At 70.1% G+C, this 230,064-nt stretch carries 196 protein-coding genes, 3 pseudogenes and 1 riboswitch (2 of these 200 only partly in view); of the genes and pseudogenes, 117 read left to right on the top strand and 82 right to left on the bottom strand.

The genetic code is table 11. From position 1 onward, the window contains the following. Positions 1-16, bottom strand: the 5' portion of a protein-coding gene (locus HPO96_RS37575; protein WP_202885774.1) for a thioesterase II family protein. It extends 746 nt beyond the left edge of the window; only the first 16 of its 762 coding nucleotides appear in the window; its start codon is at positions 14-16; its stop codon lies off the left edge, out of view. Positions 17-203: 187 nt separating this feature from the next. On the opposite strand from HPO96_RS37575, the gene HPO96_RS09495 reads away from it, so the two are divergent. After that, positions 204-1,400 (top strand): cytochrome P450, encoded by a 1,197-nt coding sequence (locus tag HPO96_RS09495; protein ID WP_171672979.1) that lies wholly within the window; start codon positions 204-206, stop codon positions 1,398-1,400. 15 nt (positions 1,401-1,415) lie between these two features. On the opposite strand, the gene HPO96_RS09490 is transcribed toward HPO96_RS09495, so the two are convergent. Continuing rightward, positions 1,416-3,140 (bottom strand): non-ribosomal peptide synthetase, encoded by a 1,725-nt coding sequence (locus HPO96_RS09490; RefSeq protein ID WP_171672978.1) that lies wholly within the window; start codon positions 3,138-3,140, stop codon positions 1,416-1,418. Between the two features lie 215 nt (positions 3,141-3,355). On the opposite strand from HPO96_RS09490, the gene HPO96_RS09485 reads away from it, so the two are divergent. From HPO96_RS09485 to HPO96_RS09475, 3 genes are read left to right on the top strand one after another with little or no spacing between them, the layout of a single operon-like run. Further along, entirely contained in the window at positions 3,356-4,963 is a 1,608-nt protein-coding gene (locus HPO96_RS09485; RefSeq protein WP_202885773.1) for a (2,3-dihydroxybenzoyl)adenylate synthase, read from the top strand. 31 nt (positions 4,964-4,994) lie between these two features. After that, positions 4,995-6,065, top strand: a complete 1,071-nt coding sequence (locus tag HPO96_RS09480; RefSeq protein ID WP_171672977.1) for an ornithine cyclodeaminase family protein — start codon at positions 4,995-4,997, stop codon at positions 6,063-6,065. A gap of 51 nt (positions 6,066-6,116) precedes the next feature. Then, positions 6,117-6,548 carry a VOC family protein gene (locus HPO96_RS09475; protein ID WP_171672976.1) on the top strand — a complete coding sequence of 144 codons (432 nt, stop codon included), beginning with the start codon at positions 6,117-6,119 and terminating at the stop codon, positions 6,546-6,548. Positions 6,549-6,552: 4 nt separating this feature from the next. Here the strand turns inward: HPO96_RS09475 and HPO96_RS09470 are convergent, their stop codons facing one another. After that, complete coding sequence (locus tag HPO96_RS09470) at positions 6,553-9,270, bottom strand: BTAD domain-containing putative transcriptional regulator (RefSeq protein ID WP_171672975.1); 2,718 nt, start codon at positions 9,268-9,270, stop codon at positions 6,553-6,555. Positions 9,271-9,411: 141 nt separating this feature from the next. Between HPO96_RS09470 and HPO96_RS09465 the strand changes: the two genes are divergently transcribed. Further along, on the top strand, positions 9,412-9,864 hold the full coding sequence (locus HPO96_RS09465) for a hypothetical protein (RefSeq protein WP_171672974.1): 453 nt from the start codon (positions 9,412-9,414) through the stop codon (positions 9,862-9,864). A gap of 51 nt (positions 9,865-9,915) precedes the next feature. Here the strand turns inward: HPO96_RS09465 and HPO96_RS09460 are convergent, their stop codons facing one another. Continuing rightward, complete coding sequence (locus HPO96_RS09460; protein WP_171672973.1) at positions 9,916-11,778, bottom strand: peroxidase family protein; 1,863 nt, start codon at positions 11,776-11,778, stop codon at positions 9,916-9,918. Between the two features lie 136 nt (positions 11,779-11,914). Here HPO96_RS09460 and HPO96_RS09455 point away from each other — a divergent pair, with 136 nt between their 5' ends. Further along, positions 11,915-13,078 carry an amidohydrolase family protein gene (locus tag HPO96_RS09455; protein ID WP_171672972.1) on the top strand — a complete coding sequence of 388 codons (1,164 nt, stop codon included), beginning with the start codon at positions 11,915-11,917 and terminating at the stop codon, positions 13,076-13,078. Between the two features lie 87 nt (positions 13,079-13,165). On the opposite strand, the gene HPO96_RS09450 is transcribed toward HPO96_RS09455, so the two are convergent. Further along, positions 13,166-14,188: a LacI family DNA-binding transcriptional regulator gene (locus tag HPO96_RS09450; protein WP_171672971.1), complete on the bottom strand. Its 1,023-nt coding sequence runs from the start codon at positions 14,186-14,188 to the stop codon at positions 13,166-13,168. A gap of 151 nt (positions 14,189-14,339) precedes the next feature. Here HPO96_RS09450 and HPO96_RS09445 point away from each other — a divergent pair, with 151 nt between their 5' ends. From HPO96_RS09445 to HPO96_RS09435, 4 genes and pseudogenes are all read left to right on the top strand, one after another. Then, on the top strand, positions 14,340-16,166 hold the full coding sequence (locus HPO96_RS09445) for a lectin (RefSeq protein ID WP_171672970.1): 1,827 nt from the start codon (positions 14,340-14,342) through the stop codon (positions 16,164-16,166). 128 nt (positions 16,167-16,294) lie between these two features. Further along, positions 16,295-17,128, top strand: coding sequence for an alpha/beta fold hydrolase (locus tag HPO96_RS09440; protein WP_171672969.1), 834 nt, complete (start codon positions 16,295-16,297; stop codon positions 17,126-17,128). Between the two features lie 235 nt (positions 17,129-17,363). Next, a pseudogene (locus tag HPO96_RS39875) lies at positions 17,364-17,429 on the top strand (hypothetical protein); the annotation flags it as partial. Positions 17,430-17,433: 4 nt separating this feature from the next. Beyond that, positions 17,434-17,742, top strand: a complete 309-nt coding sequence (locus tag HPO96_RS09435; RefSeq protein ID WP_202885772.1) for an isocitrate lyase/phosphoenolpyruvate mutase family protein — start codon at positions 17,434-17,436, stop codon at positions 17,740-17,742. Here the strand turns inward: HPO96_RS09435 and HPO96_RS09430 are convergent. The 9 genes from HPO96_RS09430 to hrpB all read right to left on the bottom strand — a co-directional run bounded on the left by HPO96_RS09430 (position 17,739) and on the right by hrpB (position 30,643). Continuing rightward, complete coding sequence (locus tag HPO96_RS09430; RefSeq protein ID WP_171672968.1) at positions 17,739-17,996, bottom strand: hypothetical protein; 258 nt, start codon at positions 17,994-17,996, stop codon at positions 17,739-17,741. The two genes, HPO96_RS09435 and HPO96_RS09430, sit on opposite strands and share 4 nt — an antisense overlap. Before the next feature lie 102 nt (positions 17,997-18,098). Continuing rightward, on the bottom strand, positions 18,099-19,391 hold the full coding sequence (locus HPO96_RS09425; protein ID WP_171672967.1) for a hypothetical protein: 1,293 nt from the start codon (positions 19,389-19,391) through the stop codon (positions 18,099-18,101). Positions 19,392-19,543: 152 nt separating this feature from the next. Continuing rightward, the gene (locus tag HPO96_RS09420; protein ID WP_171672966.1) at positions 19,544-20,230 is read right to left on the bottom strand and encodes a hypothetical protein; all 687 of its coding nucleotides are present in this window, start codon (positions 20,228-20,230) and stop codon (positions 19,544-19,546) included. Between the two features lie 30 nt (positions 20,231-20,260). Continuing rightward, complete coding sequence (locus HPO96_RS09415) at positions 20,261-20,818, bottom strand: NADPH-dependent FMN reductase (protein ID WP_171672965.1); 558 nt, start codon at positions 20,816-20,818, stop codon at positions 20,261-20,263. Next, complete coding sequence (locus HPO96_RS09410) at positions 20,815-21,642, bottom strand: arylamine N-acetyltransferase family protein (RefSeq protein WP_171672964.1); 828 nt, start codon at positions 21,640-21,642, stop codon at positions 20,815-20,817. The genes HPO96_RS09415 and HPO96_RS09410 overlap by 4 nt, the downstream gene beginning before the upstream one ends. Before the next feature lie 22 nt (positions 21,643-21,664). Beyond that, positions 21,665-22,714, bottom strand: a complete 1,050-nt coding sequence (locus tag HPO96_RS09405; RefSeq protein ID WP_171672963.1) for a LacI family DNA-binding transcriptional regulator — start codon at positions 22,712-22,714, stop codon at positions 21,665-21,667. A 73-nt stretch (positions 22,715-22,787) separates the two neighbouring features. Then, on the bottom strand, positions 22,788-25,046 hold the full coding sequence (locus tag HPO96_RS09400; protein ID WP_171672962.1) for a hypothetical protein: 2,259 nt from the start codon (positions 25,044-25,046) through the stop codon (positions 22,788-22,790). A gap of 4 nt (positions 25,047-25,050) precedes the next feature. Then, entirely contained in the window at positions 25,051-28,110 is a 3,060-nt protein-coding gene (locus HPO96_RS09395) for a hypothetical protein (protein ID WP_171672961.1), read from the bottom strand. A gap of 55 nt (positions 28,111-28,165) precedes the next feature. Then, positions 28,166-30,643 (bottom strand): ATP-dependent helicase HrpB, encoded by a 2,478-nt coding sequence (gene hrpB, locus HPO96_RS09390; protein WP_337796566.1) that lies wholly within the window; start codon positions 30,641-30,643, stop codon positions 28,166-28,168. Between the two features lie 117 nt (positions 30,644-30,760). On the opposite strand from hrpB, the gene HPO96_RS09385 reads away from it, so the two are divergent. After that, positions 30,761-31,255 (top strand): SigE family RNA polymerase sigma factor, encoded by a 495-nt coding sequence (locus HPO96_RS09385; RefSeq protein WP_171672960.1) that lies wholly within the window; start codon positions 30,761-30,763, stop codon positions 31,253-31,255. Beyond that, entirely contained in the window at positions 31,252-32,136 is an 885-nt protein-coding gene (locus HPO96_RS09380) for a hypothetical protein (RefSeq protein WP_171672959.1), read from the top strand. Before HPO96_RS09385 ends, HPO96_RS09380 begins: the two co-directional genes overlap by 4 nt. Positions 32,137-32,141: 5 nt before the next feature. Here the strand turns inward: HPO96_RS09380 and HPO96_RS09375 are convergent, their stop codons facing one another. Beyond that, a complete protein-coding gene (locus HPO96_RS09375; RefSeq protein WP_171672958.1) occupies positions 32,142-33,710 on the bottom strand; it encodes a cellulose binding domain-containing protein in 1,569 nt (522 codons plus the stop codon). 224 nt (positions 33,711-33,934) lie between these two features. Between HPO96_RS09375 and HPO96_RS38995 the strand changes: the two genes are divergently transcribed. After that, positions 33,935-37,834, top strand: a complete 3,900-nt coding sequence (locus tag HPO96_RS38995) for a discoidin domain-containing protein (protein WP_171672957.1) — start codon at positions 33,935-33,937, stop codon at positions 37,832-37,834. On the opposite strand, the gene HPO96_RS09365 is transcribed toward HPO96_RS38995, so the two are convergent. Both HPO96_RS09365 and HPO96_RS09360 read right to left on the bottom strand, forming a co-directional pair. Continuing rightward, positions 37,824-39,389: a glycoside hydrolase family 32 protein gene (locus HPO96_RS09365; RefSeq protein WP_171672956.1), complete on the bottom strand. Its 1,566-nt coding sequence runs from the start codon at positions 39,387-39,389 to the stop codon at positions 37,824-37,826. The two genes, HPO96_RS38995 and HPO96_RS09365, sit on opposite strands and share 11 nt — an antisense overlap. Beyond that, positions 39,389-40,174: a class I SAM-dependent methyltransferase gene (locus HPO96_RS09360; RefSeq protein WP_202885771.1), complete on the bottom strand. Its 786-nt coding sequence runs from the start codon at positions 40,172-40,174 to the stop codon at positions 39,389-39,391. The genes HPO96_RS09365 and HPO96_RS09360 overlap by 1 nt, the downstream gene beginning before the upstream one ends. 139 nt (positions 40,175-40,313) lie before the next feature. Between HPO96_RS09360 and HPO96_RS09355 the strand changes: the two genes are divergently transcribed. Both HPO96_RS09355 and HPO96_RS09350 read left to right on the top strand, forming a co-directional pair. After that, a complete protein-coding gene (locus tag HPO96_RS09355; RefSeq protein WP_202885770.1) occupies positions 40,314-40,928 on the top strand; it encodes an SRPBCC domain-containing protein in 615 nt (204 codons plus the stop codon). After that, positions 40,925-41,416 carry an SRPBCC family protein gene (locus HPO96_RS09350; RefSeq protein ID WP_171672954.1) on the top strand — a complete coding sequence of 164 codons (492 nt, stop codon included), beginning with the start codon at positions 40,925-40,927 and terminating at the stop codon, positions 41,414-41,416. The genes HPO96_RS09355 and HPO96_RS09350 overlap by 4 nt, the downstream gene beginning before the upstream one ends. Before the next feature lie 48 nt (positions 41,417-41,464). Here HPO96_RS09350 and HPO96_RS09345 read toward each other — a convergent pair whose 3' ends face one another. After that, positions 41,465-42,037 (bottom strand): helix-turn-helix transcriptional regulator, encoded by a 573-nt coding sequence (locus HPO96_RS09345; RefSeq protein WP_171672953.1) that lies wholly within the window; start codon positions 42,035-42,037, stop codon positions 41,465-41,467. A 74-nt stretch (positions 42,038-42,111) separates the two neighbouring features. Between HPO96_RS09345 and HPO96_RS09340 the strand changes: the two genes are divergently transcribed. The 7 genes from HPO96_RS09340 (at position 42,112) to HPO96_RS09310 (ending at position 52,056) form a co-directional block, all read left to right on the top strand. Further along, on the top strand, positions 42,112-43,677 hold the full coding sequence (locus HPO96_RS09340) for an MFS transporter (protein WP_171672952.1): 1,566 nt from the start codon (positions 42,112-42,114) through the stop codon (positions 43,675-43,677). Between the two features lie 651 nt (positions 43,678-44,328). Next, positions 44,329-45,126 carry a GntR family transcriptional regulator gene (locus tag HPO96_RS09335; protein ID WP_171672951.1) on the top strand — a complete coding sequence of 266 codons (798 nt, stop codon included), beginning with the start codon at positions 44,329-44,331 and terminating at the stop codon, positions 45,124-45,126. Further along, positions 45,123-45,596, top strand: a complete 474-nt coding sequence (locus tag HPO96_RS09330; protein WP_171672950.1) for an HIT family protein — start codon at positions 45,123-45,125, stop codon at positions 45,594-45,596. Before HPO96_RS09335 ends, HPO96_RS09330 begins: the two co-directional genes overlap by 4 nt. Positions 45,597-45,781: 185 nt before the next feature. Beyond that, the gene (gene tgmA, locus HPO96_RS09325) at positions 45,782-46,099 is read left to right on the top strand and encodes a putative ATP-grasp-modified RiPP (protein ID WP_171672949.1); all 318 of its coding nucleotides are present in this window, start codon (positions 45,782-45,784) and stop codon (positions 46,097-46,099) included. Further along, positions 46,099-47,064 carry an ATP-grasp ribosomal peptide maturase gene (gene tgmB, locus HPO96_RS09320; protein WP_171672948.1) on the top strand — a complete coding sequence of 322 codons (966 nt, stop codon included), beginning with the start codon at positions 46,099-46,101 and terminating at the stop codon, positions 47,062-47,064. Before tgmA ends, tgmB begins: the two co-directional genes overlap by 1 nt. Next, positions 47,061-48,272, top strand: coding sequence for an ATP-grasp peptide maturase system methyltransferase (tgmC, locus tag HPO96_RS09315; RefSeq protein ID WP_171672947.1), 1,212 nt, complete (start codon positions 47,061-47,063; stop codon positions 48,270-48,272). Before tgmB ends, tgmC begins: the two co-directional genes overlap by 4 nt. Before the next feature lie 649 nt (positions 48,273-48,921). Beyond that, a complete protein-coding gene (locus HPO96_RS09310; protein ID WP_171672946.1) occupies positions 48,922-52,056 on the top strand; it encodes an Hsp70 family protein in 3,135 nt (1,044 codons plus the stop codon). A 22-nt stretch (positions 52,057-52,078) separates the two neighbouring features. Here HPO96_RS09310 and HPO96_RS09305 read toward each other — a convergent pair whose 3' ends face one another. After that, on the bottom strand, positions 52,079-52,996 hold the full coding sequence (locus HPO96_RS09305) for a sulfite exporter TauE/SafE family protein (RefSeq protein WP_171672945.1): 918 nt from the start codon (positions 52,994-52,996) through the stop codon (positions 52,079-52,081). A gap of 125 nt (positions 52,997-53,121) precedes the next feature. Continuing rightward, complete coding sequence (locus HPO96_RS09300; RefSeq protein ID WP_171672944.1) at positions 53,122-53,775, bottom strand: GntR family transcriptional regulator; 654 nt, start codon at positions 53,773-53,775, stop codon at positions 53,122-53,124. Positions 53,776-53,882: 107 nt separating this feature from the next. On the opposite strand from HPO96_RS09300, the gene HPO96_RS09295 reads away from it, so the two are divergent. The 9 genes and pseudogenes from HPO96_RS09295 to HPO96_RS39870 all read left to right on the top strand — a co-directional run. Continuing rightward, positions 53,883-54,581 carry an alpha/beta fold hydrolase gene (locus HPO96_RS09295; RefSeq protein ID WP_171672943.1) on the top strand — a complete coding sequence of 233 codons (699 nt, stop codon included), beginning with the start codon at positions 53,883-53,885 and terminating at the stop codon, positions 54,579-54,581. Between the two features lie 53 nt (positions 54,582-54,634). After that, a complete protein-coding gene (locus HPO96_RS09290; protein WP_171672942.1) occupies positions 54,635-55,288 on the top strand; it encodes a trimeric intracellular cation channel family protein in 654 nt (217 codons plus the stop codon). A gap of 208 nt (positions 55,289-55,496) precedes the next feature. Beyond that, positions 55,497-56,543, top strand: a complete 1,047-nt coding sequence (locus HPO96_RS09285; protein ID WP_171672941.1) for an ABC transporter permease — start codon at positions 55,497-55,499, stop codon at positions 56,541-56,543. 3 nt (positions 56,544-56,546) lie between these two features. After that, a complete protein-coding gene (locus HPO96_RS09280; protein ID WP_171672940.1) occupies positions 56,547-57,551 on the top strand; it encodes an ABC transporter permease in 1,005 nt (334 codons plus the stop codon). Between the two features lie 17 nt (positions 57,552-57,568). Continuing rightward, on the top strand, positions 57,569-58,612 hold the full coding sequence (locus HPO96_RS09275; protein WP_337796565.1) for an ABC transporter ATP-binding protein: 1,044 nt from the start codon (positions 57,569-57,571) through the stop codon (positions 58,610-58,612). A 16-nt stretch (positions 58,613-58,628) separates the two neighbouring features. Beyond that, on the top strand, positions 58,629-59,669 hold the full coding sequence (locus HPO96_RS09270; RefSeq protein WP_171672938.1) for a dipeptide ABC transporter ATP-binding protein: 1,041 nt from the start codon (positions 58,629-58,631) through the stop codon (positions 59,667-59,669). A 69-nt stretch (positions 59,670-59,738) separates the two neighbouring features. Next, positions 59,739-61,442 (top strand): ABC transporter substrate-binding protein, encoded by a 1,704-nt coding sequence (locus HPO96_RS09265; RefSeq protein WP_171672937.1) that lies wholly within the window; start codon positions 59,739-59,741, stop codon positions 61,440-61,442. Positions 61,443-61,529: 87 nt separating this feature from the next. Next, on the top strand, positions 61,530-62,159 hold the full coding sequence (locus HPO96_RS09260; RefSeq protein WP_171672936.1) for a TetR/AcrR family transcriptional regulator: 630 nt from the start codon (positions 61,530-61,532) through the stop codon (positions 62,157-62,159). Between the two features lie 81 nt (positions 62,160-62,240). Beyond that, a pseudogene (locus HPO96_RS39870) lies at positions 62,241-62,939 on the top strand (serine hydrolase domain-containing protein); the annotation flags it as partial. Between the two features lie 48 nt (positions 62,940-62,987). Here the strand turns inward: HPO96_RS39870 and HPO96_RS09250 are convergent. Next, on the bottom strand, positions 62,988-65,690 hold the full coding sequence (locus HPO96_RS09250) for a Calx-beta domain-containing protein (protein WP_171672935.1): 2,703 nt from the start codon (positions 65,688-65,690) through the stop codon (positions 62,988-62,990). Positions 65,691-65,785: 95 nt separating this feature from the next. Continuing rightward, positions 65,786-66,643, bottom strand: coding sequence for a helix-turn-helix transcriptional regulator (locus HPO96_RS09245; protein WP_171672934.1), 858 nt, complete (start codon positions 66,641-66,643; stop codon positions 65,786-65,788). A gap of 116 nt (positions 66,644-66,759) precedes the next feature. Here HPO96_RS09245 and HPO96_RS39575 point away from each other — a divergent pair. Both HPO96_RS39575 and HPO96_RS39570 read left to right on the top strand, forming a co-directional pair. Beyond that, a pseudogene (locus HPO96_RS39575) lies at positions 66,760-67,032 on the top strand (SAM-dependent methyltransferase); the annotation flags it as partial. Between the two features lie 112 nt (positions 67,033-67,144). Continuing rightward, positions 67,145-67,381 (top strand): hypothetical protein, encoded by a 237-nt coding sequence (locus tag HPO96_RS39570; RefSeq protein ID WP_337796625.1) that lies wholly within the window; start codon positions 67,145-67,147, stop codon positions 67,379-67,381. Here HPO96_RS39570 and HPO96_RS09235 read toward each other — a convergent pair. Further along, a complete protein-coding gene (locus tag HPO96_RS09235; RefSeq protein WP_171672933.1) occupies positions 67,378-68,646 on the bottom strand; it encodes a serine/threonine-protein kinase in 1,269 nt (422 codons plus the stop codon). The genes HPO96_RS39570 and HPO96_RS09235 overlap by 4 nt on opposite strands. Before the next feature lie 118 nt (positions 68,647-68,764). Next, positions 68,765-72,253, bottom strand: coding sequence for an indolepyruvate ferredoxin oxidoreductase family protein (locus HPO96_RS09230; protein ID WP_171672932.1), 3,489 nt, complete (start codon positions 72,251-72,253; stop codon positions 68,765-68,767). A 159-nt stretch (positions 72,254-72,412) separates the two neighbouring features. Here HPO96_RS09230 and HPO96_RS39565 point away from each other — a divergent pair, with 159 nt between their 5' ends. Continuing rightward, the gene (locus HPO96_RS39565; protein WP_171672931.1) at positions 72,413-72,862 is read left to right on the top strand and encodes an AsnC family transcriptional regulator; all 450 of its coding nucleotides are present in this window, start codon (positions 72,413-72,415) and stop codon (positions 72,860-72,862) included. A 3-nt stretch (positions 72,863-72,865) separates the two neighbouring features. Here HPO96_RS39565 and HPO96_RS09220 read toward each other — a convergent pair whose 3' ends face one another. Beyond that, a complete protein-coding gene (locus tag HPO96_RS09220; RefSeq protein WP_171672930.1) occupies positions 72,866-73,318 on the bottom strand; it encodes a MarR family winged helix-turn-helix transcriptional regulator in 453 nt (150 codons plus the stop codon). A 61-nt stretch (positions 73,319-73,379) separates the two neighbouring features. Between HPO96_RS09220 and HPO96_RS09215 the strand changes: the two genes are divergently transcribed. The 4 genes from HPO96_RS09215 to HPO96_RS09200 are packed head-to-tail and all read left to right on the top strand — an operon-like array spanning position 73,380 to position 76,205. Further along, positions 73,380-73,685: a hypothetical protein gene (locus HPO96_RS09215; protein ID WP_171672929.1), complete on the top strand. Its 306-nt coding sequence runs from the start codon at positions 73,380-73,382 to the stop codon at positions 73,683-73,685. Positions 73,686-73,729: 44 nt separating this feature from the next. Next, the gene (locus tag HPO96_RS09210) at positions 73,730-74,440 is read left to right on the top strand and encodes an acyl-ACP--UDP-N-acetylglucosamine O-acyltransferase (protein WP_171672928.1); all 711 of its coding nucleotides are present in this window, start codon (positions 73,730-73,732) and stop codon (positions 74,438-74,440) included. After that, positions 74,437-75,411: a UDP-3-O-(3-hydroxymyristoyl)glucosamine N-acyltransferase gene (gene lpxD / locus HPO96_RS09205; protein WP_171672927.1), complete on the top strand. Its 975-nt coding sequence runs from the start codon at positions 74,437-74,439 to the stop codon at positions 75,409-75,411. Before HPO96_RS09210 ends, lpxD begins: the two co-directional genes overlap by 4 nt. Next, a complete protein-coding gene (locus HPO96_RS09200) occupies positions 75,408-76,205 on the top strand; it encodes a UDP-3-O-acyl-N-acetylglucosamine deacetylase (RefSeq protein ID WP_171672926.1) in 798 nt (265 codons plus the stop codon). The genes lpxD and HPO96_RS09200 overlap by 4 nt, the downstream gene beginning before the upstream one ends. On the opposite strand, the gene HPO96_RS09195 is transcribed toward HPO96_RS09200, so the two are convergent. Then, complete coding sequence (locus HPO96_RS09195; RefSeq protein WP_171672924.1) at positions 76,150-77,829, bottom strand: DUF885 domain-containing protein; 1,680 nt, start codon at positions 77,827-77,829, stop codon at positions 76,150-76,152. The two genes, HPO96_RS09200 and HPO96_RS09195, sit on opposite strands and share 56 nt — an antisense overlap. Positions 77,830-78,070: 241 nt before the next feature. On the opposite strand from HPO96_RS09195, the gene HPO96_RS09190 reads away from it, so the two are divergent. Both HPO96_RS09190 and HPO96_RS09185 read left to right on the top strand, forming a co-directional pair. Continuing rightward, a complete protein-coding gene (locus HPO96_RS09190; RefSeq protein WP_337796564.1) occupies positions 78,071-78,565 on the top strand; it encodes a CBS domain-containing protein in 495 nt (164 codons plus the stop codon). After that, positions 78,562-79,848 carry an SLC13 family permease gene (locus HPO96_RS09185; protein WP_171672923.1) on the top strand — a complete coding sequence of 429 codons (1,287 nt, stop codon included), beginning with the start codon at positions 78,562-78,564 and terminating at the stop codon, positions 79,846-79,848. Before HPO96_RS09190 ends, HPO96_RS09185 begins: the two co-directional genes overlap by 4 nt. On the opposite strand, the gene HPO96_RS09180 is transcribed toward HPO96_RS09185, so the two are convergent. Then, the gene (locus tag HPO96_RS09180; protein ID WP_171672921.1) at positions 79,836-80,381 is read right to left on the bottom strand and encodes an SPFH domain-containing protein; all 546 of its coding nucleotides are present in this window, start codon (positions 80,379-80,381) and stop codon (positions 79,836-79,838) included. The genes HPO96_RS09185 and HPO96_RS09180 overlap by 13 nt on opposite strands. A 107-nt stretch (positions 80,382-80,488) precedes the next feature. Here HPO96_RS09180 and HPO96_RS09175 point away from each other — a divergent pair, with 107 nt between their 5' ends. The 6 genes from HPO96_RS09175 (at position 80,489) to HPO96_RS09150 (ending at position 87,162) form a co-directional block, all read left to right on the top strand. Further along, complete coding sequence (locus HPO96_RS09175; RefSeq protein WP_202885769.1) at positions 80,489-81,469, top strand: sensor histidine kinase; 981 nt, start codon at positions 80,489-80,491, stop codon at positions 81,467-81,469. Then, positions 81,466-82,110: a response regulator gene (locus HPO96_RS09170; protein WP_171672919.1), complete on the top strand. Its 645-nt coding sequence runs from the start codon at positions 81,466-81,468 to the stop codon at positions 82,108-82,110. The genes HPO96_RS09175 and HPO96_RS09170 overlap by 4 nt, the downstream gene beginning before the upstream one ends. Before the next feature lie 30 nt (positions 82,111-82,140). Continuing rightward, positions 82,141-84,210 carry a phosphate acetyltransferase gene (pta, locus tag HPO96_RS09165; protein WP_171672918.1) on the top strand — a complete coding sequence of 690 codons (2,070 nt, stop codon included), beginning with the start codon at positions 82,141-82,143 and terminating at the stop codon, positions 84,208-84,210. Continuing rightward, a complete protein-coding gene (locus HPO96_RS09160; protein ID WP_171672916.1) occupies positions 84,203-85,393 on the top strand; it encodes an acetate/propionate family kinase in 1,191 nt (396 codons plus the stop codon). The genes pta and HPO96_RS09160 overlap by 8 nt, the downstream gene beginning before the upstream one ends. A gap of 124 nt (positions 85,394-85,517) precedes the next feature. Continuing rightward, positions 85,518-86,489: a hypothetical protein gene (locus HPO96_RS09155; RefSeq protein WP_171672915.1), complete on the top strand. Its 972-nt coding sequence runs from the start codon at positions 85,518-85,520 to the stop codon at positions 86,487-86,489. A 1-nt stretch (position 86,490) separates the two neighbouring features. Next, positions 86,491-87,162: a class F sortase gene (locus HPO96_RS09150; RefSeq protein WP_337796563.1), complete on the top strand. Its 672-nt coding sequence runs from the start codon at positions 86,491-86,493 to the stop codon at positions 87,160-87,162. Here HPO96_RS09150 and HPO96_RS09145 read toward each other — a convergent pair. Further along, complete coding sequence (locus tag HPO96_RS09145; protein ID WP_202885768.1) at positions 87,140-87,883, bottom strand: TIM barrel protein; 744 nt, start codon at positions 87,881-87,883, stop codon at positions 87,140-87,142. The two genes, HPO96_RS09150 and HPO96_RS09145, sit on opposite strands and share 23 nt — an antisense overlap. 9 nt (positions 87,884-87,892) lie before the next feature. After that, on the bottom strand, positions 87,893-89,323 hold the full coding sequence (gene qcrB, locus HPO96_RS09140; protein WP_171672913.1) for a cytochrome bc1 complex cytochrome b subunit: 1,431 nt from the start codon (positions 89,321-89,323) through the stop codon (positions 87,893-87,895). 138 nt (positions 89,324-89,461) lie between these two features. On the opposite strand from qcrB, the gene HPO96_RS09135 reads away from it, so the two are divergent. The 5 genes from HPO96_RS09135 (at position 89,462) to HPO96_RS09115 (ending at position 93,498) form a co-directional block, all read left to right on the top strand. Continuing rightward, the gene (locus HPO96_RS09135) at positions 89,462-90,322 is read left to right on the top strand and encodes a patatin-like phospholipase family protein (protein ID WP_202885767.1); all 861 of its coding nucleotides are present in this window, start codon (positions 89,462-89,464) and stop codon (positions 90,320-90,322) included. Next, a complete protein-coding gene (locus HPO96_RS09130; RefSeq protein WP_171672910.1) occupies positions 90,319-91,494 on the top strand; it encodes a macrolide family glycosyltransferase in 1,176 nt (391 codons plus the stop codon). Before HPO96_RS09135 ends, HPO96_RS09130 begins: the two co-directional genes overlap by 4 nt. Then, positions 91,494-91,970, top strand: coding sequence for a hypothetical protein (locus HPO96_RS09125; protein WP_202885766.1), 477 nt, complete (start codon positions 91,494-91,496; stop codon positions 91,968-91,970). The genes HPO96_RS09130 and HPO96_RS09125 overlap by 1 nt, the downstream gene beginning before the upstream one ends. Beyond that, positions 91,967-92,911 carry a hypothetical protein gene (locus tag HPO96_RS09120; protein ID WP_171672908.1) on the top strand — a complete coding sequence of 315 codons (945 nt, stop codon included), beginning with the start codon at positions 91,967-91,969 and terminating at the stop codon, positions 92,909-92,911. The genes HPO96_RS09125 and HPO96_RS09120 overlap by 4 nt, the downstream gene beginning before the upstream one ends. Positions 92,912-93,000: 89 nt before the next feature. After that, positions 93,001-93,498, top strand: a complete 498-nt coding sequence (locus HPO96_RS09115) for a sigma-70 family RNA polymerase sigma factor (RefSeq protein WP_171672907.1) — start codon at positions 93,001-93,003, stop codon at positions 93,496-93,498. Between the two features lie 23 nt (positions 93,499-93,521). On the opposite strand, the gene HPO96_RS09110 is transcribed toward HPO96_RS09115, so the two are convergent. Further along, positions 93,522-94,229 carry an alpha/beta fold hydrolase gene (locus tag HPO96_RS09110; protein ID WP_171672905.1) on the bottom strand — a complete coding sequence of 236 codons (708 nt, stop codon included), beginning with the start codon at positions 94,227-94,229 and terminating at the stop codon, positions 93,522-93,524. 61 nt (positions 94,230-94,290) lie between these two features. Further along, on the bottom strand, positions 94,291-97,017 hold the full coding sequence (locus HPO96_RS09105; RefSeq protein WP_171672903.1) for an ATP-binding protein: 2,727 nt from the start codon (positions 97,015-97,017) through the stop codon (positions 94,291-94,293). 201 nt (positions 97,018-97,218) lie between these two features. Between HPO96_RS09105 and HPO96_RS09100 the strand changes: the two genes are divergently transcribed. The 3 genes from HPO96_RS09100 to HPO96_RS09090 are packed head-to-tail and all read left to right on the top strand — an operon-like array spanning position 97,219 to position 100,091. Beyond that, the gene (locus HPO96_RS09100) at positions 97,219-98,505 is read left to right on the top strand and encodes a globin domain-containing protein (protein WP_171672901.1); all 1,287 of its coding nucleotides are present in this window, start codon (positions 97,219-97,221) and stop codon (positions 98,503-98,505) included. Then, complete coding sequence (locus HPO96_RS09095; protein ID WP_171672900.1) at positions 98,453-98,929, top strand: DivIVA domain-containing protein; 477 nt, start codon at positions 98,453-98,455, stop codon at positions 98,927-98,929. Before HPO96_RS09100 ends, HPO96_RS09095 begins: the two co-directional genes overlap by 53 nt. A gap of 49 nt (positions 98,930-98,978) precedes the next feature. Beyond that, positions 98,979-100,091, top strand: a complete 1,113-nt coding sequence (locus HPO96_RS09090; RefSeq protein ID WP_337796562.1) for a nitric oxide synthase oxygenase — start codon at positions 98,979-98,981, stop codon at positions 100,089-100,091. Here HPO96_RS09090 and HPO96_RS09085 read toward each other — a convergent pair. Both HPO96_RS09085 and HPO96_RS09080 read right to left on the bottom strand, forming a co-directional pair. Beyond that, positions 100,088-101,329 carry a putative glycoside hydrolase gene (locus tag HPO96_RS09085; protein WP_171672897.1) on the bottom strand — a complete coding sequence of 414 codons (1,242 nt, stop codon included), beginning with the start codon at positions 101,327-101,329 and terminating at the stop codon, positions 100,088-100,090. The genes HPO96_RS09090 and HPO96_RS09085 overlap by 4 nt on opposite strands. Positions 101,330-101,422: 93 nt before the next feature. Then, complete coding sequence (locus HPO96_RS09080) at positions 101,423-102,289, bottom strand: NAD(P)-dependent oxidoreductase (protein WP_171672895.1); 867 nt, start codon at positions 102,287-102,289, stop codon at positions 101,423-101,425. A gap of 88 nt (positions 102,290-102,377) precedes the next feature. On the opposite strand from HPO96_RS09080, the gene HPO96_RS09075 reads away from it, so the two are divergent. Further along, entirely contained in the window at positions 102,378-102,737 is a 360-nt protein-coding gene (locus tag HPO96_RS09075; protein WP_171672893.1) for a winged helix-turn-helix transcriptional regulator, read from the top strand. Here HPO96_RS09075 and HPO96_RS09070 read toward each other — a convergent pair. Continuing rightward, positions 102,723-103,586, bottom strand: a complete 864-nt coding sequence (locus HPO96_RS09070) for an alpha/beta fold hydrolase (protein ID WP_171672892.1) — start codon at positions 103,584-103,586, stop codon at positions 102,723-102,725. The two genes, HPO96_RS09075 and HPO96_RS09070, sit on opposite strands and share 15 nt — an antisense overlap. 84 nt (positions 103,587-103,670) lie before the next feature. On the opposite strand from HPO96_RS09070, the gene HPO96_RS09065 reads away from it, so the two are divergent. Together HPO96_RS09065 and HPO96_RS09060 are read left to right on the top strand one after the other, a co-directional pair. Continuing rightward, complete coding sequence (locus HPO96_RS09065; protein ID WP_171672890.1) at positions 103,671-104,174, top strand: CGNR zinc finger domain-containing protein; 504 nt, start codon at positions 103,671-103,673, stop codon at positions 104,172-104,174. Between the two features lie 2 nt (positions 104,175-104,176). Then, positions 104,177-105,052: an aminoglycoside phosphotransferase family protein gene (locus tag HPO96_RS09060; RefSeq protein WP_171672888.1), complete on the top strand. Its 876-nt coding sequence runs from the start codon at positions 104,177-104,179 to the stop codon at positions 105,050-105,052. 4 nt (positions 105,053-105,056) lie between these two features. On the opposite strand, the gene HPO96_RS09055 is transcribed toward HPO96_RS09060, so the two are convergent. Continuing rightward, on the bottom strand, positions 105,057-105,668 hold the full coding sequence (locus HPO96_RS09055; protein WP_171672887.1) for a TetR/AcrR family transcriptional regulator: 612 nt from the start codon (positions 105,666-105,668) through the stop codon (positions 105,057-105,059). Between the two features lie 38 nt (positions 105,669-105,706). Next, a complete protein-coding gene (locus HPO96_RS09050) occupies positions 105,707-106,714 on the bottom strand; it encodes an extracellular catalytic domain type 1 short-chain-length polyhydroxyalkanoate depolymerase (RefSeq protein WP_171672885.1) in 1,008 nt (335 codons plus the stop codon). 156 nt (positions 106,715-106,870) lie between these two features. Here HPO96_RS09050 and HPO96_RS09045 point away from each other — a divergent pair, with 156 nt between their 5' ends. The 3 genes from HPO96_RS09045 (at position 106,871) to HPO96_RS09035 (ending at position 113,249) form a co-directional block, all read left to right on the top strand. Further along, positions 106,871-108,004 carry a chymotrypsin family serine protease gene (locus HPO96_RS09045; protein WP_171672884.1) on the top strand — a complete coding sequence of 378 codons (1,134 nt, stop codon included), beginning with the start codon at positions 106,871-106,873 and terminating at the stop codon, positions 108,002-108,004. Positions 108,005-108,275: 271 nt separating this feature from the next. Next, on the top strand, positions 108,276-111,626 hold the full coding sequence (locus tag HPO96_RS38990) for a S8 family serine peptidase (RefSeq protein WP_171672882.1): 3,351 nt from the start codon (positions 108,276-108,278) through the stop codon (positions 111,624-111,626). A 57-nt stretch (positions 111,627-111,683) separates the two neighbouring features. Continuing rightward, positions 111,684-113,249: a DUF4139 domain-containing protein gene (locus HPO96_RS09035; RefSeq protein ID WP_171672881.1), complete on the top strand. Its 1,566-nt coding sequence runs from the start codon at positions 111,684-111,686 to the stop codon at positions 113,247-113,249. On the opposite strand, the gene HPO96_RS09030 is transcribed toward HPO96_RS09035, so the two are convergent. Beyond that, positions 113,250-114,683 carry an alpha-amylase gene (locus HPO96_RS09030; protein ID WP_171672879.1) on the bottom strand — a complete coding sequence of 478 codons (1,434 nt, stop codon included), beginning with the start codon at positions 114,681-114,683 and terminating at the stop codon, positions 113,250-113,252. 65 nt (positions 114,684-114,748) lie between these two features. Between HPO96_RS09030 and HPO96_RS09025 the strand changes: the two genes are divergently transcribed. Both HPO96_RS09025 and HPO96_RS09020 read left to right on the top strand, forming a co-directional pair. After that, positions 114,749-115,510: an isocitrate lyase/PEP mutase family protein gene (locus tag HPO96_RS09025; protein WP_171672878.1), complete on the top strand. Its 762-nt coding sequence runs from the start codon at positions 114,749-114,751 to the stop codon at positions 115,508-115,510. 80 nt (positions 115,511-115,590) lie between these two features. Then, complete coding sequence (locus tag HPO96_RS09020; RefSeq protein ID WP_171672876.1) at positions 115,591-116,721, top strand: hypothetical protein; 1,131 nt, start codon at positions 115,591-115,593, stop codon at positions 116,719-116,721. Positions 116,722-116,726: 5 nt separating this feature from the next. Here the strand turns inward: HPO96_RS09020 and HPO96_RS09015 are convergent, their stop codons facing one another. Next, entirely contained in the window at positions 116,727-118,070 is a 1,344-nt protein-coding gene (locus tag HPO96_RS09015) for a serine/threonine-protein kinase (protein WP_171672874.1), read from the bottom strand. A gap of 22 nt (positions 118,071-118,092) precedes the next feature. Here HPO96_RS09015 and HPO96_RS09010 point away from each other — a divergent pair, with 22 nt between their 5' ends. The 4 genes from HPO96_RS09010 to HPO96_RS08995 all read left to right on the top strand — a co-directional run bounded on the left by HPO96_RS09010 (position 118,093) and on the right by HPO96_RS08995 (position 123,670). Continuing rightward, entirely contained in the window at positions 118,093-118,659 is a 567-nt protein-coding gene (locus tag HPO96_RS09010) for an RNA polymerase sigma factor (protein ID WP_171672873.1), read from the top strand. Between the two features lie 17 nt (positions 118,660-118,676). After that, positions 118,677-121,772, top strand: coding sequence for a BTAD domain-containing putative transcriptional regulator (locus HPO96_RS09005; protein ID WP_171672871.1), 3,096 nt, complete (start codon positions 118,677-118,679; stop codon positions 121,770-121,772). A 10-nt stretch (positions 121,773-121,782) separates the two neighbouring features. Further along, positions 121,783-122,382, top strand: coding sequence for a hypothetical protein (locus HPO96_RS09000; RefSeq protein ID WP_171672869.1), 600 nt, complete (start codon positions 121,783-121,785; stop codon positions 122,380-122,382). A gap of 73 nt (positions 122,383-122,455) precedes the next feature. After that, positions 122,456-123,670, top strand: a complete 1,215-nt coding sequence (locus tag HPO96_RS08995; RefSeq protein WP_171672868.1) for an MFS transporter — start codon at positions 122,456-122,458, stop codon at positions 123,668-123,670. On the opposite strand, the gene HPO96_RS08990 is transcribed toward HPO96_RS08995, so the two are convergent. The 3 genes from HPO96_RS08990 to HPO96_RS08980 form a co-directional block, all read right to left on the bottom strand. Continuing rightward, positions 123,667-124,638 carry an iron-siderophore ABC transporter substrate-binding protein gene (locus HPO96_RS08990; RefSeq protein ID WP_171672866.1) on the bottom strand — a complete coding sequence of 324 codons (972 nt, stop codon included), beginning with the start codon at positions 124,636-124,638 and terminating at the stop codon, positions 123,667-123,669. The two genes, HPO96_RS08995 and HPO96_RS08990, sit on opposite strands and share 4 nt — an antisense overlap. A 226-nt stretch (positions 124,639-124,864) precedes the next feature. Then, complete coding sequence (locus HPO96_RS39560; protein WP_202885765.1) at positions 124,865-125,398, bottom strand: EF-hand domain-containing protein; 534 nt, start codon at positions 125,396-125,398, stop codon at positions 124,865-124,867. A 105-nt stretch (positions 125,399-125,503) separates the two neighbouring features. Next, entirely contained in the window at positions 125,504-127,330 is a 1,827-nt protein-coding gene (locus tag HPO96_RS08980; RefSeq protein WP_171672864.1) for an AMP-dependent synthetase/ligase, read from the bottom strand. Positions 127,331-127,399: 69 nt separating this feature from the next. On the opposite strand from HPO96_RS08980, the gene HPO96_RS08975 reads away from it, so the two are divergent. Further along, positions 127,400-128,035, top strand: coding sequence for a TetR/AcrR family transcriptional regulator (locus HPO96_RS08975; protein ID WP_171672862.1), 636 nt, complete (start codon positions 127,400-127,402; stop codon positions 128,033-128,035). Here the strand turns inward: HPO96_RS08975 and HPO96_RS08970 are convergent. Continuing rightward, the gene (locus HPO96_RS08970; protein ID WP_171672861.1) at positions 128,032-129,033 is read right to left on the bottom strand and encodes a TerC family protein; all 1,002 of its coding nucleotides are present in this window, start codon (positions 129,031-129,033) and stop codon (positions 128,032-128,034) included. The genes HPO96_RS08975 and HPO96_RS08970 overlap by 4 nt on opposite strands. Before the next feature lie 82 nt (positions 129,034-129,115). On the opposite strand from HPO96_RS08970, the gene HPO96_RS08965 reads away from it, so the two are divergent. Beyond that, a complete protein-coding gene (locus HPO96_RS08965; RefSeq protein WP_171672859.1) occupies positions 129,116-129,994 on the top strand; it encodes a DUF5829 family protein in 879 nt (292 codons plus the stop codon). Between the two features lie 145 nt (positions 129,995-130,139). Then, positions 130,140-131,207, top strand: a complete 1,068-nt coding sequence (locus HPO96_RS08960; protein WP_171672858.1) for a hypothetical protein — start codon at positions 130,140-130,142, stop codon at positions 131,205-131,207. Between the two features lie 39 nt (positions 131,208-131,246). Here HPO96_RS08960 and HPO96_RS08955 read toward each other — a convergent pair whose 3' ends face one another. Together HPO96_RS08955 and HPO96_RS08950 are read right to left on the bottom strand one after the other, a co-directional pair. Next, the gene (locus HPO96_RS08955; protein ID WP_171672856.1) at positions 131,247-132,914 is read right to left on the bottom strand and encodes a hypothetical protein; all 1,668 of its coding nucleotides are present in this window, start codon (positions 132,912-132,914) and stop codon (positions 131,247-131,249) included. A gap of 3 nt (positions 132,915-132,917) precedes the next feature. Further along, positions 132,918-133,136: a hypothetical protein gene (locus tag HPO96_RS08950; protein ID WP_171672854.1), complete on the bottom strand. Its 219-nt coding sequence runs from the start codon at positions 133,134-133,136 to the stop codon at positions 132,918-132,920. Positions 133,137-133,233: 97 nt separating this feature from the next. On the opposite strand from HPO96_RS08950, the gene HPO96_RS08945 reads away from it, so the two are divergent. Genes HPO96_RS08945 through HPO96_RS08930 form a run of 4 tightly spaced genes read left to right on the top strand, consistent with a single transcriptional unit; the run spans position 133,234 to position 136,296 of the window. Then, a complete protein-coding gene (locus HPO96_RS08945; protein ID WP_171672853.1) occupies positions 133,234-134,196 on the top strand; it encodes a D-isomer specific 2-hydroxyacid dehydrogenase family protein in 963 nt (320 codons plus the stop codon). Next, positions 134,193-135,221, top strand: coding sequence for a D-alanine--(R)-lactate ligase (gene vanA / locus HPO96_RS08940; protein ID WP_171672851.1), 1,029 nt, complete (start codon positions 134,193-134,195; stop codon positions 135,219-135,221). The genes HPO96_RS08945 and vanA overlap by 4 nt, the downstream gene beginning before the upstream one ends. Continuing rightward, a complete protein-coding gene (gene vanX / locus HPO96_RS08935; RefSeq protein WP_171672849.1) occupies positions 135,218-135,826 on the top strand; it encodes a D-Ala-D-Ala dipeptidase VanX in 609 nt (202 codons plus the stop codon). The genes vanA and vanX overlap by 4 nt, the downstream gene beginning before the upstream one ends. A gap of 11 nt (positions 135,827-135,837) precedes the next feature. Further along, positions 135,838-136,296 (top strand): GNAT family N-acetyltransferase, encoded by a 459-nt coding sequence (locus HPO96_RS08930; RefSeq protein ID WP_337796560.1) that lies wholly within the window; start codon positions 135,838-135,840, stop codon positions 136,294-136,296. Here the strand turns inward: HPO96_RS08930 and HPO96_RS08925 are convergent. From HPO96_RS08925 to HPO96_RS08915, 3 genes are all read right to left on the bottom strand, one after another. Continuing rightward, positions 136,268-137,341, bottom strand: coding sequence for a sensor histidine kinase (locus tag HPO96_RS08925; protein ID WP_171672846.1), 1,074 nt, complete (start codon positions 137,339-137,341; stop codon positions 136,268-136,270). The genes HPO96_RS08930 and HPO96_RS08925 overlap by 29 nt on opposite strands. Beyond that, positions 137,334-138,008: a response regulator transcription factor gene (locus HPO96_RS08920; RefSeq protein ID WP_171672844.1), complete on the bottom strand. Its 675-nt coding sequence runs from the start codon at positions 138,006-138,008 to the stop codon at positions 137,334-137,336. The genes HPO96_RS08925 and HPO96_RS08920 overlap by 8 nt, the downstream gene beginning before the upstream one ends. 92 nt (positions 138,009-138,100) lie before the next feature. Then, a complete protein-coding gene (locus HPO96_RS08915; protein ID WP_171672843.1) occupies positions 138,101-140,266 on the bottom strand; it encodes a discoidin domain-containing protein in 2,166 nt (721 codons plus the stop codon). Positions 140,267-140,522: 256 nt separating this feature from the next. On the opposite strand from HPO96_RS08915, the gene HPO96_RS08910 reads away from it, so the two are divergent. From HPO96_RS08910 to HPO96_RS08895, 4 genes are all read left to right on the top strand, one after another. Then, positions 140,523-141,758, top strand: a complete 1,236-nt coding sequence (locus HPO96_RS08910; RefSeq protein ID WP_337796559.1) for an epoxide hydrolase family protein — start codon at positions 140,523-140,525, stop codon at positions 141,756-141,758. A gap of 301 nt (positions 141,759-142,059) precedes the next feature. Then, positions 142,060-142,239 (top strand): hypothetical protein, encoded by a 180-nt coding sequence (locus HPO96_RS08905; RefSeq protein ID WP_171672841.1) that lies wholly within the window; start codon positions 142,060-142,062, stop codon positions 142,237-142,239. A 173-nt stretch (positions 142,240-142,412) separates the two neighbouring features. Beyond that, complete coding sequence (locus tag HPO96_RS08900; protein WP_171672840.1) at positions 142,413-142,955, top strand: hypothetical protein; 543 nt, start codon at positions 142,413-142,415, stop codon at positions 142,953-142,955. Positions 142,956-142,973: 18 nt separating this feature from the next. Further along, positions 142,974-143,576: a hypothetical protein gene (locus HPO96_RS08895; RefSeq protein WP_171672838.1), complete on the top strand. Its 603-nt coding sequence runs from the start codon at positions 142,974-142,976 to the stop codon at positions 143,574-143,576. Here the strand turns inward: HPO96_RS08895 and HPO96_RS08890 are convergent. Beyond that, positions 143,521-144,684 carry an acyltransferase family protein gene (locus HPO96_RS08890; protein ID WP_272954574.1) on the bottom strand — a complete coding sequence of 388 codons (1,164 nt, stop codon included), beginning with the start codon at positions 144,682-144,684 and terminating at the stop codon, positions 143,521-143,523. The genes HPO96_RS08895 and HPO96_RS08890 overlap by 56 nt on opposite strands. A 120-nt stretch (positions 144,685-144,804) precedes the next feature. Next, complete coding sequence (locus HPO96_RS08885) at positions 144,805-145,977, bottom strand: M23 family metallopeptidase (RefSeq protein ID WP_171672820.1); 1,173 nt, start codon at positions 145,975-145,977, stop codon at positions 144,805-144,807. Positions 145,978-146,102: 125 nt separating this feature from the next. On the opposite strand from HPO96_RS08885, the gene HPO96_RS08880 reads away from it, so the two are divergent. After that, positions 146,103-148,322 (top strand): ATP-binding protein, encoded by a 2,220-nt coding sequence (locus HPO96_RS08880; RefSeq protein ID WP_171672819.1) that lies wholly within the window; start codon positions 146,103-146,105, stop codon positions 148,320-148,322. Here the strand turns inward: HPO96_RS08880 and HPO96_RS08875 are convergent. Then, positions 148,314-149,525, bottom strand: coding sequence for a WD40 repeat domain-containing protein (locus tag HPO96_RS08875; RefSeq protein WP_171672817.1), 1,212 nt, complete (start codon positions 149,523-149,525; stop codon positions 148,314-148,316). The two genes, HPO96_RS08880 and HPO96_RS08875, sit on opposite strands and share 9 nt — an antisense overlap. Before the next feature lie 73 nt (positions 149,526-149,598). On the opposite strand from HPO96_RS08875, the gene HPO96_RS08870 reads away from it, so the two are divergent. Further along, complete coding sequence (locus tag HPO96_RS08870) at positions 149,599-150,297, top strand: DUF3137 domain-containing protein (RefSeq protein ID WP_337796558.1); 699 nt, start codon at positions 149,599-149,601, stop codon at positions 150,295-150,297. Here HPO96_RS08870 and HPO96_RS08865 read toward each other — a convergent pair. Next, on the bottom strand, positions 150,281-150,703 hold the full coding sequence (locus HPO96_RS08865) for a MarR family winged helix-turn-helix transcriptional regulator (protein WP_171672815.1): 423 nt from the start codon (positions 150,701-150,703) through the stop codon (positions 150,281-150,283). The genes HPO96_RS08870 and HPO96_RS08865 overlap by 17 nt on opposite strands. Positions 150,704-150,760: 57 nt before the next feature. Here HPO96_RS08865 and HPO96_RS08860 point away from each other — a divergent pair, with 57 nt between their 5' ends. From HPO96_RS08860 to HPO96_RS08845, 5 genes are all read left to right on the top strand, one after another. Further along, positions 150,761-151,309, top strand: a complete 549-nt coding sequence (locus HPO96_RS08860) for a DUF6790 family protein (RefSeq protein WP_171672814.1) — start codon at positions 150,761-150,763, stop codon at positions 151,307-151,309. A gap of 67 nt (positions 151,310-151,376) precedes the next feature. Continuing rightward, positions 151,377-152,870: an alpha/beta hydrolase gene (locus HPO96_RS08855; protein WP_171672812.1), complete on the top strand. Its 1,494-nt coding sequence runs from the start codon at positions 151,377-151,379 to the stop codon at positions 152,868-152,870. Beyond that, positions 152,867-153,994, top strand: a complete 1,128-nt coding sequence (locus HPO96_RS08850) for a histidine kinase (RefSeq protein ID WP_171672810.1) — start codon at positions 152,867-152,869, stop codon at positions 153,992-153,994. The genes HPO96_RS08855 and HPO96_RS08850 overlap by 4 nt, the downstream gene beginning before the upstream one ends. Further along, positions 153,991-154,122, top strand: a complete 132-nt coding sequence (locus HPO96_RS38985) for a hypothetical protein (protein ID WP_272954573.1) — start codon at positions 153,991-153,993, stop codon at positions 154,120-154,122. The genes HPO96_RS08850 and HPO96_RS38985 overlap by 4 nt, the downstream gene beginning before the upstream one ends. Further along, positions 154,119-154,772 carry a response regulator gene (locus tag HPO96_RS08845; RefSeq protein WP_171672809.1) on the top strand — a complete coding sequence of 218 codons (654 nt, stop codon included), beginning with the start codon at positions 154,119-154,121 and terminating at the stop codon, positions 154,770-154,772. The genes HPO96_RS38985 and HPO96_RS08845 overlap by 4 nt, the downstream gene beginning before the upstream one ends. Here the strand turns inward: HPO96_RS08845 and HPO96_RS08840 are convergent. Beyond that, the gene (locus HPO96_RS08840; protein WP_171672807.1) at positions 154,769-157,522 is read right to left on the bottom strand and encodes an AfsR/SARP family transcriptional regulator; all 2,754 of its coding nucleotides are present in this window, start codon (positions 157,520-157,522) and stop codon (positions 154,769-154,771) included. The two genes, HPO96_RS08845 and HPO96_RS08840, sit on opposite strands and share 4 nt — an antisense overlap. A 142-nt stretch (positions 157,523-157,664) precedes the next feature. Here HPO96_RS08840 and HPO96_RS39555 point away from each other — a divergent pair, with 142 nt between their 5' ends. Genes HPO96_RS39555 through HPO96_RS38050 form a run of 4 tightly spaced genes read left to right on the top strand, consistent with a single transcriptional unit; the run spans position 157,665 to position 162,202 of the window. Next, positions 157,665-159,644 carry a PEP/pyruvate-binding domain-containing protein gene (locus HPO96_RS39555; RefSeq protein ID WP_171672805.1) on the top strand — a complete coding sequence of 660 codons (1,980 nt, stop codon included), beginning with the start codon at positions 157,665-157,667 and terminating at the stop codon, positions 159,642-159,644. Further along, the gene (locus HPO96_RS08830) at positions 159,641-160,855 is read left to right on the top strand and encodes an MFS transporter (RefSeq protein ID WP_171672803.1); all 1,215 of its coding nucleotides are present in this window, start codon (positions 159,641-159,643) and stop codon (positions 160,853-160,855) included. The genes HPO96_RS39555 and HPO96_RS08830 overlap by 4 nt, the downstream gene beginning before the upstream one ends. Further along, on the top strand, positions 160,852-161,952 hold the full coding sequence (locus HPO96_RS39985) for an ATP-grasp domain-containing protein (protein WP_238354946.1): 1,101 nt from the start codon (positions 160,852-160,854) through the stop codon (positions 161,950-161,952). The genes HPO96_RS08830 and HPO96_RS39985 overlap by 4 nt, the downstream gene beginning before the upstream one ends. Further along, the gene (locus HPO96_RS38050; protein WP_238354945.1) at positions 161,888-162,202 is read left to right on the top strand and encodes a hypothetical protein; all 315 of its coding nucleotides are present in this window, start codon (positions 161,888-161,890) and stop codon (positions 162,200-162,202) included. Before HPO96_RS39985 ends, HPO96_RS38050 begins: the two co-directional genes overlap by 65 nt. On the opposite strand, the gene HPO96_RS08820 is transcribed toward HPO96_RS38050, so the two are convergent. Then, complete coding sequence (locus HPO96_RS08820) at positions 162,191-162,748, bottom strand: HAD family hydrolase (RefSeq protein WP_171672802.1); 558 nt, start codon at positions 162,746-162,748, stop codon at positions 162,191-162,193. The two genes, HPO96_RS38050 and HPO96_RS08820, sit on opposite strands and share 12 nt — an antisense overlap. Before the next feature lie 160 nt (positions 162,749-162,908). On the opposite strand from HPO96_RS08820, the gene HPO96_RS08815 reads away from it, so the two are divergent. Further along, complete coding sequence (locus HPO96_RS08815) at positions 162,909-163,382, top strand: DinB family protein (protein ID WP_171672800.1); 474 nt, start codon at positions 162,909-162,911, stop codon at positions 163,380-163,382. Between the two features lie 166 nt (positions 163,383-163,548). Here HPO96_RS08815 and HPO96_RS08810 read toward each other — a convergent pair whose 3' ends face one another. The 9 genes from HPO96_RS08810 to HPO96_RS08770 form a co-directional block, all read right to left on the bottom strand. Then, positions 163,549-164,373, bottom strand: a complete 825-nt coding sequence (locus HPO96_RS08810) for a nitroreductase family protein (protein WP_202885764.1) — start codon at positions 164,371-164,373, stop codon at positions 163,549-163,551. Positions 164,374-164,447: 74 nt separating this feature from the next. Beyond that, complete coding sequence (locus tag HPO96_RS08805; RefSeq protein WP_171672798.1) at positions 164,448-164,672, bottom strand: hypothetical protein; 225 nt, start codon at positions 164,670-164,672, stop codon at positions 164,448-164,450. A gap of 35 nt (positions 164,673-164,707) precedes the next feature. After that, positions 164,708-165,469 carry a ChbG/HpnK family deacetylase gene (locus HPO96_RS08800; protein ID WP_171672797.1) on the bottom strand — a complete coding sequence of 254 codons (762 nt, stop codon included), beginning with the start codon at positions 165,467-165,469 and terminating at the stop codon, positions 164,708-164,710. Positions 165,470-165,473: 4 nt separating this feature from the next. Beyond that, the gene (locus HPO96_RS08795; protein WP_171672795.1) at positions 165,474-166,295 is read right to left on the bottom strand and encodes an aldo/keto reductase; all 822 of its coding nucleotides are present in this window, start codon (positions 166,293-166,295) and stop codon (positions 165,474-165,476) included. Between the two features lie 37 nt (positions 166,296-166,332). Next, positions 166,333-167,106 carry an enoyl-CoA hydratase gene (locus tag HPO96_RS08790; protein ID WP_171672793.1) on the bottom strand — a complete coding sequence of 258 codons (774 nt, stop codon included), beginning with the start codon at positions 167,104-167,106 and terminating at the stop codon, positions 166,333-166,335. After that, a complete protein-coding gene (mmsB, locus tag HPO96_RS08785; RefSeq protein WP_171672791.1) occupies positions 167,099-167,983 on the bottom strand; it encodes a 3-hydroxyisobutyrate dehydrogenase in 885 nt (294 codons plus the stop codon). The genes HPO96_RS08790 and mmsB overlap by 8 nt, the downstream gene beginning before the upstream one ends. After that, positions 167,980-169,011 (bottom strand): 3-hydroxyisobutyryl-CoA hydrolase, encoded by a 1,032-nt coding sequence (locus tag HPO96_RS08780; RefSeq protein ID WP_171672790.1) that lies wholly within the window; start codon positions 169,009-169,011, stop codon positions 167,980-167,982. The genes mmsB and HPO96_RS08780 overlap by 4 nt, the downstream gene beginning before the upstream one ends. Then, positions 169,008-170,147 (bottom strand): acyl-CoA dehydrogenase family protein, encoded by a 1,140-nt coding sequence (locus tag HPO96_RS08775; protein ID WP_171672788.1) that lies wholly within the window; start codon positions 170,145-170,147, stop codon positions 169,008-169,010. The genes HPO96_RS08780 and HPO96_RS08775 overlap by 4 nt, the downstream gene beginning before the upstream one ends. A 7-nt stretch (positions 170,148-170,154) precedes the next feature. Beyond that, positions 170,155-171,654, bottom strand: coding sequence for a CoA-acylating methylmalonate-semialdehyde dehydrogenase (locus HPO96_RS08770; RefSeq protein WP_171672786.1), 1,500 nt, complete (start codon positions 171,652-171,654; stop codon positions 170,155-170,157). Positions 171,655-171,803: 149 nt separating this feature from the next. Beyond that, positions 171,804-172,013, top strand: a riboswitch (cobalamin riboswitch). Positions 172,014-172,067: 54 nt separating this feature from the next. On the opposite strand from HPO96_RS08770, the gene metE reads away from it, so the two are divergent. Both metE and HPO96_RS08760 read left to right on the top strand, forming a co-directional pair. Then, the gene (gene metE, locus HPO96_RS08765; protein ID WP_171672785.1) at positions 172,068-174,263 is read left to right on the top strand and encodes a 5-methyltetrahydropteroyltriglutamate--homocysteine S-methyltransferase; all 2,196 of its coding nucleotides are present in this window, start codon (positions 172,068-172,070) and stop codon (positions 174,261-174,263) included. 27 nt (positions 174,264-174,290) lie between these two features. After that, positions 174,291-175,316: a prenyltransferase/squalene oxidase repeat-containing protein gene (locus HPO96_RS08760; protein WP_171672783.1), complete on the top strand. Its 1,026-nt coding sequence runs from the start codon at positions 174,291-174,293 to the stop codon at positions 175,314-175,316. Here the strand turns inward: HPO96_RS08760 and aceB are convergent. Both aceB and aceA read right to left on the bottom strand, forming a co-directional pair. Further along, positions 175,303-176,910 (bottom strand): malate synthase A, encoded by a 1,608-nt coding sequence (gene aceB / locus HPO96_RS08755; RefSeq protein ID WP_171672781.1) that lies wholly within the window; start codon positions 176,908-176,910, stop codon positions 175,303-175,305. The two genes, HPO96_RS08760 and aceB, sit on opposite strands and share 14 nt — an antisense overlap. Further along, complete coding sequence (aceA, locus tag HPO96_RS08750) at positions 176,910-178,175, bottom strand: isocitrate lyase (protein ID WP_171672780.1); 1,266 nt, start codon at positions 178,173-178,175, stop codon at positions 176,910-176,912. Before aceA ends, aceB begins: the two co-directional genes overlap by 1 nt. Positions 178,176-178,326: 151 nt before the next feature. Here aceA and HPO96_RS08745 point away from each other — a divergent pair, with 151 nt between their 5' ends. The 5 genes from HPO96_RS08745 to HPO96_RS08725 all read left to right on the top strand — a co-directional run bounded on the left by HPO96_RS08745 (position 178,327) and on the right by HPO96_RS08725 (position 183,767). Continuing rightward, the gene (locus tag HPO96_RS08745; RefSeq protein WP_171672778.1) at positions 178,327-179,742 is read left to right on the top strand and encodes a short-chain fatty acyl-CoA regulator family protein; all 1,416 of its coding nucleotides are present in this window, start codon (positions 178,327-178,329) and stop codon (positions 179,740-179,742) included. Between the two features lie 111 nt (positions 179,743-179,853). Next, positions 179,854-181,344: an MmgE/PrpD family protein gene (locus HPO96_RS39550; RefSeq protein ID WP_171672776.1), complete on the top strand. Its 1,491-nt coding sequence runs from the start codon at positions 179,854-179,856 to the stop codon at positions 181,342-181,344. Then, positions 181,344-182,219 carry a methylisocitrate lyase gene (prpB, locus tag HPO96_RS08735; RefSeq protein WP_171672775.1) on the top strand — a complete coding sequence of 292 codons (876 nt, stop codon included), beginning with the start codon at positions 181,344-181,346 and terminating at the stop codon, positions 182,217-182,219. The genes HPO96_RS39550 and prpB overlap by 1 nt, the downstream gene beginning before the upstream one ends. Then, positions 182,216-183,346 (top strand): bifunctional 2-methylcitrate synthase/citrate synthase, encoded by a 1,131-nt coding sequence (locus tag HPO96_RS08730; RefSeq protein WP_171672773.1) that lies wholly within the window; start codon positions 182,216-182,218, stop codon positions 183,344-183,346. The genes prpB and HPO96_RS08730 overlap by 4 nt, the downstream gene beginning before the upstream one ends. Further along, on the top strand, positions 183,336-183,767 hold the full coding sequence (locus HPO96_RS08725) for an enoyl-CoA hydratase-related protein (protein ID WP_171672771.1): 432 nt from the start codon (positions 183,336-183,338) through the stop codon (positions 183,765-183,767). The genes HPO96_RS08730 and HPO96_RS08725 overlap by 11 nt, the downstream gene beginning before the upstream one ends. On the opposite strand, the gene HPO96_RS08720 is transcribed toward HPO96_RS08725, so the two are convergent. Further along, complete coding sequence (locus HPO96_RS08720) at positions 183,731-184,465, bottom strand: alpha/beta fold hydrolase (RefSeq protein WP_171672770.1); 735 nt, start codon at positions 184,463-184,465, stop codon at positions 183,731-183,733. The genes HPO96_RS08725 and HPO96_RS08720 overlap by 37 nt on opposite strands. Positions 184,466-184,576: 111 nt before the next feature. Here HPO96_RS08720 and HPO96_RS08715 point away from each other — a divergent pair, with 111 nt between their 5' ends. Further along, positions 184,577-185,185 carry a hypothetical protein gene (locus HPO96_RS08715; RefSeq protein ID WP_171672768.1) on the top strand — a complete coding sequence of 203 codons (609 nt, stop codon included), beginning with the start codon at positions 184,577-184,579 and terminating at the stop codon, positions 185,183-185,185. Here HPO96_RS08715 and rocD read toward each other — a convergent pair whose 3' ends face one another. Beyond that, complete coding sequence (gene rocD, locus HPO96_RS08710) at positions 185,186-186,388, bottom strand: ornithine--oxo-acid transaminase (RefSeq protein ID WP_171672767.1); 1,203 nt, start codon at positions 186,386-186,388, stop codon at positions 185,186-185,188. It lies immediately after the preceding gene. Between the two features lie 159 nt (positions 186,389-186,547). On the opposite strand from rocD, the gene HPO96_RS08705 reads away from it, so the two are divergent. From HPO96_RS08705 to HPO96_RS08695, 3 genes are read left to right on the top strand one after another with little or no spacing between them, the layout of a single operon-like run. Next, positions 186,548-187,267 carry a lysophospholipid acyltransferase family protein gene (locus HPO96_RS08705; RefSeq protein ID WP_171672765.1) on the top strand — a complete coding sequence of 240 codons (720 nt, stop codon included), beginning with the start codon at positions 186,548-186,550 and terminating at the stop codon, positions 187,265-187,267. After that, entirely contained in the window at positions 187,257-188,201 is a 945-nt protein-coding gene (locus HPO96_RS08700) for a TIGR03621 family F420-dependent LLM class oxidoreductase (protein ID WP_171672763.1), read from the top strand. The genes HPO96_RS08705 and HPO96_RS08700 overlap by 11 nt, the downstream gene beginning before the upstream one ends. Before the next feature lie 25 nt (positions 188,202-188,226). Next, positions 188,227-189,888: an FAD-binding oxidoreductase gene (locus HPO96_RS08695; RefSeq protein ID WP_171672762.1), complete on the top strand. Its 1,662-nt coding sequence runs from the start codon at positions 188,227-188,229 to the stop codon at positions 189,886-189,888. Here the strand turns inward: HPO96_RS08695 and HPO96_RS08690 are convergent. After that, positions 189,881-190,720 carry an SDR family NAD(P)-dependent oxidoreductase gene (locus tag HPO96_RS08690; RefSeq protein WP_171672760.1) on the bottom strand — a complete coding sequence of 280 codons (840 nt, stop codon included), beginning with the start codon at positions 190,718-190,720 and terminating at the stop codon, positions 189,881-189,883. The two genes, HPO96_RS08695 and HPO96_RS08690, sit on opposite strands and share 8 nt — an antisense overlap. A 53-nt stretch (positions 190,721-190,773) precedes the next feature. Between HPO96_RS08690 and HPO96_RS08685 the strand changes: the two genes are divergently transcribed. The 4 genes from HPO96_RS08685 to HPO96_RS08670 are packed head-to-tail and all read left to right on the top strand — an operon-like array spanning position 190,774 to position 195,687. Next, positions 190,774-191,361, top strand: a complete 588-nt coding sequence (locus HPO96_RS08685; protein WP_171672758.1) for a TetR/AcrR family transcriptional regulator C-terminal ligand-binding domain-containing protein — start codon at positions 190,774-190,776, stop codon at positions 191,359-191,361. Between the two features lie 60 nt (positions 191,362-191,421). After that, complete coding sequence (locus HPO96_RS08680; RefSeq protein WP_171672757.1) at positions 191,422-192,597, top strand: patatin-like phospholipase family protein; 1,176 nt, start codon at positions 191,422-191,424, stop codon at positions 192,595-192,597. Then, complete coding sequence (locus HPO96_RS08675) at positions 192,584-194,395, top strand: gluzincin family metallopeptidase (RefSeq protein ID WP_171672755.1); 1,812 nt, start codon at positions 192,584-192,586, stop codon at positions 194,393-194,395. Before HPO96_RS08680 ends, HPO96_RS08675 begins: the two co-directional genes overlap by 14 nt. Beyond that, positions 194,392-195,687 (top strand): MBL fold metallo-hydrolase, encoded by a 1,296-nt coding sequence (locus HPO96_RS08670; protein ID WP_171672754.1) that lies wholly within the window; start codon positions 194,392-194,394, stop codon positions 195,685-195,687. Before HPO96_RS08675 ends, HPO96_RS08670 begins: the two co-directional genes overlap by 4 nt. Before the next feature lie 8 nt (positions 195,688-195,695). Here HPO96_RS08670 and HPO96_RS08665 read toward each other — a convergent pair whose 3' ends face one another. Further along, positions 195,696-196,964, bottom strand: a complete 1,269-nt coding sequence (locus tag HPO96_RS08665) for an FAD-dependent oxidoreductase (RefSeq protein ID WP_171672752.1) — start codon at positions 196,962-196,964, stop codon at positions 195,696-195,698. Positions 196,965-197,125: 161 nt separating this feature from the next. Here HPO96_RS08665 and HPO96_RS08660 point away from each other — a divergent pair, with 161 nt between their 5' ends. Continuing rightward, positions 197,126-198,148: a LacI family DNA-binding transcriptional regulator gene (locus HPO96_RS08660; RefSeq protein ID WP_171672751.1), complete on the top strand. Its 1,023-nt coding sequence runs from the start codon at positions 197,126-197,128 to the stop codon at positions 198,146-198,148. Between the two features lies 1 nt (position 198,149). On the opposite strand, the gene HPO96_RS08655 is transcribed toward HPO96_RS08660, so the two are convergent. Both HPO96_RS08655 and HPO96_RS08650 read right to left on the bottom strand, forming a co-directional pair. Continuing rightward, entirely contained in the window at positions 198,150-200,477 is a 2,328-nt protein-coding gene (locus HPO96_RS08655) for a GH92 family glycosyl hydrolase (RefSeq protein WP_171672749.1), read from the bottom strand. Between the two features lie 146 nt (positions 200,478-200,623). Then, complete coding sequence (locus tag HPO96_RS08650; protein WP_171672747.1) at positions 200,624-202,849, bottom strand: RICIN domain-containing protein; 2,226 nt, start codon at positions 202,847-202,849, stop codon at positions 200,624-200,626. 112 nt (positions 202,850-202,961) lie between these two features. On the opposite strand from HPO96_RS08650, the gene HPO96_RS08645 reads away from it, so the two are divergent. From HPO96_RS08645 to HPO96_RS08635, 3 genes are all read left to right on the top strand, one after another. After that, a complete protein-coding gene (locus HPO96_RS08645) occupies positions 202,962-203,393 on the top strand; it encodes an RpiB/LacA/LacB family sugar-phosphate isomerase (protein WP_171672745.1) in 432 nt (143 codons plus the stop codon). 101 nt (positions 203,394-203,494) lie between these two features. Next, entirely contained in the window at positions 203,495-204,406 is a 912-nt protein-coding gene (locus HPO96_RS08640) for a diacylglycerol/lipid kinase family protein (RefSeq protein ID WP_171672743.1), read from the top strand. Next, a complete protein-coding gene (locus tag HPO96_RS08635; protein ID WP_171672742.1) occupies positions 204,403-204,966 on the top strand; it encodes a DinB family protein in 564 nt (187 codons plus the stop codon). Before HPO96_RS08640 ends, HPO96_RS08635 begins: the two co-directional genes overlap by 4 nt. Here HPO96_RS08635 and HPO96_RS08630 read toward each other — a convergent pair. The 4 genes from HPO96_RS08630 to HPO96_RS08615 are packed head-to-tail and all read right to left on the bottom strand — an operon-like array spanning position 204,960 to position 207,223. Further along, entirely contained in the window at positions 204,960-205,301 is a 342-nt protein-coding gene (locus HPO96_RS08630; protein WP_171672740.1) for a hypothetical protein, read from the bottom strand. The two genes, HPO96_RS08635 and HPO96_RS08630, sit on opposite strands and share 7 nt — an antisense overlap. Further along, complete coding sequence (locus HPO96_RS08625) at positions 205,288-205,581, bottom strand: hypothetical protein (RefSeq protein WP_171672738.1); 294 nt, start codon at positions 205,579-205,581, stop codon at positions 205,288-205,290. Before HPO96_RS08625 ends, HPO96_RS08630 begins: the two co-directional genes overlap by 14 nt. Before the next feature lie 2 nt (positions 205,582-205,583). After that, complete coding sequence (locus tag HPO96_RS08620) at positions 205,584-206,813, bottom strand: divalent metal cation transporter (RefSeq protein WP_171672737.1); 1,230 nt, start codon at positions 206,811-206,813, stop codon at positions 205,584-205,586. After that, positions 206,810-207,223, bottom strand: coding sequence for a hypothetical protein (locus HPO96_RS08615; protein WP_171672735.1), 414 nt, complete (start codon positions 207,221-207,223; stop codon positions 206,810-206,812). The genes HPO96_RS08620 and HPO96_RS08615 overlap by 4 nt, the downstream gene beginning before the upstream one ends. Positions 207,224-207,371: 148 nt before the next feature. Between HPO96_RS08615 and HPO96_RS08610 the strand changes: the two genes are divergently transcribed. Continuing rightward, on the top strand, positions 207,372-208,295 hold the full coding sequence (locus HPO96_RS08610; RefSeq protein WP_171672733.1) for a hypothetical protein: 924 nt from the start codon (positions 207,372-207,374) through the stop codon (positions 208,293-208,295). 61 nt (positions 208,296-208,356) lie between these two features. Here HPO96_RS08610 and HPO96_RS08605 read toward each other — a convergent pair whose 3' ends face one another. The 3 genes from HPO96_RS08605 to HPO96_RS08595 are packed head-to-tail and all read right to left on the bottom strand — an operon-like array spanning position 208,357 to position 213,277. Then, positions 208,357-211,167, bottom strand: a complete 2,811-nt coding sequence (locus HPO96_RS08605) for a helix-turn-helix transcriptional regulator (protein WP_171672732.1) — start codon at positions 211,165-211,167, stop codon at positions 208,357-208,359. Further along, on the bottom strand, positions 211,164-211,820 hold the full coding sequence (locus tag HPO96_RS08600; RefSeq protein ID WP_171672730.1) for an MBL fold metallo-hydrolase: 657 nt from the start codon (positions 211,818-211,820) through the stop codon (positions 211,164-211,166). Before HPO96_RS08600 ends, HPO96_RS08605 begins: the two co-directional genes overlap by 4 nt. A 41-nt stretch (positions 211,821-211,861) precedes the next feature. Beyond that, entirely contained in the window at positions 211,862-213,277 is a 1,416-nt protein-coding gene (locus HPO96_RS08595) for an agmatine deiminase family protein (protein WP_171672728.1), read from the bottom strand. A 68-nt stretch (positions 213,278-213,345) separates the two neighbouring features. On the opposite strand from HPO96_RS08595, the gene HPO96_RS08590 reads away from it, so the two are divergent. After that, positions 213,346-213,960 carry a TetR family transcriptional regulator C-terminal domain-containing protein gene (locus HPO96_RS08590; protein ID WP_171672727.1) on the top strand — a complete coding sequence of 205 codons (615 nt, stop codon included), beginning with the start codon at positions 213,346-213,348 and terminating at the stop codon, positions 213,958-213,960. Here HPO96_RS08590 and HPO96_RS08585 read toward each other — a convergent pair. Genes HPO96_RS08585 through ureA form a run of 3 tightly spaced genes read right to left on the bottom strand, consistent with a single transcriptional unit; the run spans position 213,957 to position 217,616 of the window. Further along, positions 213,957-215,201, bottom strand: coding sequence for an ATP-binding protein (locus tag HPO96_RS08585; RefSeq protein WP_171672725.1), 1,245 nt, complete (start codon positions 215,199-215,201; stop codon positions 213,957-213,959). The two genes, HPO96_RS08590 and HPO96_RS08585, sit on opposite strands and share 4 nt — an antisense overlap. A gap of 13 nt (positions 215,202-215,214) precedes the next feature. Then, positions 215,215-216,882: an urease subunit alpha gene (locus tag HPO96_RS08580; RefSeq protein ID WP_171672723.1), complete on the bottom strand. Its 1,668-nt coding sequence runs from the start codon at positions 216,880-216,882 to the stop codon at positions 215,215-215,217. After that, entirely contained in the window at positions 216,879-217,616 is a 738-nt protein-coding gene (gene ureA / locus HPO96_RS08575; protein ID WP_171672716.1) for an urease subunit gamma, read from the bottom strand. The genes HPO96_RS08580 and ureA overlap by 4 nt, the downstream gene beginning before the upstream one ends. A 58-nt stretch (positions 217,617-217,674) precedes the next feature. Between ureA and HPO96_RS08570 the strand changes: the two genes are divergently transcribed. From HPO96_RS08570 to HPO96_RS08545, 6 genes are all read left to right on the top strand, one after another. Further along, positions 217,675-218,817, top strand: coding sequence for an agmatine deiminase family protein (locus HPO96_RS08570; RefSeq protein ID WP_238354944.1), 1,143 nt, complete (start codon positions 217,675-217,677; stop codon positions 218,815-218,817). Next, the gene (locus HPO96_RS08565; RefSeq protein WP_171672714.1) at positions 218,814-219,905 is read left to right on the top strand and encodes an ABC transporter ATP-binding protein; all 1,092 of its coding nucleotides are present in this window, start codon (positions 218,814-218,816) and stop codon (positions 219,903-219,905) included. Before HPO96_RS08570 ends, HPO96_RS08565 begins: the two co-directional genes overlap by 4 nt. Beyond that, positions 219,902-220,996 (top strand): polyamine ABC transporter substrate-binding protein, encoded by a 1,095-nt coding sequence (locus HPO96_RS08560; protein ID WP_171672712.1) that lies wholly within the window; start codon positions 219,902-219,904, stop codon positions 220,994-220,996. The genes HPO96_RS08565 and HPO96_RS08560 overlap by 4 nt, the downstream gene beginning before the upstream one ends. Continuing rightward, positions 220,993-222,672 (top strand): ABC transporter permease subunit, encoded by a 1,680-nt coding sequence (locus tag HPO96_RS08555; RefSeq protein WP_171672710.1) that lies wholly within the window; start codon positions 220,993-220,995, stop codon positions 222,670-222,672. Before HPO96_RS08560 ends, HPO96_RS08555 begins: the two co-directional genes overlap by 4 nt. 20 nt (positions 222,673-222,692) lie before the next feature. Beyond that, complete coding sequence (locus HPO96_RS08550; protein ID WP_171672708.1) at positions 222,693-223,268, top strand: TetR/AcrR family transcriptional regulator; 576 nt, start codon at positions 222,693-222,695, stop codon at positions 223,266-223,268. A 172-nt stretch (positions 223,269-223,440) separates the two neighbouring features. Beyond that, positions 223,441-224,937: an agmatine deiminase family protein gene (locus HPO96_RS08545; RefSeq protein ID WP_171672707.1), complete on the top strand. Its 1,497-nt coding sequence runs from the start codon at positions 223,441-223,443 to the stop codon at positions 224,935-224,937. Positions 224,938-224,996: 59 nt separating this feature from the next. Here the strand turns inward: HPO96_RS08545 and HPO96_RS08540 are convergent, their stop codons facing one another. Next, positions 224,997-226,181 (bottom strand): alpha/beta fold hydrolase, encoded by a 1,185-nt coding sequence (locus tag HPO96_RS08540; protein WP_171672705.1) that lies wholly within the window; start codon positions 226,179-226,181, stop codon positions 224,997-224,999. Positions 226,182-226,291: 110 nt separating this feature from the next. Here HPO96_RS08540 and HPO96_RS08535 point away from each other — a divergent pair, with 110 nt between their 5' ends. Beyond that, complete coding sequence (locus HPO96_RS08535) at positions 226,292-229,186, top strand: helix-turn-helix transcriptional regulator (protein ID WP_171672704.1); 2,895 nt, start codon at positions 226,292-226,294, stop codon at positions 229,184-229,186. A 9-nt stretch (positions 229,187-229,195) separates the two neighbouring features. Here HPO96_RS08535 and HPO96_RS08530 read toward each other — a convergent pair whose 3' ends face one another. Further along, positions 229,196-230,064, bottom strand: partial view of an RHS repeat-associated core domain-containing protein gene (locus HPO96_RS08530; protein WP_171672702.1) — the 3' portion only. The gene runs 4,759 nt beyond the window's last position; only the last 869 of its 5,628 coding nucleotides appear in the window; its start codon lies off the right edge, out of view — the gene reads right to left on this strand; its stop codon occupies positions 229,196-229,198.

The raw sequence follows: 230,064 nt of genomic DNA, 5'->3' as shown, positions 1-230,064 counted from the left end.
CTGCGGTACGGATCATGACCTCCACCTCGCACTCGAGCAGTACCTCGGATGTCGAGCGTCGCACCCGACCGGCGGCCCGCGACCAGAATCTTTCGGCTCGCGGACAGGGAGTGAAAGAAGTACGCAAGACACCTCCGCGGCGCCGCATCGCCAAGCCAGGCTGGCGGTTGCCCGCGTCCGCAGCCGGCCGAAGGAGCCGTTTGATGAGTGCCGCCGAGTTCCTCGAGCTCACCGACCCCGCGACGTTCGTCCGGCACGACCCCAGGGACTACTGGGACCGGATCCGGCCCGCGCACCCGATCCACTGGCACGACTCCCCCGGCGACCTGCCCGGGTTCTGGGTGGTCACCGGCTTCGCCGACGTGCAGGCGGCGTACGGCAACGCCAAGCAGCTCAGCTCCGCGCGCGGGACAGTGCTCGACGTACTGCTGCATGGCAACGACTCCGCGAGCGGCAAGATGCTGGCGGTCACCGACCGGCCGCGGCACCAGAAGTTGCGCACGCTGATGCTGCGGGCGTTCTCGCCGCGGGTCCTCGGCCCCGTCGTCGAACGGGTCCAGGAGCAGGCGGCCACGTTGGTCGCCGGGGTCGTCGAGCTCGGGTCGTTCGATTTCGCGACCGAGGTCGCCGAGCACATCCCGATGACGACGATCTGCGACCTGCTCTCGATCCCGGACGGCGACCGGGCCGATCTGCTGGCCTGGAACAAACTCGCGCTGTCCGCGGACAGCGAAGAGGCCGACGAGCTGGACTCGCTGATCGCCCGCAACGACATCGTCGCCTACTTCATGGACCTCGCGAAGTACCGGCGGGACAACCCCGGCGACGACGTGATCACGATGATCGCCACCGCGGAGATCGACGGCGTGCCGCTCACCGACGAGGAGATCGCGCTGAACTGCTACAGCCTGATCCTCGGCGGCGACGAGTCGTCGCGGATGTCGGCGATCGGGGCGGTCAAGGCGCTGTCCGAGAACCCTGCCCAGTGGGCCGCGCTGCGCTCCGGGGAGGTTTCGCTCGACAGCGCCGTCGAGGAGGTACTGCGCTGGGTCACCCCGGCGATGCACTTCGCGCGGACCGCCCTGGTCGACCTGGAGATCGCCGGTCAGCAGGTGCGGGCCGGCGACATCGTGACGTTGTGGAACACCTCCGCGAACGACGACCCGGCGGTCTTCGACGACCCGCGCCGCTTCGACCTCAGCCGGGACCACAACAAGCACCTGACCTTCGGGCACGGCCCCCACTTCTGTGTCGGCGCCTTCCTCGGCCGGGCCGAGCTGCGCGCGCTGCTGGCCGCGCTCGTGACGTCGGTCCGGGAGATCGAGCTGGACGGCGTGCCGCCGCGGATCTACTCGAACTTCCTGTTCGGCTACAGCAGCCTGCCCACCGTGTTCCGGTGAGCAGGCCGCCGCGGCTCAGGCGGCCTTCTCGACCGCCCGCGCCAGCTCGGACAGGCTGGTCGACTCGAACAGCGACCGGATCGGGACCTTGACGCCGAGATCCTGCCGGATCCGCCCGGCCAGCTTGGTCGCGAGGACCGAGTGGCCGCCGATCTCGAAGAAGTTCTGATCCGGAGTGACGACCGGTACGCCGAGCAGCTCGGCGACCATCGCGCAGAGCGCGTCGTCGTACGACATCCCCTCGTGCCAGCCGGTGTGGCCGGCCGTCGCAGTGGCGGCCGGGGTGCGCAGGGCGGCGCGGTCGATCTTGCCGTTCGACGTCGTCGGGAAGTGCTCCAGGACCGTGACCATCGAGGGCACCATGTGCTCGGGCAACGAGCGGCCGACGTACTGGCGCAACTCCTGCGGCGCCACCTCCTGACCGGCGGCCGGCGTGACGAAGGCGACGACGCGCGCGTCGGCCAGGTCGCCCTCGACGGTCGCGACCGCGAGCCCGACGCCGGGGTGCGCGGTCAGCGCGGCCTCGACCTCGCCGAGCTCGACCCGGAAACCGCGCACCTTCACCTGGGCGTCGGCACGGCCCGCGAACAGCAGCTCCCCATCACTGCGTCGCGAGCCCCGATCGCCCGAGCGGTACATCCGGCTGCCGGGCTCGCCCTGCGGGTCGGGGACGAAGCGCACGGCGGTCAGGCCGGGACGGTTGAGGTAACCCCTGGCGATCCCCGGGCCGGACAGATAGAGCTCACCCTCACCCCCGGTGACGTCGAGCCGGTCGTCCAGCACCTGGACGCGCTCGCCGGTCCACTCGATGCCGATCGTGATCTCGTCGTCGTCCGGCGCGACCGGGCCGCTGAAGGTGGAGCCGACGGTGACCTCGGTCGGGCCGTAGCCGTTGAACAAGCGGCGTCCGGGCGCCCACTTTCGCACGAGCGTCGGCGTACAGGCGTCGCCGGTGGACATCACCGTGCCGTTCACCAGGACGCCTTCGGAATCGGTAACGCTCAACGCGACCGGCGGGAGGGTCGCGTGGGTGATCTCGTGGCGGCGCAGCGTCTCGTGCAGCGGGTCACCGGGCAGGACGTCGTCCGCCGAGGCCATGACGAGGGTCGCGCCGGACAGCAGGGCGAGCGTGATGTCCCAGAACGCGGCGTCGAAGCTGATCGACGCCCACTGCAGCACGCGATCGCCGGGGCCGGGGCCGATCCGCTCGGCGTGCGTGGCGATCATGTCGGCTACCCCGGCGTGCGGCACGGCGACACCCTTCGGCGTACCGGTCGAGCCGGAGGTGTAGATCACGTACATCAGATGCGCCGCGTCGAGTGGGGCCAGCCGGTCTGCGTCGGTCAGGTCCTCGGTTGCTTCGCGCGCTCGCTCCGCCTGCAGCTCTGGCTGATCGACGACGTACTCGGGGGTGCCATCGGCCCGCAGGCCGACCTCGCTGGACCGGACGAACAGCACCGGTTCGGCGTCCGCGATCATGTAGGCCAGCCGATCGGCCGGGTACGTCGGATCCAGCGGCAGGTAGGCGCCGCCGGCCTTCAGGACGGCGAGGAGAACCGTGATCAGCTCGTCCGATCGCGGCACCGCCACCGCGACCAGCGTGTCGGGGCCGATGCCCAGGGCAACGAATCGCCGGGCCAGCTGGTTCGCCCGCGCGTTGAGCTCGGCGTAGCCGGTCGCGCGATCGCCGAAGACCAGGGCGGTCGCGTCGGGAAAGCGGGTAACTGTCGACTCGAACATCTCCGGAACCGTGGACAAGGCTCAACTCCTGGGGCAGCGCGGATCGGACACCTCACCTGCACGGATCGTAGGAACCGCGGCCGCGGGCGACCACCGCGCTGAAAGAAACCGGACAGGGCCGCAAGGGCGTTCGGCCAGGAGACACGCCCTAGTCCTGTCGCGTCTCTGTCAGGGCGGTTGGCGGACCCGCGACCGATGCCCGACCGTGAAGACCGTTGACCTCTGCCGACCCGGGAGTCGAGATGCTCGAAGGCTGCGTTCCCTGGCCCGACGACGTCGCCGAGCAGTACCGCCGCCAGGGCTACTGGCAGGGACGGTCGCTCGGCGACCTCCTGGTGGACGCTTGTGCGACGTACGCCGGCAAGACCGCCGTCGTCTGTGGTGATGAACGGCTGACGTACGCCGAGGTGGCCGCGCGCGCCGACCAGGCCGCTCGGCACTTCGCCCAGCTCGGGATCCGGCCGCTGGACCGGGTCGTCGTCCAGCTGCCGAACGTCCCCGAGTTCGCCGCGGTCGTCTTCGCGCTGTTCCGGCTCGGCGCCATCCCGGTGATGGCGCTGCCCGGGCATCGCAAACACGAGCTGGTCCATCTCTGCGGGCACTCCGGCGCGCGGGCACTCGTCGTCCTGAGTGAGTTCCGGGGGTTCGACTACCGGGAGCTCGGCCGCGAAGTGCAGCAGCACGTTGCCGGTCTCGAGCAGCTGGTGATCGCGGACGAGCTCGACGCGGCGGCGCCGGCGATCGAGTACCCGGTGGTCGATCCGTCCGAGCCGGCGTTGTTCCTGCTGTCCGGCGGGACGACGGGGCTGCCGAAGCTGATCCCCAGGACGCATGACGACTACGCGTACAACCTGCGCGCCAGCGCGGAGGCGCTACGGGTCGACGGCGATTCGACGTACCTCGCGGTCAATCCGGTGGCGCACAACTCGGCGCTCGGCTGCCCTGGACTGTTCGGCACGATGCTTGCCGGGGGCAAGGTTGTGCTCACGTCGACGCCGCGGCCGGCCGAGCAGCTCGCGCTGATCGCCGCCGAAGGCGTCACGTTCACGACGCTCGTGCCCGCGACAGTTCGGCTCTGGATCGACCACGCGCAGCGGACGCCGGTGGATCTGGCCGGCGTCCACCTGCAGATCGGCAGCTCGAAGCTGACGCCGGGGCAGGCCGAGGAGGCGCGCAAGTTCCTGAACTGCGACCTGAGCCAGTGGTTCGGGATCGGCGAGGGGCTGCTCACCTACACCCGGCTCGACGACCCGGACGAGGTGACCCTGAACACCGAGGGCCGGGCGATGGCGGCCGACGACGAGATCCGCGTCGCCGACGAGCACGGCCAGGAGGTCGGCGACGGCGTCGACGGCGAGCTGCTGACCCGCGGGCCGTACACGATCCGGGGCTACTACCGCGCCGAGCAGCAGAACGCCGCGGCCTTCACCCCGGACGGCTTCTTCCGGACCGGCGATCTGGTCCGGCGCGGCCCGGACGGCAACATCGTGGTCGTCGGCCGGCTCAAGGACGTCATCAACCGGGCCGGCGACAAGGTCCCGGCCGAGGACGTCGAGGAGCAGCTGGTCGCGCATCCCGGTGTCCGGGACGCGGCCGTGATCGGCGTCGAGGACGCCGTGCTGGGCGAGCGGACGTACGCGTTCGTCGTCCTGCGCGACGACAGCACCAGCCTGCCGGCGCTGAAGGCGTTCCTGCGCGAGCGCGGCCTGGCCACCTACAAGATCCCGGACAAACTCGTGCCGGTCGCCGAGCTGCCCCGCACCCCGGTGGGCAAAGCGGACAAGGTCGCCCTGCGCGCCCTCGTCGCCGACCGCGCCTCCTGACCTTCGACACCAACCAGAGGAAGTGATCTTGATGGACACCTGGCTGCTCTGCCAGGACGACATGGTGCGGCTGCTCAACGTCGTCGGCCGGGACGCGCTGCTCCGGCGTCTGATCGAGACGCTCGAGGCGGGTTTCACCGATCTCGGTCACGGCCGGCTCACCGAGTCCCCGATGCGCACCGGATTCACCCGGAGCGGCGCGATCCCCGGCGTCATCGAGACGATGCCGCATCGCGAGCCCGGGCTCGGCGTCACGGTGAAGACCGTCTCCTACAGCCCGCGCAACGTCGACGACCACCATCTGCCGACAATCCTCGGGACGGTGACGCGGATCGACGACAACACCGGCCGCCTGATCGCGCTCACCGACGGCGTCCTGCTCACCGCGCTCCGCACCGGCGCCGCGAGCGCCGTCGCGACCCGCCGCCTCGCGCACCCCGACGCACGGGTGGTCGGCCTGATCGGGACCGGCGCGCAGGCGGTCACCCAGCTGCACGGGCTCAGCCAGGTGCTGGACATCGAGCGGGTGCTGGTCTTCGACACCGAACCCTTGCACGCCAAGAGCTTCCTGGCCCGGGCCGCGTTCCTCGGCCTGGAGATCGAGCAGGCGGCGCCCGAGCAGATCCTGGCCGAGTCCGACGTGATCTGTACGGCGACGTCCGTACCGGTCGGCGCCGGACCGGTCTTCCCGGACGGCGCCCACAAACCGCACCTGCACATCAACTCGATCGGCGCCGACGAGATCGGCAAGACCGAACTGCCGGCCAGCCTGCTGCGCCGGGCGCTCGTCTGCGTCGACCACCGCGAACAGGCCCGGAACGAAGGCGAGTGCCAGCAGCTGGCCGAGGACGAGATCGGGCCGTCGCTCGCCTACCTGTGCGCACACCCCGAAGAATGGGCGCACCACCGCGAGAGCCTCACCGTCTTCGACTCCACCGGCGTCGCCTTCGAGGACCACCTCGCCCTCGACGTCCTGATGTCGGCCGCCGAAGAGCTCGGCCTCGGCACCAAGATCGCGATCGAGTGCCACCCGGACGACGTCCTGGATCCGTACTCGCTGCCCGGCCACGTCCCCACCCCGACCGCCCAGCTGAGTTTCTGACCCCCGGTGGCCGGCCCGCGGGCCGGCCACCCACCCGTCCGGAGGACCCCGGTGTACAACCCCGCTGCCGGCTTCCCCGGCGTCGTCGTCGAGCTCGGCTACTCCGACGTCGCCGTCGCCATCGCCTGGCTGACCCGCGTCTTCGGCTTCCGCGAGCTCCTCCGCCAAACCTCCGAAGGCCGGATCCAGCACGCCGACCTGGACACCGGCGCCGGCGTCGTCATGCTCGCCCCCGCCGGCGACCGCCTCGCCGTCCCCCTCCCCCGCACCCCGGCCGCCGCCCAGCTGATCGTCTGGGTCGACAACGTCGACGACCACCACGCCCACGCCCTGGCCCACGGCGCCCAGCCCCTGCACGCCCCGCTCACCAAACCCTGGGGCCTGCGCCAATACCTGGTCCACGACCACGAACACCACCTCTGGGAATTCACCCAGCACATCCGCGACGTCCCACCGCAAACCTGGGGCGCCACCACCACCTGACCGCTCAGTCGACGAGGGTTCGGCGGAGGGTGCCGGCGCGGGGGTGGTCGAGTTCTTCGTAGATCTCGAGGGCTGCTGACCAGGCTTTGCGGGCTGCGTCGTGGTCGCCCGCGTCGGCGTGGACTTCGCCGATCGACTGGAGGGTCATGGCGACGTAGAGCTGATCGCCGATGCGGCGGTAGACGTGCTCGGCTTGCCGGTAGGCGGCGACTGCGGCGGGGTGGTCGTGTTGGCGGGTGCTGAGGTAGCCGAGGACTTGGTGGCTGGCGGCAACCGATTTGAGGTCGCCGAGGTCGGTGGCGAGGGCGAGGGCCTTCGCGGCGGTCGCCGAGGCGGCGGTCAAGTCGCCGAGCTGGGCTCGGTACCAGCCGATGGAGCCGAGGCAGCGGAGCTGGCCGATGCGGTGGTTGTGGGCGGCGAAGATGCGGACGGCGTTGTCCAGGTAGCTGATCGCGGGGCGGTACGCGCCGCGCTGGTCGAGGATCAGGGCCGCGATCTCGAGCGCGCAGGCAAGCCCGACGCGGTCGCCGATCGAGCGGTAGCGGTCGATCGAACGGCGGGCGTAGCCGCGCGCCTCGGCGAGCCGGCCGGTGCGGGTGTGGAAGTAGGCGAGCCCGCGATGGGTCATCGCGAGGGCGGCGGCGTCACCGGCTTGTCCGGCGGCGTCCAGGCCGATCTGTTCGACGGCGATCGCGTCCTGGAAGCGGCCTCTGCGGCCGAGGAAGCGGGCCGTCAGATCCGCGAGCCGCCAGGTGCCGGTGTGGTTCCCGTTGGCCGACGTCAGCTCGATCACCGCGCGGAGGACCGGGAGCTCGTCGGTGAACCAGGTGAGCGCGGCCTCCACGTCGGTGAGGTCTTCGGGGCGCACGCCGTCGTACGGCTGCCCGAGATCGAACTCGTCGCGAGCCGGGTTCAATACTCCGGTAGCCCGGTACGCCGTGTGGAGGTAGTGGTCCACCAGCCGGCGCACCGCCGCGGCGCGGTCCGCCGCGGTTTCCTCGGCGCCGGCTGTCTCCGCGGCGAACAGGCGGAGCAGGTCGTGGCACGCGTAGCGGCCGGGGGCGTGCTCGACGAGGAGACTGGCCCGGCATAGCCTGCGGAGCGCCTGTTCGGTGCTCCCACGCGCGGCCCCCGCCAGGCTCGCGGCGGCCGGTGCGGAGATGTCCGGGCCGGGGTGCAGGCCAAGCCGCCGGAACAGTCGCCGCGCCTCCGGATCCAGAACGTCGCGGGACCACGCCAGGACGGCTCGGACGGACGTCATCGGATCCGCGGTCTCGAACCGGTCCAGCGGCGATCCGCCGTCGCTGAGCTGCCGGGCAAGTTCACCGAGGGGCAGCTTCGGTAGCAGCGCCGCGTGCGCCGCGAGGACGGACAAGGCGAGCGGAAGACCGGAACACAGCCGCGCCAGGTCGGCGATTGCCGCCGGCTCCGCGGGGAGCTGCCGAGCACCCATCCGTTCGCTGAGCAGGCTCTCGGCGTCGGCTGCGCTGAGCAGCTCCAGCGGCACCGGGCAGGCGCCGAACTCGGCGATCACTCCGGGCAGCTGATTGCGGCTGGTGACCACGACGGCGGACCCTGGCGCTGCTGGGACCAAGGGGCGGACCTGATCGGCGTCCCGAACGTTGTCGAGCACGACCAGGAGCCGTCGCTCGGCTGTCAGGCTGCGGAACAGCGCGACCCGCTCGTCGAACCCGGCCGGCACCTCTTCCGGCCGGACGCCGACCCCCTCCAGACAGGTCCGGAGCGCCTCGGCAGGCGCGGTCGGAGCACCGGCTGGGTCGAATCCGCGCAGGTTGAGGAAGAGCTGGCCGCCTGGGAACCGATCCTTGACGCGGTGCGCCCAGTGCGATGCGAGCGTGGTCTTGCCGACGCCGGCTGTGCCGACGACGATCGCGAACGCCCTGGCGCTGAGCGCCTCGTCCAGCGCCCGCAGCTCGGCGGACCGGCCGATCAGGACCTGCGCAACAGCTGGAATCTGCCGCGGTACGACCGGATCGGGCGGAGTTCTGGCAGCGGACGGTCGGTCGCGCCGAAGAATGCTCAGGTGCAGCTGCCGCAGCTCGTCGTTGGGCTCCTCGCCGAGTTCGCGAATCAGCCGCGCCCGGAGTCCGGCGTACACCTGCAGCGCCTCGGCCCGCCGGCCGGCCTGGACAAGCGCCCGGATCACGAAGGCCGACAAGGGTTCGGACAGCGGATAGTCGCCGGCAACCCGGCCGAGCTCGTCGGCCAGCCCAGCCAAGTCGTCGGTCCGTTCTGCCAGCCGCAGCCAGGCCGAGAGCCGGTCGTCCAGCAGGCCGCCGCGATACGAGACCGCCCAGTTGCTGTCCAGACCTGCCAGCGGCTGACCACGCCACAGTGACAGGGCCGATCGGAGCGCAGTGGGATCGGCGTCGCCGAACGTGCTGATCTGCCGGCGGAACCGCAGGGCGTCGACGTCCGTTTCCGGTACGTCGAGCCGGTAGGCGCCGCTGCGCCGGGTGATCCCCATCCCTGCCGAGCCAAGCGCGCTCCGGAGCAGGCTCAGGTACTGATACAGCGCGTCCACCGGCCGTTTCGGCAGTTGCTCACCCCAGACCCGATCGGCGAGCACGTCGATCGGCACCAGCTGCCCTGCATCGGCCGCGAGCGCGGCGAGCACGAGCCGCTGCTTGGCCGCGCCGACGTTCATCTCGGCGTCGCAGACCCACACCTCGACCGGTCCCAGAAGACGAATCTCCGCCACTTCAGCCACCCCCGTGAGCCACCAGCTGCCCCAACCGTACTCGGCGCAACGGTCCACCTGAGAAACACCAAAGGTTCTTCGAAGGTCGGCGAGCAAGGCTGAGGTCACATCAGCTTGTCCACCAGGGGAGAAGGAGTGAACGTGAAAGTACAGCTGGGGAACGGGAAGCGCCGGTGGCGTGGCGGGGTCCTCGCCATCGCTTGCGGGATGGGATTGGTGGTTGCGACGGCGGGGACGGCGGCCGCGGCCGAGCAAAGCTGGTTGTGGGAGCTGTCGGGCGGCAACAACATCGGGGTCGGTAGCTACACGGACGCCAACGACGTGATGCACGTCAACGACCAGGAGGCCGACAACCGGTCGCTGGTGCTGGACGTCTGGAAGGTCGGGGCGTTCGACGGCGTCCACTATCGGTGCTGGGACAGCACGGGGGCCTCCAGTCCGGGGGTTCGGTGCGAGGACGCCTTCAGAGGATCCGGCTGGGGCGTCAATGCGCAGCTTCGCGGCCGGCTCTGCCGGGGCGAGGCCGGCGGCCCGGGTGGCGGCACCCTCACCTCCTGCCAGCCGGAGCGGCAGTGGAAGACGTTCTACCGCTGAGCTGAAGCAGGGGTGCCAACCGAGCCAGGTCGCTCGGTTGGCACCCCCGGCTCAGGGCTGTTTGAAGACGTTGGCGGGGAGGGATCGGCGCGGGGTGTCGGTGTTGAGGGCGATGAGGTCGGCCAGGGTGTGGCGGTGGTCGATGCCGTAGCGGTGGCGGATCGTGGTGAGGAGCGGGTCGTTGCGGTAGTGGAAGCGGTCGCCGTCGCGGAGGGCGGTGAACTGGCGGGTCCAGATGGCGAGCTGGAGTTCGCCGAGTTCGGTGCCGGGGACGAGAGGTTCGGACGTCATGGCGACGATCGGGTCGACGGCGGCGACGGTTCCGTAGATCGCTTTCAGGCGCGCCGCGACCGGCGTCCGGCGATCGCCCGAGGTCGCCGAGTCCTTCACCCGCGGGCTGTCGAGCGGGATCGGGCGGCCGCGGACGTCGCGCAGGGCGAGGAAGTCGAGGCTGTCCGGGTCGTTGACCTCGTCGCCCGGAGTCAGCTCGGGGTCGGCCGGGAACGATTCGGTCCGCTCACCGGTGATCGACTTGAAGTCCGGCCGCGGCGCCAGGCCGTAGGCGCGGCGCAGGTCGTTGTAGGCGGCGATGCCGTGATCGCGGCCGCGCTGGATGTCGATCGAGGTGATGTCGAAGATCCCGTTCTCGCACGGCGCCGGCGGCCGGCAGACCGGGATCGGCAGGCTGCGCAGCACATCGGCGATCTGCTCGTCGTTGCGGAACTGCGGCCGGGCCGCCATCCCGCGCAGGAACGCGCCGGTGCCGAGCCGTTCGAACAGCGGTGTGTTGAAGGCGACCTGCTCCTGCGGTACGACGATCCGGACCAGGCGGCCCTGCTTCGTGACCGTCATGCCCTGAGCGCGGAACTGCGCCAGTTCGGCGTCGGTGAACTTGCCGGCCGGTACGTCGGCGGCGAAATCGCCGCGGACCATGCTGTGCGCGCGATACCCGACCGTCGCGAACTCGTTCGCGATACTCGCGTCGGCATCCGGCCGATAACCGCGGTACGCCGGCAGCCGGACGCCGAGCGCGGGGAGGAACTCGTTGAACGTGATGTACTGCTGGCTCGCGATCACCACCCGGCGCGCGAGCTGGAACTTCTCCTCCTCGGGCAGCCCCGCCGGGAGCAGCGAGACGATCCGGTTGTGCTCGGCCGCGAACAGGGTCTGGACGGCGAGCAGCCCCAGGTTCTCGTTACCGCGGAAGTCACCGGCGACGGCCAGATCGGTGACGTCGACGGCGATCGTCCGGTCCATGAACGGCGCCGACTCCGCGTCGCCGCGGGCGGTGGTCCGGGGCAGGAAGCCGTTCGGCATCAGCAGCCGGGCGCTGTTGTTGGACAGGTCGCCGTCCAGCGGGCCTTCGCGCATCCACTCCAGCCGCTCGGGCTCGTCGCCGTACACCGCGTACGCGTTCAGGTAGGAGCCGCGGTCGTTGAGTTGCTGCCGCGGCGTCGTCTGCCCGGTGCCCGCCGCGGGGATGCTGCGGAACACGGGCACCCCTGGGAACGCGCTGGTGAAGCGCTCCATCGGGTCGTTGATCGGGTACCGCACCGTGACGTTCTCGTCGCCGTCCATCCGCAGCGCGAAGGTGTGGTCGAGGAACTGTCCCCAGGCCGGCGCCCATTGGGTGACGCCGCGCGGCGAGAACAACGGCTGCCCGGAGTCGTTGAAGATCCGGTTCGTGATCTCGCGTGGCGACGGTCCCGGCACCATCGCGCCGACGCCATCGGCGTACCGCGCCGGTGCGATGCGTGGGTACGGCGTACCGGCCCTGCCCTGATCCGGGCGCAGCAGGTTGTTGCCGCCGCCGTCCAGACTCGCGAACTCGTACGGCGACGCCCCGGCCGGAGCCGAGCTCAGACCCACCAGGCTCGCGCCCGCGAGCGCCACCGCGATGACACGCTTTCGCATGAAACCCCCACGCTTCCTGTCGATTCGATGTGAGGTCGCGAATCTAGGCCCGGCTCGCCCTGCGTCCGTCGTACTACAGCGCCTAGGTCTGCTGGTCCTACCTTCCGCCGGGCCGAAGTCGGCAGACTCCTCGACCATGGCTGCCACTGCGATCCGCGCTGCGCGGATGTTCGACGGTACGAACCTGCACGGGCCGAGCACCGTCGTCATCGACGACGGACGCATCATCGGCGTCGACACCTCTCCGGCGCCGGTCGTCGCCGTGGTCGACCTCGGCGACGCGTGTCTCTTGCCGGGACTCGTCGACGCGCATCAGCACCTCGCCTTCGATGCCACCGCGGACGCGGTCCGGATCGCCGCCGAGGCCACCGACGCGAAGCTCCTCTCGGTCATGCGTTCGGCGGCGCAGCGCGCGCTGCACGCTGGTGTCACCACTGTCCGGGATCTCGGCGACCGCGGGTTCCTGACGCTGACCTTGCGGGAGCTGCTCGCGAAGACGCCCGGGCGCGGCCCGGAGATCCTCGCGGCCGGCCCGCCGATCACCACCCCGGGTGGCCACTGCCACTTCCTCGGCGGCGCGGCGACCGGCCGGGAGGAACTGCGTGCCGCGGTTCAGGAACGCCACCGGCGTGGGTGCGACGTCGTGAAGGTCATGTCCAGCGGCGGGCACGTCACGCCCGACTCGGTCCCGCCGTACCGCACCCAGTTCTCCCGCGCCGACCTCCGGGTGGTCGTCGACGAAGCGCATCGGCTCGGCCTGCCGGTCGCCGTCCACGCGCACGCCGTCGACTCGATCCGGGACGCGCTCGCGGTCGGCGCCGACAGCATCGAGCACGCGACCTTCATGACCGCGACCGGCATCGGGGCCGATCCCACCCTGCTCGACGCGCTCGCCGCCGCTCCGCCGGCAATCTCGGTGACCGTCGGCGCCCCGGCAACCGGCGGTGAGATCCCGCCGGCGGCGCTCGAACGGATGCACGCGATCGCCGCCGCGCTCACCGGCCTGCGCAACCGCGGCGCGACGATGATCCTCAGCAGCGATGCCGGGATCGAGAACACCCCGCACGACCTGCTTCCGCGCGCCGTCGAACTCGCCGTCGCCGCCGGCTGGACGCCCTTACAGGCACTGACCGCCGTCACCTCAGGCCCGGCCGCTGTCTGCCGGGTCGGCGACCGCAAAGGCCGGATCGCAGCAGGCGCCGACGCCGACCTACTCGCCATAGCCGGCGACCCCACACACGACCCCGCCGCCCTCCAATCAGTAGTCGCCGTCTACCGCGCCGGCATCCGCGTCCGCTGAGCCACACCCCCCACACGCACCGCAACCAGCACGACGGCGCGTCGGCGTCCGGGGCTGGTGAGTGGCTGCTCCGCGTAGGGGTGGCGGTTAGCGGGGTGGGGCGGTGGAGGCTCGGATGACGAGTTGGGTGGCGAGTTCTAGGTGGAGGGCTTCGGGGCGGTGGCCGTCCAGGAAGCGCATGAGTTGGGTGACGGCAATGCGGCCCATTTCCTGGAGGGGCTGGCGGACGGTTGTCAGCGGCGGGTCGAGGGCGGCGCTGAGGTCGATGTCGTCGAAGCCGGTGATGGAGAGGTCGGCGGGGATGGCGAGGCCGCGGGCGCGGGCGGCGTGGTAGGTGCCGACGGCAACTTTGTCGTTGAAGCAGACGATCGCGGTGGGCAGGGTGGCGGCGTCGAGCAGCTCGGCGGCGGCTTCGCGGCCGTCGTCGATGGTGGGGTGGGTGTAGCGGATCCGCTCGGGTGGGAGGAGGGAGCCGGCGGCGGCGAGGGCGGCGCGGTGGCCGACCATGCGGGCGTCGGTGGCGAGCCACTCCTCAGGGCCGGCGATGACGGCGATGTCGCGATGGCCCAAGGCGGTGAGGTGGGCGACCACCGCATGCGCGGCGGAGGCGTGGGCAGCTGACACGGCCGCGAGATCGGGCGGGAGGATCTCCCGCGGGTCGACGACGACGAACGGGAAGCCGGAGCGGGACAGGGCTTTCAGCTCCCGGGCGCGCTCCGGGGGCAGGATGAGGATGGCGCCGTCGACATCGGGCTGGTTCGACAGGCCCGTGAGTACGTCGCTCTCCTGCGCCGACTCACCGGCGTCCAGGATCAGGCGGCGGCCGTGCAGAGCGAGGGTCTCCGCGATGGAGGAGACGATCAGGCCGAAGTAGTCGGTGAGCAGGTACGGGCAGCGGACGTACACCGCGCCGGCGGCCGCGCCGGGGGTGTTGCGCCGGGCGACGGCCTGGAGCACCAGGTCCCTGGTGCGGGGTGCGACGTTGACGCTGTCGTTCAGGACGCGGGACACCGTGGCGATCGACACTCCGGTCTCCGCCGCGATGTCGCGCAACGTCGCGCGGGGCTGTTCGACGGTTGCCTGTCCCCGGCGCCCCCGCGGCTCGCTCATCGCCGCAGTGTAGCCGACCCGTTGACGTGCACGGGTCCATGTTGTTTCATTCCGGAAACAAAGTTTGCAGGATGGTTCAGGTCCTGCAGGCGCGCATGACGCCCAGATCACCCACCGCCCCGGGTGATCTCCCGCCCCAACTAGGAGGGTCATGTTTTCATCCTGGAAATCTCGAGGACGCCGTCGCGGCGTCGTCCTGGCCGCAGCCGCTCTGGTGACCGCTGCCGGCCTGACCGTCCCCGCCGGGACCGCGACGGCGGCGCCCAACGTCGCGGTCTGGCTGACCACCGCGAACAAGTCCAGCCTGCTCGGCCGGCAGGCCGACACCAGCTTCGGATCCGGCGGCTCCGGCCCGACGATCTCGGTCAACCCGAACGCTTCGTACCAGTCGATGGTCGGCTTCGGCGCCTCGTTCACCGACGCGGCGGCGTGGAACATCTTCAACTCGCCGCGCCGCAACGAGGTGATGAACGCGCTGTTCAACCGCGGCAGCGGGATCGGCCTGAGCTTCCTGCGGCAGCCGATCGGCTCCACCGACTTCTCCCGCAACTTCTACACCTACAACGACGGCGCCGCGGACCCGAGCCTGTCGCGGTTCTCGATCGCGCACGACAACGCGTACATCCTGCCGCTCGTCCAGCAGGCGCTCGCGCTGAACCCGGAGATCTCGGTGATGGCCTCGCCGTGGAGCGCGCCGGCGTGGATGAAGGACAACAACAATCTGATCGGCGGCTCGCTGAGCGACAGCCGGGTCGGGGTGTACGCCGATTACCTGGTCAAGTTCACCCAGGCGTACCAGGCGGCCGGCGTCCCGATCGACTACCTGAGTGTGCAGAACGAGCCGAAGTTCTCCCCGCCCGGCTACCCGGGGATGTACATGACCACCGGTCAGCAGAGCAACATCATCAACAACCTGGTCCCGAAGCTGCGGTCGGCCGGGCTGGACGCGCGGCTGCTCGGCTACGACCACAACTGGGACGACACGTCGTACGCCCAGGTCGTCAACAACGCGACCGGTAACAACACCGTCGGCTCGGCCTGGCACTGCTACGGCGGCAACCCGTCCGGCCAGTCCGTCGTCCGCAACGCGCAGCCGAACAAAGAGATCTTCTTCACCGAGTGCTCCGGCACCAAGTCCGGGGACGACGCCGCCACCTTCCGCGACTCGCTGCGCTGGCAGGGCATCAACCTGGCGATCGGCGCGACCCGCAACTGGGCCCGCACCGTCACCACCTGGAACATGGCGCTCAACAACGCCAACGGCCCCGTCATCGGCAGCTGCGGCAACTGCACCGGCGTCGCGACCGTCGACGGCAACAACGTCCAGTACAACGCCGAGTACTACGTCCTCGGACACCTGAGCAAGTTCGTCCGGCCGGGCGCCGTCCGGATCGACTCCACCGGGTACGGCGAGGGCGGCATCCAGAACGTCGCCTTCCGCAACCCTGACGGGACGATCGCGCTCGTGGCGATCAACAGCGGCGGCACGCAGAACTTCCAGGTCGCCTACGGCGGCCAGACCTTCGGCTACCAGCTGCCCGCCGGCGCGATGGCCACCTTCACCTGGCCCGGCACCGGCGGCAACCCGCCCACCGGCAACACCGGCCCGATCACCGGCCTCGGCGGCAAGTGCCTCGACGTCACCGGCGGCTCCACGACCAACGGCAACCAGCCGCAGATCTGGACCTGCACCTCCGGCCCGAACCAGCAGTGGACGGTCGGCAGCGACGGCACCGTCCGCGCCCTCGGCAAGTGCCTCGACGTCACCGGTAACAGCACCGCGAACGGCGCCGCCGTCCAGCTCTGGGACTGCTTCGCCGGCCCCAACCAACGCTGGACAGTCTCCAACGGCACCCTCGTGAACGTCGGCAGCGGCAAGTGCCTCGACGTCCGCGACAACTCCAGCGCCGACGGCGCCAAGCTCCAGATCTGGACCTGCACCGGCGCCGCCAACCAACGCTGGACAACACCGGCCTGACCCCGTCCGCCTGCACGCGGCGGTCCGCATCGGACCGCCGCGTGTCACATTGCGGGCCTGTGCGTGGACGTATGGGTGAGGCGGTCGGCAGGCAGCCGATCGTCCACCGCACAGAAGTGGGTAGATCGATGAGAATCTGGCTGAACAAGAAAGGGTGCCGTCCAGGACGCGTGCTCGCGCTCCTGGTGACAGGGGTGGCGGTGGCGCTGGCTGCGTTCAATCCGGCGCAGAGCGTGGCGAGCCAGCAGCGGACGCCGAAGCCGACGATCGTGCTGGTACACGGCTCATGGGCAGATGCGTCGAGCTGGAACCGAGTCACCGAGCGGCTGCAGGACAACGGCTACACGGTGCGCGCGATCCCGAACAATCTGCGGTCGGTCACCGGTGACGCGGCGTCGGTGCGCGCCTTCGTGCAGTCGGTACCGGGGCCGGTCGTCCTGGTCGGACACTCGTACGGCGGTTTCGTGATCACGAACGCGGCCACCGGGCTGGCCAACGTCAAGGCGCTCGTCTACATCAACGCGTTCGCTCCGGACGCCGGGGAGACGCCGTTCCAGCTCGTGGGGCCGGACTCGGCACTCGCGGTCGATCCGGCGACGGTTTTCGACCTCGTACCGCCGACCCTGCCGCCGTCCCCAGTGACGGATGTGTTCCTCAAGCGCTCCACGGTGTTCAACTCGTTCGCGACCGGGCTGAGTGTGCACGACAAGGATCTCGTCTTCGCGACGCAGCGCCCGGGCGCATTGGGCGCGCTCAACGAGCCGTCCGCGGCGCCGGCGTGGAAGACGATCAAGTCCTGGAGCGCGATCGGGACCGCGGACAAGATCATCCCGGCCACCGCGCAGCGGGCGATGTCGAAGCGGGCCGGCGCAGTCGTCACGGAGTACGCCGGCGGCCACCTCGGACTGCTGTCCGACCCCCGAACCGTCACCCGGGTGATCGAGCGCGCCGCGCGCGGCTGAGCCCCACGAATCCGAAGCGATGTCGGGCTGCCCTGGCAGATCCGTGGGCGAGACCGTGGTGGACGCGGACCGCGGGCTCTTCCGGTCCGGTGCCGCAGGGCGTAAAGCTGAGGACGTCGAGTAGGGAGGGCGACATGAGCAGTCTCCTGGCGGCCGAGCTCCAACAGCGATGTGAAGTGCTGCGGTGGCTGCGTCGCTGGGCTACCAGGACGAGGAGGACGCTCCTGCGGTGGAGATGTTCGCTGCGGCGGACCGCATCGCCCGGGTCGTCGACGTACCGGTCACGGTCGATGCGGAGGCCGGTTATGGGATGCGGCCGGCCGAACTCGTGGCGGCGCTTCAGACTGCCGGAGCGGCCGGAGGCCGTCGAGCGTGCCGTCGCCTACCTGGCGGCTGGTGCGGACTGCGTCTACCCGATCGGGCTGTGGGAGCCAGACGCGCTACACACCTTCATCGCGCAAGTCGACGGGCCCGTTAACGTGCTGAAGCTGCCACAGACACCACCGGTCGCGGAGCTGTCCGCGACCGGCGTGGCGCGGGTGAGCTGGGGCCCGTTCCTGCACCATGCGGCGCTGGCAAGCTTCGCCGCGGAGCTTGCCGTACTCGACCGCTAGCTGACGGGTACGGCGGTGTCGACTCCTAGCGCTCTGAGGATGTACGCGCCTTCGGCGAGTTGCTGGCGGGCTCGTTTGTGGTCGCCGAGCTCGCGGCAGGCGAGGCCTAGTGCGAGGTGGCAGTAGCCCTGTGACAGCCAGTCGGCACGCCGTACTGCGGTGGCCAGGGCCAGCTCCTCCACCGCCCGGACAGCGGCCCGGTCGACGGTCGGGTCGTTGTCGGTGACAACGACCTCCAGAACACTTGAGGACACGCTTCAGGATAGGCATTTCGATGTCCCGGAACGATTACAGCCGCACGACCGGCCGAAACCAGGGGCCCGCTCCCGGGAGGAGTCCGGGAGCGGGCTCGATGGTTACTGCTGGTAGAAGCAGCAGGTTCCGGTGGCGCCCATGGTGAGGTTGATGACGCCGCCGTCCAGGTTCTCGGTGCCGCGGACGTAGTACCCGCCGAGGCCTTCGTGGACGAGGAAGGCGCCCCAGGTGAGGAGCCAGTCTTCGGCGGCGGTGTCGGTGGGGAACGACTCCGGGACCGGCTGGATCCGGCGCTGCAGGACCCAGGGCCGGCCGGCGGCTTCGGCGAGGCGGGCGGACCAGGTTTCGGGGTCGGTCTGCCAGCCGAGGAGGACGCCTGCGCCGCCGTGCAGAGCGGCTGGTTTGAGGACCAGCTCGGACTGGTTGGCCTTGGCGTAGTCGAGGAGGTCGGGGCGAACCATCCGGGTCCAGGGCACGAGGCGGTCGATCGCCTCCTGCTCCTCCGGACGGAAGCGGGAGCGGTTGGCGTCGTCGGACAGAATCGCCAGGGCGCTCTTGCTGCCGTACAGCTCCGCGTCGAGCGGGGTGAAGATCGCGACGTGCCCACGCTCACTGGCCTGGAGCACCGGCTCCAACAGTTCGACCGCCCCGGGTTTCAGCAGATCTTCGATCATGAAGAGCCGGAACACGATGTCGATCGCCCGGTCCCCGTGCCAGATCCGGTCGTCGCGGTACTCGAGCTCGTCGACCGGGCAGGCCAGCGCGTCGATACCGAGTGGAGCCAGCGCCGCGGCGCTCTTGTGCAGCTGGGTTGCCAGGCTGGGATAGCTGTCCGGGAAGTCGGCGATCGCCATCACCGGCCGGACGCCGGTCGGCACCTTGGCCTCGACCAGGATGGTCTTGACCACCTGCGCCATCGTCTCGGTGTAGGTCAGCTCGTTGTCCCGGACGAAGTCCGCGATGAACGGGTGCTCCAGCATCGCCTCGTTCAGTACGGCGTTGTCGACACCGCCCGCCGTACTGCCGAGGTTCAGCTCCAGCAACCAGAACCCGTGCTCGTCCCGGTACAGATCGGCCCGCCCGAACCGGCTCGGCGCCGGCCCACGCCCCCGGCTGACCGCAACCGCCTGCGCCTCGGCCAACCCGGCAGCCTGCGCGAACCGGACGATGTCACCCCCGAACAGCCGGTCCGGAATACTGGTGAGCGCCTGGTGCACCAGCCCCAGATCCTCAGTGAGCCGGCGATGCTCGGCCGCCTCCAGAAACACCGGCCGGCTCAAACACCGCCCGCCGTACCCAGTCGCCTCCAGCCTGGGCGCAGCCGCCGCCCGCACCTCACTCGGCTTCGGCCCCCGTTCGGCCGCAGCCGCCAGATAACTATCGGTCAAAGACATAGGAGTACTCCTCCCCACCGGCCGCCTTGGACGTCCCGCGCCGCGAAGTAGTCAACGGGATCTGGGCAACCGTGGCCCGCAGGGTAAGCAGGTTCCCCCACCCGCCGGAAGACCCCGAGCACGATCCTCGTGACACCGACGCCGCCGGAAACTCAGGGGAGGTAGGTGGAGCGGCCTTGCCAGGTGCCGTGTTCGGCGAGGGGGCGGAAGCGGAGGGTGGCGAACTCGTGGTGGAAGTCGCGGCGGCGGCGTTCGGTCATGGCGGTGGCGTGGCGGGTGGGGTCGGGGACGGGGCTGTGGCCGTGGACCATGGCTTCCATCTGCTCGATGGAGTGCCAGATGGAGAAGGTGGAGATGGTGCGGGGCGGGCGCATGGCGGCCAGGGCGAGGGTGGTGGCGGGGTGGTCGCGGACGAGGCGTTCGACCGGTTTGCCCCACTTGAGGAAGCGGGGGACTTCGAGGAGGCGCATCCGGGCCAGGGTGACGGCGACGACGGGTTCGGCGGGATCCCAGTCGTCGGCGCGGGCCGGTAGGTCGGGGAGGGCGGCGAGGCGCGACCAGCGGCGGAGGAACTGCAGGCGGACGTGCCAGCCGGTCGCGAGTCCGGCGCCGAGCGGGTCGTCGGCGAGGAAGGCGTCGAGGGCGGCCTCGTCGTCCCAGCGGGCGAACATCGCCATCCGGCGCAGCTGCATCCGGGACGGCGAGATGGTCGAGGCGCCCAGTTGCATCAGCGCCAGGGACTCGGCGTACCGCAGCCCGGGCGCGGACGGCGCCTTCCACAGCGCCCGGGCGGTCGTCGCCGGAGGCAGCTCCGCGAGGTGGAACGTGAAGATCGTCATCGTCGGCCCACTGTGCCACGAAGTACGGGGTCAGCCGTCGTACGGCGTGGTGGCGCGCGCGGTTCGGAGGGCGTTGCCCCACCAGGTGAGCTGGCGCAGCAGGGTTGCGGCGGCGGAGGCCGGGCGGTCGGGCGCGCGGAGGGTGCCCTCGTCGTCGAACTGGTCCCAGACGTACTGCAGGCTGACCTGGGCCTGCATCGTGACCGCGTGCAGCTCGGCGAAGACGCTGCGGAGCTGTTCGGCCGCGCGGAGACCGCCGGACAGACCGCCGTACGAGACGAAGCCGACCGGGGTCGCGCGCCACTCCCGTTTGGCGGTGTCGATCGCAGTCTTCAAGGCGCCCGGGTAGCCGCGGTTGTACTCCGGCGTCACGATCGCGATCGCGTCGGCCCAGTCGAGGCGCTTGGTGAACAGCTCGGTGTCGCCACCGCCGCCGAGGTCGATCGGCAGGTCGAGCTCCGCGAGATCGATGACGTCGACCTCGCCGAACTCGCTCTGCCGGACGGCGTCCAGGAACCAGCCGGCCACCTGCGGGCCGATCCGGTCCTTGCGCACGCTGGCGACGATGACTGCAAGCCGTAAGCTCATCGCGCCACCACCGGAGCGTCGACGAGCGCGCCGACCTCGGCCGGCGTCAGCGACAGCCCAAACTCGCGGCTGAGCAGCTCCCCCACCTCTTCGTCGGCGACCATGCGCTCCTGATTCGGCTCGCCGGGCCGCTCGACGCTGTACTTGCGCCCGATCAGGCTGCGGATCCGCGTCTCGCTCTTCTGGACGACGATCACGCGCTGCGTGAACGGCGAGTTCGGGTTGGTCGAGGTGTTGTAGTTCGCGGCGTCGACATCGACGAGGTACTGCGGTTCGCCGCTGAACGCCATCCGGGTCGACCATGTGGTCGCAGTCCGCTCGCGCAGCCGCCACATGTCGTCGGCCCCCTTCACCACCTGGTACTGCCACGCGCCCTGCCGATGGACGCCGGCGCCCGCGAACGGCAGCGGCGCCAGCATGCCCGAGCCGAACCCGACGTCGGCGAGCCACTGCCCCTCCCCCGTGTCCACGCCAAGCACCAGGTGCGAGCGCGGCCGCGGACGCTCGTCCGGGTCGCCGACGCGAGCCAGCAACCGATCGACGCGAAAGCCGATCCGCTCGAGCACCGCGCCGAAGAGCACGCCGTGCTCGTAGCAGTACCCGCCTCGCCGCCGGTCGACCAGTTTGGCCTGCACGTCGGCCAGCTCGACGGAGATCCCACGACCGAGCATCACGTCGAGATTCTCGAACGGGATCGACGCCACGTGCGCGCGGTGCAGGGTCTGCAGGGTCCGCAGGTCCGGCGCGACCGGCCCCGCGTACCCGATCCGGCGCAGATAGCCGTCGAGGTCGAGGATCGCGATGTTCCATTGGTCGGTGGTCATCTGGGTTTCCCTCCCGAAGTTGTCAGTGGTTCGCCGGGCCCGTACTCGACCGCGCCACGAGCTCGGTCGGCAGGAGCACCTGGCGTTCGGTGCAGCCGGGGTCGATCAGCATCCGGGCCATCGCCCGGCCACGTTCGCGCACCGGCTGCCGGACGGTGGTCAAACCGGCAGACGCCGCGAACTCCGCGTCGTCGAAGCCGGTGACGGAGAGCTCGCGGCCAGGCGCGATCCCGCGGACGCGCAGCGCCTCCAGCACACCGCCGGCGAGGACGTCGCTGTCGGCCGCGATCGCGGTCGGACGCCGTCCGCCGTCCAGCGCCGGAGCCACCGCCATCCGCCCGGATTCGTGCGCATTGCGCCCGCCGCTGACCACCCGGACCTGCGCGCCGGGCCCGAGCCCCGCCCGGATGCCGTCCAGCCGCTGCTTCGAATACGCGTACAGCGCGCTCTCGTCGACGTCCGTCACCAGCACACCGGCCGGCTGCGGAGTCGCCACCACGACGACGACTTCGCGGTGACCGAGCTCGGCCAGATGGCCGCCGACCGCCACCCCAGCCGCGTGGTCGTCGATCGACACACTCAACCCCGCTGCGCTCGGCTGCGAACGCACCAGCGGGATGTTCCGGGCCGCCAGCGCGAGCACGGCCGGGTGGTCATCGGCGAGTCCGTCCGCGATCGCGCCGTCGATCACGGCCTGATGGACCGCCGCGAGCCCTTCGCGCAGCCCGTCGTCGCCGAGCCCGTCGCCGAGGTCGAACGGGATCAGCACCAGGCTCGTCCGGGCCGGCTCGGCCACCTCGGTCACGCCGCCGAGCATGGCCAGCGCGTAAGGATCCGAGAACGCGTAGCGCAGGCCGACCGTGAAGATGACGCCGATCGCGCCGGCTCGCCGGGTCCGCAACGTCCGGCCGGCGGCGTCCGGCCCGGCGTACCCGAGCTCGGTCGCCACCGACAGGATGTGCTCCCGCAGCGAATCCGAGAGCCGGCCGGGCCGGTTGAAGGCGTACGACACCGCAGCCGTCGAGACCCCCGCCGCCGCCGCGACGGATTTCAGAGTGGGCCGCTGCGACATCTCACCTCCCTGTTAATCGATTAACAGGTTCAATTTTAACCACCTCCCGCCATCCCCGTCCACTCCTGACCCGTCACGGGTAGCGGTACTTCGACAGCGCGCCCTCCAGACGCCGGTAACGCTCCTCCAGGTCGGCGCGCTTGGACTGCGACGGCTTCTGTTGTTCGGGTGCCGGCCGGAGCGAGCGCTCGACCAGCCGGGCGAGCTCGGGCAGGTCCCTGAACCGCGGAATCTGTTGTGCGGGCGCGAACATCGCCAGGGCCCGGCGTTCCCAGCCGCCGTTCGCGGGTGGGAAGCGGATGAAGTGGTGCAGGACCTCGTCCCACGCCAGGCGGCGGTCGGTCTTCGGTACGGCGACCTGCTCCAGCAGGATCGTGCAGACCGCGGACGACGCGACGCTCGCCAGCACCCGCGCGTCGTCGAAGAACGGCACCGAGGTCAGCGTGTCCTTCGACATCAGCGAGTGTGAGCCGACGATCTCGCTGAACGCGCCGTTGTCGGATTCGGCTCCGAACACCGAGCCCGCGTTCTGATCCAGCGCAGCCGACTTCGCCGTCCCTTCGTTGAGCAGCTTCTGCAGATCCGCGACCGCGAACTGCATCAGAAAACCGCCCGCTCCCGGTGCCTCGGTAGGGAGTTGCTCGGCCTTGCGATCGATCGCAAACGCGGCCAGCAGCGCGGCGCGGCCCTTGTCGTTCAGCCGGCCGCTGTCGGCCAGGAAGCGGACGAAGTGGTCGTAGTTGCTCTCCGTCCGGCCGTCGCGCTGCAGCCGCGGCTCGAGCGCGGCAGCGTGCCGTTCGAGTTGCAGGTCGAGTTCGGTCGCCTCGATCGTGCGCTTCGGCGGCGTCGCGCCGGGCTGCAACGGCCAATGCTCGGGCGCGACGTTCGCCGCCAGGCGCTGCCGCTCATCCGCACTCAGCAGCGTGAGGACGAGTGGAATCGACTCGCGCAGCTTCGGTGTCGCGGCCGCCGCGGCGATCGGCCCGGCGAGCGGCCCCAGAGCTTGCAGGTTGTACTGCGCGAGCGTGTCCTCGGCCCAGGGCGGTACGCCGCCCGGCTCCCCAGTCAGCTTGTGTTCGAGATTCTCCAGCGCGTGCAGCAAGGTGTGCGCGGTGTCCTGAGCCGACGGGAACGCCGGATAGGCATGCCGCAGGCCCGGCGTGGACATCCTGGTTCTACTCAGGACGCCGGCGCTCTGCGTCTTGTCGCCCGCGTCGTACGCCGGGTAGCGCAATCGCCGGAAGAGCTTACGTTTCAGCCGAATCAGCTCATCGGGCTGGGCCGCGACGAACTCGGGCCGGCGCTTCGCGATATCGTTCACGAACCGCTGCAAGAACGCTTCGTCGCTCTCGCCGTCGACCTGCGCCGGCCGATAGCCGCGCAACTCCAGCAGCTCGACGACGTTCGAGTGGAAGAACCAGTCCTCGACGCCGTGCAGCAGCTTGCCGGCCCGAACCAGCAGCCGTTGCCGCCCGGCCCGATCCTCGCGTTTCAGCTCCCACCACTCGTCCTCGATCTCAGCCAGCCCCTCGGCCAGATAAGTGACGTAGTGAGCGTCCACCGCGTTCATCACGCCGACCTCGCCGTCGGCCAGGTTCGCCTGCCGCCGGCTCGGTTGGTACAGCTTGTTCGCAGGCCGTTTGCTCGCGTCCCACACGTACGGCGGCTGGTCGGTGTGCTCATGTGGGTAGTACTGCGTGAAGAAGTCGCCGTACAGCTCTTCGACGCGGTGCGCGGGGATCGGGGCGAGCGATCCCCAGGCGCCGTCGAGCCGCTTCGGGACGTCCTGCGCGAACAGCAGGTGGGTCGTCCCCTCGATGAACAGCCGGAAGAACTCGCCCAGATGTCCGTAGTGCTTGAGATCGTCCCGGGCCGCGCCGGGCGTGCGCTCGATCGGCGTCCCGAGCAGGGCGTCGATCCAGTTGTCGGCGCCGCTCAGGTCGGCGTACGTGTCCGACGGCAGGACGGCGAGGATGCCGCCGATCGCGGCCAGACCGGCGCCGGAGCCCTCGATGACATCGGCCGCCGTCCCCGAGGTCAGCGTCTTCAGGTACTGCGAGGCCGCCAGCGCGGCGCCCGCGCCGAGCGCCGACAGGCCGCGCAGCAGCTGGGTCTTGTCCTGCACCTTCGGGATCACGAACTCCCGCCAGATCCGTTGTTTGGCGAAGATGTACGTCACCGGGTCGCGGAACTGCGAGACGTCGGTGAGGTAGTTGCCGAGCTCGAGGTAGGTCAGGTCGTCGGCGGTCAGCTTGGCGTTGTCGAGGACGGCGACCGGGACGGTCTGCCTGGTGAACAGGAAGATGTCCCGGTGCCTGGAGATGTCGCCCATCAGCTCACGCCTCGACCCACTCGCCGTTCTCGTCCTGCGCCCAGACCGGCAGCGCGTCGTCGGCGCGCAGCTTGACCAGGCTGGTCGGGACGCGAACGGTCCACGGCTCCCCCTGCGGCACTTCGGCGCCCGGCCGATCGAGCCGCTCGGCCAGCTCGTCCGCGATCGGCAGGTAGAGCGGGCTGGAGATGGTGGGCAGCGGGCCGCCGTTCCAGATCTCCCCGAAGGTGAGGAAGTGGTCGACCGCGCCCTCGAATCCCGGCCGGACCGGCACCGTCGTCCGGCAGTAACCGGCCTGCAGGAAGTCCACGAACGCCGGGTCCGGGTCGTCGTAGCCGAGCCGTTCGTCCCACTGGTCCTTGCTGCCCCAGAAGTACGGGTAGCTGACCCAGGACATGTGCTCCCACTCGAAGGCCTGCTCGAAGAACCGGACGTACGCGCCCTCGGCGGCCGCCTCCTTCACATCGATCTGCGGCAGCCCGTTGCCGGCCGACGTGACGACGGCGTCGAACAGGTCGAAGTGCTGATCGGTCAGGATGCTCAGGCAGTTCTTCTGCAGCTCCCGGCGAATCGTGACCTGGTTCGCCACCGGGTTGCGGCCGCGGATCGCGACGCCGGCCTGCAGTTTCAGCTGGGCCAGCTTCTCCTCGTAGCCGGCGACCTGGGCCTTGTGCGCGGCCAGCAGTTTGGCGTGGGTCTCGAGCCGCCATTTCTCCATCGCCCGGTCGGTCCGCTGGCACTTCACCTCGATCGCGATCGCGACCTGCGACGCGTGCCAGGTGTCGAGCGCGAACGGGATCGAGTCGCGCTCGTCGTCCAGCGTCGTCGTCCACAACCACTGGCTGCCCATCATCCGCTGCGTCCGGCGGCCGAGGACGACGTCCACGCTGGCATCGGTCTCCCAGATGTTCCAGACCCGGCCGACACTGCCGAAGACCGCGCGGTAGCCGTCGTCGATGGTGATCTGGGCGGAGTGGTTGTAGTTGGTCTTGCTGTCCCCGCCGCCGCCCTTGAAGTCGGCGGACTTGGTGCGGAACAGCTCGGGCGGCGGTGCGACGTCCGTGGCGCCGCACACCTTCACCCAGTAGGCGTAGTTGCTCTCGCTGAGTTGTGCGGGGGTAAGTGTGAAGTCCGGCGGCTTGGTCAGCGTGAGCGCGCTGTTGCGGGCCTGGTTCATGGCGGCCACCAGGAACGCCGCAGGCTCGGGGATCATGAAGTCGAACATCATCCGCAGGCCGTAGTTGTACATCTGCGCCCGGTAGACCTTGTTGACCCACTGGTACACGCCGGAGATGTGCCCGGACCCGGTCGTGTTGTCGAGTGCGTGCACGTTCTTCTCGATCGTCTCGGTCAGGGTCCGCACCGTCGTCCGCTGCAGCACCCGCTCGGAGATCTTGCGCGACGTCCGTTCGGTGACGTCCTGGGAGAACGTCGTCGCGGACTTCGTTGCCTCCGCCTTCGACCGGCTGAACGATCCCTCGGCGCTGGCCGCGAACTCGACCGTCGGGCCGTAGCTGCCCGAGATCGTCAGGCCGGCCTTGAGCGCGACATCCTCCTTGATCGTCTCACTCGCCTCCCGGCTCATCTCGAACCGGTCGGTCGACTCGAGCTCGTGCTCCTCCGCCGTGCTGGTCTCGGTCTCGACGAAGGTGATCGTCTCGCTCTCCTCGCGCCGGGTGTGCTCCCGCGATTTCAGTTCACCCTTGAGCACGTTCTCGATATGCGCGACATCGACGGCCTCGTAGCCGACCAGCTGCTGTTTCACCAGCAGCAGGTCGGCGATCCCAGCCGGCGCGACGGTCCCCTTCGTCTCCGGCACGCTGCCGGACATCGGGATGTACGGGACGCCGAGGAAACCGCCGGTGCCCAGTGCGCCCCAGCCGGTGGTGAGCGGCGTCTTCACCGAGATCAGCGCATCGCCGAACCGGACGAACGAGTGCTTCTCCGGATGGCCCGCGACGACCTCCAACTGGTCGACCGTCGTGGCCAGGTCGGCCTGGAGCCGCTGGGTGACCTTGTCGAGCGGCGTCGTCCCGAGGTCGATCCCGCGTTGTTTGAGGACGGTCTGCGTCTTCTGGGACAACCGATCGGTGACTCCGGCCTTCAGCACGAACCCGACCTCGGCCAAGGCGACCGGTGTGAACGCCGCGCGCACCGGCAGCACCACATCGGGCGCCTGAACGAGCGTTTGCGCGAGTTCGGCGTACGGCGAGCTGAGCTGGAGCGCCTCGGCGCGCTCTTCGTCCTCGCGGCGCGGCACACCCTTGATGTGCTGCTCGCGGAGGATCGCGGTGTAGCTGGCCGCGCTGCTGATCGCGTGCGTCAGCACCGTGACGTCGGGCGCTCTGGTCGCATCACTGGCCACGAGTTCGGTGGCGCGGAAGTGGACGGACTCGACGCCGGCCAGTTCGGTGATCGCATTCCGCAGAACGTCGTGCTCGGCCAGCAACGCGTCGACGCGCTTGCGGCGTTCGTCGAGCAGCTTCTGCCGCTGCGCCTCCAGCTCCGTGCGCGCATCCCGCGTGGACAGCCGGGACTTCAGCTCCAGCTCCACCGGCAGTTCGAGCGAACGACGGCGGCGGCGTCCGGCATCTCCCGTGGGCTGACCGGCAGCGACATCCGCGATCAGCTCGGCGGTCCGCAACTGGCGGGTCAAGCGTTCGATCGGCAGACCGTGCAGCTGTTGCAGGACCTTGATCGCGATCAGGCTGTCGCGCAGCCGGCGAACCGTCTCCTGATAGTCGGCACCGCCGACCACATCTCCCGCGGGACTGCCGAACACCTCCTCGACCGCGCTGGCCACCTCCGACCACGGCACCTCCCCGGCCGCCTCGAGAGCGTCAACGCTGTCGGCAAGTTCTTCGAGCCCGCCGCCGAGCGGAGTGTCCAGCACCCCGGCAACGAACTCGGGGGACGCCGCGTACTCGGCCGACGCGGCTTCGATCCCCGGCCGGCCGCCGCCGGAAACCACGGCGGCCCGCAAGGCATCTTGATACCCGGACTCCTGCCCGAGCCCGATCGACGGTTGCTCCGGCGCCTGCTCGATCGCAGGACGCAGGAGCATCAAACGGAACAGATTCTCCATAGCTGTCGGAGACCGTGAGGTCCGCGGTAATACATCAGCTGCGGGGTTTCACCCGTTTGGTCGGAGTGGCGGTGAGCGGGTCTTCGGGCCAGGGGTGGCGCGGGTAGCGGGCTCGGAGATCTGCTCGGACCTGGGGATAGCCCTGGCGCCAGAAGGAGGTCAGGTCGCTGGTGATGGCGACTGGGCGGCGGGCGGGTGAGAGGAGGTGCAGGACGACGGGGACGCGGCTGTCGGCGACGGTCGGGGTGCTCGTCCAGCCGAAGATCTCTTGAAGTTTGACGGCGAGGATCGGGGGCTCGAGGCCTTGATAGGTCAGGCGGACGCTGGAGCCGGACGGGACCTGGAGGCGCTCGGGAGCCAGCTCGTCGAAGTGGGCCGCGGCCGGCCAGGGCAGGAGGCGGCGGAGGGCGGCGGTGAGGTCGAGCTGGTTCAGATCGCGGGCCGTGCCGAGGTCGGGCCCCAGCCATTGATCGAGGGAATCCAGCAGCGTGTTGTCGTCGACTGCGGGCCACGGATCGCCCAGGTGGGCGTGGCAGAAGGCGAGCCGCTCACGCAGTGCGCGAGCCGCGTCGGACCAGCGCAGGATGGAAAGACCGCTGCGCCGAATGCCATCCCGGATCGCGGCCTGGACGAGCAGGGGGTCGGGGTTGGGCAGTGGGGCGTCGTTGAGGACGATGGCGCCCAGCGATTCGACGCGGCGGGTGCTGATGCGCCCGTTCTCCCAGCGGATCTGGTCGGTGGTCGAGACCAGGTCACCGGCGAGGTCGCGGGCGGTGGCTTCGTCGATCGGGGCCGCGGAGCGGATCCGGGCGTCGGCTCGGCCGGGGGCCCGGACCGCGACGGCGATCGCGAGCCACGGCGACGTCCGCAACGGCGACTGCGGGTCGAGCGCGGCGCCGGTGCCGCCGGACATCTGGTACGTCGTCGAGTCGGCCGCCCGGGCGCGGGCGATCCGGTCCGGGTACGCGAGCCCGACGACGATGCCGGCGGCGAGATCGTCCGGGACGTGATCGGCCCGATCGAACGGCGTACCGCGGCCGAGGCGCTTGGTCTCCTCACGCCAGCGGGCAGTGGCGCCGCGGTCCGTGCCGCGCCGGAGGGCTCGCCAGCGGGCCGGCAGGTCGTCGCCGAAGTCGCGACCGGCGTCGTCCGAGAGCATGGCGACGATCTCGCGGGCCCGGTCGGCGCCGACCCGCGGCGTGCCGTCGAGCAGCGCGCGGGCCAACCGCGGGTGTGCGCCGACCGCGGCCATCCGGCGTCCGCGCTCGGTGATCCGGCCGGCGTCGTCCAGGGCGTCGAGGCGATGCAGTAGCTCGGTGGCCGCGGTCATCGCGACGGCCGGTGGCGCGTCGAGCAAGGCCAGCCCGGCGCCGGACGGCGCGCCCCAGGCCGCGAGGTCGAGGGCGAATCCGGCCAGGTCGGCGATCGCGATCTCCGGCGCCGGATGGTCGTCGAGGTGTGCATGGTCGGTCGCGGACCAGCAGCGGTAGACCCGGCCCGGAGCCTCACGACCGGCCCGGCCCGCGCGCTGATCGGCGGACGACTTCGAGACCCGGCAGGTGACCAGCGCGCCGAGGCCGCGGGACTGGTCGGTGCGCGGCTCCCGCGCCAGCCCCGAGTCGACCACGACCCGGACGCCGGGCACGGTCAGCGAGCTCTCCGCGACCGACGTCGTCACCACGATCCGGCGCGGGCCGGACGCGGTCAGCGCGCGATCCTGCTCGGCTCTGGACTGCCGGCCGAACAACGGCAGCACGTTCTGACCGGCCAACCGGCGCGTCACGCCGTTGATCTCGGCCTCCCCCGGCACGAACACGAGGATGTCGCCCTCGTTCTCGGTCAGCGCCCGCTCGACGACGGCCGCGACGTGATCGAGAAGCCGCGGGTCGACCCGTCCCCCGGGGAGCAGCGGCACCGGGACCGGCGGCGGCGTCCACTCGACGGCGACGTCGAACAACGCGGCCGACGCGGTGATCACCTCGGCGTCCAGAACCCGGCTCAGTTTGACCGTGTCCGGCGTCGCCGAGGTCGCGACGAGCGCCAGGTCGGCGCGCAGGTTCGCCCGGATATCGATGCCGAAGGCAAGGAGCAGATCGGCGTCCAGATGCCGTTCGTGACACTCGTCGATCACGATCGCGGCCACGCCCGGCAGCTCCGGGTCCTGCTGCAGCCGCCGAACGAGCAAGCCGGTCGTCACCACCTCGACGCGGAGGCCGCTGCCGCCGCTGCGTTCGCCGCGCATCGCATACCCGATCCGCTGCCCGAGCGGCTCGCCAACGAGGGTTGCAAGCCGGGCCGCGGCCGCGCGGGTCGCCATCCGGCGCGGCTCGGCGACGAGGATCGTGCCGTCGAGCGCGTCGGCGAGGGCCAGCGGCAGCAGGGACGTCTTCCCCGATCCGGGCGGCGCGACCAGCACCGCCGCACCGCGCGAACGCACCGCGTCGACCGTGGCGGGCAGCACCGCGCGGACCGGCAGCTCCGCGCCCGGCGTCGACGAATCAGGTAACAACACCCCCTGACGCTAACCGACGTGCCGGGGTGGGGGTTCACAAATCCGTCTGACGAACCGTGCAACCAACTAAACGCCCGTAGGCGTGTCTAACCCGGTATCAAGGATCGGGGAGGACAGATGAGTTCACGGGACGCCGCGTTCGAGGCGTACTTCGCGGCGCGTTCCGATGCCATGCGCGGCACGGCGTACCTGCTGTGCGGCGACTGGCATCGCGCCGAGGATCTGGTGCAACAGACGTTCACGAAGCTCTACCTGGCCTGGAATCGGATCCAGCGGCACGAGTCGATGGACAACTACACCCGCCAGACGCTGGTGCGGACGTTCTTGTCCGAGCGGCGGCGGGGCTGGTTCCGGTTCGAATCGGTCGGCGCCTCGCCGTCCGATCGGCCGGCTCCCGCGTCCGGGCTCGCGGACGAGCGGATGATCCTGCAGGAAGCGCTCCTGCAGGTTCCGCCGCGCCAGCGCGCCGTGCTGGTCCTGCGGTACTGGGAGGACGCGTCCGTCGAGCAGACGGCCGCGCTCCTCGACTGCTCGGTCGGAAATGTCAAGAGTCAGGCTTCCCGCGGCCTTCAGACGCTGCGCGGCCTGCTGCACGAGGAGAAGGTTCGATGACCGAAGAGGAACTCAACCGCGGACTGCGGGACGTCATGGAGCGTACGACCCCACCACCGTCGATGGATTCGTCGAGCGCTCTGAAGCGGGGCCGTACAGCTCGCCGCCGGCGTCGGCTGACCTGGTCGGGGATCGCCGTCGTACCGCTGGTTGCCGGGATCGCCTTGGCGCCCCAGCTGCTGGGGAGTCGCGACCCCGGTGGACAGGTGGGCGACCTGGTCGCGGCCGGCGGGACGCCGTCGCCCCATCCGTCGAGCGAGACGTCCGAGCCGGCGGCGTCCACCGCGCCGTCGAAGGCGCCGTCCGCCCGCAAGAGCGGCGACCCGTGGCCAGAGGGACAGACCGACCGGACGGCGTCCGCCGGGCCGCGCGTGGTCCGGGTGACGAAGCTGCTGGAAGACCTGAGCTCTGCGGTTCCGGAGCGTTTCACGGCCCCTGATCTGAAGGACTCCGACGGCGAGCCGCTGCGGAACCCGCAGGCGCAGTACGCTTCCAGCGACGGCGAACCCGACTACTGGGAGTACGCCGCTACGATCCCGGTCGAGCACGACGGCAAGGTCGGCCAGCTCAGAGTGCAGTCCACTACGCCCAACGGCAAGGGCGCGATCGAGCCGTGCAAGCTGGCCAAGCAGTTCTGGGGCGGCAGCGGCAGCTGCAAGGTCGTGGATGCCGGCGGCAAGAAGGTCGGCGTGGTGACCACCAAGGGCGGTGGCGACTTCGACCAGTGGGCCAGCTACCGGCACGACGACGGGACGGTCGTCATCCTCGCGCAGTCCAGGAAGTTCGAGCGGCAGAGCAAGCCGCCGCTGACGCAACCGATCTTCACCAGCGCGCAGCTGGCCGAACTGGTCACGTCAGCGACGTTCAAGCTCAGCGAGTAGTCCGATCAGCCGGTGTACCCGGCGAAGATCTTGCTGAACTCGTAAGGCGCCTGCGGCACATTGGTGCAGTTCACCAGGGTTCCGTTACAGGCATCGCGATCCCGGGTCATCTCCCAGAACGAGAGCATCCCGAGATGCTTGCCGCGGGCAAAGTTCACCAGCTGGGCGGAGTGCGCCTGGCTGAACGTCCCGCCGTCGTCGTTGCGCCCGAGCATCGGCGTGACGCCGATCTTGAGCCAGGCCTGGGCATCGGTGAGGGCCGGCCAGAGCGACTTGATCTGGCCGAAGGTGCTCTGCGCGGCCTGGACGGCGAAGTCGCCGTAGTTGCCCGCGGCCCGGTTGTAGTCCATCGCCATGATGTTCACGACATCGAGGGCGATGCCGTGGTCGCGCGCCGATTTCAGGACGGCGAACCCGTTCGCGTCCAGGCCCTCCGGCAGCACCGGCAGCGTCAGCGAGATCTTCAGCGCGGGCCGGTTGCGCTGCAGGATCGACAACGCCTGGGAGCGGCGGGCGATCGACACCGGATCCGCCACTGCTCCACCCTCGATGTCCAGGTCGAGGTAGCGCAACTGGTACGCGTCGACGACCGCCTGATACTCCGCGGCGGTCGCCTCCGCCGACGGACAGACCTGTGCCAGTTCGCTACCGGCCGCACCGCCGAAGGAGATCTTGACGTCACCGCCACGGGCCCGGATCGCGTCGATCTGGTCCTTGCCCCACGCCGTCCGCGGATCGTAGGCGCCGAACCAGCTCGCCTTGCAGCCACCAGAGCCGGTGATGAAGCCGAGCGTGAACGAGCGCAGGTTGCCGGCGCTCGCCATCGCAGTCAGCGACGGCGTCGGCCAGGCGCCCATGTCGACGTACGGCGCCACCGGCAGCAGCGACCCGGCCGGACCGGAGACGGTCGTCGCGGTGACCGCGTTGCCGGCCGGCGACGAGTTACCCGCCGCGTCCCGCGCGCGAACCGTGAACGTGTACGTCGTTCCCGGGGTCAGACCGCCGACCGTCCCGGTGGTGGCGTCGGTGGTGATCAGTTGCGTGCTGCCGGAGTAGACGTCGTAGGCAACGACGCCGATGTTGTCAGTCGATGCGTTCCAGGCCAGCGACACCGTGCTCGTACTCGTCCCCGTCACCCGCAGATTGCCGGGCGCAGTCGGTGCGCTGGTGTCTCCCGCTCCCCCTTCACACAGACCGCCGTTGACCCGGCAGTTGGCCGGCCGCGCCGGGCCGCGCGCGATGAAGCCGAACGTCGCGGTCTGACCAGCGGCCAGCGGAGCATTCCAGCTCGCGTTCGCCGCGACGACGCGATTCCCGGTGCGGGTGACGACGGCGTCCCACGAGCTGGTGAGGTTCGTCCCGGCGGCAAGATCGAACTCGACCCGCCAACTGCTGATGGTGGCCGGCGTCCCGTTGGTGACGGTGTAGGCGGCCTGGAAGTTGCCGTCCCACTCGCCGACCAAGGAGTACGTCGCAGTCACGGAACCCGCCGCCGTCGCCGGCGGCGCGAGCGGGACCAGCAAGGCGAGGAGGGCGAGAACGGCAAGCAGTACACGTGATCTGGGGCGGATCATGGGTGCCTCCGGGCAACTGTTCAGATATTAAAAAGCAAGTTTCTATAAATAGTCTTTCCAGTCAAGAGCTCAAGGACTTGCGATGAATGCGGGCCGAGGTCTTGCGGGGCACGGGAGGGCGGTCTAGCCTCGCTGACCATCCATTAAGAAAGTTTCCTAACAGTCCACTATGACGCACGGGAAAGCGCTTCCCTCCCCCGCCCCAATCGCAGGAGGCCCTTGTAATGGCGTTCACCGACTATCGAAGGCGACTGGCCGCGGCCGGTGCGTTCGCGCTGCTCAGCGGGTTGCTCACCAGCGTGACCGTGGCCGGTCCGGCACAGGCCGCGCCCAGTGCCGCGACTGCCGTTCCGGATCTGACGAGTGCCAATCGGCGAGCGCCTGTCGCCGGCCTGCCGGATTGGAGCAAAGCGGGGTATCGGGGCGGCGCGGCGCTGCCCGGTCCGGCCGATATCAATCCCGACGCGAACTGCCAGGTGACGGCGGCCGAACTGGCCTCGCAGTACGGCGTCCGCGCGGACGGCAGCGACGCAACGAGTGGGCTACAGGCGGCGATCGATGCGATCCGGACGCAGTGCACGCCGTCCGCCGGGTACACCAAGCTGTCGCAGATCACCTTGCCGGAAGGGCGGATCACGGTCACCCGGCAGCTCGGGCTCGACGCCAGCTACCTGCTGATCAAGGGCGCCGGCCAGGGCCGGACGACGCTGGTCTTCCGGCCCGACGTCAACACCCGGTACGACAAGCTCACGCCGGACGGCAGCGACTGGGACAAGGACGCCATGACCCACGGCGCCGGGACGAGTGGGTGGATCTGGCCCGGCCGCGGCCTGTTCCGCGTCCAGAGCCGCGAGGTGGCACCCAGGTACGCCGCGGACTACGCGTCGGCGCCGGCGAACCGGAAGGACCTGTTCGAGGGCAGCGTCAACCAGCACTGGGCCGGCGGCGTCCCGTTGCGGGAGGGGTCAGCCATCGGCACGACCCAGCTCAAGCTGGCGGCGAACGCCAACATGGCGCTCTTCAAGGCCGGCAACTACCTCTGGGTCGGTGCGGCGAACACGGCGAAGTTCTACCAGCAGCAGACCGTCACCGACGCGACGAAGTACCAGAACCTGCACATGCGGCAGCAGATCTTCCAGATCAGCGCGGTCGACACCGCCGGGCGGAACCTGACGATCGACAAACCGCTCGAGTACGACGTACCGCTGAACTCCACGGCGGATGGCTCGGCCGCCATCGGCGGGACGGTGTACCCGAGCCGGGTGACGCCGCTGAAGCCGATCCTCGGCGTCGGCATCGAGGATCTGAGCATCACCCAGGACATGACCGGGATGCCGAAACTGGCCGGCGGCACGTACAACCTGAACAAGGCCGACGCCGTCCACAACTACGGCAACATGGCGCCGGAGTACGAGATGCACGGCATCGTGCTGAAGTGGGCCGTGAACAGCTGGATCCGCCGCGTCGGCACCGACATGACCGGGTCGCACCCGATCGTCACCGAGAGCGCGAAGAACATCCAGGTCCAGGAATCGCAGCTCGACGGCGCCTGGAACAAGGGCAAGGGCGGTAACGGCTACCTGCGCGGCTCCCGGGTCTGGGACTCGCTGTACGCCTACAACACCACCCGGAACCTGCGGCACTTCACCTTCCAGTGGTCGGCGTCGAACAACGTGGCCATTGGCAACGACTTCGACTCGGACCTGAACGTGCACGGCGGCTGGGAGCGGCGCAACCTGTTCGAGAACAACACCGTCCGGATCCCGTTCGAGCACGCGTCGAAGAACTGCCGGAGCAACTGCGGCGACGAGGGCGGCGGGGGCCCGGACGACTCGACCTGGTGGCCGATCTGGTGGGCCGCGGGGCCGAAGGCGATCAAGTGGTCCGGATCCAGCGGACCGCAGAACGTCGTCTACAACAACGCGCTCAGCAAGCAGACCACCGAGAACGGCACGTACCAGAGCTACTACCCGGACCGGCAGCGCGTCTACCAGTTCGGCAGCAGCTCGGCCGACGCGACGAAGTTCCAGCACCTCGCGGTGAACGGCGCAACCATCCCGGACTGGGCCAGCCGGGAGACCGCCGACTACACCGCGCCGAACGGCGGCGTGAACGCAACGCGAACCGATGCCTCCGGCTCGCTCTTCCTCCGGAACCCGGGCGGCGGCGGCAGCGACGACACCACCGCGCCGAGCACGCCGAGCAACCTGCGCTCCACCTCGACGACGTCGAGCAGCGTGGCGCTGGCGTGGAACGCGGCAACCGACAACGTCGGCGTGACCGGGTACGACGTACTCCGCAACGGGACCGTGGTCGGCAGCAGCACCGGGACAACCTATGCCGACACCGGGTTGGCCGGAGCGACGACGTACAGCTATACCGTTCGGGCGAAGGATGCCGCAGGCAACCAGTCGACGGTGAGCAACGCGGCCGCCGCCACGACTCAGTCGGGCGGAGGGACGGCGGAGACCTTGCTGTCCCGGGGCAAGCCGGCGACGGCGTCGTCCGTCGAGGGCGCCGGTTTCGAGGCTGGGCTGGCCGTCGACGCGAGCGCGACGACGCGGTGGGCATCGCGGGAGGGCACCGATCCGGAGTGGATCCAGGTCGACCTCGGCTCGGCCGCGAGCCTGACCCGGGTGAAGCTGAACTGGGAGGCGGCGTACGGGAAGGCGTACCAGGTCCAGCTCTCGTCGAACGGGACGTCGTGGACCAATGCCTTCTCGACAACCACTGGCGACGGCGGCGTCGATGAGATCCCGGTGAGCGGGACGGCCCGGTACGTCCGGATCAACGGCACCGCGCGTGGGACGGCGTACGGGTACTCGCTGTTCGACTTCGAGGTTTGGGGAACGAGCGGCAGCGGCGGTGACACCACCGCGCCGAGCGTGCCGGGCGGGCTGCGCAGCACCGGTACGACGGCGTCCAGCGCGACCCTCGCCTGGAATGCGTCGACCGACAACGTCGGCGTCACCGGCTACGTGGTTCATCGCAACGGCGAGGCGGTGGCGACGGTCACCGGGACGAACCACACCGACAGCGGGCTGAGCGCGTCGACGAGCTACTCGTACGCCGTCCGCGCGCACGATGCTGCCGGCAACCAATCGGGGCCGAGCTCAGCACTCAACGTGACCACCTCCTCCGGTGGCGGCGGTTCTACTGTTGATGTTTCGACGGCTGCGCAGTTGCAGGCGGCGCTGGCCAATGCGCAGCCGGGGCAGACCATTCGGCTCGCGGCCGGGCAGTACCGCGGCGCGTTTCTCACGCAGCGGGCCGGCACCGCGTCGGCGCCGATCACGCTGACCGGGCCGCGGTCCGCCGTCCTGATCAACGCCGGGCCGACCGGGACGGCGCCGTCCTGCCCGGCGCCGACGTCCGGGTGGGACTCCGGGTACGGGCTGTGGCTGTTCGGAGCGCCGTACTGGAAGCTGACCGGGTTCACGGTGCAGGACTCCAAGAAGGGCATCGTGCTGGACAACTCGCACCACGTGACGATCGACAGCGTGTCGGTCCACCACACCGATGAGGAGGCCGTGCACTTCCGGCGCTCGTCGGCGGACGGCGTCATCAAGAACTCGGTGATCACCGACGCCGGGCTGGTGCAGCAGGGGTACGGCGAGGGCGTCTACATCGGCTCGGCGGGCTCCAACTGGAACTGCCACGGCAACTCCGGCGGGGTCGACAAGTCCGACCGGGTGCAGGTGCTCGACAACCAGCTGGGCCCGAACATCGCGGCCGAGGCCATCGACGTGAAGGAGGGCACGTCGGGCGGCGTCATCCGCGGGAACGCCTTCAACGGCCGCGGGATCTCCGGCGCCAACTCGGCCGACTCCTGGGTCGACGTCAAGGGTTTCGACTACGTCATCGAGAACAACACCGGGACGTTCTCCTCCCCCGGCACGTTCGCGAACGGCTACGAGACGCACAATCCGTCGACGACGCCGTCGTTCCTGAACGGCTGCGGCAACGTCTGGCGGAACAACTCGTCGAACCTGGGCGGCGCCGGCAAGTACGCGATCTTCATCTCGTCGACGTCGAAGTGCAGCGCGGACCCGAACGTCGTCCACGCCTCCAACACCGTCCAGAACGCCCAAACAGGGCTGACGAACGTACCGGTCACGCCGTGACCTGAGACTCCCAGATCGACCTGAGGGTGTGGAGGTCCACCGCCACCTGCACGGCGGCGGTGGACCTCAGCACGATCCCGGCGCCGGTGGGCAGGTAGCAGCGCGAGACGGAGACCTCGCCGTCGTTGGCGAACACCTCGATCGACGTCCGGTCGATCAGGACGCGGAGGGTACGGAGCCGGCCGGACAGCCGTGCGTCGCCGATCTGGCTGCGGGTGAGGTCGATCGGCGTGCCGGAGACGTCGATGGTCAGGGTGACGTCGGCGGGGAGGTCGGTCTCGAGCTCGAGGTCGAGCTCGGCGGGTTCGGTGGTGAGCTGGTGGGCCAGGTCGACCTTGCCGGACCAGTGGGTCGTGCCGGAGCGCAGCGTCGCGAGCTCGGCGATCGGGTTCCGGAACAGGCGGGGGACGCCGTCCATCGGGCGGAGGGTGAGCTCGCAGGGGAAGGTCACCTGCTGGTTGAAGGGCATGTCGGGGTAGACGCCGTCGCGCATCCAGGCAGCCTGGATGCGCCGGCCGTCACCGGTCTCGGTGTTGTTCCAGGTCTGGGTCGCGTAGAAGTTGGCGCCGGAGTCGGAGCGGAGCTGGTCGCTCTCTTCGGTGAACTGCCGGCCGTCGAAGCTGCCGATCGAGTAGCGGCCGTCGCCGCGGACCAGGACCCACTTGCGCGTCCCGTCGGGGAGCGGCAGCTCGAAGAAGTCGGGGCATTCGAAGCTGTTCGGGATGACGTTGCCGGTGTCGGTCCAGTGCAACAGGTCCGTCGAGGTCAGGATGTAGTACTGCTGGTCGCCGTACAGGAACATCACCCAGTGACTGCCGTAGCGGAAGACCTTCGGGTCGCGCTCGGGTTTGACCATGATCGGGTTGCCCGGATAGTGCTGCCAGGTGCGGCCGCGATCGAGGCTGTACGACAGGCATTGGCTCTGGTTGTCGTTCCGGGACCAGAACGCGACCATCGCCGGGTTGGCCGCGTCGTCAGACAGGCCTGAGGTGTTGCCGTAGTCGATGACGACCGAGCCGGACTGGACGCCGATGTCCAGCGCCTCTTCGAAGAACGCGGGCTCCAGCTCCTCCCAGTGCACGAGATCGTTGCTGACGGCATGGATCCAGCACTTGTTCCAGCGCTGCGCGAACAGATGGTATTCGCCCTCGTAACAGACCAGGCCGTTGAGGTCGTTCAGCCAGCCCTCCTGGCGCATCCCCGGGTTCAGCCGCTGCATCGCGAACTGCCTCGCGGTGAAGTGGAACTGCGGCCGGTGGCGCTCCCCGTACGGCGCCGGCCCCCGCACGGGCGGGACCGCCGGATCATCGGTCTGAACGACGTGCGCCACCTGCACATCTCGAACCTGCAGCTGTGCCTTCCGGCCGGCCAGGTCGGTGACGTTCCAGCTACCCGGGACCGGGGTCTCGCTGTCCATCCCGGTCACCGTGCGGACGACGACGCCGTCCACCAGCAGGTTGAGGCAGGTCACGTACTCGTAGTCGCCGCCGGCCACGGCGTACGCGATGAAGTCCCGCTCGATCCGGAACTCCCCTTCCAGCGGCACTTCGGTCATCAGTTCTCCCGGTGGGCGGCCCAGACTCTGCGTTGGGTGTGGAGCACGAGGTCGGTACGACGGAGCAGGCTGTGCGGATGGGCAGTGTCGAGCAGTTGGTCGAGCGCGGTGAGGTCTTCGGCTGAGAGTTCTGCGACAGCTGGGCTGTGGCGCAGGCGCGACAGCACGCCCAGAGCGTAGCGGCCGACGCCCGGCGTCCGGGAGCCCTCGATCTCGACATCGATCGTCACCTCGGCGGCGACGGTGAAACCTGCCTTGCGCAACATCGGTCCCCAGTCCGCCCCACGATGCGGCAGTTGGTCGGCGTGCAGCCGGTCGGCGGCGGCGTGCAACTGTTCCTCCACCGCATCCCCCGGCAGGAACCGTGGCTGCCCAGCCACCTCGACCACCGCGAACAGCCCGTCCGGCGCCAGCAACGCCCGCACCTTCCGCAGCGCGGCGTCCGGGTCAGCCAGGTGGTGCATGGACGCCGAAGCCCACACCAGCTCCGGCGTCCCCAGCTCCGGCCAGACCTCGTCGTCGAGGTCGGCCACCACGGTCCGCACCCCGCCGCCCTTCGCCCGCAATTGCTCCAAATGCGCAGCCGACGCATCCACCGCAGTCACCTGAGCCGCGGGGAATCGCTCCAGCAACGCGAACGTCCCCGCGCCCGTGCCCGCCGCCAGGTCGACAATCTCCCGCGGCTCCTGCTCCACCGGCAGCCAACTGACGATCCCGGCGGTCTGCTCGCGAAGCACCTCCGCATCCAGCTCGAGAATCTCCGCTTGCCCATGCCCATGTGTCATACCGTCAGATTGGACTTGGGATGCGCTTCGGGCATACCGACTTGCGCAATCGGCAAGAGAGTTCCCGGACGCACTGCCGGGGACGCAACGCTCCATATCAGGATTGCTTTATATAAGTGGCCGCGGATACGATCTGCGCGTGAAGGACGTACTGGACGAGCTGGCCGCCACCCGCCGCGCCATGGGCAAGCGCAACCTGCCCGCCGGCGAGGCGTACACCATCGAACTCCGGCGCCGCTACCGCGCGCCGGTCGACGCCGTCTGGGACGCGCTGACCAGCCCCGACCGGCTCCCGCGCTGGCTACAGCCGATCACCGGCGATCTCCACCCCGGCGGCCGGTTCGAACTGGCCAGCGGCGAGTACGGCGACATCCTGCACTGCGATCCACCGCAGTCCCTGAAGGTCTCCTGGCTCTACGGACCGGACGCGCGCCCCGGCAGCAGCGAGGTCGAAGTCCACCTGTCCCCTGGTCCCGCCGACGACACCGACTTCGAACTGATCCACACGGCCACCCTCGACGACCCTCTCCTCCCCACCTACGGCCCTGGCGCCGGCGGCGTCGGTTGGGACCTCGCCCTCCGCAACCTCACCCACCTGTTCGCCGGCACCACCCCACCCGAACCCCACGAGTTCATCCGCCACAGCGCAGCCGCCTGGGGCCGAGCCCACCTGGCCGCCGGCGGCGATCCGCACCACGTAGCAGCCGCAGTCGAGGCCACCACCGCCTTCTACTCCTCCGGAGACGCATCGTGAAATACACCAACTCGATCGAGATCGCCCTCCCCCAGGCGCAGGTGGCCCAACTCCTGGCCGACCCCGCCAAAGTCGCCCACTGGCTCCGCGACATCGTCTTCCACGAGGCGCTCAACGGCCCGTACGGCCAAGTCGGCAGCACGTCGCGCGTCGTCTTCCAATCCGGCAAGCGCCAGATGGAATGCACCGAAACCATCACCCGCCGCGACCCCGCGGACGTCACCGCCATCCCCGCCGGCGCCGTCGTCCACTTCGATCGCGAGATCACCGCCCCCGGCATGACCAGCGTCGTCCGCGACCGCCTGACCGCCCTCACCCCGGAGTCGACCCGCTGGGAGAGCGACAGCGAGTTCCACTTCACCACCCTCCCGATGCGCGCGATGGCCCTCCTCCTCCCCCGCATGTTCCGCAACCAGTCCCAGCAACACCTCGAAGACTTCAAAGCCTTCGCCGAACACGGCACCGACGTCCGCGACCGCACCCGCTGAGCAATCCCGGCCGGGAACCGCGAGGTCGAAACCGGTTCGCGGCGGCCGCTAGTCGACCTGGTCGTCGGTGTCGCGGTGGCCGCGGCGGGCTTGGCGGTCGAAGATGAAGAGGATGTCGCAGGGGCCGCGTTCGGGGGTGATCGCGTGCGGGAGCATGGTGGGGAACTCGGCGGCATGGTTCTTCTCGATGCGGTAGGTGCGGTTGGCCAGGGTGAGGACGGCGGTGCCGGAGAGGACGACGAACCATTCGCGACCGGGGTGGGCGCGGAGTTTGGCGGGGTCCTCGGTGCGGGCGGCGGTGAGGCGGCGGCGCATGATGCTGAAGGAGGGATCGGCTTTCATGGGCCAGGTGAGGGTGCCGGGGCCGTGGGTCATCGGGGTGATGACGACGTCTTCGGCGGCGTTCTCGACGAGCTGGTCGAGGGTGGTGTCGAGGGCACGGGCCAGGGTGACGAGCTGGTCCAGGGCGAGGCGGCGGTGACCGCTTTCGATCCGGCTGAGGGTTGACTGGCTGAGGTGCGCGCGGCCGGCCAACTCCTCCAGGGAGAGGCCCTGGGCGACGCGCAGGGCGCGGATGCGCTTGCGTACGAGGCTGTCCAGTGCGCCATCTTCTTGCGTCATAAGCAAGAGTCTATGCCCTAGGCGCTAGGGATGCCTACCGTCGGAGACAACACCGTCTTCGCCGAGAGGAATCCATGAGTACGACCAACGCCCCGGACGCGCGCCGGCTGCGCAACATCCTGATCGCGGTCTCGATCGCCCTGATGGCCGTGATCGCGTCCGTCACCGGGCTCAACGTCGCCCAGACGCACCTGGCCGTGGAGTTCGCGGCGTCCCAGAACACCGTCCTGTGGATCATCAACGTCTACACGCTCACCCTGGCGGCGCTGTTGCTGCCGCTCGGCGCGATCGGCGACCGGCTGGGCCGCCGCCCGATGCTCACGGCCGGACTGGCGGTCTTCGGCGTCGCGAACGCCGTCGCCGCGTTCGCCCCGAGCGCGGAGGTGATGATCGCGGCCCGGGTCGCGGGTGGGATCGGGGCCGCGATGATCATGCCGATCACCCTCGCCGTCATCACCTCCACCTTCCCTGAAGCGCAACGCGGTAAGGCGATCGGCGTCTGGACCGGCATCGCCGGCGGTGGCGGCATCCTGGGGATGTTCTTGTCCGCGCTCCTCGTCGACGTCGCGGACTGGCGCTGGCTGTTCGCGCTGCCGGTGGTGCTGACCATGGCAGGTCTGGCGACGACGCTCGCCTGGGTGCCGAACTCTCGTGAGCGCGCGACGCACCCCTTCGACACCACCGGCGCGCTGCTGTCGATCGTCAGCGTGACCGGCCTGATCTTCGCGCTGCAAGAAGGCCCCGAACGCGGATGGACATCGCCGGTCGCCCTGATCAGCCTCGGTATCGGGCTCGCCGCCGCGGCCGCCTTCGTCGCCTGGGAGCGCCGCCGCCGCGAAGCCGCCCTACTCGACGTACGGTTGTTCGCCGAGCGCGGCCTGAGCGGCGGCTCGATCACGCTGCTGGTCGTCTTCGGCGTCCAGGCAGGTATCGCGGTCGTCCTGTTCCCCTTCTTCCAGGGCGTTCTCGGCTGGTCGGGCCTGCTCTCCACGGTCGCGATGATGCCGATGGCCATCACGATGATGGTCGCCTCTCCCCTCGCCCCGCAGCTGGCCGCACGCACCGGCGCCCGGCCGACCATGTCCATCGGCATCGCACTGACCGCCGCCGGTCTCGCCCTGATGGCCCTGTTCGTGTCGGTCGACGGCGGCTACCTGTCCATCCTCCCCGGCATGGTTGCCATGGGCATCGGCATGGGCCTCAGCATGACGCCGTCCACCGAAGCCATCACCAGCTCCCTACCACCTGCGAAACAGGGCGTCGCCTCCGCCCTCAACGACATCACCCGCGAGTTCGGCACTGCCCTCGGCGTCGCCCTCCTCGGCGCCCTCGTCTCCGCCGGCTACCGAGCCACCATCGCCGACCGCCTCCACAACCTCCCCGAATCAGCCGCCCGCCCCGCCCGCGAAGGCATCGCCACCGCCCTCGAAACCACCGGCCCCCACGCCCCCCACATCATCGACGCCGCCCGCCACTCCTTCATCACCGGCTGGCAACAAGCCCTCTGGGTAGGCGCAGCCCTCACCACCACCCTCCTCATCTACATAACCCTCCGCGGCCCGAAACCCACCTCACCCACGCCAACAAACCCAACGGCTGACGCGGCAACCCGCAGGGCCGCCCCGGCCGGCGGGACCTGACGAGCGTGCTCATCCTCACGCGCCTTCAAATCAAGGGTGGCTATCGAGGCCGGCCGATTGACGCGACCGCGGGGATGACCCTCGGCATCCAGCGCTTTCCCACCCAAAGGCGGTGAAGAGCAGTGAGGAGTGCCATGGGCAGACCCAGGACTGGGACAACTACCGAACCTACTCGGTCGAGGTGATGATCCGGCTGAAGTTTCGCCACTGACCAGACGGAACCGAGATCGATGAAGTACGGACCGTCGCACCGGCCGGCGGGCCTGGGTGGTCCCAGGATCGGTTGACTGGCGAGGGCGAGTCATTGGGGGCACAGATAACCCCAGATGCCTGCTCACGGTCCGCGAGTCACGATCGTGGGGTTTTCGATGCCGCGACACTTCAGATCATGATGGACGTGTACCTCGGCGTCCTGAGTGCTGCTGCTTGGAACGGCCTACTCGCGCCGGCTAAGAAGTTGGCCGAGCAGGTGCGCGACAAGGACGAGCCGGCCGCTCTCCTCTCCGATTCTGAGCCGGAGAGCCGGGTCAGATGGCTCATCGCGGCGCGGTACGACGTTCAAGAGGACATGTTTCGCTCACGTCCTCCGGCTCGCAGGCAAGGTACGGTTCAGGAAGGTCGCTGGTAGTGCTAGGACCCTAGGGAGGCACCATGGCGAATCGGTCGATGCTGGACCCGACCTCTGATCGCTCGCTAGCCGATCAGTTGGCTGACATCTTACGGACCGCAATTCACTCGGGCTCCCGGTCTCAAGGTAGCCAGCTGCCGAGCGAACGCGAGTTCGAGAATGACTACGGAGTAAGTCGGACTGTCGTTCGAGATGCGCTTGATGCGCTGGTCCTCGAGGGCCTCGTTGTGAAGCGCAAGGGGTTCGGGACGTTCGTTCGCCGGCTACCTCCGGTCCGGCGCGTTTCTTCCCGGAATCGGCACGACCTGCATCGGACAGCAGACAAGCCGGTGTTCGACGTGGAGGCGGCGCTGAATGGGCGCGTCCCATCTCGACAACTCTTGAGCGTGGGCAGAGAGCAGGCGCCGGCCGACGTCGCGCAGTGGCTGGAAATTGAAATTGGCGCGATCGTCGTAGTGCGTCGTCGGCTGCAACTGCTGGACGACAACCCGGCAGTGATCTCCGCGAGTTACTATCCGCTCTGGCTTGCGGAGGGAACGATGCTCGAGTCATCAGATGCATTGAAGCGCGGCCCAGATGCGGAGATCGAGGCACTGGGCCATCCTCCAGCCTGGGGCACAGAAGTCTTCCGCGCGCGGATGCCGAACCCGCAGGAGCGCCGCTTGCTCGCACTGGATGCGGGAGTCCCCGTGGTCCGCATGCTGCACATCGACTACACCGAGACCAACCGCCCACTTCAGGTCGCAGACGACCTCTACGCCGCTGACCAGCACGAGTTCGCCTTTATGTGGACAAGCGAGGAAGGACCAGCGCCGGCATGACGCTTCGGTGGCCCGAGAACTGGGATCGCCTCACATCAGGGGAAGATTGCGACTTCTGCAAGAACATGGGGCATGATCGCAACCGATGGGGAGCGAGGATCTTCCTCGGAAAGTACGTCGATGCCTATCTGCAAAGCGCCGACGTACAGCCTGGATACACACTAGCGATCTGGAAGCAACGCCATATCGTTGAACCAATTGAGCTCGCCGACGAAGAGTCGGCCGGCTATTGGCTGGAAACGATGACGGTCGCACGGGCCCTGATGGCCTACTACCAGCCCCTGAAGATGAACTACGAGACCCTGGGCAACACAAGCCCTCACCTCCACACACACTTACTCCCGAGATACATGGAAGATCCCCGACCCGGTCAGCCGTTTCCACTGCTCGCCCAAAAGGGCCGTGAACCACAGATCCCCGAGGAGCGCTTCCTCATCGAGGTCAACGGACTGCAAGCGATGCTGCTGTGACTAGCCGCCAGTAGCACCACACCATCCCGGCCGCGTGCCCGCCCTTCCGAGCAATCGGAAGGGCGGGCACGCTGCTTTCTGTTGATGACTCTTGGCGCTCCGTGCCGGTAGTCCTAGGATTACCGATAGGGTTCGCGACGGCTTCGCGGCGGGCGACGGGAGGGTCTCCCATTCATCTAGGAGGTATGAAGATGTACCGATATGCAGATCGATTTCCCGTCAGCCGATCCGCTCCGGTCGGGACCAGTTCGCCGAATCCCTGGGGGCTGCGCCGGCTCGAGCCTTACGGATCGATCGGTGTTGTTGAGGAAAACCCGGCCGGTATCGACCCGGCCACCCAGCGGGGCATGTACGAGCTGCCCAACGGCACGATCGTCATGGCGCCGGGCAAACACAGCAAGTCTCGTGTGGGTACGGAGAGAAGTACGAAGACCAGCAACAAATCAGACGGATCTGGTCCGCGGCCGGACACCGACCATAGGCAGGACACGAGGATCGACTGATGCCGAGCGATGCTCGCCCCGTCTTGGTCATGACCGAGGTTGACGATCCGACCGCTGACTTGGTGATCGAGGAACTGAACGAACGCGACGTACCGGTAGTCCGCTTCGATTCCTCCGACTTCCCGACCAGTCTGGCCATCTCCGCTGACATCAACGGCTTGCGGGGATGGCGTGGCTGGCTGCGCACACCTTCACGCCTTGCCGATCTGAGGGCCGTGCGGTCGCTCTACTTTCGCCGCCCGAACGACTTCGACTTCTCTCACCTGGAGCCTCCGGCCGCCCGCTTCGCTGCCGCGCAGGCCCGCTTCGGGCTAGGCGGACTCCTCGCGGACCTGCCTGGTTGCCTGTATGTCAATCATCCGAACGCGATCGCGGACGCCGAGTACAAGCCTGTCCAGCTTTCGGCCGCTGCCACGGCTGGCCTCAGGGTGCCGCCGACGATCATCACCAACGACCTCGGGGAAGCGCTGGCCTTCGCACGAGGAGTCGGAACGATCATCTACAAGCCTCTCTACGTCGGCATACACGAGCTCGACGGCAGGCCTGCGAGCATTTGGGTAAAGGAGGTCTCAACGACCGAGCTGGACGAGTCGATCGCTGGAACCATGCACCTGTTCCAGGCACGCTGCGACAAGGTTGCGGACCTGCGTGTCACAGTGATCGGTGACCACGTGTTCTGTGTCAAGATCCTGACCAAGAACCCCGATCTCCTGGACTGGCGATACGACTACGACAATCTGTCCTACTCGGTGGTCGAGCCACAAGCAGGACTCGTCGACGGTATGCGGGCCTACATGAAGCGGTTCGATCTCGTCCTCGGCTGCTTCGACTTCGCCGTGCCTCGCGAAGGGGCGCCAGTCTTCCTGGAATGCAACCCGAACGGCCAGTGGGGCTGGCTGGAAGACGAGACAGGCCTGCCGATGACCTCCGCCCTCGCTGAGCTACTGGAACGAGGTACTCGATGACCGTCGAACCTGGCGACAGTCCGACAACGGCCCTACGCCTGCGGCTAGCTGATGCACTCGCGAAGTCGGGCGATCTGCGCACGCAGCCCTGGCGCGCCGCGGTCGAGGCCGTTCCACGGGAAGTCTTCATCCCGGGGTTCTTCGAGCGCGTCGATGGCCCCCGCGAGACAATGTGGCGGCCGATCACCCCAGAGCTAGTCGGTGCGCCGGAACGATTGGAGCTGACCTATACCGACGAAACCTGGGTGACACAGCTCAATCACCGCATCACCGCATTCGACACGGACGTGCCGGTTGCGGGCGCTCCAACGTCTTCATCGACTCTGCCGGGCCTGGTCGTGCGGATGCTGGAGGAACTCCAGGTCGAAGAGAACAGTCGGGTCCTCGAGATCGGAACAGGCACCGGCTACTCCACAGGTCTATTGTCCGCGCGGCTCGGCGCCCCGTTAGTGACGTCTGTCGAGGTTGACGCCGCCGTCGCCGACCGCGCCAGGAAGGCACTGGCCCAGGCTGGATTCTTGCCTGACCTCGTCACGGGAGACGGACTTCTGGGGAGCCCAACCGGTGCTTTGTACGACCGGGTGATTGCTACTTGCTCTGTTCGGCACATCCCATCCGCATGGGTCGCCCAGACGCGACCAGGCGGACTGATTCTCACGACGATGCTTGGATGGCTCCACGCCTCGTCCGGGCTCGTGCGACTCGAAGTCACCGGAGACGGCACCGCGGAGGGCGTCTTCCTCGGGAGTACCGACTCGTTCATGCCGGCCCGGCCACACGCTGCTCCGCCGCTGGGAGACGACTTTCACGAGTGGATCGACAAGATCCGAACAACCGAGCGGGAGACTGCTGCGGGCTCCGAGATCCTGGACCCATGGGAGGGATGGACCTCCCTGTTCATCGCGCAACTCGCTGTCCCTGATGCGCAACTGGTCACCTACGGCCTAGACGATGGGCCAATGTTCGATCACCTCGTTGACCTGAGCCAACGATCAGTCGCCATCCTCGAGCAGGAATCAGCTGAGCCAGCCACCGTTCGCCAGTCGGGACCGACCAACCTGTGGGACTCAGTCGAATCGGCCATCACCCGGTGGCGCGCGGCCGGTTCACCTTCACTCGACCAGTTCCGCATCACCGTGACGCCGGAGGCTCAAACGATCTGGTTCGGCGACCCTCAGGGTCCGCTGTCCTGGAATCTGCCGCACTAGTTGCCCCAGGAAGACAGGTCGAGCCACGATTCGCCAATCGCGCGGCTCGGCCCGGCCGGTCAATCATGAGGAGCAGCTGTTGGGCTAGCTGTACTGCCCAGGCAGTACAGCTAGTGCGCGCGGCGAACGGACCGCCAGCGCGCGCCCAGCGCGGCGCAGTCCGTGAACCACCGTTGGAACAAGCTGGTGAGTAACAGAGTTGCAGAACGCGAAATCGGCCGAACTCAGCGTGGGTCGTGAGGCTCAAATCGGCCAGTGTCGATGCGGTCTGGCGGCCTTCTGATCCGTTGGTCGCAGGTAGGGACCCGACCTAGGTGCCGCGTACCCTGCCGCGCGCCTGACCGAGAGGGACAGGAAGTTTTCACCACCGGCCCCCTCGCGTTCCAACCAGCCGACAAGCCCGGGCCGTGACGCCCCGTCCGCGGGCCCATGAGTCTTGCGCCACGTAGTCCCCTCGGCAGGCAGCACCCCAGCGACTGCTTCTCTTTCTTCTCTGGCAGCAAGCTGCCGATCGGCCGTGGGTAAGGGGGATCGTGGTTAGCGTGCGGGGGTGGGTGGTGGAGAACGGTGGGTCAAGGTAGTTGGGCGATTGGTGGCGTGGGTTGGGCTGCGTGCTCGGGATGACGAGGCGGGGGCGCGGCGGAGGCTGGTGGAGGCGGCTCGGCTGGCTGAGGAGGGTGGGGAGGCGTTTCGGGCGCATCAGCTGTTTCGGGAGGCGGGGCAGTTCGGTGAGTCGGTTCGGGTCTTGCGGGACGACGACTCTCCCCAGGCGCTTGCGGCTCGGGCGGCGGCTTCAGCGGCGGGAGGCGACCATGCCGGCGCGGCCCGGCTGTACGAGCGGATTGGCCAACTGGAGAAGGCGGCCTCGTCGTATCTGGAGGCTGGTCAGTACGCCGCGGCAGCTGCCTGCCTGGTCCGGTGGTTGGGTGGCGCGGCGGCGGACGACGTCCGGTTGGCCGAGTGTCTGCGCCGTACTGGCGACTACGACGAGCTGGTCAGCCGCTGTCTGACGGCGATGGCGGCTGGCGGCTCGGAGTCGCGAGCGGTGGAGAGCTTGCGGCGGCTGGCCGCGGACGGGCTGGTTCCATTGCATCGGATTGCCGAGGTCGAGACAGCGATCAATCAGCTGGACGCCGTGGAGCGGCAGCGGTTCGAGGATCGCATACAGGCGTGGCTCGCGCGGGCTCGCGCCGAGGTGGACCGGCGGTACAGCGAGATCTGGGGGTTCGATCTCGGCACCACTACCTGCGCGGCCGCCATCTACGACACTCGGACGCGGCAGCCGGTGTTCTGCCCGTGGAAAGGCCAGGTGTACTTCGCGTCGACGATGAGCCTCGACCGGGACGGCAACGAGCTCATCGGCCTGAGCGGCGAGGAGACGCTGATGCCGTGGCTGGCCGGGCACATCGACGCGACCAAGCGGCGGATGGGACGCGGCACCGTCTACAAGATCCGCGAGCACGACTACCGGCCGGAGGAGGTGGCCGCGCGGTTGATCAGGCATGCGCGCGGGCTGGTCGAGAGCTTCCTGGCGGCGCAGGTCCGCGATCGCGTCATCGAGCTGGCCCGGTCTGAGCTGGGAGTGGTCCGTGACGAGTGGCTCGGCCCGGAGCACGACCTGCGGATCCCACGGCCGCAGGTGATCGTCACGATCCCGGCGTACTTCACGAACAACCAGAAGGCGGCCACCCGGTCGGCCTGCCGGATCGCCGAGGTCACTCTGGTCCGGCTCGTCCACGAGCCGACCGCCGCTTGTATCACCGCTGCCCGCGAACGACGGCTGACCGATGCGATCGCAGTCGTCGATCTGGGCGCGGGCACGCTCGACATCAGCCTGGTGGACGTCGGGGACAACGTGTACGAAGCACAGCAGGTGAGCGGCGACGCGCAGTTCGGCGGGAAGGATCTGGACGCGGCCGTCACCAAGGCGCTGGTGGCGCGGCTGGGAATCGACGTACCGGCCCGCGGCGCGATGCGGCGCCGGCTGGAGATCGCCGCGGAAAGCCTCAAGATCGACCTATCCGCACAGGAGCACGCAACCTATGAGCTCAGGGGTGTCGGCGACGCCAACCTGCACCTGGAGCTGAGCCGGACCGAGCTGGCGAGCATCCTCGCCGACCAGCTGGCCAAGCTGCATCAGGTCTGCGCCGACTTCCGCGCAGCGGCCCGGACGCCGCCAAAACACCTCGTGCTGATCGGACGGCCGATGCTGTCACCGCTGATCCGGGAGACCGTGGAGGCGGCCTTCGGGATGACTCGTACCGTGGTCTCCGATCCGCGGACCGCGGTCGCCAGCGGCGCCGCGCTCCTGGCCGCGATGCGAGCCGGGTCGCTGGACGACGTCCTGCTCATCGACGTCACGCCGCTGTCACTCGGGATCCGGACCCATGACGAGCACGATCAGGAGCATCTGTCCGAGCTGGTCGCGCGGAACACGACCATCCCGATGAAACAGTCGAAAATCTTCAGCACGCACTCCGACCGGCAGACTGTCGTCCGGGTGGAGATCTTCAACGGCGCGCTCGATCGGCAGTCCAAGATCGGTCAGTTCCTGCTGACCGGCATCCCGCCGGCCGAGGCCGGGGTGCCGCAGATCGAGGTCACGTTCGAGATCGACAGTGACTGCGTGCTCGCCGTCACCGCGCGCGACCAGGGCACCGGGCAGTCGAACTCGATCCGGATCGCCGACACCACACTGCTCTCCCCCGCCGAGATCGCCGACCTCACCCGCCGGTACGACCGGCAGCGCGCGACCGAGCAGCGACAGCTCGGCGCGGCGACCGCGCGCGAACGGCTCCGATCCGCGGCCGAGGCGACCATGGACGACGACAGCGCGGCCGGCTGGCAGGAGTTCCGGCATCGGCGCGACACCCATCGCACGGCGCACGGCCCGCAGGACGCCGCGACGCAGCGGCTGCTGGTCGAGATCTTCAGCGAGTCCGGCCGGATCGAACTCGAGCTAGAGCGCGCCCGGGACGCCGTCCGCACGTCAGCCCTGGCCGCCCTCGACCATGTCGAGCGGCCGCACAGTGACCTCGCGGCCGACCTGTCGGCGACCAACCGGCTGACCGACGACCTGGCGGCCCGCGCGGCCGAGCTGCGCGAGCTGGTCACCAAGGTCGCGCGCTGGAACGCGCTGCTCGTCCGCGAGGCCCTGAACGAACCTGACCCACTACAGCGCTTCCGCAATCACTACGCCGCCGGCGACCATCGCCAAGCCCTTGCCGCGCACCCGGAGCCTCCCGACTCCCCCACCGATCTGAGCCGCTACGCCCACTGCCTGGCCGAGACCGGCGACCACGAGGCTTACCGCGCGCTTCGGCGTACTGCTCCCCCACCGACGCTTGCCCAGGTCCGCGGCGCTTCCGGGTTCCTGGTCCACCCACGCCTGGTGGTCATCGCCGGACCCGGCGACGTGAACTCGGTCGAACTCAACGGCGTGAGCAGGCCTGTCACCGTGGTCCGAACGGACGGCGTCCTCACCGTCCTCGAGCTGGCCGAACCAGCCGAGACAGCACCTGCGCAGCTCGGCTACGCCGCTCTGGTCACAATCGGCGACCCGATCCGGACCGCGGGCGCCGTCGGCCTGATCGAGCGCTTCGAGGCGACGTCGTTCGCGACCAGCCTCCGGCTGCCGCCGGATGCCGTCGGGCAGCCCGTCTGCGACGACCTCGGCGAGGTGATCGGCGTCGTCACCGCGATCACCGCGGACGGCGCCCACGTCGTACCGATCGACACCGTCGACCCGCTCCTGCGGGCCGCCGGCTTCGACCGCCACGCCTGACGACGGAGCGCGGGCGCCGAGGTCAGTGGACGGGTTCGGCGGTTTCGGATTCGGCGATGATCTGCTCGTCTTCGGCGCGGTTCTTGCGGTACTGCTGGACGGAGTAGACGATCGCGGCGGCCCAGACGGCGTAGATGACGGCGTAGAAGGTGTAGCGGACGCCGTTCGAGGCGTCGATCCAGTCGCTGCGCAGGAGGGTGCGGGTGTTGGTCAGGATGATGACGCCGCCGACGGCGGAGCCCAGGACGCGGGGCGGGATGTGGCGGACCAGCCAGGCTGCGATGGGCGCGGCGATGATGCCGCCGAGCAGGAGGGCGAGGACCCAGGTGTAGTTGACGCCCTCGGAGCCGATGCCGACGATGAAGCCGATACTCGCGGCGATCGCGACCAGGAACTCGCTGGTGTCGATCGAGCCGATCGTCTTACGGGGTTCGAGGCGGCCGCTGGCCAGGATGGCCGGCGTGCCGACCGGGCCCCAGCCACCGCCGCCGGTGGAGTCGACGAAGCCCGCGACCAGGCCGAGCGGGCCGAGGAAGCGTTTGCGCAGCGGTTTGCCGAGGCGGCCCTTCGGCAGGCCGAAGGTGGTGAACCGGATCAGGACGTAGAGGCCGAGCACGAGCAGGATGATGGACATCAGCGGCGCGGCCGTGTCGGTCGACAGGTTCGAGAGGAAGGTCGCGCCCGCGAAGGCCCCAATCGCGCCGGGGATGCCGATCTTCGCGACCACCTTCCAGTCGACGTTGCCGAACCGCCAGTGCGAGGCCCCGGAGACCAGCGTCGTGCCGATCTCCGCGAGGTGAACCGTCGCGGACGCCGCCGCCGGGTTCGTGCCGATCGCCAGCAGCAGCGTCGTCGACGTGACGCCGTAGGCCATGCCCAGGCTGCCGTCGACGAGTTGGGCGCCCAGACCGACCAGGGCGAGGAGGAGCAGTTTGCGCATGGAAGCCACCAGTTCACGGAGGTGCGGACCAAGACCTGTATCTCAATGCGATTGCTAGAGATTAAGGCCCGCGCAACCACCTCCGGACGCGTTCCCACAATGCGGAACGCCTTGACGGCGGGCGGTCAGTCGTTCCCGAAGGACGACAACGTGCGCCAGGTGCCGAAGGCGACCTCCGCGGCGCCGTCGACGTCGCCCGCGGCGCACAGGCGGATCAGCTCGTCGTGCCGGGCGATGGACGCGCGCCCGCTCAGCGAGGAGAAGCGCAGCCGCTCGGCCCGGCGGACGACGGGTGAGAACTGCTCGAGGACCGTCGTCAGCGCCCGATTGGCCGCGACGAGCACCGGCACGTCGTGCAGCTCGTCGTCCGCGCGCAGCGCCGCCTCCACGTCACCCGCGTCGAGCGCCGCCCGAAATCGATCGTTGGCCTGACGCATGGTCTCCAGGTTCGCCTCGGTCAGGTTGCCGACCGCCGCGCGAACGGCCAGCTGATGCATCGACGCGACCACCTCACAGGCCTCCCGCAGGTCCCGCGCGTTCAGCGCGCTGACCGTCGTCGACCGCCCAGGCTGCGCATGCACCAGCCCCGCCTCCCCCAACCGCAGCAGCGCCTCCCGCACCGGCGTCCGGCTCACTCCTAGCCACTCGGCCAGCTCCACATCCCGCAACTGCTCCCCCGGCATCAAACTCCCGTCCACAATCGCGTCGCGCAGCCGCCGGTACACGTCGTCCCGCAGCAAGCGCCGGTCAATCGAGGGAGATTCCTGTGGGATCGGCATGCAATATATTGACCCGCCCAACCCACTGATTGCAAGTCCCAACCATCGTTGACAGGCGTTGCAATATATTGCATTCTGCAGTCACCGATCGATGAGAGGAACAGGTCATGAGCAGCAAGCAGGGGATCAAGAACGTCGTGCTGGTGCATGGGGCGTTCGCGGATGGGTCGGGCTGGCGCGGGGTGTACGAGCAGCTGACAGCGCGCGGGTACCGGGTGTCGATCGTGCAGAATCCGCTGACCTCGCTGGACGACGACGTCGCCGCGACGACGCGGATCCTGGATCAGCAGGACGGGCCGGCGGTTCTGGTCGGGCACTCGTGGGGCGGCACGGTGATCACCGAGGCGGGCGTGCACCCGAAGGTGGCCGGGCTGGTCTACGTCTCGGCGCTGGCGCCGGACGCGGGTGAGACGACGAGCCAGCAGTACGAGGGTTTCGCCGCGACGCCGGACTTCGTGATCGACGTCGGCGCGGACGGCTACGGCTTCCTCAACCACGACAAGTTCCAGGCCGGTTTCGCCCATGACGCGAGCGAGGCGGACGCCGCCTTCCTGCGCGACACCCAGGTGCCGATCAACATGTCGGTGTTCGGGACGCCGGTCAAACATGCCGCCTGGCGCGAGAAGCCGGCCTGGGCCGTGATCGCGACCGAGGACCGGGCGTTCGACCAGGCGATGCTGCAGCACATGGCCAAGCGCGCCGGCGCGCAGATCACCGACGTCTCCGCCAGCCACGCCGTCTTCCTGACCCAGGCCGCCGTCGTCGCCGACACCATCGACGAGGCCGCCCGGAGCGCCGCCCACTGACCCGCCGACGGCCGGTCCGCGCGGGCCGGCCGTCCTCCTTCCCGAGGGCCGACATGCCGATCACGCCGTTCCAAGTGACCCTGTGGATCGAACTCCTCGCCGCCGGTCTCGGCGGCCTCCAGGGCGCGCTGTTCGCCGCCGGTCTGCGGACCCGCCGGATCGACGTCCTCGGCGTCATCGCGATCGGCCTCGCCGTCGCACTCGGCGGCAGCCTGCTGCGGGACGTCGTGCTCAACCGGCCGCCGGTCGTCATCTGGAGCAACTGGTACCTGATCGTCGCCGGCGGCGCCGCCGTCCTCGGCATGGCACTCGCTCCCCTGGCGGCCCGCGGGAGCTGGCTGATCACCGGGCTGGACGCCGTCGTGATGGGCCTGTTCGGCGCCATCGGAGCCTCGAAAGCGCTCTCACTCGGCGTCGGCGTGGCCGGCGCGCTGGTGGTCGGCGTCATCGGGGCCATCGGCGGCGGCATGCTCCGCGACGTCATGCTCGGGCTGCCGTTCTCGTTCCTGCACGTCGGGACCCTGTACGCCGTCGCCGCGGGAGCGGGCGCCGGGACGCTGATCCTGCTGGCCGGGCTGGGCGTCGCCGTACCGATCGCCGGGCTGGTCTGCGTGGCGGTTACGACGCTGCTGCGGGTGGCCGCCGTCCGGTTCGAATGGACGTTCCCGGAGCAGTTCGCGGTGCGCCGCAGACCTGACAAACCTTGACATCGGGATCGAAGATTGCCTACGTAACGCAGCGTGACAAACGCGGTCCGTCACGGTTGCGCTGACGCCGATTCACGGAAGAATCACGATTCGGCTACTACCTTCTTTACCCATGGCGTCCCACAGTGCGAGATACATAAGGTTCCCCGAAACTCAGGTGGACGAATTCACGGCTGGGGGCTGCAATCTCCACGAGGATGGGTGAGGAATGACGCTGGGGGTATCCGAGGCACCGTCGCCGAACGACGGGCTGCCGGCCGAACATCTCGCGGAGACCGCGGAGGCCAAACAGATCGAAGGGCGGTCGCTCGGCAAGATCGCCTTCGCGCGACTGCGCCGGGACAAGATCGCGATCATCAGCGCGGTGGTGATCCTGCTGATCATCGCGGTGGCGCTACTGGCGCCCTTGATCGTCAAACTGAACGGTTTCCCGCCGGATCAGTTCAACAAACTCGACGCTGACGGGAACCCGCTGCTGAACACGCGGGACGGCGGTATCCCGATCGGCGGGCTCTTCGGCAGCGGCTCCAGCGCCGAGCACTGGCTCGGTGTCGAGCCGCAGAACGGCCGCGACGTGTTCTCGCGGCTGGTCTACGGCACCCGGGTCTCGCTGCTGGTCGCGCTCGGCGGCACCATCATCGCCGTCGTCCTGGGCACCGTCATCGGGATGGTCGCGGGTTACTTCGGCGGCTGGGTCGACACCCTGCTGAGCCGGCTGATGGACATCATGCTGAGCTTCCCGTCGCTGCTGTTCGTGATGGCGCTGACGCCGGTGATCGCGTCCCGCGGTCAGGACCTGCTCGGCATCCCGGACGACAACAAACTCCGGATGGGCGTGCTGATGTTCGTCCTCGGGTTCTTCGGCTGGGCCTATCTGGCCCGGATCGTCCGCGGCCAGACCCTGTCGCTGCGCGAACGCGAGTTCGTCGAAGCGGCCCGGTCGCTCGGCGCGGGCCCGGGGTACGTGATCTTCAAACAACTGCTGCCCAACCTGCTGCCGACGCTGCTCGTCTACACGACGCTGCTGATCCCGGGGAACATCACCGCGGAGGCCGCGCTGTCCTTCCTGGGTGTCGGCATCAAGGAACCCACCGCGTCCTGGGGCCGGATGATCTCCGACGCGTCCGACTGGATCGAGAGCAACCCGTTGTACCTCTTCTTCCCCGGCATGGCGTTGTTCATCACCGTGCTGGCCTTCAACCTGCTCGGGGACTCCGTCCGCGACGCTCTCGACCCGCGCGCCGGAAGGGGCTGACCGATGGGACGCTATCTGATCCGCCGGTTGCTCCAGGCGGCGCTCGTACTCGCGGTCATCAGCGCGATCACGTTCTTCCTGTTCTGGGCGACTCCGGCCAACCCGGCGCTGCTGATCTGCGGCAAGAACTGCGACACCGAGACCGTGGCGCAGGTGAACGCGACCTACGGCTTCGACGACCCGCTGATCGTGCAGTACGGCAACTACATGGAAGGCCTCGTCAGCCCGGCCGGCCGGACGATCGGCTCCGAGGGCAACGAGCGCGAGTGCGCCTGGCCGTGCTTCGGTGAGTCGTACCAGAACGGCATCCCGGTCTGGGACTCGATCTCCGACGCGTTCCCGTCGACGCTCTGGCTGGCTGTCGGCGCCGCCGTCCTCTGGCTGGTGTCCGGCGTCATGCTCGGGCTGATCGCCGCCCTGCGCAAGGGCAAGTTCATCGACAAGTTCAGCGTCGGGCTGTCGCTGTTCGGCGTCTCGTTCCCGACGATCGTGTTCGGGTACCTGCTGCTGTTCCTGTTCATCGTGAAGCTGCAGTGGATCCCGTTCCCGGACACAGCGAACGCCGCGCTGTTCACCGTCGGTCCGGTGAAGTGGCTGCAGTTCTACATCCTGCCGTGGATCACGCTCGCGCTGGTCTTCGCGGCGCTGTACACCCGGCTCACCCGGGCGAACATGATCGACACGATGAACGAGGACTACATCCGCACCGCCCGGGCCAAGGGCCTGGACGAGCGGACGGTCGTCTTCAAGCACGGACTCCGCTCGGCGCTGACGCCGATCATCACGATCTTCGGTCTGGACGTCGGCGGCCTGCTCGGCGGCGCGGTGATCACCGAGCAGATCTACAGCATCACGGGTCTGGGCAAGTTCTCGATCGACTCCGTGCTGGCCAACGATCTGCCGGCCATCATGGGCGTCGTGCTGTTCGCGGCCATCTTCGTGGTCGTCGCGAACATCATCGTCGACGTGCTGTACGCCGTCATCGACCCGCGGGTGCGGTTGTCGTGAACAGTAAAGGTGACGCGGTGAGCGAATCGGCGAAGAGCCGGCCCTTCCTGGAGGTCAAGGACCTGCAGGTACATTTCCCGACCGACGACGGCCTGGTGAAGGCCGTGAACGGTCTGTCCTTCAGTCTGGAGCGCGGGCAGACGCTCGGCATCGTCGGCGAGTCCGGCTCCGGCAAGAGCGTGTCCAGCCTGGCGATCATGGGTCTGCACAAGGGCAGCCGGGCCAAGGTCACCGGTGAGATCTGGCTGGACGGCGCCGAGCTGGTGGGGATGTCCGTCCCGGAGATCCGCCGGATGCGCGGCCGCCAGATGGCGATGATCTTCCAGGACCCGCTGTCGGCGATGCACCCCTTCTACCGGATCGGCGACCAGCTGGTCGAGGCCTACCTGGTGCACAACGACGCCCCGAAGGCGGTCGCCCGCAAGCGCGCGGTGGAGCTGCTCGACCGGGTCGGCATCCCGTCGCCGGACAAGCGGTTCAGCGACTACCCGCACCAGTTCTCCGGCGGTATGCGGCAGCGCGCGATGATAGCGATGGCGCTGATGTGCGACCCGTCGCTGCTGATCGCGGACGAGCCGACGACGGCGCTCGACGTGACGGTGCAGGCCCAGATCCTGGACCTGATGCAGGATCTGCAGAAGGAGTTCAACTCCGCGATCATCATGATCACCCACGATCTCGGCGTGGTCGCGCAGATGACCGAGAACGTCGTCGTGATGTACGGCGGCCGCGTGGTCGAGACCGGCGCCGTCCGGGACATCTTCTACCGGCCCGAGATGCCGTACACCTGGGGTCTGCTCGGCTCGATCCCGCGGGTGAACAAGACCGGCTCCGCGCGGCTCAAGTCGATCCGGGGCACTCCGCCGTCGCTGATCAACCTGCCCAAGGGCTGCCCGTTCCAGCCGCGCTGCGACCAGCAGGCCCATGTCGAGGGCCGGTCGTGTGTGAACGAGCTGCCGGAGCTGCTGCAGATCGGGCAGGACGGGCACAGCGTGCGCTGTCACATCGACACCGGACAGCGCAAACGCCTGTTCGCCGAAGAGATCAAGCCGAACCTGTGATGGCCGAGGAGCGCCGGTGAGTACGACGACATCCGCCGAACAGGCGACCCCGGTCAAGCCGCGAGGGGAACTGCTCCTCGAGGCGACCGGACTGCAACGTCATTTCCCGATCACCCAGGGAATCGTCTTCCAGCACCAGACCGGAGCGGTGAAAGCCGTCGACGGCGTCGACCTGTCCATCCACGCCGGCGAGACGCTCGGCGTGGTGGGCGAGTCCGGGTGCGGTAAGACCACCACCGGGCGGCTCGTCACGCGACTCGACGAGCCGACCGGCGGCACGCTGAAGTTCCTGGGCAACGACATCACGCACCTGAACCGGACGAAGATGCGTCCGTACCGGCGTGACATCCAGATGATCTTCCAGGACCCGTTCTCGTCGCTGAACCCGCGGCAGACGGTCGGGGCGATCATCTCGGCGCCGTTCGACATCCAGAAAGTGAAGTCGGACGGCGGCACCAAGAAGGCCGTCCAGGCGCTGATGGAGCGGGTCGGGCTGAACCCCGAGCACTACAACCGGTACCCGCACGAGTTCTCCGGCGGGCAGCGGCAGCGGATCGGCGTGGCCCGCGCGCTCGCGCTGAACCCGCGGCTGATCGTCTGCGACGAGCCGGTCTCGGCGCTGGACGTGTCGATCCAGGCCCAGATCGTGAACCTGCTCGAGGACCTGCAGGCCGAGTTCGGTCTGGCGTACCTGTTCATCGCCCACGACCTGTCGGTCATCCGGCACATCTCCGACCGGGTCGCCGTGATGTACCTCGGCAAGGTGGTCGAGACGGCCGGCCGCGACGAGCTCTACAACCACGCCCGGCATCCGTACACCCACGCCCTGCTTTCGGCGGTCCCCGAGGCCGACCCGGACGCCGAGAGCCACCGGGACCGGATTCGCCTCACCGGCGACGTGCCGAGCCCCTTGAACCCGCCGTCGGGATGCCGGTTCCGCACCCGATGCTGGAAGGCGCAGGAGATCTGCGCCGATCAGGAGCCGCAACTGGTCCAGATCGGCGCTCCTGATCATCAGGTGGCCTGCCATTTCCCAGAGGAACGGGATGTCATCTGACCTTTACCTGCACGTTTCCACCCGCCGTGACCCGGCGGAGCACGTCATGACAAGAGAGGAACACTGACCATGGATCACGTCAAGCGCACCGGGATGGCGATCGCCACCGCGGTGACACTGACCCTGACCGCGGTCGCCTGCGGCGGGGACGACACCGGCGGGGCGAGCGGCGGGCAGAGCACGGGCGCCGGCGCCAAGGGCGGAACGGTGACCGTCTACGCGGTCAACGATCCCGAGCACCTGGACCCGGCCCGTAACTTCGTCACCGACTCCGGCATGATCGGCAAGCTGATCACCCGGACCCTGACGGACTACCGTTACGACGCCAAGTCGAAGAAGATCGTCCTGGAGAAGGACCTCGCCGAGAGCTACGAGTCCACCCCGGACTTCAAGACCTGGACCTTCACGCTGAAGGACGGGCTGAAGTACGAGGACGGCACGCCGATCCTCGCGGCCGACATCAAGTACAACGTCGAGCGCTCGTTCGCGGCCGACATGGCCGAGGGCGCGCCGTACGGCAAGAACTACATGGACTGCGCGGGCTACAAGGGCCCGTACGTCGGCGACAACAACGGCGGCAAGGGCTGCGCCGCGATCGAGGCCAAGGACGAGAAGACGATCGTCTTCAAGCTGAACCGCGCGGTTCCGTCCTTCGACGGCACCACGACGATGAAGATCTTCGCGCCGGTCCCGAAGGCCAAGGACACCAAGACGCAGTACGACAACAAGCCGGTGTCCTCGGGTCCGTACAAGATCGAGACCTACACCCGCAAGAAGCAGCTGGTGCTGGTTCGCAACACCGAGTGGGACGCGAAGACCGACCCGGTGCGCACCGCGCTGCCGGACAAGTTCATCTTCAAGTTCGGTGACGCCGAGGCCACGGTCGACCAGCGGCTGATCGCCGACGGCGCCGCGGACCAGAGCTCGCTGAGCTTCGCCGGTGTGCAGCCGGAGAACATCGCCAAGACCAACCAGGCGAACGTCAAGGACCGGCTCGTCGAGAGCACGGACATCTGCCGCCGCTACATCGCGTTCAACCAGCAGAAGCCGCTGCTGAAGAACCAGAAGCTGCGCGAGGCGCTGTACTACGGCCTCGACCGGACGAGCTACCGTGACGGTCGCGGTGGCGAGCGGCTGGCCGCCGTCGTCGACTCGGTCATCCCGCAGGACATGCAGGGCTACCAGCCGGAGGAGACCTTCAAGGCTCCGCCGGAGGGCGACCCGGAGAAGGCCAAGGCGCTGCTGAAGGAAGCCGGCTACAAGGGTGAGAAGCTGACCCTGGCGACGGCCGACTCCGGTCTGGCCACCAAGGCTGCCGAGGCCGCGCAGGCGTCCTGGAAGAACGTCGGCATCAACGTCGAGATCCAGAAGGTTCCCGGCGACAACTACTACTCGACGCAGCAGCAGGACTCCGCTGCGGCCGACCTGATCACCGCCGGCTGGTGCTACGACTGGGCCAGCCTGACCACGATCGTTCCGTCGGTCTTCGGTCCGGACGCGACCGCTCCGGGCAAGGCCGCGCAGAACAACTACGGCCGTAGCCAGGCCGGCTGGGACAAGATGGCGGAGATCGCCAAGGAGTCCGACAAGGAGAAGGTGGAGCAGGGTCTGGCCGACCTGTACACCGAGATCATGAAGACGGCGCCGGTCGTGCCGACCCTTCAGGACCTCAACGTCTACGTCGTGGGCTCGAACCTCGACAACGTCGTCGCCGACCCGAACAGCGGCGGCCTGCCGGACCTGACCCAGATCGGGGTCAAGAAGGTCAGCTGATCGTCAGCTAGCTGACGTCACAGCCGGGAGGGCCACGGCGCATGCCGTGGCCCTCCTGCTCTGTACCAGAGGTAAAGGAGGCGTCTGTTGCCGACCAGCACCGCATCCGGTCGTCGCTACGACTCGTCCGGACGTAGAGACCAGGCGCGCATCCGGCGCGCCGCCGCCCTCGACGCCTGCCTGGCCCTGTTCCTCGAACGCGGCTTCGCGGCAACCACCATGAACGCCGTCGCCGAGCGCGCCGGCGTCTCGGCCGAGCTGCTCTACAAGGCGATCGGCCCCAAGGCCGCCCTGGCGAAAGCCGTCTGGGACGCCACCCGCACCGGCGACGACGAGCCGCTCACCGAAGGCTTCGTCCCCCGCGAGATCTCCGCGGCCGTCGGCATCCAGGCCAAACTCGAGACGTACGCCGGCCTCGTCACCTCGGTGAACGAACGACTCGCCCCGCTGGCGGCCGTGCTGATGGACGGCGGCGCCGACGCCGCCCAGGTCGTCGCCGAAACCGACGCCGAGCGCCTCACCGGCCTCCGCACCTTCGCCTGCCACCTGGCCGCCGAAGGTCTCCTCTCCCCCGACGCCGACCCCCTCACGGTCGCCGACGCCTGGTGGGCCCTCACCGGCCCCCACCTCTTCGCCCGCCTCACCAGCGACCGCGGCTGGCCCGTCCCCCAGTACCAGCACTGGCTCGCCACCGTCCTCGAACTCTCCGCCAAGTAGCCCCCGCCATGCCGCGGTCTACAAGCACTTCGCCTCCAAGCAGGCGTTGCGCGAAGCCGTCACCCGGCGCTCGGCGAGCCGATCAGGATCCACCACCTGCTCACCCATACGGCCGGTCTGACCGTCAGCGGCCTGGCGAGTAATCCGGTCGACGACGCCTACCGGGCCGCCGGGATCGCCATGCTCGGCGCTCGCGATACCTACCCGCTCACCGAACTCTGCGACCGGCCGGCGGAACTGCCGTTGCTGTTCGAGCCCGGGACGGCGTGGAACTACTCCCGCGCGACCGATGTGCTGGCCCGGGTCGTCGAGGTCGCGAGCGGCACGCCGTTCGACGTGTTCCTGACAGACCGGATCTTCGCTCCGCTCGACATGACCGGCACCGGCTTCGACCGGCCGTCCGCCGACCGGCTCGCCGCCCTCTATCGGCACCACCCGGACAGCGGCCGGGTGGAGTCGCTGGACGACGTCCCCGGGTTGGTCGCGGGCGGCCACGGCCTCTACTCCACGGCTGCCGACTACCAGCGCTTCGTCCGGATGCTCGCTGATGCGGGTGGCGGGCTACTTGCCCTGAGCACCGTCCAGCTGATGACCGCCAACCACCTGCCCGGCGGCGCGACGCAATCGTTCAGCCACCTGCCCGGGCACACCAACGACAGCCACGCCGGGCGCGGCTTCGGGTACGGCGTCGCCCCGCTGCTCGACCCCGCCGCGGCGGGGTCGCCGGCACCAACTTCTGGATCGACCGGTGAACGAGTTGACCGTGCTGTTCATGATGCAGGTGCTGCCGCCGGCCGATATCTGGCTCGCTGTCCGCAGACTCGTCGGCTAGTCGTCGTCGGTGATGGTGCCGGTGAGGGTCGTGGGCAGGGCGATGTCGGCGCGTTCGGCGTCGGTGAGGGTCACGGTGAGCGTCTCGGTGGGCTCCGGTGTCGTGTCGTCGGTGAGGGCGATGGTGAGCTCAGTGGTGGTTTGGCCGGGCTGGAAGAGGGCGAAGACAAAGCGGTTGGGCGGGTCGGTGCCTGGGTCGCCGGGGACGGTGTAGTCCTGGCGGATGGTGGCGGTGCCGTCGTCGACGGTGCCGGAGGCGTAGACGTAGACGTCGCTGGGGGCGGAGAGGGTGGCGGGGAAGGTGAGGACGCCGTCGCGTTCGGAGGCGGTGGCGGAGTTGATCGTCATCGTCGGGGTGGGGTCGTCGTCGGCGACTTTGACGGTGCCGAAGGAGTTGGCGAGCTGGGCTTCCCGTGGGGTGGCGAGGACGAGGCTGACGTAGAAGTGGTCGAAGCTGTCGCGGGGGTTGCCCGTGACGGTCAGCGGGAGCTGTTTGCGGGTCTCGCCGGGGGCGAACGTGAGGTCGGCGACGGTCTTCGCGGTGTCACCGGTCGACTCGGCGTGCACGGTCACCGGGCGGTTGCTCGGACGGGAGAGCGTGACCGCGACGTTGACGGTCTGGGTGCCCTCGTCGCCTTCCTGGACGGTGCCGCGGACGCTTGATGCCGACAGTTCGGGCAGCGTGGTCGGGGCCGAGCGGCCGAGGCTCGGCGTCGAGAAGCTCAGGTCGGACAGGAAGACGGCGCCGGAGTCGAGCCGGTCGGTGCGCAGCTCGATCGAGCGGACATCCCGCAGATCGACCGCCTGCAACGAGGCCGTCGGGATCCGGACCGTGCGGAGCAGGTTCTTGGGCAGCCCCGTCCCCGGCGAGCCCGGCAGCCGCAGCAGCGCGTCGCTCACCGCCGAGACCGCGATGGACGCCGACCGCCCCCGCCCGTCCACCACCCGCACGGTCAGGTCGGACTTCGGGACGCCGGCCGGATCCGGAGCCGCGCGGAACGACAGCGCGGCGTACCGGCGGACGTCGCGCTGAGCCGCCGGTACGTCGACCTTCAGCACCCCGCTACGCCCCGTCCAGCTCAGCTTCGTGACCGCCGTCGTCCGCGCCTCGGGCACGAAGGCGGCACTCACCCAGTGCGGCGAGTTCCACGGCTCGTCGGTCGTCACACAGCCATCCGGGCCGGCCGCCCCGGCGCAGACCCGCGCCGACGCCGCACCGGAGACCGCCCCCGCGGGCAGCTCCTGGTCGAACCGCTGTAGATCGCGGCGCGTCGCCGCCGCGGCCTGCGCCACCACGCGCACGACGGCCTTACCCGCCGACTTCGGGTGGCTGTTCGTCCCGTCGAGCAACGGCAGCAGCGCCGTCTCGCGACCGAGCTGCAGCCGGAAGAACCCGGCGATGTACGCCGTCCCGACCGCCTGCTGCTCGACCGCGGTCAACCGGCTCGCGGACTTCGGCGAGCACGGACCCGAGCCGGTGTCGAACCAGTCGTCGGACGACGGCGCCTCGGACTGCCCCGGCGTCCACTCGGTGTTGAAGAAGTTGTGGTTCGTGCCCAGCACGGTCACTGTCGACAGCGGCGCGGCATCGCCGGTGACCGAGTACCGGGTGTCGTCGAAGAACTTCTGGCCCTGCAGGTCGGAGACGTCGCCGTCGCAGTACGGCAGGATGACGCTCATCGCGACACCGGGCACGGTCGCTCGGGCGAAGTCGGTCGGCGCCAGCGGGAGGACCGCGCGGACGCCGTACGCCCCGCCGCGGTCCGCGTTCAGCGCGGCGGCGCGTGCAACGCCCTCGCCACCGCGCGAGTGCCCCATCAGGCCGATGTTGGTCAGATCGATCTTGCCGACGTACGCGCGGCCGAACGGACCGCCGCCCGTGGTCGACCACCGCTTCCACAGGTCGAGGTGGTGCAGGATCAGCTCGGCCCGCGCCTGGGCGCCCGCGTCGTACGTCGCGGCGTCGTTCGCGTTCACCGCATTCGCGCTGATCGAGACGACCTGATAGCCGTGACTCGCGAGCGCCTTCGCCGGGCCGTCGTACCCGCGGTAGCTCGGGATGGGCTTCTCGTCCGCGGCGCACGGCCAGGGCCGGATCCCCAGCACCAGACGACCGCCGTAACAAACCTGGTGCCGGCCGTGCAGGAAGACCACCAACGGCCGCTTACCCGTCGCACCGACCGGTGTGTAGACCTTGCCGAGCACCTCGGCCTTACGCTCCAGCCCAGGCAGGTAGACCGCCTGCTCCCCCAGGTCGTACTCCGCGGTGCGGACGCCGTACGAGCCCGGCGCACCGGGATCGACCGCCAGCGGAGGCCCCTGTGGCGCCTTCAGCCACTCCGCATCCGTCGTGTCGCCCGAGACTCCCTTCGCGCTCGCCTGCCCCGGCTGCACCAGCTCGATCTTCTTCGCCTTCAGCAATCCCTTGTCGGGGCTGAGCAGCGACAACACCCGCTGATCCGGCGACTGCCGGGCCACCCCGATCGGAACGCCGTCGGCCGCCAGGATCGGCAGCGCATCGCGAACCGGCAGCGGCTTCGCCAGCTGCAACGTCACCCGAGCCCCCTCGGGAACCGCCTGCACCTGCCAATCCTTGCCCTGGGCAACCATCGGCTCGGGCGGCGCCGCCTGAGCGCCCGGCGCCCCCAGCAGCCCTCCCAGCAGCACAAGCACCGGTACCGCACGTCCCAACAGCCTCACAGCGCGTTCCCTCCGACAACAGGCAGACCCCCGCAACTCTGCCGCACACCACCGACAGAACCGAAGCCCCTGGCAGGAACGTGCAATTCGCCCGATCAGGTGGCGGTGCGGGTGGCGTGCAGGGAGGCGAGGAGGCGGAGGCGGTCGGCATCGGGGCTTTCGGGTTCGGCGGTGAAGACGAGCATGACGGGGCCGGGGTTGCCGGGGAGGGGGTAGGTGTCCCAGTCGAGGGTGATCTCGCCGACTTCAGGGGTGCGGAAGGTGCGGGTGCCGCTGGTGGTCGAGGCGATGTCGTGGAGGGCCCAGAGGCGGCGGAAGTCGGCGCTCTGGATCGAGAGCTCGCCGACGAGCGCGGTGGCGCGGGGGTGGGTGGGGTCGGCGGCGACGGCGGTGCGCATCATGCCGATGTACTGCAGCGCCTGGCTCTCCCACTCGGGGCAGCGCCATTCGCTGGTCTGCTGCTCGTCGAACATCAGCAGCAACAGGTTCAGCCGTTCGGGCGGGAAGGCGTTCAGATCGCCGAACAGCGCCTCGGCCATCGGGTTCCAGTCGAGGACGTCGAGGTGCCGGCCGAGGACGACGACCGGGACGTCCATCGCCGGGAGCAGCCGCCGGGTGCTGTCCGGTACCCACTCGGGTGTCCGGTCGACCGGCGCGGAGGCGGGCCGGCGCGCGGCGTACGCGAGGGTGAAGAGGTGGCGGCGTTCGTCGGCGTCCAGGCCTAGCGCGTCGGCGATCGCGCCGAGGACCTCGTCGGACGGGCGCACCTCGCGGCCCTGCTCCATCCGCTGGTAGTAGTCGGTGCTCAGCCCGGCCAGCAGCGCGAGCTCCTCGCGCCGCAGCCCGGTCACCTTGCGCCGGCCGCCGGGCTCCAGCCCGACGTCCTGCGGCCGCAACCGGCTGCGGCGGGCGCGCAGGAAGTCACCGAGTTCACGTGCGTACGGATGAGCCATAGCCCCAGTGTGCAGACTCTTCGGCTCAGCTCAGTAGGTCTGCCAGTCCCACCGAAAACCTTGCCGAAACAGCAACAGAGTTTGTCAAACCCGGGGCGAACGCGGAGGCTGGGACCATGACGACTGCGGAAGAGCACTGGGACGGGCGCTATGCCGAGAGCACCCGGATCTGGAGCGGGAAGCCGAACGCGGCGCTGGTCGCGGAGCTGGCCGGACTGGCCCCCGGGCGGGCGCTCGATCTCGGCAGCGGCGAGGGCGGGGACGCGATCTGGCTGGCTCAGCAGGGCTGGCAGGTGACGGCGGTCGACGTCTCGCCGATCGCCCTCGGGCGCGCGGCCGAACACGCCCGGGAGGCCGGGATCGCCGATCGGATCGACTGGCAGCACCACGAGCTCGGCAAGACGTTCCCGGCGGGCACGTTCGACCTGGTCTCGGCCCAGTTCCTGCACTCGGACGATCGACCTGCCCCGGGAGGAGATCCTCCGCGAGGCCGCCGCCGCGGTGGCCGTCGGCGGGATCCTGCTGGTCGAGGGGCACCTGGAGTTCCCCGACAAGTCCCGGCACCAGGCGCATGCCGACGTGCACTTCCCGACGCCGGCCGAGGTCGTCGCGGACGTCGGCCTCGACGACGGCCGCTGGGAGATCCTGACCCAGGCCGCGCATGACAGCGTCAAGGTGATCGACGGTCAGGAGGTCCACTACCAGGACGGGACGATGAAGGCTCGGCGTTTGTCTTAAGGCGTTGGGGTATCGGTCGGCGTCGGGGTCTCCGACGCGGTCGGGGTCGGCGTCGGTGTGGGGGTCGGCGTCGGGCTCGCCGTCGGCGTCCGCGAGGGAGTGGGGGTCGGCGTCGGCGTGGGAGTCGGCGTCGGGGTGGGTGTGGGGGTCGGTGTTGGCGTGGGGGTCGGCGTCGGCGTCGGGGTGCTGGTTGGGCCCTGCGTCGGCTGGGTCGGCTGCGACGTCTCGGTCGGATCCGGGGCGATCGGCGTGCTGACGTTGGAGCTGGGCCGCGGGCCGATGTCGACCGTCGGTGGGACGTCGTCGTTCTTCGGCAGCAGGACGGCGGCCGTCGCGGCAGCCGCGATCAGCAGCACGCTGGCCGCGGCGATCAACCACGTCGTACTCGCCCGCGGCTGCTTCTTCTTCGGTACGACGACCGGAGCTGGGGTCAGCGGCTCGGTTGGCCGGCTGGCAACCGGAACAGTCGTCGTCCAGCGACCAGTGGCGAGCTGCTCCGCGGTCGGCCGCGCCTCCGGGTCCTTCGCAAGCATCTGCAGCAGCAGACTCTCGAACGGCGACGCCGGCTCGGAGCGCAGCTGGCTTGGCGGCACCGGCTCGGCGTCCACGTGCTGGTAGAGGACGGCGGTCGGGTGCTCGCCGGTGAACGGCGGCCGCCCGGTGACCAGCTCGTAGAGCACACAGCCCAGCGCGTAGACGTCGGCTGCCGGGCCAGCCGGCCGGCCTTGCGCCCGCTCCGGCGACAGGTAGTAGGGGCTGCCCAGCACCTGGCCGGTGACCGTCAGCTCATGCGTCTCCGCGCCCGGGACCTGCGCGATCCCGAAGTCCGCGACCTTGATCCGCCCGTCGGCCGCAGTCAGCAGGTTGCTCGGCTTGATGTCGCGATGGACGACGTCCTGCGCGTGCGCGGCCGCGAGCCCGAACGCGGCCTGCCGGACGATCCGGATCGCGCGCTCCCAGGGCATCGGGCCGCTGTCGGCCAGCTCGGCGGAGACCGAGCGGCCCTCGACCAGCTCCATCACCAGGTACCAGGCGTCGTCGTGCTGCCCGAAGTCGTAGACCGCGACGATGTGCGGATCGCTCAGCCGCGCGGCCGCCTGCGCCTCGCGGCGGAACCGCTCGGCCGCCGATGCGTCCGTTCCGGAGCGCAGCATCGTCTTCACTGCGACCACCCGGCCCAGGGCCTCGTCGGTGGCCCGGTGCACCTCTCCCATTCCGCCACGGCCGAGCGACTCGCCCAGCCGGTACCGCCCTGCGATCAACATCCGTACCCCGTACCCACCCGTCCACGCGGCTACCCGCTCGTCCGGGCGCCAACGACGAAACTACTCGATCTGTGCAACTTCTACTGACAAAGATGCATCAGTGGACGGATAAGTTGTCTCAACCGGCAGCCGGCGGCTCGACGCCGAGCTCCTGCAGGGCGTCGGTGTAGCGGTCGATGTTGCGCAGCTTGACGGTTTCGTAGCCGCGGACCAGGTCGGGCAGTTCCGCGAGCTGGACGGCGCGCTCGTACGACGCCGCGGTCAGCTCGGCGGCCAAAGTGCCGACCAGCGCCCGGTAGTGGTCGCGCAGCGCGCGCTCCACCTTGCGAAGGTGGGCGTAGCCGAAGAGGTCCGCGCGGGTGCCGCGGAGCGGCTTGAGGCGGGCCAAGATGCGCAGCGCGCCGTGCGATTTCGGCCCGAAGGAGAGCTTCTTCTCCCGGCCCATCGCGCGCAGCACCGGCGGGTGCAGCTTGAACGAGATCACGCCGTCGGGGAAGGACTCCCCCGTCGAAGCGAGGAACTCCGGGTCGGTGAGCAGCCGGGCGACCTCGTACTCGTCCTTGTAGGCGGTCAATTTGAACAGGTTCCGGGCGACGGCCTCGCTGAAGCGGGTCTCCGTCGTGACGGCCCGCTCGGCGGCGGCGATCTTGGCGACCGCGTCGACATACGCGTCGGCGAGCTTCACGCCCTGATAGCCGACCAGGTCCGTCGCGCGGCGGCTGACCAGGCGCAGGAGCTCGCCTTCGAGACCGGCGGCCGCGACCGAGGCCGGTACGTCGCGGACGATCGGCCGGGCGGACGTCGTACCGGCTGCGCGGAAGGCCGTGGGGTCGGTGACGGCCACGCGGCCCCAGCGGAAGGCGGCGATATTCGCGGCGACCGCCGTCCCGTTGATCGTGATGGCCTCCTCGATGGCGGCGGCGGGCAGCCGCAGCGCGCCGGTCTGGTAGGCGGCGCCGACCAGGAGGAAGTTCGCGGCGATCGTGTTGCCGAAGAGCCGGCCCGCGGCCTCCAGCGCGTCGAAGTCGAAGACCTCGGCGCCTGCGGTCCGGACGCGCGCCAGCAGGCCCGCCTCGTCGGGGTGCTGGACGGCCGGGTCGTAGACCATCGCACCGGTGGCCGTCCGGCTGGTCGAGACGACCACGCGGGTCGCCGCACTGTTGCCGTAGGCAAGGTTACGGTCCTCGGCGAGGGTCAGCAGGTCGAAGCCGAGCAGGCAGTCGGCCGAGCCGGGCGTAAGCCGGTTGGCCGGCTCCAGCGCGCCCTCGGCGAACCGCAGGTGGCCGGTGACCGGGCCGGCCTTCTGGCTCAACCCGGTCTGGTCCAGCGACTCGGCGGCGTACCCGGCCCGGAGCGCGGCGGTGGCCAGCACCTGGTTGACCGTGACGATGCCCGTGCCGCCGATCCCGGCCAGGAAGACGTTCTGGGTGCCGACGACGCGCTCTTCGGCGCGGCTCGGCACGACCGGCGGCGGAGTCGGGAAGCCCTTCTTCTTGGGCTTGGCCTTGGCTTTCGCGCGCTTGGGCGCGGTCTCGACGGTGACGAACGACGGGCAGTCGCCGTCCAGGCAGCTGTAGTCGGTGTTGCACGACGTCTGCTCGATGCGCGTCTTACGCCCGTACTCGGTGTCGACCGGCTGGACGGACAGGCAGTTGCTCTTCACACCACAGTCGCCGCACCCTTCGCAGACGGCCTCGTTGATCACGACGCGCTGGGTGCGGGCGGGCAGGGTGCCGCGCTTGCGCTGCCGGCGCGCATCGGCCGCACAGTGCTGGTCGTAGATCAGGACGGTGACGCCGGGGACGTCGCGCAGCATCCGCTGGGCTTCGTCGAGGCGGTCGCGATCCCAGAGCAGAGTGCCGGGGGCGAGGTCGCGGCGGCGGTGCCGGCTCGGCTCGTCCGCGCAGACGACGATCTTCTTGACGCCCTCGGTGTGCAGCTTGCGGGTCAGTTGCGGAACGGTCAGCGCGCCTTCGGCGTCCTGGGCGCCGGTCATCGCGACGACGTCGTTGTAGAGCACCTTGTAGGTGATGTTCACCCCGGCGGCGATACACGCCTGGACGGCGAGCTGGCCGGAGTGGAAGAACGTGCCGTCGCCGACGTTCTGGAAGATGTGCCCGGCGTCGGTGAACCAGGCCTGGCCGATCCACTGCGCGCCCTCGCCGCCCATCTGGGTAACGCCGGTGACAGCGCTGTCCTCGCGGTCGGAGATCGTGACCATCGCGTGGCAGCCGATCCCGCCGCCGCCCATCGAGCCCTCGGGCAGCGCGGTCGAGCGGTTGTGCGGGCAGCCGCTGCAGAAGTACGCCGAGCGGCTGCTCGAGAGCATCGGCAGCGGCGTGCGCTTCGCGGCCGGCGGCGTGATCGCGACCAGGCCGGTCAGCACGTGCCGCATCGGGGCCAGCAACCGGCCCGAGGTCAGCTCGCCGTCGGCGGGGATCAGCGCGCGGCCGGTGGTGTCACGTTTGCCCAGGATCTGCGGGGCGTTCGGCGTCCCGTAGAGGATGTCGCGGATCTGGGTCTCGACGAACGAGGTCTTGTCCTCGACGACGACGATCCGGTCGAGGCCGGCGGCGAAGGACTCGATGGCGCCGTGGGAGACCGGACTCATCAGGCCGAGCCGCAGCACCCGGACGCCGGCCTGGGCGAGCGCGGTCTCGGTGACGCCGAGGTCGGTCATCGCCTGGCGCATCGAGTCGTAGCAGCTGCCGGAGGCGACGAAACCGACGGTGGCGTGCGGCGGGTCGACGTCGACGACATCGAGGCCGTTGGCGACGGCGTACGCGCGGACGAGCTCGGTGCGCGGGCCGACCAGGTCCGCCTCGGCGCCGACGATCGCGTCGGGGCGCAGGACCATCGGGCGCTGTTGGTAGGTGTACGGCTTACCGTTCCACTCGATCGCCGGGACGATCGGCAGCACGGTCTCGGGGCCGACCGCCCAGGCGCCGTCGGCCACATCCGCGACGATCTTGAGCGCGACGACGCAGCCCGTCGTCCGGGACATCTCGATCGCGTGCAGGCCGAGCGTGACGATCTCGGCCGCGTTCCGCGGGAACAGGACCGGGATGCCGAGTGCGGCGAGCGACCGCTCGCTGACCGCGGGGACGGTCGACGACTTCGACGCCGGGTCGTCGCCGACCAGGAGCACGGCGCCGCCGCGCGGGTTGACGCCGTACATGTTGGCGTGGCGGAGCGCGTCGGTCGCGCGGTCGACGCCGGGGCCCTTGCCGTACCAGAAGCCGGTGATGCCGTCGTGGGTGCCGCTGCCGCGCGGGAGCTCGATCTGGCTGCCCCAGACCGACGTCGCGGCGAGCTCCTCGTTGAGACCGGGGACGAACCGGACGTCGTTCGCGTCCATCACGCTCTGCAGGTCGGCGAGCAGTTTGTCGAGGCCGCCGAGCGGGCTGCCCTGGTAGCCGGAGACGAAGGTCGCCGTCCGCAGACCGCGGCGCCGGTCCAGCGCGCGATGCTCGACGAGCAGCCGCGCGATCGCCTGGACGCCGGTCAGCAGCGTCGAGGGCCCGGACGCCCGGAAGCGGTCGTCGAGGTCGTACGGCGGCGGGGTCAGCCGATCGACGGTGATCTCGGCGGGGGCGATGGCGGTCATCGGCTCTCCAGGGGTCCGCGCGGCAGTTCCGACGAGCCTGCGGCCCGGGTGGGCCGGATCACAAGAGACGCCGTCGAGTTTGGCGACGATCCGCAACTCTCACGACGTCATGGCTGCCCGGGGCGCAACGAACTCACTGCCCGAGGTACATTCTGTTGCGTGCCCGAACCCGCGACACTGGACGCCACCGACCGCGCCATCCTCGACCTGCTGCAGGAGAACGCGCGCCGCCCGCTGCGCGAGATCGCGACCACGGTCGGCCTCACCGTCGCGCCCGTCCAGCGCCGGATCGCCCGGCTGGAGAAACTCGGCGTCATCGAGCGCTACACGGTCCAGATCAACCACGGCCGGATCGCGACCGGTATCGAGGCGATGACCGAGCTGCACTTCGCCGACGACCTCGACCTGGCTCAGATCATGGAATTCGTCGCCCAGATCCCCGAGGTGAAGGAAGTCCTCACCCTGGCCGGCGACCCCGACGCCCTGGTCCGCATCCAGGTCGAAGGCGTCGAGGACCTCCGCCGCGTCGTCAGCTCACTGCGCTCCACCCAGGCCATCGCGAGCACCAAGACCCTCGTCGTACTCGAACAATGGACCCGCCGCGGCTGACCGTCAGCGCGTCGCCGCCGCGATGACCTTGGTCAACCGGGCTTGAATGTCCATCAGTTCATCGACGTCCATCCCCAGCCGCTCGACGATCGCCGGCGGCACCTCCAGCGCCTGCTCCCGCAACTTGCGCCCCGCCGGAGTGAGCGCAACAGCCAGCGAGCGCTCATCGGTCGCCGAGCGGTTACGCTCCAGCAACCCCGCCGCCTCAAGGCGTTTGAGCAACGGCGACAACGTGGCCGGCTCGAGCTGCAGCAGACCGGAGAGCTCCTTCACCGACACCGGCTCATGCTCCCAGAGCGCCAGCATCACCAGGTACTGCGGATGCGTCAGCCCCATCGGCTCCAGCACCGGCCGATAGAGCGCAATCACCGTCCGCGCCGCCACCGCCAGCGCAAAACACACCTGATGCTCCAGCGCCAACGGGTTCGCAGGCAGCGTGATCTCGGTCTCGGCCATGTGCTGAGTGTACCAATCTTCTGTAGACTAACAATTAGTACACTAAGCAAGAGGAGTTCCGATGACCCAACCCACCCTCCGGCGTCGCCGCACCCCCCGCCCGATGAACGTCGAAACCGTCCAGCGCTGGGTCGCCTCCGCCATCCTCTTCCACGTCGGCAGCGTCCCCGCCGTCACCCTCGCCGTCTACAGCATCGGCATCGCCGCCGACGACTTCGCCCGCGGCGTCGGCCTCTGGCTCATGTCCGGCGTCATCGGCCTCCTCACCACCGCCGGCATCCTCGCCATCTTCCGCCGCTCCCCCCTCTCCTTCTACCTCCTCCTCGGCATCACCCCCACCGCCGCCACCGGCTTCTTCATTTTTTAGTACGATCGTGAGGTAACGACCCTTTGGGGTGGCAGCATCGCGGGATGGTGGTGATACATCCGACGGCGGTGGTGGACGGTGGGGCGGAGTTGGCGGGGGATGTGGTGGTGGGGGCTTATGCGGTGGTGCATGGGGGTGTGCGGCTGGGGGCCGGGGTTTGGGTGGATGCGCATGCGGTGGTGGGGGGTGCGCCGCAGGATCTGGGGTTTCGGGGTGGGCGGACGTTGGTGGAGGTGGGGGCGGGGACGGCGATCCGGGAGGGGGCGATCGTGCATCGGTCGACGGATGTGGAGCGGCCGACGCGGATCGGGGCGGGGTGTTTGATCATGGGGCAGACGCATTTGGGGCATGACTGTCAGGTGGGTGATGGGGTGGTGATCACGCAGCAGGCGGCGCTCGGGGGGCATGTGAGTGTGGGTGACGGGGCTGTCGTGGGTGGGATGGCGGCGGTGCATCAGCGGGTGCGGATCGGGGCTCGGGCGATGGTCGGGGCGCTGGCGAAGGTGACGCGGGATGTGTTGCCGTTCAGTTCGGTCGACGGGAATCCGGCGACGCATCGGGCGCTGAACGTCGTCGGGTTGCGGCGGTCGGAGGTGACGGATGCGGACATCCGGGCGCTGCGGGCCGCGTTCGGGCAGTTGCGCACCGGGGGCGAGGTCAGTGGCGAGCATGTGTTGGTGCAGGAGTTGGCGGAGTTCCTCCAGGCCGAGTCGGCGCGCGGGATCGCGCCGTTCGCCCGCGGTGCGGCGGAGTGACGGGGTGGACGCTGGCCGAGTTGGCCGAGCTGCTCGAGGTGTCGGTGGGTAGTGCGCCCGAGTACGTCGTCCGCCACCCGGTGCCGGCCGATTCGGACGACCCCGACGGGCTCACCTTCGCCGGGGACGCGAAGTACCTGCGCATCGTCGAGGCGCACGGCGCGGGCGCCGTGATCGTCCCGACCGGGACCACGACCGATCGGCCGCATCTGGTGGCGGCAGACCCACGGCTGGCATTCGAGACCTTCCTCGCCATGTGCCGACGGCCGCTCCGCGCGCCCGCCGGCGTCCACCCGGCCGCCATCGTCGCCCCGGACGCCGACATTCACCCCACAGCGTCGATCGGGCCGTACGTCGTGATCGAGCCCGGCGTCCGGATCGGCGCCGGGGCCAAGCTCCTCGCCCACGTCTACATCGGCGCGGACTGCGTGGTCGGCCCCGGCACCGTCATCCATCCACACGTCACCCTCTATCCGGACGTCGTGGTCGGCGCCCGCTGCATCCTGCACGCCGGCGCCGTCATCGGCGCGGACGGCTTCGGCTTCCGCTGGGATGGGCAGGTGCAGCGCAAGGTCGAGCAGGTCGGCCGGGTCGTGATCGGGGACGACGTCGAGATCGGCGCAGGTACGGCGATCGACCGCGCCACGGCCGGGGCAACCGTCATCGGGGACGGCGTCAAACTCGACAACCAGGTGCAGATCGGGCACAACGCCCGGATCGGCGCGCAGACGGTGATCTGCGGCCAGTCCGCGGTCGGCGGCAGCGCCGTCCTCGGCGAACGGGTGACCATGGGCGGTCAGAGCGGCGTCGGCGACCACGTGCAGATCGCCGCAGGCGCGACGCTCGCCGCGAACACCTCGACCGTTCGCGACCTGCCAACAGCCCAGGTGTACTACGGCACACCCGCCCGGCCGCTGGCCGAGGGACTGCGGATCGCCGCCCGGCTCCCCCGGCTGGTCCGCGACGCATGAGACAGACCGTGGCGGACGCCGTTCGCCTCAACGGCCGCGGCCTGCACTCGGGCCGCCCGGTCCGCGTCGTCATCCATCCCGGCACCGACGGCATCGCGTTTCGCTACAACGGCACACGGATCCCAGCGACCCCGGACGCCGTCACCAGCACCGACCGGAGCACCACACTCGGCGGCATCGCCACGGTCGAGCACCTGATGAGCGCGTTCGCCGGCCTGGAGATCACCGACGCGGAGGTCGAACTGTCCGCACCGGAGCTACCCGCACTCGACGGCAGCGCCGCCGGCTTCGTGACAGGCTTGACCAGCAAGCACCAACTCGAGCCGACAGACCACCCGGCGCCCCGGGAACTGTTCCTCGAAGACGGCGACGCCTGGATCCGCGTCACTCCCGGCACCGGCCGCTGGTCGTACACCTTCAACGCCCAGACCTTCACCTGCTCGCTCCCCACGGACTACGTCACCCAGGTCGCCCCGGCCCGGACCATCGCGCTCACCCACGAGGTCGCGGCCCTGCAGGCCCGTGGCCTCGGCCAGGGCCTCGATCTCGGCGCCGTCGTCCTGCTGGACGCCGAGACCGGTGGCTATGGCAACGAACCGCGCTACCCCGACGAGCCGGCCCGGCACAAGCTCCTCGACCTGATCGGCGACCTGGCGCTGTCCGGCGTCCCGGCCCGGCGCCTCGACGTGACGGCGTACCGGACCGGGCACCGGATCGGGACCCGGGTGGCGGCGCTGCTCAGACCCGGGCGAGCGCCCGGCGGAGAGGGTCGAGGCCGAGCGAGCCGAGGTTGAGGGCGTCGCGGTGGAAGGCGCGCAGGTCGAAGTCGGCGCCCTGGCGCTGTTCGGCCTCGGCGCGGGCCTGCAGCCAGATCCGCTCGCCGATCTTGTACGACGGCGCCTGGCCCGGCCAGCCGAGGTAGCGGTTCAGCTCGGCCTTCAAGAAGGCGGTCTCCATCCGCGAGTGGGCGCGGAGGAACTCGAACCCGAGGTCGGCGTTCCAGCGCTCCCCCGGCCGCCAGCCGAACGGGTTGTCCTTCGGGATCTCCAGCTCCAGATGCATCCCGATGTCGACGATCACCCGGGCCGAGCGGAAGCCCTGCGCGTCCAGCATGCCGAAGCGGGCACCGGGCTCGTCCAGGTAGCCGAGCTCCTCCATGAGACGTTCGGCGTACAGGCCCCAGCCCTCGCCGTGCCCGGAGACCCAGCAGCCGACGCGCTGCCAGCGGTTCAGCAGGTCGGCGCGCAGCATCGTCTGGCCGACCTGGAGGTGATGGCCGGGGACGCCTTCGTGGTAGACGGTGGTGACCTCGCGCCAGGTGGCGAAGTCCTCGATCCCGGCCGGCACGGCCCACCACATCTGGCCCGGCCGCGTGGTCAGGTCCTCGCTCGGCGGCGTGTAGTAGATGACGCCCTCGGACGTCGCCGCGATCTTGCACTCGATCCGGGCGATCTCGTCCGGGATGTCGAAGTGCTTCCCGCCCAGCTCGCGGACGGCGCCGTCCGCGAGCTCCTGCATCCAGTCGCGGAAGGCCTCCTTGCCGTGGATCTTGCGGGCCGGGTCCGCGTCCAGGACGGCGGCCAGCGCCGGGATGCTCCGGTCGCCGTCGTTCAGCGCGGCGGCGATGGTCTGCATCTCGCCTTCGATCCGGGCCAGCTCCTGCCAGCCCCAGGCGTAGGCCTCCTCCAGATCGAGGGTCGCGCCGATGTGGTCGCGGGAGGCGAGCTGGTAGACCTCGCGGCCGACCGCGTCCCGGTCGGGCGCCTGCGGCAGCAGGTCGGTGGTCAGCCACTGGCCGAACTGCCCGAACGCCTTACTCGCCTCGATCGCGGCCGCGTCCACCCGCGTCTTGACGGGTGAGTCGGGCGCATTCGCGGTCAGGCCGCGGAAATAGTCGTTGCCGTCGGCGCCGGTCCACTCGGCGATCCGGTCGGCCAGCACCTGGATCTGCCGGGCCGCGGAGATCCGGCCGGCCGCGGCCTGCTGGAGCAGCGTCTCGCGGTAGCCGTCGAGGGTTGCGCCGACCTGGCCGAGCCGGCTGCCGACGTTCTCCCAGTCGTCATCGGTCGCGGTCGGCATCAGGTCGAAGACCAGCCGCAGCTCGACCGGGACGCAGGAGATTCCGTTCAGCTCGTACTGCGGGACGCCGGCGTCCAGGCGCTCGGCGGTCAGCTCGATCCGCTCCAGCAGCGCGTCCTTGGCCGTCTCCTCCCGGAACGACGACACCTCGACGGCCTTCGCCTCGGCGATCGTCCGCCGGTGCAGGTCGATCAGGGCCGCGAATCCGTCCGGCGACCGGTCCGGAAGCCGGTCGTCGTACCCCTGCATCCCCATGATCGTCGCCGTCGCGGGCGACAGCTCGGCATGGGCCTCGAGAAAGCGCTCGGAAAGCTCGTCGATCGGGCTGCTTGGCGTCATCGAGTGACCGTACAACCGCGACCGGACCGACCGGAATGCCTTGCTGCGCAGGATTTCCCGCACCTTTCGGGGTGTTTTCCGGACCCCGGAATTCAAACCAGCGCTGGCATCAAACGACTGCCGGAAATGGGGTCCGGACTCCATGGTTCGGCGAGCCCGGCCGAACCAGACTGAAACGCACGTCAGCCGCTGCGGCGGAGGTGGTCAGGAGGTCGAGGTGTCTGGTGCCGGAGTTCTTCGAGTGGCTGGACGGAGTCGGTCGTTGCGCGCCGCGGACATAGCGGCCGGGCTGCCGACGGTGACGATGTTCGACCCGGTCGTCCGGGCCGTACAGCTGATGGCCGTCGGACGGATGCCGGGGCTGGTCGTCGTCGATGACGGCGGCCGGCCGCTGGCCGTGCTGCCCGGCTCGCAGGTGCTGAAACTGAGCATCCCGGTCGCGTTCCAGGAGGACCCGATGCTGGTCCGCGCCGTCGACGAGCCGTCGGCGGACGTCTTCTGGCGCCAGCTCGGCGGGATGACGGTCGGCGACTGCCTGCCGCGCCCGGTCGCCCGGCCGCTGGTGGTGACGGCGGACGCGACGCTGCTCGAGGTCGCCGCGCTGATGGCGCGAGCCCGGAGCCCATTGGTCGCGGTGGTCGACGCCGACCTGGCGCTGACCGGCGTGATCACCCTGGACCGGCTGCTGACCAGCCTGGCGGTCGCGGGTCTCGGCGATCCGCCGGGTGCCGTGTGAGGCAGTTCGTCGCGCTGGGCATCTTCGCGGTGGCGTTCTTCTTCATCGCCACCGAGAAGGCGAACAAGGTCAAGGTCGTCCTGATCGGCGCCGCCGCGATGCTCGTCCTCGGCCTCGCGCCCGGGACCGAGGTGTTCTTCTCCGAACATGAGGGGATCGACTGGAACGTCATCTTCCTGCTGCTCGGGATGATGATCGTGATCGGCGTCGTCAAGCAGACCGGCCTGTTCGACTACCTGGGGATCTGGGCGGCCAAACGGTCCGAAGGCCGTCCGTACCGGCTGATGGTGCTGCTGATGGCGCTGACCGCCGTCGCCTCGCCGTTCCTGGACAACGTCACCACGATCATGCTCGTCGCCCCGGTGACGATCGTGGTCTGCGAACGGCTCAAGATCGCGCCGCAGCCGTACCTGATCGCCGAGGTGCTCGCGTCGAACATCGGCGGCGCGGCCACGCTGATCGGCGATCCGCCGAACATCATCATCGGCAGCCGGGCGGGGCTGACCTTCAACGACTTCCTGGTGCACATGGCGCCGATCGTGGTGATCGTGTTCGCGGTGTTCGTCGTGATGTCGCGGCTCCTGTTCCGCAAGAGCCTGCGCTACAACCCCGAGAACGTCGCCGCCGTCCTCGCGCTGCAGGAACGGCGCGCGATCCGGGATCCGCGGCTGCTGGTGCGCTGTCTGGCCGTCCTGGCGGTGATGATCGCCGGGTTCTCCCTGCATTCGGTGCTGCACATCGAGCCGTCCCTGGTGGCCCTGATCGGCGCCGGCGTGATGGTGCTGGTCGCGCGGGTCGAGGTCTCCGACGTCCTGCGCGAGGTGGAGTGGCCGACGCTGGTCTTCTTCATGGGCTTGTTCGTGATGGTCTCCGGGCTGACCCACACCGGGCTGATCGAGTCCATCGGCGACTGGGCCGTGGCGGCGATCGGCGACCGGTACCTGCTGGCGGCGACCGCGCTGCTGTTCGGCTCCGGCGTCCTCGGCGCGTTCTTCGACAACATCCCGTACGTCGCCACGATGACGCCGGTCGTCGAAGGCGTCGTCCAGGAGGCGCCCGACCCGAAGACCGGCCAGGCGCTGTGGTGGGCCTTCGCGCTCGGCGCGGACTTCGGCGGTAACGGGACGGCGGTGGCCGCGAGCGCCAATGTGGTTGCCCTCGGCATCGCCACCCGCAGCGGGCACCACATCACCTTCTGGCAGTTCACCCGGTACGGCATCGTCGTCACGGCCTTCAGTATCGCGATGGCTTGGGGGTACGTGTGGTTGCGCTACTTCGCCTGATCGGCGACCGCCCGGAGCACCCAGGTGGTGAGCTCGACCTCGGCGGTCCCGATCCGCGGCGTCCCGATCCGGACGCCGGGCATCGCACACCCGACGTCCAGCGCGGCGCCGGCGACGTCCGCAACGCTGCTGGTGGCGATCAGCTCGCCGAGCGCCCGCTCGACCTCGTCGACGGCCAGTTGCACCGGGTCCGCCGCGGCGGTCGCGGCCTGCCACGGATCGACGACCTGGACGTCGACCTCGCCGGCGAGGCGGAGTTCGGCGCCGTCCGCCGTCCGGCCGGCCACGAAGAAGTGCTGCCGGGTCGGTGCCGTCGGCAACCACAGGTAGCGCTCGATCAGCGGCAGCCGGAGGACCGGCCCCGAGCTGACCACGCGTCGCGGCCGCCCGGCGCGCAGGACGACGACCTGCCGGTCGCTCCCGGCGACGCGCGGCTCGGCGGCCGCGACGGCGCCGAGCAGCAGCAGGATCATCAGGACCGCCCACGGATGCGCCCCGGGCGGATCGAACACGGTCGCTGCGAGATTCGTCATGATCGCTCCTGTTCGCTCTACCACCAGTCTTGCGGCGCGCCGCCGCGTGCGACATCCGTGCCGCCACCCACTTCCGGCCGGTCGCATGGACAGCTCAGGAGCCGCTGATGGAGTCTGGAGTGGTGCACACGGGAAGCGGAATGCCCTTGTACTGGCGGGTCTGCCTGATCAACGGCCTCGTGTTCGTGGCCGGGACGGTCGCGCTCGCGCTGGCCCCGGTGACGGTCTCGGCGACCGTGCTGGTGTCGGAGCTCGTCGTCCTGACGTTCGGGCTGATCGGCATCGTCGTCCTGAACTCGATCCTGCTGCGCACCAGCCTCGCGCCGCTCGATCGGCTGATCCGGCTGATGGACACCGTCGATCTCCAGCGGCCCGGCCAGCGGCTGACGGTCGCCGGCAGCAGCGCGGTCGGGCAGCTGTTGCGCGGTTTCAACGCGATGCTCGAACGGCTGGAGACCGAGCGCAGTACCAGTAACGCCAAGGCGCTGGCCGCGCAGGAGGCCGAACGGCAGCGGATCGCGCGGGAGCTGCACGACGAGATCGGCCAGGGCCTGACCGCCGTCCTGCTCGGGCTCAAGCAGCTGTCGGCGCGGGTGCCCGCAGAGGCGCAGGCGGATCTGCGCGACGTCCAGGACACGGCCCGCGCGACGCTGGACGAAGTCCGCGGGGTGGCTCGGCGGCTACGCCCCGGCGTCCTGGAGGATCTGGGCCTGCACAGCGCGCTCGCCGCCCTCGCGACCGAGTTCTCGGCCCACGGTCTGCGGGTCCGGCGCGTCACCTCGCCCGGTCTGCCGGATCTCGGCTCCGAGCGCGACCTCGTCATCTACCGGGTCGCCCAGGAGGCGCTGACGAACGTCGCCCGCCACTCCGACGCCAGGACCGTCCGCCTCGCGCTGAACCGCCAGGGCCCGGTCGTGCTCCTGACCGTGGACGACGACGGTCGCGGGCTGCGCGGCGCGGCCGAGAGCACCGGGATTCGCGGGATGCGGGAGCGCGCGCTGCTGATCGGCGCCGAGCTGACCGTCGGCGCGAGCGAGCTGGGCGGTACGGCGGTCCGCCTCGAAGTCCCCTGCGAGGCAGCCCGATGATCCGCATCCTGCTGGCCGATGATCACGCGCTGGTCCGCCGCGGCGTCCGCCTCATCCTCGACAGCGAGCCCGACCTCCAGGTCGTGGCCGAAGCCGGCGACGGCGCCGAGGCGCTGGCCGCGGTCAAGGAGACCGAGATCGATCTCGCCGTCCTGGATGTCGCGATGCCGCGGATGACCGGTCTGCAGGTCGCGCGCGAGCTGTCCCGGCGCCGGGAGCCGCCGCCGATCCTGATGCTGTCGATGTACGACAACGAGCAGTACTTCTTCGCGGCGCTCAAGGCCGGGGCCTGCGGTTACGTCCTCAAGTCCGTCGCCGATCGCGACCTGGTCGACGCCTGCCGTGCGGCCGGCCGCGGCGAGTCCTTCCTCTACCCCGGTGTGATGAGCACCCTGGTCCGCGACTACCTCGACCGGGTCCGGCGCGGCGACCGCGTCCCCGGCCAGGTGCTCACCGACCGCGAGGACGAGGTGGTCAAACTGATTGCCGAGGGCCACGCCTCCAAGGAGATCGCCCAGCTGCTCACGATCAGTGTCAAGACCGTCGAGCGGCACCGCGCCAACATCCTGCAGAAACTCGGCATGCGCGACCGCACGGAGCTCACCCGCTACGCCATCCGCGCCGGCCTGATCGAGCCCTGACGTCTGCTCGCGCGCGGATAGGGTGCAGTTATGGCGAACAGCGTGTACGTCGCGTCGGTGGAAGGGGCGACCGGGAAGTCGACGGTGGCTCTCGGGGTCCTGCAGCAGTTGTCGCGGCGGGCGGAGCGGGTCGCGGTGTTCCGGCCGATCGTGCGGCCGGGGGCCGAACGGGACTACGTGCTGGAGTTGCTGACCGCGCACGACGCGGTGGAGCTGACGTACGAGGAGTGCGTGGGGGTCTCGTACGAGCAGGTGCACGCCGATCCGGAGGCCGCGCTCGGGGTGATCGTCCAGCGGTTCCACGAGGTCGCCGAGCGGGCCGATGCGGTGCTCGTGGTCGGTAGTGACTACACCGATGTGGGGACGCCGACGGAGTTCTCGTTCAACGCGAAGATCGCGGCGAATCTGGGGACGCCGGTGCTGCTCGTGCTGAACGGTTTCCGGCGCGGTCCGGGTGATCTGCGGGCGATCGCGGAGCTGGCGGCGGGTGAGTTGCGGGTGCACCACGGGACGCTGGCGGCGGTCGTCGCGAACCGGGTCACCGGCGAGCTGTCCGAAGCGGTTGGCGCGCTGGCCGGGGTCGGCGTACCGGCGTTCGCCTTGCCGGAGGAGCCGGTGCTGTCGCAGCCGACGGTGGCCGATCTGATGCCCGCGGTGGCGGGGCGGCTGCTCAGCGGTGAGCCGGCGTTGCTGAGCCGGGAGGTGACCGGGCTGGTCGTGGCCGGGATGACGATGCCGAACGTGCTCGACCGGTTGTCGGACGGCGCCGCGGTGGTGACGGCCGGCGATCGGCCGGAGGTGGTGCTCGGCGTCCTGATGGCCCATGCCTCGCTGAACTTCCCGCAGATCTCGGCGGTGTTCCTGAACGGCGGGTTCGAGCTGCCGGCCCAGGTCCAGCGGCTGATCGACGGGCTCGGCGCGACGCTGCCGATCATCGACACCGGGCTCGACACCCAGGCGACCTCGGCGGCGCTGACCGCCGTCCGGGGCCGGCTGGCGAAGGGGTCGCCGCGCAAGATCGAGGCCGCGCTGACGTTGTTCGAGCGCAACGTCGACAGCACCGCTCTGCTCGACCAGCTCGAGGTGGTCCGCAGCAGCGCGGTGACGCCGTTGATGTTCGAGCATCAGCTGATCGACGAAGCGGTTGCCCACCGCAAGCACATCGTGCTGCCCGAGGGCGAGGAGGAGCGGATCCTGCGCGCGGCCGACACGCTGCTGCGCCGCGGCGTCGCCGACCTCACCCTGCTCGGCAACCCGGTCGCCATCGGCGCGAAGGCCGCGGCGCTCGGCGTCGATGTGACGGCGGCCCGGCTGATCGACCCCGAGCACGATCCGCTCGGCGCGGAGCTGGCCGTCGAGCTGCAGCGGCTGCGCGCGCACCGCGGGGTGGATCTCGAGCGCGCCCGCGAGCTGGTCCGCGACGTGTCGTACTTCGGCACGATGATGGTCCAGCTCGGCCTCGCCGACGGCATGGTCTCCGGCGCCGTGCACACCACCGCGCACACCATCCGGCCGGCCCTCGAGGTGGTCAAGACCGTGCCCGGCGTCTCGGTGGTCTCCTCGGTGTTCTTCATGTGCCTGCAGAACCAGGTGCTCGTGTACGGCGACTGTGCCGTCAACCCGGATCCGACCGCCGAGCAGCTCGCCGACATCGCGCTCTCCTCGGCCGCGACCGCCGTTGCCTTCGGCATCGAGCCGCGGGTCGCGATGCTGTCCTACTCGACCGGGACGTCGGGGTCCGGCGAGGAGGTCGAGAAGGTGCTGAAGGCCACGAGTATCGTCCGCGACCGCGCGCCCGAACTGCTCGTCGAGGGCCCGATCCAGTACGACGCGGCGATCGATGCCGCCGTCGCCCGGACCAAGCTGCCCGGCTCCCCCGTCGCCGGGCGCGCGACCGTGTTCGTCTTCCCCGATCTGAACACCGGGAACAACACCTACAAGGCGGTCCAGCGGTCCGCGAACGCCGTCGCGGTCGGCCCGGTGCTGCAGGGACTGCGCAAACCCGTCAACGATCTGTCCCGCGGCGCGACCGTCCGCGACATCGTCAACACGGTCGCGATCACCGCCGTCCAGGCCGAGCAGGGAGCCCGTAGTGAGTGACCACGTGCTGGTGATCAACGCGGGTTCGTCCTCGCTCAAGTACAGCCTGGTCGACGGGCGGAGCGGGGAGGCCGCGGCGTCCGGCCTGGTCGAGCGGATCGGCGAGAGCCAGAGCCGGCATGTCCACCACGGGCCGGATGGCGACGCGGAGTCCGAGCGCGCGATCGCCGACCACGAGGCGGCGCTGCAGGCGGCGCTGGATGCCTTCGCGGAGCACGGCCCGGCCCTCGACGGTATCGACTTGACGGCCGTCGGCCATCGGGTCGTGCACGGCGGCGCCCGGTTCGGCGCGCCGACGCTGATCGACGACGACGTGATCGCCGCGGTGACCGATCTCGTCCCGCTCGCTCCCCTCCACAACCCGGCCAACCTGGAGGGGATCGAGGTCGCCCGGCGGCTGTTCCCCAACCTCCCGCAGGTCGCCGTCTTCGACACCGCCTTCCACCAGACGCTGCCCGAGGCCGCCTACACCTACGCTGTCCCGCTGGCCTGGCGCGACGACCACGGCGTCCGCCGCTACGGCTTCCACGGCACCTCACACGCGTTCGTCTCCCAGGAGGCGGCCCGGCTCCTGGACCGAGCAGTCGCCGACGTCAACGTGATCGTCCTGCATCTCGGCAACGGCTGCTCGGCCGCCGCCGTCCGCGGCGGCCGGTCGGTCGAGACCTCGATGGGTTTGACCCCGCTCGAGGGTCTCGTGATGGGCACCCGCTCCGGCGACCTCGATCCCGCCGTCCCGGCCTACCTCGCCCGCGAGCTCGGCCGCACCGTCGACGAGGTGGACCGGCAGCTCAACAAGGCCTCCGGCCTCAAAGGCCTGGCCGGCGCCAACGACTTCCGCGAAGTGCTGCGCCTGCGCGCGGACGGCGACCCCGGCGCCACCCTCGCCTTCGACGTCTACTGCCACCGCCTCCGCAAATACATCGGCGCCTACTACGCCGTCCTCGGCACGGTCGACGCCGTCGTCTTCACCGCAGGCGTCGGCGAGCACTCCCCCGACCTCCGAGCTGCCGCCCTCACCGGCCTCGACCGCCTCGGCATCACCCTCGACGAAACCCGCAACCGCGCCGGCGCCACCCGCATCTCCCCCGACGACAGCCCCGTCGCCGTCCTCGTCGTCCCCACCAACGAGGAATGGCAGATCGCCCGCGAGGCACTCGCGGTCGTCGGTCAGGGCACCTAAGTCGCCACGTAGAGCGATCGAATCGGTCGACCGACCCCCGAATTGTTACAGCGAGTTGTTGACCTTGGCAACGAAGCGCGCATACTGCTGCTGAGATCACCGATCCGCAGCGAGGGGGGACGAGGTGTTCGGACAGCAGAATCTTCGGGCGCGCACGGAGAGCGCGGTAGCCGTTGCCGGGGCGTTGGCGTTACTGGCCGGGGCGGCCGCCGTGACCGCGCCGGCCGCCGCGGCGCCGATGGTTGCCGTCGGCCCGCACGCCGACCCGCCGGGGAACAACGGCACGATCAAGATCGAAGGCGTGGACGTCCAGAGCGGGCCGCCGAACAACAACCCGCATCAGGGCTGCACGTTCGTCGTCGAGTTCTACAACTACGACCAGGGCGACCTGCAGGCGAGCGTGCTGTTCGCCGACCAGGCCCCGACCGCGGACGGCGGGCTGCAGGTCGTGTCCGGGGACACGACGCCGTTCATCGGCGGCGATCCGGCCGGCGGCGGCAACGATCTGGACGCCAAGATCACGTATACGTTGAAGTTCACCGGTCAGCCGCATCCGCAGCAGGGTTACCACGTGAAGATCACCGTGCACGCCCAGGGCTCGATCGGCGCGGACACCAAGCACAAGGTGTTCTGGGTCGAGGGCTGTACGCCGCCGACCACGCCACCCACGACCCCTCCGACGACGAAACCGCCCACCACCACACCTCCGACCACGCCACCGCCGACCACTCCCCCGACCACACCGCCCACGACTCCCCCGACCACTCCACCCAGCACACCGCCTAGCACGCCTCCACCCAGCACGCCGCCGACCGATCAGCCGAGTACGCCGTCGCCGTCCGGCACCACAAGTACACCGGTCGCGCCGAGCACCCAGCGACCGACCACGGACGTGCCATCAACGGGCGCACCGACGACGGACGTGCCGACCACCGGCGTACCGACTGCGGTGGACGCCGGCCTCACCGGCGACTCCAGCCCGGCGAACGGCGGCCCGCTCGGCGTACTCGGCGGTGCGTTACTCGCGGCCGGCGGACTGCTGCTGGCGGCCGGTGCAGCGCTCGTACTCCGCCGCCGGGGCAGGCACAGTAGCTGACGTGACAAGAGCCCGGCGCCGCGGTCGGCCCGCCCCACTTCGGTGGGGTGGGTCGATCGTCCTGGCCGGGTTGGCGTTGGCGCTGACCGGCGCCTACCTCCAGTTCGATCACCCGGCCGACGCCACCGCGCCCAGCCCTCGACCGATCGTCGCCGACTCACCCACGGCGCCGGTCCCGCCGCGCACCGTCGCGAGCGCCCCGGCCCGGGCGACGCCGTCCCCGAGACTTGCCGCGAAACCCGGCAGACCGGTCCGGCTGTCCGTGCCGCGGTTACTGATCGACGCCGCGGTGGTCGGAATCACCGCCGAGCGCGGAACCCTGGTCCCGCCGTCCAATCCCCGGAAACTCGGCTGGTGGTCCGGCGGCGCCCAGCCGGGCGCACGCGTCGGCTCGGCGGTCGTCACCGGTCACACCGTGCACAGCGGTGGCGGCGCCTTCGACGAGCTCGGCCAGTTGCGGCCCGGCGACGTGATCGGCGTGACCACCGCGCAGGGCCGCCTCGGCTATCGAGTCGCCGGCGTCACGACGTACCGCAAGCAGTCCTTCGCGCGGAACGCGGAACGCATCCTGGACCAGACGGTGCCTGGTCGCCTCGTCCTGATCACCTGCGAGGACTGGAACGGCCAGGTCTATCTCAGCAACACCGTGGTCATCGCTCGCCGAGTCGCCTAACCAGGTAGGCACGGCACTCACGGAGTAGCGCGTCGAGCTCGTGCTGCGAGCGGTCGAGCTCGACGATATGCCAGCGAACGGATGGGTTGGCGTGGATGACGGCGGGGAGGTCGAGGACGCCTTCGCCGTAAGGGACGAGGTAGTCGTTCATACCTTGGGCTGGGCCGTCTTTGAGGTGCAGGTATTCCAGGCGGGGGCCGAGGGCGGTGGCTAGGGCGGCGGGGTCGGCGCCGCCGGTCTTGGCCCAGTAGGTGTCGAGTTCGAGGACGACGGCGGGGTGCAGCTCGGCGAGGAGGAGGTCGTACGCCGGGCGGTCGTCGAAGGTGTTGCGGAACTCGGCGAAGTGGTTGTGGTAGCCGATCCGGAGGTTGTACGGCGCGGCGTTGGCGACGGCTTCGTTGATCCGGGCGGCTCCGCGGCGGACGTCGTCCGGCGTGCTGAACTCGTCAGGTTCGAGGCTCCAGATCAGGGTGTCCGCGCCGAGTTCGGCATAGCGGTCGAGGATGGCGGTGGCTTCGGGGCCGTGGGGGAAGGGCGCGTGCGCGCTGCAGAGTTCGAGGCCGAGGTTGTCCAGGTGGGCGCGGACTGCGCTCGGCGGGTGGCCGTAGAGGTCGTACAGCTCGACGGCGGTGAAGCCGAGGGCGGCCACGTGGTCGAGGGTGCCCAGCAGGTCCTGCTGGGCCCGTGCGTGCAACGACCACATCTGCAAGGCGATGGACACGACCGCAGTTTAGGTGTGCTGGTCCTGTTCGAAGAGGTTGGCCAGGCGGCTGCGGAGAGTCCGAGGTGCAGGTTCGCTCTGGGGCCGGGTGGGAGCGCCGAGGCTCCAGCGGCGGTAGGGGTCGAGAGCGCGATGGTCCTCGACGTATTCACCGCTCGGTAGCCGGACGACGCGGCCCGTCTCCATCCCGTGCGTGGCGAGCTCGACGTCGGCGCTCTGGAGGCCGAGGCAGATCCGGCGGGTGATGTAGAGGGCGAGCGGTGGCCCGATGATCAGCAGCGCCTGGAAGAAGTGGATCAGCGCATTGACCGAGAGGTGGAACATCAGGGCCATCGTGTCGGCCGCCGCAGCTGCCCACAGGACGCCGTAGAAGACGATGCCGGCGACGCCGATACCGGTCCGGAGCGGGTTGTTGCGCGGACGTTCCAACAGGTTGTGGTCCGCGCGGTCGCCGATGATCCAGCCCTCGATGAACGGGTAGACCGAGACCAGGCCGAGGAAGACCGTGCAGACCAGCACCGGGACCAGGATCGCGAGTGTGAGCGTGCGCCCGAACCAGACGACCTCCCAGCCGGGGGCGAGCCGCAGCGCGCCGTCCAGGAACGCGAGGTACCAGGCCGGGCCGATCCCCGCCGAGGCGTTGGCGGCGTCGGCCGGGCCGTACATCCAGATCGGGTTGATCGTGGCGGTGGCGCCCATCAGGAACGCGAGGCCGACGACGAAGCAGAACAGCCCGGCCGCTTTCACGACGGCGATCTTCAGCGGCCGGCCGACGATGTTGTCGTTCGTCCGCCCGGGCCCGGGGAACTGCGCGGGCCGGTGCTTGAGCGCAAGGAAGCCGGCGACCGCGAACAACAGCACCAGGACGACGGGCAGCACGTAGACGTGCAGTGGGTAGAACAGCTTCAGCACGTCGCCCGGGAACTGCCCGGCGAAGAGCAGCGCCGAGATGTCCGCGCCGATGAACGGGATGGACTTCACGACGCCGTCGATGACCGCGAGGCTCGTCCCCGACAGCATGTCGTCGGGCAGCGACGTACCGGTCAGGGCGGCGCCCAGCATGGCGGTGAACAGGCCGAACACGACCAGCCAGCTCAGCCGGCGCGGGCGACGGAAGCCGCCGGTGAAGAACAGCCGCAACAGGTGCAACATGATCGCGGCCACCATCAGCAGCGTGCCCCAGTGGTGCATCTGGCGAATCAGCAGACCGCCGCGCATTTCGAAGCTGATCTCCAGCGTCGAATCCAGCGCCCGCGACATCGTCACCCCGCGCAGCGGCACGTACGGCCCGTCGTACACGACGTGCTCGAGGGACGGGGCGTACGGAATCATCAGGATCACGCCGGTGATCATCACCACCACGAAGCTGTAGAACGCGATCTGCCCGAACAGCAGCGACCAGTGATCGGGGAACACCCGGTCCTTCAACGAGCGGTGCATCAGCGCGGTCCTCTCTCACGCCAGCCGACACCTTCAAGACCCCGTCCGGGGCCGATTTGTGACGTCGTGCGGCCGATGTCACAAAGCGCGGCCGAGCGTGGTCCATCGAGTGAGGACCCGTTCCTGGAGGGAGTCGCGATGGGGTTGGCGGAGTTGCCGCGGCCGGTGGCGGTGGCGCTGGGCGGCGGCGGGGTGCTGGGGGCGGCGCATGTCGGGGTCGGGCATGCGCTGGAGCGCACCGGGTTCGTCCCGGACCTGATCGTCGGTACGTCGGTCGGCGCGCTCACCGGCGCGATCGCGGCCGCGCACCCGGAGTCCGCGGCCCCTTGGCTGGAGGAGGTCTGGACCAACCTGAGCCGGCGCGAGGTCTACCCGTTCGGCTTCCTGGCCTCCCGGGCGAGCCTGTTCTCCGATCGCGGGCTCCGGCGCCTGATCGCACACGCCGACCTGCCGGAGCGGATCGAACAGCTGCCGATCCCGTTCACCGCGGTCGCGATGGATCTGACCGACGGCGCGGAGGTGCGCCTCGACCGGGGCGACCTGGCGACGGCGTTACTGGCCAGCTCGGCCATCCCCGGCGCGCTGCCGCCGGTGATCCAGGACGGGCGGACGCTCGTGGACGGCGGCATGATCGCGTACGTCCCGGTCCGCGCCGCCGAGCTGGCCGGCGCCGCGAGCGTGCTGGTGCTGTCGACCGGCCCCGCGAGCGGACCGTTGCCGCCGGCAACACCACGGCGGGCCGGCGCGATCGCGTCCCGGGCCGCGGTGCTCCAGGTCCACCACCAGATCGAGGGCGATCTGGCCGACGTCGCGCGGCGGCTGCCGGTCGTCGTCCTGCCGACCGGGATCGACACCTGGCCCGCGCCCTGGGACTTCGGGCACTCCCGGCGGCTGATCGACACCGCCGCCGGCACGGCCGGGCGCTTCCTGGACCGGCTGCACATCGAAGGCCCCGGCCTGTACCGGGGCGCGGCACACGAGACAGGGGTCCGGCCATGAGCACGATCGCGTTCCTCAACATCGCCATGCACGGCCGGGTGAACCCGACCCTGCCGATCGTCGCCGAGCTGGTCCGGCGCGGTCACACCGTCACCTACCACACGTCCGCGCGGTTCGCGCCGGACGTCGAGGCGGCCGGGGCCAAGGTGTTCCTGTACGCCGGGGGCGAGCAACCGCTCCCGGACCCGCCGACGCCGGTCACGCTGATCGACGGCCTGGCCCGGACGGCGGTCGTCGTCCTGCCCGAGCTGCTCGGCGACCTGCGCGCGGCCCGGCCGGATCTGATCGTGCACGACTCGGCCTGTCTGTGGGGCGCCGTGGCCGCCAAGGTGCTCGGGATCCCGGCCGTCTCCTCGTTCACCACCTTCGCCTTCAACCGGGAGGCGCTGAGCCCGACCAGGCTCTCCCGTCCGCTGCTCCGGGAGGCGGCGTCCCGGCCGGGCAACGTGATCGGCTATCTCCGGGCCCGCACTCAGTTGCGCCGCCGGTACGGCGTCCGCGGGTTGCCCTTGGTTGACCTGGGCAACCTTCGGCAGCCGCTCAACCTCGTCTACACGTCGAGTATGTTCCAGCCGGGGACGTTCGACGACTCGTACCGGTTCGTCGGCCCGAGTATCGGCTCCCGGCCGATGGACCCGACCTTCCCGTTCGATCGGTTGCGCAACCCGGTGCTGTACGTCTCGCTCGGCACGGTCTTCAAGGCCGACCCCGCCGTACTCCGGACCTTCGCCACCGCACTCGCGCCGCTGGGCGGCACGGTGATCGTCGCGACCGGTCAGACCGATCCGGCCGCGCTGGGCCCGGTGCCGGCGAACGTCGTCGTCCGCAGCTCCGTTCCGCAGCCGGACATCCTGACCCGCGCCGCGCTGTTCGTCACGCACGGCGGGATGAACAGCGCCAACGAGGCCATGTACGCCGGCGTCCCGATGCTCGTCGTACCGCAGGGGGCCGATCAGCCGTTGGTTGCGAGCCGCGTCGTCCAGCTCGGCGCCGGGTTGTCGATCACGCCTGCGGAGGTCAGCGAGGGCGTCGTCCGCGATCACGGCCGCCGGCTGCTGCACGATCCCGCGTTCCACACCGCGGCGGCCGCGCTGCAGCTCGCCGAACGCGAGCCCGGCGGCTTCCGCCGCGCTGCCGACGAGCTGGAGCGCTATCTGGGCCGGACCAGCTGATGTCAATGGTCGCCGTACTGATCCTGATCGCCGGCCTGTCCGAGTCCGCGGGCCGGGTGTTGCCGTTGGTCGCTCGCCGCCCCGGGATGTCGAAGCCGGTGGTCGCCGGGTTGCTGCTGACCGGCGGGCTCGTCGAAGCGACTGTGATCACGCTCTGGCCGCGCTTCGCCCGTAGTGTGGCCGAGCTGCTCGCCGACGGCGGCGGCAGCTTCGCCTGGACGCCGGGCCTGGTCGCACCGCTCGTGCTCGCCGGAGTGCTCGCCTTTCCATGGCTCGGCCCGCTGCTGCATTTCGCGCTGCTCACCGCAGTCGGCGCGACACTTGCCGGTCCGCTCGCGGCCGCGACCGGTGTGAACTGGTGGGCCGCCGCCGGCATTCTGGCCCTCACAGCAGTCCTCCTCGCCCTGGCCGTCGACATCGTGCGCCGGTTGGTCGCCAAGGGGCTCTCGATCGGTGTAGTGGAGCAGACCGCATGACCGGGTACCTGTTGTGGCTGGGCCTGGTCGGCCTGGTGCTGATCGTCGAAGGGCTACTCGCTCGCTACGAGCTGCTGGCGTACAGCGTCGGTTGGCGGCGGGCGACCACCGAGCTGCCCGAGGGTCTCCCCTACGCCCGCGGAGCGGCACCGGACCGGCCGCCCGCGGCGTACGTGGTCTATCTGGACGGCATCGGCAAGCGCCGCTTCCGCGACACCCGGGACGGCGGTCAGCTCGTCCAAGCCGTGCTCGCCGGCGGACCCGAGCTGCGGGTCCTCGGCCAGGTGCAGCCCTACTCGCCGCTCGCGGATCCGCTCGCCGACCGTCCGGTCTGGTCGTGGCTGCGGCGCCGGGCCGGGCTGCTGCTGTTCCTGCACAACGTCATGCAAACGTTCGTTGCCGCCGACCACCGATACCGCCCGCTGTACAACCGGGCCGTCGGCAACCAGATCGTCGTCCAGCTCCGCCTGGCCGGCTACGCGGCCGGAAGCGCGATCCCCGTCGTTCTGCTCAGCTACAGCGGCGGGGCCCAGGTAGCGACCGGCGCCGTCGACGAGGTGCATCAACAGCTCGGCGCGCCGGTGGTCGTCGTGATGCTCGGAGCCTTCCACAACGGGGCCAACGACCTGCGGTACGCCGATCATGTCTACCAGCTCACCAGCGCGTACGACCGGATCGAGCGGCTCGGCACCTGGCTGTTCCCGCAGCGTTGGTCGCTGTTTCGGCGGAGCGGGTGGAATCGCGCCGCCCGCGCCGCGAAGGTCACGGTCATCGGGCTCGAACCGGCGACGCATGTCGGCCCGCGCAGCTACATCAGCCCGACCGCGACGCTACCCGACGGCCGCACCCATCTGGACCGGACCGCTGCCGAGGTTCTTGCGATCGTCCGGGCACACAGCGCGACGCCACCGGCCGGCCACGTGCCCCGCGTGGCCACGTAGTTGCCGCAACCACGCGTTTCACGCGGCGCGCTCACCCCGCCCGGCCGCGCAGTCTGAGACTGCGGGGCCGATGCGAGGAGGAAGAGCTCATGGACGACGTCACCGAGGCGGTCGAGGTCTTTGTCCGGCTGCGGCCGCGGCTGGTCCGCATCGCGCACCGGATCCTGTCCGGAGCGAGCGAGGCCGAGGACGTCGTCCAGGAGACCTGGCTGCGCTGGCAGCGCACCGACCGGACCGCCATCCGCAACCCGCAGGCGCTGCTGGTCACCACGACGACCCGGATCGCGCTCAACGTCGCCCAGTCCGGCCGCCGCCGGCACGAAGTCCCGATGGACTTCGGCAGCGTCGAAATCCTCGACACCGCCGCCGACCCGGCGACCCGCGCCGAGAACCACCAGGCCGCCGAGCAGGTCCTGCTCGTGATGCTCGCCAGCCTGAGCCGCGCCGAACGCACCGCCTACCTGCTGCGTGAGGTCCACGACTGCTCCTACGAGCAGATCGCCGCCACCCTGGACATCGAACTGGCCAACTCCCGCCAGCTCGTCTGCCGCGCGCGCCGTCGCCTCACCCTCGAACTGGCCGGCTGACCAAGGCCAGCCGGCCGTTCGGATCAGCGGCCCGCGGCCGCCCTCCGGATGATCTGGACGACGTCGCCCGGATGCGTGATCAGGCCGACGTGCCCGGCGGCGTACTCGGTGACCTCGGCGCCGGCGTACTTCGCCATCGCCTGCTGGGCGTCGGGCGGGATGATCCGGTCCTCGGTGCCGACCAGGTACCAGGACGGGATCGTCCGCCAGGCCGGCTCCCCCGACGGCTCGTTGAGCGCGCCGAGCGTGGCGGCCCGCTGGGTCGCAGCGACCAGCGCCTTGCCGTCGTCGTCCAGCCCGGTCGCGAACGACTCGAAGACCGTCTCCGGTTTCAGGTAGAGCTCGGTCTCCCGCGTCGGCGGCAGCGCCGCCGGGACGAAGTCGAAGATCGTCGTCGGATCGACCGACAGCGCGGACTCCGGCCCGGCCAGCTGAGTGGCGGCCTGCCCGGCGTCCGGGGCGAACGCGTTCACGTACACGAGCGCCTCGACATTCGGCAGCCCCGTGGCGGCGTTGGTGATCACGGCGCCGCCGTACGAGTGTCCGGCCAGCACGATCGGGCCTGCGAGCGTCGCGAGGAAGGCGCGCACAGCGGCCGCATCACCCGACAGCGAACGCAGCGGATTCGCGATCGCACGGACGGTGAAACCGTCGTCCCGCAGCGGCTGCACGACGCCGCTCCAGCTCGACGCGTCGGCCCAGGCGCCGTGTACCAGTACTACTTCTGTCATGGCCTTGTCCTTTCATCGGCTCACTTCGGCCGACCGGACAGCGCCGCGTCGTGTGACACCGCTAGGGGCGGAGTTGTTTGCGCGAGGTGATGCCGAGCTTGGCGAAGACCTTGCGGAGGTGCCAATCGACGGTGTGCTGGCTGAGGAACATCTGGGCGCCGATCTCGGCGTTGGTGAGACCTGCCCCGGCGAGCTCGGCGATATGCGCCTCTTGGGGAGTGAGCGCGTCGGTGGCCCGACCGGCCCGGCGGCCGACCGTTTCGCCGGTGGCCACGAGCTCGCGGCCGGCGCGGTCGGCGAAGGCTTCCGCACCCGCCTCGGCGAAGAGTTTGTACGCCGTCCGGAGCTGCACCCGGGCGTCTTGCCGACGGCCGGCGCGGCGCAGCCATTCGCCGTACAGGAGCTGGGCGCGGGCCAGATCCATCCGCATCCGCGTCCGGCTCAGCAGCTGGATCGCCTCCTGGTACGCCGACTCGGCCTCGGCCGCGGTCGTCGCCAGCAGGCCCGTGGAGCGGGCGAGCAGGCCGAGCGCCCAGTCCGTCCCGCAGGCGCGGGCCATCCTGGCCAGGCGGTCGAGACCTTCGGCGGCGAGCTCACGCTCCCCGCTCAGGGCGGCGGATTCGATCAGCTCGGGCAGCGCCCAGTTCGCCACGCCGAGCTCGACCGGGTACGCCGTCGCTTCGCGCGCGGCGACCAGCGCTTCGTCGTACCGCGCGAGCCCGTTCAGCAGCAGCGCATTCGCGAAATGGGCCGTGGTCGCGCCGCCGCCCTCGCCGCGCGCCATCGACTCGTCGCGGGCTTTGGCGATGAACGGACCGGCCTCGCCCGGATCGCCGCGCAGGGCCGCCAGGCAGAGCTGCCCGTACGGCGACAACCCAGCGCGGGTCGCGTCGTCGATCGTCCGGATCTCGGCGAGCAGCGCGGCCGCGGCGGCGAGATCACCGGCGAACAGGCCGACCATCACGCGGTGGTGCAGCACCAGGGGCAGCTCGTTCAGGTCGCCCAGGTCGCGGGCGATCTGGGCGTAGCGCTCGGTCAGCAAGTCCCAGCTCTCGTCGTCCCACAGATCGACGGCGAGCAGACACGCCATCCACAACCAGCGGATCTCGTCCTGATCGGGCGGCCCGGACCGCTCGATGAAGGCGCGCAACGCCCGCCGCGCGGGCTCGACGCCCGCCGGGTAGCCGTCGGTGAAGAGCAGTGAGATCGCGTCGAGGACCAGATCCCGCTTGCGGGTGACCTGAGCGGGCGGCGCGGCGCGGGCCGCGCGCGACATCTCGGCGACGCCGACCGGGCCGCCCAGCCGGCCCGCGAACTGGGCGGCCGCGATGACGTCGAGGTAGGTGTCGCGGGCCAGATCGAGATCCAGCGGCTCCAGGCGGCGCGCTACGTCGAGCAGCAGCGCCGGGGCCTCGGTGCTGTGACCGGACTGGAAAGCGACCTGACCTCGCAGCAGATCGACGCGCGCCAGGTGCAGCTCGTCGGTCGAGCCCTCGTGTGCGGTCGCCAGCAGCCGCAGAGCAGTCTCGAAGTCACCGGCCTTCAGCGTGGCGCCGGCCGCACCCAGCGCGCGGACGGCGCGATCGGCGGGCACCGGAGTCAGCTCGGTCGCGCGCCGCAGGAAGGCCGCGGCCGCGGCGACGCCACCGCGGCGCTGGGCCCGGTCGGCGGAGGCGACCAGCTCGGCCGCGACCTCCTCGTCCGGACCGACGGCAGCGTGCGCCAGGTGCCAGGCCCGGCGGTCCGGATTCTGGCGGCGGTCGATCGACCCCGCGAGCGTCTGGTGCGCGCGCCGCCGCTCAGCCGGATCGGCGGCGCGAATCGATGCCGACCGGACCATCGGATGCCGGAACCGGACCAGCGCGTCCACACTGATCAGCCCGGCCGACTCGGCCGGCTCCATCGCCTCGACCGGCACGCCGAGCGAAGCGAGCGCCCGCAGCAACAGCGCGACGTCACCCACCGGCTCGGTGGCCGCGACGAGCAGCGCGAGCTGCGTCGGCGCCGGCAGCTCCCGGACCCGGCGGACGAAGTTCTGCTCGAGCTGACTCGTCACCGGCCGGGCGTCCGGCCGCTCGAACCCGCCCGCCAGCTCACCGGCCGAGCGCCCGCGTGGCAACTCGATCAGCGCCAGCGGATTACCGCCGGTCTCCGAGACGATCCGGTCCCGCACCCGCTCGTCGAGCCGGCCGGGGAAGACGGCGTCCAGCAGGGCGCCCGCATCCCGGTCGTTCAGGCCGCGCACCGCCAGCTGCGGGAAGCCGCGCCACTCCGGCCCGATCACCGGCTCCCGGACGGCGAACACCAGCCCGATCCGATCGGCGAGCAACCGCCGCCCGACGAAGGTCAGCGTCTGGGCCGACGCCTGGTCGAGCCACTGCGCGTCGTCGATCAGACACAACAGCGGCGTCCGGTCCGCGACCGCCGACAACAACGTCAGCACCGCGGCCCCGACCAGGAACCGATCCGGCGGCCCGCCGAACTCGATGCCAAAGGCAACCTTCAGCGCCACCCGCTGCGGCTGCGGCAACTGCTCGGCCAGCGCCAGGTACGGCGCGCACAACTGGTGCAGACCGGCGAACGCCAGCTCCATCTCGGATTCGACCCCGGCCGCCCGCGCCACCTGGCAGCCCTCCGCCGCCCCGGCCGCCTCGTCCAGTAACGCCGTCTTCCCGATCCCCGCCTCGCCGTGCACGATCAGCACCTGCCCGGCCCCGGCCCGCACCCCCGTCACCACCTGGCCCAACCGCGCCCGATCCGCCCGCCGCCCCACCAGCCCGCCCGCCATGGTCGCAGCCTACGCCGCCGACCCGCCGGTAACAGCGGAGAACAAGCGTTTCGCTGAGAAACAAGGGGTTTTGGCTAGTTGAAATTTCTAGACCATTGAGTTCCGTTGATCCGGTTTCGCTGTGTTGGGGGGCGGGTAGGTCGGAGAGATCGAAAGGCAGGTACGGCTCGGGGAACGAGTTGGGGAGGGCCCCGCAACCTGATGGATGCACAAGCACTGCAACGCAGTTGGGATCGGGTCACCGAACACGGTGAGCAGGTGCCGCTGTACTTCTACTCGCACTTGTTCGTGTCGCACCCGCAGGTGCGGCCGATGTTTCCACTGTCGATGTCGAACCAACGGGACAAGTTCGTCGGCGCGCTCGGCCGGATCGTGAGCCATGCCGACCAATTGGAGAACGACGCGGCCTTTCTGCAGCATCTGGGCCGCGATCATCGCAAGTACGCCGTGCTCGCGGAGCATTACGACGCGGTCGGCGGATCCTTGTGCGCAACGCTGATGCATTTCCTCGGGGCCGAGTGGGACGAGGAGCTGGCCGCGCACTGGACGGCGGCGTACCAGGTGGTCGCGCGGATCATGGTCGAGGCCGCGGAGATGTCGTCGGAGTCCACACCTGATTGGTGGGAGGCCGAGGTCGTGTCGGCCGAACGGCGGACAATGGATCTGACGCTGCTGACGGTCCGGCCGCGGAGTCCGTTCTCGTTCCGGCCCGGGCAGTCGGTGTCGATGGAGATTCCGCAGCGGCCCAAGCAATGGCGGTACTTCAGCCCGGCGAACGCTCCGCGGGCGGACAGCTCGATCGACCTGCATGTCCAGCAGATCGATGGCGGTCAGGTCAGTCCGGCCGTGGTGCGCTCGCTGAAGGTCGGTGACACCGTGAAGCTCGGTGCGCCGGTCGGTGAGCGGCTGACTCGGCGTACCGGTGATCCGACCGACCTGCTGCTGGTCGCGGGCGGTACCGGGCTCGCACCGTTGCTCGCCGTCCTCGAACAGATTCATCTGGAATGGGAGCGCGCCGGTAGCGGTCCGCTGGTGCATCTGCTGCACGGCGTCCGGATGCCGTGGCATCTGTACGAGCGGACGCGGCTGCGCCAGCTGGCCGAGCAGCGGGCCTGGTTCGAGTACACCGAGGTCGTGTCCGACGACCCCTCCTATCCGGGGACGCGCGGGAAGGTCGGCACGGTGGCCGGCCGGCAGCTGCTCTACGGGCGGACGGCGATGGTGTGCGGCGGCCCGCAGATGGTCGCGCACACGCTGGAGCAGCTGGCCGCGGCCGGTATGTCACCCGAGCACGTGAAATACGAGCACTTCTACTACGCGGCCGCGGGCGAACACGCCGCCGGCCCGGCACTACCAGGTCAGGAGACCGCACGTGACGACCCTTTCGCGCTATCACAATCCCCAGTCGATCCGGGCCGCGGCGTTCCGGCGGCGGATGCGTGGCCTGGACCCGACCGAGGTCTACGAGTACCTCGATCAGCTGGCTGATCAGGTCCAGACCACCGAGCGGCAGCTGAGTGACAGCCAGGCCCGCAGCGAGCGTCTGCTCGCCGAGCTGCAGCGCAGCCGGGCGGAGCTGCAGGCGATCCAGACCGAGCAGGAGGAGGCCGGCAACCGCGTCAACGAGCAGATCGTGCAGATGTTCAGCCAGGCCCAGCTCGTGGTCGAGGAGATGGTCCAGGACGTCAGCCGGGACGCACGCGAGCGGATCAGCCAGGCGCGTGCCCACGAGCGCAAGATCGTCGCCGAGGCGATGGACACCGCCGGCCTGCAGGTCCGGTCCTACGCGCAGACGGCACATGCGCAGATGCAGTCGATCGTCGACTCGTTCGCGAACGAGGTCGACCAGCTGGGCGGTACGCCGCCGACACGTCGTCCGAACGACCCGCTGTTCGACCGCCCGTATGAATGATTCACCGGCAACCTGCCCCATTCGCACCGCCCCGGCCACCAGGCCCGCGGTGGAGTTTGCCGAGGCCGAAGACTTCCTTCGGCTCTTTCACGCCGAGCATCCCGAGGCCGGTCCGCCAGGCCCGCGCCTGGACACCGTCCGCGCGGAGCTCGACCGCTCCGGGACGTACCGGCACACGCCGGCCGAGCTGGTCTTCGGCGCCCGCGCCGCCTGGCGCAACAACGCGCGCTGTATCGGGCGGCTGTACTGGCAGAGCCTGCAGGTGCGGGACCTGCGGTCGGTCTCGGCCGCGGGCGAGGTCGCCGGGCACTGCTTCGACCATCTGCGCGTCGCCTTCAACGGCGGGCGGATCCGGCCGCTGATCAGCGTTTTCGCTCCTGAGCTGCCGGGCCGGCCGGCGCCGCGGATCTGGAACGAGCAGCTGATCCGGTACGCCGGGTACGAACAGTCCGACGGCCATGTCCTCGGCGATCCGCGCTACCGGGCGTTCACCAGCGAGGTCGTCCGCCGCGGCTGGCGGCCGCCGGAGCAGCCCGGGGCGTTCGACGTACTGCCGCTGGTCGTGGAGACCGTCGAGGAGGGGCCGCGGTTGTTCGAGCTGCCCGCGGCCGCCGTCCAGGAGGTCGCACTGGAGCATCCGGAGCTGGAGTGGTTTGCCGAGCTCGGGATGCGCTGGCACGCCGTCCCGGTGATCAGCAACAACCGGCTCGAGATCGGCGGCGTCTCCTACCCCGCCGCGCCGTTCAACGGCTGGTACATGGGCACCGAGATCGGCGCCCGCAACCTCGCCGACAACGACCGGTACGCCGTTGTCCCCGAGGTCGCCAAGCGGATGGGGCTCGACACCTCGGACGAGGCGACGCTCTGGCGCGACCGGGCGCTGGTCGAGCTCAACCGCGCCGTTCTGCACTCCTACCGGCAGAACGGCGTCAGCATCACCGATCACCACACCGAGTCGCGCCGCTTCCTCATCCACCTCGAACGCGAGCAGCGGGCCGGACGGCGGTGCCCGGCCGACTGGTCGTGGATCGTGCCGCCGCTGTCCGGCGCCCAGACACCGGTCTTCCACCGCTACTACGACACCGACGTCCAGCGACCCAACTTCTTCACCGACGCCGATGCCGGCCGCCGCGCGCTCCTCGGCGGCCCGCCGACATTCTAGGGCGTGCGCAGGATCCGGCCCCGGCGCGCGGGGATGTCCACCTCGGTGACCCGGTGGCCGGATTCGTCGAGGTAGGCCATCGGCAGCGTGACGCGCCGCGCGACGGACGGATCGGCGTTCACCAGGACGAGACCTTGGGCGAACGTGCGCTGGTGCAGGTTGGGTTGCGGCTGGGTGCGGACGCCGGTCGGCGCGCCGAGCGCCCAGTCGTACATCTCCCGGGTGGCGACCCAGTCGCCGACGACCGCGTCGACGTTCGACTCCATGAAGGCCTGGGTGCCGTCGTCCGCGAGCAGGAAACTCGCGTAGCCGTAGCGGGCGCATTCGACGCAGCGGCCGCCGGAGGTCTGGGCGCTGAAGACGCCGAGTTTGCCGAGCCTGGCGTTCGCGTCGACCTCGGCGAGCTGGACCTGCCAGCCCGACGGCTCGTACGCCGGGAGGTTGTCGGGCGCGGACTCCGTGCCGCCGAAAGTGGTCCAGAACTCGTCGAACCCGGCCGACTGGTGCCGCGAGTACCGATCCCAGAGGCCGGGGAAGAGCCGGGCGTCGGCCATATTTGCCATCACGCCGTAGCCGGCCGCGCCGAGGGCCTGGCCGGCGTGGTCGATGAACTGCTGGTACGCCGCTTGGCCGGCCTGATCGTCGGCGTACTGGTCCGGGGGCACGCTGCCTGGGGTGTACGCGCCGATCTTGGTCAGCTGGTTGTCGACGAAGATGCCGTCGATCACCGTGCTGGCGCGGAGTTCGGCGAGCACGTTCGCCGTCCAGCGCTCCTTGTAGCCGGCCGCGCCGACGTCGGTGTGCCAGTGGGCGCGATAGCCGGCGTACTCGAAGCGGTTGCCCTTGACGGTCAGGAACCACTCCGGATGGTTGGCCGCGGTGTCGCAGTAGTCGACACCCCAGTCGCGGCCGATCGTGCCGCCGTCCGCGTTGCACCATTCACTGGCTGGTCTACTGAGATCGCGCCGGGTGGAGCTGGCGTCCTTGTAGACGTAGACCAAAGCGTCGGGACGGGTTCGTTTGACGGCGGCGGCGATCCGGCGCATGTACGGGCTGAGCAGGAAGACGCGGTAGCGGTTCACCTCCACCTGCGCGAGCCGCGCCGGGTCGTCCGCGCCGCCGAACAAGCGGAACGCGAAGCTGTCCGGCGGCGTCTCCTGCGCCACGACCGGTCGCAGACCAAGGCCGGCGAGCAGCGCGACAGCTGCCGCGGCCGCGACGATCCAGCGGCCCTTCATCGTTGCATTCCTTGAAATAGCTGAAGAATCCTCACGGGGCGGCACCCTTCTCGAACTGGCGGTCGAAGTCGCTCAGTGTGCCGCTTGCCGGGTTCACGGACGGCGGAAAAGCTCCACGATTCGCGTCCAGCTGTCGGCGCCGTGACCGGCGTCGATCGCTTGCCGGAAGTACGACTGGACCACTTGAGGCAGCGCGGCATCGACGCCGAGGGCCTCACTGGCGCCGCGAATGTGGTCAGCCGTTGCCTTGAGCATCAAAATGTTGGCGCCGTCGTCGCGATGGTCGCCGGCGTCGATCCGGGCGCCGACGCCGTCGGCGGCAATCATCGCCGGGAAGCCGGTGAGCAGCTGGGTGACCTCGGCGAGGAAGTCCTGGGCCGGGATGCCCGCGGCGCCGACGAGCGCGGTCGCGTGCGCCAGGCCGGTCATCGTGGCCAGGAAGACGTCGAGGTTGGCCTGGTACATGAGCTGGGCGCGTTGCGGGTCGGCGCCGAGGAACCGCGGGTCGCCGAGCTGGGCGAGCGTCGTCCGGTAGGTCTCGAAGGCCTCGGGGTCGCCGCTGTAGTAGGCGTAGGCATGGTCGGTGCCGATCATCACCGCGGGCACCATCAGGCCGCCGGTCAGGAACCGCGCCCCGTACGACGCCGCCCAGTCGGCCGCTTTCGTGGTCTGGTCCGGGGTGTCCGAGCTGAGGTTGACGACGGTTCGCCCGGCGAGAGAGCCGGTGCTCGCGCCGAGGATGTCCCACATGGCTTGATAGTCGGTCAGGCTGAGCAGGATGAGCTCACTCGCCTCCAGGGCGTCGGTCGGGGTCGCGGCCAGGACCGCCCCGGCCGCGACGACGTCGTCCGCGCGGCTGGGGGTGCGGTTCCAGACCGTCACGGAGTGGCCGGCGGCGAGCAGGGTGCGCGTCATGGCTTGGCCCATCGGGCCGAGCCCGATCACGGTCGTCGAAGTCATGGGTCAATCGTCGGTAGCGCCGCCTAGGCTGGGAAGTACGCACTATTTACTGCGTTACGCACCTTGTTCGTCAGCCCGAGAGGACCTCATGGCCAAGCGACCCCGCTCCGGACCGTACATCTGCGGTATCGACGCCGCGCTGGATGTTGTCAGCGGCAAGTGGAAGGGCCTGCTGCTCTGGGAGCTGCACAACTACGGCACCCGCCGCTTCGCCGAGCTCCGCCGCGGCCTGCCCGGCGTCAGCGAGCGCATGCTCACCGAACACCTGCGCCAGATGGAGGCCGACGGCCTCGTCCACCGCGAGGTCTACCCCGAGGTCCCACCCAAGGTCGAGTACTCCCTCACCGACAGCGGCCGCGAGCTCAACGAAGCGCTCGCCCCACTCGGCGCGTGGGGCGAACGCCGCATCGAACGCGAGAACCTCGCGAAGCGCCTAGTTGCCGAGTAGCCGGCGGCTCAGGAAGTCGCGGATCAGGGTGGTCGCCGCGTCGAGTTCGGATTCGAGCAGGAAGTGGCCGCCGTCGAGGAGATGGATCTCGGCGTCGGTGGCGTCTTTGGCGAAGGCTTGGGCGCCTTCGGGGGCGAAGATCGGGTCGTTCGCGCCCCAGACGGCCAGGACCGGGGGCTGGTGCCTGCGTAGGTAGTCGTGCAGTTGCGGGTAGAGCGGCGGGTTCGTCGCGTAGTCGCGGAAGAGGGCGAGCTGGATCTCGTCGTTGCCGGGGCGGGAGACCTTGGCGAAGTCGTGGTGCCAGGTGTCGGGGCTGACGACGGACTCGTCGGGGACGCCGGCGACGTACTGCCAGCGGATCGTCTCCAGGGTCAGCGCCTCGCGGATGGCCGACTCGTCGGCGGGGTTGCGGTGGTAGTCCCAGACGGTTTTCCAGAAGTCCGCGACGAAGCCGTCGCCGTAGCCGTTGCCGTTCTGGGTGATGATCGCGGTGATCGCCTCCGGGTCGCGGAGCGCGAGCCGCCAGCCGACCGGGGCGCCGTAGTCCTGGACGTAGATCGCGTACCGGTCGACGCCCAGCGCGGCGAGCAGGTCGCGGGTCAGCTCGGCGAGCGCGTCGAACGTGTAGCCGAACTCGGTGGCGGGCGGCGCGTCCGACAGGCCGAAGCCGAGGAAGTCCGGCGCGATCACCCGGTAGCGGTCGGCCAGCCGCGGGATCAGCTCCCGGAACATGAACGAGCTGGTCGGGAAGCCGTGCAGCAAGACGACGACCGGAGCAATCGCGGGCCCGGCCTCGCGGTAGAACAACCGCTGCCCGGCGATCTCGGCGAACCGGTGATGAACCGTCATTTCTAACCCTCTCAATGCGTTTATGATGGTTAGAATGAAACCTCAGGACCGTGTACCCTGTCAACTGACCCAAGGGGGTTAGAAATGACCACGACCGACGAGGAGCTGCTCCTCGGCCTGCTGAACAGCACCCCGCTCGTCGCCGGCCGCGAGCGCGACGACCTGACCGCGACGACGGCCTGGCAGCAATGGCTGTCCACCCGCGGCGACCTCACCGAACCAGAAGGCCGGGCCCCGCTGACCGCGGTCCGCGCAGCACTTCAGGACGTCGTCCGCGGCGACCAGCCGAGCAGCGCCCTGACCCCTTTCCTCCGCGGCATCCGCTCCACCCCAACCCTCACGCCCGACGGCGTCGAGTGGACACTGACCGGCCCACCCCGAACCCTGATCCCGGCTCGCGCCGTCCTCGCCTGGGACGCCGTCCAGCAAGCGCGCCCCGGCCGCCTCCGCCCCTGCGGCAACGACGAGTGCCAGCTCTTCCTCCTCGACCGCAGCAAAGCCAACACCGCCCGCTGGTGCTCCATGCAAAGCTGCGGCAACCGCATGAAAGCCCGCCGCCACTACGAATCCCGCACCCGCCAGGACTAGGCATGGATGAGGTCACCCGAGTCTTCAACCTGGGCATGCCGATGGGTGCGCCCGTCCACATCCGCCGCGGCGACAACGACGCCTACCGTCTGAACACGAGCACCGGCTCATACTTCGTCAAGCGGTACATCCACCCGCCGGACGCCGAGCTCACCCGCCAGCTCGAGGTCGCAATCGCGTTCGAACGCCGTGCTCTCGAAGCGGGCGTGGACATGCCCGGGCCGATCGACTCCCGCACCGGCTGGATCGCCCTGATCCACGACCAGTTCCACCGCGTGCACCGCTGGATCGAGCCGCACGCCGAGCAAGACGTCGAGCGCTGGCTCGGCCGCACGATGGCTCAGGTCCACCAGCTGCAGCCGCACGGGCGCGCCGCCGTCCCCGAGCTGTGGCTGGGCGCGAATCAGCCGCGTGCGGCCTGGGAGCGCTGGCTCGCCCCCTGGAGCCATGCACTGCCCGTCGTCCTGGCCGCAGCCGAGCGGCTGGCAGCCCTCGAAGAAATCCCCGATCTGGTGACCACCCACGGCGACTTCAAGCCGCACAACCTCGTGCACTCCGCGACCGGCCCGCTGCTCGTCGACTGGGACAACGTCCGGACCGACAGCGCCGCCCTGGAGGCCGCCCGCGTCGCCCACATCTTCGCCGCCGGCGACCCTGCCACGATCGACCTGATCCTCGACGCGTACGCCGGCGCCGGAGGCCGACTCGACTGGCCCGGCCCGGACCTCTTCCTGAGCGTGACCAGAAACCACCTGCAGGTCATCGCCGATTTCGCCCAGGTAATCCACGGCGAAAAGCCGCCCGCCCGCTGGATGCCGCCGGACCTCGAAGCCGCACTCACCCAACGCCTCACCCACCTGACAGCTCTGGCCCAGTAGTTCTTCAGTCGGCTCGGGTGGTGAGGGCGGGGGTGGTGAAGTCTCGGAAGAGGGTTACTACTTGGGCTCGGGGGGTGGCGGGGTTGGCCAGCCACCAGCGGCCCAGTTGTTCGCCGACGCCGCTGACTGCGTAGGCGAAGGCGAGGGTGCGGGGGTCGTCGGGGGTGGTGAGGCGGGTGAGCATGGCGGCGATGCGGAGGATGGTGTGGCGGCGGAGTTCGGTGAGCTGGTCGGCGAGCTCTTTGGAGAGGGCGATGCTGGGGTTGAAGAGGACCATCCAGCGTTGCGGGTCGCGTTCGAGGAGGGCAAAGAAGACTTCGCCGGCGCGTTCCATCACGGCCGCGACGTCGGCGCCGGATTCGATCAGCTGCTCGGGCTCGCGGATCTTGTCCTCGAGCTCGGCGCGGGCGCGGCGGACGCAGGCCAGGTAGACGGCGTCCTTGGTCGCGTAGTGGTGGTAGACCGTCGGCCGGGAGACGCCGGCGAGGCGCGCAATGTCGTCCATCGACGTGCCTTCGAAGCCCTGAGCGGCGAACAGCCCCTCGGCGACGTCCAGCAATTGCGCGCCCCGCGTCTCCCGGGTCATCCGGATCCTGCGTTCGACCTGACTGCCCATGAGGGCATTGTCGCGTCAGCGCAGGCCCGGGCCCGGCATCAGGGCAGGGTCCGGGTGGCGTTGAAGTCCCAGATGATGCGGGCCAGGTCGGGCCCTTCGTTGTCAACCAGTCCCCCGCGGCCCGGGCCCGGCCACTTGTGCGCCAGCCCCTGAACGACGACGTACTCGATCAGCGGCGCCCCACCGGAGCTCGGAACGTACTTGCGATGGGTGTAGGTCTTCAGGCCCGGCGTCGTGACGGTGACGTTCGAGTCCGCGACGTCGTCCACATCCCCGTCGAGGGCGTCGTCGATGGCCAGGTCGTCGATGGCCGCCCAGTGCGTGACGAGCCGGTCCGCGAGGAACGGCCGGACGGTCGTGTCCTGATCACCCTGGACGACGAGCGTCGGCACCGGCCGCGCGCGCCGGCCCATGTGACCCCAGGCCCGCTTGGCGGTGTCGATCGGGCGGACGTCGTCCAGGTCGTTCAGGTTGATCTCGTTGGCGCCGTACTCCGCGCCGGCCACCGAGGTGACCGAGGCGTAGAGATCCGGGTACGCGACGCCCATGATGACCGCCGACCCGGCCCCCGACGAAGCGCCGTTGATGTGCACCCGTTTGGCATCGGCGTTGTAGTCGGCAACCACTTTCTTGGTCACCGCGGCGAACAACGCCGGCTCGCCCTGCCCGCGGCGCTGGTGCTCCGGCTTCAGGCCGCCCCAGCAGCCGGTGACGTCGCGGAACACGTCCTGCGTCGGGTAGACGACGATGAAACCCTTCTCGTCGGCGACCTGGTTGAAGTTCGTCAGATCCCGCATGTTGTTCAGCCCGTACCCGCTCATCGTGCAGCCGTGCACCGACACCACGACCGGCAGCGGCCGCCCCGCAGCCTGCTGCGGCGGCACGTGCACCTGGTACCACATCGTGCCTTCCGGCCCGTTGTAGAGCTTGGTGTGATCGGTCCCCGCCGCCGCGGGCTCCGCGACCGGAGCGGCCGAAGCCCCCACCGGCGCCGCGATCGTGAGCGCGACGCTCACCAGCGCGGCAGTCAGCATCCGTCGATTCATCAAGGTCCCCCCAGGAAGTCGTGAATGATCGACTTACACCGTAAGTATACAGAGTGTCAGTAGTCAAGACCTAGGCGAATGACAACGATGTATTGACGATCTGTCATCGGCTGATCACAGTGGGCGTCAAACCGCCCCCAGTGTGAGGACTCGCTCATGCGCAGAACACCTGTACTCGTCACGGCTGTCGCTCTGATGGCCACCTGCACCGCCATCCCGTCCGCCGCCTCCCAACCCGCGCCCCGGACACCCGCAATCCAGCTCACCGCCGCCGACCAGCAGATGCTGGCCCAGCGGCCGTTGGTCGAGGCCGCCGATCGCCTCGCGAAGGTGGCCCAAAAGCCAGGCCTGCAAGGGTACGCCGGGATCACGCTCACCGATGACGCCGTCGTGCTCTGGTGGAAGGGCACTCCCCCGGCCCAGGTCAGGCGCGCCGTCACCGGCCCGATCCGGATCGCGAGCGCTGCCCATTCCAAAGCCGAGCTGGACGCCGCCGCCCAGTCCATCGAGGCCTATCAGCGGCAGCACCCCGGTCACGGCATCGACGCGATCAAGAACCCCGGCGACGGCAGCGGTCTCGTCCTCGGCGTGCAACCCACGCATCGAGCGGCCGCGGCCCTCGATCAAACGCTCGAACAGCGCACCGGCGTACCGATTCGTGTCGTCGCCGAGGAGCCGCTGAAGCCGACGTCGCGCGGTGACGACTGGTCGCCCTGGATCGGCGGCGCCCGGCTGTGGAACCAGTCGGCCGGCGCGATCTGCACCACCGGCTTCGGCGTCAAGGACGGCCAGGGCCGCCCGTACATCCTCACCGCCGCCCACTGTGGCCAGTCCGGTCAGCAGTTCGCCGACGGCACCGGCGAATACATCGGCCACATGGGCGCCCGGCACCAGGATCACGACATCGCGCTGATCCCGACCAACGCCGTCGACTTCCAGCTGTACGTCGGCGACGGTAACAGCGGCCTCGTCGAGAACGTCCCCTACTGGGGCCATGTCTACGTCGGCCAATACCTGTGCCAGAGCGGGATCACCAGCGCCGCCGCCGTCGGCGGACCGGTCTGCAACATCAAGGTCCTGTTCTTCTACAACGACCGCGAGGACCTCGTCGAAGGTGAGCAGATGAACGGCCAGCAGTCCGCCCGCGGCGGCGACTCCGGCGGTCCCGTCTACTCGCGCGGCTCGGCCGGCCTGATTGCCAACGGCACCGTCACCCGCAGCGCCGGCCCGCGGATCGGCTTCCAGGACTTCGCCACCGCCAACCGCGACTTCGGCGTCGCGATCCCGTAGCAATCCCAACCCTGGTTGCCTGAAGCGAACGTCTGCCTCAGGCAACCAGGAGACACGCCCTAGGGCGCCGAGGTCTGGCCGTCCCCCGATTTCGGTACTAGCCTCGGCCCCAGACCGGTGCCGTGGGGGTGCCGGTCGGTACGCCGTATCCGAGGGGGGCTCGGTCACGGGATGCAGGATTCCGCGGCGGCGGCCTGGGGGGCGACGCTGAGGTGAGGCCCGGATTTCCCCTGCGGTGACGGCGTCTTCTGCCTTCACAGGAGGCCACCGCATGAGGTCACCGCTCCATCGACGAACGAAACTACGCACCGCCACGGCCGTTACAGCTGCCGGTCTGCTCGTCGCGACCACGTTGTCGCCCACCGGCGCGAACGCCGCCGATCCCACGCCCGGAGCCCGGAGCTGGACGGCGACGCAGCTGCAGATCGCCAGTACGGTCAACGGCGCGAAGTCGCCGACCGGGCAACTCGCCAAGAGCGATCCGGCGCTGCTGAACAACACGTCGGCCAAGCAGGTCCGGGTCGTCGTCAAACTCGACTACGACTCGCTCGCGGCCTACCGCGGCGGGCTCAAGGGTCTGCCCGGCACCAGCCCGGCCGTCACCGGCAAACGCCTGGACCCGAAGGGCGCCAACGCCGCCAAGTACCTGCAGCACGTGACCGAGGTCGAGAACGACTTCCTGGCCGCGCTGCAGTCGAAGGTGCCGAGCGCGCGGGCCGGGCAGAAACTGCGCACCGTGTATGGCGGCATCGCGCTCAGCGTGCCCGGCAACCAGGCTCGCGATCTGCTCAAACTCCCCGGCGTCGCGGCCGTCCAGCAGGACGACCCGCAGAAGCTGCTCACCGATTCGAGCGGCGACTTCATCGGCGCGCCGACGATCTACAACCAGCTGGGCGGCTCGTCGTCGGCCGGTAAGGGCGTCATCGTCGGCATCCTCGACAGCGGCTCGTGGCCCGAGCACCCGTCGTACGCCGACCCGGGCACACTGCCCGCACCGCCGCCGACCGCGGACGGCACGCCCCGCGTCTGCAACTTCGGCGACAACCCGCTGACGCCGGCCAACGACCCGTACGCCTGCAACCGGAAGCTGATCGGCGGCCGGCCGTTCCTGGACACGTACAACGCGGTCATCGGCGGCGACGTCTACCCCGACTCGGCCCGCGACTCCAACGGCCACGGCACGCACACGTCGACGACCTCGGCCGGCGGCCCGGTCGCGAACGCGAACCCGCTGGGCATCAACCGCGGCCCGATCCGCGGGATCGCCCCGGCCGCTGCGGTCTCGGTCTACAAGGTCTGCGGCGCCCAGGGCTGCTTCCCGTCCGACTCCGCGCAGGCGGTCGCCCGCGCGATCCTGGACGGCGTCCGGGTGATCAACTTCTCGATCTCCGGCGGCAGCGACCCCTACAGCGACCCGGTCGAGCTCGCCTTCCTGGACGCGTACGCCGCGGGCGTGTTCGTGGCCGCCTCGGCCGGTAACTCCGGGCCGGGCGCGAACACCACCGACCACCGCAGCCCGTGGGTCACCACGGTCGCTGCGTCCACCCAGAGCCGCACGTTCCGCTCGACCATCACGCTGGCCGGCAGCGGCGGCGCGACCGCCACCATCTCCGGCGCTTCGGTCACCGGCGGGATCAGTACGCCGACGCCCGTCGTGAAGGCCGGAACCACCGCCGGCTACACCGACGCGACCTGTAACACCCCGGCGGCCGCAGGGGTCTTCACCGGCAAGATCGTCGCCTGCCAGTTCACCCCCGGTCGCGTGATGAAGGGGTTCAACGTCCGCCAGGGCGGCGCGGTCGGCATGCTGATGTACAACACGACCTTCCCGTCCGACGTCTTCACCGACAACCACTGGCTGCCGGCCGCGCAGCTGGAGAAGCCGGACGCCGACGCGCTGCTCGCGTTCCTGACCGCGCACCCGAATGCGACGGCCAAGATGACCCAAGGGACCAAGGCCACCTGGCAAGGCGACGTGATCACGAACTTCTCGTCGCGCGGCCCTGGCGGCGACTTCCTCAAGCCGGACGTCACGGCGCCCGGTCTGCACATCCTCGCCGGCCAGACCCCGACGACCGAGGCGCCGTCCCAGGGCCCGCCCGGAAACCTCTACCAGGTGATTGCCGGTACGTCGATGTCGTCGCCGCACGTGGCCGGCGCCGCCGCGCTGCTCTTCGCCCTGCACCCGTCGTGGACGCCGGGCCAGGTCAAGTCGGCGCTGGAGACGACCGCCAAGACGACCGTGAAGAAGTCCGACAAGGTCACCCCGGCCGACCCGTTCGACACCGGCGGCGGCCGGATCGACCTGACCAAGGCCGGCGACCCCGGTCTGACCCTGGACGAGACCGCGGCGAACTACGCGGCCTCGGCCACCGACGCGCTGAACCGGATCGACCTGAACCTGCCGTCGGTGAACGCGCCGACCATGCCCGGCGTGATCACCGCCGAGCGGGTGGTCAAGAACGTCACCAACTCCAAGCTCCGCTTCACCGCGAGCGGGACCACGGTGAGCGGCGCCAACGTCGCCGTCCTGCCGCCGGTCTTCGAGGTGGCGCCGGGCAAGTCGCAGAAGCTGACCATCGTGATCACCGCGGCCGAGCTGCCCGACGGGCAGTACTTCGGCCAGGTCAACCTGAAGCAGGTCGGCGGCAACCGCGCCCTGCATCTGCCGGTCGCGTTCTACCGGCAGGAGGGCATCGTCCCGATCGACCAGAACTGCGTCCCGAGCACGATCGCCCGGAGCACCGGTCAGTCGACCTGCACGGTGACCGTGCAGAACAACAGCCTGCAGGCCGCCGAGGTGACCGCGCTCAGCACGCTGAGCTCGCAGCTGCGGCTGAACAGCGTGACCGGCGCAACGAAGGTCGGCACCCAGATCGCCACCAAGACGGCGACGCTGGCGGCTCGCCAGCCGGACAAGCCGGTGATCGCACCGGGATCGCTGTCCGGCTACATCCCGCTCGACGCCTTCGGCATCACACCGGCGCCGATCGGCGACGAGCAGGCGATCAACTTCAACGTGCCGCCGTACGTGTTCGCCGGCCAGACCTACTCGCAGATCGGCGTGGTCTCCAACGGCTACTCGATCGCGGGCGGCAGCGCCGGATCGGACGACGTCAACTTCACCCCGCAGAACCTGCCCGATCCGACCCGGCCGAACAACGTGCTCGCGCCGTTCTGGACCGACCTCGACGGAACGGGCGCTCCGGGTGTCTACGCGGCGACCCTGACCGACGGGGTGGACACCTGGCTCGTTCTCGAATGGCGGGTCAACCTGTTCGGCACGGCCAACCAGAAGGTGTTCCAGCAGTGGATCGGCGTCAACGGCACCGAGGACATCACCTACGCCTACGACCCGGGGAACCTGCCGGGTGACCCGGGCCCGGCGTACGGCCTGACCGTCGGCGCGGAGAACTTCGAGGGGACGGCGGGCAGCCAGATCTCCGGCCCGCCGACGCAGGACTACCGCGTCTCGAGCACCCCGGGCGCACCCGGCGGCTCGATGACGTACACGATGAACGTCAAGGGTGTGCAGAAGGGCACCGGGTCGGTCACGACCGGGACCTCGACGCCACTCGTCAAGGGCCTGACGATCGAGGTCGACAAGATCACTGTCAACTAGTGCAATGACAGCTCCGGGCCGGGTCCTTTGGATCCGGCCCGGACTACTGTCGGGGACATGACCGAACTGGTGGATGCCCCGATCGTGGCCGTCGTCGTCTATCCCGACCGGGCCCGGGTGACGCGCCGCGGCCGGATCACCCTGCCTGCCGGCGACCGGACCGTGTACGTCGACTCGCTCCCCCTCACCCTGGAGGAGGATTCGGTCCGCGTCGCCGGACGCGGCCCGGCGACCGTCCTCGGCGTGGACGTCGCGATGCGGCACCACCCGCAAGCGCCGGACGAGACCGTCGCCGAGCTGGAGCGGCAGCGCCGCGACGCGCAAGAGGAGGTCTCCGCACTCGTCGACGCGGCCGACGTCCAGGAGCAGCTCGACGTCTTCCTGGGCCAGCTCGGACGCCGGGCCGGGGGCAGCTTCGCGCGCACGCTCGCGGCCGGTGAAACCGGGGCCGACCTCGGAGAGTTCACCGAGTCACTCGCGGCCCGGCTGACCGCCGTCCGCTCGAAGCGCCGGGAACTGGCCCGGCAGCAGGAGGAGGCCGCGGAGCGGCTCGCGGCGGCCGACCGCCGGCTGGCCGCGACCTCCCAGCAGCGGACGCCGGATCGCCGTTCGGTCGCCGTCGCGCTGGCGCTCGAATCCGAGGCCGAGGTAGAGATCGAGCTGTCGTACGTCGTCCAGTCCGCCGGATGGTCGAGTTCGTACGACGTCCGGCTGTCGGGTGAGCGGCTGACGCTGAGCTGGTTCGGGCTGATCACGCAGTACACCGGTGAGGACTGGCCGGAGTGCGAGCTGAGCCTGTCGACCGCGCGACCCACGGTCAGCGCGAAGGTGCCCGAGCTGGAGCCCTGGTACGTCGACCGGCTCCGCCCGGTGCCGCCGCCCCCGCCGATGCCGATGGCGGCCGGCGCGGCGAAGTACGCCATGGCAGACGCCGACTTCGGCGGCGCTCCGCAACCCACGGCCCGCCTCGCCTTCGCCGAGTCCGCCGCAACGGTCGAACAGGGCGTCACCGCGGCCACCTACACCCCGCCGCGCCCGGTCGCAGTCCCGGCCGACGGCGCCGCCCACCGCGCCACGATCGCGTCCGTGGAGCTGGAGACCGAGCTCGACTACGTCACCGCGCCCGTCCGCTCCACCGACGTCCACCTGCGAGCCACCGTGGCGAACTCGAGCACCCACACCCTGCCCGCCGGCAAGGCAGCCGTCTTCCACGAGGCCGACTTCGTCGGCTCGGCCGCGCTCCCCCTCTGGGCCCCGGGCGAGGAGGTCGAGCTGGCCCTCGGCCTCGACGACCGCATCCGCGTCGAACGCGAGCTCGCCCGCCGGACGGCGTCCAAGGCGACCCTCGGCTCGACCCGCCGCCGCGAGGTCGAGTACACCACCACGATCGAGAACCACACCCCCCGAGCGGCCCGCATCACCGTCCTCGACCAGCTCCCGCTCTCCCGCGACCACGAGATCACCGTCAAACCCGTCACCGCCACCCCAGAACCCGCCGAAACCACCGACCTCGGCGTCATCACCTGGAAGCTCGATCTGCCCGCAGGCGAGCGAACCACCCTCACCCTCGGCTTCCGCGTCGACAGCGCCAAATCCGTCGAACTCACCGGCTGGCGCGAGTAGCTAGCTGAGTTTCGCGGCGGCGTGCAGGGCCAGGCCGTCCTGGGCCGCGACGTCCGCGCGGAACCAGCCGTTGGCGTCGACGGTGTAGACGGGGCCGGTGCAGGTGCCGGCGGTGAAGTTGCCGTGGAAGACGTCGCAGTAGCGGCCGGGTGGGAGGTTGGACTGGAAGGACCGGCCGGTGACCGGGGCGCCCTCGTCGTTGAGGACGAGGTAGCCCTTGTCGCCGCGGCCGAAGGCGATGACGTCGTTGCCGTTGTCCCACCAGCGGGTGACGGGCGTGCCGCGGGTGACGTTGCGGAAGGCAACCATATTGGCGATCACCTGCCACTCGTGCTCGCAGCGCCAGCGGTTGGTGAAGCAGGTCGTGTCCGTCGTCCGGCCGTCGGCGGCGGCCGGTGGGCCCTGGTCGTGCGAGCTGTACTCGTAACTCGACATGACGGTCGGCGTCCCGTAGGTCCAGGCCAGCATGAAGGCGTTCGCCAGGGCGTAGCGGGCGTTGTCCCGGAAGGTCAGGACGCCGCTCCCCCGCTGGGTGTCGTGGTTGTCGGTGAAGACGACGGCCCGGTCCGACGGTAGCGGCGAGCCGAAGGTCCGCAGGTAGGCGAGCCGCTCCGAGTTGAAGATCTTGGCCAGATCCTTGCCGTACCGGAACTCGTGCACGTCGCCGTTGCCGACGTACTCCTCCGGCGTCACCGGCTCGCCCGCGCCGTGGATCACCTCCTGGACGAGGTACGCCGGACGCGACAGCCGGGCCTTGATCGCCGCGATGTCCGCGGCCGGCATGTGCTTCGACGCGTCGAGCCGGAAGCCGTCGACGCCGAGCGACAGCAGATCGTTCAGGTACGCAGCGATCCGGCCGCGCACGTAGTCCGTCCCGGTGGCCAGATCGGCCAGGTCGACCAGCTCGCAGTTCTGCACTTCGTAGCGGTCGCCGTAGTTGACGATGTCGTCGTTCCCGTTGCGCCCGCAGTGGTGAAAGTCCTGGGTCTGGTAGATCCCGGGGTAGTTGTAATGCGTGTACGCCGAACCCGCGCTGCCCGTGCCGCCGGTCGAGCCACCGGTCATGTGGTTGATCACGGCGTCGACGTACACCTTCACCCCGGCCGCGTGGCAGCTGCTCACCATCGACGCGAACTCGGCGCGGGTGCCGCGCCGGGTGTTGTCGATCTTGTAGCTGACCGGCTGATAGTCCTGCCACCACGGATACCCCTGGCCCGGCAGCACGACATGCTCCTGCGGTGGCGAGACCTGGACGGCGCCGTACCCCTTCGGCCCGAGGAAGCTGCCGCACTCACGGCCGACCGATTTCCAGTTCCACTCGAAGAGCTGAACGATCACGTCCTTCGGGCCCTCCGGAGCGGCGGCCGCAGGCGGCGTCAGACCAGTGGCGAGCAGGGCGGTCCCGAGCAGGGCGACGAGCGGCTTCCGCATCATCGCCCCATTGTCCCGCTCCGCACCGCCGCGCGCGCGGCGTCCGCCCGGCGCGCCATACTCGGACCATGACCGATCTTGCCGCGAAGGCCAGTGAACTCCTCCGTCTCCACCACACCGGTGAAACTCTCGTGCTGCCGACCGTCTGGGACGCGTGGTCGGCCCGCACGGTCGCCGCCGCCGGCTTCCCGGCGCTCAGCATCGGCAGTCACCCGCTGGCCGACTCGCGCGGCCAGGAGGACAACGAGGGGATGACGCTGGACGACGCCCTCGACGGGATCCGCCGGATCACCGCCGCGGTCGACGTACCGGTCACCGCGGATGTCGAGTCCGGCTACGGGACGCCCGCGGCCGAGCTGGTCGAGCGCGTGCTCGAGGCCGGCGCCGCCGGCATCAACGTCGAGGACACCGTGCACAGCGAGGGCCGGCTGCGCGAGGTGCAGGAGCACGCCGACTACATCGGCGCTCTTCGGGCCGCGGCCGACCAGGCCGGCGTCGAGCTCGTGATCAACGCCCGGACGGACGCGCTGATCGGCAAGGTGCAGAAGTTCGACGACCCGCTCGCCGAGGCGATCCGGCGCTCCCAGGCCTGTGAGGCCGCCGGCGCCCGCTGCGTCTACCCGGTGCTGATCCCGAACGCCGAAGCACTGCAGGCCGTCCTGGCCGAGCTGAACGGCCCGGTCAACGTCACCGCGCACCCGCTGAAGGGCGCGGCGTCCGGCTCGTTCGACGAGCTGAAGGCAGCCGGCGTCCAGCGCATCACGTTCGGTCCGCTGCTGCAGATGGCCCTGGCCGACAGCCTCACCGGGCTGGTCGAGTCCTGGCGCTGAAAATGTCGTGAACCGATCCGGTCCCCCGGCCGTCAAAGCCCGCCAGTACGAGATACTGCGGACGATTTTCGGAGGGCATCATGAATCGGAGCATCAAGCTGGCCGGCCTGGTGGCGGGCGTGTCGCTGGCTGCCGTGGTGGCGGGCGCGCTCGTCGCCGCCCAGCAGACACCGACGCTCGCCGCGGCGTCCGACGGCGGTAACGCGCAGCCGATCGACACCGTCACCAGCGCCAAGCCACCCGCGCCGATCCAGCAGACGCTCGATCTCACCAAGCTCAAGCAGGGTTCAGCCCCGGCCACGGCGTACGTCGCCGGCCGCACCGTCCACAGCGGCCGGACCCAGTTCGATCTCCCGGCCTCGGACGGGCTGATCTGGGACGTCGTCCACGCGGGCGCCGGCGACGCGCTCGTGCACCACAGCCCCCAGGACGACGGCAAAGGCGCACTGACGATCTGGGCGGCCGGCGCCCGCGGCGAGACCATCAAGGACGTCAACACCGTCGCCTCCTCGGCCGACCGGACGTCCAGCGCGTACGCCGTCCAACCGACCACCGCGGACGGCGCCGAGCTGTCGCGGTTCACGCTCAACTGGCGCGACAACGGCACCGGCGAGGTCTACTCCCTCGACCGCACCGGTGAGCACGGGCCGATCGTGCACGCCGTCCAGGGCAGCGAGGTCTACTTCAGCGCGCTCTCCAAGAGCTCGAAGCAGACCCTCTACAGCTGGACGGCCGGCGACGACACCGCGAAGCGGATCAGCGCCGTGCCCGCGCCGTCCGCGGTCTCGACGGACCTGCAGCTCGCCGCCTCGGTCGTCTCGGTGGCGAACGACGGCAGCTGCACCGCCCTCGTCGAGCTCGGCACCGCCAAGAAGCGCTGGCAGACCTGCACCCACGCCGTCGACGAGCTGCCCGCCAAGAGCACCTTCGCCCTCGGCGGCCCGGCCTACCGCGACGGCTACGGCGACGGCCTCTTCGCCGCCCTCGACCTGAAGACCGGCAAGGCCGTCCGCGAATGGTCCGGCGGCTCGAAGGTCGCCATCATGTCCACCACCGTCGAGGGCCCCGACCACATCCTCGCCCTGGCCGAACAGAACGGCCAGACCGCCATCGCCCGCTGCGAGCCCAAGACCGGTGCCTGCGAACTCGCCGTCCCGTTGCGGAACGGCACCGGCGACGGCAACAACCGCCCCTACCAGCTCGGCCGCTGAACGCCTTATTTCCTTGGCGTGTAGGCCACCGAGTCGAGGACCTGCTCAGCTTGGGCGGCGTCCTCGGCTCGAATCTGGATGCGGACCAAGGCGCCGTTCAGCCGTTTGACGTGCTCGACCGTCGTCATCCCGGCCGGGCAGTTGATGTACGTCGCGCTCGCGATACCGAGCTTGTCAGCGCGCTCGGGCGCCGCCGTGCAGCCCGCGGGCGTCGGGAGCGTCGCCGACGGCGGCAGCTCGCCTGCGGGCAGCACACCGGCGAAAACACCCGGAATCTTCGCAGCGGGCCGGCTCCAGGTCTTGTTGTCGCTGCTGACGAGCAAGCCCGGGAGCGCCGCCGACGCCCCGGCCGGCTGCCAACCGTTGCCGGCTCGCGTTGTGGCCCAGTCACGAGGCAGTTCAACGGAGAGAACCTGTTGCTGGTCGACGACACGAACCCACTGGCGCTGGACGCCGTACTGCCAGCCCAGATAGCCGCTCGCACACCCCAGCACGGCGGCCGCTACGGTGGCCGCGACCCACGGGTTGATCCACGGACGGCGGACCGGCGTCTCGGCAGCCGTCCGCAGGGCTTCGGCGTACGCGCGGACATCGGGCCACCGCTGGTCGCGGTCCTTGCTGAGGCCGCGGCGGACGACGGTGTCCACGGCGGGCGGCACGTGCCGCAACGGGGGCGGCGGCCCGTCAACGGCGAGCACGGCGGCCAGAGTGGTCGCGCCGTACGGCGGCTTACCCGCGAGGGCGGCGTAAGTGACCGCGGCCAGCGCGTACAGGTCGGCACGCGGGTCGAGGACATCGCCGCGGACCTGCTCCGGGGCGACGTACGCCGGAGTGCCACCCGGCATCGTCACCCGGGAGACCGCCTCCAGCGACTTGCCCAGGCCGAGGTCGCCGAGCATCGCGCGCTCACCGGTCGGCGCACTGCGGAAGAGCACGTTCTCCGGTTTCACATCGCGATGCAGGACACCGCGATCGTGCAGCTCCTGGAGGCCGGCGCCGACATCGTCGATCACGTCCAGGGCGTCGGCCAGCGCGAGCGGGCCGGTCTTGATCCGATCGGCGAGCGTGCCGCGGTCGGCGTAGGTGAGCACCAGGTACGGACGGTCGTCGTCGGTCACGCCGATGTCATGGACGCCCACGACGTGCGGCGACTCCACCTTGCGCAAGAAGCGGCCCTCCTCGACGAAACGACGCCGGACGTCCAGGTCGTCGACCCAGTGCTCGGCGAGCACCTTCACCGCGACCTCGGCGTCCAGCTGCTCGTCCCGAGCCAGCCACACCGCAGCGAAACCACCACTGCCCAAGCGCCGGGTCACGGCGTAGCGGCCGAAATGAGAGGGCTGAACCATGCCGGTCATTATCCTCAACGCCATGTCCACCGACGCTGACGTGCTCGACGAGCTAGCCCGGCGCGCAGCGCAGGACCCGGCGCTGCTCGACGAGCTGATCCGGCAGATCCAGCCGCAGGTGCTGCGGATCTGTCAACGCGTCCTGCCGCACCGCGCGGACGCCGAGGACGCCTGCCAGGAGGCGCTGCTGGCGGTCGCCACCAAGCTGAGCACCTTCGCCGGCCGGAGCCGCTTCAGCACCTGGGTGCACGCGGTCGCGTCGAACGCCGCCCGGGAGACCTACCGGCGGCTCAAGCGCCGCGCCGCCGAGCGCCCCGACACCTGGGCGGACGCCGATCAACCGGCCCGCCACGATCGGCCCGATCCGCGCACCACCAGCGTCGTGGCCGGTACCCGCCTGGATCTCCTCGACGCCCTCGAACACCTCGAGGCCGAGCTCCCCGAGACCGTCTCCGCGGTCGTGCTCCGCGATATCTACGAGCTCAGCTACGACGAGATCGCCGACCAGGTCGGGATCCCGATCGGCACCGTCAAGTCCCGGATCAATCGCGCCCGCGCCGTCCTCAAGGACCAGTTGACGCCGCGCTAGCCCGGTAGGGTGCGGGAATGCGCTTCGGAGAGCAGCTGCGGACACTCCGGGCGCGCGCGGGTCTGACCCAGCGGGAGCTGGCGCTCCGCACCGGGCTGAGCACGGCCGCGATCCGCGATCTGGAACAGGGGCGGACCCGGAGTCCGAAGGCCGAGTCGGTCGAGGTGATCGCCGCCGCGCTCGGGGTGGACGCCACCGCGTTCCGGGAGGCGGAGCAGCCCGAAGAGATCGAGCCGGCCGGGACGGGCCCGGTGCGGGTAGCGATCCTGGGGCCGCTGGAGGTCTGGCGCGGGCCGGTACGGGTGCGGGTCGAGTCGGATCAGCAGCGCGCTTTACTGGGCCGGCTGGCGTTGAGCGCGGGCAGTCCGGTCGGGCCGGACGAGCTGGTCGAGCTGCTGTGGGCCGACGCCGTCCCCGCGAATGCGGCCGAGTTGCTGCAAACCCGGGTGGCGCGGCTGCGGCGTACGCTCGAACCGGCCGGGCCGGTGATCGTCGGCGACCGCGCCGGATATCGGCTGGAGGCGACGCCGGAGTCCCTTGATTTGCTGGGGTTTCGCGCGCTGATCGCCGCCGGTGACCCCAGAGCGGCCATCGAGCTGTGGCGGGGTGAGACCGATGTCGAGGCGCTCACGCACGACCCGCGCTGGCGGGCGCTCGCGCACGAGTACGCCGACACGGTCCGCGCCGCGGCCGTCGAGTCCCGAGCGGAGGGCGACCCCGAGGCGGCGCTGCACCGGCTGCGCGACCTCGCCGCCCGGCACGAGCTGGACGAGCCGCTGCACGTCGAGCTCATCCGAACCCTCGCGGCCGCCGACCGCCAGGCCGAGGCGCTGACGGCGTACGACCAAATCCGGACGGCGCTCGTGCGCGAGCTCGGCGTCGATCCCGGCGAACGACTGCGCGCCGCCCACCTCGCCGTCCTGCGTCAGGAGTCCCCTGCGGTTCTGCAAACGCCGTCCGCACCGCCGGACTTCGTCGGCCGGGCGGCCGAGCTGGCGCAGCTCGCCGCGGCGCTCAGCGGCCAGGAGGCGATCTCGTCCCGAGTCGTGCTGATCAACGGGATCGCCGGCGTCGGCAAGACCGCGCTCGCCCTGACGGCGGCCCATCGGCTCCGCGCCGCGTATCCCGACGGTCAGCTGTACGCCGATCTGCGCGGCAACGACTCGGCCACCGCACCGCTCAAGGTGCTCGGCCGGTTCCTGCGCGCGCTCGGCGTGCCGAGCCGCCGGATCAGCACCGACGAGAGCGAGGTGGCCGCCGTCCTGCGTAGCGAGCTGGCGAACCGGCGGATGCTGATCGTGCTCGACAACGCGCGCGACGCGCAGCAGGTCCGGTCGCTGCTGCCTGGCGCCGGGCCGAGTGACGCGATCGTCACCAGCCGCCGGCGCCTCGCCGACCTGGACGCCGTCGCCGTCGTCGATCTCGAACCGCTCCCCCAGGACGACGCGATCCGGCTGATCACCTCCACCGCCCGGATCGGCCCGGACCAGGATGGCGTCGACGCGTTGGCCGAGGCGTGCGCCCGGCTGCCGCTCGCGTTGCGGATCGCGGGTTCCCGACTTGCCACCCGCCGCGAGTGGTCCGTCGCGGACCTGGCCCGCCGGCTGGCCGACAGCAACCGCAGGCTCAGCGAGCTCCGCGTCGGCGAGTCCAGCGTGCTGACCAGTTTGGAGCTCGGCTACAGCGATCTCGGCACAGCGGCCCAGCGCGCTTTCCGGCTCTGCAGCCTGCACCCCGGTGACGACTTCAGCGCCGACAGCACCGCCGTACTGCTCGGCACACCGACTGCGGAAGCCGAGCACATCCTCGAGGACCTGCTCGAGGCGAACATGCTCATGCAACTCACCAAAGACCGCTACCGCTTCCACGACCTGCTCGGCCTCTACGCCGGCCGCCTGTGCGCCGCGGACGCCGAAGCCGGCGCCGCCCAGGCGAGGCTGCACACCTGGTACGCCGAAGCGGTCACCGCCGCGATCGGGCTGGCGTACCCGCGCGTCGTCCGGCTCAGCGCACACCCCGAGCCAGCGCGGTTCTTCAGTACCGAGACCGCCGCGCTCGCCTGGCTCGACGCCGAGCTGCCCTCGCTGCTGGCCGTCGTCCACGAAGCGCCGGAGCTGTCCTGGCGGATCGTCGATCAGCTCCGCGGGTACTTCCTGATGAACCGGCATGCCGACGGCTGGCTCGCCGCGGCACAGGCCGGAGCGGCCGCGACGGACGACGACCGGGTCCAGGTCGCGATGCTGATCAACCGCGGCCAGGCGCTCGCGGAGGTGGGCCGGGACAGTGAGGCGCTCGCCGACTGCCTCGCCGCCCATGTGCTCGCCGTCGCGGTCGGGTGGCCGGCGGCCGCATCGTACGTCGCTCATCAACTCGGCTGGTTCCAGCTGGAGCGCGGCGTCCTGCCGGAGGCGGAGCTGTGGATGCGCCGCGCGCTGGAGCTGGTCGAAGGCGAAGAGCATGTGCGCGCCATCATCCTGAACGGCCTGGGGGTAGCGAGGCTCTACCAGGGCGAGCTCGACGAGGCGGCAGACATGTTCACCGCCGCGCTGGAGATCGAGCAGCTGCTCGGCATTCGCGGCAACCTCGCCAGCGCCTTGCGCCAGTTGGGTGCCGTCGACGACGCGGCCGCGGTGCTGGACGACGTACTGCGCGGCTACCAGGAGCGTGCCGATCGCCGGGGTGAGTTGTCCACCCTCGACGAGCAGGCTCGGCTGCACAGCCAGCTCGGCTCCGGCGACACCGCGCTGACCCTCGCTCTACGCGCCCATGAACTCGCGAACCTGCTGCGCGATCGCAAGGCGCAGGCGCAGACCGCCGGTGCCGTCGCGCAGGCCAACCTGACCCGCGCGGACTTCGCGGCGGCTGTCAACTGGAGCAACCGCTGTCTCGCGATCGCCGCCGGCGTCTACCCACATCTGCAGACGCAGGCGCTACTCGTCCTGAGCGCGGCACGACACGGTGCCGACGAGCCGGAGCTCGCTCTCGACGCCGCCGAACAAGCGGCCGCGATCGCCGCGCGCTGCGGCTTCGGCCTGCTCGCCACCGCGGCCGCGGCCAGCCTGCGCCACAATCGGGAACGACGCGGTTTCGCTGATCGGGTCTCGCCCTATTAGGGTCTGCCGGGTGTCTATTCTCGATGTCGCCACATCAGACCACGAAGTACAGAACGTCGAAGACCGCCCCTGGCGCGAGGTGTCGGACGTCGGCGTCGCCGCCGCCCGGATCGAGTGGGCCGGCGCGGCCCGCGAGATGCTGCTCGGAGCGGCCCGCAAGTACCAGGCGCTGGTGCAGCTGAAGGATCTGGCCGCCGGCGTCCAGGAGCTGACCCGGATCCAGACCAAGCAGGCCACCCGGCTGTGGATCGGCGGCGTCCTCGCCGAGGTCTACGCCGAGAACCTGCGCCGCGGCGAGCCGATGCTGTCGTCCCTGTGCGTCAACCCCGACGAGAGCGTCTTCGACGGGTACGCCGTGATCGTCGGCGCCGCGACCGGTGAGACCCCGGCCGACGCGGACGCGCACGCCTCCCACGAGCGCCTCGCCGCGCACCGGTACTTCGAGGCAGCCGGCCTGCCCGCCGACGGCGGCAGCGCGATGATCCCGCTGAAGCTCGGCGCCGCGCGCGCCCGGGCCCGCAAGGCCGCGATCGCCGAGCGCCCGATCAAGAAGTGCCCGATCTGCAACCTGCAAACCCCCGCCAACGGGATCTGCGACACCTGCGACTGAAAACCCGGTAGCGATCCGGCCTGGGGAGGGGTGATGCTCTTCCCAGCCGGGTCAACGGGGGTGGGTTGTGGACGTGCCGCTACGGCGGAATCGGCCGTTCGCGTTCTTCTGGACGGCGCAGCTGCTGTCGAACGCCGGGACGCAGATCAGTGAGCTCGCGATCCCGCTGATCGCGGTGCTGGCGTTGTCGGCGGGCCCGGCCGAGATGGGCGTGCTGACTGCGCTGGAGTCGTTGCCGAGCCTGGTGCTCGCACTGTTCCTCGGGGTGTACGTCGATCGGCTGCGCCGCGGGCGGCTGCTGTTCTGGGCCAACATCGGCCAGGGCGTGCTGATCGCGACCGTCCCGATCGCGGCCGCCTTCGGGTGGCTGACGATGGGCCAGCTGTACGTCGTCACGTTCGCCGTCGGCTCGCTGGCGCTGGCGTACGGGCTGGCGCAGACGGCGTACGTGCCGGTGCTGGTCACCGATCAGCGGCGGCTGACGGCGGCGAACAGCAGCATGGCGCTGACCGACTCGATCACCGCGGTCGCCGGGCCGGGGCTCGGCGGCGTCCTCGTTCAGTTGCTCACGGCGCCTATCGCGATCGCCGTGGACGCCGCGTCGTTCTTCGTGGCCGCCCTGCTGCAGGCGCTCGGCCGCGGACCGGACCCGCGACCCATTCAGCAGCAGAGCCGCTTCGGTACGTCGCTGCGGGAAGGTTTCACGGCCTTCCGCGCGCAGCCCGGTATCGTCGCGATCACCGCCGGCAAGGGCTGCGCGGACTTCTTCCATTGGGGCGCGCTCGCGCTGTTCGTCCTGTACGCCGTCCGCGAGCTCGGCCTCTCCCCCGCCGCGATCGGCGCGATCGCCGTCCTCGGCTCACTCGGGCCGCTGCTGGCCGGCGTCCTGACCACGCCGGTCAGCCGCCGGTTCGGCACGGCGGGGCCCGCGGTGGTCGCCGCGGCGCTGTTCGGGGGCGGTTTGCTGACGCCGTTCGCTGCCGGGCCCGACCTGGTGCTGATCGCGATCATCGGGCTCGGCCAGTTCCTGCTCGGGCTGGGCATCGTCTACCTGATCATCATCCGCGCGACGCTGCTGCAACGCACCGTCGACCCGGCCCTGCTGGGCCGGGTCGGTGCGGTGATCCGGCTGGTCGAATGGGGCACCGGTCCGGTCGGCGGGTTGTTCGGCGGTTTCCTCGGAGCGACCCTCGGGCTGCGCCCGGCGCTGATCGTCCTCGGTATCGGCACGCTGGCCGCCGTGCCCTGGCTGGTCGTGGCGGCCGCGCGCGGCCACCTGAACGACTAGCGCAGCGCGGTGGCGAACAGCGGGACGACCTTGTCCAGGGCGTAGCCGATCGAGAGGATCGAGTCGGTGGCGAACGCGCTGCTCAGGGTCTTGTCGGTGAAGACGACCACGCGGCCCGCCTTGACCGAGGGCACCTTCTGGAACAGCGGATCGCCGGTGATCTTGGCCGCGTCGACGCCGATCGGCGCCATCACCGTGAGGTCGGCGTCCAGCAGGTCGAGTTTCTCCTGGGAGATCTTGATCGAGAAGCCGGAGGTGGCCAGCGCCTGCACCTTCGGGCTGTTGGTGAACCCGAGCCGCTCCACGAAGTCGACCCGGCCGGTGCCGTTGACATAGGCGCCGTACCCCTCGCTGGTGCGGGAGCCGAGCACGATCGTCTTCCCGGCGAACTCGGGGTTCGCGGCCACCGTCTTCGCGAACCGCTCCTTGGTCTCGGCGATCAGCTTGCGGCCCTGCTCGACCCGGCCGAGCGCGGCGGCGACCATCTCGGTCTGCTGCTCCCAGGACAGCTTGTACGAGTCGCCGCCGGTCGGGACGCCGACCGTGGTGGCGATCGCCTTCAGCGTGTCGTACCGGATCTGGTCGCCGCTCGACTTGGTGTCGAGGATCAGGTCCGGCTCGAGCGCGGCGATCTGCTCGTACTCCGGCTCCAGCGTGCCGATCTTCTTCGGGGCCTGCTGGTAGCGCCCGGTCGCCCACGGCCCGAGGCCGTCGCCGCCGAAGGCCAGCCAGTCACTCGCACCAACCGGCTCGACGCCGAGCGCCAGCGCGGTCTCGGCGTCCCCCCAGCCGAGCGCGACGACCCGCTTGGGCTCACTTGGGATGGTGATCTCGCCGAACTTGGTGGACACCTTCGCGAAGGCGCCGCCCGCGGCGTCGTCCGAGCCGCCACCGGAACAGCCGGCAACCGCCAGCAGAACCACCGCTACCGCCGTACCGATCAGACCGTGAGGCCGCAGAATCCGCATGCCTTGAGGTTAGCCTGCCCTAATTTCGGACCGGATCCGGCCCGGTGGCCGGCTCAGCCTGACCGTTCGCTCCGGGTGGCGCTGGGTGACCGCCGAGGGCGACGCCGAGCTGATCGGCCCCGACGACCCCGTACGCCGGGATCGACGCCGAGCGCCTGCGCGTGCTGCTGCGGGAGATCTTCTCTGCTGTCACAGTCCCCGTGCGGCCGCTTCGGACGTACGGCTCCTAGTAGCGTCCGAAAACCCACTGCGAGGGCGCGGCGGGGTCGTTGCCGCGCCAGAAGTCGGCCCACAGGTCGCGGAACTCGCTCCGCGACAACTGGCCGTCGCCGTTCAGGTCGAGCTGCGGGAACACCTCCTCGATCCCGTCACTCGAGCCCTTCCAGGCGTACACGACCTGTTTGTGCTCCGTCAGCGCGATCCGGTCGTCGCCGTTCTCGTCGATCGCGTCGAACATCGCGTCCGCGGTCGCGTAGACGGCGTCGTCCATCGCCGGCAGCTGGTCGACGACGTTCATCAGCTCGTCCAGCGAGACCCGATCGGCGCGCTCGGCCCCCGACAACGCCGCGACCGCCGACCACCAGCCCATCATGATCGCCCGCATCCGCTCGTAGTCCGCGCTCCCGGGCTCCCAGCCGCGTAACCCGACCCAGCGGGCGGTCAGCGCTTCGAAGTCGCCCTCGTCCAGATAACCGTTGCCATCGGCATCCATTGCCGCGAACACCCCGGCAATCTTCCGGCGCTGAAAATCAGTAGCCACCAGCACTCCCTCCGCAGCCCGTCATCCGGTTCGGACGATACGCCGCGACTGCCCCGACACGCCCGGCCACCAACTGCCGGCCGCCGCGGCACCCCGAGCAAATACCTAGCGGACCTGATCGGCCGTCGCGTCGTAGAGGGTCTCGAGCGAGTGCGCGTACTTGTCCCGGACGACGGCTCGTTTGAGTTTGAGGGTCGGGGTGAGCTCGCCGGTGCCGCTGTCCCACAGGGTGTCGAGAAGGGTCCAGCGTTTGACCTGCTCGACGCGGGACAGGTGTTCGTTGCCGGCGCGGACCGCGCGATCGATCTCGGCGCGGACGGCGGCGTCCGCGGCGGCCTCGGCCGGGCTGCCGACGGCGATGCCGCGGGCCGCACACCACCGCTGCCAATCCGGATCCAGGGTGATCAGGGCGACCAGGTACGGCCGGTTGTCGCCGTGGACGTAGACCGATCCGACCAGTTCGGACGCCGACGACACGGCTTGCTCGACGTTCGCAGCCGAGATGTTCTTGCCGGCGGCATTGATGATCAGCTCCTTCTTCCGGCCGATGATCGACAAGTTGCCTTGGGCATCGAAGCGGCCGAGGTCGCCGGTACGCAGCCAGCCGTCGACGAAGGTGTCGGCAGTGGCCTCCGGCCGATTCAGGTAGCCGGGCGAGATGATCCGGCCGCGGGCCAGCAGCTCACCGTCGTCCGCGAGTCGCAGCTCGACCCCGGCCAGCGCCGGGCCGACGGTCCCGAGCCGGGGTGCGCGCAGCGAGTTCAGCGTGAGGACGGCGGAGGTCTCGGTCATCCCGTAGGCCTCGACGATCGTGACGCCGAGGCCGCGGAAGAAGACCAGGACATCGGGCGCGATCGGCGCCGCGCCACTGACCGCGACGACGAGGTCGTCCAGACCCATGGCGACTCGAATCCGCCAATAGATCAGCCGCTCGAAGAGCGCGTGCTGCAGCCGCGTCCTCCACCCGACCTTGGCGACGCCGAATCGGCCAGCGCCTACCTGCCTGGCGACGGCGATCGCCCGCTCGATCAGGTTCCGTCGCCAGCGCACGGGCTCGCTGACCGCGCGCTCGGTGACCGCGCCGAGCAGCTTCTCCCAGACTCTCGGGACGGCGAGGAAGACATGCGGGCGGATCTTCGGCAGCTCATCGGCCAGCGCGCGCAGATCGCGCACGTACGTGACGGTCGAGATGAGCGCACACCCCAGATAGTGGGTGATCGTCCGCTCGGCCAGATGCGCGAGCGGCAGGTATGAGACCTGCCGCCGCCCGGGCTCCGGCAGTCCGTCCAGATCCTCGGCGACGCGCGCCAGGACGCCGTCCAGCACGGTCCGGATCCCGGCGTGCGTGACGATCGTGCCCTTCGGCGGCCCCGTCGTCCCCGAGGTGTAGACGATGGTGGCCGCGTCATCCGGCCCGACCTGCGCGGCCGTCCGACGCACCTCGTCGATCCGATCCGGCAGCGAACCCAGCGCGGCCGCGGTGAGCACCTCGAAGGACAGCACGCCGGTCGGCGCGGGGCCTGGCCCGACGACGACAATCGTCCGCAACGCCGGCAACCGGTCCCGGATCGCCAACCAGGCCGGCAGGAACTCGGCGTCCACGATGCAGACCGTGCACGCCGAATCCGCAGCCACATAAGCAAGCTGGTCAGGTGCGAGCGTGTTGTAGTACGACGTCGGCGTCGCTCCGGCCAGCATCGCGCCGATATCCGTGAGCACGTGCTCGGCCCGGTTCGCCATCTGCAACCCGACCACCTCACCGGCCACGACCCCGAGATCAAGGAGCACCACCGCGATCGCCGCCGCCTGCCGTTCGTACTCGGCCCAGGTCAGCAGCCGCTCGCCGTCGACGATCGCCGGCACGTCGCCGTACTCGGCCGCGTTCCGGCGAACCAGGCTCAGGACCGTGCCCTGATCGGTGGTCGGCGGCATCCGTCCCTCCCCACTCCTTCGGATGGTAATTTGGATTACCGAATATAGGGACGGCGGTAGGCTGTGGCAATGGCTCGTGCGGCGGGAGATCCGGAGCGCAGTTACGGCGGCGTCCCGCTGACCCGGCGCCGCGCCGAGCGCCGCGACCGGCTGCTGGCGGCTGGGGTCGAGTTGTTCACCTCGGTGGGCTACCAGCAGACGAAGATCACCGAGCTGTGCGCGGCGGCCGGGATGTCGAACCGGGGCTTCTACCAGGAGTTCGACACCAAGGAGCAACTGCTCCTCGCGCTGCACTCGCGCACCAACCAGCTCGCGTACGACCATGTCAGCCAGGCGCTGACCGCGCTCGACGTCGTCGACGTCCAGGCCCGGGTCGGGCTATTGGTCGATGTGTTCATGGCCGCGGTGATGTCCGATCCGCGGCTCCCCCGGCTGAACTATGTCGAAGCCGTCGGCGTCAGCCCGGCGCTCGAGCGGCAGCACGAGGAGTGGGTCGGCCGCTGGAGCGCGCTGATCGAGCAGGAGGCCGACCAGGCCGCCGCGAGCGGGACGGCGCCGCGGCGCGACTTCCACCTGACGGCGATCGCGCTGGTCGGCGCGATCACCGGTCTGCTCCGCGAGTGGCAGGCGCATGCCGCGCACTACCCGCCCGCGGAGATCGCCGCCGAGGCCAAGGCGGTCATCCTGGCGGCGATCACCCGTTAGGACTGGCCGCGGTCGGCGGAGTGGCCGCGGAGCGAGCCGGCGTGCGCCTTGGCGTCGGGGTCGCGGCTGGTCTTGACCAGGCTCGCAACGATCACGACGACCAGAATGCCGATGATCACGCCGAGGCTGACCGGCGTCGACACCTCGGGCACGCTCTTGTGGATGTCGACGTGCGCCCAGTGCAGGATCAGCTTCACGCCGATGAACGCCAGGATGATCGCCAGCCCGGCCGAGAGGTAGACGAGCCGGTCGAGCAGGCCCTTGACCAGGAAGAACAGCGCCCGCAGGCCGAGCAGCGCGAATGCGTTCGCGGTGAACACGATGTACGGCTCCTCGGTGACGCCGAAGACGGCCGGGATCGAGTCCAGCGCGAACAGCAGGTCGACGCCGCCGATCGCGACCAGCACGACGAACAACGGCGTCACGAACCGGCGCCCGTCGATCCGGGTGACCAGCTTGCCCCCGACGTACTCCTCGGTCACCGGCAGCACCCGCCGCGCGGTCTTGACGATCACGTTGTTCTCGACATCCGGATCCTCGTTGCGGTGCCGGAACAGCTGGACCGCCGTGTACAGCAGCAACAGCCCGAAGATCAGGAACATGAACGAGAACAGTGACAACAGCGTCGCCCCGACCGCGATGAAGATCGCCCGCATCACCAGCGCCAGCACGATCCCGAACGTCAGCACCTTGTGCTGATGCTCCTCCGGCACCGCGAACGTGGTCATGATGATCACGAACACGAACAGGTTGTCGACCGACAGACTCTTCTCCACCACGTACCCGGCGAAGTACTCCGCTCCGTACGACCCGCCGTACGCGCTCATGAACCAGATGCCGAAGGCAACCGCCACGAGGACGTAGAACACCGACCAGGCCGCCGCCTCCCGGAACCCGACCCGATGCGGCCGCACCGCGGCACTCACCAGATCGACAGCCAGCAGCAGCACAATCAGCCCGATGGTCAGGATCCAGGTCAACCCGCTGATCTCGAACATGCCGCCAGCGTAGCGGGACGCACCTGACATGAAGCGGCCATTGGGCGACTTTCTGTCGGTGGCGTCGCCTACTGTCACGGGCATGCGCAGACTGACACTCTTGATCGCGTTCGTGGTCGCGGTGCTGGCGGTGCCTTCGACGGCGCAGGCCGGCGGCGGGCCGACGACCTATTACAACCACGCGTACGGCGTGCTGGACAAGGAGACCGCGGATGCGATCGAGCATTCGGAGTATCTGCGGTGGTTCGCGAATTTCGAGGTGCGGACGACGACCGGCGGCGGCCAGACCTGGACCGGGCGGTATCTGAAGGGCCGGGAGACCTATCTCGAGCTGTTCGGGGCCGGGGACCTGCCGGGGCAGGACGCCGAGGAGGGTTCGGCCGGGCTGGCGATCTCGACGGATCGCGCGGGCGGTAACGCGAAGGTGTTGCGCCGGTTGAGTGCGGCCGGGGTGGAGCCGTTCGTCTACGAGCAGACGCGTGACTTCGGCGACGGCGTCCCGGTGCCGTGGTTCCAGGCGATCTTCGCGGCCACGACGTACGACGCGTTCGGGGCCTGGTCGATGGAGTACAAGCCGTCGTACTTCGCCGATCCGCGCAGCCAGACCGAGCCCGCGGCGTACGAGGGCGATCTGAGCCGGGAGCGCTACCTGCCCGATGCCTACCGCGAGCACCTGATGCGGGATGTGACCGGCATCCGGATCGGGGTGACCGCTCGCGATCTGGCCAATACCGTGCCACTGCTGCGGGCCGGCGGGTTCGCGGTGCGGGAGACGCCCGGCGGGATCGTTGCCCAGAGCGACTTCACCACGATCCGGCTGGATCGGGTCGAGCGGGCGCAGGCCGGGCTGAAACAGCTGGAGTTCCGGCTGAATCGGGGCACGCCGCGGCACGCCGAGCAGATCGGGAACTCGACGCTGACCGTCGGGCCGGGGCCGCGGGCCGAATGGAATTTCCGCTGACGGAACGAGCGTTTGCATCAGGCAACTAAATCAAACGCTCTGTACACAAGACATTACGGTGGGCTATTGCCAATAGCTCACCGCACATGTTTGCATTCCCCCAGTAATCGTTCCTAAGGGATATTTCCTTAAAGGGGGGAATCCGATGCTACGACTGTCCTTGCCTGCCCGCCTCCTCGCTTGTCTGTTGATGCTGGCGACCTTCCTCACCGTTGCGCAGACCGCAGCCGACGCCGCCGTCCCGGACCGGAAGGGCTGGGTGCTGTGGAACCAGACCGCCGGCGCCGTCGTTCCGACCGGCACCTGGCCGGCGCCGAGCACCGTTACGCCGACCGGCGTCGGCCAGTACCAGGTCAAACTGGCCGGCCAGGCCGCGCCCGGCGGCGTCGTCCACGTGACCGCGATCCACAACGCGCCGCACTGGTGCCAGGCCGTGAACTGGTTCCCGTCCGGGGCCGACGAGATCGTCAACATCCGCTGCTACCGCGCCGGCGGCGCGCTGGACGTGACGAGTTTCGCGGCCTTCTTCGTCAGCGCGTCCGGCGGCCCGGCGCCCGGCCCGTACGGGTACGTCGACTCCCAGCCGAACGGCGCCCTGGTCAGCCAGTACAACTCGACCGGCGCCCCGAACACCTCGACCCCGATGGGGGTCGGCGCGTACCAGGTCAAGTTCCCCGGGCTCGTTGCCGGCGGCACCTTGGACGGCAGCCTGCAGGCCACCGCGGTGAACCCGCAGCAAGGCGCACGCTGCAAGATCCGCAACTGGGTCTCCAGCGGCGCCGGCCAGACCGTCAACGTACTCTGCTGGAACGCCGCCGGCGCGCCGCTGAACACGCGCTTCACGCTGACCTACCAGTACAAGGTCTCCCTGTACGGCGCCGCCATACCGCCCAAGTACTACGGGTACTTCCTCAACCTGCCGCCCGTCGGCCCGGCCTCGACCAACCTGAACTCGGTCATGGGTCTCGGCGCGAACACGCTGATGCCGGCCGGCCTCGGGTTGTCGCTGATCACGTTCCCGCGGATCGCGTACACCCCGAACACCGTCCAGGTGACGGCCCACGGGTCGAACTCGCACTTCTGCGGCCTGAACACCTTCTGGACCAACAGCACCTCCGGCCCGGATCTGTACGTCCGTGACGTCAACTGCTTCACGAACGCCGGGGCACCGGTCGACACCGGCTTCACCGTCAGCGCGAACTCGATCCACTGAGCAACACCGGTAGGGCTCGCGCTCCGCAGAGCGTGGGCCCTACCGGTCGCGGCCGGCGTCCCGGACGACGGCCGTGGTCCGGGGCCGTTCGCCCGTGGCGGCAGCCACCTGTTGAGGCTTCGCGGCCACCGGATTCAGCCCGGCCCGGAATGCATGCGCCAACTGCTCGTCGCCCGGCGAGCGCTCCGCCGGTTCAGTTGCCTTGAGCACCATGGCCAGGTTCCTTACCAGCTTGGGATCCGGCGCCGGGTTCTCCAGCACCTTCAGCAACGCCGTCTGCGTCTCGGCACGCATCCCCTGCTTGGCCTCCGGCCCGACCAGCTGCATCCAGGTCGTCAGCGCGGGCGTCTCCTTGGCCAGGTTGAGCTCGGTGCCCTGCCATGGCTGGGACGCCGAGGCGGCCATCGTCATCGGCGCCAGACATTCGGGCAGGCTGTGCTCGCCGCTCACCACCATGTCGGCGGCGGTGAAGGCCATCAGCTCCGACGCCTCGTCCTGCGAGAGCTTGCCCTCGTGCACCAGCATGGTGGCCGCGGTCATGTAGAGCGTCGCGCTGCTCGACCGTCCGCCGACGAAGCGATCCGGTAGCGCGTTCGAGACCTCGTTGAACCAGTTCGGATTCTCGACGTCGACCGTGGCCGGCACCGGCAGCTCCGGCCGGTAGGCCGCCCGCTCCGCGTGCTCCGCCTCGAAGAACAACGCATCGCCGCCGAGCCGCCGATAGGCCGGGACGACGATCTCCCACCCGGTCGCCTCGACGTTCAGCGGCGTCCGGGCCGGGCCGAGCGTCCGCGCGTACCCGTGCTCGGGGTCGTCGACATTGCGGAAACGCGCCCGGATCTGCTCGAACATCGCGTCATCGGTCGGGTAGCGGCCGCCGCGGTTCCGAGCCTCCGGCGTACCGGCGCCGGGCACATGCATCCCCGCGCCTTCGTTCAGCCTGGTCCGCCCTTGGTGATAGCCGGCCGTCTCGAAGGACCCCGTCCACTCCGCGAGCTGCTCGCGCCGGGCGCCGCTGTCGATCGTCAGTACGCCGTTCGCGTCGCGCCGCAACTCGACCGCCGAGCCGACCGCGAGCCCGCGATTGCTGACCGGCCCTTCGACGACGCTCCCGCGCAGTGCCCCATCCGCGGCCACCGCGTCGAGCCGCAGCCGCAGCTCCTCGCCGTCCGCCTGGACCCGGACCACACCGCCGGTCCAGCGCTCGGCCGGAGCCGTCGCATCGAATGTCCCGACGTGCCGCGAGATCGCGCCCTCGGGCCGGATCGCGTACATCGTGTCGCGCTGATAGGTGAACCCGAGCAACTGTTGCGGGTCGTCGGCCGGCACCTGCTCGCGGGCGGCGCCGAGCGCGGCCAGCTCGTCGCGATTCCGCCCGGTGACCTGATACCCCTGGCTCTCCTGCAGGAACCACACCTCTTCGGTGCGCGGATCCTCCGGGGCGAACGCGTCCATCTCCTGCTGGAAGGCCTCCCAGCCCGGCCGCTTCGGCGCGTTCCCCGCCGCGCGGCTGGCCAGCTCGGCGCGCCAGCCCTGCTTCGCCGCCTGCAGGTACGCCGCGGCCGTGGTGATCTCGACCTCTTCGTCGGTCCGCGGATCAACGCCGTACGTCAGCTCTGCGCTGCGGCCGAGCGCCGCGATCCGCTCCCCCGGCGTCCGGTACCGGACGAGGATCTCGGCGACGGCCGCGTCGGCAGATTCCGGCATCGGCTACGCCTCGGCGATCGCCCGGCGAACCTCGGCCTCGACGAAGTCCCAGACGTAGTTGGCCGCGATCTGGTCGTCGTAGTACTCGGCCAGCGCCTCCTCGGTCAGCCGGCGCACCAAGGCCTCGCCGGTGAGCACGCCGAGCTCGGCCCGGCCGAGTTTGGCGGCCGTGCTCGCGCGGATGGCGTCGTACCGCTCCCGATCGTTCGTGTACTGCGGCATGCGGTGAGTGTAGGGGCGCAAGGGTCCGACTCATGTTGCAAACGCATATGAAAAGCCGGATACGCGCCTGCAACGCGACGCCTTCTTGACTTGGCCTATGGAACTGACCATCTACGGCTGCGGGCCCGACGAGGCCGAGCTGTTCCGCGACCTGGCACCTCGGTACGGCGTCCGGCCGGCGATCACCGCCGCCGCGGTCGACGAGGCCACGGCCGAGCTGGCGGTCGGCAACCGCTGTATCAGCGTCGGCCACAAGACCCGGATCACGAACCCGGCGCTGCGTGCGCTCGGACAGGCGGGCGTCGCGTACATCTCGACCCGCAGTATCGGCTACGACCACATCGATCTGCGGTACGCCGAGAGCGTCGGCCTCACGGTCGAGAACGTCGCCTACTCACCGGACAGCGTCGCCGACTACACGGTGATGCTGATGCTGATGGCGATCCGGAGCGGTAAGGCTCTCATCCGCCGAACCGATGCCCACGACTACCGGCTGCCGGACGCCCGCGGGCGAGAGTTGCGCGACCTCGTCGTCGGCGTGGTCGGCACCGGCCGGATCGGCGCCGCCGTCCTCGATCGGCTGCGCGGTTTCGGCTGCCGCACGCTCGCCTACGACCGCGAGGTCCGCACCTCCGCGGACTATGTGTCCCTCGACGAGCTGCTCCGGCTGAGCGACATCGTCACGCTGCACACGCCACTCACCACGGACACCCGCCACCTGCTCGACGCCAACCGGATCGCGCGAATGCGATCCGGCGCGGTGGTCGTCAACACCGGCCGCGGCCCGCTGATCGAGACCGCGGCGCTGCTCGCCGCGCTGGAGAGTGGCGCGTTGGGCGGCGCGGCGCTGGACGTCGTCGAGGGCGAGGAGGGCGTCTTCTACGCCGACCGCCGGAACCGGCCCATCGAGAGCGCCACCCTGCTGCGGCTGCAGGAGCTGCCGAACGTGATCGTCAGCCCGCACACCGCCTACTACACCGACCGGGCGCTGCTCGACACCGTCGAGAACTCGGTCGTGAACTGCCTGAAATTCGAACGCAGGAAACTGGAGTGGATATGAGAATCGGCATTCTGTTCGGCGGCTGCTCGGAAGAGCATCCGATCTCGGTGAAATCCGCGCAGGAGATCGCGAAACACCTGGACCCGGCCAAGTACGAGCCGTTCTACATCGGTATCACCAAGGACGGCGAATGGAGACTCTGTGGGTATCCGAGTACCGACTGGGAACAGCAGAACCACCAGCCGGTGGTCCTGTCGCCGAGCCGAGGCGTACCAGGGCTGATCGTCCTCAGCGACGGCAAGTACGAGACCGTCGAGCTCGATGTCGTCCTGCCGGTGCTGCACGGCAGACTCGGTGAGGACGGCGCGATCCAGGGGCTGCTCGAGCTCGCCGGGCTGCCCTATGTCGGCTGCGGCGTCGCCAGCTCCGCGCTCTGCATGGACAAGACGCTCGCCTACCTGGTGGTGCGCAACGCGGGGATCGCGACACCGCTGTTCTGGATCGACACCGAGCGCGAGCCGGTCGATCCCGGCGCTCTGCCGTATCCGGTCTTCGTGAAACCGGCCGGCTCCGGCTCGTCGTTCGGGGTCAGCAAGGTCGAGTCCCGCGCCGAGCTGGCCGGGGCGATCGCGGCGGCCCGTCAGTACGACGCGAAAGTGCTGATCGAAGAGGCCGTCGCCGGGCGGGAGATCGGCTGCGCGATCCTCGGGAACGACGAACTGTTCGCGGGCGAGGTCGATCACATCGCGCTGACCCACGGCTTCTTCAAGATCCACCAGGAGAGTACGCCGGAGAGCGGCTCGGACAACTCGACGCCGATCGTGCCGGCCGACATCCCGGCCGCGGCGCGCACGCTCGTCCAGGAGACGGCGAAGACGATCTACCGCGCGCTCGGCTGCACCGGCCTGGCCCGGGTGGACCTGTTCCTGACCGACGACGGCAGCGTGGTGCTGAACGAGGTGAACACCTTCCCCGGGATGACGTCATACAGCCGCTACCCGCGGATGATGGACGCCGCCGGCGTCACCCGCGCCGACCTGATCGACCGGTTGGTCGCGACGGCACTGCCCGGGGACCGCCGATGAACGACGACTTCGTCTTCGTCGACCAACTGGTGCCCGGCATCCGCTGGGACTCGAAGTACGCGACCTGGGACAACTTCACCGGCCGGCCCGTCGACGGCTACCTGGTGAACCGCATCGTCGGTACGACGGCGCTGTGCTCGGCTCTGGAGCAGGCGCGCCGCAAGGCCGCGGGGCTCGGCTTCGGCCTGCTGCTGTGGGACGGGTACCGGCCGCAGCGCGCGGTCGACAACTTCCTGCGCTGGTCCGAGCAGCCCGAGGACGGCCGGACCAAACCCCGGCACTACCCGAACATCCGGCGCACCGAGATGTTCGAGCAGGGCTACGTGGCGGCCAAATCCGGCCACAGCCGCGGCAGCACGGTCGATCTGACTCTTTACCACCTGGATACCGGGGAGCGGGCCGCGATGGGCGGTGACCACGACCTGATGGACGCGATCTCGCACCACGGCGCACCCGGCGTCAGCCCGCTCGCGACCCGGAACCGGCAGCACCTCTGCTCGATCATGGAGGCCGCCGGCTTCCGCCGGTACGACGCCGAATGGTGGCACTACACACTCGCCGACGAGCCCTACCCGAGCCGCTACTTCGACTTCCCCATCATCTGACAGGAGTGCAGGTGCAGATCAGACCCGTAGCTCCCAGCGACGCCGCGGCGGTCAACGAACTGCTCGGCCAGCTGGGCTATCTGCAGGACGACGTTGCCGGCACCACGGCCCGGATTCGCTTCTGGGCCGACGATCCGGCCAGCGCGGCGTACGTGGCCGATGCCGATGGCAACCTTCTCGGCGTCGTTGCCGTGCACGTCTGCCCGTACTTCGAACGAGCCGGCTTCTGGGGCCGGATGGTCGCTCTGGTGGTGGCCGCCGAGACCCGCGGTCAGGGCATCGGCGGACAGTTGGTCGCGGCGGCCGAGAGGTTCGCGGCCGAGCGCGGCTGTGACCGGATGGAGGTCAGCAGCTCGGACCACCGTCGCGCGGCGCATGCCTTCTACCTCGCCCACGGATACGTGGATCAGGCCGGGAGCTCCTCCCGGTTCCGGCGGGACCTCAGCGCGCTCGGGGCAGCCGGACGGTGACGTGCAGGCCGCCGTCGAAGTCGGGCGTGATGGTCAAGGTGCCGCGGTGGGCCTGGGTGATGCTCTTGACGATCGCCAGGCCGAGGCCGACGCCGGCCTGGTCGGCGCGGACTCGCCTGGTGCCGCGCTGGAAGGGTTCGGTGAGGGTCGAGACGAGCTCAGGCGCGAGCTGTTCGCCGGTGTTCTGCACGGTCAGCGTCACCGACTTGGGGTCGACGGCGGTGACGAGTTGCACCGAGCCGCCGGTGGGCAGGTTGTGCACGATGGCGTTGTGGACGAGGTTCGTGGTCAGCTGCAGCAGCAGCGCCCGCGAACCCGTCGTCCAAGCGGCCTCGCCGCGAACTTCGAGGGTCACGCCGCGTTTGTCGGCGAGTGGGAGCAGGGTTTCGGTGGCGTCCTCGGCGAGCAGCGACAGGTCGACGTCCTCGAGGCTGAGGCGCTGCTGGTCGGTGCGGCCGAGCAGGAGCAGCGCCTCGGTGAGGTCGATCGCCCGGGCGTTGACCGCGTGCAGCCGGTCGACCAGGTCGTCGGCGGCGCGGTTCGGGTCCTTGCGGGCGACGTCCAGCATGGCTTGGGTGATGGCCAGCGGCGTCCGCAGCTCGTGCGAGGCGTTGGCGGCGAACCGGCGTTGTTCAGCGACGTGCGCCTCGATCTGTTCGAGCATGCCGTCGAAGGAGTCGGCGAGCTCGCGGAACTCGTCATGCCGGTCACGCAGCTGGATCCGGTGCGAGAGCGAGCCGGTAGCGGCCAGCCGGGTCGCCTTGGTGATCAGCGCGAGCGGTGCGAGCATCCAGCCGGCCAGGAACCAGCCGACCACCAGCCCGAAGATCAGCAGGCCGATCAGGGTCAGCCCCGCGGCCGGGGCGAACCTGCGCAACAGGCCTTCGTAGTACGAGTATTTGACGGTGATCACGAGCCCGTCCTGTGGGGTGAGCCGCAGCGCCAGCGCGATGGCCGCGAGGACCAGCGTGCCGGCCACCATCACCAGGCTCGCGTAACTGAGGGTCAGCCGGAGCCGGGCGCTCAGGCCGGGCGAGTTATCCATCCTCGCCGCCGGGATCGATCCGATAGCCGAACCCGGGCACGGTCGCGATCAGCCACGGCTCACCGAGCCGCTTGCGCAGCGACGACACCGTGATCCGGACGGCGTTGGTGAACGGGTCGGCGTTCTCGTCCCAGGCGCGGGCCAGCAACTCCTCCGCGCTGATCACCCCGCCCTCGGCCGCGACCAGCACCTCCAGGACCGCGAACTGCTTGCGCGTCAGGGCGACGTATTTGCCGTCGCGGTAGACCTCGCGGCGGAACGGATCGAGCCGCAGCCCGGCGATCTCCCGCACCGGCGGGCGATTGTGCGCCCGCCGCCGGTCCAGCGCACGCAACCGGAGGATCAGCTCCTGCATCGCGAACGGCTTGGTCAGATAGTCGTCCGCGCCCAGCTCGAACCCGGACGCCTTGTCGTCGAGCCGATCCGCCGCGGTCAGCATCAGGATCGGCATCCCGCTGCCCGAGGCAACGATCCGCGCGGCCACCTCGTCCCCCGACGGCCCCGGGATATCGCGATCCAGGACGGCGATGTCGTACGAGTTGATACTCAGCAGCTCCAGCGCGGCGTTCCCGTCCCCCGCCACATCCGCCGCGATGGCCTCCAGACGCAACCCGTCCCGAATCGCCGTCGCCATCTCCGGCTCGTCCTCCACGATCAGCACCCGCATACCCCGATGCTACGAGCCACCGCATATCACCGGCATATGCTCACCCACCCGGTGCGCCGCCTCCGCGCGCGGGACGCGGAGGCGGCCGGGCATCAGCCGGCGTAGATCTCGAGTTCGGAGAGTTGGCCGGCGGGCCAGCCGGTGTTGGCGGTGAAGGTGAGGCGGACCCAGCGGGTGTTGGCGGTGCTGGGGAGGGTGATGGTGGCGTTGGGGGCGAAGGTGCGGGCGGCGGGGGCCGCCAGTTGGGTGAAGGTGGAGTTGTCGGTGCTGCCGAGGACCTGGATGGTCTGGGCGCGGCTGCCCCAGTTGGCGGGGAGTTTGAGCTCCAAGCGTTTGACGTTCTGGTTGCTGCCGAGATCCACGGTCAGCGACTGGGGCCAGGCGTTGTTCGCGCTCTCCCAGTAGCTGGACGCATTGCCGTCGACGGTGTTGGCGGCGGTGTAGTTCTGGGTGGTGCTGGTCGCGGTCGCCGGGCGGCCGGCCGCGAGGTTGCCACCGGGCGTCGGCGTACCGTTACCCGGCTCGACCCAGTTACAGCCGCTCCAGGTCGTCTCCCAGCCGCTGGTCCCGGGGCCGCGACTGAGGTTCAGGGTGCCGCTCGGGTAGCCGCAGTTGTAGACGCCGGCCCGGCCGATGCCGCTGGCAACGACATTGCTGACGGACGCCGACCCGGTCGTCTCGGCCTGGAACGCGAACGTGCCCGCGCCCTCGATCGTGCCGCCGTCGACGGTGACGTTCTGCACCGCGCGCCCGGCGCCGCCGCCGTCCACGAACTGGTACGCCGACCACGGGCTGGCCACGAGCCGGTTGTTCAGCAACCGGACCTGGGCGTTGATCGGGCTGTCGTAGGCGTCGACCCGGATCGCGCCGTGCGGGTGGTTCTGGCCCCAGTTCGGGTTCATCGCGCCGGTCCGGATCAGCGTGTTGCCGGAGACGGTGATGGTGCCCGCGAGCGGGAAGAACGGCGAGCCGAACGACTGGTTGGAGATCGCGATCCCGCCGCCGAGCGCGTTGGTGTCGGAGATCAGGTTGTCCCGCACCGTCATGTCGGTGCCGCCGTAGATCGCGATCCCGTTCGCCAGGTTGGGCTGGACGATCGTGTTGTTCGCGAACGTGCTGCTCCGGTTCGCGGCGTGCAGGGACCAGGCCGCCAGCGCGTCGTCACCCTGGTTGCGCAGGTAGTTGTTCCGCACCTGGACGTTGAGCGCGGTGCCGTTCAGGTTCAGGCCGTCGGCGGTCATGTCGTAGAACCGGTTGTTCTCGACGATCAGGTTGTCGTTGTTCCCGGTCAGCCAGAGGCCGACCTTGAGGTGCTGCAGCCACAGGCCGGAGACGACCGAGTCCGGGCCGAGGCTGCCGTTGACGAAGTTGTCCGGCGACTGGTCGTTGCGTTCGGTCACCTCGCCGATCACCGCGAAGTCTTGCAGGCGCACGTTGCCGCCGCCGTTCGGGCGGTCGATCAGGTGATGGCTGAGCAGGGTCGAATACCAGCGGCCGGCGCCGCGCAGCGTGACGCCGTCCGGGTTGATCGTGCCGCCGACCCGGAAGCGCCCGGCCGGGATCCACACGGTGCCACCAGCACCGCGGGCACTGTCGATGGCGCTCTGGATCGCGCCGGTGGAGTCGTTGTTGCCGTTCGGGTCGGCGCCGCGGTCGGTGATCGAGATCGAGCCACCAGGCTGCCCGGCGGGACCGGCCACGTTCTCGAACTCGACGTCGTCGATGGTGTACGGGCCGGCGGTGTTCTCGCCGTCCACCTGCAGTTTGATCTTGGCGCCGGCGTTCACGGTCTGGCCGAGCAGCAGGCGGCTGTGGTCGTAGAGCTTGTGGGTCCGCGAGCCGGCGATCCAGCCGGTGTCGACGTAGCTGTACTTCGCCGTCACGGCCAGGGGCTGCGAGAGTTTCTGGCCGTTCACGTAGACCGCGAGGGTGCCGGTCCGGCCGTCCGGGATCGAGTAGGCGACGTTGATCGCGTTCGTCGTACCGGGCGCGCTGAACTCGACGTACTGGCCACCGTTCAGGGTGACGGCCTGGCGGTTCGAGGCCTCGGCGGCGAGGGTACCCTGCGCGTAACTGGGGCCGATCTTGCTGCCGTTGGTGGTGGCGTTCTCGGCTTCCAGGATCGTGAACGGCAGGGCGGCGCCGGCGGCCTGGATCGCGGCCGGCGCCGCGTGGACCGGTGGGGCGGTGAGCCCGGCGCCGGTGATCGCCACGGCCGCGAGCGCGGCCCAGCGGAGGGGGTGTGGGCGTGCGTGCATGAGCAGCGCCTTCCTTGGGGCGGAGGAGGTGCGCACACCTTAAGGAAGGAGCTAAGTCGACGCAATAGTTCAACTCAATCACGCAATTTTCCTACAAATGGCATAGGTGCTGGGGAGGCCAGGGAGTTACCCAGGTGCGAGGGATCGGCGTGGCGCGCAGGCTCGGAGGGACAGCGGACAGCTTGGGAGAGGAAGTTCGGTGCGCTCATCGACTGGGGAGTTCGGGCCAACGCGGCGTCGGGTGTTGCAGGGAGGAGTGGCGGCTGGGCTCGCCGGGGTCGGGCTGACCGCGGCGGAGACGGTGGCCGCCGTACCGGCTTCGGGCGGGTCGGAGATCCGGCCGTTCCGGGTCGACGTCCCGCAGCAGCGGCTGGCGGATCTGCGCCGGCGGGTGCGGGCGGTGAGTTGGCCGACGGGTGAGTTGGTGGCCGATCGGTCGCAGGGGGTGCAGTTGGCGACCACGAAGGCGCTGGCGCGCTACTGGGCGACGAAGTACGACTGGCGGCGGTTCGAGGCGAAGCTGCGGAAGTTCCCGCAGTACCTGACCGAGATCGACGGCGTCGACATCCACTTCGTCCATGTCCGGTCGCCGCATCCGGATGCGCTGCCGCTGATCATGACGCACGGCTGGCCGGGCTCGTTCGTCGAGCTGCTCGAGACGGTCGGGCCGCTGACGAACCCGACGGCGTACGGCGGCCGGGCGGCGGATGCGTTCCACCTGGTGCTGCCGTCGATCCCCGGGTACGGCTTCTCCGCGCAGCCGACCGAGATCGGCTGGGATCCGGGTCGCACCGCGCGGGCCTGGCACCAGCTGATGCGCCTGCTCGGGTACGACCGGTACGTCGCCCAGGGCGGCGACGTCGGCTCCGCCGTCACCGACAACCTCGCTCGCCAGGCGCCCGACGGATTGCTCGGCGTCCACCTGAATCTGCTCGGCGCGGCCCTGGCCCCTGGTGGTCAGCCGACCGACACTGCCGAGGAGCGCGCCGCGGCCGCGGCCGTCGCCGAATTCAATGCCACCGGCAACGGCTACCGCATCGAGCAGACCACCCGCCCGCAGACCATCGGCTACGCCCTCCTCGACTCCCCCGTCGCGCTGGCCGCCTGGATGCTCGACCACGACACCGACAGCTATGACAAGATCGCGCGCGCCTTCGTGCACAACCACCCGGCCGGCAACCTCACTCGCGACCACATCCTCGACAACATCACCCTCTACTGGCTCACCGGCACCGGCGCCTCCTCCGCCCGCATCTACTGGGAAAGCGCCCGCGCCCGCGCGACCAACCCACCCCCTCCCCCGGTCACCCTCCCAGTAGCCTTCAGCGCCTTCCCCGGCGAGATCTTCCAAGCCCCCCGCACCTGGGTCCGCAACATCTACCCAACCCTCGCCTACTACAACAAACCCACCCGCGGCGGCCACTTCGCCGCCTGGGAAGAACCCCACCTCTTCACCACCGAACTCCGCACCGCCTTCCACCCCCTCCGCTGACACCCCCGTTTCGTGGGCCGGCCAGGCAAACGGTGGGAGGGCCCACCGCCTGCCACTGGCCCACCCGCCACCCGATGGGCCGGCCAGCCAAACGCGCGGGCGGCACCGCCCACCGGCGCCGCCCGGCCGTTCCCGGCCGCGTCACCCCCCCGTTTCGTGGGCCGGCTAGGCAAACGGCGGGAGGGCCAGGCGCCTGCGGTGGGCCCTCCCGCGGGGTGGTGGGCGGGCTAGGCAAACGGGTGGTGGGCGGGCTAGGCAAACGGGACGGCACCGGGCGGGGTGTTCGTACGTCGTAGGTGGCATGACGAACCAGCCTTCGCTCGCTTGCCCGCTCTGCAGCTGTACGACGTTCTCCCAGGAGGAGTCCCGCCAGGACTCGGCCTGGGGGTTCACGTCGCACCGCATGACGCTGCTGATCTGCGACAACTGCCGCTACGTGCTGCACTTCTACGACCGCAACTCGGTCTTCGACTTCGACTGATCGCGCCCGCGCGATACCCAGCGCGGTCGTTCGTATGCGCTTTTGCGCAAGATCTCAGCTGCATTTCAGCGGCATCTAGCAATTGTTATCCGGGCGCTCAGGTATTGCTGCGTGAGAACGCTCTCGCTAGCGTCCCGAATTGTCATCGAGCGATTCGAACGACACTTCGGGAGATGAGGGAAATGACCGTGAGGGCATTGGGTGTGGTCGCTGTGCTGGGCCTGGCCGGGGTGGTGTCGCCGGCTCAGGCGGCGCCGCCCGGCGGCGAGCATTGCGTGCAGGATATGACCACCGGCCGGACGACGTGTTTCGCGACGTTCACCGCGGCGATCGGCGCGGCGACGCACGGAAAGGTCACTGGCGCCCCGGCGCAGGTGCCGGATGCGGCCGGGCGAGCGGCGCTCGCAAAGGATATCCGGGCGGCCGGCGAGGTAATTCAGGGAACATTCTTCGACAATCGCGATTTCGGCGGCGCCAGCTGGACGGTGGTCGGCGCCGGCCTGTGCGACGGCTCGGACGGCGTGATCAATTATCAGACGAACACGATCGAGGGCTGGGAGAACCGGATCAGCTCGGTCCAGCCGTGGGCGAACTGCAAGATCTGGCTCTACCCCGAGCCGGAGCTGAACGGCGACCGGGACGGCCCGTTCACACAGAACACCGCCTGGGTGGGATCGATGATGGACGACCGGACCAAATCGGTCGGGTTCAGCTGACCAGTGAGGAGCACCGCCATGCCGAAACGTCTCGCAATCCTCGCCGGTGCCGCAGTCCTCGCGGCCGGCACGCTGACCGCCGCCCCGGCCTTCGCCGACGGCCCGACCGGGCGCGAGCTGCTCGACAAATGCAACAACGGCACCGACACCTGCGTGTTCCACCCGTCCGGCGCGCCGGAGCGCTTCCGCGGCGACGTCCACCAGGTCGGCGACACCTACTACAACTGCACCGGTACGCCGCAGCGCAGCACGATCAAATGGTCGGAGACGACCGGGGAGTCGAACAGCTTCGGCGTCTCACTCTCGGCCGAGTACGGGTTCTCCGAGGTGTTCAAGGTGTCGATCGAGACGTCGTACTCGCACACCTGGGAGACCTCGAACACCTTCGGCCAGGACAGCAACGTCGACGTCCCGGCTGGTGAGAAGGGCTGGATCGAGCGCAGCACCGAGATGGAGAAGGTGCACGGGAAGTACGAGATGCACTTCCCGGACAAGTACTACGACCACTACATCTGGTACCAGGAGTTCGACGCGACGGCGCCCGTGAAGGACGCCGCCGGTCAGATCACCGCGAAGACAGCGGCGATGTCCGCCGATGAGAAGGCGCAACACTGCGGCTGACGCCGAGCCCGAAGGGCAGCTCGAACAGCGCCTTCGGCAGGTAGCGGTAGAGCACCAGGCACAGCCAGGCCAGGAACGCCGTCAGGACGACGGGCTCGGCGACCGACACGATCCACTGGGTCGCCGGGCCCGCCGCCGACAGCGGCTTGATCAGCGCGAGGTGGACGAGCGCCAGCAGCGGCATGTGCAGCACGTAGATCGGCAGCGTCCGGCGGCCGATACTCGCCAGCCCGTTGCTCAGCCACTCGACCCGGGCCAGCAACCCGGCGGCCGTGACGCCGAGCACGATCGCGACGCCGCTCACGACCGGCCACAACCCGAACCAGGTCTTGGCGTCGAAGAGCTCGACCACGGCGAGCAGCCCGGCGTACGGGACTCCCAGCAGGAGCAGCCGTCGCCAGCTCGCCCGCGCGGCCAGCTCCTCGATCAGGCTCTTGCCGTACAGGCCGGCCAGGAAGAACAGCAGGTTCTGGTAGACGCCGCCGCGGTTCCCCGGGACGTCGAGCAAACCGGCCGAAGCCGTTGCGGACAAGGCGAAGGCAGCCCCCAGCACCGCCCACACCGGCACCCGCTGCACGGCCTTCGCGATCACGAAGTAGAGCGCGAGCGCGGACAGATACCACAAGTTGGACGGCGTGATCGTCAACTGGGCCAGGAACTTCAGCGGCCCGTCCGCCCGCTCGGTGCCGAAGTCCGGCACGAAGGCGAGGACGACGGTGTGGATGACCAGCCACAACGCGTACAGGTAGAAGAACTTCGCCACCTTCGTCCGCGCCAGCACCGGCCACGGCCGCTGCACCGCCCGCACCGCGAAGAACCCCGACACCGCGAAGAACAACGGCATCCGCAGCGGCAGCAACTGCTCCCCCAGCGCACCCCACGCCCCCTGCACCGGACTCTTGATCTGCCAATCGATCTGCAGATAGTGCTTCATCAGCACATGCCACAGCACCACCAGCAAAATACACACGCCCTTGGCAACATCCGCCCACGCGACCCGGCGCTCTTCCGCCCCCGCAGCTGTGGTCCCCTGCACCTCACGCGCCCTTTCCTCGTCCGCCCGGCATCTGCCATCCACGAACTTAGAAAAACCAGGCGCTGGTTCCATCAACCCCCGGCGGGAGCCGATGTCATACCGAGGTCTTAGACCAATCCGGGGCGGTAGTCACTTGGGATGACGCGTAAGTGGCCGGGGTGCTGGGGGCACCCCGGCCACGACTGGGGTGGGTTACGGGCAGGTGCCGTTCACGGGGGTGGAGAGGCCGGTCCACATGAAGGCGTCGGAGACCCAGGTGCCGTCGCTGAGGCGGTTCCAGAGGTTGCTGGTGCCCCAGCGGCCGGTGTGGGAGGTGCCGGCCTTGGAGCAGGAGATGTTGACGGTGGTGGCGTCGGCGATGGAGCCGGCGAGGGCGTAGTTGGTGCCGGGGCCGGTGCGCTTGTTGACGGTGCCGCCGCCGAAGGAGTCGATGATGCCCTGGGTGAAGCCGAGGGCGCCGTAGTTGTGGAGCTGCTGGCCCGGGCTGCGGACGGTGCTGCCGTGCAGCGCGGTGCCGTTGTACGCCGAGGAGTTCTGGAAGACCCAGCCGCCGACGTTGTGGCCCGCGATGCCGACGTAGGCGCTGTTCTGGCGCAGCGCGAAGTGCACGTGCGCACCGCTCGCGGACCCGCCGCAGGAGACATCGGTACCGATGTTGCCGAGGAACGTGCCCTCGCTGACCGACAGCCCGTTGGCCGCGATGTTGCCGTGCAGGTGGTAGTAGTCGGTCGCGTAGCCACGGTCGTGGATGACGCGGATCCAGCCCTTGCCGTTACCGCACATCGTGTACGCCGTGCCCCCGCGCGCCGCGAGCACCTGGCCGTTGCCGCCGGCCAGGTCGATCGCGCTGTACGGCGTATCGGAGCCGGCCCAGCCGTGTGCCCCACCCGGCATGCTCCACGACGTACCGACCGCGTACGGGAGCCGCATGCCGGTCCGGTAGTCGCCGCCGGCCGCCTGCGGCGCGAACGCCGACCGGCCGAACAGCTGCTTCTCCTTCGCCGAGACGACCGGCGAAGCGGCGGTCAGGTCGGTGAAGGCCTGCTCCCCTTCCAGCCCGACCTGCCACTTGCCATTGACCAACCGGGCCGCGAACAACCAGCCCTCGGGGTGGGTGTCCTCGCCGTTGGCGACCGTGGCCACCGTCGTACCGAAGACGGTGTCGGTGCCGGCGCCACGGGTCACGTTGACCTGGACTCCGGTGCTGGCGGCCGTCTTGGACTTCGCGGCGCCGACCTTCGCGGACACGGCCTGCGTCAGGTCCGGCTGCGGGGCCTTGGCGGCCGTCGCCGGGACGGCGATCGCGGCGGCGAGAGCGCCGGAAAACAGCACCGCTCCCCAGCGCAGCTGCGAGTTGAACGTCATAACAGGTCCTCCTGATGGGACGGAACAGGATCGGTGGCGAAAAGCTATCCGCCGACTACGCAGCGTCGGTTATCTTGTGGGCGGAATGCCGTCCAGAGACTGTCCACTGGGGGCGAGGTGAGGCGATGGACAGCTCAGCTCTGGCAGCGCTCGGCGCTGCGATGCTGCGCTACCGCATGGCCCGCGGGCTCTCCCTCCGGCAGCTCGCCGCCCGCCTCGGCATGCAGGGCCACGGCGGCCTGTCCGACTACGAGAAGGGCCGGCGGCTCGCCCCCGCCGATCTGATCGAGCGCTACGAACACCAGCTCGGCATCACGGACGGCGAGCTGCGCGCACTCCGCGCCGCAGCGCTCGCCGAACGCGCAACCAACCACTCCGAGCCCGCAGCCGACGCTGCGGCCGCAGTCACCATTGCTGAGCTGCCCGCGGTGCCAGCTGACTTCCAAGGCCGCAGCGCAGAGCTGGCAGCCGTAATGGGCGCGGCTGCAGACTGCCTGGCCGGGCAGGGCCCGGTGACAGTCGTAGTGACCGGCCAGCCTGGTGCCGGCAAGACGACGCTGGCAGTGCACGCTGCACAGCAGGCGTTTCGACTGGGGCTGCGCGACGCGCAGTTCTTCGTTGAGCTGGGCACAGCCGAGCCCGATGCGGTGCTCCGGCGACTCCTACGGGCGCTCGGCGTACCGGATGCGCACCTGCCACCGGAAGTCGATGAGGCGGCGGCGATGTTCCGGTCCCGGATGGCCGGCCGACGCTGTGTTCTGGTGCTCGACAACGCGCGAGACGAGGCCCAGGTCCGGGCGCTGCTCCCCGGCCCAGGCCCCGTGCTGGTTGTCGTCACCAGCCGCCAACGCCTGACCGGGTTGGCTGGTGCCAGACGCGTCGGCCTCGCCGAGCTGACGATGGACGACGCCCAGGCCTTGCTGAGCGACATCGTCGGTTCCGAACGCGCTGCGGCGGAGCCGGAGTCGGTTGCCGAGGTGGTGGCCGCCTGCGCGCGTCTGCCTCTCGCTGTCCGGATCGCCGGTAACCGGCTCGCTGCGTGGCCGGAGTGGTCGATCGCGCACCTCGCCGAGCTACTGCGCGACGAGCAGAACCGGCTGGGCCGCCTGACCGCCGGCGACCTCGCCGTCCGCAGCGCCTTCGCCCTCTCGTACCGCGAGGTGCCACCGATCGCGGGCCGCCTGTTCCGGCGGTTGGCGCTCGCGCCTGGTGCCGACTTCGACGTACAGGTCGCCAGCGCGCTGCTCGGTGAGCCAGCCGAGGCTGCGCTGGAGGTGTTGGCCGGTGCCAGTCTGATCGGTCTGGCCGCTACTCCGGGCCGCTATCGCATGCACGACCTGCTGCAGCTCTACGCATGTGAGCTGCTACAAGACGACGCTCAGCGCGACAAGGCCGAGAGGGCCTTGTTCAGTTGGCTTTTCGAGCATTCCCGCCGCGCTGCGGCCGCGCTGTCGCCGGAGTCCGGCGAGTTCCCCGGTGGGCGCACCGCAGCGGTCGCCTGGCTCGACGCCGAGGCCAGTTCGCTGCTCGGCGCCGTACGCCGCACGCGGGAGCGCACCGACGGCGAGTACGACGAGCTGCTCGGCGACCTCACCCAACTGATCCCCTGGTACTACGATCTGCGCTGCCGCTGGTCCGACATGGTAGAAGTCGCCGACCACGCACGTGTCGTCGCTGACCGCCTGGGTGACCTCGCTGCGCGCGCCTTCGCCTACAGCATGCTCGGCCTCGGCCAGCTCGGTCAGCACCGCTACCGGGCTGCCCTGGCCTCCTGTCAGCTCGGCCTCGCCGATGCGCGCGCCGCTGCGCTCGCAGCCGAGGAGGCCGAGCTGTTCGGCCGAATGGGCCTGGCCTACGAAGGGCTCGGCCAGTACGCCGAAGCCGAGGCCAGGCACGCAGATCACGCCGAGCAGTGCCGCGTGCTCGGCGACCGGCTGGGCGAAGCAGCGGCGATCGGACGCCGATCCCACGCCCTCCAGTTGCTCGGGCGGCACACCGAGGCCGCAGCCTGCCTCAAACTCGCCCTGAAGATGCGCTCCGACCTCGGCGACGAACGAGGCGTGGCCATGGCCGAGTACCGCTTCAGTGCCCTACGCAACAACCAGGGCCAGCACGAGGAGGCCGTCCTGCGCAGCAACCGCGCCCTGGCCGTCTTCCAAGCCCACGACGACCAATGGGGCACGGCCGTCGCCCACTACGAGCTAGGCCGCGCCCTGGCCGGCCTGGGCCGCCTCCGCGAAGCAGCCTCGGCCTACCGCACAGCAGTCCGCGGCCTGGAGCAGGTAGGCGAGTGGCAACGCCTCGCCGAGGCCACCGCCGCCCTCACCGACGTCACGTCACGGTAGGCGGTACGTCCGCAGCGTCCAGTCCCTGAGCGCCGCGAACGTCCTGGTCCGGGCGTTGTAGGCCATCGGATGAAACCCCGGCACAACCCCGACCCGCGCCCCCTCCCCAACATCCCACAACTCCAGCCCCTCCTCCCCGTCAACAGCCAGCCCGCCGTCATTTCCCCACATCCGCCCCTTCGGCCCGAAGATCGTCGCGATCCGCTCGCGACTACGAACGTCGTACAACTGAACGCCGTCCACAATCGCCTCGTCGTTGTCACCGACCCCCTGGATGGCGACCGTCGTGTCGTCGACCCAGGCGATCGGCAGACCGTAGACATCGGGCCGGGTGCAGAGCCATCGGGAGTGCTCGGTGCTGTAGACGTCGCCGCCGCGCCAAGCCGGCACATCATGGACCTTCGGTTCCCCCTGCCAGCCGAAGTTCATACCGTCGTCCACGATCCACTCGCCGGTCGGGCTCACGTGGAGGCGGCCATGCCAGTGGTAGCGACGGTCGGACTGCTCCACGACGCGCGGAGTCAGCAGCGCGCCGGTCGCCGGGTCGAACAGGTCGAGCCGATTCCACGCCGTTCCGGCGACCAGCGTGCCGTCCGGAAGGAACGCACACGGAAAGGCCGATGCGAAGGTGCGCTCGTCGCCGCGGTCCAGGCCGACCGTGACCCGGCCGGTCGTGAGGTCGACGACCCGGCCGTACCGGCCGTGATCCCAGGCCACCGCCGCGAACCGGCCGTCCGCAGAGACATGCAGCGCCGGGCCTTCCGTCTGGGGATGACCGGTGTTCTTGTCCTCTTTGGGCAGCTTCAGCCGGTGCGACTTTCCGTCCAGAGTCATCAGGTAGGTGCCGGTGAAGACCAGCCAGCCGTCGCCGTGCGGCGCCAGACAGCGGTCGTTCGCCACGGCCAGGTACGCCGGCTCCGCGGACAGGTGCCCGCCGATCGGACGGTCCCGATGCAGCACCTCCGGCTGGCCGACGATCGTCCAGACCGCCTCCTCGTCGACTCGCTCGGCGCAGCCCTCGCAGATGGTCGCAAGCTGGGACCACGGATCCGCCAGCTCGAAGCAGTCGGTGCAGACGACCTCGTACTCGCCACCGCGCCCGGTGTACCGGCGGGCGGCGTCCAGATCGTTCTCGACGGTCAGGTGCAGACAGGATCGGAAGCGGCCTTCGAGGGCGGCGTGACCACAGGCGAGTAGGTCCATTCGGGGAGGGTACGGGCGGCGGGTCGGGCGACTGGACCGGAATTGTGGACGGGTGATCGGCTAGGTTTCGGGTGTGCTGGCTGATGTGTTCAACGCGGTGATGGGGATCCAGGCCGGGCTGGCGCTGATGATCGGCTGGTTGTGGCTGTTCGGGTGGCTGTTGATCCATGTCGTCGGGCCGCTCGTGGACAAGGACAAGGCGCAGCTGAAGCGGGATCAGGCCGGTGCCGAGCGGTACGGGTGGCAGCGTGGCGTCGACACCGATGCGATGCTCGGGTCGGCCGCGGCCGCTTCGCTCCGGCACAGCGGCCGGTTGCGCCGGATGCTCGTCGGGCAGCACGAGGGCCGGCCCATCCGGATGGCGGAGTACACCTACTCCAGCGGCGGGAAGCTCCCGACCAAGGTCGTGAATCACGTGGTCGCGGTCGAGCTTCCGGTCCTGCTGCCCGATCTGGTCGTCGGGGAGCGGGGACAGTTCGAGCTGCCGCTTGCGCGGTTCGAGAGCGAGAGCGAGGCGTTCAACCGCGCGTTCGACGTGTACAGCGCGGACCAGCGCTACTCGTCGGCCGTGCTGCATCCGCGGATGATGGAGTTCCTGCTCGCCAACCCCGGCCTGCGGTTCCGGATCTTCGGCCCGCTGATCGTCATCGCGGCGCCGGCGCCCTGGACCGTCCCAGGCACTCTCGCCGTACTGCCCGTGCTGCACGGGATCGCCGAGCGGATTCCGCCGTTCGTCCTGCAGGACTTCGGGCGCCCTAGGGTTTCGGGCTGAGGATGTCGGCCAGCCGGGCGGTGTCCTCGAGGTAGCGCTCGTACGGGAAGCCGGCCTCGACGAGCGCGGCCCGGAGCCGGTCGTACAGCGGGCGGCCGGTGTCGTGGAAGGCGCTCCGCCCGGCCTCGGTGAGCGCGACCAGACGACGGCGGCCGTGATCGGGGTCAGTACGGACCTGGACCAGCCCGGCCGCCTCCAGCGGTTTCAGCGCCCGGCTGATCGCCGGGTCGGAGACCGACAGCGCCTGCGCGAGCCGGTGCTGCGTGACCGGCTGGATCTCCTCCAGCGTGCCCAGCAGCCGCATCTGGCTGTAGGTCAGACCGCCCGGATCGTCCGTCGCCCGGCGCGACGCCTCCCCCAGCAGGAACACCACGCGGTGCAGCAAATCCGGCAACCCGTCATCCATGGGGGTGAGCCTACCTCATTCTTGACTAGTTAATATTAACCATGCAAGATTTAGGTCATGAACACAACGACCTATCTCGCAGAAACCTCGGTCCCGATGATCTGGCTCGTGCTGGCGGTGGCCGGCGCGCTGATCCGGACCCGGCACGTGACCGCTCCCGCGGAGAAGCTGGAGATCTGGCAGCGCTGGTGGGCCGGCGCGGCCCTCGGCGGCGGCAGCCTGTGGATGACGATCTCGTTCTTCACCGTGCCCGGCGTGATGTCGGAGGCGATCGGCTTCCGGCAGACGCCGTTCGAGTTCGAGATCGGCTGCGCCAACCTGTGCCTGGCTGTCCTCGCCTTCCGCGCGGCGTCGGCGAAGGCGTCGGCCCGGGAGCGGATGACCATCGGCCTGGGCGCGGGGATGTTCCTCTGGGGCGCCGATCTCGGCCACCTGTTCCAGTTCTTCTTCCGCGGCAACCATGCGCCTGGCAACACCGGCGGCGTGCTGCTGTACGACCTGCTGATCCCGGCCGTGATGATCGCGCTGGCCGCCGCCGCGCAACGCCGGACCGCGGACGCCGGCACGTCGTACTTTCGGCCGGTACTGAACCAGCCGCGCGTGTGATGTGTGCGGACGAGCCGATAGGAAGAGTGGGTGTTGACCACATCGACCTCGTCCGAAGGAAAGTCAGATGCGGAAAACCTTGTCCTTGGGGATCGCCCTCGCCACGTTGGCCACGGCAACAATTCCCGGTACGTCACAGGCGGAACCGCCGCCCCGCAAGGACAATCTCGACTGGGGCGCGTGCCCGGCGGATGTCTCGCCGGGCGTGCCCGTCCCACCCGGCCTGCAGTGCGCGACGATCGACGTCCCGCTCGACTACCGCACCCCCGGCGGCCGGACGATCGAGATCGCGATCTCCCGGCTGCCGAGCACGAAACCCGAGCAGCGCCGCGGCATCCTGCTGACCAATCCCGGCGGGCCCAGCTCCGGCCTCGGCTACCCGGCGACGCTGGTCGCGGCCAAACTCCCGCAGAGCGTGCGGGACGCGTACGACGTGATCGGGTTCGACCCGCGCGGGATCGGGCGCAGTACGCCGGTGAGCTGCGAGCTGACCGCCGAACAACAGCGATACGGCAACATCCCGCCGTACGCTCGCTCGGCGGCCGACGTCACCAAGCGCGCCGGTGAGGTGCAGCAGATCGCCGCGCAATGCGCCGCGTCCCCGACGGCCGGCGTCATGCGGCATATCTCGACCGCGAACACCGCCCGCGACCTGGATCGGATCCGCGCGGCGCTGGGCGAGCCGAAGGCGTCGTACCTCGGCGCCTCGTGGGGCACCCATCTGGGCGCGCTCTTCACCACGCTCTTCCCCGAGCGCAGCGACCGCGTCGTCCTGGACAGCAATCTCGGCGCCGGCGGGTGGGACTACCCGAGCGAGCGGCTGTGGGGGCAGGGCGTCGAGGACCGCTTCCCGGATTTCGCGGCGTACGCCGCCGCCAACCACCGCGAGTACGGTCTGGGCCGGACGCCGGGGCAGATCAAGGCGAAGTACTTCGAGCTCGCCGCGAAGCTGGACAAGAAGCCGGTCGGCGAGCTCGACGGCACGATCTTCCGGCTGCTGCTGTTCGCCTACTCCTACGGGCCTACCCAGCTGGCGCCGCTTGCCCAGCTGTGGAAAGCGGTCGACACGGATCAGCCGCTGCCGCCGATCGAAGGGACGGCCGCGGTCGCGAAGGCTGACGGCGCAGACAACCTGGTCTCCGGCCGTTATGCCATGATCTGCAACGACTCCCGCTGGCCGACGACCGTGCGGGCCTATCAGCAGAAGGTGGCAGTGGACAGAGTTCGGTACCCGTTGTTCGGCGCGGCCGCGGCCAACATTCAGCCGTGCGCCTTCTGGGCCGATCCGACCGAGCCTGCGGTCCGCATCACCGATGAGGGCCCGTCGAATGTGCTGATGGTGCAGAACGATCGTGATCCGGCCACTCCGCTGGCCGGCGCCAAAGCCCTGCGGAAGGCGTTCGGGGACCGGGCCGTCATGGTCACCGCCGATCAGGGCGGCCACGGCACCTACCTGTTCGGCCGCAATCAGTGCGCGAACTACCCGGTGACGACCTTCCTGACCACCGGTGAGCGCCCGGCGCACGACTACGCCTGCTCGGCAGCGGCGGCGCCGCAGTGAACCGTGCCACCCATCGGGGTCTCCTGATCCTCGAGATCGTGCTCCTCGCCGGTCTGACCGGCGAGGAGCTGGTCCGGCGGATCATCCTGGAGGCGCCGCAGCCCGGCGAGGCGCTCTACTTCGCGTCGGGTTTCGTCGTCGCGGCGCTGGCCCTGCTCCGCCGCCGCTACCCCGAGCGGTTGGCCCAGCTCGCCGCCGCCGCGATCTCGGTCTCTCTGGTCTGCAGCGCGATCGGCTACCTGCTCCAGCTGGAGGCGCCGTTCGCCGGGGACGCCGAGGCGCTCGCGCTGTTCCTGCTCGTCGGGGCCTGTTGCCATCGGCTCCTCCCCCGCCCGGCCGCCGCGCTGGCCGTTCTCGGCGGGCTGGCCGTGACGGCCGCGCCCAAACTCCGGTACGGCGACCAGGAGCCGGCGCTCACGATCGCGATCGTCTGGGCGATGCTGTGGGGCGCGGCGGTCGCGATCGGGCTGATCCTGCGCGACAGCGTCGCCCGCCGGGAGGCGGCGCTCGCCGCGGCGCGCAACCGCGAGCGGCTCGCCCTCGCGCGCGAGCTGCACGATCTCGTCGCCCATCACATCACCGGCGTCGTCGTCCGGGCGCAAGCGGCGCAGGTCGTCGGCGGCGACCAGGAGATGCTCGGCGAGATCGAGAAGGCCGGGGCCGAGGCGCTGGCCGCCGTCCGCAGTCTCGTCACCGTGCTGCGCAGCCCCGAGCAGGCGGCGCCGACCGCCGGCGGGCTCGCCGAAGCGGTCGAGACAGTTGTCGAGGGCAATGAGCTGGTGACCGTGCGGATGGCGCCCGGGCTCGCCGAGCTGCCGGTCGCGGCGGTCACGGTCTCGACCGTGCACCGCGTCCTCCTGGAGTCGCTGACCAACGTTCGCCGGCACGCACCCGATGCCCGGCGCATCGCCGTCGACCTGACCGCGGCCGACGGCTACCTCCGCGTCGCGATCCACAACGACGGCGTCCGTCCCACCCGCGGCCGGAGAACGGCCGATGGCTACGGCCTGATCGGTATGCGGGAGCGGATCGACGCGTTGGGCGGCCGGCTGGTCGCAGGCGAGGACGGCGACCGCGGCTGGCAAGTACTCGCCGAGCTCCCACTGCCCGAGGAGGAGTCATGACACTGCGGGTGCTGCTCGCCAACAACCACACCACCCACGCCCCGGCCGCCCGGCCGATCGCCGGCGCGGAAGGTGAACGCGGGTGGCGGGTGCTTGCTGAGGTGCCGTGGGCGGAGGGAGGGGTATGACTTTGCGGGTGCTGCTTGCGGATGACCAGGCGATGGTGCGGACGGGGTTTCGGCTGATCCTGGAGCGGGAGCCCGATATCGAGGTGGTCGGTGAGGCTCCCGACGGGCGCGCGGCGATCGACCTCGCGCGGCAGTTGCGGCCTGATGTGACGTTGATGGATATCCGGATGCCGCTCGTCGACGGGCTCGAGGCGACCCGGGCGCTGGCCGGTCCGGAGGTTCGCGACCCGCTGCGGGTGCTGGTCGTGACGACCTTCGACCTCGACGAGCTCGTCCACGAGGCGCTCCGCTCAGGCGCCTGCGGTTTCCTGCTCAAGGACGCCGGGCCGCGGCTGCTCGTCGAGGCCGTCCACGCCGCGGCGAACGGCGAGTCCCTGGTCTCGCCGTCCATCACCACGCGGCTGCTGGCCGAGTTCGCGAAACCGGACGGAAAGGTCCGGCGGGCCCAACCCGCACTCACCGACCGCGAACTCGAGGTGGTCCGCGCCGTCGCCCGCGGCCGCACCAACGCCGAGATCACCAAGGAGCTGATGATCTCGCTGTCCACCGTGAAGTCACACCTGACCTCCATCCAGCGCAAGATCATCGCCCGGAACCGAACAGAGGTCGCCGTCTGGGCCTGGGAGTCCGGCCTGGTCCGCCGCAGCTAGGTTAGTTTCGTGAGTAGCTTGTCGAGTTCGGCGACGCCTGGGTAGCCGAGGTCGTGGAGCAGCTGCCGTGCCTTTCGCCAGGCTTCGCCGGCCGCGCTCCGGTCACCGATCGCGTAGGAGGCGCGGCCGAAGACGGTCAGCGCGTTCGCCATTCCCTGTTTGGAATCGAGGGATTCGAACAGCTCGATCGCCTGCCGGCAGTAGCTCAGGGCGCGCTCGTGCTCGCCCAGGCAGAGGTAGGCCTCGCCGATATTCGACAGCGCCAGCGGCTCCATCGGCGCGTTCCGGTACCGGCGGAAGTGCTCGACGGCCAGCTCGCCGTACCGGATCGCCTCCGGAAAGTTGCCCAGGGCACCGTGTGCGGCACTCAGGTTGAGCGCGGTGGTGAAGATCGCGTTGTCGGCCTCCGGGGCGGCGGCCTCGGCGGCCAGCGCCTTCTCGTGCAACTCGACCGCGCCGCGGAAGTCTCCGGCGCCCGCCGCGACCAGGCCGAGGTTGGACAGGATCGACGCCTGCCGGGAGCTGTCCCCGATCCGGAGCGCGATCTCCAGCGCGGCCAGGTAGCACTGCCGGCCCTCCTCGATCCGCGAGGAGTCCACGTACATCACGCCCTCGATCAGCGAGCCGAACATCAGGGCCCGCTCATCGCCGGTGCGCTCCGCGGCGCGCCGCCCGGTCATGGCGACCGTTCGCCAGTCGTCGAGATGCAGCCGGATCGAGAAGTACGCGTTCATCGCCCAGGCCAGCTGCCACGCATGCTGGTCGAACCCCTGGGTGTAGGCCCGTTGCACCAGATCGACCAGCACCCGCTGCTCGGTGTCGAACCAGTCCAGCGCCTGCGCCGGATCGGCGAACTGCAACGGCACCACCTCCGGGCCGGGCGCGACCACGATCGGCGTCGCCGACCCCCGGGGCCGGATGACGGCCACGGCCTGCCCGGCCGTCGCGAGGTACCAGTCCAGCAACGCGAGCGTCGTCGCGCCGACCTCCGCGGAGCTGCCCTCCTCAGTGGCCAGCTCCGCGGCGTACAGACGAAGCAGATCGTGCAATTTGAAGCGGCCCGGCAACGGCTCCTCGAGGAGGTGATGGGCGACGAGCCGGTCGAGCGAACGCCGAACCGCGCGCGGTGCTCCAGCAGTCACGACTGCCGCCGCCGGCAGCCCGATCGTGCCCGAGGGATGCAGACCGAGCAGCCGGAACGTCCGGGCGTCCTCCGCCGCGAGCGTGCGATATGACCAGGAGAACGCCGCGCGCAGATCGGCCGCCGGGTCGTCGGCATCGCCCAGGTGATCGAGTCGCTGGTGTTCGTCCGACAGCTCGGCCGCCAGCGTCGCCAGCTCGCCGGGGAAGCGGGACGCGCGCTCCCCCGCGATCCGCAGCGCGAGCGGGATCCGGCCGCACAACTCGGCCAGCCGCGCCACGGCATCCGGATCGTCGGCGGCCCGGCTGCGACCGACCGCGCCGGTCAGGACACCACCCGCCGCCTCCGGCTCCAACGGTCGAAGTGTGATCCGGTGCGCGCGATCGTGCACGGCCAACCCACGCAGCTGATTGCGGCTCGTCACCAGCAGCAGACAGTCGGCCGCGGGTATCAGCGGCCGGATCTCTTCGGCGCCGCGCGCGTTGTCGAGCACGATCAGCATCCGCTGCCCCGCCAGCGTCGACCGGAGCATCGCCGAGCGTTCGCCGGCCTCCGCCGGGATCCGCTTCGGCGGGACGCCGAGCGCCCGCAGCACGATCTGCAAAGCGGTGGCCGAATCGATCGGCTCCCCCGACGAGTAGCCGCGCAGGTCGAGGAAGATCTGGCCGTCCTGATAGTGCTGACGCACTCGATGCGCGACGTGCAGCGCGAACGTCGTCTTGCCGATCCCGGCCGGACCGTCGATCGCGATCACCAACGGCGCGGCCGCCGAGCCGTGCGCCTCGACCAGCCCGATCACCTGATCGAGCTCAGCCGTACGCCCCGCGACGTCTGCCGGGTCCGGCGGCAGCTGCTGCGGGCGGACCGTCTCGACAGTGGCCGGCTCGGTCTCCGAGGCGAGGATGATCGCCTGCGCGGCCCGCAACTCCTGACCTGGTTCGAGCCCGAGCTCCTCGATCAGATGCGCCCGCGCCTCCTGATACCGGGTGAGCGCCTCGGCCCGCCGTCCGCATTGATGCAGGCCGCGGAGCAACAACGCGGTCAGGCTCTCGCGCAGCGGGTGCGCGGCGGCGAGCTCCGACAGCTCGTCGATCGCGCCGGCCACCGTCCCGCGCCGGATCTCCGCCTCGTAGAGCGCCTCCGCGGCGGTGATCCACTCACCCCGCAACCGGATCACCTCGGCCGCGACCAGCGCCGAGTCGTCGAGCCCGGTGAACGCATCACCCCGCCAGACCTCGAGCGCCGCCCGCAGCCGCTGGACGGCGGCATCCAGCTCATCGCGGCCGAGCGCCGCGACACCGGCCCGGCGATGGTCCAGGAAGCGGTCGACGTCGAGCTCGCCGGCGTCGATGACGATCCGGTAGTTGCCGTCGTGATGCTCGATCCGCTCGCTCTCCCCGAGCGACTTGCGCAACCGGAACACCAGCACCTGCAGGCGGGCCGGGTTGCTGTCGGCGTCACCCCACAGCAGATCGGCCAGCTGATCGGCCCGCAACCACTGGTTCGGCCGGCAGAGCAGCACGGCCAGCAGCCGCGCTTGCGCCTTGGTCACCGTGCGGGCGGTCCCGTCCACCCGCACGTCGAGGGGCCCGAGAACTCCGAACTCCATCGCCGCCCCCAGTCGTCGAATCGTAGGGAGCAGTCAACACGACCGGCGGATCATTCGCATCCGCTCGGCGCCTGGTGATTGCGCTCACACAGCGTCACGAAAACTACCGTACGTCGCAGGTTTTCCCTTAGGCTGAACCCTCGTGCCTACCGCCCCTCTTGTCCTGGCCGCTGTGGTTCCCGCCTTGCCGGGTGACCGACTGACTCTGACCGACTTCTCGGGTCTCGCGACGACCGTCGCCGGGTACCCGTACGTCAAACTTGTCCTCGATCTGGAGACCGCGACGGTTCACCTGATCGACGGCGCCGATCGCCTGCTGCACGTCCAGTACGTCGCCGAACGCGTGCTCGGGATGACGCGGGCCGAGCTGGCCCGCAATCTCGACGCGTTCAACGAATCCGTCTACCGGGCCGCCGTCCGGCGCTTCCTGCTCGGGACGCTCGCGCTGCACGACCGCGCGGAGTACGGCGGCCGGTTCCTCTCGCTCGAGACCGTCGAGGTCGACACGATGAGCGCGGAGCTGCTGCACACCTTCTACCGCACGGTCCGGACCCTCGTCGACGACAGCATCCCCGTGCTGCTGAAACCCGCGAACCATTTGCAGGAAGGGTTTCCGGCCGACGGCATCCCGCGCATCCTCGCGCACGAGCTGTACTCGACGGCGCCGTACGTACCGCTCAACCCCGGTACTACCACCGGCCGGCTACGGCTGTTCGCGTCGGAGGCGGACTACCGCGCGACGACCGACCCGGTGCGCTGGCACGACGTCCTGGTGATGGAGCGGATGCCCGACGACATCCCGCGGCTGTCCGGCCTGGTCAACGCCCGGCACACCACTCCCCTGTCGCACACCAACGTCCTGGCCGCCGGCTGGGGCATCCCGAATGCCATCCAGCAGGACGCGCTGACGACGTACGCCGACCTGGACGGCGCCTGGATCGAGCTCACCGTCGACCCGGCCGGGCTGAGCCTGGCCCCGATCACCCGGCCGGAGTCCGTGGACGACGGCCCGCCGTGGGCGGTCACCCAGGTCGACATCGGCAAGCCCGACCTGGCCGCCGCGCAGATCCTGCCGCTCGATCAGCTCCGCGCGACCGACGCGCACCGGTTCGGCACCAAGGCGGCCAACCTGGGTGAGCTGACCGCCGTCCTGCGCGACGGATCGCCGTACTGGCTCGGGTTCTACGAGGCGCCGCGCCCGCCGCGGCCGCATCTGCTCGAATACCTGGCCCGGCACCTGGAGGTCGACGGCACGGACGTCGCCGAGCTGTCCCAGGCCGCGTTGCGGATGGTCCGCGAGCAGGTCGTCGTCCCGCGCGGGATCGCTTTGCCGTTCGCCTTGCAGCAGCAGTTCCTCGAATCGTCACCGGCGATCCAGCAGACCATCGGCAAGCTGAAGATGGCGCTCGCCCTCGGCGGCGAGGTCGACGCGCTGTGCGCGGAGCTGGGCGGTCTGATCCGCGACACCCCGCTGCCCGCCGACCTGCGCACGCTGATCGAGGACGCCGTCCTGCGGCACCTCACCGGCGCCGGCCGGGTCGTCGTCCGCTCGTCGTCGAATGCCGAGGACCTGATCGGCTTCTCGGCGGCCGGGATCTACGAGTCGGTCCCCGAGGTCGAGTCGATCGAGGATGTCATCGACTCGATCCAGCGCGTCTGGGCCTCACTCGTCACGACCCGCGGCGTCCTGCTCCGTGACGAAGCCGGGATCGGCCTGTCCGACTGCTTCATGGGCGTCGTCATCCAGCAGCAGCTGGACGGCGCGCTCGGCGGCGTCATGGTGACCACGAACCCGCTCGACCGCGGCGACTTCCGTTCCGTCCTGCTGAACCTGGCCCGGAACTCGGTCGACGACGTCGTCTCGGGCAACCGCGACCCGCTGCAGCACCTCTACAACACGATGGAAGGCGGCAGCCGCACGGTCGCGCTGGGCGCCGAGCCCGTGGACGTCGACGATCAGGCGAAGGCGACGCTCGGCCGGCTGGCTCTGGTCGGCCGGTTGCTGCAGGCCCATTTCGCCGGCGCCGACGGTTTCGTCGACTCGCCGGTCGACGTCGAGTGGCTCGTCGACGGCGACCGCATCGTGCTGCTGCAGTGCCGTCCGTACCAGCTCGCCGCGTGAGCGCGCGGAGTCCCGAAGCGACGCGGGTGATTCGTCGCTACAACGCGTTCCAGCTGTTCGCCGGGCTGCTGTGGTGGCTGCCGGTCTTCTACGTCGTCCAGCGCTCGGCCGGGCTGTCGGATCGCGAGATCTTCACCATCCAGAGCATCTTCTATCTGGCCTTCTGCCTGGTCGACATCCCGACCGGCATGATCGCCGACCGGTTCGACTACCGCCGCTGCCTGCAGGGCGGCGCGCTGATCCTCGTGGTCGCGAACGTGATCCCGGTCTGGCAGCCGACGTTCACCGGGTTCCTCGTGCAGTTCCTGCTGATCGCGCTGGCGCACTCACTGTTCTCCGGCGCCGGCAGCGCCTACCTGTACGAGTACCTGCACCGCACCGGCAATGTGGACGCGTATCAAGGCGCTGAGGGCTCCGCACGAGCCTGGACCCTGATCGGCCGGATCGCCTGTCTGCCTGCGGCCGGCTTCCTGACCGCGTGGTGGGAGCCATCGCCGTACGTGTTGTCCGCAGTCACCTGTGGGATCGCGACCGTCATCGCGTTCGGCTTCCCGGCACTGCCAAAAGCCGAGCACGACGGCACGGTCGACCCGGTGCTGCCCGCGCTCGCGGGCGCGCTGCGCTCACTGGTCAAGTCGAAGCGGCTGATGCTGCTGATGGCACAAGGCATCGCGGTGTTCACGCTGGTGCGGATCGGCCAGGCCAACCTGTTCCAGCCGATCCTGGAGTCCAAGGAGCTGCCGCTGCACTGGTTCGGTGTACTGATGGCTGCCACGACCGTGTTCGAGGTGGCCGGAGCCGCGCGGTCCGCCGTACTGGCGCGGTTCGGGCAGATCCGGGTCGTGCTGGCGCTCACCGTGCTGATGGCGATCGCACTGGCGTCCGTCGTCCCGTTGGGGCTGGTCGGCACGATGGCCTGTCTCGCGGTCTTCTCGCTCGCGTCCGGGCTGGCGTTCCCGGTGCAGCGCAAACTCGTCAACCAAGCCATCACCGAACCGGCCCGCCGCGCCACGTTGCTGTCGATCGAGTCGCTGGCCGATCGCGCCGTCTGCGCGCTGGTCGTGTTCGTCATGGGCGGTTTCCTCGCCCGGGGCGCGATGCCGGACTTCCTGGTCCTGCTGGCCGCCGCCGTCACGGTGTCGATGGTCGCCCTCGCCGTACTCGTCAGCCGAAGCCGCGACCGCGCGGCCCCCAAGGAGAGCCTCGCGTGAAGAAGATCCTGTACGTCTACGTGAAGGGCGGCGCGCCGCTCGAGACCGCGTTCCCGCGGATCGCGGACTGCGGCGAGTTGCACGTGCTCGCGCTGTCGCCGCTGCCTGCGGCCGGCAAGGAGAGCTGGGAGCCGTGCTGTACGACGATCACCGTGCACCCCGGCGGGCTGACGCCGGGTGAGCCGGTCGTCGAGGCGATCATCGAGCACGCGCGCGCGATCGGCGCGGATGCGCTGTTCACGTTGTCGGAGTTCGCCGTACTCGCGGTGGCGAACGCGGCGGACCGGCTCGGCCTGGCCGGTGCCGGGCCGGGGATCCGGGCCGCGCGGGACAAGCGGCTGATGCGGCAGGCCTGGCAGGCCGCGGGCGTCCCGATCCCGCGCTTCCGCCGGGTGGACTCCGCCGCCGACCTGCACGGCGCGCTGGCCGCGATGACCCCGCCGCTGCTGCTCAAGCCCGCCTGGGGCGCGGGCTCGGTCGCCCAGCTCGTGCTGACGTCGACCGATCAGGTGGCCGACGCGTGGGCCGAGATCGAGCAAGCGCTGGAGCGCGGCGGCCAGGTCGGGATGAACGAGCTCTACGAGCCGAACACCGACGGCGATCGGCTGGTCGAGGAGATCGCCGACGGAACCACCGAGGGCTGGTACCCCGACGGCGGGTACGGCGACTACCTGAGTCGTCGAGGGCATCGTTGCCAAAGGCAAGTACCACCCGCTGGCGATCACGGCCAAGCTGCCGACGGTCCCGCCGTACATCGAGGTCGCCAGTACGTCGCCGTGCGTCCTGCCCGAGGAGCTGCAGCGCCGGATCGAGGAGGTCTCCCGGCGTGCGGTCGACGCGCTCGGCCTGGACACCTGCGGCACCCACACCGAACTCAAACTGCGCGCGGACGGCGAGCTCGTGGTGATCGAGGTCGGCGCCCGCTTCGGCGGTCTGCTGACCACGCGCCAGGTCGAGATCGCCTTCGGCCTGGACCCGATCGGCATGCTGATCCGCGAACAGCTCGGCGAGCAGGTCGACTACCCGCCCGCGATGCTGCTCGACGGGCAGCGCGCGGCGGCGTCGGTCGCCGTCGTCCCGGCCAATGCCGCGGGTGAGCCCTGGCAGACGCAACCGGTCTGGGATCCGGAGCAGGTGGACTGGACCGCCCTGCTCTCGCCCGGCAGCACGGTCGAGCCGGTGCCTGTGTTCATGTTGCCCACGGGCACCCGGGTACCGGCGTTCGATCCGTCCGGCGGCTCCCGTAACTGGCTCGGCGTCTTCCTGCTCACCGCGGTGGACGCGCCGACGCTGCAGCGCGACTGCCGCGCGATCCTCGACGGGATGGAAGCGGCGCTACCGCAGTAGCACCTTCCAGATCGGCAAGTACTTCGGGCGATCCGGCTGTCCGATCAGATAGCCGGTCAGCCCGGCCTGTTCGGCGGCCGTGATCTCCGCGAGCGTCTCACCCTCGTAGAACGACCGGCACGGCGCCGCCGCGTCCCGGCCGCGCTCGAACAACGCGAGCGCCGGCTTGGACTCGGCCTTGGTCCGCGGCGTCAGGAACCGGTCGCCGAACCACTCCCACGGGAACGGCTGCTCCTCGGCCCAGGTCGAGTCCACGAAGGCCTTGGTCGCCGCGGCCCGCTCGGCGTCCGTCGCACCCCACTCCGGCGGCACGTTCGTGATCACGCCGATCGGCACCCCGACCGCGCGCAGCTGCCACAGGTGCCGCAGCGCGCCTTCCATGTACGTCGTCTGCCCCGGAACCGAGGTGTCGACCAAGGTGTTGCCGAGGTCGAACCAGACCACCGAGCAGTGCGGCCGCTGCCCGGCCGCCTCCGCACGACCGGCCGGACCGAACAGAAGGGCAGCCGCGACCAAAGCCACGACCACCCGAGCGATGCGCCTCACAGTGCCTCCGAACGCCGGGACCACACGTCCCGCAACTCCCTGATCCCACCGCAGATCCGCTCACCCCGCCACTCGAACCCCGAGTTGCCGAACCGGCAACATCTCCGCCGTCCCGCGTTACCGGCGGCAAAACTGGCCTCCCCGACCTGAGGAGACCAAGATGCCCCGACGCCGCCGCGACACCCCGCCACCCCGGACCGGAGGCAGCGAGGCCGAGACGCTCCGCGGCTTCCTCGACTACCTGCGTGCGTCGATCGCCGCGAAAGTGGACGGCGCTCCGGAGCCCGCCGTCCGCACAGCCGCCGTCCCGTCCGGGACGAACCTGCTCGGTCTGCTCAACCACCTGACTTACGTCGAGCGCGCGATCCTGCTCGGCGCCAAGGTGCGCAGCTGGCCCAAGACGTTCCACGCGGCAGCAGACGACTCGGTCGACGTGGTGGTCGCGCGCTACCGGCAGACGGTCGCGGAGGCGAACGCCATCCTCGACGGGTGCCCGGAGCTCGGCGTACCGCTGCCGTATCCGTCGGCGCCGACCGCGCGCTGGGCGCTCACGCACCTGATCGAAGAGACCGGTCGCCATGCCGGCCACGCGGACATCCTGCGCGAGCTCATCGACGGAAGCACCGGGCGGTGAGGTGGCGAGCCGGCCGGTGGGCAGTTTCCGCCCCGCCACACCAGCCGGCTCCCGCGGTCTCGCCTGGTGAACGAGACCGAGACATCGAGGGTGAGCCCCGTCGACGACCACCCCCAAAAGTCTACAAAAACAGTTGACTTATTTTATTCGGTCTCAGGACGCGAGATCAGCGCAACTGGAAGCCGCGGTCGAGCAGGGCGGCGCGCAGGTGCTCGCGGCCTTTGAGGCCGGCGACGGTGCCGAAGCGATGGGCGACGCGCCGCGACCAGCTCTGCGGCAGGCCGGCGGCGGCGTAGAACTCGTTCAGGACGTCTTCGTACGCCGCCAGGTGCGCGAGCTGCGGTTCGAGCGAGTACTGCTCGTGGTGCAGCACTGCGTCTTGCGGCAGCCGCGGCTTGACGGCGGTTCCGTCGATTCGGTCGGGGTATCCGACGGCGAGGCCGAAGACGGGGAACACGTTGGGCGGCAGGCCGAGCTCGGCTGCGACGTCGAGCGGGCGGTTCCGGATCGCGCCGACGAAGACGGTGCCGAGGCCGAGCGACTCGGCAGCCAGGGAGGCGTTCTGCGCGGCCAGCGCGACATCGACGAACGACAGCACAGCCGCCTCGACGAAGTCGGCGCCTTCGGCGGTCTCGGACCCGGCCCCGGCGGTCACCTCACGGGCCCGGGCCAGGTCGGCCAGCCAGACCAGGAAGAGCGGAGCCTGCGCGATGAACTCCTGCTCGCCCGCCAGCTCGGCGAGTCGGCGCCGGCGCCGGTCGTCCCGGACGGCGACGACGCTCCACAACTGGAGGTTGCCCGAGGTGGGCGCCGACTGCGCGGCCGCGATCAGCGCGTGCAGCGTCTCGTCGGGCACCGGATCCGGCCGGTAGCTGCGCACCGACCGGTGCGCGAGCTGCTGGGCGAGCACGTCCGTCCACTGCGCGGGCGGCTCGAACGGAGCCGCGGCTCCGTACCGCAGCCGGTACGACGCCTCCGGAGACTCGGTCACGGTCTTCTCCTCAGTCGGTTGTCGACCAAGTTAGAAGACTGTGACCGGGCGTCCAGAGGCGTCTCAGGAACTGATCAGAGCACGTGCAGTTTGGTGAAAGGCGCCATGACGCGGAGCAGCCGGCCGTTCCCGAAGTCCACGATCACCGCGTGGGTCCCTTCGACGGTGCTGATCCGGCCGATGCCTTCCTTGTCGTGGGAGACCCGGTCTCCGGCCTCGAACGTCTTGACCGGCGCTTCGACCCGCGGCTTGAACGGGCTGGTGGACAGGTGGCGGCGTGTAGAACGTGAAGGCTCCATTTGATCCCAGTATGCGCCCGCTCACCCGACATCACCTAGCCGAAGGCCTCCCCGACCGACATCAGCGCGATCCCCCGCTCCGCGATCGCCTGCCGGATCTCCGGATCGAGCACCAGCGCCTGGTCGGACAACCGGTACTCCTCCGCCCATCGGTACGTCTCCGTCCCTGGCGCCGTGAGCGCACCCAGCTCAGGTTCCGCAACAGCACAATGCGTGATCAGCAGATGCACACCCGGCATCAGTCCGTCGAGGTACCCGAGCAGCCAGTCCTTCTTCCCCTCCGCATCCCGATCACTCAGCGTCTCGATCGAGCCGAACCGCCGCGACTCCGAAGCCCCGAACACCAACGGCCGCCCCGCCGCCCGCGCCACCTCCTCGTACACCGCCGCCGAAGCCGACTGCCCCATATGCACGTCCAGATACTCGAACGTCAGACCCTCCGCCGCGAACCGAGCCACCTGCGCGCTCAACTCCCGCAGGGCATCGTCGTCCGACATCGAGGCCGCGGCCTCCGCAACCGTCCGGAAGAACGTCCCATCGGCACCCACCAGCGTCGCGCCGCCCGTCAGCGGCCGCCAGCGCAGGTAGTCCCACTCACACGTCAGCGTCTGATGCACGCCGAGCGGGATCCCCGTCTGCCGCGCCAGCGCCGCCGCCTCCGTGAACCACGGACAAGCGGCCATCGTCGACGTCTGAGTCAAGATGCCCTCGCGGTACGCCTGGATCGTGCCGGCGTTCACCGCATGACACATCCCGAAGTCGTCGCCTTGGACGATCAGTCGTACATCGCTCTTCACGGAGTCAGGACCACCACTTGCCGTTCGGGTACATCGCCGCCGAGGTGCCGCCGGAGGTGTCGAGGGCGTCCAGGGCTTCGAGGGCGGCGGTGTCCAGGTGGACGTCGGCGATGGCGAAGTTCTCGGTGATGCGGGCTGGGTTGGCGGACTTGGGGATGACCGAGACGCCGCGGTCGTAGGCCCAGCGGATCAGCACCTGGGCCGGTGTGTGGCCGGTCTCGGCGGCGATTCGCTGGACGACCGGGTCGGTCAGGTGGTCGCCGGTGCCGAGGGGACTGTAGGCCTGCAGGACGACGCCGGCGTTCTCGCAGAACTCGGCCAGGCCCCGGCGGTGGACGAACGGGCTGAAGTAGACCTGGTTCAGCACCGCCGGGATCTCGGCGACCTTGGCCAGCTCGGCCATTTCGTCCGCGCTGAAGTTGGAGACGCCGATACTGCGGGTCAGCCCAGCCTTGGCCGCCTGCTCCAGCTCGGGCCAGGCCCAGGTCGGGCCGCCCTCGGGCCAGTGCACGAGATAGAGGTCGAGGTAGTCCAGACCGAGGCGCTCGACGCTCTCCTGCGCCGCGGTGAACGGCTGCCGCCCGTCCGGCCGGAACTTCGTCGTCACGAAGATCTCCTCGCGCGGGATCCCGCTCGCGCGGATCGCCCGCCCGACGCTGAGCTCGTTGCCGTAGTCCTGCGCGGTGTCGATCAGCCGGTAGCCCGCCTCGAGCGCGGCGGCCACCGCGCGCTCGCAGTCCGGGCCGTCGGGCGTCTGCCATACGCCCAGCCCGACCCGCGGGATCTCCCAGCCGTCCAGCAGATCCAGATTCCCCAACGCGGTCATACGACTCCTCCTCCGGGTTCTGCTCCCACCCTACGGGTCAGGCGTGGCGGAACCCGGCGGGCCGCTTGTCCGTGAACGCGGCCATCCCCTCCTTCTGGTCGTACGTGGCGAAGGTGGAATGGAAGACGCGCCGCTCGAACAGGAGCCCCTCGGCCAGCCCGGTCTCGAAGGCCCGGTTGACGGCCTCCTTGACCATCATCGTGGCCGGCGCGGACATGGTCGCGATCTTCGCCGCCACCCCCACCGCCTCCTCGATCAGGACGTCGGCCTCGACCACTCGCGAGACCAGGCCGGACCGCTCGGCCTCGGCCGCGTCGATCATCCGCCCGGTCAGGCACAGGTCCATCGCCTTCGCCTTGCCGATCGCACGGGTCAGCCGCTGCGAACCGCCCATCCCCGGGATGACGCCGAGTGTGATCTCCGGCTGACCGAACTTCGCCGTCCCGGCCGCGATCAGGACGTCGCACATCATCGCCAGCTCACAGCCGCCGCCGAGCGCATACCCGGCCACGGCCGCGACCAACGGCTTCCGCACCCGGGTCAGCGCGTCCCACCCGGCGAACCAGTCAGCGGCGTACACGTCGCTGAAGCTCTGCGTCGCCATCTCCTTGATGTCGGCGCCGGCCGCGAAGGCCTTGGCCGAACCGGTGATCACGATCGCGCCGACCCCGGCGTCCCGATCGAGGACGGCGGCGGCTTCGGTCAGCTCCTGCATGGTCTGCAGGTTCAGCGCGTTCAGAGCCTGCGGCCGGTTGAGCGTGATCAGCGCGACCCGGCCGGCCGGCCGGGTGACGGTGATGGTCTCAGTCATTGCGATCCCCTCGGAGGCTGGTGACGATGGCGGAGAAGTCCCGGCCGGGCCCGTCCTCCTGGACGAACACTCCGTACAGCTCGGCGGCCTTGCGACCGAGCGCGGCCGGTACGTCGCCGGCGTCGGCCGCGGACTGTGCCAACCGCAGATCCTTGAGCATCAGCCCACTGGCGAACCCGCCGGCGTAGTCCCGGTTGGCCGGGCTCGTCGGCACCGGGCCCGGCACCGGGCAGTTCGTCGTGAGCGCCCAGCACTGACCGGACGCCGTCGACGCGACATCGAACAGCGCCTGGTCGGACAGCCCCAGGCTCTGGCCGAGCGCGAACGCCTCGCTGACCGCGATCATCGAGATCCCGAGGATCATGTTGTTGCAGATCTTCGCCGCCTGCCCGGCCCCGGAGTCGCCGCACGGCACCAGCCGCGCACCCATCGCCTGCAGGATCGGCTCGGCCCGCTGCACGGCTGCCTCCGGACCGCCGATCATGAACGTCAGCGTCGCCGCTTCAGCGCCGACGACCCCACCGGACACCGGCGCGTCGACCGCGTGGTGACCGGCCTTGACCGCCAGCGCCGCCGCATCCCGCGCGTCGGCGACGTCGATCGTCGAGCAGTCCAGGAACAAGGCGCCCGGCGCAACGACCGGGACGACCTCGCGGTAGCACTCGAGCACGTGCGCGCCACTCGGCAGCATCGTGATCACGACGTCCGCGCCGGTGACCGCCGCGGCGATCGACCCGGCGCCGACAATTCCGTTGCTAGTAGCAACTTCACGGGCGGCGGGCACGGGATCGTAGCCGACGACCCGTTCACCGGCCTTGACCAGGTTGGCCGCCATCGGCCCGCCCATGTTGCCGAGCCCGAGAAAGGCGATCGTCATCCCACCACCCCGCTCAGATCGGACGCCGGATCGCCGGCGAAGTACGCGGCCACGGTCGCGTCGTCCACCTCGGTCAGACTCGGCGGCGACCAGCGCGGCGACCGGTCCTTGTCGATGATCTGAGCGCGCACGCCTTCGACCAGGTCCGGGGACGACAACGCGTGCCGCGCGATCCGGAACTCCTGGACCAGCGCCGCCTCCAGATCGGGCAGTCGCGCGGCGCTCCGCAGCGCGCGCAGGGTGACCTTGAGCGCGGTCGGCGACTTCGTCTCGATCTCCTTGGCCGCCGCGATCGCCGCCGGACCACCGTCGCGCAAGCGCTCCAGGATCTCCTCGACCGTTTCAGCGGCGTAGCACTCGTCGATCCACGGCTGATCCGCCAGCGCACTGCTCGGCACCGGCTCCTCGACCGCCGCGAGCGCGGCCTGCGGCGTCCGGGAGCTCAACACGTCGAACAGATCCGGGAGCCGATCGGCCGGTACGTAGTGATCCGCGAGCCCGCAGTGGACGGCGTCCGCGCCGGACAGCTGCGCGGTCGTCAGCGCGACGTGGACGCCGACCTGCCCCGGCGCCCGCGACAACAAGTAGGTCCCGCCGACGTCGGGCACGAACCCGATCCCGACCTCCGGCATCGCGATCCGGGACCGGTCGGTGACGACCCGCAGGCCGCCGTGCGCGGAGACGCCGACGCCGCCGCCCATCACCAGCCCGTCCATGATCGCGAGGTACGGCTTGGGGTACCGCGCGATCAGCGCGTTCAGCCGGTACTCGTCGGCCCAGAAGTCCAGCGACGCCGTACCGCCGGCCCGCGCGTCCTCGTAGATGGAGCGGATGTCGCCGCCCGCGCAGAGCCCGCGGTCGCCGGCGCCGTCGATCGCGACCGCGCGGACGGCCGGGTCGTCCCGCCAGGCGGCGAGCTGGTTGCTGATGGCAATCACCATGCCATGGGTCAGCGCGTTCAGCGCCCGCGGCCGGTTCAGGGTGATCCGGCCGATCCCGCTGTGGACCACGAACAGCACGTCGTTCACGATGCCTCCCGGAGCATCTCGCGGGCGATGATCACCCGCATGATCTCGTTGGTACCTTCGAGAATCTGGTGCACGCGCAGATCGCGAACGATCTTCTCCAGGCCGTACTCGGCCAGGTAGCCGTAGCCGCCGTGCAGTTGCAGCGCCTGGTTCGCGACGTCGAAACCGGCATCGGTGCAGAACCGCTTGGCCATCGCGGCCAGTTGCGTCGCGCCTGCGTCGCGCTGGTCGAGCGCGTCGGCCGCTCGCCACAACAACGTTCGCCCGGCCTCCAGCTCGGTCCGCATATCGGCCAGCCGGAACCGCAACGCCTGCGCTTGGGACAAGCGCGCCCCGAACGCAGCCCGCTCACTCAGATGCCGGATCGCCTTGCCCAGCGCGGCTTCCGCGCCGCCGAGCGAGCAGGCGGCGATGTTCAGCCGGCCGCCGTCCAGCGCCGACATCGCGACCTTGAACCCGTCGCCCTCCGCGCCGAGCAGCGCGGACGCCGGGATACGGGCGCCGTCGAAGACGATCTGCCGGGTGGGCTGCGCGTTCCAGCCCATCTTCACCTCGTTCGGCCCGAACTCGAGCCCGGGGTTGTCCCGCTCGACGACGAACGCCGAGATCCCGCGGGCGCCCTGGTCTCCGGTCCGCGCGAGGACGACGTACACCTCCGACGTCCCAGCGCCGGAGATGAACTGCTTGACGCCGTCCAGCACATACTCGTCGCCGTCGCGGCGCGCCCGGGTGGTCAGCGCGGCCGCGTCCGAACCGGCGTCCGGCTCGGTCAGGCAGTAGCTGCCCAGGGCATCCATCGCCGCCATCCGCGGCAGATATCGGTTGCGCTGGGCAACGTCGCCGAACCGGTCGATCATCGAGGCCACCATGTTGTGGATCGAGATGTACGCCGCGATCGACGGGCAGCCGGTGGCCAGCGCCTCGAAGACGACGACGCCGTCCAGCCGGCCCAGCTCGGAGCCGCCGACGTCGTCGGGCAGGTACAGCCCGCCCATCCCGAGCTCGGCGGCCTTTCGGAGGACGTCGACCGGGAAGTGCTTGTCCCGGTCCCATTGCACCGCGTGCGGCGCGAGGTGCTCGGCCGCGAAATCCGCGGCGGTCGCGCGTAACGCGTGCTGTTCCTCGGTCAGTCGCATCGCGGCCTCAGCTCATCGTCGGGATGACGAAGCTGGCGCCTTCCTTGATCCCCGACGGCCAGCGCGAGGTGACCGTCTTGGTCTTGGTGTAGAACCGCACCGCGTCCGGGCCGTGCTGGTTCAGGTCGCCGAAACCGGACCGCTTCCAGCCGCCGAACGTGTGGTAGGCGATCGGCACCGGGATCGGCACGTTGACGCCGACCATGCCGGTGTTGACCCGCGCGGTGAAGTCGCGCGCGGTGTCCCCGTCCCGGGTGAAGATCGCGACGCCGTTGCCGTACTCGTGCTCACTCGGCAGCCGCAGCGCCTCGGCGTAATCCGCCGCACGCACGATCGACAGCACCGGACCGAAGATCTCCTCCTGGTAGATCCGCATCTCCGGCCGCACGTGATCGAACAGGAAGCCCCCGAGGAAGAAGCCGTTCTCGTGCCCGGGCACCGTCAGCCCGCGCCCGTCCACCACCAGCTCCGCGCCCTCGGCGACACCGGCCTCGACATACTCCAGGACGCGATCGACGGCGGCGGCCGTCACGAGCGGACCGAAGTCGGCCGACTCGTCCAGCGCCGCGCCGACCTTCAACGACCGGACCCGCTCGGCCAGCTTCGCGACCAGCGCATCGGCGGTCGCCTCGCCTACCGGGACGGCGACCGAGATCGCCATACAGCGCTCCCCCGCCGAGCCGTAACCGGCGCCGATCAGCGCGTCGACGACCTGATCGAGGTCGGCGTCCGGCATCACGATCAGGTGGTTCTTGGCGCCGCCGAAACACTGCGCCCGCTTACCGTGCGCGGCCGCGGTCGAGTAGACGTACTGGGCGATATCGGACGAGCCGACGAACCCGACCGCTTCGACGAGCGGGTCGGTCAGCAATGCGTCCACCGCGACCTTGTCGCCGTTCACGACCGAAAAGACACCCGGCGGCAGGCCGGCCTCGACGAACAGCTCGGCCAGCCGCAGCGGAACCGACGGGTCGCGTTCGGAGGGCTTCAGCACGAAGGCGTTGCCGCAGGCAATCGCCGGCGCGGCCTTCCAGAGCGGGATCATCGCGGGGAAGTTGAACGGGGTGATGCCGGCCACGACGCCGAGCGGCTGCCGCATCGAGTAGACGTCGATCCCGGTGCCGGCGCTGTCGCTGAACTCGCCCTTGAGCAGGTGCGGAATGCCGATCGCGAACTCCACGACCTCCAGGCCGCGCTGGATGTCGCCTTTCGCGTCGACGACCGTCTTACCGTGCTCGGACGACAACAGCCGGGCCAGGCTGTCCTCCTCGGCACGCACCAGATCGAGGAAGCGCATCAGCACGCGGGCGCGGCGCTGCGGGTTCCAGGCGGCCCACTCCTGCTGCGCGGCGGCGGCCGAGCGGACGGCGTCCGCGACCTCGTCCGCCGTGGCGAGCGGTACCCGGGCCTGGACCGCGCCGGTGCTGGGATCGAAGACGTCGGCGAACCGTCCGGAGGTACCCGGGACCGGTTTGCCGTCGAGGAAATGGTGGAGCTCAATGGTCATGGCCGACACCTTTCGCAAGCGGGCAGGACGGACCGCCCGGGTACGCGGTGGCGTGCCGGTCGATCGCCTGGGGGTGCCGCAAAAATATAGTAGGACGTCCAACTATGTCGAGGATCGACAGACATGGCGCAGATCACTGCGCGGCCGCATAGGCTGGTCGGGCCAGTGGTTCGGCCTGTCCGCCAGATGGGTCGTCGTAAGAGGGAATCCGGTGCGAATCCGGAGCTGCCCCGCAGCGGTGAGTGGGAACGAACGCCGTCATCAAGCACTGGGCGCGAGCCCGGGAAGCGATGGCCAGTAGATGTCTCGGCCGAGACGTGCCCGCGAGTCCGAAGACCTGCCACGGCCCATGGACGCGCGGCGTCCGTGGCCCCCGATGACCGCGTGGGACGGTCAGTCGAAAGGCAGCATCCGTGACATTGACCACCATCCACGGCTGGCCGCGCCAAGGCCCGGGCCGTGAGCTGAAACGCGCGATCGAAGGCCACTGGCAGGGCACGGTCTCCACCGCCGCACTCCACGACCTCGGCGCCGAGCTGCGCGCCGCGAGCTGGCGGCAACAGCTGGCGGACGGGCTCGACGAAGTCCCGACCGGCGACTTCTCGTCCTACGACCATGTCCTCGACACGAGCGTGATGGTCGGCGCGATCCCTGATCGCTACCGGGGCGCCGACCCGTACTTCGCGATGGCCCGCGGCACCCAGGACGTCGCACCGCTCGAGCTGACCAAGTGGTTCGACACCAACTACCACTACCTCGTCCCCGAGCTCGGCCCGGCGACAGTTTTCACCGCCGACGCCGGCAAACAAGTGGGCGAACTGAAGGAAGCCCTGGCACTCGGTCTGACCGCGCGGCCGGTGCTGCTCGGTCCCGTCACTTATCTGCTGCTGGCCCGGCCCGGGGCACTCGAACTGCTCGACCGGCTACTGCCCGTCTACGCCGAAGTACTCGCTGATCTGCGCGCCGCGGGCGCCGAGTGGGTCCAGCTGGACGAACCGGCTCTCGTCCAGGACCGCTCCCCCGCCGAACTCGCGGCCGTCGACCGCGCCTACCGCTTCCTCGGCGGCCTGACGGATCGGCCGCAGCTCCTGGTGGCGTCGTACTTCGGCCATCTCGGCGAAGCCTTTCCAGTGCTCGCCGACGTGCCGATCGACGGTCTGGCCATCGACTGCACCGCATCGCACGACATCGCGCCGCTGCAGGGCAAACGGCTGATCGCCGGGGTGGTCGACGGTCGCAACGTCTGGGCCAACGCCCTGGCCAAGTCACTGGCCACGCTCCAGTCCCTCGCCAAGCTGACCGATCGGCTCGACATCTCGACGTCCTGCTCGCTGATGCATGTGCCGCTCGATCTGGACGCCGAGACCGGTCTCGACCCCGAGGTCCGGCCGTGGCTCGCCTTCGCACGGCAGAAGGTCCGCGAGCTCGCGATCCTGAAACGCGGATTGCTCGAAGGGCCGGAGGCGATCGCCGCCGAGCTCGCCGCCAACCGGGCGAACTACCGCGCCCGCCGGCGCTCGCCCCTGACCAACAAGGCCCATGTCAGCTCCCGGACGGCGGCCATCCGGCCGGCGGACCTGCGCCGCGCGACGCCGTACGCCGACCGTCGTGCGGCCCAGCAGGCCGCGCTCGCACTCCCCCTGCTCCCGACCACCACGATCGGCTCGTTCCCGCAGACCGACGAGCTGCGCGTCGCCCGGGCAGAGCTCGACCAGCCGGCGTACGACGAGCGGATCGCGCGCGAGATCGGCGACATCCTGGAGTTCCAGGAGGAGCTCGGCCTCGACGTCCTCGTGCACGGCGAGCCGGAACGCGACGACCTCGTCCGCTATCTCGCGGAGCCGTTGTCGGGGTTCGTCACCACGAAACACGGCTGGGTGCAGTCCTACGGCACGCGGTACGTTCGGCCGCCGATCCTGGCCGGTGACGTCTACCGCAGTACACAGATCAACTACCACTGGACGACGTACGCCAAGGATCACGCGGGCAAGCCGGTCAAGGGCCTGCTGACCGGGCCGGTGACGATGCTGAACCGCTCGTTCGTCCGCGACGACCAGCCCCGGGCCGCGACCGCGCGGCAGGTAGCGCTCGCGTTACGCGACGAGGTGGTCGATCTGGAGATCACCGGGATCCCGATCATCCAGGTCGACGAGCCGGGGCTGCGCGAAGGGCTGCCGCTGCGGCAGGCCGACCGGGCGGCGTACCTGGAGTGGGCGGCCGAGGCGTTCCGGCTGACGACCAGCCGGGTGCGCGCGACGACGCAGATCCACACTCATATGTGTTACGCGGATTTCAGTGACATCGTGCCGACGATCCTCGAACTGGACGCCGATGTGATCAGCCTGGAGGCGGCCCGCTCGCACCTCGCGATCGCCGATGTCCTGGACGGTTCCCGGGCCGTCGGGCTCGGCGTGTACGACGTCCATTCGCCGCGCGTCCCCAGTACCCAGGAGATCGTCGCGCTGCTCCGGACCGCCCTGGCCGTGATCCCCGCGGACAGGCTCTGGGTCACGCCGGACTGCGGGCTGAAGACCCGCACCTGGCCGGAGGTCACCCAGGCCCTGACCAACCTCGTAGCCGCCGCGCGCCAACTCCGCGCGGAACTGTAACCGCCCGACCGAAAGGCTCATCCGTCCATGAGACTCCGCCCGCTCATCAGTTCGCTGCTCGTCCTCACCGCCGGGATCGCGATCCCGGCGACCACCGCGGCCGCCCATGCGGCCAAGCCCGCCGCCGCCTCCGGCTGGCTGGCCCGTCAGCTCGTCGACGGTGAGCGGTTCGAGGCCGAGTTCGGCGGCGAGAAGTTCCCCGACCAGGGGCTCACGATCGACGCCGTCCTCGGGTTCGCCGCGACCAAGTCGTCCGGTACGAACGCGGCCAAGGCGACCACCTGGCTCGCGAAACCGGAGATCCTGTCCGGCTACGCCGGTGACGGCGCCGACGAGTCGTACGCCGGGGCCGCCGCGAAACTCACGCTCGCAGCGCAGGTCCGCGGGCTGAACCCGGCGACCTTCGGCGGCGTCGACCTGCCGGCCCGGCTGCGCGCGCTGATCACGCCGTCCGGCCGGATCTCGGACAAGTCCGCGTTCGGCGATTACAGCAACGCGTTCTCGCAGTCGCTCGGGATCATCGCGCTGAAGCGGACGCCGGCCGGCGTACCGGCGTCCGCAGTGAACTTCGCCGTGGGCACCCAATGCGCCGACGGCGGCTTCCCGATCTTCTTCGGGACGACGCCGTGCGTCAGCGACACCGACGCGACCGCGATGGTCGTCCAGGCCTTGCTCGCCACGCACCGGTACGCCGATGCGGCCGAGGGGCTGGACTTCCTGGCGTCGAAACAGCAGGCCGATGGTGGCCTGGCGGCCGGGGCGGGTGCCGCCACGCCGAACACCAACACGACCGGTCTGGCCGGTCAGGCCTTCCGCGCCGGCGGCCGCACCACCGACGCCAACCAGGCCAAGTCCTACCTCCTCGGCCGCCAGCAGGGCTGCTCAGCACCAGCCGCCGTCCGCGGTGCGATTGCCTACGACGCGACCGGTTTCGACCCGGCCACCGCACCCCGGGCAACGGCACAGGCTGTCCTCGGTCTGGGTGCGCCGGGCCTGCACCAGCTGACGGCGGCCGGCTCGTCGCCGACCGCCGCGACGCTCAGCTGTTCCTGACCAGATAGCGCCGGTAGGCGTACTCCGTGATGAACGGCGGCAACGTCTCGCGGAGTACGCCGAACCGGACGAGATCGCGTAACGCGTCAATCCGCTCACCCGGGAAACCCGGCCGGGCCTTGACCAGGGCGGCCAGCTCGAAGTCCAGGCACTGGGCGACGAGCGGGAGCGAGACCGGAGTCCCGTCGTCGAGCTTGGTGCTGTGCTGAATCCACTGCCAGAGTTGGCATCTGGAGATCTCGGCGGTGGCTGCGTCCTCCATCAGGCCGTCGAGCGCGACCGCGCCGTGACCGTCCAGCCACGCGTCGAGGTAGCGCACCAGGACCGAGACATTCGTCCGGACGCCGGCTGCCGTGACGCTGCCCGGCGTACTGGCGACGGACAGCAGGTCCGCAGCGCTCGACCGGACGTCCTCGCGCAGCCGATCGAGCTGGTTCGAGCGATCACCGAGCACGGCGTCGAACGCCGTCCGGCAGGTCTCGACCAGACCGGGATGCGCGACCCACGAGCCGTCGTACCCGGCGGCGGCCTCGCGGTCCTTGTCGGCGCGAACCTTCGCCAGGGCGGCCTCGGCCGCATCCCGGCTCGGGATGACCGCGGCCATCCCGCCGATCGCGTAGGCGCCGCGTTTGTGACAGGTGCGCACGAGCAGCTCGGTGTAGGCCCGCATGAACGGGACCGTCATCGTCACCTCGGCCCGGTCCGGCAGCACGTAGGCCGCGTCCTTGCCGAAGTTCTTGATGATGCTGAAGATGTAGTCCCAGCGGCCGGCGTTCAGCCCGGCCGCGTGCGCCCGCAGCTCGTAGAGGATCTCTTCCATCTCGAACGCCGCGGTGATCGTCTCGATCAGCACGGTCGCCCGGATTGTGCCCTGCGGGATGCCGAGCCGGTCCTGGGCGAAGACGAAGACGTCGTTCCACAACCGCGCCTCGAGGTGGCTCTCCAGCTTCGGCAGGTAGAAGTAGGGTCCCGCGCCCTGCTCGATCAGCGCCCGGGCGTTGTGGAAGAAGAACAACCCGAAGTCGACCAGCGAGCCCGGCACCGGGTTGCCGTCGACAACGATGTGCCGCTCCAGCAGATGCCAGCCGCGCGGGCGGACGACGATCGTGGCCAGGTCGTTGCCGAGGGCGTATTCCTTGCCCTGCGGTCCGGTGTGCCGCAGGGTGCCGGCGATCGCGTCGCGCAGGTTGAGCTGCCCCTCGATCACGTTCGCCCAGGCCGGGCTGGTGGCGTCCTCGAAGTCTGCCATCCAGACGTCGGCGCCGGAGTTCAGCGCGTTGATCGCCATCTTCGCGTCGACCGGCCCGGTGATCTCGACCCGCCGGTCGAGCAGCCCCGGCGCGACCGGCGCGACCCGCCACGACGGGTCGTCGCGAATCGCCTGGGTCTCCGGCCGGAAGCGCAGTCCGTCCCCGGCGACGTCGCGCCGGAACCGCTGGTCCAGGACGAAGTTGCGCCGGTCGATGAAGGCGCGGTGCAGGTCGCGGAGGAAGTCGAGCGCCTCCGGGGTGACGATCTCGTCGTACCGCGGACCGTGCGCGCCGCGGACGTCGACGTGGTAGCGCGCCGAGCAGGTCGCTGCCTGGACGTTCATCAGAACTGCGCCTCCTCGGTCGAGCCGGTCAGCGCGGTCGTGGTCGAGGCGGGGTTGATCGTGGTGCTGAGCGCGTCGAAGTACCCGGTGCCGACCTCGCGCTGGTGCTTGGTCGCGGTGTAGCCGCGGTTCTCCGCGCCGAACTCGCGCTCCTGCAGGTCGACGTACGCCGTCATGCCGTCCCGGGCGTAGCCGTGGGCGAGATCGAACATCGAGTAGTTCAGCGCGTGGAACCCGGCCAGCGTGATGAACTGGAACTTGTAGCCCATGGCCCCCAGCTCGCGCTGGTACTTGGCGATCGTCGCGTCGTCCAGATGCTTCTTCCAGTTGAACGACGGCGAGCAGTTGTAGGCCAACAGCTGGTCCGGGTGCTCCTTCTTGATCGCCTCGGCGAACTGGCGGGCGACCTCCAGGTCCGGCTCGGAGGTCTCCATCCAGAGCAGATCGGCGTACGCCGCGTAGGCGAGCCCGCGGTCGACACACGGCTCGAGACCGTTGCGGACCCGGTAGAAGCCTTCGGCGGTGCGCTCGCCGGTGACGAACTTCTGGTCCCGCTCGTCGACATCGCTGGTGATCAGCGTCGCGGCCTGGGCATCGGTGCGCGCGATCACGACCGACGGGACGCCGGCCACGTCGGCGGCGAGTCGGGCCGCGTTCAGCGTGCGCTCGTGCTGCTTGGTCGGGATCAGCACCTTGCCGCCGAGGTGACCGCACTTCTTCTCCGAGGCGAGCTGGTCCTCCCAGTGCACACCGGCCGCACCGGCAGTGATCATCGACTTCATCAGCTCGTACGCGTTCAGCGGGCCGCCGAAACCGGCCTCGGCGTCGGCCACGATCGGGGCCAGCCAGTCCCGCGTGACGTTGCCCTCGGCATGTTCCAGCTCGTCGGCCCGGAGCAGCGCGTTGTTGATCCGGCGGACGACGGACGGCACCGAGTTGGCCGGGTAGAGGCTCTGGTCGGGGTAGGTATGGCCGGAGAGGTTCGCGTCGGCCGCGACCTGCCACCCGGACAGGTAGATCGCCTTCAGCCCGGCCCGGACCTGCTGGACGGCCTGGTTACCGGTCAGCGCACCGAGCGAGTGGACGTAGTCCTCGCTCGCCAGCAGCTCCCACAGCCGCCGGGCGCCGCGGTCGGCCAATGTGTGCGCCTCCTGCACGCTGCCGCGGAGGCGGACGACGTCCGCGCCGGTGTAGTCGCGCTTCACCGTCGACCACCGCGGATCGGTCGCCCACTGCTGGTCCAGTTCCTCGGCGCTGCTCGTCATCTTCGCTCCTCGTTCTCGGGTGCCTCCGAGGCTCACATCGCGGCCACCCGGCTGTCAGGGGGCGGAATCTGCGAAGTTCCGGAAACCACATCGGGCGTATTTGCGAAGATTGCGAATGTCAGGATTAGCAGGGACGCGCTACCGTGACCGGGTGGACAAGGTGTTCGCCGGCGGCCGGCTGAAACGGTTGCGGCAGGATCGCGGGATGAGCCAGGTCGACCTGGCCCGGGTGCTCGCGATCTCGCCCAGCTACCTGAACCAGATCGAGCACGACGCGCGGCCGCTCACGGTCACGGTGCTCGTGCGGCTGACCGAGGTCTTCGGGATCGACGCTACGTTCTTCGCCCCGCAGGACTCCGCCCGCCAGCTCGCCGAGCTCCGCGAAGCGCTGCCGACGCGCACCGGCGGCGGCGCCGTACCGGTCGCCGACCTGCAGGAGCTCGCCAGCTCGATGCCGGAGGTCGCCGACGCGGTGATCGACCTGTTCCGCCGGCACCGCCAGGTCGCCGAGCATCTCGAAACGCTCACCGACAGCCGGACGGCGTCCCCGACGTCGAGCCCGCACGAGCTGGTGCGGGACTTCTTCTACCGGCGCCAGAACTACTTCGACACCCTGGACCGGGCCGCCGAGGCGACCGCGAAACAGCTCGGCACCCGGCGCGGTGAGGTGCGGCGGCGGCTCCGCGACCACCTGAACGAGGAGCACGGGATCCGCGTCGTCCAGCGCAGTATGGATGATCCGGCCGACACCAACGAGCTGCACCGGTACCAGTCCGCCGAGCGGACGCTGTACTTCTCGTCACACCTGCAGGCCGGCCAGCAGGCGTTCCGGATGGCGACCCAGCTCGCGTTCCTCGAAGCACAGCCGCTGATCGACGACGTCCTCGCGACCGAGCCGTGGCCCGACGAGCAGACCCGGCAGCTGGCGAGTATCGGCCTGGCCAACCACTACGCGGGCGCGTTCATCCTGCCCTACACGCCGTTCTTCGCGGCCGCCGAGCGGTTCCGGTACGACGTCGAGCTGCTCGCCGATCACTTCGGGGTCAGCTACGAGACGATCGCGCACCGGCTCAGCACGCTGCAGCGGCCGAGCCTGCGCGGGGTGCCGTTCATCTTCGTCCGGGTCGACCGGGCCGGGAACATCTCCAAACGCCAGTCCGCGACCAGCTTCCACTTCTCCCGCAGCGGCGGCACCTGCCCGTTGTGGAACGTGTACGAGTCGTTCGCCGCGCCGGGCCGGGTGATCACCCAGATCGCCGAGATGCCCGACGGGCAGCGCTACCTGTGGGTCGCGCGGGCGATGACGCGCAGCCGCGGCGGTTTCGGCCAGCCGGCGAAGACCTTCGCGATCGGGCTCGGCTGCGAAATCCGCCAGGCCGGCCGGCTGGTGTACGCCGACGGCCTGAACCTCGACGACCGGACGCAGGTGATGCCGATCGGGCCGGGCTGCCGGACCTGCGATCGGCCGCGCTGCCCGCAGCGCGCGGCGCCGCCGATCGGGCGCACGCTGAACATCGACGAGGATCGCAGCACCTTCGTGCCGTACCCGCTCAGCATCCGGAGCTGATCCTGCGCGGTTGCGAATCTTGGCTGGCAACTCTTCGCAACTTGGCTCTCTTTCACACGGTGTGACTGCGATGCGAGTCTCACTGCACACACCGGCGAAAGGGAACCACCTGTGATCGAGCACGACGTCCGCGTCCACCCCAGCAGCGACCGTCTCCCCCGCCAGGAGCAACTCGCCTGGAAGATCGCGGAGCTCGCCGCCGATCCGGTCCCGGTCCGCGCCGACGTCACCGACATGGTGATCAATCGCATCATCGACAATGCGGCCGTGGCCGTTGCCTCGGTCAACCGCCGGCCGGTGGTCACGGCCCGCGGCCAGGCGCTCGCCCGGCCGGACTCCCGCGGCGCGGCCGTGATCGGCGCCGCGACCGATGTCCGGGTCGCGCCCGAATGGGCGGCCTGGGCGAACGGCGTCGCCGTCCGCGAGCTGGACTACCACGACACCTTCCTGGCCGCCGACTACTCGCACCCCGGCGACAACATCCCGCCGCTGCTCGCGGTCGCGCAGCATCTCGGTGCTGATGGCAACCAGCTGACGCGCGCGATCGCGACGGCGTACGAGGTGCAGGTCGATCTGGTCACCGGGATCTGCCTGCACGAGCACAAGATCGACCACATCGCGCACCTCGGCCCATCGGTCGCGGCCGGGCTGGGAACGTTGCTGGAGGCGACGCCTGAGGTGATCTACCAGGCCGTCGGGCAGGCGCTGCACACGACGACGACCACGCGGCAGTCGCGCAAGGGCGAGATCTCCAGCTGGAAGGCGTACGCGCCGGCCTTCGCCGGGAAGGTCGCGATCGAGGCGATGGATCGCGCGCTCCGCGGCGAGGGCGCGCCGGCGCCGATCTACGAGGGCGAGGACGGGTTCATCGCGTGGCTGCTGAGCGGGCCGGCGGCGGCGTACACCGTGCCGTTGCCGGGGCCGGGTGAGGCGAAGGCGGCGATCCTGCGGACGTACACCAAGGAGCACTCGGCGGAGTACCAGAGCCAGGCGCTGATCGACCTGGCCCGCCGGATGCGCGAACAGATCGGTGACCTGAGCCGGATCGAGTCGGTGCTGATCCGGACCAGCCATCACACGCACTACGTGATCGGGACCGGTGCGAACGACCCGCAGAAACTCGACCCGACGGCCAGCCGCGAGACCCTCGACCACTCGATCATGTACATCTTCGCCGTCGCGCTGCAGGACGGGCGCTGGCACCACGTCGACTCCTACGCGCCGCGGCGCGCCGCCCGGCCGGACACGGTCGATCTGTGGCACCGGATCACCACCGTCGAGGACCCGGCCTGGACCGAGCGCTACCACGCGGCCGAGCCGGAGTTCGGCGGCCGGGTGGAGATCACGCTGACCGACGGGACCGTGGTCGCCGACGAGCTCGGGGTCGCCGACGCGCATCCGCGCGGCGCCCGGCCGTTTGCCCGCGGCAACTACCTGGACAAGTTCGGGACGCTGGCCGCGGGCGTGGTCTCGGCGGCTGAGCAGACCCGGTTCACCGAGCTGGTGCAGCGGCTGCCCGAGCTGACCGCGGCCGAAGTCCGGCAGCTGACCGTGACCGTCGACGAGGTGAAGCTCGCCGACGCGCCAGAAGGGCTGTTCTGATGAGCGCCCGGGCTGCTTTCCGCGCAGGGCTGGCGTCCGGCCGGCTCTTACGTTTCCCCGGTGCTTTCACCCCACTCACCGCGCGTCTGATCGAGGAGCGCGGGTTCGACGGGGTCTACATCTCCGGCGCGGTGCTGGCCGCCGAGCGCGGGCTGCCCGACATCGGCCTGACCACGCTGACCGAGGTGACCGATCGCGGCCGCGACATCACCGCGACCACCACGCTGCCGACGTTCATCGACGCCGATACCGGCTTCGGCGAGCCGATGAACGTGGCCCGCACCATCCAGTCCCTCGAACTGGCCGGGCTGGCCGGATGTCACCTCGAGGACCAGGTCAATCCGAAACGCTGTGGTCACCTCGACGGCAAGTCGGTCGTCGAGCCGGCCGAGATGGTCCGTCGGCTCCGCGCCGCCGTCGGCGCCCGGACCGACCCGAACTTCGTCATCTGCGCCCGTACCGACGCCCGTTCGGTCGAGGGGCTGGACGCCGCGATCGAACGGGCCAAGGCGTACGTCGATGCCGGGGCGGACGCGATCTTCCCGGAGGCGCTGGCCGATCTCGGTGAGTTCGAGGCCGTGCGGAAGGCGATCGACGTACCGATCGTGGCCAACATGACCGAGTTCGGGAAGAGCGAGCTGTTCACCGCGCAGCAGCTCGCGGACGCCGGGGCGAGCGTCGTCATCTACCCGGTGACGCTGCTCCGGATCGCGATGGGCGCGATCGAGCGCGGGCTCGACGCGATCGCCGCCGACGGCACCCAGGCGGCGCTGGTGCCGCAGATGCAAACGCGCGCCCGGCTGTACGAGCTGCTCAGGTACGCGGACTACAACGCCTTCGACCACGACATCTTCACTTACCAGGAGAACTCATGACCGAGATCCACCGCGGCCTGGCCGGCGTCGTCGTCGACACCACGACCATCTCGATGGTCAACGAGCAGACCAACTCGCTCACGTACCGGGGCTACCCGGTCCAGGAGTTGTGCGCGAACTGCACGTTCGAGGAGGTCGCCTGGCTGCTCTGGCACGGCGAGCTGCCGACCGCGCGGGAGCTGGCCGAGTTCCAGTCGGTCGAGCGCAACCGGCGGACGCTCGGCCGGACGGTCAGCGGCGCGCTGTCGCGACTGCCCGCCGACTGTCACCCGATGGACGTGCTGCGGACCGCGATCAGCTACCTCGGCGCCGACGACCCGACCGAGGGCCTCGACGACCGCGATCACAACCTGGCCAAGTCGATCGACATGTTCGCCAAGCTGCCGACGATCGTCGCGGCCGAGCAGCGCCGCCGCCGCGGGCTCGACCCGATCCTGCCGGACCCGGCGCTCGGCTACGCGGAGAACTTCCTGCAGATGTGCATCGGCGCGGTGCCGCCGGCCGAGCAGGTCCGGGCCTTCGAGGTCTCGATGATCCTGTACGCCGAGCACAGCTTCAACGCGTCCACGTTCACCGCCCGGGTCGTCACCTCGACGCTGTCCGACATCTACAGTGCGGTCACCGCGGCGATCGGCGCGCTCAAGGGCCCGCTGCACGGCGGCGCGAACGAGGCCGTCATGCACGTCCTGGCCGAGATCGAGAGCGCCGGCGAGGTCGAGGCCTGGCTGAAGCAGGCGCTCGCCGACAAGCGCAAGATCATGGGTTTCGGCCACCGGGTCTACAAGAACGGCGACTCCCGCGTCCCCACGATGACCGCCGAGCTGCGCAAGCTGACCGCGGACGGCACGGCCGACGAGCTGATGGCCAAGTACGACGCACTCGCGGCCGCGATGCTCCGGGACAAGAACATCCACCCGAACCTGGACTACCCGACCGGTCCGGCGTACCACCTGATGGGTTTCGACATCCCGATCTTCACGCCGCTGTTCATGATGAGCCGGATCACCGGCTGGACCGCGCACATCATGGAGCAGCTGGAGTCGAACTCGCTGATCCGCCCGCTCAGCAGCTACGTCGGGGTCGACCAGCGGCCGGTCCCGGCCGGGGCGGCCCGCCTTGTCGGCTGACCGCATCGAGCTGACGGTGGCCGGGCACGTCGCCACCGTCACGCTCGATCACGTTGCCAAGCGCAACGCACTGACGATGGCGATGTGGGTGTCGCTGAACGACGTCCTGCGCGGGCTCGGCGACGACCCGCAGGTCCGCGTCGTCGTCCTGCGCGGCGCGGGCGCCCACTTCAGCGCCGGGGACCTCGTCGACGCCACCTGGGCCGAACGCACCGGCCTGATCACCGAACTGACCACCGAAGACGTCGACAAACGAGCCCAGCAACTAGCCCACCTCCTCACCACCCGCTCCCAAACCACCATCCGAGCCGCCAAACAACTAACCGCCGGCCACCCGGCAGACCTGGCCTGGCCCGACTCCGACTACCGCGAAGGCGTCCGCGCCTACCGCGAACGCCGTCCTCCTTCCTTTCCTGGGTAGGACTTCAGGAGGTCGCCGCAGAAGGCGCGGACGGCCCGGTTGACCGTCTCGGGCCGCTCCCAGGGCAGGAAGTGCCCGGCGCCCTTGACCCAGAACGGGCCGACCGCGCCGGGAAACGCGAGCGCGCAGCGTGCTTCGACGTGGTCGCCAATGGTCACCTGATCGGCGCCGATCAGGACCAGGGCCTGCTGCCGGACCGGCCGATCGAGCATTTCCGGAGCCGACAGCGGGCGCGTGCCCATGACGATCTCGTAGTCGGCGAAGGAGGCCCGCAGGCGGGCCGCGTCCGCGAACGGCTCCGTCAGGAAGGCCAAGTCCTCCTCGTCGAAGGCGTCGGGCGGACACCACATCCGATGCCCGTAGAACTCACCGACGTACCGCCGCCGCTGCTCAGGCGTACCGAGCTCGGCGATCAGCGCGTCGAACAGGCCGACCAGGTCGGTGCTGAACGCGTTCAGGTCGTAGAAGTCGTCCGGCGTGAAGTCGGAGTCGCCGTACCCGCGCAGGTCGGGCGCTACGGCATCGAAGCCCGCCTGCGCCAGCGGGATCAGGTTGTGCGACCAGATGCGGCTCGTACAGGGGAAGCCGTGGATGAGCAGCAGCGGTACGCCGCCCTCGCCGCGCCGTCGCACCGCCACGCGATGCCCCGGACGAACGTCGATCAGCACGGGCGCGACGACCTCGGCAGGAAGGGCCATACGCCAGGTTTACCGGACATTCCGGACGAAATCCGTCCGCAGGCCGCCGTCACCCTCGCGTGGGTTAGGTTCGGCCGGGTGAGGATGCATTTATGTGGTGGGTGGTATGCGGTGCCGGCGGTTGCGGCCGAGGAACTGTTCGCGGGGTTCGGGTTCTCGGAGGCGGAGTGGATGGATGCCGAGGTTGGCGGGCCGGCTTGGAACGAGATTGTGCACGGCTCGTCGCGGGAGGACCATCGGTACTGTTCGCGGGCGTTCGTGGTGCCGGAGGTGCAGGGGTGGGCGCTGGTTTTCGGGCGGACGGGGCATGACGTCGTGGTGGCCGAGCGGACGGCGGAGCTGAGTGGGCGGTTCGGGACGGCGTACTGGTACGGCGTCAACTGTTCGGATGGCTGGGCCGCTTGGTGTATTGCCGAAGCAGGCGAGGTGATCAGGCACTACGACTACGACAACCCGTTGGTGATGGTCGGGGCGCCGCATCCGGCGGAGGCCGGGCTGCGGCTTCCGCATGAGCCGTCGGGTCTTCCGGACGAGGCGATGGACACCCTGGACATCACCGATGCGGAAGCGCTTGCGACCGGCTATCAGCGGCTCCTGGCCGAGTACGGCGTCCCCGAGGTCTGCGATACGCAGACTGTCGCTGGGCGGACCTCGGTCGACCCGGAGGAGATTGAGATCACCGGGCCGACCGCGATTGTGCGGACTAGTTGCCGCCAGTAGTCAGCGCGCGAGCGACTTCAGTGCGCGGGTGAGGCGGTCGGTGAGGTGGTCGAGGTCGTCGGGGGTGACGATCAGCGGCGGGGACAGGCGGATGGTGGAGCCGTGGGTGTCCTTGGCCAGGACGCCGTTGTCGGCGAGCTTCTCGCAGAGCGCGCGGCCGGTGCCCAGGGCCGGGTCGAGGTCGAGGCCGACCCAGAGGCCGTGGATGCGGAGGCCGTCGACGCCGTGGTTGCGGAGTGGTTCGAGGCGGTCGCGGAGCTCTGGTTCGAACGCGAGCGCGGCGGCCTGCAGGTCACCGGGCTCGAGGAGCTTGACGACGGCGCGGCCGACGGCGGCGGCGAGCGGGTTGCCGCCGAAGGTGCTGCCGTGGGTGCCGGGGGTGATGACGTCCATGATCGCGCGGTCGGTGACGACGGCCGACAGCGGCATGATGCCGCCGCCGAGCGCCTTGCCGAGGATGTAGGCATCGGGGACGACGCCCGCCCGGCCGCTCGCGAAGGTGGCGCCGGCCCGGCCCAGGCCGGACTGGATCTCGTCGGCGATCATCAGCACGTTGCGCTCGGTACAGGTCGCCCGGACCGCGGCCAGGTAACCCTCCGGCGGCACGACCACCCCGGCCTCGCCCTGCACCGGCTCGATCAGCACGGCGACCGTGGTGTCGTCGATCGCGGCCGCCAGCGCCGCCGCGTCGCCGTACGGGACCGAGCGGAAGCCGGGCGTGTAGGGACCGTAGTTGTCGTGCGCCTCGGCGTCGCCGGAGAAGCTGATGATGCTGATCGTCCGGCCGTGGAAGTTGCCGTCGGCCACGATGATGGTGGCTTCGCCGTCCGCGACGCCCTTGACCAGGTAGCCCCAGCGGCGGGCCAGCTTGAGCGCGGTCTCGACCGCCTCGGCGCCGGAGTTCATCGGGAGGACGGCGTCCTTCCCGGCCAGCGCCGCCAGCTCCGCGACGAACGGCCCGAGCTGGTCGTGGTGGAACGCGCGCGACGTCAGCGTCACCCGGCCGAGCTGCTCGGTCGCGGCCGCGATCAGCGCCGGATGCCGATGCCCGAAGTTCAGCGCCGAGTAACCGGCCAGACAGTCCAGGTACCGGCGGCCGTCGGTGCCGGTGACCCAAGCGCCCTCGGCGGTTGCGATCGTCACCGGCAATGGGTGATAGTTGTGCGCGCCGTACTGGTCCTCGAGTGCGATCGGGTCGGTCATGAACCGCACACTATGCGATCGAATCGCAGCTAGGCCAGACCGCCGCGCACACTGGTCTTGCGACAGCGAAACACCTTGTGTCGCAGGCGATCCGGCCCGCGGAGTGCATCCGGACACAATCCTTCCATCTGCGACCTGGTCGCAGGTAAGGTCGTCGCGATGAGTGCTGAACGTGCCACTGGGGAAGCCGCGCCCGCAGCCGATCGGACCGGCCGTCCCGCGGTGCCGCGCTGGCAGCGCTCGAAGGTGGCGGCCGCGGCCCGGTTCGTGCTCCAGCGCGGTGCCCTGCGGCCGCTGGTCCGGTCGCTCGTCCGCCTGGAGACCGTCGGCGACGTCCCCGCCCGCGGCCCGTACGTCGTCGTCGCGAACCACTCCAGCCATCTGGACACCGCGCTCCTGGTCACCCACCTGCCGCGCCGGCTGGTTCGCCGCCTGGCCGTGGGCGCGGCGGCCGACTACTTCTTCGCCAGCCGCCGGCGTTCGCTGGTCACCGGCCTGGTGTTCAGCACCTTCCCGGTCGACCGCGGCAAGGAACGCCCGAAGCGCGGCCTCTCCGGCCGCCTGCTGGACGCCGGGTTCAGCCTGCTCGTCTTCCCCGAAGGCACCCGGTCGCGCGACGGCCTGATGGGCGACTTCCGGCCCGGCGCGGCGGCGCTGTGCGTCGCGAAGGGGGTGCCGTGTCTGCCGGTCGGGATCACCGGCGCGTACGATGCGATGCCGCGTGGGCGGAGCTGGCCGCGGCCGGGCCGCCCGCCGGTGCGTGTGGTGTTCGGAGCACCTCTGACGCCACGTCCCGGCGAGCCGGTCGCCGTCTTCGCCGACCGGATGCACGCCGCGGTGGCCGCTCTTCACCAGCAAGGAGTTCGCAATGCCGGCTGACCAGCCGTTCCGCTTCACCGTCCAGTGCTCGTCGCCGAAGGAGATCACGCCGGAGTCGTGGGCCGCGCTGGCCCGCAAGGTCGAGGACCTCGGCTACTACAGCCTGACGGTGTCCGACCACCTCGACGAGCAGATCGCGCCGATCGCCGCGCTGATGGCCGCGGCCAACGCGACCAGCACGCTGCGCATCGGCTCGATGCTGTTCTGCAACGACTACCGGCACCCGGTCGTGCTCGCAAAGGAGGCCGCGACCCTCGACGTGCTGTCCGGCGGCCGTTTCGACCTCGGGCTCGGCGCCGGCTGGCTGGCCACGGACTACGAACGCGCGGGCATCCCCCTCGACCCGCCCGGCGTCCGGATCGACCGGCTCGAGGAGGCGCTCGCCGTCCTCAAGGGCCTGTTCGCCGCCGAGCCGTGCCACTACGACGGCAAGCACTACCAGGTCAACGGCCTGGACGGGACGCCGAAGCCCACCCAGCGGCCGTATCCGCCGATCGTGATCGGCGGCGGCGGGAAGCGGGTGCTCTCGCTCGCGGCCCGCGAGGCCGACGTCGTCGCGGTCAACATGAACATGCACAAGGGCGTGATCGACGCCTCGGTCGGGCCGAACGCGACCGTCGCGGCCACCGACCAGAAGATCGCCTGGATCCGCGAAGCCGCCGGGGAGCGCTTTCCCGCGCTCGTCCTGCAGTCCCGGATCCACCTCGCGCTGGTCGGCTTCGACCGGACCGAGACCGCCAACAACCTGGCCGCCGGTTTCGGGCTCACCCCCGAGGAGGCGGTCGGCACGCCGCACGCCCTGTTCGGCTCGGTCGAGGAGATCGTCGAGGACCTGCTGATCCGCCGCGAGCGGTTCGGCTTCTCGTCGATCGGGATCGCCGTCGACGCCCTGGACTCGATGGCCCCCGTCGTCGCGAAGCTCGCCGGGTCCTGACCCGCCCCAACCGAGAGGACTGAGCATGACCGTGCAGCACATGAAGTGGTGGGGCTGGGGCGTCGAGGGCGTCGCGTTCTCCCATGACGACAAGCCGTCGCTGGCGCCGTTCGTCCAGAAGGTCGTCGACGTCGACCTGAACGCCGACCCGCGGCCGCCGATGGACTTCGCCGAGCTCGACGTCCCCGAGTCGCGCCTGGACGAGAAACTGCAGCGCGCGCTCACCGATGTGCTCGGCGCCGAGTATGTCGTCGCCACGCCGCTCGACCGGGTCGTGCATGCCTTCGGCAAGAGCCTGCGCGACCTGCTCCGGGTCCGCGCGAGCGACCTGCGCCGCATCCCGGACGTCGTCGTCTACCCGGCCGACGAGGAGCAGATCGCCGCCGTCCTGGACGCGGTCGTCGCGGCGGACGCCGTCCTGATCCCGTTCGGCGGCGGCAGCAACATCTCCGGCAGCCTGGAGGCGCCGGCCGGCGAGGAGCGTCAGGTCGTCTCCCTCGACCTCGGCCGGCTGAACAAGGTGCTGTCGATCGACGAGGAGTCCGGGCTGGCCCGGATCCAGGCCGGCGCCCTCGGCCCGGACCTGGAGCAGCAGCTCGGCGAGAAGGGCTGGACGCTCGGCCATTTCCCCGACAGCTTCACGCACAGCTCGCTCGGCGGCTGGATCGCGACCCGCTCGTCCGGCATGCAGTCCGACAAGTACGGCGATATCGCGGACATCACCCGCGCACTGCGCGTCGTCCAGCCCGGCGGCACGCTCGCGACCCGCGCCGTCCCGGTCACCTCGACCGGGCCGAGTGTGCGGGAGATGATCCTGGGCAGCGAGGGCCGGCTCGGCATCATCACCGAGGCGACCGTGCAGGTGCACCGCAAACCCGCCGAGCGGGTCGTCCTCGGCTACTTCTTCCCGGACTTCCGGCGCGGCGTCGCCGCGATGCGCGCGATCGCGGCCAGTGACGCCGCGCCCTCGATCACCCGGATCTCGGACGCCCGCGAGACCTCGTTCTCGTTCGCGACCCGCAAGACCAGCAAGGGCGTCGCGAAGCTGATGAGCTCGGCGCTGATCGCCGTCCTGCGCAAGCGGGGCTGGGATCTGGAGCAGATGTGCCTGTCGTTCATCGGCTACGAGGGCAGCCCCGAGCACGTCACCCGGCAGCGCAAGCTGGTGAAGAAGATCGTGTCCGACCACGGCGGTATCTGCGTCGGCGCGGGCCCCGGTGAACTCTACGACCAGAAGAAGTTCGACACCCCGTACATCCGGGACTTCCTGCTCGACCGCGGCGCGCTCGCGGACGTCTCGGAGACCTCGACGTCATGGTCGAAACTGCTCCCGCTCTACGACAAGGTCGTCGAGCGCGCCAACGAGGCGTTCGCCCAGCTGGGCGTGAAGGGGTGGATCATGTGCCACCTGTCGCACTCGTACCACAGCGGCGCCTGCCTCTACTTCACCTTCGCCTTCAAGCAGGCCGAGGGCGACCCGATCGCCCAGTACGACGTCGTCAAATCCGCCGTCCAGCAGGCCTTCATCGATGCCGACGGCACCTTGTCGCACCACCACGCTGTCGGCACCGAGCACGCCCGCTGGCTGGCCGACGACATCTCCGCGCCCGGCGTCCAGCTCATCCAGGGCCTGGTTGCGACCGTCGACCCCGGCCGCAACCTGAACCCCGGGAAGATCGTCAGCTAGCCGGCGGCCAGGTGAACTCCGGATCGCGCTGGTAGTCGTCGCGACGCCACTCCAGCGCCATCCGGACCATGTCGTGCGCTCCGGCGCCGACCACTTTCCGCAGCGGGGCGTCGGCGTCGTCGACCAAGGCCAGCAGGGCCTGGGCGGCGACTGCCGGCGACTCGTCGGTCGATGCTCCGGGCTCGACGAGCAGCTCCGGGTAGGACGGCGCGCCCAGGATCGCCTCACGAGTGCCGTCGTACGCCGGGCCGGCCGTGGCGAACCGCATACTCCCGCCGGCCCAGTCGGTCGCGAAGCCGCCGAGCTGCAGCAGGTGGACGCCGAGGCCGAGCGGTGCGACCTCCGCGGCCAAGGCCGAGCTGAGCCCTTCGAGCGCCCACTTGCTCGCGTTGTAGGCGCCGAACAGCGGCAGATGACCGACCGCTCCGACCGTCGAGACCTGAACGATCCGGCCGGACCCGCGTGCACGCAGATGCGGCAGCACCGCCTGCGTCACCCAGACCGCGCCGAAGAAGTTCACGTCGAACTGCGCGCGCAGCTCCGCCTCGGACAGCTCCTCCACCGCGCCGACCAGACCGTAACCGGCGTTGTTCACCACGACATCCGGCGTCCCGACCGTCTCGACGACCTCCGCCACGACAGCGCTGACCTCGGTCGCCGAGCTGACGTCGAGCCGGCGGACGGCCAGGCGATCGCCGTACTCCTTCGCGAGATCGTCGAGGACACCGTCCTGCCGGATCGTCGCGACCACCCGGTCGCCACGCTCGAGCGCCGCCGCGGCGAACGCCCGGCCCAGCCCACGCCCCGCGCCGGTAATCATCCACAGTGTCATCGGTTCCGCCTCCCACTTGAAATCCCAACGAGACGGACCGTATCGTCTCGTCTGTGAAAAGTCCAGACGACCGCCGCCGCAGCGACCGCGCCCGGACGGCGATCCTGACCGCCGCCGCCGAGTCGGTCGCCGAGCTCGGCTACGCCAAGACCTCGATCGAGGGGATCGCCGCCCGGGCCGGCGTCGGCAAGCAGACCATCTACCGCTGGTGGTCCTCGAAGGGCGCCGTCGTGCTGGACGCGCTGGTCGTCGAGCAGAGCGCGCCCGACGCCGACTGGCCCGATACAGGCGACCTGGCGGCCGACCTCCGGCTGGTCCTGCGCGCGATCGCGGCCGAGTTCGCCGACGAGGCCAACTCGGCCACCCTGCGCGCGCTGATGATCGACATGCAGCACGACGACGCCCTCAGCCGCGAGGTGATGACACGCATCCTCGGCCCGCAACTCGCCGCTACCAAGCGCCGGCTCACCGCCGCCCAGGCCGCCGGACAAGTTGCCCAGGGCATCGACCTGGACATCGCCGCCGAGCTGCTCTTCGGCCCGCTCTACCACCGCTGGATCCTGCGCACACAGCCCTTCGACGACGCGTACGCCGACGTCCTCACCGACCTCGCGCTGCGCGCCATCGCGCCGAAGGGTTGATCGCCGTTCGGGGTTGTGCCACGCTGCGAAAGGGGAATGTGTTCCGAGGGGGGTCTCGGCATGGACAACTTTTCCGGGCCGGTCCGGCAAGGGCCGGACACGAAAGCCGAAGTACCGGCCGGCGGCGTGGGGTTATGCCTGTCCGGCGGCGGATTCCGCGCGATGCTGTTTCACGTCGGCGTTCTGCAGCGGCTGAATCTCGCGGGTCGATTACCTTTGCTGGACAGGGTCTCCAGCGTCTCAGGCGGCTCGATCACCGCGGCACTGCTGGGCCTGCACTGGAACCAGCTGAAGTTCACCGACAACGTCGCCACGAATTTCGACGATCTGATCACCGAGCCCATTCGAGCATTCGCTCATTTGAAAGTCGACCTGCCCGCCGTCGCGGCCGGCGCATTACTTCCGTTCGTCACGATCTCCGACCGCGTCGTCAGTAAGTTCAAACGCCACCTGTACGGCGACGCCACCTTGCAGGACCTCCCGGAGACACCGCGCTTCATCCTGAACGCGACCAATCTGGAGTCCGGCGTCCTGCTCCGCTTCAGCCGCCCGTACGTCGCCGACTACAAGGTCGGCCGGGTCGACCGCGCCGACGTCCCGCTGGCCGATGCGGTCGCGGCGTCCTCGGCCTTCCCGCCGTTCCTGTCGCCGTACGAGCTCGATCTGTCCGGCGAGCAATGGCGGACCGAACCCGGTAACGAGCACACCAGCGCCGGCTACCGCAACGAGATCCTGCTCAGCGACGGCGGGGTCTACGACAACCTCGGCATCGAGACCGTCTGGAAGCGCTGCCGCACGGTCCTGATCAGCGACGCGAGCGGCCATACCGACGCCGATCCGGACCCGGCGCGGGACTGGGCCCGCGGGATCATCCGGGTGCTGTTCCTGCTCGACTCCCAGGTCCGCGCGTTACGGCGCAGCGCCGTCGTCGACGCGTTCACCAACCCGCACGACCCGCACGACGGCTTCTTCATCAGCACGGTCAGCGATCTCCGCAGCTGGCCGGTGCCCGCCAACCGCCCGTACGTCGACGTCGATCCGGCCGTCACCGAGCGGCTGGCCGCGATCAGCACCCGGCTCACCACCATCCCCGACGAGCAGCAGGAGCTGTTGATCAACTGGGGTTTCGCGGCCGCGGACGCCGGTCTGCTCGCCTACCTGGACGCAGATCTCCCGGCTGTCGACCTGCCGTATCCGGATCGTCCGTTGAAGGACGGCCAGGATGTCCGCAGCTGATCAGAACCTGCTGCACCACGACACCGTGGCGATGACAGTCTTCGCCCAGGATCCGATCGTCCTGACCGCGGGCAAGCTCCCCTTGTTCGCCCAGCTCGCCGTCCCGGCGGAACGCCTGCAGCGCGGGCCGCGCGGTCACCGCTTCCACGTGGTGGACGTCGGGGTCGGCACCAACGCCGCCGCGGCGCCCGTCGTCCTGAACGACGGCGACCCGTGGACCTACCGCGACCGCTGGGACGCCGACCACCGCCCGGCCGATCCCGCGCTGCTCGTCGAGGACGCCGACTTCCGCGCGCAGAACCTGTTCGCCGTCGCCGCGCACACCCTCGCGCTCTTCGAGCGGCATCTCGGCCGCCCGATCCCCTGGCAATCACGCTACCCGCAGCTCTACCTCGTCCCGCGGGCCCGGATCGAAGCAAACGCCTTCTACTCCCGCGAGCACAACGCCGTCCTGTTCGGCTGGCTGCCGGCCACCGGCGACCAGCCGAGCCTCTACACCGCACTGTCGTACGACGTCATCGCGCACGAAGTCAGTCACGCGATCCTGGACGGCCTGCGGCCGCGCTACACCGAGCCCGGGCTGCCGGATCAGCTCGCGTTCCACGAGGCGCTGGCCGATATCGTCGCGCTGCTCTCGGTCTTCAGCCTCAAGGACGTCGCGAAACGCCTGCTGGACAACGGTAACGGCAAGATCGTCTTCCCCGGCGACGAAGCCGCGATGCGGAACCCGGACCAGGAGGTCGGCCGCCGGCTGATGGCCGAATGGCGTGCGGCCGAGCTGAAGGCGACGCCGCTGACCTTGCTCGCCGAGCAGATCGGCGGCCGCCGGACACCGGCCGTGCCAGGCCGCTATCCCGCCCTGCGCAGGTCGGTCGACCTGCCCGCCTCCAGCGCCTGGACGACGGACCCGGCGTTCCTCGAACCGCACCGCCGGGCCGAGGTCCTGGTCGCCGCGTTCCTGCAGACGCTGGTCGCGATCTGGGCTGCCCGGCTCGACCCGCTGCGCGTCGACCAGGACGGCGTGGACGTGAACCGGGTGGCCGAGGAGGGCGTGAAGTCCGCCCAGCACCTGCTCGGAATGTTGCTCCGGGCCCTCGACTATCTGCCACCCGCGGAGCTGGAGTTCGCCGACGTCATCGACGCCGTGCTGACCGCCGACCGCCGGCTCGCCTCCGATGACGACCGGGGCTACCGCGACAAGCTGCGGGCCGCCTTCGCTGCCTTCGGTATCACCCCGCCCGAACATCAGATGGTCGACGAGGACGGCGACGCCGCTCCCCCGCCCGCGGCCCGGCGGACGCCGACGCCCTACCGGGCCGATCCGGACGCCAAGACCCGCGGTGGCATCCGGTACGAGCATCTCAACCTGGCCGCGCTCCGGACCTCTCCCGAGGAGGTCTACCAGTTCATCTGGAACAACGCCGGCGCCCTCGGCATCGACGTCCGGCTGACCACCCGCGTCGAACGCGTGCTCGGCAGCACCCGGGTCGGCCCTGACGGGCTGGTGCTGAACGAGACCATCGCCGACTACGTGCAGATCCTGCGCGCGCTACCCGCCGAGCTGCCGCCCGGGATCGACGCGCCGGACGGCCTGCCCGCCGACGAGCCGGTCGAGCTGCTGGGCGGCGGTGTCCTGGTCTTCGATCAGTTCGGGCGGTTCCGGCTGCATCAGCGCAAACCCGTGCTCGACGTCGATCGGCAGAACCGCCGGTTGCAGTACCTGGCCAAGCGCGGGTTCCGCGACGGCGGCGACAAGCGGCGGTTCGCGCTCCTGCACGACGGCGAGGACGAGCAGTGAGTACGCCGAGCCGCGTGCGACTCCGCGCGTACAAGGTCGGTTTCGGCGACTGCCTGCTGTTGACCATGACGTACCGGTCGAAACTGCCGGACGGACGCACCGAGCGCCACGTGCTGATCGACTGTGGCAGCGTCGCGCGGGCCGACGACGGGCCGCGGATGGCGGAGGTCGCCGAGCTGATCGCGGAGCACAGCGGCGGTCAGCTGGACGCGGTGGTGGCAACGCATCGGCATCGCGATCACGTCGGCGGCTTCGGGGACGCACGGGCGGGCGAGACCCTCGATCGGCTGAAGCCGCGGCTCGTGATCCGGCCGTGGACCGACGTACCGGAGTCCGAGCGCGATCAGCTCGACGACGACCAGCGGCACTTCCTCGGCATCCTGGATCAGCTGCCCGCCCAGGCCGAACGCCTGGGTCTGTTCGCCTTCGACAGCGTCGCGCAGGCCAAGCGCGCGGCCCGGCTGGCCGAGCTCGGCTTCAAGAACGCGGCCGCGATCGCGCGGCTCGAAGGCTGGGCCTCGGACAGCAAGGCGCACTACGTGACGGCCGGTGAGACGATCGACGTCGAGGCCGAGCTGCCGGGTGTGAAGATTCAGGTCCTCGGCCCGCCGACACTGAAGGACGTGCCGGCGCTGACCCGCTACGCCAAAGAGTCGGAGGAGTACTGGCTCGGGCTGGCCGGTGACAGCGCCCTGGCCGAGCTGCTGCAGCCCAGCGGTACGGCGACGCCGGCTCGCGCCCGCCGGACACTCGCCCAGCCCGGCGGCGTCGGCGCGGCCGAATGGCTGCTCCGCAATCTCGACGAGCGCCGCGTCTCCCAGGGTCTGGAGATCGTCGAGGCCCTGGACGACGTCCTCAACAACACCAGCGTCATCCTGCTGGTCACGATCGGCAGCCGCCGCATCCTGCTACCCGGCGACGCCCAGGCCGAGAACTGGTCCCGCACCCTCGACCAGCTGAAGACCAACCGCCGGCTCGCGACCGCGCTCGGCAAGGTCGACCTGTACAAGGTCGGCCACCACGGCAGCCGCAACGCGACCCCCAAACGACTCACCGCCCATTGGGCCCAGTCGGCCCACCCGGTCACCTCCCTGCTCACCACGAAACGCGGCGTCTTCGAAAAGAGCCGGGAAGGCGCGGTCCCCAAACCAGAACTCATCGACGGCCTCGCCGCCCTCGGCCCGGTCCACAACACCGACGACCTCCCACCCGACGTCTGGTGGCTCGACCTCGAAGCCCCGACCCGCGGCCCCGCAAACTTCGCCGCTACCCCCGGACCGCCCGTGCGATGAGCACCCCTTCAGCGGGCGATCTCCGGCCGGTGCAGCTCCACGCCGGCCTCGGCCAGCCGGGTCTGGTACTGGTGGATCAGCTCCGGATCGGTTGCGACCTGCTGCGAGCGCAGCCCGTGGTCGAGACAGAACGCGGCGAGCTCCCCTGCGGCCTCGCCGATGTTCCACTCCACCGGATGCGGCCGGTAGGCGTCGCTGGTGATGTGCGTGGTCCCGATGTTCTTTCCCGCCGGCAACAGATTCTGCGTGACCACCGGGATCAGCGCGCCGAGCGGGACGGCGAACCCGGCGTCCCCGCGGGCTTTGCCCGAGAGGTCCTGCTCGCGGATGGTCGTCAGGGCTTTGATCCGGCGCGACTCACGGATGTACGGCGCTTGCGCGAAGCCGTCGTCCGTGCCGACGAGATCGCCGCGCAGCCGCAGGCCGGGCCAGCCGTGGCCGCCGTCCGGCCGCGGGGCCTCGGTCTGCAACCAGTAGAAGTACGCGCGGGCCTGCGCCTTCGCAGCGGCGAAATGCGCCGGCCGGGACTCGAAGTCGATTGCCGACCCGCCGACGTAGCCGAGCTGCGGCCAGTTGGCCAGGACGACGTCGCCGACGGCGAAGCCGTCCTCGAACGGCAGCTCGAACGAGCGCCACAGGTCGTAGTCACGCGGCCGCTCGATGGTGTGGTCGCCGTCCACGTGGTCGAAGCCGAAACACCACGCGATCGGCTGCACATCGGCCGGATCGGCGACCTCGGGCGCACTCGGCTCACCATGCTCGCTGCGCGCCTCGGCGCCGACCGCGTACGCCGTCCCGGTCAGCGGCAGCAGGTCGCCGGCCTCGGTCGCGTCGACGAAGAAGCCGGCGGTGATCTCGGTCTCGGCCTCGGTCAGCGGATTGCGGACAGTGACCGCGCGGACCGCCGCGCCGCTCATCTCGGCGGCCACCGGCTCCGCGGGCTGCAGCACGGTCAGCCGGCCCGACGAGCGGTACGGCGCGAGCAACTCGGTGATGGCCGCTTCGGCGACGCGTGGCTCGTGGCACGGCTTGCCGACCCGGCCACGGCCCTGGCTGATCTTCTCGCGCAGATTGCGGTAGCGAGCGGTGCCACCGAGCTGTTCAGCCCAGCTGTGCTCGTCCGGCGCCGCCGCCTGCGAGGTCAGCTGCCCGCCGAGCCACGCGTACTCCTCGGTCAGCACCACCCGGCGACCACGCTGGAGCAACGCGAGCGCGGCGGCCACCCCGCCGAGACCGCCGCCCACGACGGCCACCTCGGCCCCGATCCGGTCGGTCATCTTGTATCCATCCGCGCCACGATCGTCTCCCCAGGTTCGTCGTCGGCAACCAGCAAAGCTTCACCGTACCCGGCCGCCGAGATCGCCGAGGCCGAGAACAGCGTTACCACGGAGCTGTCCCGGCGCTTCGGCCGAGTTGGTCCGCCTGCGACGATGTGGGTATGGCCGACACCTTCGACCGCGTCACGATGCGCGAGGTCGCCCTGGCAGCCGACGTCTCGGTGAGCACGGTTTCGCATGTGGTGAACGGGACGCGGGCGGTGGCCGCGGAGACGCGGGAGCGGGTGCAGCAGGCGATGCGTGCGCTCGGCTACGAGCATCAGCCGACTGCGCGGTCCCTGGCGGCCGGCGGGAACCGGACGATCGGGCTGGCGATCACGGTGGCGAACAATCCGTACTGGGTGGACCTCATCCAGGGCATCGACGGCGAGGCGACGCGCGCCGGGCTGAGTCTGGTCATCGTCGACACCCGCGACGACGCCCGGTACGAGTCGAGCTCGGTGGCCAACCTGCTGGCGCACCGGCTCGAGGGGCTGATCATCTCACCGGCGGCCGACTGGCGCGGGACGACGCTGCCGCTGCTGCGCGACCAGGGGCTGCCGTTCGTGATGGTGGACCGGATCGACCCGGCGCTGCACGTCGATCAGGTGGGCGTCGAGAACGAGGCCGCGACGATCGCCGTCATCGATCACCTGATCCGGCACGGGCATCGGCGGATCGGGATGCTGAGCGGCATCCCCGGGTTGTCCACGAGCGCCGAGCGGCTGCGCGGGTACCACCTGGCGCACGAGCGGGCCGGGTTGCGCGTCGACCCGGATCTGGTCCGGGTCGGCGACTCGTCGAGTCCGGGCGGACGGCGGGCGACCAGCGAGCTGCTGCAACTCGGGGAGCCGCCGACGGCGATGTTCACCGGGAACAGCGGGATGACGATCGGCGCGCTGGCCGCCCTCCATGCCGCGGGCGTCGGCGTACCGGACGACATGGCGCTCGTTGCCTTCGACGACTTTCCCTGGGCGGACCTGTTCAGCCCGGCGCTGACCACGATCGCTCAACCGTCGGCGGCGATCGGGGCCCGCGCCGTCCAGCTGCTGGTCCGCCGCATGCAGGACCCCGACGCGCCGGCGCAGACGATGCGCCTGCCCGTCGAGATCATGCACCGCGAATCCTGCGGCTGCGTCCGCTAGATCAGCGCGGGGCTCCCCAGGCGGCTGGGGTGTCGGTCATCCGCGCGACGATCCGGCCGCCGTGGATGACGAACGACTCCGGTAGCCAGGATTCGGCGCGCGGCCGGCCGTTGAGGGACAGGGCTTCGACGTACTGGTTGGCATCCGAGGTCGCCGGGGCCTCGACGGTCAGGCGGACGCCGTTGCTGCGGCGCAGCTCGACCTTCGGGAACAGCGGGCTGCCGACCAGCAGCTCGGCGCGGCCAGGGGTCTGCGGGAACAGGCCGATCGCGGCGAAGACGTACCAGGCCGAGAGCGTGCCGAGGTCGTCGTTGCCGGGCAGACCGGCCGGGCCGGTGCCGTAGACGGTGTCCACGATCTCGCGGGTGGTGGCTTGGGTCTTCGACGGGACGCCGAGACCGTTGTAGAGCCAGGGTGTGTGCAGACCGGGCTCGTTGGTCGGGTCGTAGCGCAGCGCGCTGCCGCCCTTGACGGCCCAGTTGCCGTTCTCGTCGTGGAAGAACGCGTCCAGGCGGCTGACGGCTTGGCCGTTCATCGCCTGCGCCAGGCCGGGGACGTCCTGCGGGACCATCCAGGTGTAGGTGGCGCTGGAGCCTTGGGCGAAACCGGTTTGGGTGGACGGCGTGAAGCCGGGCTCCCAGCTACCGTCGGCCCTGCGGGCCCGCTGGTAGCCGACGGCCGGGTCGAACGTGTTCTTCCACCAGCTGCCGCGGTCCTTCAGATCGCGGACGTCGGCGCCCAGGCGCTGACCCCACTGCGCCAGCGAGTAGTCGGCCAGCGCGTTCTCCAGGGTCTCGGCGGCGCCGCCCCAGCAGCGGCAGGCGTCCTGCGGCGCGTACTGCATGGCGAGGTAAGTGTTCAGCGCGGGTCGTTGCCCGGTGCATTGCCCTGGGCAACCACCGTCGTTCTCGGCGTCCGGGTTCTGCACGCGGGCCTGCCGGGCGAGTGACGCGAACGCGCCGCGGGTGTCGAAGTTCGTGACGCCCATCGCGGCGAAGGTCGCGAGCGTCGGCGCGGCCGGGTCGCCGGTCATCACGTGCGTCGGGCCGTTGTTGTGCAGCCAGCGGTCCCAGATGCCCTTGTTCTGCTGGGCGAACTGGTACATCGACTGGGCGAAGTCACCGGCGACGTCCGGTTTGAGCAGGGCGAGCAGCTGGATCTGCGCGCGGTACTGGTCCCAGCCGGAGAACGTGCCGTACTGCGCCTTCTGACCGCGCGCAAGCCGGTGAATCCTGAAATCGGAGCCGAGGTAGCGGCCGTCGACGTCGTTGAAGATGTTGGGCTGCAGCAGCACGTGGTAGAGCGCGGTGTAGAACGTCGTCCGCTGCGCCTCGGTCCCGCCGGTGATCGCGACCGAGCGCAGCTCGCGCCGCCACTCGGCGTACCCCTCGGCGGCGACCTGATCGACCGTCGCGCGTGGGTGCAACTCGGCCCGCAGATTCTGCTCGGCGCCGGCCAGACTGACATAGGAGATGCCGAGCCGCATCCGCACCTTGGCGCCCGGCACGAACGTCACGTACCCGCCCGAGCCCCGCCCTGCTCGATCGGCGCCGGTCGCATAGCCCTCTCCCCCGGTCGCATGGGTGCTCCCGGCCGCCAGCTCGCCGTTCTTCCAGGTGCCGTTGGCAACTACCGGCTGATCGAACGACGCCGTGAAGTACAGCCGGTAGTACGTCTTCCGATTGTTCACACCGCCGTTGGCACGCCGTCCGCAGAACGCGCCGGTCAGCACCGACCCGGTCACCTTCCGCCGCGCCGGATCGATCGTCACCTCGGCGTCCTCACTCCCGTTGAGCGAGTTCGACGTCCGGAACAACAAGTTGGCTGCCTGCCCGGCCGGGAAGGTGAACTCCCCCACCCCGGCCCGCGTGGTCACCGAAAGATCCGACTTCACCCCGGAATCCAGCGTCACCGTGTACCGCCCCGGCACCGCCTTCTCGTTCGCGTGACTGAAATTCGACGCGTACTTCGCATCCGTCGTATCAGCCGTCGGCGAAGAGTCCACCGCCCCAACGAACGGCATGATCGGCACGTCTCCCGCCGCCCCCGGATTGCACCCGGCCCCACTCAAGTGCGTCAGGCTGAACCCCCGCACCCGAGTCACGTCGTACTGATACCCGTTGGCCGCCCCCGTCCCGGTCTGATCCCCCCGAGTACTCGTCGGACTCCACGAAATCATCCCGAACGGCCGCACCGCCCCCGGCCACGTGGTCCCGTCCCGCAACGACCCGATCAACGGATCCACAGCCGCCGCCGGATCCCCCACCGCCGTCGCCGGCCCCACCGGCGCCACCAAAGCCAGCACCAGCCCAACAGCAACAAACCGCATCGCAGCGACCCCTTCACCAAGGCACCAAGTCGCAGCCAACCTAAACGCCCACCCCCAACCCCCGACGACCTTTGCGCAAATGTTCGCCGCGGAAACGCAACTCGGCGCCCCCGAGGAGCGGGGACGCCGAGCTGATCGTCAGGTGGTTATGGGAAGTTCACCCATTGGGCCTTGTTGGTGGTGGAGTTGGAGGGGCCGCCGGTGTTGTTGATGACGTGGGCGATGGTGCCGCGGCCGCCGAGGGAGATGGTGACCATGTTGTGGAACTTGACGTTGGGTTTGACGGGGGTCTCGATGGCTCGTTCGCCGACTATGGAGGCGTCGGAGGTGAAGACGCAGTAGGAGCCGAGGCCCCAGGCTTCGTGGGTGTTGACGTGGTCGGCGACCTTGTAGGCGGCGTAGCCGCGGGTGGAGCCGTTCATCCAGGCGGCCTGGTTGGGCGGGTCGTAGGGCATTTCGTTCTGGTAGAAGTAGGTGCGGCCGCGTTCGCCGTTCCAGATCGTCTGGTACTTCTGGTAGTGCTCGACGAACAGGCCGTAGGCCGTGATGTCGTCGCCGTTGACCACGAGACCGGTGTCGGCGGTGTTGGTGTTCCAGCCGACGCCGAACGAGTGGTCGCCGCGCCAGAGCCAGGTGTGGTCGAGGATGACGTCGTCGCTGTTGATGCGCAGGGTCTCGGTGGCCTTGCCGACCGCGGAGCCGCCGATGCGGTAGTAGATGTCGTGCAGCGAGGTGGGGTTGGCGCTGTGGTCGGCCGAGGAGTTGGCCGGGCCGAGCTCCATCAGCAGCGGCGAGTTGGTCGGCGCCGCGTCGATCAGCAGGCCGGCCAGTTTGACGCCGTCCACGTCGGCGACCGAGATCGCGGTGGTGCCGTTGGTCGGCATGATCGTGGCCAGGCCGAGGCCCAGGACGACGGTGTTCGCGCGGTTGATCCGCAGCGAGTCGCTGAGCTTGTAGACGCCCGGCGTGAACAGCAGGTCCTTACCGGCGGCCAGCTCGGCGTTCAGCGTCGCCGCGGTGACGCCGGGTTTGGCGATGTAGAACTGCTCGATCGGCAGCGACTGACCCGCCGGGTTGCCGTTGGCCCAGCCCGGGCCGGCCGAGTTCGACTTCAGCGCCGGGACGAAGACCTTGTAGGCGCCCGCGGCGTCGATGTACAGGTAGGGCTTCTCCCGGATGATCGGCGTCTGCGCGACCTTCGTGTACGGCGGCTCCGGGAAGTTGCCGGCCGGCGCGTTCTCGGCGCCGACGAAGACCATGTTCCAGTTCTGGCCGGTCCAGCTGCCCCAGCGGGTGTTCCGCGACAGCCACTGCTGCTGGCTGCCCGACCGCACCTGGCCGTCGACGATGGTGTCGGCCATGAAACCGCCGCTCGACCAGCCGCCGTCGTCCAGCGCGAGGTTGCCCTTCAGGTGCATCCGCCGGTACGCCGACGCCTGGCTGACGGCCCACCGGTCCAACCCACCAGGCGGAGTCACGGTGAGGCCCTCGGCGCCGCGCCAGAAGTTGTGCGTGGCGTTCTGCGGCGGGAACCAGTCGGCCTCGACGTGGACGGCGCCGTTGATGTTCACGCTGCCCGGCGTCAGACCGAGACCGGCCACCTGGGTGAAGAAGCCGACGTTCGCGCTGACGTTGTAGGTGCCGGGCTTGAACAGCAGGGCGTACCGCTGCTCGCCGTACTGGTTCTCCTCCTGCTGGTTGAAGACCTGGTCGAGCCGCGACTGGATCTGGCTGGCCGGCATCGACGGGTCGAAGACCGAGACGTTCGGGCCGAGGTCCGGCGTACCGGGAGGGTTCGGCGGTGCATCCACAGAGGTGACCTTGAAGGATTGGGCGGCGCTGCCGTTGCACGCGTACTGCACGAGCTGGACGTTGTCCGCGGTGTTGGCGGCCGGGACGTCGAGGCACTTGCCGCTGTGCCGGCTGACGAAGTGGTAGTTGCCGTCGGCCTCCTCGACCGGCAGCCACTGCTGGTTGTTGCCGCCGCCGTACGCCCACAGGTGCAGGAGCGCGTTGTCGGCGTTCGACACGTTCGACACGTCGACGACCTGGGCCGGGTTGGTCCGCACGTTGATGCGGACGTAGCCGCCGCTGGTCGGCTGGAACTGCCACTGCTGGGCGGTCGAGGTGTTGCAGGCGAACTGCTGGACGGCGGTGCCGTTGGCCGTCGCCGCGTTGCGGGTGTCGAGGCACTTGCCGCTGTGCTTGGCGGTGACGGTGTTCCACGCGGTCGGCGAGATGGCCGCGACCGCCGGGGACGTCGTGACGACGGTCAGACCACCGGCGACGACACCGGCCAGCGCGGTCGCGATCACGGCGATCCGGCGCCGGCGCACGCGCGGCGGCGGACGGAGTGGGGCGACTCCGGACATGGGGTTCTCCTCGTTCCTGGGCGGCGAATGTGCTCAGGAAAGCGGATTCCCACACTTAATTCAAGATCTGACCGAAGTCTCGCCAGGTTCCGGAACCAGCTAGGGTCGAGTTATGCGGATCGCGGTGTCGTCGGATATGGACCAGCCCGTCGCGCGGGCCCTCGTGGCCGAGCTGGGTCGCCGCGGCCACGAGGTGACGGCGTACGGCGCCCTCCGCGACGGCGGCGACCCGCAATGGGCCGTCTGCTCGGCGACCGCCGCCCGCGAGCTCGCCGAGGGCCGCGCCGACCAGGCCGTCGTCTGCTGCTGGACCGGGACGGGCGCGTCGATCGCGGCCAACAAGGTCCCCGGCATCCGCGCCGCCCTCTGCACCGACGCCTACACCGCCGAAGGCGCCCGCCGCTGGAACGACGCCAACGTCCTCGCCCTCAGCCTCCGCCTCACCTCCGAACCCCTCCTCCAAGAAATCCTCGACGCCTGGTTCGCCACCAACCCCAGCCAGGACCCCGACGACCGCGCCAACATCACCCGCGTCACCCGCTGATGTCTTGCTGCTCGGGTCGGTGGTTCGGCGTAGTCTGCGGGGGGCCTGAGGTTCAGCTCGGCTGATCGGGGGCACGATCGAGCAGTCGAGGAGAGGGCGTTATGGGTTCGAAGCGGGTGGCCGTGGTCGTCAATCCGGTCAAGGTCGGAGATGTCGAGCAGTTGCGGGCGGCGGTGACGGCGGCGGTCGGGGAGCGCGGGTACGGCGAGCCGGTCTGGATGGAAACCACCGTCGACGACCCCGGCCAGGGGATGGCGCGGCAGGCGGTGGACGAGGGGGTCGACCTGGTCATCGTCGCGGGTGGCGACGGGACGGTCCGGGTGGTCTGCGTCGAGCTCGCGAACACCGGCATCCCGCTCGTGATCCTGCCGGCCGGCACCGGCAACCTGCTGGCCCGCAACCTCGGCATCCCGCTCACCGTCGACGTCGCGCTGACCGAACTGCTGGACGGCGCCGATCGGACGATCGATCTCGCGGACGTCGAAGGCGACGAGCTGCCCGCCGACCGGTTCACCGTGATGGCCGGTCTCGGCCTGGACGCCGCGATCATCGAGGACGCCCCGGACCCGGTGAAGAAGCGGATCGGCTGGGCGGCGTACGCCGTCGCCCTGGCCCGCAACCTGAACCAGTCCGCCGTCAAGGTCTCGATCACCGTCGACGACCGCAAACCCTTCGTCCGGCACGCGCGCACCGTCGTGATCGGCAACGTCGGCACGCTGACCGCCGATATCGCCCTGATCCCGGACGCGCGCCCCGACGACGGCCTGATCGACGTCGTCGTCCTCAGCCCCAACCGGCTGTCGCACTGGCCGCGCGTCGTCTGGCGGATCCTGAGTCGCAGCGACGTCCGCGACCCGCACATCCACCGCCGCGCCGGCCGCCGGATCACCGTCACCGCCGCCGAGCCCATGCGCCGCCAGCTCGACGGCGACCCCACCACCCCCGGCCGCACCCTCACCGCCGTCGTAGCCCCCAACGCCCTGACCGTCCGCTCCCCCAAGACCGAAGCATGATCGACGAGTTCGCCAAGACCAACCTGCACAACGCCCTCCGCTACACCCGCGACTCCCTGCTGTCGAAGCTGGAGGGCCTCTCGGAGTACGTCGTCCGCCGCCCGATGACCCGCACCGGCACCAACCTGCTCGGTCTGGTCAAACACCTCGGCCAGAGCGAGGCCCGCTACTTCGGCGAGGTCTTCGACCGCCCCTACCCCGACGGCCTCCCGAGCTTCTTCGACCCTGGCTACGTCAGCCACGACCATCTGTGGGTGCCGTCCACCGAAACCCGCGCCGACGTGTTCGACGGCTATCGCCGGGCCTGCGCCTTCGCGGACGAGACGATCGAGAAACTGCCCATCGACGCCCCCGGGCACGTGCCGTGGTGGCCGCAGCCGGATATCAAGCTCTTCAACGCGCTCGTCCACCTACTCACCGAAACCAGCAGACACGCCGGCCACGCGGACATCCTCCGCGAGGAGCTGGACGGCGTCGTCGGTGGCACCGAGCGGACCGCCGAAGAGTGGGCGGTGCATCGAGCGCGAGTGGAGCAAGCAGCTCGAGACGCCGGTCAGTAGCGGGCGAGGTCTTCCAGGGGTCGCAGGTCGGCCCGGCTTCGGTGCGTGGTGACCGTGCCGTCGGCGATCGCCGTGACGTGGTCCCAGGGCAGGTACCAAACAGCCCCGAGCCAGCTGTGGACCAGGCGGCGGAGGAGGTCGGGGCCGACGTGGCGTTCGTAGCCGAAGAGCCGGGTGTGCCGATGCTCGACGATGATCAGCCCGTCGACGCGAAGGGCCCGGTGACTGGCCGCCAGCAGCGGGCCGTCCTGGACGAGCCGGACGTCGGCCACCCCGCCCACCTCGGCGCCCGACGCATCCACCACCCGGTGCCCCAACAGCTCATTCAGCCGCATGACCGGCCCCCGGGATCTTGTCGATCACGGCCCGTTCGACGCGGTCGTCGTACCGGTCCAGGTCGAGACCTTCGGCATCGACGGTGACGGCGGTGCCGAGGTCGGTGATCCGGCGCGCGGAGATCTCCCGGCGGGCCGAGACGAGCGCGGTGACGACCGGCGGATCGGCGTCCAGGTCGAGGACGACGTCGTCCACCTTGCCGGCCAGGTGACCATCGGCCTGGTCGATCAGCTGCCGATCCAGCAGATGCAGCTGTGCGTGCAGAACCCGTCCGGCCATGGTCATTGCCCCGCTTTCGTGAGAATCATCAACGGTATGGCGGCCAGGGACGCGACCACCAGCAGCCCGAGATAGAAGAGCCCGAAAGCGTTACGCAGCCGGCCGTTGGTGTTGGCGCCGACGTAGTCCGGATCGTTGGCGATGATCAGGATCGGCAGATAGGTGAGCGGCAGCGCCATCGCGGCGAACACCACCGAGTACTCCGTCACCTTGACCGGATCGACCGCCGTCACCAGCGTCAGCATCGCCAGCACCAGGCAGATGATGATCACCACGTGGAACCGCGACGCCTCCCGCGGCCGGACGAACTTGCCCCACTGCCAGCCCCGGTACTGCGCGATCGTGTACCCGCACGACAGCGCCGTCTCCAGCGCCGCGCCGAAGGTCGCCGCGAACACCCCGATCAGGACGACGGCCAGCCCGAGCTTGCCCAGGGCAACGGCTACCGGAAGCGTCACCTGGCCCAGCGTCCCGACCTGGATCCCGGCCGGCAGGAACAGCACGGCCGCACACCCCATGATCGACAGCGACAGCAGTCCGCCCAGCGGGAAGCCGACGAACACGTTCGTTCGCGCGGTGACCAGATCGCGCCGCGTCCACTTCTCCTCCACTCCCCCGGACGTGAAGAAGAAGACCTCGTACGGCGTCATCGCGGCCCCGAAGAGCGCGATCCCGTAGTACGCGTACGTCGCCCAGTTCTCCGAACCGATCGGGTGCGGCGACGTCGCCTGGCTCAGCAGATTGCCCCAGTCCGGCCCGAGCTTGAACAGCGCGACCGCAAAGACGATCAGCAACAACCCCAGCAGCCCGAAGACCTGCTCCAGCCGGGAGAACTTGACCCGCCAGATCACCAGCCAGACCGCGAACACCGCGAGCGGCATCCAGAGCAGATAGTGCACGCCGCTCGCCAGCTCGAACGCGAGCGCGATGCCGCCGATCTCCGCGATCAGCGTCAGCAGCGTGACCAGGAACGACGCCACCAGCGTGACCAGCCCGGTCTGCGGCCCGAGCCGCTCCCGGATCAGGTCGAACACCGGCCGCCCCGAAATCGCGACGACCCGGCCGGACATCTCGGCGTACAGGCAGATGCCGATCACGCCGACCACCACGACCCACGCCATGTGCATCCCGAACCGCGCGCCGACCAGCGCGTTCGTGACCAGGTCGCCGATATCGACGAACCCGCCGATGGCGGTCAGAATCCCCAGCGTGACAGCGAGGAGCTTCTTCACAGCTCCCCGATCCGGCGCAACTGATCGGCCGCCACCCGCAGTCCGGCGAGCTGACGCCCGGCGCGGTCCAGGTCGCCGTTGCCGAGCGCGATCCGCACCGACGTCACGGCCTGCGTCGCGTCGTCCAGCGCCTTGGTGACCTGGTCGTACAGCCGCTGCGCTTCATCGGACGTCGGCTGCTGCGCCGCGAACGAACTCGCCGCCTGCTCGACGCCCTTCTCGGCGTCACCGACCACCTGTCCCGCAGGCTGCGCCCACAACTGCCCCGCCTGCAACTGCTCGACCGCCAGCCGCGCCGTCCCGACCTCCGACGCCGCCTCCCTCCCGGCCTGTGCGGCAGCGTCCCGGAGCTTCTGCTCCGGACTCGCGCATCCGGCCGCCAGCAGCGCCGTCGCAAGCACCGCGCCCATCCATCTCACCACCAGCCCCCAGTGCCCACCCCGGCAACCCCCACCCCCACAGATGAGGGATCGACCCTCATGCCTGGGGGGTGCCTCCCACGGGAGATTGGTGGCACGGCGAAAAACGCCGACACCGAACAACCTGGGGGTAACCGAAATGAAGCGTCAAGGGATCGCCGTACTGGCCGGGGTGGCAACTGTGGTCGCCGGGACCGTGCTGCCGGCTGTGAGCGCCACCGCGGCGGGGCTGCCGCTGCAGGGGCCGTGCACCGAGCAGAAGGACGTCACCGGCCCGCAGTTCGCGGTCAACCTGTGCGACGTGACCGACGCGGACCAGTTCCGCACGCATCTGGCCAAAGAGGGCAGCGTGCACTGCGGTCCGACTTCGCTCTTCAACGCGATGTACTACCTCGGCGAGCACAAGGGCCTGCCGATGCGGGTGACGCCGAACGGCCAGCTGCTCACCGAGTACGACCCGCACGACCCGGCCGACTACGACGAGACCACCGCCTGGCTGGGCTGGCTCGGCTACAAGGCGGGGATGGGCGCCAACCCGAGCGGCTCCAGCGCGAGCGGCAACCGCGCGGCCTTCGACGCGGCGACCGAGGGCGCCAAGGCGAGCGGCTGGACGGTCAACCGCGGCGGCACCAGCTCCGACAACGTGCCGGAGTTCGGGCTCGAGATCGCGAAGCGGCTGCGGCAGGCGCCGGTCCAGCTCTGGTACGGCCGGTATGTGCTGAACGAGGACAACACCCACACCCGCACCGGCGGGCACGCGGTCACCGTCGTCGCCGCCAAGGGCGACGTGGCCTCGGGCAAGGTCGAGCTGACCCTGCACGACCCGGCCCGCTCCGACGACCACAAGAGCCCCGGCTACAAGGACACCCAGTCGCAGGTCCGCGACGAGAAGGTGACGCTGTACCGGGTCGCGATCCGGACCAAGTCGGTCGACAAGGAGACCGGCGTCGAGACGATCAAGCAGCACACCTACTGGCGACTGTTCGGTGAGAACTACACCGGCACGACCCTGCAGTACGTCGAGGCCTTCAACTGGTTCGAGACCGCGCCGCCGGTCGGCTGATCGGCCCGCAGCACCTGAGTACGAGCGGCCCTTGGAGGGAGGGGGCCGCTCGTACCGGCGTTCAGGCCAGCGCGCGGCCGAGCTCGCGGCGACCGGTGATCCCGAGCTTGATGTAGATCCGGCCGAGGTGGTTCTCCACCGTCTTCGGGGAGACGAACAGCTCCTGCGCGATATCCCGGTTGCTGCGCCCGGTGACCGCCAGCCCGGCCACCCGGCGCTCGCTGGCCGTCAGCGAATCCTGGCCCGGCGCGACCAGCGCCCGCGGCCGATCCCCCAGCGCCTGCAGGACTTCCACGACTCGCGACTGCAGGACGACGGCTCCGCACGCGGCCGCCAACTCACCGCCGCGCAACAACGTCTCCCGGGCATCCGACCGGCGGCCGACCACCCGATACGCCTCACCGAGATCGACCAGCGCCCGGGCCAACTCGAGCCGCGCAGGAGAGCGCTCGAGGACGGCGACCGCCTCGGACAACGTCTCCACCCGCCGGGCCCCTTGGCCGACGTCGACCTTCGCACTCAGCCGCAATGCCGCACCGAGATCGGACGGCGCACCCCAGCGGCGCGACAGGTCCAGCTGATCGGAAGCCAGCTCCCGCGCCGCCGCTTCGTCGCCCAGCCGGAGCTGAGCGAGTGCGGCCGGCGTCCGCCAGGGAACAGCCGGTGGATCCAGATCGGCGGCGACCATCTCGTCGCGCAACCGGAACGCGTGCTCCAGCGCGGCGGCCGGGTCATCCTGTTCGAGCGCGATCCGCGCCCGCGTCGCCTGCAGCCACATCGCGGCGATCACCCGCGGCGCGTTCCGGGCGTACTCGTCGAACTCCGCGATCATCGTCTGCGCGGCCGTCAGATCACCGCGCTCGACGGCCGCGTACGCCGCGAACGTCACCGCGGTCGCCCGGATCGCCACCACCTGCGGCGTCAGATCCTCGGGTGCGACCGCCGCCAGTACGCCGTCCGCGTCGGCCTCGACCGCGGGCAGGTCACCGCAGCGCCAGGCCAGGAAGTCCGCGACGTTGGCCACCATCGCGAACTCGATCGGCGAGCCGTTCCGGCGGACCCAGTCCTGCGCGCCGGCGATCTCCTCCCGCGCCGAGTCGACGCCGTCGGCCGCGATCAGCGACATCATCGCGAGCAGCCAACCGACCAACGGATCGGCCTGGCCCACCGAGTCCCGCAGCAACGCGCCGTGCCGCAGCGCCCGCTCCGCCGTCCGCCGGACGTCGGCCGCCGGGCTCACCTCGTAGCGACCGCATTGGGCGAGCAACGCGAGCAGGATCCGCTCGTCAGGCGTCTCCCCCGGCAAGCTCGCGAACCCGCGCAGATGCTGGGACGCCTTCCGGCGCTCGGCCGGCAGATACGACCGGACGATGCCGAGCCGCGCATCAAGCGCCAACCGGTCCGGCTCGGCGCCTTTCCAAGCGTCGAGCGCATCCATCAGCTCGCCGACCGCGGCCACCGGGCCGTCGATCGCGGCCGTCGCGGTCGCCGCCGTACCGAGCAGCTCGGCCTGATCCCGGCCGGTGCTGCCGTCGGCCGCCGCCAGCAGGTACCGCCGCGCGGCCGCCGGATCGCCGTCCCGGAGCAGCAACTTGCCGAGCAGCCCTTGCAGTTTCGCGTTACCAGGCTCGGTTTCCAGCGCACGCGTCAGGTAGTCGACGGCCTTCCGGACGTCGCCCGCGGTGGCGCACATCGTCGCGGCGTCCCCGAAGACCGCGACCGCCTCGGCGAGTGTCCCGGCGGGCGCTTGGATCAGGTGCGCGGCGATCCGGTCGGCCGGTGCCCGCGACGTCCACAACGCCTGCGCGGCGCGCCCGTGCAGGGCCGCCTGCTCCAGCGGGCCGAGCGTCGCGCTGACCGAGTCGCGAATGACCGGATGCAGGAAGCTCAGCTGCGCCGACTCGACCGTCAGCACATGCGCGGCCACCAACTCGTCCACCGCCGGAGCCAGCGCAGGCTCGGTCAGCTGCGCGACCGAACCGGCCGCCCAAATATCAGCCCGCGCGCCCAGAATGGCAACGGTCTGCGCGAGGGTGAGCGCGGTCGGCGACAACCGGGACAACAACGTCCGGCTGACCGCGCTCGCCCCCAGACCACGCACGGTCTCGGCCGTCGCCGGGTCACTCAACTGCCGGTCGAGAACAGCCAGCTCGTCAAGGAGCGACTCCGCCAGGAAGGGGTTGCCGCCACTCGCGGCCAGCACCGCGTCAACCACCTGAGTCGCCGGGGCCGCACTGCGCTCGGCAATCAGGACGGCGATGCCGTCGCGACTGAGCGGCCGGGGCAACAACCGCTCGACGTGCCGGGCCACGGTCAGCTCGGCCAGCGGGCCGATCCGGTCCGGCGGCGGGCGCGTCGCGATGACGAGCGCGATCGGCAGATCCGCGACCCGCTTGGACAGGTAGGACAGGAACCGCAGCGACGGCGGATCGGACCATTGCGCGTCGTCGATGCTGATCAGCAACGGCCGCGGCGCGGCCAGATCGACCGCGACCCACCACAGCGCGTGCATGGTCCGCGCGACCTCGGCGTCCCCGGCGTCCGGCGCGGCCTTGTCGAGCGCCTCCAGCGCGCGTCCGGCCGGTCCGGCGATGATCGCGGCCCGGGTCTCCCCGGCGTACCGGGAGATCGAGCGCTCGATCAGCTGCCGGACGACGCCCCACGCGAGCGCGCTCTCCAGCTCGTCGCCGATCGCCTGCATCCGGACGAACCCGCGCTCCTTGGCCATCGCGCGCGCCTCGGCGACCAGCCGGGACTTGCCGATCCCGGCCTCGCCCTCGATCACGACGACCTTGCCGTCACCCGCGCGGGCCGCGTCCAGGGCAGCGGCGATCCGGCCGAGTTCGTCCGGCCGCTCGAGCGTGCCGCTCATTCAGCCCCGGCCGGAGTGGGCAGCGCGGCGGCGACCCGGGCCAGGTGGTCCGGATCGCGCAGCGGCTTGCCGTGCCCGAACAGCACCAGCGCCGGGCGCAGCGCGGCCAGCCGGCGCATCGCCTGATGGTTGCGCACGACATCGAAGGTCAGGAAGTTCCAGGGTGCGGAGACCTTGGGCAGCCGGAAGAACACGTCGCCGCAGAGCAGCGTCCGGTCGGACTCGCGCCACAGCGCGATGTGCCCGGGCGAGTGGCCGGGCACATCGAGGACGACGAAGCTGCCGACCTGGTCGCCTTCGACGAGCCGCCGCGCCACCGGGTGCGGCGGCGGCATCTTGCCCTTGGCGAGCAGCCCGGGCAGCCAGCCGGCCGCGGGCACCGGCGTCGCGGTCTCGATCGCCGCGGCGTCGTCCGCGCCCGCCCACAGCGGGATGCCGAACTCCTCGCAGACGACGTGACTGGACCCGAAATGATCCGGATGCGCATGGGTCACCACATGCGCGGCCAGCTCCCGGCCGCGCAACTGGGCCACGATCCGCCGCCCAGCCGCAGGCGTCCCCGCATCCACCAGAACGTCGTCCACGAGGTACGCGTTCATGAAATGCGGCGGCCGGCCCAGTAGCTGGAACACCCCCTCCGCAAGCTGCCGCACGGACGGATCTTATCCACAACCGCCGGGCCGGCGGCCCTTTGTCAGGATTTGGTCGTCGGTTGCTGCTGGGTCGCGCAGTGGATCGTGCCGCCGCCGGTGCACAGACCGTCGGTGCTGATCTGGACGACGAGCTTGTCCGGGAACAGGTCGGCGACGATGTCGAACGCCTCGGCGTCGGTGTCCAGGTCGCCGTACTGGCCGAGGACGATGCAGTCGTTGGCCTCGTAGTAGCCGATGTAGCCGGGCGCGGCCGTCTGGGCGAACTCGTCCGCGCCGCGTTCAGTGAACGGCAGCGCGGTGTTGCGGGCGCGGTAGGTCTTGTAGACCGCGGCCGGGTCCGGCTCGGGCAGTGTCGAGGTGGTCAGCTTCTTGCCGCCGCCGAGGAGCTTCGTCCGCTGCTCGGCGGGCAGCTGGTTGAGCTCGTCGATCGCCGCGAGCAGCACCTTGCGATCGCGTTTGTCCTCGGCCTCGCCGAACTCCGCGGATGCGTAGAGCAGGTGGTCGGGCGCGGTGAAGCGAGCCAGGAAGTCGATGTGCCAGTCCGTCACCTCGAGCCCGGGCCGGCCCGGCATCCAGAGCATCCGCTCGGTTCCGAACAGCCGGCGCAGCTCGACCTCGATCTCCTCCTTCTGCTTACCCGGGTTCCGGTTCGGGTTCAGGATGCAGCTCTCGGTGGCGACGCCCAGGCCGTGGCCGTTGACCTCCAGCCCACCGCCCTCCATCGTCAGCCAAGTCTTCAGCACGGGGACCTCGGAGTCGGCGGCAATCGCGGCGGCGACCGCCCGATCGGCGTCGATCGGCTGGTCGACGACGCCGTTCGCGGCCTTCCGCGGGTCCTTGCGCCAGCCCTCCAGCCCGGTGGCGATCGGCGCCTGCCCCCAGCCGTTGAAGTTCAGGTTCACCGCGTGCAGCGCGCCGGACGCGTCCCGGACGAAGACCGGCGCGGTGTCGCGCACCCAGAGATCGTTGAGCGGCATCCGGACCAGATCGAGCGGATGCGTCCGGATCGCCGGCAGCTCCTTGACCGCGACGTCGCCGAGGTAGATCCGCCCGGAGCCGTCGAGTTCGCGACCGACCTGGTCCTTGGGCGAGCTCGCGGCGATGATCTCGGCCAGGAAGCGCTTGGCCTCGGCCTCGTCGGCTGCGTCGTTCACCAGCAGCGCGACCGGCTCGAACCGGGAGATGGTCGCCGCCAGCCGGACCAGATCCTGCCGCGCGACGATCCGCGCGTTGGTCAGATCCCGCCCGTACGCCGTGTCCGGCTCCTCACCCCAGACGCCGGGCGTCGCGCCGTACGCCATCCAGGTCACCTCGTGCGGCGCGCCCTCGGCCGGCATCAGGTACCCGCCGGCCGCGGCCTTCGGCGGCGCCGCAGGCTCGTCCGGCCCGCAGCCGGTCAGCCCGGCGATCACCATCCCGGCTCCCGCCGTCTTCAGAAATGTCCGCCGACCCATCATCGCGAAATCTCGCTCCCGTTCGTGGTTGTGAATCTACTCGTGGTGCGGGCGGTGGATAAGCTCCGAGCGTGACAGATTCGGACGCCACCGCACCGAAACGGCAATCGCGTGGCGCGGCTCGCGAGCAGCTGATCGTCACGGCCGCCGCGGAGCTGATCACCGAGCGCGGTCTGGCCGGGATCCGGGTCGCGGATGTCGCCGAACGCGCCGGAGTCGGCACCGGGCATGTCTCCTACTACTTCCGCTCCAAGACCGTGCTGCTGATGCGGGCGATCCAGCAGTCCGAGGACGCGTTCATCGACCGGGCCGAGGCCACGCTGGCCCGGATCCGCGACCCGTGGAAACAGCTGGCGAAGTACGTCGAGCTGTCTGCCGCCGATCGGCCGCACGACCCGGGCTGGGTGCTGTGGTTCGAGGTCTGGAGCAGCGCGGCGCTCGACCCCGAGGTCGCCGCGCTGCACGAGGAGCTGGACGCGCGCTCGCGCCGGATCCTGACCGGACTGATCCGCGCGGGTTGCGAGCAGGGCGCCTTCCACACCGAGGATCCGGACGCCGCGGCCGCCGTCCTCGCGGCCGCCGTCGACGGCCTGTCCATCCGGCTCACGCTCGGCACCGCCGGTCTGACCGTCGCCAAGGTCCGGCGGCTCTGCCTGACCACCGCACATGCGTTGCTCGATCATTAGGTCCGCGCGTACGCCGCGATCGCGACGCCGAACTCGTCCAGCAACTCGGGTGTGACGCTCCGGCGCAACTTGCCCAAGGCAACCAGATAGTCATCGGTCACCGGCCCGATCCCGGTCGGCCGATCGAGGTCGCGTTCGAACGACGCCTGCGCCGCGGCCCGGGCGATGTACTCGATCTCGGCCGGCGTCATCCGCTCACTCGACGCGACCAGCTCGTCGACGTCCACCCCGTCGGCGGCGTACCGCTCCCAGATCGCCCGCCGGGCGCCGTGGTCCGGCGTACCGATCGGCAGCACGTAGTCGAACCGGCCGGGGCGCAGGAACGCCGGGTCGAGATCGCCGACCGTGTTGGTCGCGCAGACGAGCAGTCGCGTGTCGTGCTGGCGGAACGCCGGGATCAGCTTGAGCAACTCGTTCGTGACGCCGTGCCGCGCGGTCGCGCCGTCCCGGGTCGCCGCGATCTCCTCCACCTCGTCGATGAAGATCAGCACCCGTTCCAGCTGGGTCACCTCGGCGAACGCATCCCGCAGCGCGGCCGGGTCTCCGGCCAGCTGCGACGGCAGCAGCTCCACGAACGGCCAGCCCAGCCGGGACGCGATCGCCCGTGCGAACGTCGTCTTCCCGGTCCCCGGCGGCCCGAACAGGATGATCGCCCGCGGCGGCTCGACGCCGTGCTGCTGTGCCAGCTCAGGCTCGGCCAACGGCAACAGCACTCGCTTCTCGATCAGGTCCTTCTCCTGATCCATCCCGGCCAGCCGCTCCCAGAGGTCGCGCGGCAGCAGTTGCCCGCCGAGCCGATCGAGGACGACGGCCTGGTCCGCGTCGACCGAGATCGTCTTGTCGTAGTAGGCGACGGCTGGCCGGCGGCTGTAGCCGGCGTTCTCCAGCCCACGCGCCAGCAGCTCCTCCTCGCGCAACACGTACGCGATACTGCGGACCCGCCGCTCGACCAACTGCGTCTCCAGCGCGAGCAGCAACGCGCTCGCGAGCCCCTGCCCGCGCAGGTCGTCCGGGATCGCGATCCGGGTCACCCAGGCCCGATCGCCGGAGACCATCGACAGCGCGACCCCGACCACCCGGCCGTGGCGGATGGCAACGACCGCGGGCTGCCGCGTCCGCAGTACGCCGATGCAGTCGGCCAGCGTGAACACCGAATGCTGACTGTCGGACGTCGTGTCACACAGCCGGACGACGGCCTCCAGGTCGTCGTCGTGGTACTCGCGGATCAACCAGCGCTTCATTACGTCCTTCTCCTCAGAAGTGGTAGAGCTGCTGGAGCGGCGCCCGGTCAACGGGCGGCATCGTCAGCAACTGGTCCTCGAAGCGGGTCTGCCCGTTGTGCGGGTCGACGATCACCGGGCCGGTCCGGCCGTGATGAGCCATATCGGCCAGCCGAACCGTGCGGCAGCCGCGCACCGGCGCCAACCGCCGCCGCGTCGGCACAGCGGAAACACCAGCCGCCGCAGCGGCTTCGTTGACGAACAGCACCGACAACTCCGCCGCGGTCGCGCCGTGGCCACCGAACTGCGCGCCGAACACCAGCGGCTGCGCGCTGTCGATCGAGCCATTCGGATCGCCGGTCACGCCCCAGGCCGGGAAGCCGGCCTTGAGCACCAGCTCGGGTTTCGCGCCGAAGGTTGCCGGCCGCCACAACACGATGTCGGCGAGTTTGCCCGGCTCCAGGCTGCCGACGTGATCGTCGAGCCCGTGCACCCGCGCCGGGTTGATGGTGAGTTTTGCGAGATAACGCAGGACCCGGGCATTGTCATCACTCGTCGGCACCCCGCGCAGCACGGAAGCCAGGCCGAACGTGCTCCGCCAGGTCTCCCCCGCGCGGCCCATCCCCTGCGCGTCGGACGACGTGATCGGAATGACGCCCAGATCGTGCAACAGGTTCTCGGCGCCCATCGTCGCGGCCCGCACCCGATCGTCGGCCAGCGCCCGGTCGCCGGGCAGGTCGTCGCGAAGCCCGTGCACATGCGCGATCATCGAGCGGTGCTCGGCGACGGCGTCCCGGCCGAACGGTAGCGTCGGGTTGGTCGACGAGGCCAGCACATGCGGGATCCCGGCCAGGCTGAGCACATCCGGCGTATGCCCGCCGCCGCAGCCTTCGACGTGGTAGGCGTGGATCGCGCGGCCGTCGAGGACGGCAAGCGTGTCGGCAACCGTGAGCCCTTCGTTCAGCCCGTCGGTGTGGACGGCGACCTGGACGTCGTAGTCCTCGGCAACGATCAGCGCGGTGTCGAGGGTGCGCAGATGCGCGCCGGTGTCCTCGTGCACCTTGAACCCGCAGACGCCGGCTTCGAGGGCCTCGAGCAACGGATCGCGGCGGCTCGACGAGCCGCGACCGAGGATGCCGATGTTCAGCGGGTAGTCGTCGAAAGCGCCGTACCCGGTGCGCAGGATCCAGGCCGAGCCGACGCCGACCCCCCAGAACGGGCCGATCTCCTGCCCGATCACGGTCGTCACGCCGGAGGCCAGCTCGGCCTCGCAGACGCGCGGGGACAGCAGGTGGACGTGGGTGTCGATCCCGCCCGGCGTCGCGATCAGGCCTTCACCGGAGACGACCGCCGTCCCGCTGCCGATCACCAGATCGACGTCGTCCATCGTGTCCGGATTACCGGCCTTGCCGATACCGACGACGTAACCGTCGCGGACGCCGATGTTGGTCGCCCGGATACCCAGCACCGGGTCGAGCAGCAGCACGTTGCTGACCAGCACGTCGCAGGACTCGCTGGTGCGCACCGCCTGCAGGCCGATGCCGTCCCGACCGGTCTTGCCGAAGCCGAGCAGGACTTCGTCGCGATCGATTCCCCGGTCGTCGTGGTCGACCCGGACGACGAGGCCGGTGTCCCCCAGCACAACCCGGTCCCCCAGGCCCGGACCGTAGGCGCCCGCGCGGGCGCGCTGGTCGAGACTCATCGGGCGACCGCCCGCGCCGCGGCCGACTCCGGATCGCCGTTGCCGGCGTGGTCACTGTCCAGGAAACCCCACTCGTGGGCGCGGGCGATCGCGGTCTCGAAGACCCCCGGCTCGTCGAGCGGGCCGTCGACCAGCCCGGCGAACCCAACCACGACCCGGCCACCCCGGATCGGCGCCAGCCGCACGCTCGTCGTCGTACCGGGCTCGAACCGCACGTGCGTGCCGGCCGGGACGTCGAGATGCCGCCCGTACGCCGTCGCCCGGGAGAACCACAGCCGGGCATTGGCCTCGAAGAAGTGGAAGTGGCTGGTCACCGAGATCACCACGGATGCCGTGTTGACCACCTCGACCGTCACCAGATCGGCCACCGGCTCGACCGGCGGCTGATCCGCGACCAGGACAGCGCCCGGCATGTCGTCCCGCTCGGCCACCGGCCCGAACGGATCGCGGACGACGACCAGCCGCGACCCGTCCGCGAACACCGACTCCACGGCGACACTGCGCACGACGTACGGCACCTCCGGCAGCACCTCGGCCGCGGTCAGCACGGACTGCCCGGTGCGGACGGCGTCCGCGTGCCGGCCGCCGCGCCGGGCCACCTCACACACCTCGTCGGCGATCAGCGCGGTCGCCTCGGGCACGTTCAGCAGCACCCCGGCGGCGCGCCGCCGACGGGCCAGCTCGGCCGCCGAGAACAGCAGCAGCCGGTCACGTTCGGTGGGTGTCAGTTGCATTCCGGAGTCCCGTCCGAGCTCTTGACTGAAAATTTGGTCAACGCCAAACTAACTCACCATGACCTCGTCCACAACGTCCGGCTCCGAGCCGGGAATGGCCGCCGGCTACCCCGCCGAGCTGGCGCCGCACGGCCTGGCCGCCGCGCCCGCTAAAGCAGTCCCGCACGTCGACGCCCGCCTGGAGCGGTTCCGGATGCCGGCCGAATGGGACCGCCACGAACGCACCCTGCTGACCTGGCCGACACGGCGCGAGCTCTGGGCCGGCGTCTTCGACGACGCGAAACGCGAGTACGCCGCCGTCGCCCGCGCGATCGCGGATTTCGAGCCGGTCACCGTCGTCGCGCTCCCAGGCGCGAAACAGGAGGTGATCGACCACTGCGGCGCCGCGAACATCGACGTCCTCGAAGCACCGGTCGACGACTCCTGGATCCGCGACAACGGCCCGCTCGTCGTCCGCGACGCCGAGGGCAACCGGCTCGGCGTCGACTTCGCCTTCAACTCGTGGGGCCGCAAGTTCCTGCCCTACGACCGCGACGCCGGCCTGTCCGCGATCGTCCTCGACCACCTCGGCATCGAACGCGTCCCGATCGACCTGGTCCTCGAGGGCGGCAGCATCACGGTCGACGGGCAGGGCACGCTGATCTCGACCGCGCAGTGTCTGTTGCACAGCAACCGGAACGCCAACCTCTCCCAGGCCGTGATCGAGGACGTCGTCCGTCGCGCGCTCGGCGTGCAGACCGTGCTGATGCTGCCGTTCGGCCATCTCGACGACCGGCACACCGACGGGCACGTCGACGGCGTCTGCACCTACGTCGCGCCCGGCCGGGTGGTCGCGCAGACCTGCAGTGACACGGGGAATGTCAACCACGAGGCGATGGCCCGCAATCTGCGCTACCTGCGTGACAACCCCGACCAGGAAGGCCGGACCGTCGACGTCCGCGGACTCGATCTGTTCTCGACGTTCGCGGTGGAAGGCCTCACCGAGTACGTCGCCTACCCGAACTTCTACGTCGCGAACGGCGTCGTCGTGGTCCCGGTCAGCGGTAACAAGGCGGACGACGAACGGGCACTCGATGTCATCGGCAACCAGTTCCCCGACCGCCAGGTGGTCGGAGTGATGGGCCAGGTGATCGCCTTCGGGGGCGGCGGTCCGCACTGCATCACGATGCAGATCCCCGCCGCGATCGGAGGCTCCGTATGACGATGCTGACCGATCGGCCGCCGACGGCCGGTCGTACGAGCGCGGAAGTCGAGCTCTCCGGGCTGATCAAGCGGTACGGCGGCACGGTCGCGGTCGACCAGTTGTCGCTGACGGTCCCGGCCGGCGAGTTCGTCGCGCTGCTCGGCCCGTCCGGGTGCGGGAAGTCCACGACGCTGCGGATGCTGGCCGGTCTGGAGCAGCCCGACAGCGGTCAGGTGCGGCTGTCCGGGGTCGACGTGACCGGCGTACCGGCCCATCGGCGCGACATTCACACGGTGTTCCAGTCGTATGCGTTGTTCCCGCATCTGAGCGTCGCGGACAACGTGGCCTTTCCGTTGCGCCAGCGCGGGGTGCCGCGGGCGGAGATCCGCAGCCGGGTCGCGGAGGCGCTCGCGCTCGTCCAGCTGCCCGCGATCGGCGACCAGGCCGTGACCAGCCTCTCGGGCGGACAGCAGCAGCGGGTCGCGCTGGCCCGGGCGGTGGTCGATCGGCCGGGGGTACTGCTGCTCGACGAGCCGCTGTCCGCGCTCGACCGGAGCCTGCGGCAAGCCATGCAGGTCGAGCTGCGGCTGCTGCAGCAGAACCTCGGCGTCACGACCGTCCTGGTCACCCACGATCAGGAAGAGGCGCTCAGCCTGGCCGATCGGATCGTGATCATGTCCGACGGTCGCGCCGAGCAGATCGGGACGGCCGAGGAGGTCTACGACTTCCCGGACAGCCTGTTCGTCGCCCGGTTCGTCGGCGAGCAGAACGAGCTCACCGGGACGGTCGACGAGCGCGGCCGCTTCGGGCATCCGGAGGTGACGATCGTCGGCGACCGGCCGGAGGCGGGCCCGTCGATCGCGCTGATCCGGCCCGAACACGTCCGGGTCGGCCCGATCAGCGGGCCGGCCGATGTCAACGCGATCGACGGGATCGTCCGCGGTGTGAGTATCGCCGGGATCTCCAGCGTCGTCCTCGTTCACTGCCGCGACCTCACACTGCTGGCCCGGGTGCCGCGCGACGGGCGGCCGTTGCCGCATGTCGGCGACCAGGTCCGCTGCTCGTGGGACACGGCGCACGTCCGGATCTTCCGAGGAGAGTCATGAATCTCAGACATCTCGCAGCCCTGCTCGCGGCCGCGCTCGCGATCAGCGGTTGCAGCAGCGGCGGCGGTGACGCCGATCAGCCGGCCGTGGTGGAACGGGGATCGACGCTCACGATCTATTCGTGGGCCGACTACATCGCGCCGGAGAACCTGAAGACGTTCGAACAGCAGACCGGAGTCCGGGTGCAGGTTGACGCGTACGCGTCGGCCGAGGAGGCGGTCGCGAAACTGCGGCTCACCCAAGGCACGAGCGGTTACGACCTGGTCGTGATGGACGGCTCCTATGTGCCGCAACTCGCGCAGAACAAGGCGTTGCTGCCCTGGGACAAGAGCCGGCTGCCCGGCATCGCCGGGCTGTCGCCGACCTTCACCGGCAAGTCGTGGGATCCGGACAACACGTACGCGATCCCGAAGACGGGCGGCTCGACCGGGTTCGTCTGGGACAGCGCGGTGGTCAAGACGCCCCCGGCCGACTGGAACGGGTTCTACGACCGCTTCGCCGACCCCGCAGTCAAGGGGCGGACGTCGGTGATCGACGGCGCGCCGTCGTTCGTCGGCTCGTACTTCTGGGGGAACGGCATCTCCGACCAGTCGACGAACACCGCGGACTACACCGCCGCCCAGCAGTACTACGAGGCGAAGGTGCTGGGACATCTGAAGGAGTTCAACTCCTACCCGCGAGCGAACCTCGCCGCCGGCGACCTCGTGCTGGCGCAGGCCTTCACCGGTGACGCGCGCGGAGCGTTGCTGGACGGGCCGAAGACGCTCCGGTTCGCGCTCGGCGCGCCGAAGACCGACCTGTACGTCGATCACTGGGTGCTGCCGAAGGGATCGAAGAACACCGCGGCCGCCCATGCGTTCGTCGAGTTCCTGCTCCAGCCGGAGAACGCGGCGAAGGAGACCGAGTCGCACGGGTACTACACCGGGGTCGAAGCGTCCCGGAAGTTCCTGCCGAAGGATCTGCCGTTCCAGGAGCTCGTCTTCTTCGACGCCGGCGTACCGGCCGATCGGTTCGTCCCGGCCGAGGTGACACCGGCGCGCAAGCTCGCGGTGTCGACGTTCCAGCGGTTGAAGGCGGTGGGATCACGGTGAGGGTCCGCGGGCTGGTCCCCTCGCTGCCGGCGTTCACGTGGCTGTGCCTGTTCTTCCTGCTGCCCGGGGCGCTGGTCGCGGTGTTCAGCCTCGGCGAGTCGACGCTGTTCGGCACGGTCGACCTGGGCGCGCCGTCCCTGGACCGCTACGGCGAGGCGACCAGCGACACGTTCCGGATCGTCTTCGAGAACACCCTGCAACTCTCGGTCGTCGGGACGGCGTTGTGTGTCGCGCTCGCCGTGCCGATGGCGTACCTGATCGCCACCCGGTTGACCGGCGCCTGGAAGTACGCCGCGATCGCGGCCGTCGTCATCCCCTACTGGATGCCGTTCCTGCTCCGGACCTACTCGTGGCGGATCCTGCTCGGCGATCACGGGCCGCTCGGGGTGCCCGGCATCCTCGACACACTCGCCGGGGCTCAGCTCGGCGTCGTCTACAACTACCTGCCGCTGGCGGTGCTGCCGATCGCGGTCGCACTCGATCGGCTCGACCCGGCGCTGCGGCGGGCCGGGCGGGACCTGGGCGCGAGCCCGTGGCGAGTGTTCTGGCAGGTGACGCTGCCGGCCGCACGGCCTGGGGTCATCAGCGCCGCGCTGCTCGTGTTCATCCCCTTGATGGGTGACTACGTGACACCGTCGGTGCTGGGCGGCGTGAAGGCCGCGGTTGCCGGCTCGCTGGTCAGCAGCTCATTCCTGGAGAGCCAGGACTGGGCGCTCGGCGCAGCGACCGCCGTACTGCTCATTCTGTTGGTCCTGGTCGTGCTGGGGAGCGCGGCGATCTTGTTGCGGCTGGCCGGGCTCGTGGTCCGGGCAGTGCGGCCGCTGGATCTGACGGCGCGCTTGTGGTCACCCGAGCGGACGTTCGACGTCTGGGGACCGATGCTACGGGCGTTCGGCGTACTGCTCGGTTTGTTCCTGTGGCTGCCGATCCTGACGATCATCGGGTACTCGTTCAACGGCGGGCGGACGCTCCAGGTCTGGTCCGGGTTCAGCACCCGCTGGTACGCCGGGATCGGCGCCAACCCGACCCTCGTCGACGCGATCGGGATCTCGCTGCGGGTCGCGGTGTTGTCGACGATCGTGGCGGTGATCATCGGGACGCTGGCGGGCACGGCGCTCGCCCGGGCCGCGCGGCCGGTTCGGCGGACGTTGCTCGCGCTGTTGCTCGTCGTCTTCATCACGCCGGAGATCGTCTCCGCGATCGGGCTGCTGCTGTTCTACGTCGCGGCCGGGCCGACGTTGTCGAACGGCGTCCTGAGGTTGGTCATCGCGCACTCGGTGCTCGCAGTCGCGATCGTCGCGTTCGTCGTCCAGGCACGCTTGGCCGGGCTCGACCCACGACTGTCGGACGCGGCGGCCGATCTGGGCGCGCGGCCGTGGGCGGCGTTTCGGCAGGTCACTGTCCCGTTGGCGGCGCCCGCTGTGCTGGCCGCGGCCATCCTGGCGTCCACTGCTTCGCTCGACGACGTCGTCGCGTCCAGCATGGTGGGGAACGTCGGGACGACGACGCTACCGGTGTACGTGTACTCGACGATGCGGAACGGGTTGCGCGGTGATGCGGCAGCGGCCTCGGTCGTGGTGATGCTGCTGATCGCGGTCGCCGTGCTGGCGATCGGATGGGTGTTGCGGCGGCGCGGGCAGGGCCGGTCGTTCGCCGAAGGGCTGGTGGGCCGATGAGTCCGCCTAGAATCGGGCAGATGACCGACCGTCGTACGCAGCTTCTGCAGGCCACCATCGCCGTCATCGCCCGACGCGGCGTCCGCGGGATGCGGGTCCAGGAGGTCGCTGCCGATGCCGGCGTCTCGGTCACACTGCTCTACCACTACTTCGGCAGCCGCGAAGGTTTGCTGGAGGCAGCGCTCGAGGCGGTCAGCGACCAGGCCGGCCGGTACGGCGAACGCGCGGCCGCGGGTGCGACGTCCGCGCGGGCCGAACTGGTGGCGCGCTTGGTCGGTGAGCTCAGCGGGACGGACGAAGTCCAGGTGAACTCCGCGGCCTGGGGTGAGCTGCGCTGGGCGTCGGTCTTCGACGAGCGGCTGCGGCCCGCTGTCCACAAGCTGACGGCGGAGTGGGTCGACGAGATCGCAGAGCTGGTCCAGCGCGTGCACACCGAGGAGGGCACGGACGGCGGCGAGCACGCGAGCGCGATCGCCGAGCGGCTGGTGGCGCTGGTCGAGGGTCTGTCGGGCCGCTGGCTGACCGGCGCGGTCGAGCCGGATCACCTCCGGGAGCTACTGGCCGGAGCGATCGCGATCGAGCTGCCGGCGCGCTGAATCCCAGCTGCCGAACGGTTCCGGGGACGCTTCGGCCTGCCCGAAATTTGGTTGCCGACAGCATCTTCCTGAGCTCTTGACAGCCCTGGCGGCCGGGAGGACAGTGGCGGAAATTCTTGGATGCCATCCAAGAATTGCGGTGCTCCGACCGCCGACCGAGAGGAACCGAATCATGACCGACTCCAGCACCGAACACTCCGGGTGGTCGCGCCGCCAGTTCGTCGTCCGGACCGGGCTCGCGGCCACCGGGCTCGCCGTCGCCGGCGGCGGGCTGCGCGCCGTCACGACCCGGGGCGCGGCGATGGCCGCGCCGCCGTTCGCCGTCCCGGGTGAAGAGGCCGCGGTGAAACGCACCTGGATGGCGTGGCCCTCCAGTACGTCGATCTGGGGCAACCTGCTCAGCGGCGTCCAGGGCGACGTCGCGAAGATCGCGAACGAGATCGTCAAGTACAACCCGGTGGTGCTCTGCGCCGACGGGACGTCGAACGCGGCGACCGCCCGCGGGCGGGTCAGCTCCGCGGTCACGGTGATCGGGTCGATTCCGGTCAACGACTGCTGGATGCGCGACACCGGGCCGCTGTTCCGGCTGAACCCGGCCGGGCAGCTGGATGCGTTCGGGCTGAACTTCAACGGGTGGGGCAACGAGCAGACACATGCCAAGGACAACCTGGTGGCGCAGCACATCGCGGCGTACAACGGCGTCCCGTTCAACCGGTCGACTGTGGTCGGCGAAGGCGGCGGCGTCCTCTGCGACGGCGACGGGACGCTGATCGCGAACCGGAGCTCCTGGCTGGACTCCGCGCGGAACCCCGGGAAGTCGCTCGCGCAGATCGAGGCCGAGCTGCTTGCGCAGTACGGCGCGACCAAGATGATCTGGTGCCAGGGCGTCGCGAACCAGGACATCACCGACGACCACATCGACAGCAAGGTGCTGTTCGTCCGGCCCGGCGTGGTGATCGTGCAGCTCTCGAACCCGGCGCGGCCGTCGAGCGTCTGGTCCCGGGACGCGATCGCGACCCGCGATCTGTTGCTGGCGGCCACCGACGCCAAGGGCCGGCGGCTCCAGGTGATCACGATCTACGGGCCGGCCACGCTGCCGCGGATCCCGAGCTCGCAGTGGCCGGCGTTCTTCGACGGCTACCTCAACTGCGCGATGACCAACTCGGCGATCATCACCGCCCAGTTCGGCGACGCGCAGGCGGACTCCGCGGCCAAGGCCGCGCTGGAGAGCGCGTTCGGGCGGCCCGTCGTCCAGCTCAACCTGGACCGGCTGATGGGTGACGGCGGTGGCGGCGCGCACTGCGTGACGATGAACGAGCCGGTGTCGATGGGCGGACCGACGCCCACCCCGACGCCGACGCCGACCGGGCCGAGGGTGGTCGCGGATCGGACCACCGTGCGCCGCGGCGGGCAGATCACCGCGACCGTGACGAACGGGCCGGGGAACACCCGCGACTGGGTCGGCCTCTACCGGGCGAGCGCGACGAACTCGGCCGGCGGTGTCGACGAGAAGTACCTGAACGGCCGGAACAGCCCGCCGTCGAGCGGGCTGACCAGCGCGTCGATCACCTTCACGGCGCCGAACACGACCGGTACCTACAACTTCCGCTTCTTCGCGAACGACGGCTACCCGCTGCTCGCGACGTCTGCCACCTTCAGCGTGACCTGAGCAAACAGCCGCAAGCGACCTTCACCATGCCCGCGCGGTGAAGGTCGCTTGCGAACGGCCTACTTCAGGCCGCGGAAGAACACCCGGATGTCGGAGACGAGCAGGTCGGGCGCGTCGAGGGCGGACCAGTGGCCGCCGCGCTCGTACTCGTTCCAGGAGACGATGTTCTTGTGGTCGCGGTCGGCGAAGCGGCGCAACGGCGTGAAGTCGTTGGCGAAGCTGGCCAGGCCGGTCGGGGCGGTGGTGGGCTCGGTCGGGTGCTCGGCGTGGTGGTCCTCGTAGTAGAAGCGGGCCGCCGAGGCGCCGGTGTTGGTGAGCCAGTAGATGGTCGCGTTGGTCAGCACGTGCTCGTCGTCGAGCGCGTTCAGCAGCTGCGCGCTCCAGGCCAGCTGCCCGGCGGGCGAGTCGGCCAGCGCGTGCGCGAGGTTCTGCGGCGCCGTCTCCTGCAGTTTCGCATACGCCGACATCTCCTCGTTGAACTTCTGCAGGAAGCCGAGGTACTCGATGTCCTTCTGGCTCAGCCCCTCGAACTCGGCCGGGTCGCCGGACGGGAACGAGAACAGCTGGGTGACGTGCACGCCGATCACCTGATCCGGCGCGATCCGGCCCAGCTCCGGCGACACGAACGAGCCGACGTCGTTGCCGTGGGCGCCGTACTTCTCGTAGCCGAGCCGGCGCATCAGCTCGGCCCACGCGGCCGCCGTCCGGTGCCGGTTCCAGCCCTTCTCGAACGTCGGGCCGGAGAAGCCGAAACCGGGCAGCGACGGCAGGACGACGTGGAACGCGTCGGCCGGGTCGCCGCCGTGCGACCGCGGGTCGGTCAGCGGGCCGAGCAGGTCCAGGTACTCGACGATCGAGTTCGGCCAGCCGTGGGTCAGGATCAGCGGGGTCGCGTCCGGCTCGGGTGAGCGGACGTGCAGGAAGTGGATGTTCTGCCCGTCGATCTCGGTGGTGAAGTGCGGGTACTCGTTCAGCCGCGCCTCCCACTTGCGCCAGTCGTACCCGTCGCGCCAGTGCTCGACGAGCCGCTGCACGTACTCGACCGGTACGCCGTACTCCCAGCCCGGCGTGACCGGACCGCGCTGGACGCCGTCGGTGACCTGGTCGCGCGGCAGCTCGTTGGCCCAGCGGACCCGGCGCAGCCGGTCGTTCAGATCATCGAGCTGTGACTGGGGAACTTCGATCCGCAACGGCCGGACGGCCTCGTCGGCGGTCTCGCGCGGGTGGCTGTTCGGAGTGCTCACTCTGTTCTCCTCAGGGTGTCAATTCCGGCCTCGGTCTCGCCCCCGGCCGGTCTAGGATCACAGCGTGCTGGCAGACCGGCTCGGGCGAATCCGCAGAACCCGGTATATCCATGTCCGGTGACGATGTGTCCGCTACCGGCCGACAGCCCGTGGTCAGCGCCCTGTACGTCGGGCGACAGGCCGAACTCGGCGCGTTACGGGCGGCCGCGCAGCAGGTCCGGGAGGGCGGCTCGGCGCGCGTCCTGATCACCGGCGAGGCCGGGATCGGCAAGTCCCGGCTGGTCGCCGAGTTCACCGCGCTGCTCAAGGACGACTGGCTGACCATCACCGGCGCCTGCCCCGAGCTGGGCGCCGAACACCTCCCGTACGTCGCGTTCCTCCCGATCGTCCAGCAGCTCGTCGACGCCGAAGGCGGCTCCCAGCCCGGCTCCGCGCTCAACGCCCTGCTGCCGCACTCCTCGTCGTCGGCGGCCGCGAGCAGCCGGCTGTCGCTCCTCCAGGAGCTGATCGCGCTGGTCGAGCGCGCCGCGGCCCGGCGTCCGCTGCTGCTGGTCGTCGAAGATCTGCACTGGGCCGACGGCGCCAGCCGCGAGCTCTTCGGCTACCTCGCCCGCAATCTCCGCGACCGGCAGGTCCTGCTGGTCGGCACCGTCCGCACCGGTGAGGTCCCGGCCGGCCATCCGGTCCGCCAGCTCGTCGCCGAGCTCGGCCGCCGCCCTGACATCACCACCCTTCAGCTCGGCCCGCTCGAGCAGCAGTACGTCAGCGAGCTGCTGACCGCGCTCGTCGGCCGGTACGACCCGGCCCGCGCGGCCGCCGTCCACCAACGCTCCGGCGGCAACCCGCTGTTCATAGAAGCGCTCGCCAACAGCGATCCGGGCAACCCCAGCGCTAATGCGCTCCGCAGTCTCCTCCAGGAGCGCGTCGCTCGGCTGTCGGAGGCTGCCCGGCCGGTCCTCGCGGTGGCGTCCGTCGCCGGGTCGGCGGTGGCGCACGAGCTGCTCGCCCTGCTCGCGAACCGTTCCGATGACGAGCTCGACCAGGCGCTGCGCGAGCTGGTCGAGCGCGACCAGCTCCTCGCCACCACCCACGGCTACCAGTTTCGGCACGCGCTGATCCGCGAGGCCGTCTACACCGGTCTGCTCCCCGGCGAACGCCGTCGCCTGCATGCGCGCGCCGCCACCGCGCTCGCCGAACATCCGGACCTGGCCACGCAGACCCTGCCCGCGGCCGAGCTGGCCGAGCACTGGTTCCTCGCCGGCCGCACCGAGGAGGCTTACCGCGCCACCCTGGTCGCTGCTGACGAGGCCAAGGTGAGTTTCGCGTACACCGAGGAGCTCCGGCATCTCGAACGCGCCATCGCGCTGTGTCCCGGCGACCACCCGGACCGGCTGATGCTGCTCGAACGCGCCATCGCCGCGGCCGGCCCAGCCGGTCAGGCCGCGCAAGGCCTGCAGCACTGCACGGCCGCGCTCGAGCTGGTCGACCGCGACCAGGAGCCGGAGCGCGCGGCCCAGATCCTGCTCGACCGGGCCCAGTTCCGCGGCCGCCTCGATCTGACCGGCCGCGTCGATCTGGACGAGGCCGAGCGGCTGCTGCCGTCCGACCGGCCGACGTTCGCGCTCGGCGTGCTGCACTACCACCTCACGGTCGACGAAACGGTCGCCCGGCGCCCGCAGTCCGGCCGGGTGCATGCCGAGCGCGTCCTCGAGATCGCCGAGGCGCTGGACGACGATCGGCTCCGATGCCGGGCGTACGCCGTCCTCGGGCATGTCGCGATCTTCCTCGAACCGCTCGCCGTCACCCAGGCCCTGCAGGCGAAGGCCCGGGAGCTCGCCGTCCGCACCGGTGATGACTACATGCTGGTGGCCAACGGCCTGTGGGAGTGCGCGGCGCTGACGCTGAACGCGCAGTACGACCAGATCGTGGTCAAGGCGCCCCAGGCGTTACGCGAGGCCGAGCTGCTCGGCATGCAGCGATGGCGCGGCCCGCTGCTGGCGGTCAATCTCTGCGAGGGCTACCTCAGCCTCGGCCGCTGGGACGAAGCCGTCGAGACCATCGAGCAGACCCTCGCCGCGGAGCCCGAGGAGCTCTACGTCAGCGTCCTGCAGGCGATGCTGTCCTGGATCAACGTCTTCCGCGGCAATTTCGAGCGGGCCGAGAGCTTGGTGCAGTCCCCCGAAGCGCTGAGCTCCGGCACCCGGACGCTGCGCGGCTACATGCTCGGGCACACCGCGATGATCTGGGCCGATCTCGCCGTCGCCCGGCACGAGCCGGAGCTGGCCGGCCGCGCGGTGGAGCTCTTCCTGCGCAACAGCCGCGACACAGCGGCCCAGGTGCAGCCTGACCAGGACGGGCTGCTGGCGATCACGCTGCTGCAGCGGGCCCGCCTCGCGGCCGCGCCGCGAAACCGGGAGATCGCCGCGGACGTCGCCAAGATCCGTGCCGACATCACGGGGCTCCTGCACCGCCTGGCCGCCCGGTCCCCGCTCGACCGGGCGTACCGGCTGAGCATCGAGGCCGGGCTCGGCTCCGGCCGGATGACGGACTGGGACGAGTGCGTCGCCGCGTGGCGAGAGGTCAAGCACCTGCCCGCGCTCGTGTTGTGCCTGATTCACAGCGCCGAAGCAGCGCTTGCAGCCAGCAACCGGGCCGGCGCCCGGAAGCGGCTCGAAGAGGCGCGCGAGCTGGCGCTGAAGGTTCGCGCGACCGTCTGGCTGGACCGGATCGAGGCCCTCGGCCAGCGTGCGCGGCTCGAGGCCCCGGCGGCTGTGGCGACTGCGGACGCCAGCGGGCTGACGCCGCGTGAGTACGACGTCCTCCGGCTGGTGGCGCGTGGCCTGCCGAACCGGCAGATTGCCGCCGAGCTGTACATCTCGCCCGCGACCGTCGGCGTCCACGTCGGTCGCATCCTGACCAAGCTCGGCGCGGCCAGCCGGACCGAGGCGACGGCGACCGCCCACGCGCAGGGCCTGCTCACCCCCGGTCCGGGCGACCGGGGGTGAGCTGACCGATCAGCCGGCGTACCCCTTCCCGGCGATCCAGTTCGCCAGGTTGTCGGTGCTCATCCAGTAGTGATACTTGCCGAAGGCATCGGCCGGGTCGTAGATATGGGCCAGGTCGCCGCCCTCGTCGTAGCCGACCACGGTGACGTAGTGCCCCGGGTACTGGTGCGGGTTGCCCGCGGTGTCGTACGCGGTGCCCTGGACGACGTTGGCCACGATCAGGCGGTTGCGGTTGATGTCGTAGACGATGTCGGCCTTCAGCTGCTGCTTGAACTCGTCGGGCGCGTTCCCTTCGGCGTCCTGCGGGATGTCCTTGGACTCGTAGAAGCTCGTCTCCAGCAGCTCGTTCATCACCGGCACGACGTTGCCCGCGATCGAGTCGGTGCCGCCGGTGTCCGTCTGCAGCGGACCCCACAGCTCCTCCTCGTCCACGACCGTGTAGCCCTGGGCCGACAACGCGACCCGGACGGCGGCCGGCCCGCAGGAGAACTCGAGTTCCTTCTGCTCGCCGTAGTTCACCCAGTTGTCGCGGTCGCAGCGCTTGCCGCCATCCTCACAGTCCAGCCCGGATTTGTCGGTCTGGTTGATCGGGTCGTTGGCGGCGTACACGTACCGGTTCAGGCCGACCGTGTCGTCGCCGTCGATCACCGGGTTCGGTGAGATGAACCGGCCGAGCTCCGGGTCGTAGTACCGCGAGTGCAGGTAGAGCAGCCCGGCCGCGTCCTCCCGTTGCCCGGTGAACCCGCGGGACTCCCGCGCCAGGGAGCCGCTGGTCGCGACCACCTCGCCGAACGCGGCGTACTTCTTCCGGTGCACTTCGTTGCCCGCGGCATCGGTGACGGCCTGGATCGACCCCTGCTGGTCGGTGTGCACCCAGT

Origin of the sequence: Kribbella sandramycini (assembly GCF_013131805.1) — a bacterium.
Taxonomy (GTDB): Bacteria; Actinomycetota; Actinomycetes; order Propionibacteriales; family Kribbellaceae; genus Kribbella; species Kribbella sandramycini.
The sequence above is the reverse complement of the archived record's forward strand: the minus strand, read 5'-3'. Positions and strand labels throughout refer to the sequence as shown.

Coding starts and splice junctions, on each gene's coding strand:
- HPO96_RS09495 (WP_171672979.1), top strand. CDS start 204: ATGAGTGCCGCCGAGTTCCTCGAGCTCACCGACCCCGCGACGTTCGTC.
- HPO96_RS09490 (WP_171672978.1), bottom strand. CDS start 3,140: ATGTTCGAGTCGACAGTTACCCGCTTTCCCGACGCGACCGCCCTGGTC.
- HPO96_RS09480 (WP_171672977.1), top strand. CDS start 4,995: ATGGACACCTGGCTGCTCTGCCAGGACGACATGGTGCGGCTGCTCAAC.
- HPO96_RS09460 (WP_171672973.1), bottom strand. CDS start 11,778: ATGCGAAAGCGTGTCATCGCGGTGGCGCTCGCGGGCGCGAGCCTGGTG.
- HPO96_RS09455 (WP_171672972.1), top strand. CDS start 11,915: ATGGCTGCCACTGCGATCCGCGCTGCGCGGATGTTCGACGGTACGAAC.
- HPO96_RS09450 (WP_171672971.1), bottom strand. CDS start 14,188: ATGAGCGAGCCGCGGGGGCGCCGGGGACAGGCAACCGTCGAACAGCCC.
- HPO96_RS09445 (WP_171672970.1), top strand. CDS start 14,340: ATGTTTTCATCCTGGAAATCTCGAGGACGCCGTCGCGGCGTCGTCCTG.
- HPO96_RS09440 (WP_171672969.1), top strand. CDS start 16,295: ATGAGAATCTGGCTGAACAAGAAAGGGTGCCGTCCAGGACGCGTGCTC.
- HPO96_RS09435 (WP_202885772.1), top strand. CDS start 17,434: ATGGGATGCGGCCGGCCGAACTCGTGGCGGCGCTTCAGACTGCCGGAG.
- HPO96_RS09425 (WP_171672967.1), bottom strand. CDS start 19,391: ATGTCTTTGACCGATAGTTATCTGGCGGCTGCGGCCGAACGGGGGCCG.
- HPO96_RS09420 (WP_171672966.1), bottom strand. CDS start 20,230: ATGACGATCTTCACGTTCCACCTCGCGGAGCTGCCTCCGGCGACGACC.
- HPO96_RS09415 (WP_171672965.1), bottom strand. CDS start 20,818: ATGAGCTTACGGCTTGCAGTCATCGTCGCCAGCGTGCGCAAGGACCGG.
- HPO96_RS09410 (WP_171672964.1), bottom strand. CDS start 21,642: ATGACCACCGACCAATGGAACATCGCGATCCTCGACCTCGACGGCTAT.
- HPO96_RS09405 (WP_171672963.1), bottom strand. CDS start 22,714: ATGTCGCAGCGGCCCACTCTGAAATCCGTCGCGGCGGCGGCGGGGGTC.
- HPO96_RS09400 (WP_171672962.1), bottom strand. CDS start 25,046: ATGGGCGACATCTCCAGGCACCGGGACATCTTCCTGTTCACCAGGCAG.
- HPO96_RS09395 (WP_171672961.1), bottom strand. CDS start 28,110: ATGCTCCTGCGTCCTGCGATCGAGCAGGCGCCGGAGCAACCGTCGATC.
- HPO96_RS09385 (WP_171672960.1), top strand. CDS start 30,761: ATGAGTTCACGGGACGCCGCGTTCGAGGCGTACTTCGCGGCGCGTTCC.
- HPO96_RS09380 (WP_171672959.1), top strand. CDS start 31,252: ATGACCGAAGAGGAACTCAACCGCGGACTGCGGGACGTCATGGAGCGT.
- HPO96_RS09375 (WP_171672958.1), bottom strand. CDS start 33,710: ATGATCCGCCCCAGATCACGTGTACTGCTTGCCGTTCTCGCCCTCCTC.
- HPO96_RS38995 (WP_171672957.1), top strand. CDS start 33,935: ATGGCGTTCACCGACTATCGAAGGCGACTGGCCGCGGCCGGTGCGTTC.
- HPO96_RS09365 (WP_171672956.1), bottom strand. CDS start 39,389: ATGACCGAAGTGCCGCTGGAAGGGGAGTTCCGGATCGAGCGGGACTTC.
- HPO96_RS09360 (WP_202885771.1), bottom strand. CDS start 40,174: ATGACACATGGGCATGGGCAAGCGGAGATTCTCGAGCTGGATGCGGAG.
- HPO96_RS09345 (WP_171672953.1), bottom strand. CDS start 42,037: ATGACGCAAGAAGATGGCGCACTGGACAGCCTCGTACGCAAGCGCATC.
- HPO96_RS09340 (WP_171672952.1), top strand. CDS start 42,112: ATGAGTACGACCAACGCCCCGGACGCGCGCCGGCTGCGCAACATCCTG.
- HPO96_RS09335 (WP_171672951.1), top strand. CDS start 44,329: ATGGCGAATCGGTCGATGCTGGACCCGACCTCTGATCGCTCGCTAGCC.
- HPO96_RS09330 (WP_171672950.1), top strand. CDS start 45,123: ATGACGCTTCGGTGGCCCGAGAACTGGGATCGCCTCACATCAGGGGAA.
- tgmA (WP_171672949.1), top strand. CDS start 45,782: ATGAAGATGTACCGATATGCAGATCGATTTCCCGTCAGCCGATCCGCT.
- tgmB (WP_171672948.1), top strand. CDS start 46,099: ATGCCGAGCGATGCTCGCCCCGTCTTGGTCATGACCGAGGTTGACGAT.
- tgmC (WP_171672947.1), top strand. CDS start 47,061: ATGACCGTCGAACCTGGCGACAGTCCGACAACGGCCCTACGCCTGCGG.
- HPO96_RS09305 (WP_171672945.1), bottom strand. CDS start 52,996: ATGCGCAAACTGCTCCTCCTCGCCCTGGTCGGTCTGGGCGCCCAACTC.
- HPO96_RS09300 (WP_171672944.1), bottom strand. CDS start 53,775: ATGCCGATCCCACAGGAATCTCCCTCGATTGACCGGCGCTTGCTGCGG.
- HPO96_RS09295 (WP_171672943.1), top strand. CDS start 53,883: ATGAGCAGCAAGCAGGGGATCAAGAACGTCGTGCTGGTGCATGGGGCG.
- HPO96_RS09290 (WP_171672942.1), top strand. CDS start 54,635: ATGCCGATCACGCCGTTCCAAGTGACCCTGTGGATCGAACTCCTCGCC.
- HPO96_RS09285 (WP_171672941.1), top strand. CDS start 55,497: ATGACGCTGGGGGTATCCGAGGCACCGTCGCCGAACGACGGGCTGCCG.
- HPO96_RS09280 (WP_171672940.1), top strand. CDS start 56,547: ATGGGACGCTATCTGATCCGCCGGTTGCTCCAGGCGGCGCTCGTACTC.
- HPO96_RS09265 (WP_171672937.1), top strand. CDS start 59,739: ATGGATCACGTCAAGCGCACCGGGATGGCGATCGCCACCGCGGTGACA.
- HPO96_RS09245 (WP_171672934.1), bottom strand. CDS start 66,643: ATGGCTCATCCGTACGCACGTGAACTCGGTGACTTCCTGCGCGCCCGC.
- HPO96_RS09235 (WP_171672933.1), bottom strand. CDS start 68,646: ATGTTGATCGCAGGGCGGTACCGGCTGGGCGAGTCGCTCGGCCGTGGC.
- HPO96_RS09230 (WP_171672932.1), bottom strand. CDS start 72,253: ATGACCGCCATCGCCCCCGCCGAGATCACCGTCGATCGGCTGACCCCG.
- HPO96_RS09220 (WP_171672930.1), bottom strand. CDS start 73,318: ATGGCCGAGACCGAGATCACGCTGCCTGCGAACCCGTTGGCGCTGGAG.
- HPO96_RS09215 (WP_171672929.1), top strand. CDS start 73,380: ATGACCCAACCCACCCTCCGGCGTCGCCGCACCCCCCGCCCGATGAAC.
- HPO96_RS09210 (WP_171672928.1), top strand. CDS start 73,730: ATGGTGGTGATACATCCGACGGCGGTGGTGGACGGTGGGGCGGAGTTG.
- HPO96_RS09200 (WP_171672926.1), top strand. CDS start 75,408: ATGAGACAGACCGTGGCGGACGCCGTTCGCCTCAACGGCCGCGGCCTG.
- HPO96_RS09195 (WP_171672924.1), bottom strand. CDS start 77,829: ATGACGCCAAGCAGCCCGATCGACGAGCTTTCCGAGCGCTTTCTCGAG.
- HPO96_RS09180 (WP_171672921.1), bottom strand. CDS start 80,381: ATGACGAATCTCGCAGCGACCGTGTTCGATCCGCCCGGGGCGCATCCG.
- HPO96_RS09175 (WP_202885769.1), top strand. CDS start 80,489: ATGGAGTCTGGAGTGGTGCACACGGGAAGCGGAATGCCCTTGTACTGG.
- HPO96_RS09170 (WP_171672919.1), top strand. CDS start 81,466: ATGATCCGCATCCTGCTGGCCGATGATCACGCGCTGGTCCGCCGCGGC.
- pta (WP_171672918.1), top strand. CDS start 82,141: ATGGCGAACAGCGTGTACGTCGCGTCGGTGGAAGGGGCGACCGGGAAG.
- qcrB (WP_171672913.1), bottom strand. CDS start 89,323: ATGCACCGCTCGTTGAAGGACCGGGTGTTCCCCGATCACTGGTCGCTG.
- HPO96_RS09135 (WP_202885767.1), top strand. CDS start 89,462: ATGGGGTTGGCGGAGTTGCCGCGGCCGGTGGCGGTGGCGCTGGGCGGC.
- HPO96_RS09130 (WP_171672910.1), top strand. CDS start 90,319: ATGAGCACGATCGCGTTCCTCAACATCGCCATGCACGGCCGGGTGAAC.
- HPO96_RS09125 (WP_202885766.1), top strand. CDS start 91,494: ATGTCAATGGTCGCCGTACTGATCCTGATCGCCGGCCTGTCCGAGTCC.
- HPO96_RS09120 (WP_171672908.1), top strand. CDS start 91,967: ATGACCGGGTACCTGTTGTGGCTGGGCCTGGTCGGCCTGGTGCTGATC.
- HPO96_RS09115 (WP_171672907.1), top strand. CDS start 93,001: ATGGACGACGTCACCGAGGCGGTCGAGGTCTTTGTCCGGCTGCGGCCG.
- HPO96_RS09110 (WP_171672905.1), bottom strand. CDS start 94,229: ATGACAGAAGTAGTACTGGTACACGGCGCCTGGGCCGACGCGTCGAGC.
- HPO96_RS09105 (WP_171672903.1), bottom strand. CDS start 97,017: ATGGCGGGCGGGCTGGTGGGGCGGCGGGCGGATCGGGCGCGGTTGGGC.
- HPO96_RS09100 (WP_171672901.1), top strand. CDS start 97,219: ATGGATGCACAAGCACTGCAACGCAGTTGGGATCGGGTCACCGAACAC.
- HPO96_RS09095 (WP_171672900.1), top strand. CDS start 98,453: ATGCGTGGCCTGGACCCGACCGAGGTCTACGAGTACCTCGATCAGCTG.
- HPO96_RS09085 (WP_171672897.1), bottom strand. CDS start 101,329: ATGAAGGGCCGCTGGATCGTCGCGGCCGCGGCAGCTGTCGCGCTGCTC.
- HPO96_RS09080 (WP_171672895.1), bottom strand. CDS start 102,289: ATGACTTCGACGACCGTGATCGGGCTCGGCCCGATGGGCCAAGCCATG.
- HPO96_RS09075 (WP_171672893.1), top strand. CDS start 102,378: ATGGCCAAGCGACCCCGCTCCGGACCGTACATCTGCGGTATCGACGCC.
- HPO96_RS09070 (WP_171672892.1), bottom strand. CDS start 103,586: ATGACGGTTCATCACCGGTTCGCCGAGATCGCCGGGCAGCGGTTGTTC.
- HPO96_RS09065 (WP_171672890.1), top strand. CDS start 103,671: ATGACCACGACCGACGAGGAGCTGCTCCTCGGCCTGCTGAACAGCACC.
- HPO96_RS09060 (WP_171672888.1), top strand. CDS start 104,177: ATGGATGAGGTCACCCGAGTCTTCAACCTGGGCATGCCGATGGGTGCG.
- HPO96_RS09055 (WP_171672887.1), bottom strand. CDS start 105,668: ATGGGCAGTCAGGTCGAACGCAGGATCCGGATGACCCGGGAGACGCGG.
- HPO96_RS09050 (WP_171672885.1), bottom strand. CDS start 106,714: ATGAATCGACGGATGCTGACTGCCGCGCTGGTGAGCGTCGCGCTCACG.
- HPO96_RS09045 (WP_171672884.1), top strand. CDS start 106,871: ATGCGCAGAACACCTGTACTCGTCACGGCTGTCGCTCTGATGGCCACC.
- HPO96_RS38990 (WP_171672882.1), top strand. CDS start 108,276: ATGAGGTCACCGCTCCATCGACGAACGAAACTACGCACCGCCACGGCC.
- HPO96_RS09035 (WP_171672881.1), top strand. CDS start 111,684: ATGACCGAACTGGTGGATGCCCCGATCGTGGCCGTCGTCGTCTATCCC.
- HPO96_RS09030 (WP_171672879.1), bottom strand. CDS start 114,683: ATGATGCGGAAGCCGCTCGTCGCCCTGCTCGGGACCGCCCTGCTCGCC.
- HPO96_RS09025 (WP_171672878.1), top strand. CDS start 114,749: ATGACCGATCTTGCCGCGAAGGCCAGTGAACTCCTCCGTCTCCACCAC.
- HPO96_RS09020 (WP_171672876.1), top strand. CDS start 115,591: ATGAATCGGAGCATCAAGCTGGCCGGCCTGGTGGCGGGCGTGTCGCTG.
- HPO96_RS09015 (WP_171672874.1), bottom strand. CDS start 118,070: ATGGTTCAGCCCTCTCATTTCGGCCGCTACGCCGTGACCCGGCGCTTG.
- HPO96_RS09010 (WP_171672873.1), top strand. CDS start 118,093: ATGTCCACCGACGCTGACGTGCTCGACGAGCTAGCCCGGCGCGCAGCG.
- HPO96_RS09005 (WP_171672871.1), top strand. CDS start 118,677: ATGCGCTTCGGAGAGCAGCTGCGGACACTCCGGGCGCGCGCGGGTCTG.
- HPO96_RS08990 (WP_171672866.1), bottom strand. CDS start 124,638: ATGCGGATTCTGCGGCCTCACGGTCTGATCGGTACGGCGGTAGCGGTG.
- HPO96_RS08980 (WP_171672864.1), bottom strand. CDS start 127,330: ATGCCGCCGACCACCGATCAGGGCACGGTCCTGAGCCTGGTTCGCCGG.
- HPO96_RS08975 (WP_171672862.1), top strand. CDS start 127,400: ATGGCTCGTGCGGCGGGAGATCCGGAGCGCAGTTACGGCGGCGTCCCG.
- HPO96_RS08970 (WP_171672861.1), bottom strand. CDS start 129,033: ATGTTCGAGATCAGCGGGTTGACCTGGATCCTGACCATCGGGCTGATT.
- HPO96_RS08965 (WP_171672859.1), top strand. CDS start 129,116: ATGCGCAGACTGACACTCTTGATCGCGTTCGTGGTCGCGGTGCTGGCG.
- HPO96_RS08960 (WP_171672858.1), top strand. CDS start 130,140: ATGCTACGACTGTCCTTGCCTGCCCGCCTCCTCGCTTGTCTGTTGATG.
- HPO96_RS08955 (WP_171672856.1), bottom strand. CDS start 132,914: ATGCCGGAATCTGCCGACGCGGCCGTCGCCGAGATCCTCGTCCGGTAC.
- HPO96_RS08950 (WP_171672854.1), bottom strand. CDS start 133,136: ATGCCGCAGTACACGAACGATCGGGAGCGGTACGACGCCATCCGCGCG.
- HPO96_RS08945 (WP_171672853.1), top strand. CDS start 133,234: ATGGAACTGACCATCTACGGCTGCGGGCCCGACGAGGCCGAGCTGTTC.
- vanA (WP_171672851.1), top strand. CDS start 134,193: ATGAGAATCGGCATTCTGTTCGGCGGCTGCTCGGAAGAGCATCCGATC.
- vanX (WP_171672849.1), top strand. CDS start 135,218: ATGAACGACGACTTCGTCTTCGTCGACCAACTGGTGCCCGGCATCCGC.
- HPO96_RS08925 (WP_171672846.1), bottom strand. CDS start 137,341: ATGGATAACTCGCCCGGCCTGAGCGCCCGGCTCCGGCTGACCCTCAGT.
- HPO96_RS08920 (WP_171672844.1), bottom strand. CDS start 138,008: ATGCGGGTGCTGATCGTGGAGGACGAGCCGGAGATGGCGACGGCGATT.
- HPO96_RS08915 (WP_171672843.1), bottom strand. CDS start 140,266: ATGCACGCACGCCCACACCCCCTCCGCTGGGCCGCGCTCGCGGCCGTG.
- HPO96_RS08905 (WP_171672841.1), top strand. CDS start 142,060: ATGACGAACCAGCCTTCGCTCGCTTGCCCGCTCTGCAGCTGTACGACG.
- HPO96_RS08900 (WP_171672840.1), top strand. CDS start 142,413: ATGAGGGAAATGACCGTGAGGGCATTGGGTGTGGTCGCTGTGCTGGGC.
- HPO96_RS08895 (WP_171672838.1), top strand. CDS start 142,974: ATGCCGAAACGTCTCGCAATCCTCGCCGGTGCCGCAGTCCTCGCGGCC.
- HPO96_RS08890 (WP_272954574.1), bottom strand. CDS start 144,684: ATGGAACCAGCGCCTGGTTTTTCTAAGTTCGTGGATGGCAGATGCCGG.
- HPO96_RS08885 (WP_171672820.1), bottom strand. CDS start 145,977: ATGACGTTCAACTCGCAGCTGCGCTGGGGAGCGGTGCTGTTTTCCGGC.
- HPO96_RS08880 (WP_171672819.1), top strand. CDS start 146,103: ATGGACAGCTCAGCTCTGGCAGCGCTCGGCGCTGCGATGCTGCGCTAC.
- HPO96_RS08875 (WP_171672817.1), bottom strand. CDS start 149,525: ATGGACCTACTCGCCTGTGGTCACGCCGCCCTCGAAGGCCGCTTCCGA.
- HPO96_RS08865 (WP_171672815.1), bottom strand. CDS start 150,703: ATGGATGACGGGTTGCCGGATTTGCTGCACCGCGTGGTGTTCCTGCTG.
- HPO96_RS08860 (WP_171672814.1), top strand. CDS start 150,761: ATGAACACAACGACCTATCTCGCAGAAACCTCGGTCCCGATGATCTGG.
- HPO96_RS08855 (WP_171672812.1), top strand. CDS start 151,377: ATGCGGAAAACCTTGTCCTTGGGGATCGCCCTCGCCACGTTGGCCACG.
- HPO96_RS38985 (WP_272954573.1), top strand. CDS start 153,991: ATGACACTGCGGGTGCTGCTCGCCAACAACCACACCACCCACGCCCCG.
- HPO96_RS08845 (WP_171672809.1), top strand. CDS start 154,119: ATGACTTTGCGGGTGCTGCTTGCGGATGACCAGGCGATGGTGCGGACG.
- HPO96_RS08840 (WP_171672807.1), bottom strand. CDS start 157,522: ATGGAGTTCGGAGTTCTCGGGCCCCTCGACGTGCGGGTGGACGGGACC.
- HPO96_RS38050 (WP_238354945.1), top strand. CDS start 161,888: ATGCTGCTCGACGGGCAGCGCGCGGCGGCGTCGGTCGCCGTCGTCCCG.
- HPO96_RS08815 (WP_171672800.1), top strand. CDS start 162,909: ATGCCCCGACGCCGCCGCGACACCCCGCCACCCCGGACCGGAGGCAGC.
- HPO96_RS08805 (WP_171672798.1), bottom strand. CDS start 164,672: ATGGAGCCTTCACGTTCTACACGCCGCCACCTGTCCACCAGCCCGTTC.
- HPO96_RS08795 (WP_171672795.1), bottom strand. CDS start 166,295: ATGACCGCGTTGGGGAATCTGGATCTGCTGGACGGCTGGGAGATCCCG.
- HPO96_RS08790 (WP_171672793.1), bottom strand. CDS start 167,106: ATGACTGAGACCATCACCGTCACCCGGCCGGCCGGCCGGGTCGCGCTG.
- mmsB (WP_171672791.1), bottom strand. CDS start 167,983: ATGACGATCGCCTTTCTCGGGCTCGGCAACATGGGCGGGCCGATGGCG.
- HPO96_RS08775 (WP_171672788.1), bottom strand. CDS start 170,147: ATGCGACTGACCGAGGAACAGCACGCGTTACGCGCGACCGCCGCGGAT.
- HPO96_RS08770 (WP_171672786.1), bottom strand. CDS start 171,654: ATGACCATTGAGCTCCACCATTTCCTCGACGGCAAACCGGTCCCGGGT.
- HPO96_RS08760 (WP_171672783.1), top strand. CDS start 174,291: ATGAGACTCCGCCCGCTCATCAGTTCGCTGCTCGTCCTCACCGCCGGG.
- aceB (WP_171672781.1), bottom strand. CDS start 176,910: ATGAACGTCCAGGCAGCGACCTGCTCGGCGCGCTACCACGTCGACGTC.
- aceA (WP_171672780.1), bottom strand. CDS start 178,175: ATGACGAGCAGCGCCGAGGAACTGGACCAGCAGTGGGCGACCGATCCG.
- prpB (WP_171672775.1), top strand. CDS start 181,344: ATGAGCGCCCGGGCTGCTTTCCGCGCAGGGCTGGCGTCCGGCCGGCTC.
- HPO96_RS08730 (WP_171672773.1), top strand. CDS start 182,216: ATGACCGAGATCCACCGCGGCCTGGCCGGCGTCGTCGTCGACACCACG.
- HPO96_RS08720 (WP_171672770.1), bottom strand. CDS start 184,465: ATGGCCCTTCCTGCCGAGGTCGTCGCGCCCGTGCTGATCGACGTTCGT.
- rocD (WP_171672767.1), bottom strand. CDS start 186,388: ATGACCGACCCGATCGCACTCGAGGACCAGTACGGCGCGCACAACTAT.
- HPO96_RS08705 (WP_171672765.1), top strand. CDS start 186,548: ATGAGTGCTGAACGTGCCACTGGGGAAGCCGCGCCCGCAGCCGATCGG.
- HPO96_RS08700 (WP_171672763.1), top strand. CDS start 187,257: ATGCCGGCTGACCAGCCGTTCCGCTTCACCGTCCAGTGCTCGTCGCCG.
- HPO96_RS08695 (WP_171672762.1), top strand. CDS start 188,227: ATGACCGTGCAGCACATGAAGTGGTGGGGCTGGGGCGTCGAGGGCGTC.
- HPO96_RS08690 (WP_171672760.1), bottom strand. CDS start 190,720: ATGACACTGTGGATGATTACCGGCGCGGGGCGTGGGCTGGGCCGGGCG.
- HPO96_RS08680 (WP_171672757.1), top strand. CDS start 191,422: ATGGACAACTTTTCCGGGCCGGTCCGGCAAGGGCCGGACACGAAAGCC.
- HPO96_RS08675 (WP_171672755.1), top strand. CDS start 192,584: ATGTCCGCAGCTGATCAGAACCTGCTGCACCACGACACCGTGGCGATG.
- HPO96_RS08665 (WP_171672752.1), bottom strand. CDS start 196,964: ATGACCGACCGGATCGGGGCCGAGGTGGCCGTCGTGGGCGGCGGTCTC.
- HPO96_RS08660 (WP_171672751.1), top strand. CDS start 197,126: ATGGCCGACACCTTCGACCGCGTCACGATGCGCGAGGTCGCCCTGGCA.
- HPO96_RS08655 (WP_171672749.1), bottom strand. CDS start 200,477: ATGCGGTTTGTTGCTGTTGGGCTGGTGCTGGCTTTGGTGGCGCCGGTG.
- HPO96_RS08650 (WP_171672747.1), bottom strand. CDS start 202,849: ATGTCCGGAGTCGCCCCACTCCGTCCGCCGCCGCGCGTGCGCCGGCGC.
- HPO96_RS08645 (WP_171672745.1), top strand. CDS start 202,962: ATGCGGATCGCGGTGTCGTCGGATATGGACCAGCCCGTCGCGCGGGCC.
- HPO96_RS08640 (WP_171672743.1), top strand. CDS start 203,495: ATGGGTTCGAAGCGGGTGGCCGTGGTCGTCAATCCGGTCAAGGTCGGA.
- HPO96_RS08635 (WP_171672742.1), top strand. CDS start 204,403: ATGATCGACGAGTTCGCCAAGACCAACCTGCACAACGCCCTCCGCTAC.
- HPO96_RS08630 (WP_171672740.1), bottom strand. CDS start 205,301: ATGCGGCTGAATGAGCTGTTGGGGCACCGGGTGGTGGATGCGTCGGGC.
- HPO96_RS08625 (WP_171672738.1), bottom strand. CDS start 205,581: ATGGCCGGACGGGTTCTGCACGCACAGCTGCATCTGCTGGATCGGCAG.
- HPO96_RS08615 (WP_171672735.1), bottom strand. CDS start 207,223: ATGGGCGCGGTGCTTGCGACGGCGCTGCTGGCGGCCGGATGCGCGAGT.
- HPO96_RS08610 (WP_171672733.1), top strand. CDS start 207,372: ATGAAGCGTCAAGGGATCGCCGTACTGGCCGGGGTGGCAACTGTGGTC.
- HPO96_RS08605 (WP_171672732.1), bottom strand. CDS start 211,167: ATGAGCGGCACGCTCGAGCGGCCGGACGAACTCGGCCGGATCGCCGCT.
- HPO96_RS08595 (WP_171672728.1), bottom strand. CDS start 213,277: ATGATGGGTCGGCGGACATTTCTGAAGACGGCGGGAGCCGGGATGGTG.
- HPO96_RS08585 (WP_171672725.1), bottom strand. CDS start 215,201: ATGAAGCGCTGGTTGATCCGCGAGTACCACGACGACGACCTGGAGGCC.
- HPO96_RS08580 (WP_171672723.1), bottom strand. CDS start 216,882: ATGAGTCTCGACCAGCGCGCCCGCGCGGGCGCCTACGGTCCGGGCCTG.
- ureA (WP_171672716.1), bottom strand. CDS start 217,616: ATGCAACTGACACCCACCGAACGTGACCGGCTGCTGCTGTTCTCGGCG.
- HPO96_RS08570 (WP_238354944.1), top strand. CDS start 217,675: ATGACCTCGTCCACAACGTCCGGCTCCGAGCCGGGAATGGCCGCCGGC.
- HPO96_RS08565 (WP_171672714.1), top strand. CDS start 218,814: ATGACGATGCTGACCGATCGGCCGCCGACGGCCGGTCGTACGAGCGCG.
- HPO96_RS08560 (WP_171672712.1), top strand. CDS start 219,902: ATGAATCTCAGACATCTCGCAGCCCTGCTCGCGGCCGCGCTCGCGATC.
- HPO96_RS08550 (WP_171672708.1), top strand. CDS start 222,693: ATGACCGACCGTCGTACGCAGCTTCTGCAGGCCACCATCGCCGTCATC.
- HPO96_RS08545 (WP_171672707.1), top strand. CDS start 223,441: ATGACCGACTCCAGCACCGAACACTCCGGGTGGTCGCGCCGCCAGTTC.
- HPO96_RS08535 (WP_171672704.1), top strand. CDS start 226,292: ATGTCCGGTGACGATGTGTCCGCTACCGGCCGACAGCCCGTGGTCAGC.